General features: G+C 29.8%; 224 protein-coding genes and 1 tRNA gene (2 of these 225 only partly in view). 117 read left to right on the forward strand and 108 right to left on the reverse strand.

What is annotated here, in order from left to right:
• The 11 genes from KK2020170_RS08540 to KK2020170_RS08590 all read left to right on the forward strand — a co-directional run.
• A protein-coding gene (locus tag KK2020170_RS08540; RefSeq protein WP_221257914.1) for a hypothetical protein crosses the window boundary here: on the forward strand, window positions 1-240 show its 3' portion. Its footprint begins 1788 nt before the window's first position; the window shows 240 of its 2028 coding nt (coding positions 1789-2028); the start codon falls outside the window, past its left edge; it ends in the stop codon at window positions 238-240.
• 86 nt (window positions 241-326) lie between these two features.
• Window positions 327-2276, forward strand: coding sequence for an LTA synthase family protein (locus KK2020170_RS08545; protein ID WP_221257915.1), 1950 nt, complete (start codon window positions 327-329; stop codon window positions 2274-2276).
• Between the two features lie 72 nt (window positions 2277-2348).
• Complete coding sequence (locus tag KK2020170_RS08550; protein ID WP_221257916.1) at window positions 2349-2783, forward strand: thioredoxin family protein; 435 nt, start codon at window positions 2349-2351, stop codon at window positions 2781-2783.
• Window position 2784: 1 nt separating this feature from the next.
• The gene (locus tag KK2020170_RS08555) at window positions 2785-3768 is read left to right on the forward strand and encodes an FAD:protein FMN transferase (RefSeq protein ID WP_221257917.1); all 984 of its coding nucleotides are present in this window, start codon (window positions 2785-2787) and stop codon (window positions 3766-3768) included.
• Window positions 3769-3978 (forward strand): DUF4266 domain-containing protein, encoded by a 210-nt coding sequence (locus KK2020170_RS08560; RefSeq protein ID WP_221257918.1) that lies wholly within the window; start codon window positions 3769-3771, stop codon window positions 3976-3978.
• A gap of 11 nt (window positions 3979-3989) precedes the next feature.
• Window positions 3990-5306 carry a DUF3570 domain-containing protein gene (locus KK2020170_RS08565; protein ID WP_221257919.1) on the forward strand — a complete coding sequence of 439 codons (1317 nt, stop codon included), beginning with the start codon at window positions 3990-3992 and terminating at the stop codon, window positions 5304-5306.
• The gene (locus KK2020170_RS08570; RefSeq protein ID WP_221257920.1) at window positions 5306-5968 is read left to right on the forward strand and encodes a response regulator transcription factor; all 663 of its coding nucleotides are present in this window, start codon (window positions 5306-5308) and stop codon (window positions 5966-5968) included. The genes KK2020170_RS08565 and KK2020170_RS08570 overlap by 1 nt, the downstream gene beginning before the upstream one ends.
• Entirely contained in the window at window positions 5961-7361 is a 1401-nt protein-coding gene (locus KK2020170_RS08575) for a sensor histidine kinase (protein WP_221257921.1), read from the forward strand. The genes KK2020170_RS08570 and KK2020170_RS08575 overlap by 8 nt, the downstream gene beginning before the upstream one ends.
• 54 nt (window positions 7362-7415) lie before the next feature.
• A complete protein-coding gene (locus tag KK2020170_RS08580; RefSeq protein WP_221257922.1) occupies window positions 7416-7790 on the forward strand; it encodes a hypothetical protein in 375 nt (124 codons plus the stop codon).
• A 92-nt stretch (window positions 7791-7882) separates the two neighbouring features.
• Entirely contained in the window at window positions 7883-12217 is a 4335-nt protein-coding gene (locus tag KK2020170_RS08585; RefSeq protein WP_221257923.1) for a CusA/CzcA family heavy metal efflux RND transporter, read from the forward strand.
• A 3-nt stretch (window positions 12218-12220) separates the two neighbouring features.
• Window positions 12221-13336, forward strand: a complete 1116-nt coding sequence (locus KK2020170_RS08590; protein WP_221257924.1) for an efflux RND transporter periplasmic adaptor subunit — start codon at window positions 12221-12223, stop codon at window positions 13334-13336.
• 8 nt (window positions 13337-13344) lie between these two features.
• Here KK2020170_RS08590 and KK2020170_RS08595 read toward each other — a convergent pair whose 3' ends face one another.
• A complete protein-coding gene (locus tag KK2020170_RS08595) occupies window positions 13345-13899 on the reverse strand; it encodes a thioredoxin family protein (RefSeq protein ID WP_221257925.1) in 555 nt (184 codons plus the stop codon).
• Window positions 13900-14001: 102 nt separating this feature from the next.
• Here KK2020170_RS08595 and KK2020170_RS08600 point away from each other — a divergent pair, with 102 nt between their 5' ends.
• Window positions 14002-14346 (forward strand): tRNA-binding protein, encoded by a 345-nt coding sequence (locus KK2020170_RS08600; protein WP_221257926.1) that lies wholly within the window; start codon window positions 14002-14004, stop codon window positions 14344-14346.
• A gap of 46 nt (window positions 14347-14392) precedes the next feature.
• Here KK2020170_RS08600 and KK2020170_RS08605 read toward each other — a convergent pair whose 3' ends face one another.
• A complete protein-coding gene (locus KK2020170_RS08605) occupies window positions 14393-14761 on the reverse strand; it encodes a PUR family DNA/RNA-binding protein (protein ID WP_221257927.1) in 369 nt (122 codons plus the stop codon).
• A gap of 67 nt (window positions 14762-14828) precedes the next feature.
• Window positions 14829-16595 (reverse strand): ABC transporter ATP-binding protein, encoded by a 1767-nt coding sequence (locus KK2020170_RS08610; RefSeq protein ID WP_221257928.1) that lies wholly within the window; start codon window positions 16593-16595, stop codon window positions 14829-14831.
• Window positions 16596-16787: 192 nt separating this feature from the next.
• On the opposite strand from KK2020170_RS08610, the gene KK2020170_RS08615 reads away from it, so the two are divergent.
• The 4 genes from KK2020170_RS08615 (at window position 16788) to yajC (ending at window position 19682) form a co-directional block, all read left to right on the forward strand.
• Complete coding sequence (locus KK2020170_RS08615) at window positions 16788-17894, forward strand: Glu/Leu/Phe/Val dehydrogenase dimerization domain-containing protein (protein WP_221257929.1); 1107 nt, start codon at window positions 16788-16790, stop codon at window positions 17892-17894.
• An 80-nt stretch (window positions 17895-17974) separates the two neighbouring features.
• Window positions 17975-18916, forward strand: coding sequence for a transcription antitermination factor NusB (gene nusB / locus KK2020170_RS08620; RefSeq protein ID WP_221257930.1), 942 nt, complete (start codon window positions 17975-17977; stop codon window positions 18914-18916).
• Window positions 18917-18932: 16 nt separating this feature from the next.
• Window positions 18933-19403 carry a DUF1573 domain-containing protein gene (locus tag KK2020170_RS08625; protein ID WP_221257931.1) on the forward strand — a complete coding sequence of 157 codons (471 nt, stop codon included), beginning with the start codon at window positions 18933-18935 and terminating at the stop codon, window positions 19401-19403.
• Window positions 19404-19409: 6 nt separating this feature from the next.
• Window positions 19410-19682, forward strand: a complete 273-nt coding sequence (yajC, locus tag KK2020170_RS08630; protein WP_221257932.1) for a preprotein translocase subunit YajC — start codon at window positions 19410-19412, stop codon at window positions 19680-19682.
• A 31-nt stretch (window positions 19683-19713) separates the two neighbouring features.
• On the opposite strand, the gene KK2020170_RS08635 is transcribed toward yajC, so the two are convergent.
• A complete protein-coding gene (locus KK2020170_RS08635) occupies window positions 19714-20295 on the reverse strand; it encodes a YdeI/OmpD-associated family protein (RefSeq protein WP_221257933.1) in 582 nt (193 codons plus the stop codon).
• A 75-nt stretch (window positions 20296-20370) separates the two neighbouring features.
• Here KK2020170_RS08635 and KK2020170_RS08640 point away from each other — a divergent pair, with 75 nt between their 5' ends.
• Complete coding sequence (locus KK2020170_RS08640) at window positions 20371-20997, forward strand: hypothetical protein (protein ID WP_221257934.1); 627 nt, start codon at window positions 20371-20373, stop codon at window positions 20995-20997.
• 30 nt (window positions 20998-21027) lie between these two features.
• Here KK2020170_RS08640 and KK2020170_RS08645 read toward each other — a convergent pair whose 3' ends face one another.
• A complete protein-coding gene (locus KK2020170_RS08645; RefSeq protein WP_221257935.1) occupies window positions 21028-23244 on the reverse strand; it encodes a M20/M25/M40 family metallo-hydrolase in 2217 nt (738 codons plus the stop codon).
• A 9-nt stretch (window positions 23245-23253) separates the two neighbouring features.
• A complete protein-coding gene (gene pepT / locus KK2020170_RS08650; protein ID WP_221257936.1) occupies window positions 23254-24492 on the reverse strand; it encodes a peptidase T in 1239 nt (412 codons plus the stop codon).
• A gap of 120 nt (window positions 24493-24612) precedes the next feature.
• Between pepT and KK2020170_RS08655 the strand changes: the two genes are divergently transcribed.
• Window positions 24613-25647: a quinone-dependent dihydroorotate dehydrogenase gene (locus tag KK2020170_RS08655; protein ID WP_221257937.1), complete on the forward strand. Its 1035-nt coding sequence runs from the start codon at window positions 24613-24615 to the stop codon at window positions 25645-25647.
• A gap of 38 nt (window positions 25648-25685) precedes the next feature.
• The gene (locus KK2020170_RS08660) at window positions 25686-26549 is read left to right on the forward strand and encodes a hydroxymethylglutaryl-CoA lyase (RefSeq protein WP_221257938.1); all 864 of its coding nucleotides are present in this window, start codon (window positions 25686-25688) and stop codon (window positions 26547-26549) included.
• Here KK2020170_RS08660 and KK2020170_RS08665 read toward each other — a convergent pair.
• A complete protein-coding gene (locus KK2020170_RS08665) occupies window positions 26546-27232 on the reverse strand; it encodes a hypothetical protein (protein ID WP_221257939.1) in 687 nt (228 codons plus the stop codon). The genes KK2020170_RS08660 and KK2020170_RS08665 overlap by 4 nt on opposite strands.
• A gap of 129 nt (window positions 27233-27361) precedes the next feature.
• Here KK2020170_RS08665 and guaB point away from each other — a divergent pair, with 129 nt between their 5' ends.
• Window positions 27362-28834 (forward strand): IMP dehydrogenase, encoded by a 1473-nt coding sequence (guaB, locus tag KK2020170_RS08670; RefSeq protein WP_221257940.1) that lies wholly within the window; start codon window positions 27362-27364, stop codon window positions 28832-28834.
• A gap of 146 nt (window positions 28835-28980) precedes the next feature.
• Here the strand turns inward: guaB and KK2020170_RS08675 are convergent, their stop codons facing one another.
• The 5 genes from KK2020170_RS08675 to KK2020170_RS08695 all read right to left on the reverse strand — a co-directional run bounded on the left by KK2020170_RS08675 (window position 28981) and on the right by KK2020170_RS08695 (window position 33237).
• On the reverse strand, window positions 28981-29487 hold the full coding sequence (locus KK2020170_RS08675) for a CAP domain-containing protein (RefSeq protein WP_221257941.1): 507 nt from the start codon (window positions 29485-29487) through the stop codon (window positions 28981-28983).
• Between the two features lie 72 nt (window positions 29488-29559).
• Window positions 29560-30354 (reverse strand): hypothetical protein, encoded by a 795-nt coding sequence (locus KK2020170_RS08680; RefSeq protein WP_221257942.1) that lies wholly within the window; start codon window positions 30352-30354, stop codon window positions 29560-29562.
• A complete protein-coding gene (locus KK2020170_RS08685; RefSeq protein ID WP_221257943.1) occupies window positions 30344-31036 on the reverse strand; it encodes a hypothetical protein in 693 nt (230 codons plus the stop codon). The genes KK2020170_RS08680 and KK2020170_RS08685 overlap by 11 nt, the downstream gene beginning before the upstream one ends.
• Window positions 31036-32382, reverse strand: coding sequence for an adenylosuccinate lyase (gene purB, locus KK2020170_RS08690; RefSeq protein WP_221257944.1), 1347 nt, complete (start codon window positions 32380-32382; stop codon window positions 31036-31038). The genes KK2020170_RS08685 and purB overlap by 1 nt, the downstream gene beginning before the upstream one ends.
• 168 nt (window positions 32383-32550) lie before the next feature.
• A complete protein-coding gene (locus KK2020170_RS08695; protein ID WP_221257945.1) occupies window positions 32551-33237 on the reverse strand; it encodes an SIR2 family NAD-dependent protein deacylase in 687 nt (228 codons plus the stop codon).
• A 62-nt stretch (window positions 33238-33299) separates the two neighbouring features.
• Between KK2020170_RS08695 and KK2020170_RS08700 the strand changes: the two genes are divergently transcribed.
• Window positions 33300-34766, forward strand: a complete 1467-nt coding sequence (locus KK2020170_RS08700) for a hypothetical protein (protein WP_221257946.1) — start codon at window positions 33300-33302, stop codon at window positions 34764-34766.
• 69 nt (window positions 34767-34835) lie between these two features.
• Here the strand turns inward: KK2020170_RS08700 and KK2020170_RS08705 are convergent, their stop codons facing one another.
• Complete coding sequence (locus KK2020170_RS08705) at window positions 34836-35636, reverse strand: anti-sigma factor (protein ID WP_255567300.1); 801 nt, start codon at window positions 35634-35636, stop codon at window positions 34836-34838.
• Window positions 35629-36162: an RNA polymerase sigma factor gene (locus tag KK2020170_RS08710; RefSeq protein ID WP_221257947.1), complete on the reverse strand. Its 534-nt coding sequence runs from the start codon at window positions 36160-36162 to the stop codon at window positions 35629-35631. The genes KK2020170_RS08705 and KK2020170_RS08710 overlap by 8 nt, the downstream gene beginning before the upstream one ends.
• Before the next feature lie 113 nt (window positions 36163-36275).
• Here KK2020170_RS08710 and KK2020170_RS08715 point away from each other — a divergent pair, with 113 nt between their 5' ends.
• The 5 genes from KK2020170_RS08715 to KK2020170_RS08735 all read left to right on the forward strand — a co-directional run bounded on the left by KK2020170_RS08715 (window position 36276) and on the right by KK2020170_RS08735 (window position 41796).
• Window positions 36276-36923, forward strand: coding sequence for a DUF4331 family protein (locus KK2020170_RS08715; protein WP_221257948.1), 648 nt, complete (start codon window positions 36276-36278; stop codon window positions 36921-36923).
• 19 nt (window positions 36924-36942) lie between these two features.
• The gene (locus KK2020170_RS08720) at window positions 36943-37488 is read left to right on the forward strand and encodes a DUF4331 family protein (protein WP_221257949.1); all 546 of its coding nucleotides are present in this window, start codon (window positions 36943-36945) and stop codon (window positions 37486-37488) included.
• Window positions 37489-37575: 87 nt separating this feature from the next.
• Entirely contained in the window at window positions 37576-38883 is a 1308-nt protein-coding gene (locus KK2020170_RS08725; protein WP_221257950.1) for a tetratricopeptide repeat protein, read from the forward strand.
• Between the two features lie 7 nt (window positions 38884-38890).
• Window positions 38891-41110 (forward strand): TonB-dependent receptor, encoded by a 2220-nt coding sequence (locus tag KK2020170_RS08730; protein WP_221257951.1) that lies wholly within the window; start codon window positions 38891-38893, stop codon window positions 41108-41110.
• Window positions 41111-41139: 29 nt separating this feature from the next.
• Window positions 41140-41796 carry a TrmH family RNA methyltransferase gene (locus KK2020170_RS08735; RefSeq protein WP_221257952.1) on the forward strand — a complete coding sequence of 219 codons (657 nt, stop codon included), beginning with the start codon at window positions 41140-41142 and terminating at the stop codon, window positions 41794-41796.
• Here KK2020170_RS08735 and KK2020170_RS08740 read toward each other — a convergent pair.
• The 4 genes from KK2020170_RS08740 to KK2020170_RS08755 all read right to left on the reverse strand — a co-directional run bounded on the left by KK2020170_RS08740 (window position 41793) and on the right by KK2020170_RS08755 (window position 45923).
• Window positions 41793-42434: a hypothetical protein gene (locus KK2020170_RS08740; protein WP_221257953.1), complete on the reverse strand. Its 642-nt coding sequence runs from the start codon at window positions 42432-42434 to the stop codon at window positions 41793-41795. The genes KK2020170_RS08735 and KK2020170_RS08740 overlap by 4 nt on opposite strands.
• A gap of 2 nt (window positions 42435-42436) precedes the next feature.
• Window positions 42437-43210, reverse strand: a complete 774-nt coding sequence (locus tag KK2020170_RS08745) for a carboxypeptidase-like regulatory domain-containing protein (protein WP_221257954.1) — start codon at window positions 43208-43210, stop codon at window positions 42437-42439.
• Between the two features lie 76 nt (window positions 43211-43286).
• On the reverse strand, window positions 43287-44006 hold the full coding sequence (locus KK2020170_RS08750; RefSeq protein WP_255567301.1) for a class I SAM-dependent methyltransferase: 720 nt from the start codon (window positions 44004-44006) through the stop codon (window positions 43287-43289).
• A gap of 12 nt (window positions 44007-44018) precedes the next feature.
• Window positions 44019-45923 carry a DEAD/DEAH box helicase gene (locus KK2020170_RS08755; RefSeq protein WP_221257955.1) on the reverse strand — a complete coding sequence of 635 codons (1905 nt, stop codon included), beginning with the start codon at window positions 45921-45923 and terminating at the stop codon, window positions 44019-44021.
• A gap of 178 nt (window positions 45924-46101) precedes the next feature.
• Here KK2020170_RS08755 and KK2020170_RS08760 point away from each other — a divergent pair, with 178 nt between their 5' ends.
• Window positions 46102-46710 carry a trimeric intracellular cation channel family protein gene (locus tag KK2020170_RS08760; RefSeq protein ID WP_221257956.1) on the forward strand — a complete coding sequence of 203 codons (609 nt, stop codon included), beginning with the start codon at window positions 46102-46104 and terminating at the stop codon, window positions 46708-46710.
• Here the strand turns inward: KK2020170_RS08760 and KK2020170_RS08765 are convergent.
• A complete protein-coding gene (locus tag KK2020170_RS08765; RefSeq protein ID WP_221257957.1) occupies window positions 46707-47282 on the reverse strand; it encodes a non-canonical purine NTP diphosphatase in 576 nt (191 codons plus the stop codon). The genes KK2020170_RS08760 and KK2020170_RS08765 overlap by 4 nt on opposite strands.
• A gap of 197 nt (window positions 47283-47479) precedes the next feature.
• Here KK2020170_RS08765 and capB point away from each other — a divergent pair, with 197 nt between their 5' ends.
• Window positions 47480-48742, forward strand: coding sequence for a cysteate-C-fatty acyltransferase (capB, locus tag KK2020170_RS08770; RefSeq protein ID WP_221257958.1), 1263 nt, complete (start codon window positions 47480-47482; stop codon window positions 48740-48742).
• 85 nt (window positions 48743-48827) lie between these two features.
• Here the strand turns inward: capB and KK2020170_RS08775 are convergent, their stop codons facing one another.
• Window positions 48828-49946, reverse strand: coding sequence for a GNAT family N-acetyltransferase (locus tag KK2020170_RS08775; RefSeq protein ID WP_221257959.1), 1119 nt, complete (start codon window positions 49944-49946; stop codon window positions 48828-48830).
• Entirely contained in the window at window positions 49946-50917 is a 972-nt protein-coding gene (locus KK2020170_RS08780) for a transporter (protein ID WP_221257960.1), read from the reverse strand. Before KK2020170_RS08780 ends, KK2020170_RS08775 begins: the two co-directional genes overlap by 1 nt.
• A 106-nt stretch (window positions 50918-51023) precedes the next feature.
• Here KK2020170_RS08780 and KK2020170_RS08785 point away from each other — a divergent pair, with 106 nt between their 5' ends.
• Both KK2020170_RS08785 and KK2020170_RS08790 read left to right on the forward strand, forming a co-directional pair.
• On the forward strand, window positions 51024-51290 hold the full coding sequence (locus KK2020170_RS08785) for a DUF4834 family protein (protein WP_221257961.1): 267 nt from the start codon (window positions 51024-51026) through the stop codon (window positions 51288-51290).
• Between the two features lie 83 nt (window positions 51291-51373).
• Window positions 51374-53818: a YfhO family protein gene (locus KK2020170_RS08790; protein ID WP_221257962.1), complete on the forward strand. Its 2445-nt coding sequence runs from the start codon at window positions 51374-51376 to the stop codon at window positions 53816-53818.
• Window positions 53819-53879: 61 nt separating this feature from the next.
• Here the strand turns inward: KK2020170_RS08790 and KK2020170_RS08795 are convergent, their stop codons facing one another.
• Window positions 53880-54425, reverse strand: coding sequence for a hypothetical protein (locus tag KK2020170_RS08795; protein ID WP_221257963.1), 546 nt, complete (start codon window positions 54423-54425; stop codon window positions 53880-53882).
• A gap of 127 nt (window positions 54426-54552) precedes the next feature.
• Between KK2020170_RS08795 and KK2020170_RS08800 the strand changes: the two genes are divergently transcribed.
• Window positions 54553-55839 (forward strand): glycosyltransferase family 4 protein, encoded by a 1287-nt coding sequence (locus tag KK2020170_RS08800; RefSeq protein ID WP_221257964.1) that lies wholly within the window; start codon window positions 54553-54555, stop codon window positions 55837-55839.
• 68 nt (window positions 55840-55907) lie between these two features.
• Here KK2020170_RS08800 and KK2020170_RS08805 read toward each other — a convergent pair whose 3' ends face one another.
• The 3 genes from KK2020170_RS08805 to KK2020170_RS08815 all read right to left on the reverse strand — a co-directional run bounded on the left by KK2020170_RS08805 (window position 55908) and on the right by KK2020170_RS08815 (window position 57439).
• Window positions 55908-56624 carry a hypothetical protein gene (locus KK2020170_RS08805; RefSeq protein ID WP_221257965.1) on the reverse strand — a complete coding sequence of 239 codons (717 nt, stop codon included), beginning with the start codon at window positions 56622-56624 and terminating at the stop codon, window positions 55908-55910.
• Between the two features lie 191 nt (window positions 56625-56815).
• Window positions 56816-57145, reverse strand: coding sequence for a CCC motif membrane protein (locus KK2020170_RS08810; protein WP_221257966.1), 330 nt, complete (start codon window positions 57143-57145; stop codon window positions 56816-56818).
• Window positions 57146-57163: 18 nt separating this feature from the next.
• Window positions 57164-57439, reverse strand: a complete 276-nt coding sequence (locus KK2020170_RS08815; protein ID WP_221257967.1) for a DUF2752 domain-containing protein — start codon at window positions 57437-57439, stop codon at window positions 57164-57166.
• A 256-nt stretch (window positions 57440-57695) separates the two neighbouring features.
• On the opposite strand from KK2020170_RS08815, the gene KK2020170_RS08820 reads away from it, so the two are divergent.
• Window positions 57696-58259 (forward strand): Smr/MutS family protein, encoded by a 564-nt coding sequence (locus KK2020170_RS08820; protein WP_221257968.1) that lies wholly within the window; start codon window positions 57696-57698, stop codon window positions 58257-58259.
• A gap of 33 nt (window positions 58260-58292) precedes the next feature.
• Here the strand turns inward: KK2020170_RS08820 and KK2020170_RS08825 are convergent, their stop codons facing one another.
• Window positions 58293-58805, reverse strand: coding sequence for a hypothetical protein (locus tag KK2020170_RS08825; protein WP_221257970.1), 513 nt, complete (start codon window positions 58803-58805; stop codon window positions 58293-58295).
• Between the two features lie 149 nt (window positions 58806-58954).
• Between KK2020170_RS08825 and KK2020170_RS08830 the strand changes: the two genes are divergently transcribed.
• Together KK2020170_RS08830 and KK2020170_RS08835 are read left to right on the forward strand one after the other, a co-directional pair.
• The gene (locus KK2020170_RS08830; RefSeq protein WP_221257971.1) at window positions 58955-60736 is read left to right on the forward strand and encodes an MFS transporter; all 1782 of its coding nucleotides are present in this window, start codon (window positions 58955-58957) and stop codon (window positions 60734-60736) included.
• Complete coding sequence (locus KK2020170_RS08835) at window positions 60737-61858, forward strand: cysteine desulfurase family protein (RefSeq protein WP_221257972.1); 1122 nt, start codon at window positions 60737-60739, stop codon at window positions 61856-61858.
• A 102-nt stretch (window positions 61859-61960) separates the two neighbouring features.
• Here KK2020170_RS08835 and KK2020170_RS08840 read toward each other — a convergent pair whose 3' ends face one another.
• From KK2020170_RS08840 to KK2020170_RS08850, 3 genes are all read right to left on the reverse strand, one after another.
• Complete coding sequence (locus KK2020170_RS08840) at window positions 61961-62842, reverse strand: YwqG family protein (RefSeq protein WP_221257973.1); 882 nt, start codon at window positions 62840-62842, stop codon at window positions 61961-61963.
• Window positions 62843-63034: 192 nt separating this feature from the next.
• Window positions 63035-65440 carry an alpha-ketoacid dehydrogenase subunit alpha/beta gene (locus KK2020170_RS08845; protein WP_221257975.1) on the reverse strand — a complete coding sequence of 802 codons (2406 nt, stop codon included), beginning with the start codon at window positions 65438-65440 and terminating at the stop codon, window positions 63035-63037.
• A 176-nt stretch (window positions 65441-65616) separates the two neighbouring features.
• Complete coding sequence (locus tag KK2020170_RS08850) at window positions 65617-68424, reverse strand: gluzincin family metallopeptidase (RefSeq protein WP_255567302.1); 2808 nt, start codon at window positions 68422-68424, stop codon at window positions 65617-65619.
• Between the two features lie 172 nt (window positions 68425-68596).
• Between KK2020170_RS08850 and KK2020170_RS08855 the strand changes: the two genes are divergently transcribed.
• Window positions 68597-70567, forward strand: coding sequence for a T9SS type A sorting domain-containing protein (locus KK2020170_RS08855; RefSeq protein WP_221257976.1), 1971 nt, complete (start codon window positions 68597-68599; stop codon window positions 70565-70567).
• Between the two features lie 49 nt (window positions 70568-70616).
• Here the strand turns inward: KK2020170_RS08855 and KK2020170_RS08860 are convergent, their stop codons facing one another.
• The 3 genes from KK2020170_RS08860 to uvrA (KK2020170_RS08870) form a co-directional block, all read right to left on the reverse strand.
• On the reverse strand, window positions 70617-71342 hold the full coding sequence (locus KK2020170_RS08860; RefSeq protein WP_221257977.1) for an LOG family protein: 726 nt from the start codon (window positions 71340-71342) through the stop codon (window positions 70617-70619).
• Window positions 71343-71476: 134 nt separating this feature from the next.
• Window positions 71477-71929: a hypothetical protein gene (locus KK2020170_RS08865; protein WP_221257978.1), complete on the reverse strand. Its 453-nt coding sequence runs from the start codon at window positions 71927-71929 to the stop codon at window positions 71477-71479.
• A gap of 4 nt (window positions 71930-71933) precedes the next feature.
• Window positions 71934-74765 (reverse strand): excinuclease ABC subunit UvrA, encoded by a 2832-nt coding sequence (gene uvrA, locus KK2020170_RS08870; protein ID WP_221257979.1) that lies wholly within the window; start codon window positions 74763-74765, stop codon window positions 71934-71936.
• 149 nt (window positions 74766-74914) lie between these two features.
• Between uvrA (KK2020170_RS08870) and KK2020170_RS08875 the strand changes: the two genes are divergently transcribed.
• A complete protein-coding gene (locus tag KK2020170_RS08875) occupies window positions 74915-75652 on the forward strand; it encodes a hypothetical protein (RefSeq protein WP_221257980.1) in 738 nt (245 codons plus the stop codon).
• A gap of 144 nt (window positions 75653-75796) precedes the next feature.
• Here KK2020170_RS08875 and KK2020170_RS08880 read toward each other — a convergent pair whose 3' ends face one another.
• The gene (locus tag KK2020170_RS08880; RefSeq protein WP_221257981.1) at window positions 75797-76297 is read right to left on the reverse strand and encodes a hypothetical protein; all 501 of its coding nucleotides are present in this window, start codon (window positions 76295-76297) and stop codon (window positions 75797-75799) included.
• Between the two features lie 10 nt (window positions 76298-76307).
• Window positions 76308-77525 (reverse strand): choice-of-anchor L domain-containing protein, encoded by a 1218-nt coding sequence (locus tag KK2020170_RS08885; protein WP_221257982.1) that lies wholly within the window; start codon window positions 77523-77525, stop codon window positions 76308-76310.
• 146 nt (window positions 77526-77671) lie between these two features.
• Between KK2020170_RS08885 and KK2020170_RS08890 the strand changes: the two genes are divergently transcribed.
• Window positions 77672-78769, forward strand: coding sequence for a helix-turn-helix domain-containing protein (locus KK2020170_RS08890; RefSeq protein ID WP_221257983.1), 1098 nt, complete (start codon window positions 77672-77674; stop codon window positions 78767-78769).
• 3 nt (window positions 78770-78772) lie between these two features.
• Here the strand turns inward: KK2020170_RS08890 and KK2020170_RS08895 are convergent, their stop codons facing one another.
• The 3 genes from KK2020170_RS08895 to KK2020170_RS08905 are packed head-to-tail and all read right to left on the reverse strand — an operon-like array spanning window position 78773 to window position 81678.
• Window positions 78773-79213, reverse strand: coding sequence for an acyl-CoA thioesterase (locus KK2020170_RS08895; protein ID WP_255567303.1), 441 nt, complete (start codon window positions 79211-79213; stop codon window positions 78773-78775).
• A gap of 11 nt (window positions 79214-79224) precedes the next feature.
• Window positions 79225-81042, reverse strand: a complete 1818-nt coding sequence (locus tag KK2020170_RS08900; protein WP_221257984.1) for a chloride channel protein — start codon at window positions 81040-81042, stop codon at window positions 79225-79227.
• A gap of 48 nt (window positions 81043-81090) precedes the next feature.
• Window positions 81091-81678 (reverse strand): acyl carrier protein phosphodiesterase, encoded by a 588-nt coding sequence (locus KK2020170_RS08905; protein ID WP_221257985.1) that lies wholly within the window; start codon window positions 81676-81678, stop codon window positions 81091-81093.
• 86 nt (window positions 81679-81764) lie between these two features.
• On the opposite strand from KK2020170_RS08905, the gene glmM reads away from it, so the two are divergent.
• From glmM to KK2020170_RS08920, 3 genes are read left to right on the forward strand one after another with little or no spacing between them, the layout of a single operon-like run.
• Window positions 81765-83153 carry a phosphoglucosamine mutase gene (glmM, locus tag KK2020170_RS08910; protein WP_221257986.1) on the forward strand — a complete coding sequence of 463 codons (1389 nt, stop codon included), beginning with the start codon at window positions 81765-81767 and terminating at the stop codon, window positions 83151-83153.
• 53 nt (window positions 83154-83206) lie between these two features.
• Window positions 83207-83578, forward strand: a complete 372-nt coding sequence (locus KK2020170_RS08915) for a hypothetical protein (RefSeq protein ID WP_221257987.1) — start codon at window positions 83207-83209, stop codon at window positions 83576-83578.
• 9 nt (window positions 83579-83587) lie between these two features.
• On the forward strand, window positions 83588-84046 hold the full coding sequence (locus KK2020170_RS08920; RefSeq protein ID WP_221257988.1) for a hypothetical protein: 459 nt from the start codon (window positions 83588-83590) through the stop codon (window positions 84044-84046).
• A 141-nt stretch (window positions 84047-84187) separates the two neighbouring features.
• Here KK2020170_RS08920 and KK2020170_RS08925 read toward each other — a convergent pair whose 3' ends face one another.
• The 9 genes from KK2020170_RS08925 to KK2020170_RS08965 form a co-directional block, all read right to left on the reverse strand.
• A complete protein-coding gene (locus KK2020170_RS08925) occupies window positions 84188-85021 on the reverse strand; it encodes an SRPBCC domain-containing protein (protein WP_255567304.1) in 834 nt (277 codons plus the stop codon).
• Window positions 85022-85055: 34 nt separating this feature from the next.
• Window positions 85056-85571, reverse strand: coding sequence for a hypothetical protein (locus tag KK2020170_RS08930; protein ID WP_221257989.1), 516 nt, complete (start codon window positions 85569-85571; stop codon window positions 85056-85058).
• A gap of 3 nt (window positions 85572-85574) precedes the next feature.
• A complete protein-coding gene (locus KK2020170_RS08935) occupies window positions 85575-87182 on the reverse strand; it encodes a protein adenylyltransferase SelO (protein WP_221257990.1) in 1608 nt (535 codons plus the stop codon).
• 15 nt (window positions 87183-87197) lie between these two features.
• Complete coding sequence (locus KK2020170_RS08940) at window positions 87198-87929, reverse strand: hypothetical protein (protein ID WP_221257991.1); 732 nt, start codon at window positions 87927-87929, stop codon at window positions 87198-87200.
• A 3-nt stretch (window positions 87930-87932) separates the two neighbouring features.
• Window positions 87933-88814, reverse strand: a complete 882-nt coding sequence (locus KK2020170_RS08945; protein WP_221257992.1) for a hypothetical protein — start codon at window positions 88812-88814, stop codon at window positions 87933-87935.
• A gap of 4 nt (window positions 88815-88818) precedes the next feature.
• On the reverse strand, window positions 88819-89568 hold the full coding sequence (gene tpiA, locus KK2020170_RS08950) for a triose-phosphate isomerase (RefSeq protein ID WP_221257993.1): 750 nt from the start codon (window positions 89566-89568) through the stop codon (window positions 88819-88821).
• A 1-nt stretch (window position 89569) separates the two neighbouring features.
• Window positions 89570-90070 (reverse strand): TlpA family protein disulfide reductase, encoded by a 501-nt coding sequence (locus tag KK2020170_RS08955; RefSeq protein WP_221257994.1) that lies wholly within the window; start codon window positions 90068-90070, stop codon window positions 89570-89572.
• A gap of 61 nt (window positions 90071-90131) precedes the next feature.
• A complete protein-coding gene (locus tag KK2020170_RS08960; protein WP_221257995.1) occupies window positions 90132-91241 on the reverse strand; it encodes a BT_3928 family protein in 1110 nt (369 codons plus the stop codon).
• Between the two features lie 75 nt (window positions 91242-91316).
• Window positions 91317-91856, reverse strand: a complete 540-nt coding sequence (locus tag KK2020170_RS08965; protein WP_221257996.1) for a DUF1599 domain-containing protein — start codon at window positions 91854-91856, stop codon at window positions 91317-91319.
• Between the two features lie 157 nt (window positions 91857-92013).
• On the opposite strand from KK2020170_RS08965, the gene folP reads away from it, so the two are divergent.
• On the forward strand, window positions 92014-92838 hold the full coding sequence (gene folP / locus KK2020170_RS08970; protein ID WP_221257998.1) for a dihydropteroate synthase: 825 nt from the start codon (window positions 92014-92016) through the stop codon (window positions 92836-92838).
• Between the two features lies 1 nt (window position 92839).
• Window positions 92840-93556: a hypothetical protein gene (locus KK2020170_RS08975; RefSeq protein ID WP_221257999.1), complete on the forward strand. Its 717-nt coding sequence runs from the start codon at window positions 92840-92842 to the stop codon at window positions 93554-93556.
• Window positions 93557-93607: 51 nt separating this feature from the next.
• Here KK2020170_RS08975 and KK2020170_RS08980 read toward each other — a convergent pair whose 3' ends face one another.
• The 4 genes from KK2020170_RS08980 to uvrA (KK2020170_RS08995) form a co-directional block, all read right to left on the reverse strand.
• Window positions 93608-94108 (reverse strand): hypothetical protein, encoded by a 501-nt coding sequence (locus KK2020170_RS08980; protein WP_221258000.1) that lies wholly within the window; start codon window positions 94106-94108, stop codon window positions 93608-93610.
• Window positions 94109-94200: 92 nt separating this feature from the next.
• On the reverse strand, window positions 94201-94674 hold the full coding sequence (gene rlmH / locus KK2020170_RS08985) for a 23S rRNA (pseudouridine(1915)-N(3))-methyltransferase RlmH (protein ID WP_221258001.1): 474 nt from the start codon (window positions 94672-94674) through the stop codon (window positions 94201-94203).
• A 24-nt stretch (window positions 94675-94698) separates the two neighbouring features.
• A complete protein-coding gene (locus KK2020170_RS08990) occupies window positions 94699-95184 on the reverse strand; it encodes a hypothetical protein (RefSeq protein WP_221258002.1) in 486 nt (161 codons plus the stop codon).
• 31 nt (window positions 95185-95215) lie between these two features.
• On the reverse strand, window positions 95216-98008 hold the full coding sequence (gene uvrA, locus KK2020170_RS08995; protein WP_221258003.1) for an excinuclease ABC subunit UvrA: 2793 nt from the start codon (window positions 98006-98008) through the stop codon (window positions 95216-95218).
• A gap of 288 nt (window positions 98009-98296) precedes the next feature.
• On the opposite strand from uvrA (KK2020170_RS08995), the gene KK2020170_RS09000 reads away from it, so the two are divergent.
• Entirely contained in the window at window positions 98297-98887 is a 591-nt protein-coding gene (locus KK2020170_RS09000; protein WP_221258004.1) for an RNA polymerase sigma factor, read from the forward strand.
• Between the two features lie 45 nt (window positions 98888-98932).
• Window positions 98933-99079 (forward strand): hypothetical protein, encoded by a 147-nt coding sequence (locus KK2020170_RS09005; protein ID WP_221258005.1) that lies wholly within the window; start codon window positions 98933-98935, stop codon window positions 99077-99079.
• 39 nt (window positions 99080-99118) lie between these two features.
• Here KK2020170_RS09005 and KK2020170_RS09010 read toward each other — a convergent pair whose 3' ends face one another.
• On the reverse strand, window positions 99119-99967 hold the full coding sequence (locus tag KK2020170_RS09010; RefSeq protein WP_221258006.1) for a tetratricopeptide repeat protein: 849 nt from the start codon (window positions 99965-99967) through the stop codon (window positions 99119-99121).
• Between the two features lie 32 nt (window positions 99968-99999).
• Window positions 100000-100644 carry an endonuclease III domain-containing protein gene (locus KK2020170_RS09015; RefSeq protein ID WP_221258007.1) on the reverse strand — a complete coding sequence of 215 codons (645 nt, stop codon included), beginning with the start codon at window positions 100642-100644 and terminating at the stop codon, window positions 100000-100002.
• 58 nt (window positions 100645-100702) lie between these two features.
• Here KK2020170_RS09015 and bcp point away from each other — a divergent pair, with 58 nt between their 5' ends.
• Complete coding sequence (gene bcp, locus KK2020170_RS09020) at window positions 100703-101155, forward strand: thioredoxin-dependent thiol peroxidase (RefSeq protein ID WP_221258008.1); 453 nt, start codon at window positions 100703-100705, stop codon at window positions 101153-101155.
• Between the two features lie 28 nt (window positions 101156-101183).
• Here bcp and KK2020170_RS09025 read toward each other — a convergent pair whose 3' ends face one another.
• Complete coding sequence (locus KK2020170_RS09025) at window positions 101184-102644, reverse strand: TonB-dependent receptor (protein WP_221260024.1); 1461 nt, start codon at window positions 102642-102644, stop codon at window positions 101184-101186.
• Window positions 102645-102750: 106 nt separating this feature from the next.
• Here KK2020170_RS09025 and KK2020170_RS09030 point away from each other — a divergent pair, with 106 nt between their 5' ends.
• From KK2020170_RS09030 to yaaA, 3 genes are all read left to right on the forward strand, one after another.
• On the forward strand, window positions 102751-103524 hold the full coding sequence (locus tag KK2020170_RS09030) for an MBL fold metallo-hydrolase (protein ID WP_221258009.1): 774 nt from the start codon (window positions 102751-102753) through the stop codon (window positions 103522-103524).
• A 2-nt stretch (window positions 103525-103526) separates the two neighbouring features.
• The gene (locus KK2020170_RS09035; RefSeq protein WP_221258010.1) at window positions 103527-104021 is read left to right on the forward strand and encodes a hydrolase; all 495 of its coding nucleotides are present in this window, start codon (window positions 103527-103529) and stop codon (window positions 104019-104021) included.
• A 123-nt stretch (window positions 104022-104144) separates the two neighbouring features.
• A complete protein-coding gene (gene yaaA / locus KK2020170_RS09040) occupies window positions 104145-104903 on the forward strand; it encodes a peroxide stress protein YaaA (protein ID WP_221258011.1) in 759 nt (252 codons plus the stop codon).
• A gap of 28 nt (window positions 104904-104931) precedes the next feature.
• On the opposite strand, the gene coaD is transcribed toward yaaA, so the two are convergent.
• Genes coaD through KK2020170_RS09055 form a run of 3 tightly spaced genes read right to left on the reverse strand, consistent with a single transcriptional unit; the run spans window position 104932 to window position 106916 of the window.
• A complete protein-coding gene (coaD, locus tag KK2020170_RS09045) occupies window positions 104932-105396 on the reverse strand; it encodes a pantetheine-phosphate adenylyltransferase (protein WP_221258012.1) in 465 nt (154 codons plus the stop codon).
• A gap of 5 nt (window positions 105397-105401) precedes the next feature.
• A complete protein-coding gene (locus KK2020170_RS09050) occupies window positions 105402-105926 on the reverse strand; it encodes a hypothetical protein (RefSeq protein ID WP_221258014.1) in 525 nt (174 codons plus the stop codon).
• Window positions 105927-105941: 15 nt separating this feature from the next.
• Window positions 105942-106916 carry a D-alanine--D-alanine ligase gene (locus KK2020170_RS09055; protein ID WP_221258015.1) on the reverse strand — a complete coding sequence of 325 codons (975 nt, stop codon included), beginning with the start codon at window positions 106914-106916 and terminating at the stop codon, window positions 105942-105944.
• An 83-nt stretch (window positions 106917-106999) separates the two neighbouring features.
• Here KK2020170_RS09055 and KK2020170_RS09060 point away from each other — a divergent pair, with 83 nt between their 5' ends.
• Genes KK2020170_RS09060 through KK2020170_RS09070 form a run of 3 tightly spaced genes read left to right on the forward strand, consistent with a single transcriptional unit; the run spans window position 107000 to window position 110133 of the window.
• A complete protein-coding gene (locus KK2020170_RS09060; protein ID WP_221258016.1) occupies window positions 107000-107620 on the forward strand; it encodes a PASTA domain-containing protein in 621 nt (206 codons plus the stop codon).
• Complete coding sequence (locus KK2020170_RS09065) at window positions 107607-108641, forward strand: RluA family pseudouridine synthase (protein WP_221258017.1); 1035 nt, start codon at window positions 107607-107609, stop codon at window positions 108639-108641. The genes KK2020170_RS09060 and KK2020170_RS09065 overlap by 14 nt, the downstream gene beginning before the upstream one ends.
• Window positions 108642-108648: 7 nt before the next feature.
• The gene (locus tag KK2020170_RS09070) at window positions 108649-110133 is read left to right on the forward strand and encodes an aminotransferase class V-fold PLP-dependent enzyme (RefSeq protein WP_221258018.1); all 1485 of its coding nucleotides are present in this window, start codon (window positions 108649-108651) and stop codon (window positions 110131-110133) included.
• Window positions 110134-110147: 14 nt separating this feature from the next.
• Here the strand turns inward: KK2020170_RS09070 and KK2020170_RS09075 are convergent, their stop codons facing one another.
• The gene (locus KK2020170_RS09075; protein WP_221258019.1) at window positions 110148-111029 is read right to left on the reverse strand and encodes a lysophospholipid acyltransferase family protein; all 882 of its coding nucleotides are present in this window, start codon (window positions 111027-111029) and stop codon (window positions 110148-110150) included.
• Window positions 111030-111097: 68 nt separating this feature from the next.
• Here KK2020170_RS09075 and KK2020170_RS09080 point away from each other — a divergent pair, with 68 nt between their 5' ends.
• From KK2020170_RS09080 to KK2020170_RS09090, 3 genes are read left to right on the forward strand one after another with little or no spacing between them, the layout of a single operon-like run.
• Window positions 111098-111739, forward strand: a complete 642-nt coding sequence (locus tag KK2020170_RS09080) for a rhomboid family intramembrane serine protease (RefSeq protein ID WP_221258020.1) — start codon at window positions 111098-111100, stop codon at window positions 111737-111739.
• 41 nt (window positions 111740-111780) lie between these two features.
• Window positions 111781-112470, forward strand: a complete 690-nt coding sequence (locus KK2020170_RS09085; RefSeq protein ID WP_221258021.1) for an SIMPL domain-containing protein — start codon at window positions 111781-111783, stop codon at window positions 112468-112470.
• A 7-nt stretch (window positions 112471-112477) separates the two neighbouring features.
• A complete protein-coding gene (locus KK2020170_RS09090) occupies window positions 112478-113107 on the forward strand; it encodes a hypothetical protein (protein ID WP_221258022.1) in 630 nt (209 codons plus the stop codon).
• A gap of 152 nt (window positions 113108-113259) precedes the next feature.
• On the opposite strand, the gene KK2020170_RS09095 is transcribed toward KK2020170_RS09090, so the two are convergent.
• From KK2020170_RS09095 to KK2020170_RS09120, 6 genes are all read right to left on the reverse strand, one after another.
• Window positions 113260-113341, reverse strand: a tRNA-Tyr gene (locus tag KK2020170_RS09095).
• A gap of 162 nt (window positions 113342-113503) precedes the next feature.
• Window positions 113504-114622, reverse strand: a complete 1119-nt coding sequence (locus KK2020170_RS09100) for a TlpA disulfide reductase family protein (protein WP_221258024.1) — start codon at window positions 114620-114622, stop codon at window positions 113504-113506.
• Between the two features lie 126 nt (window positions 114623-114748).
• On the reverse strand, window positions 114749-116158 hold the full coding sequence (locus tag KK2020170_RS09105; RefSeq protein ID WP_221258025.1) for an MBL fold metallo-hydrolase: 1410 nt from the start codon (window positions 116156-116158) through the stop codon (window positions 114749-114751).
• A 61-nt stretch (window positions 116159-116219) separates the two neighbouring features.
• Window positions 116220-117008: a sulfite exporter TauE/SafE family protein gene (locus KK2020170_RS09110; protein WP_221258026.1), complete on the reverse strand. Its 789-nt coding sequence runs from the start codon at window positions 117006-117008 to the stop codon at window positions 116220-116222.
• Window positions 117008-117640 (reverse strand): Crp/Fnr family transcriptional regulator, encoded by a 633-nt coding sequence (locus KK2020170_RS09115; protein ID WP_221258027.1) that lies wholly within the window; start codon window positions 117638-117640, stop codon window positions 117008-117010. The genes KK2020170_RS09110 and KK2020170_RS09115 overlap by 1 nt, the downstream gene beginning before the upstream one ends.
• A gap of 41 nt (window positions 117641-117681) precedes the next feature.
• A complete protein-coding gene (locus KK2020170_RS09120; protein WP_305070121.1) occupies window positions 117682-118923 on the reverse strand; it encodes an NAD(P)/FAD-dependent oxidoreductase in 1242 nt (413 codons plus the stop codon).
• Window positions 118924-119065: 142 nt separating this feature from the next.
• Between KK2020170_RS09120 and KK2020170_RS09125 the strand changes: the two genes are divergently transcribed.
• From KK2020170_RS09125 to KK2020170_RS09135, 3 genes are read left to right on the forward strand one after another with little or no spacing between them, the layout of a single operon-like run.
• Window positions 119066-119608 (forward strand): hypothetical protein, encoded by a 543-nt coding sequence (locus KK2020170_RS09125; RefSeq protein WP_221258028.1) that lies wholly within the window; start codon window positions 119066-119068, stop codon window positions 119606-119608.
• A gap of 1 nt (window position 119609) precedes the next feature.
• The gene (locus tag KK2020170_RS09130) at window positions 119610-119759 is read left to right on the forward strand and encodes a hypothetical protein (RefSeq protein ID WP_221258029.1); all 150 of its coding nucleotides are present in this window, start codon (window positions 119610-119612) and stop codon (window positions 119757-119759) included.
• The gene (locus KK2020170_RS09135; protein WP_221258031.1) at window positions 119749-119961 is read left to right on the forward strand and encodes a hypothetical protein; all 213 of its coding nucleotides are present in this window, start codon (window positions 119749-119751) and stop codon (window positions 119959-119961) included. Before KK2020170_RS09130 ends, KK2020170_RS09135 begins: the two co-directional genes overlap by 11 nt.
• Window positions 119962-119985: 24 nt before the next feature.
• Here KK2020170_RS09135 and KK2020170_RS09140 read toward each other — a convergent pair whose 3' ends face one another.
• Complete coding sequence (locus KK2020170_RS09140; protein WP_221258032.1) at window positions 119986-120423, reverse strand: SseB family protein; 438 nt, start codon at window positions 120421-120423, stop codon at window positions 119986-119988.
• Between the two features lie 33 nt (window positions 120424-120456).
• Window positions 120457-121017 (reverse strand): 2'-5' RNA ligase family protein, encoded by a 561-nt coding sequence (locus tag KK2020170_RS09145; RefSeq protein ID WP_221258033.1) that lies wholly within the window; start codon window positions 121015-121017, stop codon window positions 120457-120459.
• Between the two features lie 73 nt (window positions 121018-121090).
• Between KK2020170_RS09145 and KK2020170_RS09150 the strand changes: the two genes are divergently transcribed.
• The 24 genes from KK2020170_RS09150 (at window position 121091) to KK2020170_RS09265 (ending at window position 147827) form a co-directional block, all read left to right on the forward strand.
• Window positions 121091-123286, forward strand: a complete 2196-nt coding sequence (locus KK2020170_RS09150) for a tetratricopeptide repeat-containing sensor histidine kinase (RefSeq protein ID WP_221258034.1) — start codon at window positions 121091-121093, stop codon at window positions 123284-123286.
• A gap of 14 nt (window positions 123287-123300) precedes the next feature.
• Window positions 123301-125475, forward strand: a complete 2175-nt coding sequence (locus KK2020170_RS09155; RefSeq protein ID WP_221258035.1) for a tetratricopeptide repeat-containing sensor histidine kinase — start codon at window positions 123301-123303, stop codon at window positions 125473-125475.
• Window positions 125472-126209, forward strand: coding sequence for a LytR/AlgR family response regulator transcription factor (locus KK2020170_RS09160; RefSeq protein ID WP_221258036.1), 738 nt, complete (start codon window positions 125472-125474; stop codon window positions 126207-126209). Before KK2020170_RS09155 ends, KK2020170_RS09160 begins: the two co-directional genes overlap by 4 nt.
• 129 nt (window positions 126210-126338) lie before the next feature.
• Window positions 126339-128663, forward strand: coding sequence for a DUF7619 domain-containing protein (locus KK2020170_RS09165; protein WP_221258037.1), 2325 nt, complete (start codon window positions 126339-126341; stop codon window positions 128661-128663).
• A 202-nt stretch (window positions 128664-128865) separates the two neighbouring features.
• A complete protein-coding gene (locus KK2020170_RS09170) occupies window positions 128866-129486 on the forward strand; it encodes a hypothetical protein (protein WP_221258038.1) in 621 nt (206 codons plus the stop codon).
• An 11-nt stretch (window positions 129487-129497) separates the two neighbouring features.
• Window positions 129498-130067: a hypothetical protein gene (locus KK2020170_RS09175; RefSeq protein WP_221258039.1), complete on the forward strand. Its 570-nt coding sequence runs from the start codon at window positions 129498-129500 to the stop codon at window positions 130065-130067.
• A gap of 17 nt (window positions 130068-130084) precedes the next feature.
• Window positions 130085-131137, forward strand: coding sequence for a leucine-rich repeat domain-containing protein (locus tag KK2020170_RS09180; RefSeq protein WP_221258040.1), 1053 nt, complete (start codon window positions 130085-130087; stop codon window positions 131135-131137).
• 20 nt (window positions 131138-131157) lie between these two features.
• The gene (locus KK2020170_RS09185) at window positions 131158-132012 is read left to right on the forward strand and encodes an Lcl domain-containing protein (protein ID WP_221258041.1); all 855 of its coding nucleotides are present in this window, start codon (window positions 131158-131160) and stop codon (window positions 132010-132012) included.
• Between the two features lie 20 nt (window positions 132013-132032).
• Window positions 132033-132704: a DNRLRE domain-containing protein gene (locus tag KK2020170_RS09190; protein ID WP_221258042.1), complete on the forward strand. Its 672-nt coding sequence runs from the start codon at window positions 132033-132035 to the stop codon at window positions 132702-132704.
• Between the two features lie 76 nt (window positions 132705-132780).
• The gene (locus tag KK2020170_RS09195; protein WP_221258043.1) at window positions 132781-133167 is read left to right on the forward strand and encodes a hypothetical protein; all 387 of its coding nucleotides are present in this window, start codon (window positions 132781-132783) and stop codon (window positions 133165-133167) included.
• 50 nt (window positions 133168-133217) lie between these two features.
• Window positions 133218-134159 (forward strand): hypothetical protein, encoded by a 942-nt coding sequence (locus KK2020170_RS09200; RefSeq protein WP_221258044.1) that lies wholly within the window; start codon window positions 133218-133220, stop codon window positions 134157-134159.
• A 35-nt stretch (window positions 134160-134194) separates the two neighbouring features.
• On the forward strand, window positions 134195-135400 hold the full coding sequence (locus KK2020170_RS09205) for a YbjN domain-containing protein (RefSeq protein WP_221258045.1): 1206 nt from the start codon (window positions 134195-134197) through the stop codon (window positions 135398-135400).
• 3 nt (window positions 135401-135403) lie between these two features.
• Window positions 135404-136477, forward strand: coding sequence for a trypsin-like peptidase domain-containing protein (locus KK2020170_RS09210; protein ID WP_221258046.1), 1074 nt, complete (start codon window positions 135404-135406; stop codon window positions 136475-136477).
• 101 nt (window positions 136478-136578) lie between these two features.
• The gene (locus KK2020170_RS09215) at window positions 136579-137394 is read left to right on the forward strand and encodes a hypothetical protein (RefSeq protein WP_221258047.1); all 816 of its coding nucleotides are present in this window, start codon (window positions 136579-136581) and stop codon (window positions 137392-137394) included.
• A gap of 70 nt (window positions 137395-137464) precedes the next feature.
• Window positions 137465-138235 (forward strand): hypothetical protein, encoded by a 771-nt coding sequence (locus KK2020170_RS09220; RefSeq protein WP_221258048.1) that lies wholly within the window; start codon window positions 137465-137467, stop codon window positions 138233-138235.
• A 3-nt stretch (window positions 138236-138238) separates the two neighbouring features.
• Entirely contained in the window at window positions 138239-138586 is a 348-nt protein-coding gene (locus KK2020170_RS09225; protein WP_221258049.1) for a carboxypeptidase-like regulatory domain-containing protein, read from the forward strand.
• A 2-nt stretch (window positions 138587-138588) separates the two neighbouring features.
• Window positions 138589-138933 (forward strand): hypothetical protein, encoded by a 345-nt coding sequence (locus KK2020170_RS09230; protein WP_221258050.1) that lies wholly within the window; start codon window positions 138589-138591, stop codon window positions 138931-138933.
• Window positions 138923-139591: a hypothetical protein gene (locus KK2020170_RS09235; protein WP_255567305.1), complete on the forward strand. Its 669-nt coding sequence runs from the start codon at window positions 138923-138925 to the stop codon at window positions 139589-139591. Before KK2020170_RS09230 ends, KK2020170_RS09235 begins: the two co-directional genes overlap by 11 nt.
• 187 nt (window positions 139592-139778) lie before the next feature.
• Entirely contained in the window at window positions 139779-140195 is a 417-nt protein-coding gene (locus tag KK2020170_RS09240; protein ID WP_221258051.1) for a hypothetical protein, read from the forward strand.
• A 43-nt stretch (window positions 140196-140238) separates the two neighbouring features.
• Window positions 140239-141909, forward strand: a complete 1671-nt coding sequence (locus KK2020170_RS09245) for a MutS-related protein (RefSeq protein WP_221258052.1) — start codon at window positions 140239-140241, stop codon at window positions 141907-141909.
• A gap of 20 nt (window positions 141910-141929) precedes the next feature.
• Window positions 141930-143201 carry a PA3715 family protein gene (locus tag KK2020170_RS09250; RefSeq protein WP_221258053.1) on the forward strand — a complete coding sequence of 424 codons (1272 nt, stop codon included), beginning with the start codon at window positions 141930-141932 and terminating at the stop codon, window positions 143199-143201.
• A 15-nt stretch (window positions 143202-143216) separates the two neighbouring features.
• A complete protein-coding gene (locus KK2020170_RS09255) occupies window positions 143217-144335 on the forward strand; it encodes a ligand-binding sensor domain-containing protein (protein ID WP_221258054.1) in 1119 nt (372 codons plus the stop codon).
• A 21-nt stretch (window positions 144336-144356) separates the two neighbouring features.
• Window positions 144357-144689 (forward strand): hypothetical protein, encoded by a 333-nt coding sequence (locus KK2020170_RS09260; protein WP_221258055.1) that lies wholly within the window; start codon window positions 144357-144359, stop codon window positions 144687-144689.
• A gap of 219 nt (window positions 144690-144908) precedes the next feature.
• Window positions 144909-147827 carry a CHAT domain-containing protein gene (locus KK2020170_RS09265; protein ID WP_221258056.1) on the forward strand — a complete coding sequence of 973 codons (2919 nt, stop codon included), beginning with the start codon at window positions 144909-144911 and terminating at the stop codon, window positions 147825-147827.
• On the opposite strand, the gene KK2020170_RS09270 is transcribed toward KK2020170_RS09265, so the two are convergent.
• Window positions 147810-148511 (reverse strand): tetratricopeptide repeat protein, encoded by a 702-nt coding sequence (locus KK2020170_RS09270; RefSeq protein ID WP_221258057.1) that lies wholly within the window; start codon window positions 148509-148511, stop codon window positions 147810-147812. The two genes, KK2020170_RS09265 and KK2020170_RS09270, sit on opposite strands and share 18 nt — an antisense overlap.
• Complete coding sequence (locus KK2020170_RS09275; protein ID WP_221258058.1) at window positions 148508-149053, reverse strand: RNA polymerase sigma factor; 546 nt, start codon at window positions 149051-149053, stop codon at window positions 148508-148510. The genes KK2020170_RS09270 and KK2020170_RS09275 overlap by 4 nt, the downstream gene beginning before the upstream one ends.
• A 104-nt stretch (window positions 149054-149157) precedes the next feature.
• Here KK2020170_RS09275 and KK2020170_RS09280 point away from each other — a divergent pair, with 104 nt between their 5' ends.
• From KK2020170_RS09280 to KK2020170_RS09345, 14 genes are all read left to right on the forward strand, one after another.
• Complete coding sequence (locus KK2020170_RS09280; protein WP_221258059.1) at window positions 149158-149586, forward strand: hypothetical protein; 429 nt, start codon at window positions 149158-149160, stop codon at window positions 149584-149586.
• Window positions 149587-149596: 10 nt separating this feature from the next.
• Window positions 149597-150499, forward strand: a complete 903-nt coding sequence (locus KK2020170_RS09285) for a hypothetical protein (protein WP_221258060.1) — start codon at window positions 149597-149599, stop codon at window positions 150497-150499.
• A gap of 1 nt (window position 150500) precedes the next feature.
• Window positions 150501-151121 (forward strand): hypothetical protein, encoded by a 621-nt coding sequence (locus KK2020170_RS09290; RefSeq protein WP_221258061.1) that lies wholly within the window; start codon window positions 150501-150503, stop codon window positions 151119-151121.
• Window positions 151122-151137: 16 nt separating this feature from the next.
• Window positions 151138-152445, forward strand: coding sequence for a hypothetical protein (locus tag KK2020170_RS09295; RefSeq protein ID WP_221258062.1), 1308 nt, complete (start codon window positions 151138-151140; stop codon window positions 152443-152445).
• 16 nt (window positions 152446-152461) lie between these two features.
• Complete coding sequence (locus KK2020170_RS09300; RefSeq protein WP_221258063.1) at window positions 152462-152869, forward strand: hypothetical protein; 408 nt, start codon at window positions 152462-152464, stop codon at window positions 152867-152869.
• A gap of 14 nt (window positions 152870-152883) precedes the next feature.
• On the forward strand, window positions 152884-153492 hold the full coding sequence (locus KK2020170_RS09305; protein ID WP_221258064.1) for a hypothetical protein: 609 nt from the start codon (window positions 152884-152886) through the stop codon (window positions 153490-153492).
• A gap of 3 nt (window positions 153493-153495) precedes the next feature.
• Entirely contained in the window at window positions 153496-154395 is a 900-nt protein-coding gene (locus KK2020170_RS09310) for a hypothetical protein (protein WP_221258065.1), read from the forward strand.
• Entirely contained in the window at window positions 154385-155365 is a 981-nt protein-coding gene (locus KK2020170_RS09315; RefSeq protein ID WP_221258066.1) for an OmpA family protein, read from the forward strand. The genes KK2020170_RS09310 and KK2020170_RS09315 overlap by 11 nt, the downstream gene beginning before the upstream one ends.
• Before the next feature lie 73 nt (window positions 155366-155438).
• Window positions 155439-157121: a T9SS type A sorting domain-containing protein gene (locus KK2020170_RS09320; protein ID WP_221258067.1), complete on the forward strand. Its 1683-nt coding sequence runs from the start codon at window positions 155439-155441 to the stop codon at window positions 157119-157121.
• 306 nt (window positions 157122-157427) lie between these two features.
• Window positions 157428-160301 (forward strand): sensor histidine kinase, encoded by a 2874-nt coding sequence (locus KK2020170_RS09325; RefSeq protein ID WP_221258068.1) that lies wholly within the window; start codon window positions 157428-157430, stop codon window positions 160299-160301.
• 6 nt (window positions 160302-160307) lie between these two features.
• On the forward strand, window positions 160308-161063 hold the full coding sequence (locus KK2020170_RS09330; protein WP_221258069.1) for a LytR/AlgR family response regulator transcription factor: 756 nt from the start codon (window positions 160308-160310) through the stop codon (window positions 161061-161063).
• Window positions 161064-161179: 116 nt separating this feature from the next.
• Entirely contained in the window at window positions 161180-163951 is a 2772-nt protein-coding gene (locus KK2020170_RS09335) for a T9SS type A sorting domain-containing protein (protein ID WP_221258070.1), read from the forward strand.
• A 33-nt stretch (window positions 163952-163984) separates the two neighbouring features.
• On the forward strand, window positions 163985-164521 hold the full coding sequence (locus KK2020170_RS09340) for a hypothetical protein (protein ID WP_221258071.1): 537 nt from the start codon (window positions 163985-163987) through the stop codon (window positions 164519-164521).
• 23 nt (window positions 164522-164544) lie between these two features.
• Window positions 164545-165903 carry a S41 family peptidase gene (locus KK2020170_RS09345; protein WP_221258072.1) on the forward strand — a complete coding sequence of 453 codons (1359 nt, stop codon included), beginning with the start codon at window positions 164545-164547 and terminating at the stop codon, window positions 165901-165903.
• Between the two features lie 765 nt (window positions 165904-166668).
• Here the strand turns inward: KK2020170_RS09345 and dgt are convergent.
• Together dgt and KK2020170_RS09355 are read right to left on the reverse strand one after the other, a co-directional pair.
• A complete protein-coding gene (dgt, locus tag KK2020170_RS09350) occupies window positions 166669-167496 on the reverse strand; it encodes a dGTP triphosphohydrolase (RefSeq protein WP_221258073.1) in 828 nt (275 codons plus the stop codon).
• A 16-nt stretch (window positions 167497-167512) separates the two neighbouring features.
• On the reverse strand, window positions 167513-170752 hold the full coding sequence (locus KK2020170_RS09355) for an Eco57I restriction-modification methylase domain-containing protein (protein WP_221258074.1): 3240 nt from the start codon (window positions 170750-170752) through the stop codon (window positions 167513-167515).
• Between the two features lie 368 nt (window positions 170753-171120).
• Here KK2020170_RS09355 and KK2020170_RS09360 point away from each other — a divergent pair, with 368 nt between their 5' ends.
• A complete protein-coding gene (locus tag KK2020170_RS09360; RefSeq protein WP_221258075.1) occupies window positions 171121-171627 on the forward strand; it encodes a hypothetical protein in 507 nt (168 codons plus the stop codon).
• Here the strand turns inward: KK2020170_RS09360 and KK2020170_RS09365 are convergent.
• The 12 genes from KK2020170_RS09365 to KK2020170_RS09420 form a co-directional block, all read right to left on the reverse strand.
• Entirely contained in the window at window positions 171624-172238 is a 615-nt protein-coding gene (locus KK2020170_RS09365; RefSeq protein WP_221258076.1) for a BfmA/BtgA family mobilization protein, read from the reverse strand. The two genes, KK2020170_RS09360 and KK2020170_RS09365, sit on opposite strands and share 4 nt — an antisense overlap.
• A 141-nt stretch (window positions 172239-172379) precedes the next feature.
• Entirely contained in the window at window positions 172380-173246 is an 867-nt protein-coding gene (locus KK2020170_RS09370) for a toprim domain-containing protein (protein WP_221258077.1), read from the reverse strand.
• A 196-nt stretch (window positions 173247-173442) separates the two neighbouring features.
• The gene (locus KK2020170_RS09375) at window positions 173443-174411 is read right to left on the reverse strand and encodes a replication initiation protein (protein WP_221258078.1); all 969 of its coding nucleotides are present in this window, start codon (window positions 174409-174411) and stop codon (window positions 173443-173445) included.
• 82 nt (window positions 174412-174493) lie between these two features.
• Window positions 174494-174781, reverse strand: coding sequence for a helix-turn-helix transcriptional regulator (locus KK2020170_RS09380; RefSeq protein ID WP_221258079.1), 288 nt, complete (start codon window positions 174779-174781; stop codon window positions 174494-174496).
• A gap of 100 nt (window positions 174782-174881) precedes the next feature.
• On the reverse strand, window positions 174882-175406 hold the full coding sequence (locus tag KK2020170_RS09385) for a hypothetical protein (RefSeq protein WP_221258080.1): 525 nt from the start codon (window positions 175404-175406) through the stop codon (window positions 174882-174884).
• A 191-nt stretch (window positions 175407-175597) separates the two neighbouring features.
• A complete protein-coding gene (locus KK2020170_RS09390; protein ID WP_221258081.1) occupies window positions 175598-176728 on the reverse strand; it encodes a tyrosine-type recombinase/integrase in 1131 nt (376 codons plus the stop codon).
• 148 nt (window positions 176729-176876) lie between these two features.
• On the reverse strand, window positions 176877-178268 hold the full coding sequence (gene mnmE, locus KK2020170_RS09395; RefSeq protein WP_221258082.1) for a tRNA uridine-5-carboxymethylaminomethyl(34) synthesis GTPase MnmE: 1392 nt from the start codon (window positions 178266-178268) through the stop codon (window positions 176877-176879).
• Between the two features lie 321 nt (window positions 178269-178589).
• A complete protein-coding gene (gene dnaN, locus KK2020170_RS09400) occupies window positions 178590-179708 on the reverse strand; it encodes a DNA polymerase III subunit beta (RefSeq protein WP_221258083.1) in 1119 nt (372 codons plus the stop codon).
• 89 nt (window positions 179709-179797) lie between these two features.
• Window positions 179798-181477, reverse strand: coding sequence for a gliding motility-associated ABC transporter substrate-binding protein GldG (gene gldG / locus KK2020170_RS09405; RefSeq protein ID WP_221258084.1), 1680 nt, complete (start codon window positions 181475-181477; stop codon window positions 179798-179800).
• Entirely contained in the window at window positions 181474-182202 is a 729-nt protein-coding gene (gldF, locus tag KK2020170_RS09410) for a gliding motility-associated ABC transporter permease subunit GldF (protein WP_221258085.1), read from the reverse strand. Before gldF ends, gldG begins: the two co-directional genes overlap by 4 nt.
• Window positions 182203-182260: 58 nt before the next feature.
• Complete coding sequence (locus KK2020170_RS09415; RefSeq protein ID WP_221258086.1) at window positions 182261-182557, reverse strand: putative quinol monooxygenase; 297 nt, start codon at window positions 182555-182557, stop codon at window positions 182261-182263.
• A 2-nt stretch (window positions 182558-182559) separates the two neighbouring features.
• A complete protein-coding gene (locus KK2020170_RS09420) occupies window positions 182560-183378 on the reverse strand; it encodes an SAM hydrolase/SAM-dependent halogenase family protein (RefSeq protein WP_221258087.1) in 819 nt (272 codons plus the stop codon).
• A gap of 145 nt (window positions 183379-183523) precedes the next feature.
• On the opposite strand from KK2020170_RS09420, the gene KK2020170_RS09425 reads away from it, so the two are divergent.
• The 4 genes from KK2020170_RS09425 to KK2020170_RS09440 all read left to right on the forward strand — a co-directional run bounded on the left by KK2020170_RS09425 (window position 183524) and on the right by KK2020170_RS09440 (window position 187836).
• Complete coding sequence (locus KK2020170_RS09425; protein WP_221258088.1) at window positions 183524-184477, forward strand: PhoH family protein; 954 nt, start codon at window positions 183524-183526, stop codon at window positions 184475-184477.
• A gap of 213 nt (window positions 184478-184690) precedes the next feature.
• The gene (locus tag KK2020170_RS09430) at window positions 184691-186106 is read left to right on the forward strand and encodes a hypothetical protein (protein ID WP_221258089.1); all 1416 of its coding nucleotides are present in this window, start codon (window positions 184691-184693) and stop codon (window positions 186104-186106) included.
• Window positions 186107-186266: 160 nt separating this feature from the next.
• Window positions 186267-186782, forward strand: coding sequence for a hypothetical protein (locus KK2020170_RS09435; RefSeq protein ID WP_221258090.1), 516 nt, complete (start codon window positions 186267-186269; stop codon window positions 186780-186782).
• 103 nt (window positions 186783-186885) lie between these two features.
• The gene (locus KK2020170_RS09440) at window positions 186886-187836 is read left to right on the forward strand and encodes a phosphoribosylaminoimidazolesuccinocarboxamide synthase (RefSeq protein WP_221258091.1); all 951 of its coding nucleotides are present in this window, start codon (window positions 186886-186888) and stop codon (window positions 187834-187836) included.
• Between the two features lie 37 nt (window positions 187837-187873).
• On the opposite strand, the gene KK2020170_RS09445 is transcribed toward KK2020170_RS09440, so the two are convergent.
• Window positions 187874-189094 (reverse strand): hypothetical protein, encoded by a 1221-nt coding sequence (locus tag KK2020170_RS09445; protein ID WP_255567306.1) that lies wholly within the window; start codon window positions 189092-189094, stop codon window positions 187874-187876.
• A gap of 83 nt (window positions 189095-189177) precedes the next feature.
• Here KK2020170_RS09445 and KK2020170_RS09450 point away from each other — a divergent pair, with 83 nt between their 5' ends.
• Window positions 189178-190224, forward strand: coding sequence for a sialidase family protein (locus KK2020170_RS09450; RefSeq protein WP_221258092.1), 1047 nt, complete (start codon window positions 189178-189180; stop codon window positions 190222-190224).
• 27 nt (window positions 190225-190251) lie between these two features.
• On the opposite strand, the gene KK2020170_RS09455 is transcribed toward KK2020170_RS09450, so the two are convergent.
• The 3 genes from KK2020170_RS09455 to KK2020170_RS09465 are packed head-to-tail and all read right to left on the reverse strand — an operon-like array spanning window position 190252 to window position 191678.
• On the reverse strand, window positions 190252-190698 hold the full coding sequence (locus KK2020170_RS09455) for a sensor of ECF-type sigma factor (protein ID WP_255567307.1): 447 nt from the start codon (window positions 190696-190698) through the stop codon (window positions 190252-190254).
• A gap of 2 nt (window positions 190699-190700) precedes the next feature.
• Window positions 190701-191111 carry a hypothetical protein gene (locus tag KK2020170_RS09460; protein ID WP_221258093.1) on the reverse strand — a complete coding sequence of 137 codons (411 nt, stop codon included), beginning with the start codon at window positions 191109-191111 and terminating at the stop codon, window positions 190701-190703.
• 24 nt (window positions 191112-191135) lie between these two features.
• Window positions 191136-191678 (reverse strand): RNA polymerase sigma factor, encoded by a 543-nt coding sequence (locus KK2020170_RS09465; protein WP_221258094.1) that lies wholly within the window; start codon window positions 191676-191678, stop codon window positions 191136-191138.
• An 86-nt stretch (window positions 191679-191764) separates the two neighbouring features.
• Between KK2020170_RS09465 and KK2020170_RS09470 the strand changes: the two genes are divergently transcribed.
• A complete protein-coding gene (locus KK2020170_RS09470) occupies window positions 191765-192415 on the forward strand; it encodes an HAD family hydrolase (RefSeq protein ID WP_221258095.1) in 651 nt (216 codons plus the stop codon).
• Here the strand turns inward: KK2020170_RS09470 and KK2020170_RS09475 are convergent.
• Genes KK2020170_RS09475 through KK2020170_RS09485 form a run of 3 tightly spaced genes read right to left on the reverse strand, consistent with a single transcriptional unit; the run spans window position 192412 to window position 195624 of the window.
• Window positions 192412-193866 carry a cryptochrome/deoxyribodipyrimidine photo-lyase family protein gene (locus KK2020170_RS09475; protein WP_221258096.1) on the reverse strand — a complete coding sequence of 485 codons (1455 nt, stop codon included), beginning with the start codon at window positions 193864-193866 and terminating at the stop codon, window positions 192412-192414. The two genes, KK2020170_RS09470 and KK2020170_RS09475, sit on opposite strands and share 4 nt — an antisense overlap.
• On the reverse strand, window positions 193863-195152 hold the full coding sequence (locus tag KK2020170_RS09480; protein WP_221258097.1) for a cryptochrome/photolyase family protein: 1290 nt from the start codon (window positions 195150-195152) through the stop codon (window positions 193863-193865). The genes KK2020170_RS09475 and KK2020170_RS09480 overlap by 4 nt, the downstream gene beginning before the upstream one ends.
• Window positions 195153-195162: 10 nt before the next feature.
• A complete protein-coding gene (locus KK2020170_RS09485) occupies window positions 195163-195624 on the reverse strand; it encodes an SRPBCC family protein (RefSeq protein ID WP_221258098.1) in 462 nt (153 codons plus the stop codon).
• Between the two features lie 128 nt (window positions 195625-195752).
• Here KK2020170_RS09485 and KK2020170_RS09490 point away from each other — a divergent pair, with 128 nt between their 5' ends.
• Window positions 195753-196607: a DUF2911 domain-containing protein gene (locus KK2020170_RS09490; RefSeq protein ID WP_221258099.1), complete on the forward strand. Its 855-nt coding sequence runs from the start codon at window positions 195753-195755 to the stop codon at window positions 196605-196607.
• A 31-nt stretch (window positions 196608-196638) separates the two neighbouring features.
• Here KK2020170_RS09490 and KK2020170_RS09495 read toward each other — a convergent pair whose 3' ends face one another.
• The 8 genes from KK2020170_RS09495 to KK2020170_RS09530 form a co-directional block, all read right to left on the reverse strand.
• On the reverse strand, window positions 196639-198324 hold the full coding sequence (locus tag KK2020170_RS09495; RefSeq protein WP_221258100.1) for a sodium:solute symporter family protein: 1686 nt from the start codon (window positions 198322-198324) through the stop codon (window positions 196639-196641).
• Window positions 198325-198478: 154 nt separating this feature from the next.
• The gene (locus KK2020170_RS09500) at window positions 198479-200917 is read right to left on the reverse strand and encodes a PIG-L family deacetylase (protein ID WP_221258101.1); all 2439 of its coding nucleotides are present in this window, start codon (window positions 200915-200917) and stop codon (window positions 198479-198481) included.
• A 74-nt stretch (window positions 200918-200991) separates the two neighbouring features.
• Complete coding sequence (locus KK2020170_RS09505; protein ID WP_221258102.1) at window positions 200992-201528, reverse strand: mechanosensitive ion channel family protein; 537 nt, start codon at window positions 201526-201528, stop codon at window positions 200992-200994.
• Entirely contained in the window at window positions 201521-202102 is a 582-nt protein-coding gene (locus KK2020170_RS09510) for a Maf family nucleotide pyrophosphatase (protein ID WP_221258103.1), read from the reverse strand. Before KK2020170_RS09510 ends, KK2020170_RS09505 begins: the two co-directional genes overlap by 8 nt.
• On the reverse strand, window positions 202095-203030 hold the full coding sequence (locus KK2020170_RS09515; protein ID WP_221258104.1) for a geranylgeranylglycerol-phosphate geranylgeranyltransferase: 936 nt from the start codon (window positions 203028-203030) through the stop codon (window positions 202095-202097). Before KK2020170_RS09515 ends, KK2020170_RS09510 begins: the two co-directional genes overlap by 8 nt.
• A 32-nt stretch (window positions 203031-203062) precedes the next feature.
• Complete coding sequence (locus KK2020170_RS09520; protein ID WP_221258105.1) at window positions 203063-203437, reverse strand: four helix bundle protein; 375 nt, start codon at window positions 203435-203437, stop codon at window positions 203063-203065.
• A 48-nt stretch (window positions 203438-203485) separates the two neighbouring features.
• Entirely contained in the window at window positions 203486-204016 is a 531-nt protein-coding gene (locus KK2020170_RS09525; RefSeq protein WP_255567308.1) for a KdsC family phosphatase, read from the reverse strand.
• Window positions 203997-204758 (reverse strand): Rossmann-like and DUF2520 domain-containing protein, encoded by a 762-nt coding sequence (locus tag KK2020170_RS09530; RefSeq protein WP_221258106.1) that lies wholly within the window; start codon window positions 204756-204758, stop codon window positions 203997-203999. The genes KK2020170_RS09525 and KK2020170_RS09530 overlap by 20 nt, the downstream gene beginning before the upstream one ends.
• Before the next feature lie 132 nt (window positions 204759-204890).
• Here KK2020170_RS09530 and KK2020170_RS09535 point away from each other — a divergent pair, with 132 nt between their 5' ends.
• The 6 genes from KK2020170_RS09535 (at window position 204891) to KK2020170_RS09560 (ending at window position 209906) form a co-directional block, all read left to right on the forward strand.
• The gene (locus KK2020170_RS09535) at window positions 204891-207041 is read left to right on the forward strand and encodes a T9SS type A sorting domain-containing protein (protein WP_221258107.1); all 2151 of its coding nucleotides are present in this window, start codon (window positions 204891-204893) and stop codon (window positions 207039-207041) included.
• 171 nt (window positions 207042-207212) lie between these two features.
• Window positions 207213-207536: an ArsR/SmtB family transcription factor gene (locus tag KK2020170_RS09540; protein ID WP_221258108.1), complete on the forward strand. Its 324-nt coding sequence runs from the start codon at window positions 207213-207215 to the stop codon at window positions 207534-207536.
• A gap of 16 nt (window positions 207537-207552) precedes the next feature.
• Window positions 207553-208026, forward strand: coding sequence for a DUF6428 family protein (locus KK2020170_RS09545; protein ID WP_221258109.1), 474 nt, complete (start codon window positions 207553-207555; stop codon window positions 208024-208026).
• A complete protein-coding gene (locus KK2020170_RS09550; protein ID WP_221258110.1) occupies window positions 208026-208643 on the forward strand; it encodes a class I SAM-dependent methyltransferase in 618 nt (205 codons plus the stop codon). Before KK2020170_RS09545 ends, KK2020170_RS09550 begins: the two co-directional genes overlap by 1 nt.
• Before the next feature lies 1 nt (window position 208644).
• Window positions 208645-209256, forward strand: coding sequence for an arsenate-mycothiol transferase ArsC (locus KK2020170_RS09555; protein WP_221258111.1), 612 nt, complete (start codon window positions 208645-208647; stop codon window positions 209254-209256).
• Entirely contained in the window at window positions 209256-209906 is a 651-nt protein-coding gene (locus KK2020170_RS09560) for an MIP/aquaporin family protein (protein ID WP_221258112.1), read from the forward strand. Before KK2020170_RS09555 ends, KK2020170_RS09560 begins: the two co-directional genes overlap by 1 nt.
• 11 nt (window positions 209907-209917) lie before the next feature.
• Here the strand turns inward: KK2020170_RS09560 and KK2020170_RS09565 are convergent, their stop codons facing one another.
• The 7 genes from KK2020170_RS09565 to KK2020170_RS09595 all read right to left on the reverse strand — a co-directional run bounded on the left by KK2020170_RS09565 (window position 209918) and on the right by KK2020170_RS09595 (window position 218302).
• Window positions 209918-211633 (reverse strand): esterase/lipase family protein, encoded by a 1716-nt coding sequence (locus KK2020170_RS09565; protein WP_221258113.1) that lies wholly within the window; start codon window positions 211631-211633, stop codon window positions 209918-209920.
• A 96-nt stretch (window positions 211634-211729) separates the two neighbouring features.
• The gene (locus KK2020170_RS09570) at window positions 211730-211987 is read right to left on the reverse strand and encodes a DUF6952 family protein (protein WP_221258114.1); all 258 of its coding nucleotides are present in this window, start codon (window positions 211985-211987) and stop codon (window positions 211730-211732) included.
• A 1-nt stretch (window position 211988) separates the two neighbouring features.
• On the reverse strand, window positions 211989-212297 hold the full coding sequence (locus KK2020170_RS09575) for a thioredoxin family protein (RefSeq protein WP_221258115.1): 309 nt from the start codon (window positions 212295-212297) through the stop codon (window positions 211989-211991).
• Window positions 212298-212377: 80 nt separating this feature from the next.
• The gene (locus KK2020170_RS09580; protein WP_221258116.1) at window positions 212378-213013 is read right to left on the reverse strand and encodes a peroxiredoxin; all 636 of its coding nucleotides are present in this window, start codon (window positions 213011-213013) and stop codon (window positions 212378-212380) included.
• A 180-nt stretch (window positions 213014-213193) separates the two neighbouring features.
• The gene (gene katG / locus KK2020170_RS09585; RefSeq protein WP_221258117.1) at window positions 213194-215371 is read right to left on the reverse strand and encodes a catalase/peroxidase HPI; all 2178 of its coding nucleotides are present in this window, start codon (window positions 215369-215371) and stop codon (window positions 213194-213196) included.
• 152 nt (window positions 215372-215523) lie between these two features.
• Entirely contained in the window at window positions 215524-216981 is a 1458-nt protein-coding gene (nhaC, locus tag KK2020170_RS09590; protein ID WP_221258118.1) for a Na+/H+ antiporter NhaC, read from the reverse strand.
• A 118-nt stretch (window positions 216982-217099) separates the two neighbouring features.
• A complete protein-coding gene (locus KK2020170_RS09595; RefSeq protein ID WP_221258119.1) occupies window positions 217100-218302 on the reverse strand; it encodes an aminotransferase class I/II-fold pyridoxal phosphate-dependent enzyme in 1203 nt (400 codons plus the stop codon).
• Window positions 218303-218464: 162 nt separating this feature from the next.
• Between KK2020170_RS09595 and KK2020170_RS09600 the strand changes: the two genes are divergently transcribed.
• The 7 genes from KK2020170_RS09600 (at window position 218465) to KK2020170_RS09630 (ending at window position 226025) form a co-directional block, all read left to right on the forward strand.
• A complete protein-coding gene (locus tag KK2020170_RS09600; protein WP_221258120.1) occupies window positions 218465-218929 on the forward strand; it encodes an Lrp/AsnC family transcriptional regulator in 465 nt (154 codons plus the stop codon).
• Window positions 218930-219018: 89 nt separating this feature from the next.
• Window positions 219019-220422 carry a dihydrolipoyl dehydrogenase gene (gene lpdA, locus KK2020170_RS09605; protein WP_221258121.1) on the forward strand — a complete coding sequence of 468 codons (1404 nt, stop codon included), beginning with the start codon at window positions 219019-219021 and terminating at the stop codon, window positions 220420-220422.
• Between the two features lie 51 nt (window positions 220423-220473).
• Entirely contained in the window at window positions 220474-220944 is a 471-nt protein-coding gene (locus tag KK2020170_RS09610; protein ID WP_221258122.1) for a hypothetical protein, read from the forward strand.
• 1 nt (window position 220945) lies between these two features.
• Complete coding sequence (gene pabB / locus KK2020170_RS09615) at window positions 220946-222259, forward strand: aminodeoxychorismate synthase component I (RefSeq protein WP_221258123.1); 1314 nt, start codon at window positions 220946-220948, stop codon at window positions 222257-222259.
• An 18-nt stretch (window positions 222260-222277) separates the two neighbouring features.
• Window positions 222278-222631, forward strand: a complete 354-nt coding sequence (locus tag KK2020170_RS09620; protein ID WP_221258124.1) for a four helix bundle protein — start codon at window positions 222278-222280, stop codon at window positions 222629-222631.
• A 41-nt stretch (window positions 222632-222672) separates the two neighbouring features.
• Window positions 222673-223977: a tRNA lysidine(34) synthetase TilS gene (tilS, locus tag KK2020170_RS09625; RefSeq protein ID WP_221258125.1), complete on the forward strand. Its 1305-nt coding sequence runs from the start codon at window positions 222673-222675 to the stop codon at window positions 223975-223977.
• The gene (locus tag KK2020170_RS09630; protein WP_221258126.1) at window positions 223974-226025 is read left to right on the forward strand and encodes a protein-disulfide reductase DsbD family protein; all 2052 of its coding nucleotides are present in this window, start codon (window positions 223974-223976) and stop codon (window positions 226023-226025) included. The genes tilS and KK2020170_RS09630 overlap by 4 nt, the downstream gene beginning before the upstream one ends.
• 31 nt (window positions 226026-226056) lie before the next feature.
• Here KK2020170_RS09630 and KK2020170_RS09635 read toward each other — a convergent pair whose 3' ends face one another.
• From KK2020170_RS09635 to KK2020170_RS09650, 4 genes are all read right to left on the reverse strand, one after another.
• Window positions 226057-226257, reverse strand: coding sequence for a helix-turn-helix transcriptional regulator (locus KK2020170_RS09635; protein WP_305070122.1), 201 nt, complete (start codon window positions 226255-226257; stop codon window positions 226057-226059).
• On the reverse strand, window positions 226247-226732 hold the full coding sequence (locus tag KK2020170_RS09640; RefSeq protein WP_221258128.1) for a hypothetical protein: 486 nt from the start codon (window positions 226730-226732) through the stop codon (window positions 226247-226249). Before KK2020170_RS09640 ends, KK2020170_RS09635 begins: the two co-directional genes overlap by 11 nt.
• Before the next feature lie 81 nt (window positions 226733-226813).
• Window positions 226814-227887, reverse strand: coding sequence for an alanine/ornithine racemase family PLP-dependent enzyme (locus KK2020170_RS09645; protein WP_221258129.1), 1074 nt, complete (start codon window positions 227885-227887; stop codon window positions 226814-226816).
• 1 nt (window position 227888) lies between these two features.
• Window positions 227889-228323, reverse strand: coding sequence for a GNAT family N-acetyltransferase (locus tag KK2020170_RS09650; RefSeq protein ID WP_221258130.1), 435 nt, complete (start codon window positions 228321-228323; stop codon window positions 227889-227891).
• Window positions 228324-228559: 236 nt separating this feature from the next.
• Here KK2020170_RS09650 and KK2020170_RS09655 point away from each other — a divergent pair, with 236 nt between their 5' ends.
• Window positions 228560-230095 (forward strand): YifB family Mg chelatase-like AAA ATPase, encoded by a 1536-nt coding sequence (locus tag KK2020170_RS09655; protein WP_221258131.1) that lies wholly within the window; start codon window positions 228560-228562, stop codon window positions 230093-230095.
• Window positions 230096-230151: 56 nt separating this feature from the next.
• On the opposite strand, the gene KK2020170_RS09660 is transcribed toward KK2020170_RS09655, so the two are convergent.
• A protein-coding gene (locus KK2020170_RS09660) for a hydroxymethylglutaryl-CoA synthase family protein (protein WP_221258132.1) crosses the window boundary here: on the reverse strand, window positions 230152-230686 show its 3' end. It continues 818 nt past the right edge of the window; 535 of the gene's 1353 nt are visible here — the last part of the coding sequence; its start codon lies beyond the right edge, outside the window; the stop codon is at window positions 230152-230154.

Genomic DNA, 230686 nt, shown 5'->3' on the forward strand with positions numbered 1-230686 from the left:
TTTGTAAATCCAGATGTTGACAGATTACAACAATTGGCATCCTATACTAACGGAAAATTAGTTTTCCCAAATCAACTTTCAATATTTCTTGGAGATTTAAAACGAGATGAAAACTACAAACCTGTTGAAAAAGAAGTTGTAAAACAAGCGCCATTGATCGATTGGAAATGGTTATTAATTATAATTGTGTTAGTGTTTTCAATTGAGTGGTTTGTTAGAAAATACAACGGTTTAATATAGCTTAAGTTAATTTTAAGAATCAACTAAGTTGTTCTTAAGATTTTAAAAAAGAAGATTATAGATTTTTGTAAAATAAATCTATAATCATGAAGAAGAATTCTGGAAGATATTTATTAACTTTTAAGTTTATCATTGGTTTTTTAACAATTTCATTAGTAATAAGGTTTGCTTTTTTATTTTGGCAAATTTCAGATATAAAACTAACCTTATTAAGTTTTTTACGAATTATTGCAACAGGTTTCTTTTTTGATATTGGCGTATTGTCGTTTATCTTACTTTTTATTAATTTTTATACATTAATTCTTCCAAATAAATACGTTGGTTCTTATTTCGATAAATTAATAGTTTATACTGGCTTTTTCTTAATTACAACAGTTTTAGTATTTACTTTTTTTGCCGAGATAACTTTCTGGGAAGAATTTCATTGTAGGTTTAATTTTGTTGCGGTTGATTATTTGATTTATACTTATGAAGTTGTACAAAATATAAATGAATCTTATCCATTAATTATCTTAATTCCATCAATATTTTTTATTGTTTTTTTAATTTTTATATCTCTAAAAAGAACAAACACTTTTAAAGTAATATTTAATTCAAAAAGTTTACTATCTACTAAATTAATTTTCTTTTTTACAACTGTTTTTTTAGCATTATTTTATGGTCTATATATAAAAAACAACCAAGCTGAGTTATCATCAAATCGATATGAAAATGAAATTTCAAAAGCTGGGATTTATTCGTTTTTTTCAGAATTGAAGAATAATAAGCTTGATTTTAAAACATTCTATCAAAATATTGATGATAACAAAGCTTTTGCAATATTAAAGGATAAGTTGCAAAATGAAAATACAATTTTTATTCCTCAAGATTCTTTATCTATAAAACGTAACATAGTGGATACTTTAGAAGAAAGGAAGCCAAATGTAATTTTTATTTTGATGGAGAGTATGAGTGCTGATTTTATGAAAACATTTGGTAATCATAATGATATAACACCTTTTTTAGATAGTATTGCTAACAATAGTTTGTTTTTTGAAAATTTATATGCAACCGGAAATAGAACAGTAAGAGGAATGGAAGCCGTTACTTTGTCTATTTCTCCTACACCAGGTCAAAGTATTGTTAAGAGGCCAAATAATTCAAATTTATATACGATAGGTTCAGTTTTTAGAGAGAAAAATTATACATGTAATTTCTTTTACGGAGGTGATGGATATTTTGATAATATGAATTCTTTTTATGGCGGAAATGGATTTAATATTTTTGATAGAGGTAGAGGAAGTATTTTATCTGATGATATAAAAACAAAAAGAACTAATATTAATGATGAAGAAGTTACACATGAAAATGCTTGGGGAATTTGTGATGAAGATATTTATAACAAAATGATAATCGAAGCAGATAGATGTTATAAAAATAAAGAACGTTTTTTTAATTTTATCATGACAACATCTAATCATAGGCCTTATACATATCCTAGCGGGAAAATAGATATTCCTTCTGGAACTTCACGAAATGGTGCTGTAAAATACAGTGATTTTGCACTTTCTCAACTACTAGAAAAAGCAAAGAAAAAGCCTTGGTTTGAAAATACTGTTTTTGTTTTAATTGCAGATCATTGTGCTAGTAGTGCGGGGAAGGATGAAATTAATGTTAAAAATTACCATATTCCAGCTTTTATTTTTGGTGCCAATGTAAAATCAAAAAAAACACCTGTTTTATGTAGTCAAATAGATATTTTCCCAACATTATTTTCTCAATTAAATTGGAATTATGAATCAAATTTCTTCGGGCAAAATGTTTTAAATAAAGAATATGAACCAAGAGCTTTGATTGCTACTTATCTAAAATTAGGATTATTGAAAAAGAATAATTCATTATGTATACTTTCAAACAAGAAAGAATGTAACCAATATAAATGGGATAATAAAACAAATGAACTAGTAAAAGTAAATAGCAATTCTATACTTAATCAAGAAACTATTGCATGGTATCAAGTTGCCGACTATCTTTATAAGAATAATAAATTAAATTAATATTAGCTTAAGAATCAAATTTAGCATACTATTTGCTCTAATAAATTGTTTAATTTGTATAAAATAATTAGAATGAAAAAGTTTTTAATTTTAATAGTATTGTTTCTAAGTTCACTTGGATTTTCACAAGATTGGAAATATAATTTTGAGGATGCTAAGAAAATTGCTACAGAGGAAGGAAAGAATATAGTGATGATTTTTTCTGGATCTGATTGGTGTGCACCTTGTATGCGATTAGAAAAAAATATTTGGCAATCTGAAGAATTTAAAAATGAATCTGCAGAAAAGTGGGTTTTATTAAAACTAAATTTCCCTAGAAAAAAAGCAAACCAACTTTCCCAAGAACAAACAAATCACAATAGAGCTTTAGCAGAAAAATATAATAAAGAAGGTAGTTTTCCTTTAGTGATTATTATGCAATCGGATGGTAAAATTTTAGGAAAACTAGGTTTTAAAAATGTAGATCCTAAAGAGTATATTTCTTTAATGGAAGCTTTTGAAAAATAATATGAAAAATTACTTTTTGCTTTTATTATTACTTTCTACTTTTTCTTTTGGACAAATTGTTCATAAGAAAAAGGCTAGCTTGTTAGGAAGTCCTTTCGAGGTTACAGTAATAGCAAAAGATTCTGTAGAAGGTGAATCATTCTGTAATAAGGCAATAGAAGAAGTTAAACGTATAGAAAATTTAATTTCCGATTGGATTCCCGCAACTGAAATTTCAAATGTAAATAAGTATGCAGGAGTAAAACCTATTATAGTTAAAAAAGAAGTTTTTGATTTAGTAGAGCGTTCTCTCCAAATCTCAAGGTTAACAGACGGTGCTTTTGACATCAGTTACGCATCAATGGATAGAATTTGGAATTTTGATGGTTCAATGAAAAAAATGCCTACTCCTGAAGAAATTAAAGCTTCAGTTAGTAAGGTAGGCTATCAAAACGTAATTTTAGACAAAGAAAATTCAACCATTTTTTTAAAAAATAAAGGAATGAAACTTGGGCTAGGAGGAATAGGTCAAGGATATATTGCAGACAAGATTAAAGAGTTATTACAAAGCAAAGGGTGTGTTGGAGGAGTTATAAATGTTTCAGGAGACATAAATACATGGGGTTATCAATTAGATGGAACCCCTTGGACAGTTGCAATTGTTAATCCAATGAATAAATCAAAAGTTTTTGCAACTTTCCCTTTAATAGATAGTGCTGTAGAAACATCGGGTAGTTACGAGAAGTTTGTAGTTTTTAATGGAAAACGATATTCACATATTATCGATCCTAGAACAGGATATCCAGCTAGTGGTTTAGTTAGTGTTTCTGTGTTTGCAAAAAAAACTGAGTTGGCTGATGCTTTAGCAACTTCAATTTTTGTTATGGGAAAGGATGTAGGGTTAGATTTTATTAATCAGCTTCCTGGAATTGAATGTATTCTAGTAGATGATAAAGGTGAAGTTTTTACTTCAAAAAATATAGATATTAAGAAATACCAAAATTAGATGAAGAGTTTAGGAATAATAGTATTGTTACTATTTGCTTTGCAATCTTGTAACACTGTTAAAGAGTACGACAAGCAATATATTAATGATCCGGATATGAAGCTTTCTGCAAAACAAGTAGAAAGATTTGAAACAAATTTTCAAGTATATAGAGAAGCAGCTGCTGGTGCAAATGGTGGAAAAACTGGCGGTGGTTGCGGCTGTAATTAATTGATGACAAAATGAAATTTAAATTTTTTATACTTCTATTCTTTGTAGCTTTTTTTACTCAAGCTCAAGAATCCGATTCAACAGATGTTGCCTATAAAAAACGTGTATTGGAAAGTACCGAAATAGATTTTCTAGCCAGTTATTATAAACAAGATGGTATTCATTCTGCAGTTGCTGGAGGTAATGGAATGGAAGATCTAACAGACATAACACCTACAATTGTTGTTTCAGTTCCGCTTAATGAAGATGATGTATTAACGGCTGATGCTGGAATTTCAGCATACTCATCTGCTTCTTCTGGTAATATTAATCCGTTTGATAGTGCTACACCTAGTCCATGGCAGGCAAGTTCAGGAGCTTCAGCACAAGATGTTTTAACTACTTTAGTTGTAAATTATAGTCATAGTTCTGATGATAGAAATACAGTTTGGAATGCTCATCTTTCAGGTTCGGTTGAATATGATTATTCATCTATAGGTTTTGGAGGTGGATTAACTAAATTGTTTAATGATAAAAATACAGAAGTAAATATTTCAGCAAATGTTTATTTAGATACTTGGAGTCCAATTTATCCAAAGGAATTACAAGATTATGCCGATAATGGCTTAGGTGGAGGAATTTTTAATAATTTTTCAATTTCATCAACTTCATTAACACCTTATAATCCTTCAAGTTTTAAATTTCACGATCAAAAAAATAGAAATTCATATTCATTATCATTTAGTTTTAGTCAAGTATTAACTAAGAAAGTTCAATTTTCAATTTTTGCAGATGTTTTACAACAGCAAGGACTTTTATCTACACCTTATCAAAGAGTATATTTTGCAGATAAAAATGATTATTTTATAAATGAATTTCAACTCGCAGATGATATAGAACGCTTACCTGATAGTCGTTTTAAAATTCCTTTGGGAACAAGATGGAATTTTTATTTAAACGAACGATTTGCAATAAGAACTTATTTTAGATATTATTGGGACAATTGGGGAATAGATTCGCAAACCGCAAGTTTAGAAATACCAATTAAATTATCGACTAGGTTTACAGTTTATCCAATGTATCGCTATTATACACAAAATCAATCTAAGTATTTTGCGCCATTTGAAAAACATTTGTCAACAGAGGAATATTATACTTCAGATTATGATTTATCAACATTTAATGCTAATCAATATGGATTAGGTATAAATTATACTGACATCTTTATGGGAAGTAAAATTTGGAAATTTGGATTGAAAAATATCGATTTAAGATTTAATCATTATAGCAGAAGTGATGGTTTAAATGCTAATATAATATCCTTCGGAATTAAATTTGTACAGCAATAATGCGATTGTTAATTGTAGAAGATGAAATAGGAATTCAAAATTTTCTAAAACAAGGTTTAGAAGAAGAAGGCTTTATTGTAGATACAGCTTCAAACGGTATTGAAGGATTAGATAAGTTTTCAACTGGAAATTACGATTTACTATTGTTAGATTGGATGATGCCTCAATTAACTGGTTTAGAATTGTGTAAAAAAATAAGAGAAACCAATTCTCAAGTTCCTATAATTTTTTTAACGGCTAAAGACACGGTTCAAGAAACTATTGAAGGACTAAAATCAGGTGCAAATGATTATATAAAAAAACCTTTTAGTTTTGAAGAACTCTTAGAGCGTATTAAGATTCATTTTCGTAATGATTTAGAGGAGAAGGTTTTAAAGTTAGGAAATATAACTTTAAATAAAGACAAACATCAAGTTTTTACTAATGAAAAAGAAGTATCTTTAACACAACGCGAATTTGAATTATTAGAGTATCTCATCAAAAATAAAGGTAAAGTTTGTACTAGAACAAATATCATAGAAGATGTTTGGGATATTCACTTTGAATACGATACAGGTGTTATTGACGTTTTTATGAATGCTATTAGAAAGAAACTCAATTTATCCAAAGATGAAGAGTTAATAAAAACAATAAGAGGTGTAGGTTACATTGCAAATGATTAAATTTTTTCCTTTTTCTTTTAAAAATAGAATTGCTTTTAACTACATAGTAAGTGGTTCAATATTAATTGGATTGGTTTTTTTCTTTATATTTCAAATTGTTAAGTATAGTGTTAATCAGCATATAGATGAAGAAGTACATGAAGAATTATTTAAACATTTAAATGATGTAACATTAGACGCTAATGATACATATTTAATTCAAGTTGATCAATGGCGTGCACGCGAACATAATTCAATTACAGTAAATCCCGTATTTGTTCAGTTTTACGATAACAATAAATTAGAAATTGACAAATCTCCAAATTTAAAAGACGCTAATCTTCAATTATTAGACGATTCAAAAAATGATGAGTTTATTAATTCAACTTTGAATAAAATTCCCATTCGTCAAATCCAAACTCCAATTGTAAATAATAATTTAACCGTTGGTTATGTTGTTGTTGCGATGTCTTTAGAAGATTTAGAAATAGTCGCTATTTTAGAAAATATTCTTTTAATTTCTTTTCCTATAATTTTAGTTTTTCTATTCTTATTTGCCCGATTTTTTGCAGGGAAAAGTATTAAACCTGTTAGTACAATTATTGAAACTTCTAGTTTAATTACAAAAGATAATTTAAATACAAGAATCCCATTGCCTGTTAATAAAGATGAATTATATGTATTATCGCAAAATATAAATAATTTATTAGACCGAATTGAGAATGCAATTCAAAGAGAAAAGCAATTCACTTCAGATGCATCACATGAATTACGAACACCTCTAGCAGTTATTAAAGGAACTTTAGAAGTTTTGATTAGAAAACCAAGAACAACTGATGAATACAACGAAAAAATAAATTATTGTATCAAAGAAGTAGATCGTATTAATAACCTAGTGGATCAATTATTGCTATTAGCTAGGTTTGAAAACCAAAATCAAAACATCAAAAGTGAAGAAGTGTTTTTAGATGCATTATTACTAGATACAGTTTCAAGATTTTCAAATCAATTAAAAGAAAAAAATATAAGTATTAAAACTAGTCTAGAACAAGATTGTGTTATTTTGTCAGATAGTTATTTGATTTCTATAGTTTTCAATAATTTAATTTCTAATGCCATTAAATATTCTAGAAATGATGAAAAAATAGATTTGATTTTAAAATCACAGTTGAGCAATTATCAATTTATAGTTAAAGATAATGGTGTTGGTATTTCCAAAGATGATTTAAATAAAATTTTCGATTCTTTCTATCGATCAAATCCTTCAAACCATCCCGATATTAAAGGAACCGGAATTGGCCTTTCCATTGTAAAAAGATTATGTGATTTGTTAAAAATTGATATTTCAATTCAAAGTAATTTAGGAGTTGGAACAACTGTTAATTTGATTTTTAATAAAAGTAATCCTAAGTAAAAATTAAGATATTCTATATTTATTATCACTACATTTGTAATAGAGAATATATTAATGAAAAAAATAATTGCCATATTTTTAATAACCATATTTTTGTGTGCCAACACATCAATAGGGCAATTATTTAAAGTTCCTAATTTAATAGAACATTTTAAAGAACATCAAAATGAAATCGGTTCAAAGTCTATTTCTTTTGTAGCTTTTTTAAAGCTTCACTATTCTAAAACTTCCGAAAATAATCAGCAAGAGCATCAAGATTTACCATTCAAGACTCTTGATAATGTGGTAAGTGTTTTTACTTTTTGTTTTTCTCAGTTTCATCTTGAATTTACAAAGCCCTTAATAGAGAACAAAAAGAAATTTTTCTACAAAAATTCATTCAAATCTAAGTTAACTACTTCTATTTGGTTACCGCCTAAGTTAGTCTAACATTTATCCATTAAATAAAACGATTTATCGTTTCTTAATTGTATTTGTCAAATTTTGACAGATGCTGTTTTTAACTTTATTAATGAAAAGAAATGTTAGAAAAATTAATTGCTTTTAGTTTAAAGAATAAACTTATAATTCTACTTTTTACTTTTGCTGTTTTAGGTTACGGGGTATATTCAGTATTTCAAATATCGATTGGTGCTGTTCCCGATGTTACCAATAATCAAGTACAGGTAATTACCACTTCTCAAAATCTTTCTACAGAAGATATTGAACAATATATTACAGCGACAGTTGAACTTGAAATGGCTAATTTGCCTGGAGTAACAGAAATTCGTTCCATCTCAAAATTCGGTATTTCTGTCGTAACAGTTGTATTTGAAGAAGATATGGGAACGTATCTTCCAAGACAATTGATAGCAGAAAAAATAAAATCAGCTTCTGAAAAGATTCCAGATGGTTTTGGAGTTCCTGAAATGGGACCAATAACAACTGGGTTAGGAGAAATTTATCAATACACTTTAGAAGTAAAACCTGAATATGCCGATCTATATTCTATAACCGATTTAAGAACTATTCAAGATTGGAATGTAAAAAGAAACCTTTCTGGTATTAATGGAGTCGTTGAAATTAACACTTGGGGAGGTTATTTAAAACAGTATGAAGTAGCGGTAAATTCGGCAACTTTAAAAGCCATGAATATTTCTATTTCCGATTTATTTATTTCGCTAGAGAAAAATAATAGTATTGCGGGTGGAGGTTATATTGAAAAAGCAAACGAAAGTTATTTCATTCGTGGCGAAGGAAAAGTTTCTAATCTAGAAGACATCAATACTATTGTCGTTAAAACTACAAACGGAGTTCCAATTTATGTTAAAGATATTGCTGATGTAAAATTTGGTCACGCCAATCGTTTCGGAGCCATTACGGGTAATGGAGAAGGCGAGAAGGTAATGGGACAAATTATGATGCTTAAAAACGCAAATTCAAAGCAAGTATTAAGTAATGTAAAAGAACGTGTTGCCGAATTACAAAAAACATTACCACAAGGGGTTTATATTAATCCGTTTTTAGAAAGAGGAGAATTGGTAGGAAAAACCACTTTTACAGTAGCCGAAAATTTAATTTTAGGCTGTTTAATAGTAATTTTTGTAGTGGTTTTATTATTAGGAAATTGGCGTTCTGGTTTAGTGGTAGCTTCTGTAATACCTTTATGTTTATTATTTGCGATTTCATTTATGAATATTTTCGGAATAGATGCCAATCTAATGAGTTTAGGTGCTATTGATTTCGGAATCATTATTGACGGAGCAGTAATCATAGTTGAATTTATTGCGTTTCAAATCACGCAAAAATCAGCCTCATTAAATCAATTAGCTAAAGATGATAAACAAACTGAAATCGATAAAATAACTTATAGTAGTGCAGCTAAAATGATGAATTCTGCCATTTTCGGTCAGTTAATCATTTTAATTGTATTTATTCCTATTTTATCTTTATCGGGTGTTGAAGGAAAAATGTTCAAACCTATGGCAATGACGTTCAGTTTTGCTTTGTTAGGTGCCATGTTGTTCTGTTTGACCTATGTACCTGTGATTTCATCTTTATTCTTAAAACCTAAAGAGGAAAAAGAAAATTCAATATCAAATCGATTAATTAATAAGCTGAATTCTTGGTATTTACCTGTAATTCATTGGGCTTTGCAAAACACGAAAAAGGTTCTTATTAGTGCATTTAGTTTATTAATTGGAACAGTAATTTTATTTACAACCATGGGTGGTGAATTTATTCCAACATTAGACGAAGGTGATTTTGTTATCCAACCCGTTTTAAAAACCGGAACTTCATTAAGTAAAACTATTGAAACGACAACGTTAATAGAAAAGACGATTCTAGATAATTTCCCCGAAGTAGAACAAGTGGTGAGTAGAATTGGTGCCGCTGAAGTTCCAACCGATCCTATGAGCATGGAAGAAAGTGATGTTATAGTAAAATTGAAACCAAAAAGCGAATGGGTTTCTGCCGATTCTAAAGATGAATTAGCCGATAAGATTAAAGAAGCTATCGAAAAGAAAATTCCGAATATGGAAATCGAATTTACACAACCCATCGAAATGCGTTTTAATGAATTAATCTCAGGAACGCGTTCTGATATTGCGATTAAATTATTCGGTGAAGATTTGGATATTTTGGCTCAAAAAGCAATAGAAATTGAAAGTGCCATAAAAAATGTTGAAGGAGCTTCTGATATTATTGTTGAAAAAACGGAAGGGTTACCGCAAATGACAGTAAGCTTCAACAGAAGTAAAATTGCTCGTTATGGCTTAAATATTTCTGATTTAAATAGCTTTATTGCCTTGGGTTTTGCTGGACAATCAGCGGGACAGGTTTTTGAAGGTGAAAAACGTTTCGATTTAGTCGTTCGTTTAAATGAAAGCAAACGTTCTTCTATCGATGATTTACGAAATTTATTTGTTTCGTTACCTAATGGCGAACAAATTCCGTTGCACGAATTGGCAACCATTCAATACAGTAAAGGTCCAGCTAAAATTTCGCGTGACGATACAAAACGTAGAGTAGTAGTTGGAGTTAATGTTAGAAATCGAGATTTACAAAGTGTTGTAGATGATATTAAAGCAAACATTAAGGATAAAATCAATTTACCTTCGGGTTATTATATCGAATATGGCGGACAATTTAAAAACCTGGAAAGTGCTAAAGCACGTTTAATGATTGCAGTTCCTATAGCTTTAGTGTTGATTTTCATTTTATTGCATTTTGCATTTGGTTCTTTAAAAGAAGCTGCAATGGTGTATTCGGCTATTCCACTTTCAGCTGTCGGAGGCATTTTATTCTTATGGATTCGCGATTTACCATTTAGTATTTCAGCTGGAGTTGGGTTTATTGCTCTTTTTGGTATTGCAGTTTTAAACGGGATTGTTTTAATCGAACATTTTAAAGAATTAAAAGAACATCAAGGCGATATGACTTTAGATGAATTAATTATAAAAGGAACAACCGATAGATTGCGTCCTGTTTTATTAACGGCATCAGCTGCTGCATTAGGTTTCTTACCTATGGCAATTTCAGCTTCAGCTGGTGCAGAAGTACAACGACCGTTAGCAACTGTTGTAATTGGCGGATTAATTACAGCTACCTTATTAACGATGATTGTGTTACCAGTTTTATTCAAATTGTTAGATGAAAAAGAAACAAAGAATATTAAATTCCAAAAAATAAAATCATCGACTTTAATTTTAGTATTTGTATTTTTTGGAATCACAACTCAAAGCCAAGAAAAAAAGGATGAATTATCGAGTTTAATTCAATTAGCCAGTCAAAATAATAAACAAATTAAGGCTTTAGAACTAAAATTAGAAAAAGCTAAAGTAAACGCTACAACCGCTTTTAAATTGGATAAAACAACAGTATATTATAGTTACGATCAAAATAATTTGGCAGTTAATAATGAGCCTTTAAAAGTTTTTGGTGTCCAACAAAATTTTGATTTTCCTTCGCTTTATTTTGCTAAAAAGAAACTTATAAAATCAGATTATGAGGTTGAAAGTAAAGCGTTAGAAATAGAAAAGAGCAAACTAAATCGTAAGGTTTCTAAGAATTATTATGAGATAGTATATTGGCAAAATAGAGAGAAATTGTATCAGTATTTAGATAGTTTGTATCAAAGTTTTTCAAAAGCAAGCAATAGAAGATTTGAATTAGGTGAAACCAATTATTTAGAGAAAATTACGGCACAAGCAAAGTCACAAAAAATTGCTGCCGAATTACAAAAAATAGACAAAGAAAAAGCCGCTTCATACAATGCTTTACAGGCGTTATTGCAAACAGATTCATTAATTGTTATTAAAAATGATGATTTAAATTATAGTTCACTTGAAAAAGCAAATACTGATGTTTATAATTCTTATTATGAGAGTGTTGCAAGTAATTATGATGTCCAATTGAAGTTGCAAAAACAAGCTTGGTTTCCATCCATTTCAGCAGAATATTTTCAAGGCAAGAATACAGGATTGTCTAGTTCGCTTTACGGATTTCAAGTGGGTTTAAATATGCCATTATTCTTTTCTGGAAATGCTAAAAAAACAAAAATGTTGCAATTAGAAAAAGAAAGTTGGAACCAACAAAAAGAAGCTGAATTAACGAAAATAAATCAATTTGTAAATCAAAAAAACAATCAATTAGCAGGAATCAAAACTACAATTGATTATTATGAAACTTCGGGTAAAAAATTGTCCGATGAAATATTGAAAGTCGCCAATATGAGTTATAAACATGGCGAAATTGATTTCTTTCAATACATTCAAAGTTTAGAAAATGCATTGCAAATCAAGATTGATTATTTAGACGCTATTTTAGAATATAACATCATCATTTTAGATATAGAATTTATTAATTACCAATAGATTATGAACAAATTAGTATATACATTTTTAGTTTTAGTTGCATTTACTTCTTGCAAAGAAACAAATACGGAGGAAACTCAAACTGAAACCTCTAATATAGTTACACTTACAAAAGAACAATTTGAAACTTCAAAAATGGAAATCGGTTCGCCTAAAGAACAAGATTTTGATGATGTTTTAAAAGTTTCAGGAAAAATTGATGTTCCAGCAAAGGATAAAGCTAAAATTACTGCGGTTTTAGGTGGTTACATTAAGGCTTCTAATGTTATTATTGGTCAAAAAGTTTCAAAAGGTCAGGCTATTGCTGTTATTGAAAATACTGAATTTATTGATATTCAAAGAGATTACTTAGAAATTTCAGAACAATTAACCTATTTAAAATCGGAATATGTTCGTCAGAAAACGCTTTTTGATGAAAATATCACTTCGCAAAAAAATTACTTAAAAGCGGAAAGTGATTACCAACAAGCAGTTAGTAGCTATAATTCACTTCGTGAAAAATTACAATTGATTAATATTAACCCGAATGCAATTAGTCGTGCGAAATTGAGTTCACAAGTAACTATTTATTCACCTATAAATGGAGTAGTAGTAACTACAAATGCTAATATTGGTGCTTATATTGCTCCAGAAAATACTATTGTTGAAATCGTAAACGATGCTAATTTAATGTTGAGTTTATACGTATTTGAAAAAGACATTTTAAAACTTTCAGAAGGACAAGAAATTCAATTTACTATTGGTGAAAACACGGAAACTATTTATAAATCAAAAATAAAAACTATTGGTAAAGCAATTAATGAAACCGATCGTTCGATTCCAGTATTCGGAGATTTAGATACGGATTTAAAGAAAAAATTAGTGGTAGGAATGTTTACTGATGCTAAAATTTTAATAGGAACTAACAAAGCATTAGGTTTGCCAACAAAAACTTTTGCAGAAGAAGGAAATAAAAAATTCTTATTTTTAGTTACCAAAAAATCAGCAACAGGATATGAGTTTAAAAAAGTTGCTGTTAAAACTGGGATTGAAAATGAAGTATTTACTGAAGTTGTGACTAATTCATTAGTAAATGAAAATTCAGAAGTACTTATAGAAGGTGTTTTTCAAATTAATTAGATATTTAATTATTTCCACTTAATATTGCACCCAATACTTGGTTTTTGATCAGGATTTATTTTTCGATTGTAAACAACTGCGTCAATAGCATTACGTAAATCACTTCCACTTACAGGTATGGCATTTGCTGGACGCGAATCGTCTAATTGTCCGCGATAAACTAGGCGGTCTTGGCTATCAAATAAGAAGAAATCTGGAGTGCAAGCTGCATCATAAGCTTTGGCTACTTCTTGTGTTTCATCATATAAATACGGAAAGTCAATTTTTTGTTCCAATGCAAAATCAGCCATTTTATCAGGCGCATCTTGTGGATAATTTACAATATCATTACTAGAAATAGCAACAATTCCAATGCCTTGTACTCTATAATCGTTTGCTATCATAACAATTTCATCGATAACGTGTAATACAAAAGGACAATGATTACACATAAAAATGACTAGTGAACCTTTGTCACCTTTGATTTTTTCGAAAGTATATTTTTCATTAAAATTAGTAGCCGGTAAATTAAAATCAGGCGCTTTTGTTCCTAATGCAATCATGTTTGAGGGGGTTTGTGCCATTTTATATAAATTAAATTAAAATATCTCATTTGTTATACGTTAGTGTAATCAGAATGTTACAAAAGGTATAGAAAATTCTTATTTTTGATTTAAAAGATTATTATGCAAAAAGAAAATATAACCTGGGGAGATTTTGATAAAATAGATATGAGAGTTGGAACAATTATAAGTGTAAATGATTTTCCTGAAGCTAGAAATCCAGCGTATCAATTACAAATTGATTTTGGTAATGAATTAGGTGTTAAAAAATCTTCTGCTCAAATTACAAACCGTTACCAAAAAGAAGATTTAATTGGAAAACAAATTATCGCTGTGGTAAACTTTCCCAAAAAGCAAATTGCAAACTTTATGAGTGAATGTTTGGTTTTAGGAATAGTAGGAGAAGAAAATGACGTTGTTTTACTTTCTCCAAATTTTAAAGTTGAAAATGGTTTAAAAATGAAATAAAAAAGTCCAACAATTGTTGGACTTTAATTTTTTTGTAAAATTTCAATTAAATATCGTCGAAACTTATGTCTGTAAAACTTTCAGTTGAAGTTGTTTCTTCATTTGAATAGCTTTCTCTTTTGTAATCTTTTTGATGTCTTTCAGAAATGACCTCTTCACCTTTTTGAGATACAACAAAGTCAGTCATTTCATTTAAAATTTCTTGGAAAGCAGCAAAATCTTCTTTGTATAAATAAATTTTGTGTTTTTTAAAGTGGTAAGAACCATCTTCTTCAGTAAATTTTTTGCTTTCAGTAATTGTAATATAGTAATCGTCTGCTTTTGTAGATCTTACATCAAAGAAATATGTTCTTCTACCAGCTCTTAATACTTTAGAAAAGATTTCTTCTTTTTCTAACATGTCATTTTCTCTCATAATCCAATCTTTCAATTAGTGGTTTAGTGTTTCAAAAATCTAAAAAAAAAAATTATAAACCAATTTTTTACTCGATTTCTTTTTCAGAAAGTTGTTTAAGGTATAGTTCATTGTAATAGCCTTCAATCTCTACTAATTGATTATGAGTGCCTTGCTGAATTATTTTCCCATCATCAAGAATAATTATTTTATCAGCGTTTTTAACAGATGAAATTCTATGACTAACTATAATTGTCGTCTTATCTTTACAATACACTAATAAGTTACTCAAAATAGCTTCTTCAGTTTCTGTATCTACAGCACTTAAGCAATCATCAAGTAATAAAATAGGCGCTTCTTTAATTAAAGCTCTTGCTATTGAAACACGTTGTTTTTGTCCACCCGAAAGTGTAATTCCTCTTTCACCCAAAATAGTTTCGTAACCATTTTTAAATTCGATTATATTATGATGTACAAGCGCTTTCTTTGCAACATTTTCAATTTCTTCTTGAGTAGCTTCTTCTTTACCAAACTTAATATTGTTTTTAATTGAATCTGAGAATAAAAATGCATCTTGAGGTACAACACTTATTGCGTCGCGTAAATCATTTAAATTTACTTTTTTTGTGGAGATATTGTCAATAAGAACTTCTCCATTTGATGTATCATACAATCGACTGATTAATGCTAAAATTGATGATTTTCCTGAACCCGTTTTCCCTAGTATTCCAAGTGTTTCTCCTTTGTTAATTGAAAAGGAAATGTTTTTTAAAGCTTCAATATTTGTATCTTCATAAGTAAATGAAACATTATTAAATTCAATTTTACCTTTAATTTCAGAATGATTTGGATTCTCATTTTTAATCTCTGGTTGAACTTTTAAAAATTCATTTATTCTAGCTTGCGATGCTTCGGCTTCCTGTATTAACGATGAAACCCAACCTAAAGAGGCAACTGGCCAAGTAAGCATGTTAATGTACAACATGAATTGTGCTATTTTTCCTAAGTCATTAATCTCAGTACTCCCTTCCATGTACATTAAACCACCAAAATAAATAACTACTAGATTACTCAAACCAATTAATAAAATCATCAATGGGCCAAATAACGAATTTACTTTGGCTAGACTTAAAGCTTTTTCTTTACTATCAATAGTTAATTCTCCAAATTCATCAAGTTTTTGGGGTTCTATCGCATAAGCTTTGATAACTCTAATTCCTGAAAACATTTCTTGAGCAAATGAAGAAAGTGTAGATAAGTTCTTTTGGAATTCGCCACTTCTTTTGTGAATTTCACTGCTTATTTTAAAAATTCCATAAGAAAGGAGTGGAAGAGGCAAAAGTGAATAAAATGTAAGTTTAGGAGATATATTATACATGTAAATAATTACCGTAACAAATGTTATTATTGTATTAATGGAATACATTACTGCTGGTCCTACATACATTCTTACTTTACCTACATCTTCGCTTATTCGATTCATTAAATCGCCAGTGCGATTACGCTTATAAAAACTCTGAGATAGTATTTGATAATGTTTGTATACTTCATTTTTTAGGTCAAATTCAACATAACGTGACATTACGATTAAGGTTTGACGCATTAAAAAGGTAAAAAATCCAGCTACAATAGTTACAACAATAATCCAAATAAACTTCTTTAGGATTTCAGAAAATAACGAATTTGAGTTAGTTTGTGAATTTTCTAAAAATTTTTGAACTAATGCAATAGAATCACCAATGAATTCAGGTACAAATAATTTGATGATTTGTGCGATTATTGTGATTAAAATACCAAATAAAAATCGGTATTTATATTTAACGAAATATTTGTTTAAATACTGTAATTCTTTCATTTAGCTATTAAAAAAGCAATTTTTTAGTAAAAATATAAATTAAAAGTCTACAAATTTCAATTTTTGTTTTCTCTTAACAAAGTTAATTCTGTTATTAAATTCTTAAAAAACTCTTGTGATATTGAAAAAAAATAAAATATTACGTAATATTGCACTTTATTTTTGAATAATTTTCAACACACATATTAAAACATGACAGCAGATTTAATTAAAGCAAACGAACTTCAGAAAGTTGATCCAGTATTTGGTCAAGTTTCTTTTGATGGTCATGAGCAAGTTGTTTTTTGCCACGACAAAGATACTGGTTTAAAAGCAATAATTGGTATTCACAATACAGTTTTAGGTCCGGCACTTGGAGGAACTAGAATGTGGAAATATAGTAACGAATGGGAAGCATTAAACGATGTTTTACGTCTTTCAAGAGGTATGTCGTTTAAATCTTCAATATCAGGTTTAAATTTAGGTGGTGGTAAAGCTGTAATTATTGGTGATGCTAAAACTGAAAAAACACCTGAATTAATGCGTCGATTCGGACAATTCGTTGATTCATTATCTGGAAAATATATTACTGCAGAAGATGTAGGAATGGAAACAAAAGATATGGATACAGTAAGAGAGGTTACTAAATACGTTACTGGAATTTCTGAAGAAAAAGGTGGTTCTGGAAATCCTTCACCTATTACTGCTTACGGGGTTTTTATGGGATTAAAAGCTGCTGCAAAATATAAGTTTGGTACAGATAATTTAGAAGGAAAAAAAGTTTTAGTTCAAGGAATCGGTCACGTAGGTGAAGTTTTAGTACAACATTTATCTGAAAATGGAGCAATTGTTACCATTTCAGATATTAATGAAGATAGATTACACCAAGTTGGTTCTAAATATGGAGCAAAAATTTTCACAGGAAGTGATTTATATGCTGCAGATGTAGATATTTATGCTCCTTGTGCATTAGGCGCTACCATTAATGATGATACTATTGAAAAAATCCAAGCAAAAGTTATTGCTGGAGCAGCAAATAATCAATTAGCTAACGAAGTTAAGCATGGAAAAATTCTTAAGGAAAAAGGAATTTTATATGCACCGGATTTCTTAATAAATGCTGGAGGTGTTATCAATGTTTATTCTGAACTTGCTAACTTAACAAAGGCTCAAGTAATGGAAAAAACTGAAAACATTTATAATACATCATTAGAAATTTTTGATTTTGCTGATAAGAATAATGTTACAACTCATGCTGCTGCATTATCAATTGCTCAAAAGCGTATTGATGACAGAAAAAACGAGTTACAAAATAAATAATATTTAAATAATATTGTATTTTTGCAAAGCGAAAGAGTAATCTTTCGCTTTCTTAATTTTTAAAGTTCTTAAAGTAAAGTATGTTAAACAGAAGACATATTCGTATTAAAGTTATGCAAAGTATTTATGCTATGCATCAACACGAGTCAGATGACTTAGGAAAAGAAGAGAGATTCTTGTTTCAAAGTATCGAAAATATTCAAGACTTATATTTATTAATGCTTTCTGCATTAATAGAACTTCGTAACAAAGAAGAAGAATATTTAGAAGTGGCTTCTAAAAAACATTTGGCAACAAAAGAAGAACGAAATCCAAGTCGTAAATTTATTGATAACAAAGTTTTACAATTGCTTTCAAAATCAGAAGTTTTGGAAAATGCTATTGATGAGAATAAAATTTCAAATTGGAAACGTAATGACGATGTAATTTTATTTTTATTAGATGCAATTAAAGAAAGTGAAGTGTATCAAAAATACATGAGTAAACCTGAAGGGACATTTAATGATGATAAATATTTTGTAGTCGATTTGTTTTCTGAAGTTATTGCTCCTAATGAAAAATTATACGATTACTTAGAAGATTATAAATTAACTTGGCTAGACGATTTACCTTTAGTAAATACCTTTATTTTAAAGCAAATAAAAGGTTTTAAATCTGAAGACGATGTAATTAAGATAAGTGAATTGTATAAAGATGAAGACGATAAAGATTACGTTAAAAATTTATTTAGAAAGACGGTTTTAAACGAAATTGAATTATCTAAGGAGTACATTGATAAGACACCAAATTGGGATACTGATCGTATAGCCGAGCTTGATACTATTATTTTGAAAATGGCGATTTGTGAATTGTTGAAATTTCCATCAATTCCTGTTAAAGTTACAATTAATGAGTATTTAGAAATTGCAAAAGAATATTCAACTCCAAAAAGTAGTATTTTTATCAACGGTATTTTGGATAATTTGGTTAAAGATTTTGAAAAAGAAAATAGATTATCTAAAGCAGGTAGAGGATTATTATAAACTAAATTTTTTATAAATGAGAAAAGTTAATATACTAGCAGTTTCATTAGTTTTAGGATTAATGATTTCTTGTAAAGATTCTGAAAATAGTAAAATTACTGATGCAGATTTACAAGCATTAGAAGCTCAAAAAGCGTTAGCCGGAAAATTACCTAAAGTGGAATTAGATAAAGATGTTCATGATTTTGGACTAATAACTGATGGAGATGTTGTTGAAACTGAATTTATAGTTAAAAACACAGGTGAAGGCGATTTGATTATTGCAGATGCTAAAGGAAGTTGTGGTTGCACAGTTCCAGTTTGGCCTAAAGAGCCAATTACATCAGGACAATCGGCACCAATTAAAGTTTCATTTAATTCATCAGGAAAAGTAGGGCAACAAAGTAAAACAGTAACTTTAACGACAAATACAGAAGTAGGTCAAGAGACCTTTACAATTAAAGCAAATGTTCAACCAAAACCAGGTAAAGCTGTTTATCAAAAATAAATAATTATGAATCCAATGATGATTGGTCAATTGTTACTAATGGTAGCAATTTTCTATTTTTTATTAATACGTCCACAACAACAACGAGCTAAAAAAGAAAAAGCCTTTGAAGCTGCTTTAAAAGTTGGCGATAAAGTAGTAACAAAATCGGGTATTCACGGAAAAGTTGCAGAAATGGCCGAAACAACTGTAGTTATTGAAACTATGGCTGGAAAAATTAAAATGGAAAAATCAGCGATTTCTATGGAAATGAGCGCAAAACAAAACGAGAAAAAATAATAAAAAATCCCAAACACTGTTTGGGATTTTTTTATCGATATTTATCATTAATACCTTTACCTTCAGCAAGTAAAGGTTTTATTTTTTCTAAACGTGCAAGTTTTGTTTTTTCTTGCTTGGCTGTATCTATAAATTCTAAATATTCTCTTTGCTTATAAGGTGTAAGATTTTCAAACTTTTCTTTTAATTCTGAATTTTCATTTAAAAATCTTTCAAAAAACTCGGAAATAACAGTTTCTTTCTTTTCTTTTTTTAAGGCTAAGCCCTTTTCTTCAATAGCGATTGCTTCTTTAATATACGCTAAAATTGTTTTCTCATCAATTTTGTCTCTCGATTGAAAACGCATTTGTCGCAATGATTTTGTGTTTCCTTCATTGGCATTAATCAAAAGGTTCTTTTCGTCTTTGAGGAAAACTCCATTAAAAAACCAAATCCCGAAATACGATTTAAATCCACCTATTCCTACTACATTTTTACCATTGTAAGTATAAACTGGACCACCCCATTTTGTCATTTCAACCAAAGACGTTTTTTTTATTATTGAATGCAATAAATCTAATTCTTCACTCCATTGATTGGTTTTGTTCCAAGGATTTTTCTTTTTTTCTTCCATAAATAAGGCAATTGTCGTATTGTTTCCTAAGTCATTTAAAAATAGTTTTGAAAACAAATCAATAATAGTAAAAGTATGAAAAAAATAGTATTGTTTTTTGTAGTTATGGCAAACATTGGCTTTGCTCAAAAGAATTTTTCAAAACTAGAAAAAGAGTTTAAAGAAATAAAATTGCCTTATGAAACTACAAAAGATTATTATCCTAAAATTGGACATGATGAAGTTTATGATGTAGAAATTGATTTCAAGGCAGAAAATGGATTAGTTTCTGAAATTACTTCAAATTTCAAAGAAAACGGAATGTATTACAATAGTAATTCACGCTATTTTTCTGTTGGGAAGTTTAAATTTAACAATTTTACATTTATTATTTATTACATAGTAACCAAACACAATTCTGATGGTCACTTAGAGTCGTATTACAATATGGATATGTATGATGTTAATGGAACTTGGAAGAATAGTTTTGTAATTGGTGAAAATCGTTATAAATTGAACTATATGAAAGATCCTGTAACGGCTTATGAAGATATTTCACAAACAAATATTAAAATTGAAAAAGGAAATTTAGTAATTAATAAACTGATGATCCAAAATAATTACTTGAGAACCCCTGATGAAATGAAATTAACGAAATCGACAACTACAAATGAAATAGTTACAATTGATTCAAAAGGGAAAGTTGATATGGTTAGAAAATAAAAAAGGAAGCAATTTTGCTTCCTTTTTTATTTAAAATATTACCTTAAGTTTTAGTTCTTCTCCTTTTCTAATTACAGTTACTTCTCGTTCATCTCCAACTTTAAGTTTCGATAAACAATCCATATAGCTGTAAACTTCTTTTATTTTGCAATCGCCAATTTGCGTTAAAACATCACCAGAAAGTATTCCAGCTTTTGCAGCAGGTCGATCATCAGTAACGCCATCAATATGTAAACCATCACCATAATCTGTATAATCAGGCATAATTCCTAAAGTTACTTTATAAGTTGGTACTTTCTTACCTGCTTCAACTTTAGTTTTTGTAAATGGAATTTCGGTTGTATTTGAAATTTCATTAGTAACTCTAAAAATGTAATCAACGATAGCTCTTACACCATAATAATTGATTTTATCTTCATCATCACTTGGTTTGTGATAATCCATGTGTGTTCCTGTAAAGAAAAACAATACTGGAATATCTTTTAGATAAAATGAAGTATGATCTGATGGGCCAATACCAGTATTTTCTAATGTAACATTGAAACCAGCGGGTTTGTTCTTTTCGATTATTTTTTCAAAAACTGGACTTGTACCAACACCGCCAACAACTAAAGCTTTGTTATCGTTTAAACGTCCAATCATATCCATGTTAATCATAGCAACTACATTTGGAAACTTATCCTTTAAAGTTTCAGCCATGAATTTTGAACCAATTAAACCGTCTTCTTCTCCAGAAAATAAAGCAAAAACATAGTTTACTTTTTCTTTAGTTTTATTTTGTACCAAAATGCGCGCTAATTCTAAAACTCCTGAAACTCCTGAAGCATTATCATCAGCTCCATTATGAATTTCTCCTTCCGAATTTGGTTTCGTAGAGTGATGATGTTCATTTCGTCCTAAATGGTCATAATGTGCACCTATAACAATTGTTTTCTTTGCTTTATTGTCTAAAACGCCAATAACATTCATTCCATGATTATCCTTTACACTTGTGCTATCATGCGGGTTTAATCGAACTTTATAATTGAATTTTTGCGTATAGCTTTTATCGTAAGGTTTTAATCCTAATTTTCTAAATTCTGTTGCGATATAATTTGCCGCTTTTTCTTCTCCAATTGAACCTGTTAAACGACCTTCTAATTCGTCTGAAGCTAAATATTTAATGTGCCCTTTTAGATTAGCATCATTTATAACTTCCTTTTCATCTGTATCTACCCAATCAGCGATAAAAACATTCGTTTCTCTTGGTTTACTTTGCTGTCTATTACTTGAGAAAACTAATTTTTTACCATCAGGTGAAAACATTGGAAATGCATTAAATTCACTTTCCCATGTAATTTGGCGTAAGTTTTTTCCGTCTTCATCAATCATAAATAATTGGAAGTCATAACCTCTTGTAGAATGATGATTACTCGAGAAAATAATTTTCTTATCAGAAGGGTGGAAGTAAGGCGCCCAATTGGCTTTTCCTAAATGAGTTACTTGTTTTAAATTTGTTCCATCAATGTTGATGGTATAAATCTCCATTTCAGTTGGCGCAACTAAGTTTTTACTCAGTAAATCTTTGTATTCAGCAATAGCTTCTTCTGTTTTTGGTCGAGACGAACGAAAAACTAATTTTTTACTATCGTGTGAAAAGAATGCACCACCATCATAACCTAATCCATCGGTTAATTGCTTTAAATTAGAACCATCGATATCCATAATCCATAATTCTAAATCGCCGCTACGAGTACTTGTGAATACAATTTTCTCACCATCAGGTGAAACTACAGCTTCAGCATCATAACCCGGAGTGTTTGTTAATTGTTTCACCACTTTTCCGTTTAAATCGGCAACATAAATATCAAATTCTGGATAAATAGCCCAAAGATATTTTCCGTCTGTCGATTTTGGAGGAGCAGGACAAGCGTGTCCACCTTCATGCGTAGATGCATATAAAATATGCTTTCCATCAGGCATAAAGAACGAACAAGTAGTTCTTCCTAATCCAGTTGATATTAATTGTAAATCTTCAGGTGAATGATTTTCTTTCTGTAAATCCAGCATATAAATTTGGTCACATTGAATGCCAAATTGTGGATTGGTTATTTGTAGTGTTAAGTTTTTACCATTCGGACTAAAATACGCTTCTGCATTATCACCTCCAAAAGTTAACTGTTTGATGTTTTTAAGATTCTTTTCTTGTGCAAAACTTACAAAAGAGAAAGCTAAAACAAGAATAATACTAAAAATATTTTTTTTCATTTTAAGAAATTATTTTTGAGCTGTAAGTTCAGCAATTTTAACGATTACTTCTGTTGCTTTAATCATACTTTCCACAGGAACATATTCATATTTTCCATGGAAATTATGTCCGCCAGCAAAAATATTCGGACAAGGTAATCCCATATATGATAATTGCGAACCATCCGTTCCACCGCGAATAGGTTTTATAATAGGTTCAATTCCTAATTCTTTCATGGCTTTTTCAGCAATTTCAACAATATGAAATACAGGTTCTACTTTTTCACGCATGTTGAAGTATTGATCTTTTACTTCTGCAGTACAAATATCTTCACCAAATTGCTTTGCATATTCAGCATTAAATTGCTTTGCAATCGTATGAATTAATTCTTTTCGCGCTTCAAATTTTGCTTTATCATGGTCACGAATAATTAATTCTATGGTACTTTCTTCAATACTTCCGTTTAGATGATGAACATGGAAAAAACCTTCGTAACCAGTTGTTCTTTCAGGAACTTCATTTTCAGGTAACATTGAAATAAAACGATTAGCTAAAAGCATAGAATTTATCATTTTACCCTTTGCATAACCAGGATGAACGCTTTTTCCTTTAAAAGTAATTTTTGCGCCAGCTGCGTTGAAGTTTTCATATTCTAATTCACCAATTTGACTTCCATCCATAGTATAAGCCCAATCACATCCGAATTTTTCAACATCAAACTTATGAGCACCACGACCAATTTCTTCATCTGGTGTAAATCCAACTCTAATTTTTCCGTGTTTAATTTCTGGATGTTGGATTAAATATTCCATTGCCGACATAATTTCTGTAATTCCAGCTTTATCATCAGCTCCTAAAAGCGTAGTTCCATCAGTAGTAATTAAAGTTTGACCTTTATAAAGTAATAAGTCTTCGAAATAACTTGGCGATAAAACAATGTTTTGCTCAGCATTTAAAACGATATCTCCACCATCATAATTTTTAACAATTTGCGGTTTTACATTGGCTCCAGTAAAATCTGGTGTAGTATCAAAATGAGAAACAAAACCAATGGTTGGAACATCATTTTCTACATTACTTGGTAAAGTAGCCATAATGTAAGCATTTTCATCAATAGTAACGTCTTCCATTCCTATTGCTTTTAGCTCGTCAACTAATTTATTAGCTAAATCCCATTGTTTTGCTGTACTAGGTGTTGTGGTTGAATTTGGGTCTGATTCTGTGTCGATTGTAACGTAACTTACGAATCTATCTATGATTTTTTGCATGGTTTAATTTTAATTTTGTCAAAGATACTATTTCTAAAGAAATCTGATAAAAGGTTTTGTTAGAATATGTTTATAATTTGATAGCTAATTTCTATTTTTGCACAACCAACAACACAACACATGTACAAACTACTGATTCGTCCATTACTTTTTCTTTTTGATCCTGAAAAAGTACATCATTTTACCTTTTCGTTAATTCGTTTTTTAAATAAAATTGGTTTTGGGCCAATTTTTAAAAGTCTATACGAAGTAAATAACCCTAAACTTGAAAGAGAAGTTTTCGGATTAAAATTTAAAAATCCAGTAGGTTTAGCAGCGGGTTTTGATAAAGATGCTAGATTATATCAAGAATTATCAAATTTTGGATTTGGTTTTATTGAAATAGGAACATTAACACCGAAACCACAAGATGGAAACCCTAAAAAACGTTTGTTTCGTTTAAAAGCTGATTCAGCTATTATTAACAGAATGGGTTTTAATAATGGAGGAGTAGAAGAAGCTGTTTTACGATTAAAGAAAAATAAAGGTGTTTTAATTGGTGGAAATATTGGTAAAAATAAAGTAACGCCAAATGAAAATGCGGTTGATGATTACAAAATCTGTTTTGAAGCGTTGTTTCCTTATGTTGATTATTTTGTGGTAAATGTAAGTTCGCCTAACACACCAAATTTACGTGAATTACAAGACAAAGAGCCATTAACCAAATTATTACAAACGCTACAAAATTTAAATAACGAAAAACCTGTCACTTCGAGCGGAGTCGAGAACCCAAAACCAATTCTTCTAAAAATTGCACCCGATTTAACGGATGAACAATTATTAGATATTATTGCTATTGTTAAAGAAACAAAAATTGCTGGTGTAATTGCTACCAATACGACTATTTCAAGAGAAGGTTTACAATCGGAAAATAAAGTTGAAGTTGGTGGATTATCGGGTAAACCTTTAACAAAGCGTTCTACTGAAGTTATTCGTTTTCTTTCTGAGAAAAGCAATAAAGCTTTTCCAATTATAGGTGTTGGCGGAATTCATACAGCTCAAGATGCATTAGAGAAATTGGAAGCAGGTGCAAGTTTAGTTCAATTGTATACTGGATTTATTTATGAAGGTCCGAAATTGATAAAAGAAATCAATAAAGCTTTACTAAATAAATAATTTTACGAAAACGATTTCTTTTAGTACTTTTGAAACCTATGAGCCAAGTCAAAATTATCGAATGTCCGCGTGATGCGATGCAAGGCATTAAAGATTTTATTCCAACCGAAAAAAAGGTGCAATACATTCAATCGTTATTGCGTGTAGGTTTTGATACTATCGATTTTGGAAGTTTTGTTTCTCCAAAAGCAATTCCGCAAATGGTAGATACTGCTGAAGTTTTGGCTCAGCTTGATTTATCTCAAACTCAAAGCAAACTATTGGCTATTATAGCGAATACTAAAGGAGCTGAATTAGCTTCCGTTCATAAAGAAATTCAATATTTAGGTTTTCCATTTTCTATTTCCGAAAACTTTCAAATGCGTAATACGCACAAAACCATTGCTGAATCTATTGTTACATTGCAAGAAATCTTAGAAATTGCAAATAAAACCAATAAAGAAGTGGTAGCTTATTTATCCATGGGTTTTGGTAACCCTTATGGTGATCCTTGGAATGTAGAAATTGTAGGCGAATGGACAGAGAAATTAGCCAAAATGGGCGTAAAAATTTTATCTCTTTCAGATACTATTGGAAGTTCAACGCCTGAAGTGATTGATTATTTATTTTCAAATTTAATTACGAAATACCCTGAAATTGAGTTTGGAGCTCATTTACACACAACACCTGATTCTTGGCATGAAAAGATTGACGCAGCTTACAAAGCAGGTTGTAAACGTTTTGATGGTGCAATTAAAGGTTTTGGGGGTTGTCCTATGGCAAAAGACGATTTAACGGGTAATATGCCTACCGAAAAAATGTTGTCGTATTTTACTTCAAATAAAATTGATACGAATTGTCACGCAATGAGTTTTGAAAGTTCGTATAACGAAGCATTAAAGATTTTTAATGTGTACCATTAAAAAGTAAATACTTTCAAAGTTTCTCTGACAGATTTAGGTTTTCTTGTTTTTAAATTAGCAAGTTGTGTTAAATAAAAGTAGAAGAAGAAAGTAAAAATCACTACAGTTAATTGCTTACCAACAATATTTCCTAACATCAAATCTTCATAATTTTCTACATTAAAATAGAAGAACGTGTAAAAACACACGGAATCAAATAAACACACTATAGACATAGTTAGTAGCAACTTAAAGAATAATGGGATTTTAGGAAGCTTTAATTCTAAAATTTGATATAAAATTACAATTAGCATTCCTTCTATATAAAGCAAACTAGTTCCAATTAAAAATAATGTTAGTTCAAAGTTTAGAAGTTCCTCAAGAAAAACACTATTTGATTGATCATCAGTTTCGGAATGAATTAATAAAAAGTGAGAAAATAGTGTTATAGCTATATTCGAAATTAATAATCCATAAATAAGACCTCTCGTTTTGATAAGATTTTCAGTATAAGATGTAAGGAAAATAACAAATAATGTTGCGGTATAAAAAATTGTAGAACCTGGTGAAAATTTAAAGCCTAAAAAATCATTATCATATACATTTGATACTAAAAGCGTTTGAAAAAATTGTAAAGCTCCCACAAAAACATATAAAACACCATAACCAATTTGGCGGCGCATTCCGTGCATTGAAAGGATCATTACGGCAATAATTATAATCTCAAATATTAGTAGGCTGAAATTTAGCATGGTGCAAACATATAAAAATTTTTCAAAGTCTTAAAAAAGATGTATATTTGCATGCAATTTAACAACAACAACTAAATTGCAATGAAAGCACATCTTGCTAAAATTGTAGGTGAGGGCTTAACCTACGACGACGTCCTATTAATCCCAAATTATTCTCAAATTCTTCCTCGTGAAGTAAGTATAAAATCGAAGTTTTCGCGTAATATCACATTAAATGTTCCCATCATTTCGGCGGCAATGGATACCGTTACCGAAAGTGATATGGCTATTGCTATTGCTCGTGAAGGCGGAATAGGTGTTTTACATAAAAACATGACGATTGAGCAACAAGCAGCTGAGGTTCGAAAAGTAAAGCGTTCTGAAAGCGGTATGATCATCGATCCTGTAACTTTACCTTTAACTGCTAAAGTTGGTGATGCTAAGCGTGCGATGAAAGAATATAGCATTGGTGGAATTCCTGTTGTTGATGAAAACAATGTTTTGAAAGGAATCGTTACCAATCGTGATTTACGTTTTGAAAAAGACAACGAAAGAGCGATTACAGAAGTGATGACTGCTGATAACCTTGTAACTGCAAAACAAGGAACAGATTTAGCACAAGCTGAAGAAATTCTACAAGAAAATAAAATTGAAAAATTACCAGTAGTTAGTGAAGATTTTAAATTAATCGGGTTAATTACTTTTAGAGATATAACAAAACTTACTTTAAAACCAACGGCAAACAAAGACCAATACGGTCGTTTACGTGTTGCGGCTGCTTTAGGTGTAACTGCAGATGCTGTTGAAAGAGCAGGAGCATTAGTGGCTGCCGGTGTTGATGCGGTTATTATTGATACGGCTCACGGACATACGAAAGGCGTGGTTGATGTTTTAAAACAAGTAAAAGCTGAATTCCCTCAATTAGATGTTGTAGTAGGTAATATTGCTACGCCAGAAGCGGCTCAATATTTAGTTGAAAATGGTGCCGATGGTGTTAAAGTAGGTATCGGACCTGGTTCTATTTGTACAACTCGTGTTGTTGCAGGTGTTGGTTTCCCACAATTTTCGGCGGTTTTAGAAGTGGCTGCTGCTATTAAAGGTAGCGGCGTTCCTGTAATTGCAGATGGTGGTGTTCGTTATACGGGTGATATTCCTAAAGCATTAGCTGCAGGAGCAGATTGTGTAATGTTAGGTTCAATGTTAGCAGGAACGAAAGAATCACCAGGTGAAACGATTATTTTTGAAGGAAGAAAATTCAAATCTTACAGAGGAATGGGTTCTGTAGAAGCGATGAAACAAGGTTCTAAAGATCGTTATTTCCAAGATGTAGAAGACGATGTTAAAAAACTTGTTCCAGAAGGAATTGTAGGTCGTGTTCCGTATAAAGGTGAATTAGCCGAAAGTATGTTACAATTCGTTGGTGGACTTCGTGCTGGTATGGGATATTGCGGAGCAAAAGACATTCCAACCTTACAAGAATCATCTCGTTTTGTACGTTTAACCGCAAGTGGAATAGGGGAAAGCCATCCACACAATGTTACCATTACAAAAGAAGCACCTAATTATTCAAGATAATTAGTTTTCAGTCGCAGTGTTCAGTAAACAGTTTGTTACTTCGAGTTGTCACCTCGAGCGGAGTCGAGAGGCGAGAAGTCACATCACAATAAAATAATTAAGTTATCTATATTTTTAAAAATCCATTAGCTTTTGTTAGTGGATTTTTATTTTGCTCCAAAAACTTGAGCAACGTATAGTTTTTTATTGTTCCAATCTAATTGAAAACCAAAACCTGTAAAGGTGTATTTCTCACTGCACATTATTTTTAAATGATTAGCAGAATTTTTCCAGAGTTCGAATATTTTATGGGCTAAAATATCTAAATCTTCTTCTGTATAAGTTTTGTCTTTAATACCCGTAAAAAGTAAATTTTCACCAACTAAAACAAAATCGTTTCCTTTATAAAAATAAACTCGGTCTTTAGGAAGTTTTTTATTTGAGTTACTTTGTTCGTGCGTTAGCGATTGTTTCTTTGCAATGTAAACAGCATGGTCTTTGGCAGCTTTTTCTAAAATAGCGTCTTTTTCTAAGGCTTTTACATCTAAAGAAACTCTGTATTTATTTATTAGAGTGAAAACTTTTGTTTCTAATAACGCCACATCAATTTTAGCATCTTGACCGAAAGAAATGAAACTGCTTAAGATAAAAAGGTATACAATGAGGTTTTTCATGAAATGAATGTATCAATTTTTGTACCAATGATTAATAAAAAATCCATTAGTGTTTGCTAATGGATTTTTATTTTAATTTTCAGAAACTTCAATATCAGATTCTTGTTCTTCTTTTTTATTTTTTGATTCAATTAGCTTAATAAGTTTTTCAAGAGACTCTTTAATTTCAGAAGAATTTGTTTTCTTAATAAAAAGTTCTGATTTTCTTTTTAAATTATCAAAGTTAGAGTTTGGATATTCGTTTACAACTTTAGAAAAATACGTGTCTATTCTTTCAGCCAATTGTTTTTTACCTTCTTGACTATATGAATTTTCATTATTAATTTCATCTAAATGTAAAATATAGTTACTAATTAGGGTATTTACATTAGAGTTAATTACATCTTTTACATTATTTGAATTTGGATCTTCCGTGCTACTTATTATTTCATCATTTCCAATTTTGAAATAATAAAGCTGTAATTCTAGTCCGAAATTATTTACAGCAATGTGTTCATTTTCATAAATATATTTATCTTTTCTATCTAAATTACTATAGCGATTGCTAATATTTCTCCAAGATTGAAAAAATCTTTCTCCAACTTCGCTTCTGTATTTTAAACCTAATTCTTCATCGCTTAAAATTACTTTAAAGTTATTTGTATCAAGTATTTTATTTAAAATTTGAGCTGTTTCAGGATTATTAAAAGTTGGTATCTCTTCCTCAACTTTATAATTGTACATGATTTCATTAACAGCATTTTCAAAGTCTTCAACTGTCCAATATCTTTTATCAAGTGGTGGAAAATCATGAGTTTTAGTTTCGCAATTTGAAAATAAAACTATTATAACTAAAAAGGTAATGGTTTTTACGATTTTATTTTTCATAAAATTTGATCTTTGAATCTTTATATTTATTTAAACTATTTAGTGTGCTATCTACGATTTGTTCGTATTTCTTTTGTTCTTTAAGAACATAACTATGAAATGTATCATAATCATATTTCTCTTGAAATTCGTTTTCTAAAATTAGATTTTTTGAAATAATCTTATCAACTTGATTTTTATTATTAATCTTGTTTTCAATTATTTCCTTTCTAATTTTTCGGGCGTAAATTTCGGTAATTTTAAAATGATATATTTCATGTGTTAATAAATCATTACTTTTAGATTCTTTGTCATAAACAAAAGATTTGGAAGGATGAAAATAAGCATTGATATCAATACTATCCTTCTTAATTTCATAATCTATAGAAGTATAAACATACGCGAAATATTTATTTCCATAAAGTTCTTTTTTAAAAAACTCAAAGCCTCTAAAGTTTTTAAACGAAATACGTTTAATTTCTTTGTAAGGAATTGGTTTTTCGTAATCAATAAAATTTACATAATTTAAGGTTAACAATAAAGTAAGAATTATAAAAGAAACTAAAAGATTTAATTTGAGTATTCTTTTAAAACTTACTTTTGTAATTACAATTTTTTTTAGATGAACTAAAATTGTAAATACAATTATAGACAAATAGATTGTTCCGAAAATTATTAAAGTAATTTTTTCAGATTGATTCATTAAATCCCCAAATAATTACTTGGTGTAATTTGTTTCAATTCGTTTTTAATGTCATCGTTTACATTCAAGGTTTCAATAAACGCATGAATCGATTCTTTATTAATAACCGTGTTGGTTCTTGTTAAGTCTTTCAACGCTTCATATGGATTAGGATAACCTTCGCGACGTAAAATCGTTTGAATAGCTTCGGCTACAACGGCCCAGTTTTTCTCTAAATCTTCGGCAAATTTAGCTTCGTTTAACAACAATTTGTTCAACCCTTTCAAGGTAGCTTCAAAAGCGATAATCGTATGTCCAAAAGGAACACCAACGTTACGTAAAACCGTACTATCGGTTAAATCGCGTTGTAATCTCGAAATCGGTAATTTAGCCGATAAATGTTCGAAAATAGCATTCGCAATACCTAAGTTTCCTTCTGAGTTTTCAAAATCAATTGGGTTTACTTTGTGTGGCATAGCACTCGAACCAATTTCTCCTGCTTTGATTTTTTGCTTAAAATAATCCATAGAAACATACGTCCAAATATCGCGATCTAAGTCAATTAAAATCGTATTGATACGTTTTAAAGCATCGAAAAATGCTGCAAAATGATCGTAATGCTCAATTTGAGTCGTTGGAAACGAATGGTGTAAACCTAAGCTTTCTTCTACGAATTTAGTTCCAAAAACTTTCCAATCGGTATTTGGATACGCTATTTTGTGTGCGTTGTAATTTCCGGTTGCACCACCAAATTTAGCCGCAAATGGCACATTGAATAACAAACGCATTTGCTCTTCTAAACGCTCTACAAAAACCAAAATTTCTTTTCCTAAGCGAGTAGGAGAAGCCGGTTGTCCGTGTGTACGAGCAAGCATTGGAACATCTTTCCATTCAATCGATAAATCTTTTAACTTTTGAATTACCGAAATTAAACTCGGCATGTACACATTTGTAAAAGCTTCTTTTGTAGAAAGCGGAATCGCGGTATTATTAATGTCTTGAGAAGTCAACCCGAAATGGATAAACTCTTTGTATGCTTGAAGATTTAAAGCGTCGAACTTACTTTTGATGAAATATTCCACCGCTTTTACATCGTGATTGGTAGTTTTTTCGGTTTCCTTAATCCAAAGCGCATCTTCCGTAGAAAATTGCTCATACATTTTACGTAATTCTGGAAAAAGGTTCTTGTCTACACCTGATAATTGAGGAATTCCAGCTTCGCAAAGCGCAATAAAGTATTCTACTTCTACTAAAACACGATACTTAATTAAAGCTTCTTCTGAAAAATAAGGTGCTAAATTTTGAGTTTTACTACGATAACGACCATCAACTGGTGAAATAGCGTTTAATTCTGTAAGTTGTTGCATTGTTGTTGTGTTGTTTTTTTTAAGAAAGTGCAAATTTAATGAATAGTTGTAAGTTATGAGTTATGAGTTATGAGTTTTTTGTTTTAAACTCAATTTTATTGTCATTTTGAACAACGTGAAAAATCTCATTAAGATGCTTCGACAAGCTCAGCATGACAAATAAACAAATCAACGAATCAACAAATCACGAAGTTTCCTCATTCCTTCTGTAGCAGAAAGTGCAAATACTTCCAACGGATTAGGTAAATCATAAATTGTGGCTGGTTTTGGATCGATATAATAAACTGGAATATGCGGTTTAGCATAATGCATTAATCCCGCTGCTGGATAGACTTGTAATGAAGTTCCAATCACGACTAAGATATCAGCTTGTTCCACAACAGGAATAGAACGTTCAATTTCATAAACAGCTTCGCCAAACCAAACAATTGCCGGACGTAATTGTTCGCCTAATTGGTTTTTATATCCCAATTCTACATCTTCTTCCCAATGAATTAATTCATTTTCAGAATGTTCTCCACGAACTTTTCGCAATTCGCCATGTAAATGAATAATTTTTGTACTTCCACCTCGCTCGTGTAAATCATCAACATTTTGCGTAATGATATGAACATCGAAATGCTCTTCGAGTTCACCTAAAATAGTATGTGCCGCATTAGGTTGTACTTCTTTGAGTTGTCTTCTACGTTGATTATAGAAATCTAAAACTAAGTTTGGATTTTTGTGCCAACCTTGAGGTGAAGCAACTTCCATAACATCGTGACCTTCCCATAAACCATCGGCATCACGAAATGTTTTAATACCACTTTCGGCACTAATTCCAGCGCCACTTAAGACAACTAATTTTTTCTTCATTTTTTAAAACCAGCTTTTACTTATTTACGTATATGGTATAAAAATAACTAAAAGTACACTTTATGAAAAAGAAATTATTTGTTTTATTAACCACATTTTATTTTATGAGTTTTTATGCCCAAGTTGGTATTGGAACAACTAATATTGAAAATGGAGTCGAACTTCAAATTGAAAGTTCAAATAGAGGATTATTAATTCCGAGAGTTGCATTAACTTCTACAGTAATTCAAGCACCAGTAGGACCAGCTCCAATAGCTACTGGAGTATTAGTTTACAATACTTCAACCAACGGAGCTGGAGCAACAGCAGTATCGCCTGGTTTTTATTACTGGTCTGGAACAGAATGGATATCATTACGTTCCAATACAGGAACACCAAATTTAGATTATTGGTCTTTATTTGGTAATTCAGGAACTACTCCAGGAACTAATTTTTTAGGAACAACTGATGCTAGAGATTTACAAATAAGAACAAATAACCAATTGCGAGTAACTACTAAAAGTACGGGTGAAGTTATTATAGGAAATACTACAAATCCTATTGCTAATACTTTAACAACTGTTATACCATCAGGAACGCAAATAGGAATTTTTGCTAATAGCCAAAACTCACCAAGAACAATAAGAGCTTTGAATGCAAACAATACTCAATTTGTTATTGATGGAGGAAATTTAGATCCTGATGGTGGTAGAGGTGTAATTGGTATAAGTGCAAGTCTTGCTTCAAATAGCACTAATACAGTAATGGGAGTTTTAGGAGTTGCGGGTAGAACTACTTTTACTGAACTTCCTGGAGAATCTGTTGGATTATCTGGTCAAGGTACTACAGGTTTACATGTACGAGGAGTAGGTAAAACTGGTAATAATGATTATTATTCGGCATATTTTGAATACGATCAAGACGATAACTTATCGACTAGTAATGGACCATTTGCAAGAATTGCAGGTAAAGATTTTGATTATTTTACTGGACCAGCAGCTAGAAGAGATGTTACGTATGGTGGTTATTTTGATGCTAATACATCAAATTCAGATTTTGTATTTGTAGGAGCAAGAAATAACAATACTTCTTATAAAGTTTTAGGTGGAGGAAACGTTTCTACCATGGTAAAAGATAAAGAAGGAAATAATAGAATTTTACACGCAACTGAAACACCAGAAATTCTTTTTGAAGATTTTGGTACTGGAAAACTAGAAAATGGAATTGCTTATATTGAATTAGACCCTATTTTGTCCCAAAACATATTTGTATCTGAAGAGCACCCAATGAAAGTTTTTATCCAACTAGAAGGCGATTGTAATGGAGTTTATGTAACTGAAAAAACTGATAAAGGTTTTATGGTTAAAGAATTACAAAATGGAACTTCTAATGTCTCTTTTTCATGGAATATTGTAGCTAATAGAAAAGATACTGTTAATCTAGATGGAACTGTAGATTCTAAACACGTAGGTGTAAGATTTCCAATTGGTCCTAATCGTTTAAAACCAAATGAAAGTAAAGAAGTTAAATATGATTTAGAAAGAAAATAAAATTTTTCTAAAAGCTAAACTAAAAAAGCCACTTTATACAAAGTGGCTTTTTTAATATAATGTATAAACTTAAACTTTTCCTAGAGTATATAATTGTTCTAGAGTAGGTGATACACTACCTCCAGCGGGCTCAAGTGTAATTCCGAAAGCTTCGGCACCTTCCGCTTTTTCTACTTTAAATAGTTTAGTACTATTCGCATTAAAATCATCTAAAAGACCTATACTATTAGGTGTAAGCGGACTTAATTTTAAACCCCAAACTTGATACACTTTTCCTTCTGGTGGATTTGGTAATCCTGAAGCATCGATATATACTTCATTTGTTTCTTTATTATAATAGGCTCTTGCAAAAGCTTGTGGCGCTACTTCTTGTCCGCCTAAAGCTACTTGTTGGGTATTGTTATCTCTAATGAAAGCTAAAATAGTTTCTTTTTCTTGTTTGTCAAATTCTAAATCTACAATCGATTTTTGCATTTCTGATTTATCAGCGTTTAAATTATCGATAGTCGTAGTAGATAATGAGTTTTGATACATTTGGTAACCAAAACCTATTGCTAGTACAGCAGCTGAAGCCCAACCAATATAATTCGCCCAATTTGATTTTTTTACCAATGGAATAACCTTACTATTACCTAAAATTTTCTCTCTTATTTTCGAATAATTTGTAGCCGAAAGGTGAGGAGAAACACTTTTAGATAAATTAAGCACTGCATATTCTATTGCTTCAATTTCAGTTTGAATTTCAGGATGTTTTTTTGCCATTTCTTTGACTTCAATGTTTTCTGCTTCAGTAAGTTTACCGAAAACATAAAGTTCTAAAATTCCTGATTCTATATAATCTTTACTGTTCATCATTTCATCATTATTCATTTACCATCGATCTAAGTTCGTTAATACAATTTCTACTTTGAGTTTTCACTGTTCCTAAAGGAATTTCTAATTCATCAGAAGCTTCCTGTTGGGTGTACTCTTGAAAAAACAATAATTCAATAAGCTGAATACAACGTGGTTTAAGTTTATTAATAAACTTTTTAATTCCTAATACATCTATTTTGTTTATCAACTTTGAAGAATTGTCTTCAAGCATATATACGAAATTATCAACAGAAAGGTTTTTTTGAGAATTATTATATCCTTTAGATCTCAATTTGTCAATGGTTGTGTTTCGAGTAATGTTAAGCATCCAAGTGTATAAACGTCCCTTTGATTCATTATAAGAATCTATATTATTCCATATTTTAACAAAAACTTCTTGTAAAATATCTTCTGCTTCTTCTTTATTTCTTACCATATTAAAGATTATTCCATAAAGACTTTTAGAATAATTATCGTATAACAATGTGAAGGATTCATTGTCTTTTTTCAATAAGGCAGTGACTAATTGTTCTTGTTCCATATGTTGTAAAGTTAATACTTAAGAATTAAAAAAAAACTTTTTTTGATTTTTTTAAAACCAAAATCGATTTTGTCTCGTAAATGAACATATAACAAATTAAAAAACTAATAAAAATGAAAAAATCAAAATTACTTTTAGGTTTATCGTTCTTCGGAATTGTGGGTCTAATTTTGGTAGCAGCAGATCACATTGATGCACCTGCAGTACAAGGAGGAACGTCTGATATTACAGATTTTTACTCTTTTCAAGGAGCAAATACTGATAATTTAGTATTTGTAGCCAATGTAAAAGGCTTATTATCTCCAACAGCAACGTCAAATGCTTCATTTGATGAAAATGTTATGGTAGAATTTAATATTGACAACAATGGAGATAATGTTGAAGATTTAGTTATTCAAGCTGTGCCAAGAAACGGAAAAATGTACTTTTTCGGACCAGTATCACCAGGTACACCAGGTACATCAAGTACTGTAAAAACTTCTGCAGCCCTTGGAAGTGTTGATATTACTGAATATGGACAATCAGCACAAATTGCAACATCTTCAGGTGCAAGTTTTTTTGCAGGTCCAAGGGACGATCCTTTCTTCTTTGATTTTGGACAATATTCTGAAATTATAGCTGGAAATGCATCAAGTTTTAACAATCCAGGGACAGATACATTTGCCGGCACAAATGTTATGTCGGTTGTTGTTGAAGTACCTAAATCTATGCTAGGTGGTTCAGGTACATTAAATACTTGGGTAGAAACAAAAAGAAAATAATCCTTAAAAAAAGAAAATTATGAAAGCAATACAATATAAAACTTTAGTTGCAACATTTATGATAGCTATTTTAGGCGTTAGCTGTAGCGATGATGATTCAAGTAACATGAATTATGGTCCAGATTTTTCAGGAACATATACACAACAAGATCAAATGGGAAGACCAGCAATTAATACGGTTTTCGTCAGTTCTGGAAATAAAGACAATTTTAATACTACGACTCCATCAAACATGGGGGCAGCATATCAATCAGCATTTCAAACTCAATTAATGGCATTAAATCCGGGTTATACAACTAATGCTTTAGGATTAGATGCAGCAACTTTTACAACAGTTTTAGCAACAGACGTATTAGGTGTTTCAACTACAGGAACTACAACTTTTTTTGACGGTACAAATGTATTAACAGGAAGAACTTTAGCTGATGATGTTATAGATGTAGAATTATTATTAATTTTTGGTGGACCAGATGGTACAGCTAATGCTGGTTTAACTTCGGATAATGTAAGTGCAAACGATAAAGCGTTTTTATCTTCATTTCCGTATTTAGCATCACCTTGGTAGAATTTTTACTGCTTTAACCAAGTAAATAAAGGGCATCGTCAAAGATGCTCTTTATTTTAACTACTTAAATCATTTAAATAGGTAATCATGAGAAAGTATAAATTACACTTCATTTCAACTCTATTTTTTTCTTTTTTTATCAGTTGTAACTCAAACTCAGATCAAGATAAAATGGAAATAGCTAAAAAAAATGACTATAAATCTTATTTGGTAAACGATAAGAATATAAAACTAGAAAATGCAAAAAAAGATATTGACTTCTGGCAGAAAAAATATGATAATAATTCTAATCAGTATACATATTTGATTAAACTAGCGGGTTTATATTCTCAGCTATTTGAAATTACAGGAAATATTGAAAATTTATATACAGCTGAAAAATTGTTATTAGAATGTAATGCTAGGGTTAAAGATAAAAAAGCTAGTATTCATAGAGCAATTGCAAGAAACTATATTTCTCAACATCGTTTTAAAGAAGCATTAATTTATTTAGACAAAGCTTTGGTTCTTGGTGAGAATAAATTAGATACTCAAAAAATGCTTTTTGATGTTTACATGGAGCTAGGAAGTTTTGATTTAGCTAAAAATCAGTTGACAATTATTCAAGATTTTAATGATTTTGACTATTTAATCCGATTGGCTAAATGGAACGATCATATTGGCCAACTTGACGATGCTATTAAAGTTATGGAAAAAGCAATGGTTTTAGCAGATAACTCAAAGAACCAAGAACTAAAAGAATGGATTTATTCCAACTTAGCTGATTTTTATGGTCATGCTGATAGAGTCGAAGATTCGTATGCATATTATCTAAAAACGCTAGAATTAGATAAAAATAATATGTATGCATTAAAAGGAATTGCTTGGATAGCTTTTTCAAATGACAGAAATCCAGAAAAATCTTTAGAAATTATAGACTATATAGAAAAAAAGCATTTAACTCCAGATTTGTATCTTTTTAAATCGGATGTGTATGACTTTCAAAATAATGATCTTAAAAGTAAGAATGCTATAAAGAAGTACTTGGACTTATTGAGTAAAAACAATTATGGAGATATGTATAACAAGTATAATGTTTTATTATATAATGAATTTTCAGATAAAAAAAATCAAGCATTAGAAATCGCACAAATTGAAATTAACAATAGACCAACACCTGAATCGTATGATTTATTAGCTTGGTCTTATTATAACTTAGGAGATTTTGAAAAAGCTTATGAAATTGCAAGAGATTTTACCATTAATAAATCACATGAACCTTCAATATTATTTCATAATGAATTAATTTTGAAAGCGAATAATAAACTTACAAAAGAGAACTCAAACAAAGAGGAACTTTTAGAAAGTTTATATGAACTAGGACCAAATTTAGAAAGCCAAATCAAGAATATTTAAGCAAAAAATGAAACACTTCTTACTAATCTCGTTTTTATCAATCTCTTTCTTAGCTAAAAGTCAAGAGATTAAAGGCACAATTAATGATACTTTCGGAAACCCTATTGTAGATGTAAATATTTATAATTTATCATCATCTACACATGCTCACAGTAATGAATTTGGGAACTTTATATTAAGTAATGTTGCGGTTAACGATACATTAAAATTTTCAAAATTAGGTTATAAAAGTAGTAATTATATAGTAGCATCACTATCAGAAAAAATTCAAATTGTTTTAGAAGAAGATGTTTTTAGATTATCAGAAATTATTTTAAGCCCCAACATTGATATTAATTCTAATATTACAAAAATAGATTTAACCACAAATCCTGTGAATTCATCTCAAGAGATACTTAGAAAAGTTCCAGGTTTATTTATAGGTCAACATGCAGGTGGAGGAAAAGCAGAACAACTTTTTTTAAGAGGTTTTGATATTGATCATGGTACAGATGTATCCATCACATCAGATGGTATCCCAGTTAATATGCCTTCTCATGCTCACGGACAAGGGTATGCCGATTTACATTTTGTAATTCCTGAAACAATTGAAAACATTAATTTTGGAAAAGGGCCATATTATGCATCAAAAGGAAATTTTGCCACTGCTGCTTATGTCGACTTTTCGTCTAAAGATAAATTAGATACTAGTAAATTGAGTATAGAAGCAGGGCAGTTTAACACCATAAGAACAGTTGGTTTATTTGATTTACTAGGTAATACTACCAAATCAAATGCGTATATAGCGACCGAATATATTCTAACGGATGGACCATTTGAATCACCTCAAAACTTTAACCGTTTCAACTTATTTGGAAAATATACTACCATCTTAGACAATAGAACTAAATTGAGTGTAATAGCTTCTCATTTTAAAAGTAAATGGGATGCTTCAGGTCAAATTCCTATGCGATTAGTAAATGATGGAACGATAAGTCGTTTTGGTGCAGTAGATGATACCGAAGGCGGATTTACTTCACGAACTAATCTATCGTTAAATGTTGATAAAAAATTAGATGAAAATAGTTCGATTAAATCAAATGTTTATTTTTCAAAATATGATTTTACCTTGTTTTCAAATTTTACGTTCTTTTTAGAAGATCCAATAAATGGTGATCAAATTAAGCAAAAAGAAGACCGTACATTATATGGTTTTAATTCAGAATATCGAAAAAACCAAATCTTTGAAAGTTTTAATTTGAGTTGGCAAGCAGGAATTGGTGCTAAAATAAACTCAAACAAAGATATTGAGCTTTCTCATACATTAAATCGAAACGAAGTTTTAGAATACAAACAACTAGGCGATATTGAAGAATCGAATTTGTTCGGATATTTTAATGCCGATTTTAAATTCAACAAGTTTACCATAAATCCAGCATTGCGTTTAGAATATTTTAAATTCAATTATCAAGATAAACTGAATCCAAATTATAAAACGCTTTCAAATGATAAAGCTAAACTACTACCTAAATTGAATTTCAGTTATGCGCAAAACGAAAAAGTGGTTTATTTTCTAAAAACAGGTATTGGTTTTCATTCTAATGATACTCGTGTTGTGTTACAACAAAATAAAGATGTTTTACCAAGTGCTTATGGTGCCGATTTAGGTGTTATTTTAAAACCAACAGATAACTTAATTATTAATTCTGCATTGTGGACATTGTTTTCAGAACAAGAATTTGTTTATGTTGGAGATGCTGGAATAGTGGAACCTTCAGGTAAATCAAAAAGATATGGTGTAGATTTAGGTTTGCGCTATCAATTAAACGATTTTTTATTCTTTGATTTCGATTCTAATTATTCTTTAGCAAGAAGTGTTGATGAACCTTCAGGACAAAATTATATTCCTTTAGCTCCAAAATGGACATCTGTTGGTGGAATTAGTGTTAGAAATTACAAACGTTTCTCGGGTAGTATACAATATCGTTATTTGGGAGACCGACCCGCAAATGAAGATAATTCGATAATTGCGGAAGGTTATTTTGTAACCGATTTGAATATGAATTACCAACTTTCAAAAAGTTTCAACGTTGGATTAATTATTCAAAATTTGTTTGATACTGAATGGAATGAAACACAATTTTTAACAGAATCTCAACTTCAAAACGAATCTCAACCTGTTGAAGAGATTCATTTTACGCCAGGAACTCCGTTTTTTGCTAAAATAAAAGTTACTTATAGTTTTTAATTATTCACGGGTTTGTTATTTTTGAACCTATGAACAATGAAGCATTACTTGAATATTTAGAAGGTTTTATTACTGAAAACAGAAAAGAGGGTTTTAAACGCGTTTTACAGAATCGTACCAAACATTTTACCATAGCCATGGAAGATGTGTATCAATTGCACAATACGAGTGCTGTGATGCGAAGCTGCGAAGTTTTTGGAATTCAAGAATTGAATGTAATTGAGCAACGATTTGGAAAAAGGATTGATAAAGAAATAGCGCTAGGAGCAGAGAAGTGGGTAGATGTAAACCGATTTGCTACGATTCAAAGTTGTATTGATGATTTAAAAGGAAAAGGTTACCAAATTATAGCAACAACTCCACATGATGATTCTTGTTACTTGCAAGATTTTGATATTTCAAAGCCTTCGGCCATATTCTTTGGAACAGAGAAACTCGGACTTTCAGAAGAAGTAATGCAACAAGCCGATGGTTATTTAAAAATTCCAATGGTTGGTTTTACAGAAAGTTTGAACATTTCAGTTTCCGCAGCTATTATTATTCAAGATATAACAGCGAGGTTGCGTCGATCAATTATTAATTGGCAATTAACGGAAGAAGAATTATTTGAAAAACAACTCGATTGGACCCGTAAATCGATAAAAGATATTGATTTTATTGAGAAGAAGTTCTACGAAAAAAATTAATCACAATCATATCCTTTACAATAAATTCCTAAACTTTTAGTTTTAATAGAACCATCTTTTAAGATAGTAATTTCTACAGATTCTTTACTTGTAGGGTATTGATGAAATTTCATAAGATGTAATTCAAAACCATTTTTAATTTTTCTGTATTCAGAACCTTTAATATCATCATCTAAATTATAACCATAAGTTTTAGCTAAAAGTAAAGCTTCTTCAATATTATCGATATTTCCTAAAAAAGATTTAAATTCTTCTTCTGTTTCAATAAAACGAACTATGTTGTCATTATCAATAGTTATGGCATAATTACATCTATAGCTTGGATGTCCACCTGTGAAAAATCCTCTATTTTGACTAGGATTAAAAACTTTTTCAATTTTATTTTTTAGCGTTAAATCTCCTCCTTCAATTAAAATTATATGCTTTGACTCTCCTCCATAATGTTGAATATAACTTGCATATTGCCAGTACTTATAGTCAGAGTTTGGAATTATTTTTTTTCCTACACTATCAATATAATTGTTTTTGATAGTATAGTTAATTGGTTGAAATTTTTCTGAAAGAATACTATTTTCTTTTTTACAAGAAATAAATAATATAATAATAATAATTGTTGTTGTTGTTGTAAGATTCTTCATTATTACTTATTCTTCTTTAAAATCTTATATTCTTCATAACACGCGCTAATCGCATCTAAGATTTGCAAATCGTTTGCCGTTTTTATAAAGTATTCAGAGTAATTACAGTTTTGTAAAATTAAAGGAATATCGTCTTTATCAACTTCTAAAAGAGCTGCCAACGTTTGTCGGTCGTATTTTGTTGCCAATAAATCACGAATAGTATTATCTTTTTTCATTTCCTTTAGCTTTTTCATTTGTCTTGGTCGTTTACCAAAAACATTATATAAAAAATCTGCAGGATTAAATATAGATTGAATAACTTTTCCAACAGCGCTTGGCGATTTATTACCCACTTCATAACCAGCATTTAATCCAGAAATACTATAGCGATATTGGTCTTCAATAACAGGAATAAGTTCGGTATCTACTTCAATATAACCAGTTAAATTGTATTTGCGCACAATTACTTCTTCTAATGCGTACGCTTTTTCAGTGATGGCAACTTTTGCAGTTTTGTTCTTAATCCAGTCGTTTGTTACACGAACTTTAATGGTTTCAAAACCTAAATAAGAAAATAAAATGGTATCGTTTACCTTCGCATTTAGTTCAAAAAAACCATTTCCATCAGTTACAGTTCCTTTTACACGTGTTGTATTAATTACGTGAACATTGTTGATAGGTAAACGCGTTTCAGCATTAATAACAGTTCCTTCAATTGGTGATACAATGGTGTCATTTTGGGCATTCCCAAAAAACGAAAGGCATAAAAACAAGAAAACTATAAAATATCTCATAAAGGCAATATTAATTCAAAAATACAAATACAGCCGAGATATTTTATAGTTTCTTAAAGTTTTATAAGAAAATTAACTAAAGCTTTATTCCATTTAAACCAGTAGCACAACCAAAAAAATATTTTTCATAATTTACTTGAAGTCCATTTTTTTCAAAAATATCCTTCACTTTTCTACAATCTTGAAAAGATTCGGTATAAATCCAAAGCATTTTATAATCATTTGGATTTCCTAAAAATAGTTTCCCAAGAATAGGTATTACTTTAGAAAGATAAAATTTGTAAAAAGTAAGTAAAAGTTTGTTCTTAGGTTTTGATATTTCAATAAAGCTAAACATTCCATTTGGTTTTAATATTCGCTGAATTTGTTTAGCTAATAAATCAAGTTGTTCTTCATTAAAAGTTTTTAATCCATAAGCACTCGTAAGAATATCAAAATAATTATCAGGAAGGTTGTTGTTTAAAACATCTTCTTCTAGTAATAAGTGATTGTTTTTAAATAAATTTTGTGCTTTTACTTTTGAACTTGTTATCATCTCATTAGAAAAGTCTAATGCTGTTAAATTTGAATTTGGAAATTTATTTTTTAGGTAGTTCCAATTTTCACCCAAACCAGATAATAAATCAATTATTTCTAATTTTTGATTGGATGAATCAACTTTATTGATGAATTGTTTTCGCCAACGAATCGAAAACCCAAATGAAGTTATGAAGTTTGTTTTTTCATAAGAACCCGACATACTATTAAATAAATTTTTAACGTAGTCGGGTTCATAGATATTTTTAGATTTATTCAAATCTATGCTATATTAGCTTCTTCTTGAGCGTTTTGCTTTTTCAAAAAAACCTTTTGAATTATCTGAAGAAGAACTTCTTCTTCCCGAATTTTCTCCAGCAGGTTTACTATCGCGTCTTCTTTCTCCGCCTCTTTCATTTCTATCACTACGCTTTCTATCACCACCTTCGCTTCTTCTCGCTGAAGACTCACGTCTTCCGCTATCACGACCTCCGTCTCTTCTTCCTCCGTCACGACCACCTTCACGTCTTCCGCCATCACGACCTCCGTCTCTTCTTCCACCACGACCACCGTGATCTCTTCTTCCGCTATTGCGACTTCCGTCATTTTTAGAAATTTCAACATTAATTTTTCTTCCTTCTAAGTGAATACTATTAAATGTTTCCATTACTTTTTCAGCATGTTCAGCATCTGTATTAAAGAAAGAGAAACCTTCTTTTACATCAACTTTAAACACGTCGTCTTTTCCAAACTCTAATGTATCACGTAAGAAGTCTTTTAAAGACATCCAATCGAAATTATCTCTAGAACCAATGTTGATGAAATAACGAACCGATCCTTCTGTTGGAATTTCACCTTTTGAACCACTAATACTTACCGAAGTTAAATCTCTCGATTTTTTATAATAATCTAAGAAACGATTGAATTCAACAGAAACTACTTTCTTGATTAATTCCTCTCTTGGAATATCCTTTAAAACTTCCTCAATTGCTGGCAAATACGTGTCAATTTCGTGATCGATTTCAACGTCTTTAATACGATTTGCTAAGTGGAATAACTGAATTTCGCAGATTTCAATTCCTGAAGGAATTGGTTTTTCTTCGAATTTCGTTTGAATGATTTTTTCAATTTGGTGAATCTTACGAATTTCACTTTTTGTAATAATCACTAATGAAGTTCCTGATTTTCCAGCACGACCAGTACGACCCGAACGGTGCGTATACGTTTCAATTTCGTCTGGTAATTGGTAGTTAATTACGTGCGTAATATCGTCTACGTCGATTCCACGAGCAGCAACATCAGTAGCTACTAACATTTGAATTTGACGCTGACGGAACGATTTCATTACAGAATCACGTTGTGTTTGTGATAAATCCCCATGTAACGCTGCAGCATTGTAACCGTCTTCAATTAATTTATCTGCAATAGCTTGAGTATCACGTTTTGTTCTACAAAAAACTACTGAGAAAATATCTGGATTAGCATCTGCTAAACGTTTTAAAGCAGAGTAACGATCACGACCATTTACCACATAAAACTCGTGCGAAACATTAACGTTACCCGAGTTTTTATGTCCCACTGTAATTTCAAGAGGTTTACGCATAAACTCTCTGGCTATACGAGCTACTTCTTGAGGCATTGTTGCAGAAAATAACCAAGTAGATTTGTTTTCAGGTGTATCTGATAAAATAGCTGTAATGTCTTCATAGAATCCCATGTTTAACATTTCATCAGCTTCGTCAAGCACACAGAAATCGATATTTTTAATATTAACCATTCCACGGTTAATCATGTCTTGCATACGACCAGGGGTAGCAACAATAATTTGTGCTCCTCTTTTAATTTCTTTAGCTTGTTCGTTGATGTTAGCACCACCATAAACAGCAACAGTATGTAAACCTTTAACGTATTTTGAATACTGTTTAATTTCATTAGTAATTTGTAAACACAATTCTCTCGTAGGAGAAAGTACTAAAGCTTGTGTGTTACGATTTTCGGCATCAATTTTTTGAATTAGTGGAAAACCAAAAGCTGCGGTTTTACCAGTTCCTGTTTGTGCCAAAGCAACAATATCAGTGTCTTTTTCTAATAAAATAGGAATCGCCTTTTCCTGTACTTCCGATGGATTTTCAAATCCAAGGTCTTTTATCGCCAGCTGTAGCGATTCATTAAGACCCAATTGTTCAAATTTATTCATGTATGTATTTAAAATTGGGTGCAAATGTACTGCTATTTAATGAGATAATCTAATTTGTTATGAATTGATTATCAATTAATTAAATTAAAACTCTCTTAAAAACAAGATGAAAAGCCTTTTTTTGTATGAAATTAGGGTATGAAATGAAAGGATTGATACCTTTGTAAAAAAGAAAAAAGTGATTGAAATATTAGACATTATTGGTGTTTTTGTCTTTGCTATTTCGGGAGTTTTAGCAGCCATAAATAAGAAACTGGATTTATTTGGTGTTTTTATAATTGCTTTCGTTACAGCTTTAGGAGGAGGAACTTTACGTGATGTATTAATTGGGAGAACTCCAGTAGGATGGATGCAAGATTTAAACTATGTTTATCTTATTATTGCAGGTTATTTTATAGCTATTTTCTTTAGAAATTATTTGAATAAACTTCGTTTGTCCCTTTTTCTTTTTGATACGATTGGTTTGGGAGTTTTTACATTAATAGGAATTGAAAAAGGGTTAGAATATGGATTACATCCTGTTATTTGTATTGCTTTAGGAACAATTACAGCAACGTTTGGTGGATTAATTCGTGATATTTTATGTAATGAAATTCCGCTTTTACTTCGTAAGGGGACAATCTATGCTACAATATGTATTATAGGAGGTGTTTTGTTTTTTATATTGCGAAAGTTTAATCTTCAAGATTCAATAAATGAATTAGTAACCTCTTTATTTATAATAGCATTTAGATTAGCAGCGGTTAAATACAAAATGAGTTTACCTGTTTTAACAATAAAATCTTAAAGTGTTTCTAAAAGAGAAATAAGTTTACGAGTTGCAATTCCACGATGACTTAATTTAGCTTTTTCGCTCATTTCCATTTCGGCAAATGTTGTAGAAAATCCCTCTGGTACAAAAATAGGATCGTAGCCAAAACCTTTTGTTCCTCTTTTTTCTGAAATTATTTCACCTTTAATAATACCTTCAAAAAGATGTTGATCATTATTAATATTTAAAGCAATAATTGTTTTGAATTGTGCTTTTCGATTCGATTTATCTCTAAGATTAAAGAGAAGCTTATTCATGTTATCATCGGCATTTTTTTGCTCGCCAGCATAACGTGCAGAAAAAACTCCAGGTTCTCCTTTTAACGTCTCAACTTCTAAACCGGTATCATCTGCAAAGCAAGGATAACCATATTTTTCAGAAACATAGTTAGCTTTTATAATTGCATTTCCTTCAATAGTGTTAGAGGTTTCAGGGATATCTTCAGTGCAACCTATATCTTCTAAACTTAGAAGTTCAATTGATTTTGGCAGCATTTGTTTAATTTCGGCAATTTTATTCTGATTGTTTGAAGCAAATACTAATTTCATTGAGAAATGGTTTAAAAGTACAAAAGCCGAGGTGGAGCCCCCGACTTTTATGGTGAATGTGTAACCACATTTCTGTGCATTCTGTGCAAATATACACTTTAAATTTGAATACCTAAACTAATTACTTAAAAAAATAAATTATAAAAAACTCATTTTTATTTCTATTTTTGTCCCGTTTTTTTAACACATATTACATTATGGTGAAAGATTTATTTGCAAGAATACAAGATAATAAAGGTCCTTTAGGGAAATGGGCATCACAAGCAGAAGGATATTATGTTTTTCCTAAGTTAGAAGGGGAATTAGGGCCAAGAATGGAGTTCCATGGAAAGAAAATATTAAACTGGTCTATCAATGATTATTTAGGTTTAGCAAATCATCCTGAGATTAGAAAAGCAGATGCAGAGGCAGCTCAACAATGGGGAGCAGCTTACCCAATGGGTGCTCGTATGATGAGCGGACATACAAAATATCACGAACAATTAGAAAATGAATTAGCTGCTTTCGTTATGAAAGAAGCTGCTTATTTATTAAACTTTGGTTACCAAGGTATGGTTTCAATTATTGATGCTTTAGTAACTAAAAATGATATTATAGTTTATGATGTAGATTCTCACGCTTGTATAATTGATGGTGTTCGTTTACATATGGGTAAACGTTTTACTTATAAGCATAATGATTTAGAGAGTATGGAGAAAAACCTTCAGAGAGCTACTAAAATGGCTCAAGAAACTGGAGGAGGAATTTTATTCATTACTGAAGGTGTTTTCGGAATGCGTGGTCAACAAGGAAAATTAAAAGAAATTGTTGCCATGAAAGAAAAATATAATTTCCGTTTATTAGTTGACGATGCTCACGGATTTGGTACTTTAGGTAAAACGGGTGCAGGCGCAGGTGAGGAGCAAGGTTGTCAAGACGGAATTGATGTGTATTTCTCAACATTCGCAAAATCAATGGCAAACATTGGAGCATTTGTTGCTGCAGATAAAGATATTATTGATTATTTAAAATACAATTTACGTTCACAAATGTTTGCTAAAGCGTTACCAATGATTCAAACAATTGGTTCATTAAAACGTTTAGAAATGTTACGTAATTCTTCTGAAATTAAAGATAAATTATGGGAAAACGTAAATGCTTTACAAAATGGATTAAAGAGTAGAGGTTTCAATATTGGTGATACAAATACATGTATTACACCAGTTTATTTAGAAGGTTCTATTCCAGAAGCAATGGTAATGGTGAACGATTTACGTGAAAATTATGGTATTTTCTTATCGATTGTTGTTTATCCGGTTATTCCAAAAGGTATTATCTTATTAAGAATGATTCCAACTGCTTCACATACCATGCAAGATATAGATGAAACATTAGCCGCTTTTGAAGCTATCCGTGAAAAATTAGTAAACGGAACTTACAAGAAAATAGCTGAAGCTAATGTTGTAGATATGGAAAAATAATTTTTTACAAATTATAACCCAAAAAAGCCACTTGTTTACAAGTGGCTTTTTTTTACAAATTAAAAAATAGTTTAATTAAGTTGTTTTAAATTTCTTTATAGTATGTCGCACGCATTTTATTAATTTTTGGATCAAAGTTTTTCCATAAATTATGAATGGCATGATTTTCTACTAGTTCAGGAGTGCTAATGCATGTTTTAATTCCTTTCTCTTTAAATACTTTGTAATATTCGGCCATTATTAATGCCGTGATTCCTTTATTTTGATATTCTGGTGTAACACCAATTAAATAGAAAACAGCTTCTTTAGAATTCTTTTTAGCATCTAAAATATGCCACCATCCAAAAGGAAATAATCTTCCATTCGCTTTTTGAAGTGCTTGTGCAAAATTAGGCATTACAATAGCAAATGCTAGAATATTATTTTCTTTATCTAAGATAAATTTTATGTATTCAGGATTAATGAATTTTATAAATTTACTTTTAATGTTATCAATTTGTTCAGGTGTAACAGCAACAAATGAATCTAATTTACTATACGTGTCATTAAACAACTGAAACATGCCGTCTACGTAAGGTAATATTTCAGATGTTTTAGTAAAGTTCTTAACTTTAATATCGTAACGTTTTTCGATAAGGTTACTAGCTCTTAAATATGCATCAGCATTAACATTGTCAAAAGAAAAAATAGTTTCTTGCCAAATTTTTTCTTGTTTAAAGCCTAATTTTTCAAAATGCTCTTTATAGTATGGCATACTATACCAAGATATTGCAGTGCTCAGTTGATCAAAGCCTTCTATTAGTACACCTACTTTATCTAGATTAGAAAAACCTAAAGGCCCTTCAATGTGATCCATTCCTTTTTCTTGGCCAAATTTACTAACTTCGTCTAATAAAGCTCTAGTAACTTCTATATCATCAATTACGTCAAACCAACCGAATCTTGTTTTTTTCTTTCCTAAACTTTCAACTTCTATTCGGTTAATTATTGCAGCAACTTTACCTACAATTTTATTGTTTTTATAGGCTAATAGTAGTTTAACATCGCAATTTTTTAGATTTGGGTTTTTTTGATTGTCAAAAGTTTCCATTTCTTCTGAAATTAAAGGCGCAACCCATGCATCATTGCCCTTAAATAAATCAAAAGAAAATAAAATAAAGTCTTTTAATTCTTTTTTTGTGGTAACTTCTTTAATTGTAATCATTATTCTTCAATATCTACTTGATCTCTTCTTTTCTTTTCTTTATCGGCTTTCTTCTTCATTTTCTTATCCATTTTACTACCGTTATCTTTTTCAATTCTTACTTCTTGATATTTTTCTGCAAAACGCCATGAAAACCCAACGTTTGCATTTAAAATTGCAGGAGTACTTTTTATGTTTTTACCGAAAGAGGCATCTAATTGCATGTTCTTATGAAATAGATAAGCAGCACCAATTCTAAAAACTCCATCTGAATAATAATCACCATTATAACCTTGATTTTCAATAAATCCAGACCATTGTTGATTGAAACCACGAGTTAAAGTTAAGATATAATTAATACTTGCAAAGTCAGTTCCAATCTTATCATAGGTAATATTGGTAACTAATACCCAACGTGTACCAAAATGATTTTGTGCAATAATAGTAGCTTTCGGGCTAAAAGATGGTTCTTCAATATTTGAAGGAGCATAGTTAAAAGGATTGTCGCCAATACCAAAATTAACACCTGCATAACCAGCTAAAGCAGGAATAAATTGTTTCCATTTGAAGCTGTGATTTGCTTTCCAACTGTATAAGTTTGGTTTTTCATCAAAATTTTTAAACGGATCGTAAAATAAATATTTTGCTCCTAAAGTTAATTGACGAAAACCACTTCTATTATCATTTATAAATGTTGATGTGTATTTGTCATTTTGATATTGAATTTCTCCAATTACCTCAAGTTCTTCTTTCCAAACACCATAACGAATGGCTAAATCGGCTAAAAATCCGTTTGCATCATAGTTTAACTTGTCATGTGTTTCCGATACATAAGATAAACCAATTTCTGTTTGTATAATTGTTTTACCAACTGAAAAAGCCATCATAGATTTTCCAGGTCTATTCGAATTAATTTCATCTGTAAATTGGGCAAACTGATTGTTTGTTACAAATAAAAAAGAAAGTACTAAGGCTAATTTGAAAATTTTCATAGAATTGAATTTGTTCCAAAAATAGCATTTTTATCATAATTTTAAGAAACAATTCTTTCAAATTGAAGTCTATTAATAGTATATTTGACTTATAATTGATTGAAAAATGGAAATGGCCTCGTTTACAGGTTTTCTTAGAACCTTAGTTTACATCGTTTTATTTTATTATTTCTTTAAATTTTTAATGCGACTTTTAGCGCCTATTTTAATTCAGAAAACGGCTCAAAAAGTGCATCAAAAAATGGAAGAACAAATGCGAAAGCAACAACAAGCATATCAAAATACTCAATATTCTCAACAAACTGAGCAAAAAGAAATGCCAAAAGAGAAGAAAAAAGTTGGTGAATATGTAGATTTTGAAGAAATTGAATAATTATTAATTCACAAATTTGCCCTAAAGGATATTGGTTTACCAATATCCTTTTTTTAATTAACTTAGCAACCAAATTATTTTTTATGCAAAAGTTAAAATCGTTTTGGCCTCATGGCTTAGCTATAATTGGTTTTGTAATTGTAGCCTTAATTTATTTTTATCCAGTTTTAGAAGGAAAAGTAATATTTCAATCAGATATTGCGCAATATACAGGGATGGCTAAAGAGCAAAATGATTTTCGCGCAGAAAATAATGAAGAACCGTATTGGACAAATAGTGCGTTTGGTGGAATGCCAACGTATCAACTAGGTGCGCAATATCCACATAACTATGTAAAGAAATTAGATTCAGTATTGCGATTTTTACCGCGTCCTGCTGATTATTTGTTTCTATATTTCTTAGGGTTCTATATTTTATTAATGGTGTTGAAAATTGATCCACTTAAAGCTTTCTTTGGAGCTTTAGCTTTTGGTTTTTCAACCTATTTAATCATTATTTTAGGAGTAGGACACAATGCAAAAGCGCATGCAATTGCCTATTTTCCTATGGTTTTAGCAGGAGTTTTATTGGTTTTTCAAAAAAGATATTGGTTAGGAGGAATTTTAACAATGCTAGCAGCAGCTTTGGAAATTCAAGCCAATCACTTCCAAATGACGTATTACTTATTGTTGTTATTGATCGTAGTTGGAATTTATTTATCAATTCAATTCATAAAAGAAAAACAATTCAAAGAATTAGCGAAAATAATAGGTGTTTTTGTTATTACAGGAATTCTTGCCATTGGCGCAAACGCTACGAATTTAATGGCAACTTCAGAATATGCTAAATTTTCTACAAGAAGTAAGAGTGAATTAACTTTTAACGAAGATGGTTCGCCTAAGACTTCTGACAATGCTATGAGTTATGATTACATAACCGAATATAGTTATGGAAAAGCCGAAAGTTTAAATTTAATTGCACCACGTTTATTTGGCGGTTCTAATAGTGAAGATTTAGGAACCGATTCTGAAATGTTTCAATTTATTACGCGACAAGGAGTACCACCTTATGAAGCTGCCGATATTGTAAAGCAAATGCCTACGTATTGGGGTGATCAACCTATTGTTGCTGCGCCTGCTTATGTAGGTATCGTTGTTTTTTTCTTTTTTGTATTGTCATTATTTATTTCGGATAATAGAAAATTGAAAATGGCATTGCTTTCAGGAGTAATTCTGTCATTATTACTGTCTTGGGGTAAAAACTTTTCTATTTTAACTGATTTCTTTATCGATTATGTTCCAATGTATAATAAATTTAGAGCGGTTTCGTCTATTCAAGTAATTTTAGAAATGTGTATTCCTGCTTTAGCAATTTTGGGAATGTATCAATTCTTTAAAATTGAAGATAAAAAGCAACAATTTACCATTTTATGGAAATCAGGAGCTGTCGTTTTTGGTTTACTTGTTTTATTGTTTGTTTTTAAAGGAATGTTTGATTTTGCTGGAGGAAGCGATGATTACTATAATGACGCATACGGACCTGAATTTACACGTGCATTGCGAGAAGATAGGAAGTCAATGTATACAGGTGATGTGCTGCGTTCTATGGGATTTGTGTTAGCAGTTTTTGGAACATTATATTTGGTGACAAAAGAAAAACTGAAAGTAACCAATGCCGTAATTATTGCTGGAGTTTTGATGGTTGCCGATTTGTTTCTTATTGACAAAAACTATGTAAACAAAGAAGATTTTGTTTCAAAAAGAGAAATGGATCAACCTTTTCAAGCAACACAAGCCGATAAACAAATTCTTGAAGATAAATCTGTTTACCGCGTTTTTGATGCTGAAGGACATATGAGAAGTGCTCGTGCTTCTTATTTTCATAATTCTATTGGCGGTTATCATGCTGCAAAGCCAAGAAGAATGCAACAATTGTTTGATTACCAAATTGCAAATAACAACGTACGTATTTTAAATATGTTAAATGTAAAATACATAATTAGACGTGATAATGAAGGGCAGCAAATTGTTTTAGAAAACCCTGCTGCTAATGGAAATGCTTGGTTTGTAGAGAAAGTAAAAGTGGTTAATACTGCAGATGAAGAAATGAAAGCATTAGACGAATTGGATACTAAGAATGAAGCAACTATTTTTCAGATAATGAATAGTGTTAAAGAAAATAGTTTAACATCTTATTCTAAGCATTTTTTTAGAAATCAAGAATATAAAAAAGATTCATTAGCTTCAATTCAATTAGAAGTTTATAAACCAAATTATTTAAAATATACATCTAATAATTCAAATGATGGTTTTGCAGTTTTTTCTGAAATGTATTACAAAAATGGTTGGAAAGCAACTATAGATGGTAAGTCAACACAAATTTACAATGTTGATTATGTGTTGCGTGGTTTACAAGTTCCAGCTGGAAAACACACGATAGAGTTTACATTTGAACCAGAAGTTATTGCTACAGGAAGTAAGATATCATTGGGAAGTTCAGTTTTAATGTTGTTACTCATAGGTTTCGGAGTTTACAAAATGAAAGAATAAAAAAAGAGGTAATCAAAGTTGATTACCTCTTTTTCAGTTTTATGGAGACTTATATAATTCTTTACTTAGCAGAAGTGTAAGTTGTAGTTACAATAGTATCGCTATCTTTATCATAAGTGTCAATTACTAAATTACCAGCTGCATCAAAATGGGCAATAGATGTAGCTCCTTTATTTACAAAAATATAGTGATTGTCACTTGTCTTTCTCATTAGTCCATTATTTACACCTTTACCTCCATGAAAAGTATATCCATTAGCGTTTCTTTTCAACTCATATTTGATTCCATCGTTCATGTAATATGCTGAGCGATCAACATCTACATATTTTACATCACCATCAACGGCAACACTAGTAGTTTCAACAACTTCAACAGGGTTTGTAGTTACTTGAGGCATATTTTTTCCGTTTTTCCCATGTCTCTTAGTTTCATCAACTTTAACATCTTGAAATTCCTTTGTAACGACTTTTTTCTCTACTTCTTTAACGCCTTTAGAGTCTTTTACTTTTGTAACTTCAGTCTTGGTTTCACTTTTAACATTTAAATTTTGAGCATACATTCCTGTACTCATTACAATTAAAGCGGTTGTTATTATAAACTTTTTCATAGCAATTTGTTTTTTAAGATTATGATACAAAGTTAAGTTGTCAACTATAGCTTCGTGTTATCGAATTTTTTGAAAGTTTTATAGAATTTTCATTTTTACCCTATAAACCCTTTATATTTGTGTTCTCTTGGAAACGAAAAAGAAAATATTAATTATTACCTATTATTGGCCACCAGCTGGTGGACCAGGTGTGCAACGTTGGTTGAAGTTTGTAAAATATTTACCCGAATTTAGTATTGAACCTCATGTTTATATTCCCGAAAACCCAAACTATCCTTTGCAAGACGAAAAATTAATAAGTGAAGTTTCTAATCAAGCAGTTGTCATCAAACAAAAGATTAAAGAACCTTATGGATTGGCTTCAATATTTTCAAATGGAAAAGCAAAGAAGATTAGTTCGGGAATTATTTCTGAAAATAAAAAACAATCTTTTATTGAAAAAGTCATGCTTTGGGTCAGAGGAAATCTATTTATTCCTGATGCACGAGTATTATGGGTAAAACCTTCGGTTGATTTTTTGAAAAAGTATATAGTAGAAAACCATATTGAAACTATTATAACAACTGGTCCGCCTCATAGTTTGCATTTGATTGGTTTACAATTAAAAAAAGAATTAAATATTCATTGGATTACCGATTTTAGAGATCCTTGGACAACTATTGGTTATCATAACAAATTGAAATTAAGTAATTGGGCAGCTAAAAAACATAAAACATTAGAAAAAGAAGTTTTAAATACTTGTGATGAAGTTATTGTAACTTCACCAACAACTAAAAAAGAATTTGAAGTAATTACACCTAAGCCGATTTCGGTTATAACCAATGGATATGATGTTGAAAGAGTAGAGAAGAAGCAAATGGATGAAAAGTTTACATTGGCACATATTGGTTCTTTACTTTCAGAAAGAAATCCGCAAATTTTATGGGAAGCGATAAATGAATTAATTCAAGAGAATGAAACTTTTGCTAATTTGTTTGAATTAAAGTTAATTGGGGCAGTAAGTGAAGATGTTTTGGGCTTAATAAAAAAATATGGAATTGATACTTTTGTTAATCATTTAGGTTATGTTTCCCATGAAGAAGCTTTACAGCAACAAAGATGCTCGCAAGCTTTATTGTTAATTGAAATAAATTCTAAAGAAACAGAATGCATCATCCCTGGAAAAGTTTTTGAATATATAGTTTCTGAAAGGCCTATAATTGCTATTGGGCCTGAAAAAGCTGATTTTGCTTCAATACTTAAAGAAACTAATACTGGTAAGTTCTTTACCTATTACGATAAAGAATTGATTAAAAAACACATTTTAGAGCTTTTTAATGTATTTTTAAAAGATGAATTAAAAGTCAATGCTGTTGGACTTCAAAAATACAGTAGAAAAGCTTTAACTAGTGAATTAGCAAGTTTGTTAAAATAAAAATCCTGCTTCGCAAATGCTCCACAGGATTTCAAAACAAACTAACCAACCAAAATCATTATGACTTTTTATCTTTTAGATTTATCTTTTGATAATTCTCGTTCTTCTTTTTTGATTTCAACTACATCGCTTTCATCCATTTTAACTTTTGTTCCATCAGTTCTGTAGTAATAGAAATCATTATCGTTGTAATCATTACCACTTTCATATCCATAATCGCTACCATAAGTACTTGAAGGGCTGTAATGATTGTTAGTAGGCATGTAAGTGTAACCGTGGTTACTAGCGTTAACAAAACCTCTAATATCAATAATTCTACCTCTACGATCATATATGATATGTAAACCACCTACTTGTCTAAGAGCAAAGCTGTTGTAACTCATATAAACCGATCCAACTCTTTTAACTCTACCGTAAGCATCATAATTGATATAAACATTACCAACTCTTCTCACGCGGCCTTTATAATCATGTTCTACTCGTACACCTCTGTTTGCAGGGCCATAATAACCGTAAGCATTTCCTCTTGGTGCTCCGTAAGTTCCATTTGTTCTTGGTCTAGGACCAGCTGTTGTTGTAACAGTATTAAAATCGAATTCTCCATTAGGGAAAATCATAAATTCAATTCCTCTTTCCATAAATACGATAGGCTCTGCATATCGGTAATCAACAGGAGTGAAGTGTCTTCTATCAACATCATCAAAAACCTTTTCTGCTGATGCTTTTACCATATTTGTTCCTAAAAGTAGAACTAAGGCACTCAATACTAAAGTAATTTTTTTCATAATACATCAATTTAAGGTTAAACATTCAACATTGTTTTTATTTTAAAACTTTGTTGCTTGATTAAGTATAACCAATTTGCGTGCCAAAAAAATAATTACTTTAAAATTTAATTGCAAGTAGTTGATTTTTAGTAAAATAAAAAAAGAGAAGCATTGCTTCTCTTTTAAAAAAATAATTATATGGTAAATGATTAACCTAATAATTCTCTAATTTTTTCTTGCATTAATTCTTGATCTTGCATTCCTTCCAAACCAACAAGAGAGAACATAAAAATCATGTAAGCTAGCCAAATAGCACTTAAAATAATTCCAATTATACAAAGTACTCTACCTATTTTTAAATTATTATAATTAGAATACATTTCTGGATTTTCATTATAAAGCTTCATGTCTTTGTTGGCCATCATTAACCCAACACCACCTGCTATTAATCCAATAATTCCGTAACAACAACAAGTTACGATTGAAACAATCCCTAAAATTAGGACTGTTGTAGCATTTGGTAATTTTTGATTTTGCATAATATTTAGTTTTAAGAGTTAGAAATACATTTTTATAGCGTAAGAAACAATCATAACTATTAAATTGAGAATTGCTAAACTAATTACAATTCTTGTATAGTTTCTTGATTTGTCAATTAAATGAAGGAAAATAAATAAGAATAAAATTACCAAAGTGTAAATAGGAGGATACATTTTAAAAGCTTCAACAAATTCACCTTTTAAAAGTAAAACAAAAGCTCTTTGCGTGCCGCAACCTAGGCATTCTATTCCAAATAGTTTTTTACTCATACATGGTAACATGTATTCTTCCATAACTTATGAAGTGTTTCGATACGCAATTTTACAAAAAATATATAAGTTAGCAAATGTTTTTAGTTTATTATATTTGATAAAATTTAAATGATGAAGTGGTTAATTAATATTCTTTTTTTAAGTTGTGGTTTTGTTGCTTTTTGGGAACAAAGTAAACCTAATCCGAATAAAATTTTAATGATAATTTGTATGTTTATTTTTGGGGTAGGGTTGTACAGATTGATGAAAAAAATACCAAGTAAAGACGAAAAAAATCATGACGAATAAATTTGAAATAGGAGATAAGGTTGCTGTTTTAGATGATGCTATTGAGGGTATTGTTACGAGAATACAAAACAATCAAATTTCTATTAAAACTAGCGATGATTTTGAGATGACATTTTTTGTCAACGAATTAGTTAAATTAAACAATTCTAATGAGTTAGGTAATTTATTTTCAAGTAAAAGTATAGGTGAGGTTTTAAAAGAAAAATCAACTCCAAAAAAGCATAAAATTAATACTGAAAAGCGTTCAAAAAAAGACGAGTTTGTACTTGAAGTTGATTTACATATTGAAAAATTAGTACCTTCTATTAAGGGTTTGTCAAATTTTGATATGCTAAATATTCAGATGGATGAGGTGAAAAGAAAGGTAGAATTTTGTCTCAAAAATAGGTTGCCAAAAATGGTTCTTATTCATGGCGTTGGGGAAGGTGTTTTAAAGACCGAAATTGATTTTTTCTTAGGAAGATATGATAATCTTGTTTTTCAAGATGCAAGTTATAGAAAGTATGGTTTGGGCGCTACCGAAGTTTATTTCAAGCAGAATATAAACAAATAAAAAAGCAATGTTTAACATTGCTTTTTTTTATGATTAATTCGTTTCATAATTACCGAAAATATAACTTACAAAACTAAAAGAATCTTCTCCGCTACTGAAACTAATGTTTTGAAAAGTGATATTATGTGTCGATCCGATAATTGTTACTCCATCAGTATCGTATAAATAGTTAGTTTCAACAATCATTGTACCTCCGGTTGCAATCCATTCTTTAGAAACAGTTGGAGTCGCAGGAGGTAAATCACTACAAATAGTTGTTGAGCTAACTGTACCAGAGTATTTTCTATAAATAACTTTGTTTGAAGTATTTATTGTTACTTCTCTAGGAGTGTCTCCAGTTTCAGTATTATCAAATGCGCTATCATAGGTCGCTTGCGGTAGGCTTATTAACAAAAGTTCTTCGTTTTTTGTTTTAAAAAGTATTGTTTTGTCACTGCATTTTTGGATTATTTGGTTATCAAAATCAAACGATTGTAATGTAATTTCACCATCATCGCAAGAAGTTGATAGAAGTAGTGCTATAATTAATCCGAAAACCTTTTTCATGATGCTTATTTTTAGCAAACTTAATCAATTATGAAATAAGAACAAATTAGTTTTTCGTCTCTTAGATTAATTTTATCCCATTTGTTTTTAAGTTAGCTAAAATGTTTGTTACTTCGCATTACTAAGTACTTTTTTAAAATCATTAAAAAATGAATGCACAAACCAATCAAACTAACTATCCTGCTTTATATACTTTAATTACTGTTTTTTTCTTTTGGGGATTTATCGCAGCTGGAAACAGTGTTTTTATTCCTTTTTGTAAAAACTATTTTAGTTTAGATCAATTTCAATCTCAATTAATTGATTTTGCCTTCTATACGGCATATTATATAGGAGCATTATTATTATTTGTATTTGGAACCTTAAGAAAGTCTGATATTGTAGGTGCTTGGGGATATAAAAGAAGTATAGTTTATGGGTTGTTATTTTCTGCTTTAGGAGCTGGAGCAATGATATTAGCAGTTGAGGCGAATTTATATGTTGGGATGTTGGCTGGACTTTTTATAGTTGCTTTAGGTTTTTCATTGCAACAGACAGCTGCAAATCCATTCGCAATTTTATTAGGAGATCCTAAAACAGGTGCAAGCCGAGTTAATCTTGGAGGTGGGATCAATTCATTTGGAACTATGATAGGTCCAATATTAGTTGGTTTTGCATTGTTTGGGTCAACAGCTTCTATTACGGATGAACAAATAAAAAATTTAGAATTAAGTAAAGTAATTTTGCTTTATTCTGGAGTGGGTTTACTTTTTTTGGCAGCTGCAGCATTGTTTTACTTCTCAAAAAAAGTTCCTAATGGAATTTCAAAAGAACCAATGGAAAAAGCTAATAAAGCTCTGAAAACATTGGTAGTTATGACTTTACTTTTAGGTTTTATGTTTACTCCTGTTTTTAATAGTTATAGAGGTGAGGAAATTAAAAAGATTCAAACATTAGAATACGATTTAGCATGGTCAAAGTCTAATGAAAATATAAATCGATTAAAAAAAATGACTGGAGATGAAATTGCAGCTTATAAAAAACAAAATATCGACAAGATTAATGAAATAGAAATGATTAAAACCAATCTGGACAATTTCAGATTTAAATGGTTAATCGGAGCATTACTTGTGGTAATAGTTGGAATATTGTTTTCTTATTTTTCAGCTAATAAAAATTCAGAAGGTTGGGGTGCAATGCAATATCCGCAATTGGTTTTAGGGATGTTGGCAATTTTTACATACGTAGGAGTGGAAGTTGCAATAGGCAGTAATTTAGGCGAATTGCTTAAAATGAATAGTTTTGGTGGATTGCAATCATCTGAAATTGCTCCTTATATTTCCATGTATTGGGGAAGTTTAATGATTGGTAGATGGGCAGGAGCAATAAGTGTTTTTAATTTAAATGATATAAATAAAAAAATAGCTTTGGTTATTGTGCCACTTATAGCTTTTGGAATTATTATAGGAATAAATGTAGTTTCTGGAAAAGATATGAAACCTTTGTATTACTACATTGTTTGTGTTATTTTACAAATTGTAGCGTTCTTTTTAACTAAAGATAAACCGGCCAGAACATTAATCATTTTCGGTTTATTCGGAATTTTAGCCATGGTAGTCGGCTTGTTTTCAACTGGCACTGTTGCTATTTATGCCTTTTTATCAGGAGGATTAGCGTGTAGTATTATGTGGCCATCTATTTTTAGTTTGTCCATTTTAGGTTTAGGAAAATACACTTCACAAGGATCAGCATTTTTAATAATGATGATTTTAGGTGGCGGAATTATTCCGCCGATTCAAGGTAAGTTAGCCGATATTATCGGAATTCATCAATCGTACATAGTTGCAGTAATTTGTTTTGTTTACTTAACTTTGTTTGCTGTTTTAGTAAAAGGGATTTTGAAAAAACAAGGAATTAATGTAGATACTATTGAAGTAGAAGGTTCACACTAAATGCAAAAAATATATTTAGATAACGCGGCAACTACGCCTTTACGTGAAGAAGTTATTGTAGAAATGACAAACGTAATGCGCGATTTCTATGGAAATCCGTCTTCTACGCACAGTTTTGGCCGTTCGGCAAAGACTTTATTAGAACAATCGAGAAAGTCGATTGCAAAGCTTTTAAATGCGCAGGCTTCTGAAATTATATTTACGGGAAGCGCAACCGAAGGAACCAACCTTATTTTACACAGTGCTGTTAAAGATTTAGGAATTAAACGCATTATTACTTCTAAAATTGAACATCACGCAACTTTGCATACCGTTGAGCATTTAAAAAAAGACTTCGGAATTGAAATTGCGTATGTTCCTGTTCTTAAAGAAGGAAACCTTGATATAGAAAAATTATCCATCTTACTACAAGAAAAAATTCCAACGTTAGTTTCGTTAATTCATGTCAATAACGAATCGGGTGAAATTTTAGATATTGAGCGAGTAGGGTATTTGTGTAAAGAAAACAATGCTTTATTTCATTGTGATACCGTGCAATCGATTGGAAAAACGGAATTTGATTTAGCAACTTTACCTGTTGATTTCATTGTTGCTAGTGCGCATAAGTTTCACGGACCAAAAGGTGTTGGTTTTGCTTATATTCGAAAAAATAATGTTATTCAACCGATGATTTTTGGTGGCGAACAAGAAAAAGGATTGCGTGCAGGAACTGAAGGTGTGCATCAAATTGTGGGAATGACAAAAGCATTAGAATTAGCGTACCAAGATTTAGATGCTGATAGAAAACACATTATAGCATTAAAAGAATATTGCGTTTCTAAATTGAAAGAAATCTTTCCGGATGTTAAAATCATTGGTGCAACCACTTTTTACAACCTTATTAATGTGGTTTTGCCTTTAGACGAACAAAAAGCGTCTATGTTATTATTTATGGTTGACATGAAAGGAATTGCGGTTTCTCGTGGAAGTGCTTGCCAGAGTGGAAGCGTTAAGCCTTCGCATGTTTTGGCAGCGTTTTTACCTTTAGAAGACCAGCAAAAACCAAATCTTCGTATTTCGTTTAGCCATTACAATACGAAAGAAGAAATTGATTGTTTGGTTGAAACTTTGAAAGGGGTTTAGTTAGAAAATTAGGAAAAACGAGTACAAAGTGCAAATTGGTAAAAAATTTTCGGGATATTATTGACTACCCATTACTTATACCGCCGTTAGTGGCAGTATTTATTAGGAATTCTGAATTACAAACTTTGTGTTTTCAAAGTTTTTATTTTCTAAATCTTGCTTCTTTATTCCAAAATATATTCCGCCACTTGCTCCAAACTTACTAAATTCAGGGTTTTCATCTAACATGTCAACTTGAAGTAGGAGAATGATTTCCTTTTCGTTTTTTCGAATTTCAGTTTTCTTTTTTTCGTCAATTTCATTTTCAAGATTATAGTTTTGGTTAGCCCACCAATAACTTACGTCACCTTGAACTGCATTTGCATTACCTAGTATTTGATGACCAATGTCTTGATTAGCACCAGTCATTTCACAAATCAATTCGTTTGCTTCAAAAAGTAGATTTTCATCTTCATCACTAAAACCGTTTTCAAGAATTTGATAGTTTTGATAAGATGGGAGTGAGTAATGTTCATTAAATTCAATTTTACATTCCTTGAATTTGGCTAAATCATTATAATTTATTGGGTAATCTTGAGTTTTCAAATCATCAATGTTTTCATTGAAATATAAAACTTTATGGATTTTATTGAATGGCTCAGATTGATAATCAGTTTGATTTGTTGAGAAGAAGAAATATAAAATTCCTTTTTCCGGTAATTTATTTTCAACATCAAACTTTATTTCTTCTAAATTAATTTGACCAATGAATGCAAAAGGAAAGCCATTTAAAATGGGCCATTCAGTCCCTAAAGGTAAATCTGGTAATCCGCCAAATTTTGATTTTCCAATTTTGATTTTCTCTTTAGTTGCTTTTGTTTTTATTGAAATAGTAGGTTTAAGCAATCCTAAAACTATATTAAAGTCAACTACCCAATCTAATTTTTTTAGTTGCTTCTTAACTTTTTCATTTAAGTTTTTATCTCCTAAGAAATTCCAATTCATAGATTTGTGTTTTTTTTGCAAAATTTTCGTGTAATATTTCCATTAACATGTTTGTATGTATAACAAAATCATATATAGCAACTTTATTTGTGTGTATAAGTCTTACAAATGTCAGTTATATCTTTCTTTAAAAATAAAGAAAAATCTTGCCTATCTATAAAAAAATCCCGATTAAAATCGGGATTTTAAGTATTAATATAAACTTGGATATTTTGTTGGATTCACTTCGTGCATAATGGCATAAACCTTTTCAAAAATGTCTTCTACGCTTGGTTTTGAGAAGTAATCACCATCAGTTCCATACGCTGGTCGGTGTGCTTTAGATGCCAACGTTTGCGGTTCGCTATCTAGATGTTTATATGCTTTTTGATTTTCTACAATTTCTTGTAAAATATATGCACTTGCTCCACCAGGAACGTCCTCGTCAATCACTAATAAACGATTGGTTTTCGCAACACTTTTCACGATATCATGATTAATATCAAAAGGTAAAAGCGATTGAATATCAATCACTTCTGCACTAATTCCAAAAGATTCTAACTCATTAGCAGCTTGTTCTACTAAACGTAACGTAGAACCGTAAGAAACTAACGTAATATCAGTTCCTTCTTTTATTGTTTCAACCACGCCAATAGGTGTTTTAAATTCACCTAAATTCGTTGGCATTTTTTCTTTTAATCGGTAACCGTTCAAACATTCTACAATTAATGCAGGTTCGTCAGCTTCTAATAATGTATTATAGAAACCAGCGGCTTTAGTCATATTTCTTGGAACTAAAACGTGAATACCACGAATAGCATTAATAATCATTCCCATTGGAGAACCAGAATGCCAAATTCCCTCTAAACGATGTCCGCGTGTACGAATAATTAAAGGGGCTTTTTGTCTTCCTAGCGTTCTATATTGTAACGTAGCTAAATCGTCACTCATAATTTGGATAGCGTACAACAAATAATCTAAATATTGAATTTCTGCAATTGGACGTAAACCACGCATTGCCATTCCAATACCTTGACCAAGTATCGTAGCTTCACGAATTCCAGCATCAGCCACACGTAATTCACCGTATTTTTCTTGCATGCCTTCTAAACCTTGGTTAACGTCACCAATGTTTCCAGAATCTTCACCAAAAATTAAAGCTTCTGGATATTTAGAGAAAATAGCATCGAAATTGTCACGAATTACCAAACGTGCATCAACATCTTCAGCTGTAGTATCATATTGTGGCTTCACTTCTTCAATTGAAGTAACGCTTTTGTTTGATTCTGAGAATAAGTGCGAACTGAATTTTGGTTGAATTTTAGCAAAATAACCTTCAATCCAACTCGCTAATTGCCCTTTTCCGCTTTCTTGAACAATTAAACGTAAAACTTTACGAGCAGTTGTTATAATGTCTTTGCGAATTGGCTCTTTAATTGAAGCTAAATCGTTCGCATGTTTTTCAATAAATACTTTATTCGGACTTCCAGCAGCAATTGAATTTAATAAACCAACTAGTTCTTGTTGTTCGGCTTTAATTGGAGCAGTAAATGCTGTCCAAGCGGCTTTTTTGCCTTCTAAAACTTCTTTTTTTGTAGTTGAGTCAATTTCGTTTAGTTCTTCTTCGGTTGCGATATTGTTGGCAATCATCCATTCTTTCATTTTTGCCACACAGTCAAATTCAGTTTCCCATTCTAAACGCTCTTTACTTTTATAACGTTCATGACTTCCAGAAGTAGAATGTCCTTGAGGTTGTGTTAATTCTTGAACGTGAATTAAAACTGGAATATGCTCATTTCGAGCAATATTTGATGCTTTTTGATAGGTTTCAACCAAAGCAGGATAATCCCAACCTTTAACACGAAGAATTTCGTATCCGTTAGTATCTTCATCACGTTGGAAACCTTTTAAGATTTCTGAAATATTTTCTTTCGTTGTTTGATGACGCGCGTGAACCGAAATTCCGTATTCGTCATCCCAAACGCTCATTACCATTGGCACTTGTAAAACTCCAGCAGCATTAATGGTTTCAAAGAATAAACCTTCAGAAGTGGATGCATTACCAATAGTTCCCCATGCAACTTCGTTTCCTTTATTTGAAAAGTTCGTAAAAGTTTCTAAACCTTTTACGTTTCTAAATATTTTTGAAGCTTGCGCTAATCCTAACAAACGAGGCATTTGCCCAGCAGTAGGAGAGATATCAGCACTCGAGTTTTTTTGTTGTGTTAGATTTTTCCAATTCCCGTTTTCATCTAAACTATGCGTAGCAAAGTGTCCGCCCATTTGACGACCAGCACTCATTGGATCAAAATTCAAATCAGTATGACCGTATAAACCAGCAAAAAACTGCTCGATGTTCATAGCACCAATGGCCATCATAAAGGTTTGATCACGGTAATAACCTGAACGGAAGTCACCATTTTGAAAAGCTTTGGCCATAGCTAATTGCGGAACTTCTTTACCATCACCAAAAATCCCGAATTTAGCTTTACCAGTAAGAACTTCTCTACGTCCAAGTAAACTACATTCGCGACTTACTACCGCAATTTTGTAATCGTTGATTACTTCTTTTTTAAAGTCTTCAAAAGATAAAACCTCTTTTTCCATCGCTTTACTCATAATAAAAGAATTGAATTGTTACAAATGTAATCAAACCAAGAATAAATTACAACTATTAAAGTAAATTTAGATTGAAAATTATTAATAATTCAACAAAATAATTGAAGAATATTTATTTTTAAGCACATTAAATAGGTTTTTTGTGATAAATTATCAATAAAACAGATAAAAAAATATTAAAACCATCGTCTAGTAAATAAGGAGATCAGGGTTTTAGGAGAAAGTGTAACTACAAAACGAATTCTTTGACCATAATTTGGGTCTTCTAATTCAAATCCATTTGAGGAATACACTGGGAAAAACAATTCAAAATAATCAGGAACTAAATTTAAGTGAACTCCGGTACCGTAAACAAATTGTGTTTTAGAGTAATTATTTTTAAACATCCCTAAGTCGCCATAGACTTGTATCCAATTCCAAACATTGAAAGCAGTGTTTGTAGTAACCATCCATTGATTAGCAAATCGGTTTTCAAAAATTGATTTAAAGCCACCTTCTGCATACACATATTGTTGACTATATATACCAGTAGACTCACTTCTTCCTAGTAAATTTTGTTCAAACATATAATCACTAGGTCTATCTAATCCAAAACTAAAAAAATCAGAATTAGTACTTCTATAGATGAATGTTCCTGCAAAAAGACGGAAAGTAATTTGTCGATTATCCTCAAACAGTTTTCTGTAATGTATTTCAGTTGAAAATTTTCCAAATGAATTTGCTACTTGTAAATTGGTTAACAGGCTGTAATGTTTAGTGCCTTCAGATTGAAAATTCCCATATTTTGCATCAAAAACATTATAGTTTTCAGTATTTTGATCCAATTGAACTAAATCTGTTTTTTCTCTGTTTATATATAATTGTTTTAATTGAACAAATTCACTTTTATTTACTCTCAAATCTTTATCTCTAAAGAAAAATTGAACTACTGGAGTTAGTTTTGTGTATTTTGAATCTGGCGCATAATGAAATTGATTTCCGCTAGCTATATATCTAATTCTATATAATTCGCCAACATCTCTTACGTTTTGTGTAAAAACAAATGAAGCTTTTCCAACTAAAGATTGTGTATTAGGGGAAAAGAAAGGAGTAGCACTAAATTCAAAAGGCTTATTTAATAAAGATTTATTATTTACATTTACGCCAACTGCTAAACCATCATATAAATTGTACTCAAATTCAGGAACATAGAAAATCTGATTGTAGTAAGGCTCTTCTAAATCTCTAAAAAAATTAAACTTTAAAGGACGATTGTTAAAAAAGAATCCTTTAAGTGATTTCCAATTGTTTCTCAGGTTGTATTCGGGAATTTCGTTGAAATAATTAAGGGTAATTTTATCAGCATTGTTTCTAGGAACAACAATAGTTGTATCAGTTTTAATGTTTTCAAACCATTTTTGATAAACTATGCTATCATTCTTTAATTCATAAAACGAAATAGGAACATTAGTTTTGGTTTTGTTTTTTATGGTAAAAGAGATAGAATCTTGAGTTTTGTTTACTTTTCCAAATTTGAAATCTATCAAATCCCTTGAATTGACTAAAGTTGTAAAAAACCAATCAATATCTTTTTGAGTATTTTTTTTCAAAATGTATTCAAGTTCATATTTGCTTGAAGTACATTCGCTATTTAAAGTAATGAATTCTTGAATTGATTTTTCGACTATATCATTACCTAAATAACTGTCTAAAAATTTAAAATTTAAACCAGATCGATATTTTCCAGCAATTTTTTCGTTAAACTTTACCAAACTATTTTTTGGAGCACCTACTTCTTGGTCTAGATTTTTTCTAGCCATTAGCATGTACAAGTAGTTATATTGTTGATTAAAGTCTAGGTTTATTATATTGTACGATTTTAGTAGTTTCCAGTGTGCAATATTTCCAGCCATTTTCATATCAGGATAGAAAGTATCTATATATTGCATCATAACAAATACTTGAATACCATCGTATACCCAATTTTCAGTTCTAGGATTCAATTGTAAATTAGCTTTTAAATAATTATTCAAATAAGTTTTTAAGAATTTCATTTCATACATAAACTCATTTGGATATGGATTTAAAAATGCAGGAAGTTGATTTAATCCATAAAAAGGTTGTTTATCATAATCTTCTTGAGATACAATTATTTTTGTTGTTAAGCTTTTACCTAATTTTTCATTAATAAATCGAGTTATTTTGTCGATAACAATTGCTTGTTGATATTCCTCAAGTCTTTTTGGATCTTGACTTGTTGATACTTCAATAAACTCGTTTTTAAAATTTGTAAACTCTTTATTTTTTGAGATAATTACATCTGTTTCAATAGCGTTTTTACCATTTAATCTATACGTATTATTTGTTAAATCTTCTATTTCAAGGCTTGCGGCAATATAAAAGTTGTTAGGTACGGTGATAGTAATGTTATAATTTGATGGAATATTTGTTTTATCATCTAAATTTTCATTACTGTAAGCTATAAAACCTTTGTTTATGTATTTACAAGGAGTTATAAGCCAATCTCTTAAATAAATTTTATCTTCATTAGTAAAACCATAACGAGTAAACCTTTCATTTGGTAATTTTAAAGTGTATTTAAAATTAATTTTTTGTGATTCGTTTGGTAAAATAGGAGTATTTAGCTTTAGTTCTATCAAGTCTACTTTCAGGTTTCTATCATAAACTAAAGCAATATTATTTTCATCATAGCATTTAGTAATTTTAGTAAAACCTCTATCTTTTTCTTGTGCAAGATGAAAAGCTCTTATAAATTCATCAGAAAAACGTTTTGCAAGTGCTGAGTTTTTAGATGAAAAAGCATTATTCCAATCGTAAAGAATAACTTTTTGAAGTGTATCAGGTGAATTGTTATAATATTCTATTTCCTGAAATATTTCTATAGTTTTAGCATCTATATCTACAAAAGCATCAATAGTATGGTTGTGTTGTGAAATACTTTTCCAACATATTAAAGCAAAAAGAAATACTAAAAACTTTTTCAACTGATTTTTTATAATAAGATTACAAGTATACTGAAAAAGTTGCGTAAAAAAATCTTAATTTAAACTTAATTGTCATGATTTAGCTACAATAAACGATAAAAATGAGAAAAACAGAATGTTAGCGAATAAAATCACATAAAATTTATTTAAATTTGATTCTAATTATATTATTATGACCCAAAAATTACTTACTTTTTTAACCTTATTTTTAACCTCTTTTTTGTTTTCTCAAACAGTTGTTATTAATGAAATTGATGCTGATACACCAGGATCTGACACTTTAGAATTTATAGAATTAAAATCATTTGATGCTGGAGGAGTAGCATTGCCCAATTATTCTTTAGATGGATATGTTCTAGTTTTTTATAATGGAGCAAACGATTGGGTTTATAGAACGATTGATCTAGATGGCTTTGTAACAGACATTAACGGGATAATTCATTTCGGTAATTCTGCTGTATCTCCATCTCCTGCAGCAACAATTCCTCCAAATGGTATTCAAAACGGACCAGAAGTTGTTGCAATTTATAATGGAAATGCAACTGATTTTCCAATTGATACAGCAACCATAGACTTACCTAACTTAATAGATGCGATTGCATATTCAAACAATACGACACAACCTACTTCATTGATGACAAGTTTAGGAATAAGTGTATTTATGAATGAAAATGCAAATGGATTAAAAGATACGCAATCAATTCAACGTAAAAACGATGGTAGCTATGAAGTGAAAAATTCTACGCCTGGAGTTAATAATGATGGAAGTGGAGTTGTGTTAAATTATATAACAGTTAGTACAGCCCAACCTTCATATACTGAAGGAGATAGTTTTAATATTGTTTTTACTACTAGTCAACCTGTTCAAAATGAAACATTAATTATGAATTTTTCGTTAACAAACGGAAATTTTTCAGTTGGAGATTTTTCAGGAGGATTAACAGTTTCCATTCCTGTAGGTCAAACAACAACCCAAACAGCAATTACACTTTATGATGACAGTTCAGATGAAGGAGATGAAGAAGCTTTATTTCAATTTGCTACGCTACCTACAGGTTATGTTGCAAATAATGATAATTTTATTATTCGTGTATACGATATAAATTTTGCTACTGATCCTTGGGGTACACCTTTAAATCCAACTTTCGGATTATGTCCTCCTCAAATTCCAACTGGATATTATGATACATTAGAAGGGCTTTCTGGGGTAGCATTAAAACAAGAATTACAAAATATTATAAATAATGGAGTGCGAGCACAAAGCTATGGAGATGTATGGGATATTTTGAAAGATGCCGATAGAAATCCCGAAAATAACAATCAAGTTTGGCAAATTTATACCGAAGGCGTAAAATCGAAGCTCGACCAACAAGTAGGAAGCAGTGGTTCTGGTTTTTATCAAAGGGAACACATTTGGCCACAATCGCGAGGTGGATTTTCAGATGGCACTTCGTCGTTTGCAGATGGAATAGACGTTTGGTTACCTTCAAATGCTAATGATATTCTTGCAGGTCATTCAGATGCGCATCATATTCGTGCGGTTGATGGTGATGAAAACAATTCGAGAAGCAATCGTGATTATGGAGTAGATTATAATGGTCCAACAGGTAATACTGGAAGTTGGCATGGAGATGTGGCTAGAGCATTGTTTTTTATGGCTGTTCGATACAATGGTTTAGATGTTGTTAATGGAAATCCAGTTGATAGTACAGTAGGACAAATGGGAGATTTAGCAACTTTGTTGTCTTGGAATACTTCAGATCCGGCTGATGATTTTGAAATGAACAGAAATAATGTTATTTACGACTGGCAAATGAATAGAAATCCATTTATTGATTATCCATTATTGGCTGATTATATTTTTGGAGCCAACTTTGGCGATACTTGGTCTTTTTCACTTTCTAATGAGAGTTTTACCGAAAATTCAATCAAAGTTTATCCTAACCCAACAACTGATTATGTCATGATTGATGGAGTAGAAGGTACTGCAAAAGTTGAAATTTATAATTTAACGGGTCAAAAAGTTGTATCAAAAGATTTTGAAAATCAAATTCGTTTGGATATAGATTTAGCCTCAGGCGTTTACTTTGTAAAAGTAAAACAACAAGCAAAAGAAATTACTAAGAAAATTATTGTAAGATAAATTAAAAAGCCCTTCAACTGAAGGGCTTTTTTTATTTTGAATATAACCATTAAAAGTTTGGCGATAAATTGTATTTCTTGTAGAAGTTGTCTAAAGCCTCTAAAACTTCGTCTTCATTATCTACAATTTTAAACAAGTTTAAATCTTCTGGGCTAATATTGTGGAATTTATCTAATAAAACTGCTTTTACCCAATCCATTAAACCTTCCCAAAACTCACTTCCTACTAAAATAATAGGGAATTTTGCAATTTTCTTCGTTTGAATTAAAGTTATCGCTTCAAATAATTCGTCTAAAGTTCCAAAACCACCTGGCATAACTACAAATCCTTGAGAATACTTAACAAACATTACTTTTCTTACGAAGAAGTAATCGAAGTTTAAGTTTTTATCTCTGTCGATATACGGATTAAAATGTTGTTCAAAAGGTAACTCAATATTTAAACCAACTGAAGTTCCGCCACCATAGTGCGCTCCTTTGTTACCTGCTTCCATAATTCCAGGTCCACCACCAGTGATTACACCATAACCAGCTTTACTGATTTTGTAAGCAATCTTTTCAGCTAATAAATAATATTTGTCTTCTGGTTTTGTTCTTGCTGAACCAAAAATAGATACACACGGACCAATTCTTCCCATCGATTCGTAACCATTTACGAATTCCGACATGATTTTAAAAATTGCCCATGAGTCGTTTGTTCTTATTTCGTTCCAAGTTTTTTGTTTAAATTTTTCTTGGATTCTGTGATCGTCATTTTCGTATTGATCTGCTGCCATAATAAAATAAATTAATTTGTTGGATAACAAATAGTTAGTTAAACAATAAATTTTGAGCAGTGTTGTTGTGTGAAGTAATTAGGTTGCTAAGATAATTCTTTTTTCAAAAATGAGAATTTTTTATCAAATAAAAGTTATGGGCAAGGGTGATTAGATTCAAAAATATTGATATCATTTTTCATTTCATCACTTATAAAATAAATATGGTCAATATCTAAATCTCCATTTTTTTTATTTTCAAATTTTTCAATATAAATAGTGTATGCTAAATTCTGCTTATTTAGAAATAATTTTAAATTACTTATTTTGCTGCTCTTATTTAAATAATTTTCACTAATATCAAACAGAGATAGTTCTGATGCTCCTCTTGCTCCAATTTGAACAAACTCTACATAGTTAGAATCGATTGGTTCAATATAACCTTCTTTCGGAATAAATTCAACAATCTTAATTGATTTGATATAATAATTATCATTTAAAACTTTAATTGATTTTGTAGAATTTTTAAACTCAATACTTTGTTTTTCAGGACAAATCCAACAAGATTGAAGTGAAAGTAAAACAATAAAAACAATTAATTTTTTCATTCTATTAATTTAACTCTTTTTTCAAAAACTGCGCTGTATAACTCTTTTTATTTTTTATTACTTCTTCCGGAGTTCCCACTGCAACTACTTGTCCGCCACCTTTTCCGCCTTCGTAACCAATGTCAATAATATGGTCGGCTAATTTTACAACATCTAAATTATGTTCGATAATTAAAACGGTATTTCCTTTCTTAACCAATTTATTAATTACTTCCATTAACACACGAATGTCTTCAAAATGCAATCCGGTTGTGGGTTCGTCTAAAATATAAAACGTATTTCCAGTATCTTTCTTAGAAAGTTCCGTTGCCAATTTTACACGCTGTGCTTCACCACCAGAAAGTGTCGTACTTTGTTGTCCCAAAGTAATATAACCCAACCCAACATCTTGAATGGTTTTTACTTTTCTGTAGATTTTTGGAATGTTCTCAAAGAAATCAACCGCTTCATCAACCGTCATGGCTAATACATCAGAAATTGATTTTCCTTTGTAACGAATTTCCAAAGTTTCTCTGTTAAAACGTTTCCCTTGACACGTTTCACATTCTACATAAACATCAGGTAGGAAACTCATTTCAATGGTTCTAACGCCAGAACCTTCACAGGTTTCACAACGTCCACCTTTTACGTTAAAACTAAAACGACCTGGTTTGTAACCACGAATTTGGGCTTCTGGTGTTTGGGTGAATAAACTTCTAATTTCCGAGAAAACATCAGTATACGTTGCTGGATTACTTCTTGGCGTTCTACCAATCGGACTTTGATCGATGTCAATTACTTTATCGATGTGTTCTAAACCTTCAATTTTTTTGTATGGTTGTGGCTTTTTAACCGCATTAAAGAAATGTGTATTTAAAATAGGGTACAAGGTTTCATTAATCAAGGTCGATTTTCCACTTCCCGAAACGCCAGTCACACATATCAGTTTTCCTAAAGGAAATTCAACTGAAACATTTTTTAAATTGTTTCCGCTTGCTCCTGAAAGTTTCAATACTTTTCCGTTGCCTTCACGACGTGTTTTAGGAACTTCTATCTTCATTTTGCCGCTCATAAATTGAGCCGTAATCGTATTTTCTTTCAACAATTCTTTTGGAGTACCTTGACTGATGATTTTCCCTCCAAAGCGACCTGCTTTTGGTCCAATATCAATCACGTGGTCGGCACGTTCAATCATGTCTTTGTCGTGTTCTACCACAATAACTGAATTTCCGATGTCGCGCAGACTTTCTAACGATTTAATCAAACGCTCGTTATCACGTTGGTGTAAACCAATACTCGGCTCATCTAAAATATACAAAACACCAACTAGTTGCGAACCAATTTGCGTAGCCAAACGAATACGCTGCGCTTCACCACCCGAAAGCGATTTTGAACTTCTATTTAAATTCAAATAATTCAAACCAACATCTAATAAAAACTGTAAACGCGCTGTAATTTCCTTTAAGATTTCAGTGGCAATCGCTTGTTGTTTGGTATCTAAATGTTTTGGTAAATCAGCAAACCATTCCGCTAGTTCGGCGATATCCATTTGTACCAATTCGCCAATATTTTTATCGTTTATTTTGAAATATAACGCTTCTTTACGCAAACGCATTCCGTTACAATCGGAACAATCGTTTTCATCCATAAACTCTTTTGCCCAACGCTTAATACTTTGCGAATCGGCTTGTTCGTATTGGTTTTTGATAAAGTTGGCAATACCTTCAAAATCAATTTTATAATCTTTGGTAATGCCCATAACTTTTGAAACCACCGAAAATTTTTCATTTCCACCATTTAAAATCATATCCATTGCCTCTTGTGGAATGGTCTCAATAGCATCGGTTAGTTTGAAATCGAATTTTTGTGCAATAATTTCCAATTGCTTAAAAATCCACGAGTTTTTATATTCTCCCAAAGGCGCAAAACCACCATTTTTAATGGATAATTTCGGATTTGGAATAATTTTATTCAGATTGATTTCGTTTACTGTTCCTAATCCGTTACAAGTAGGACAAGCACCTTTTGGCGAGTTGAACGAAAAGTTATTCGGTTCTGGGTTAGGATATGAGATACCCGAACTTGGACACATTAAATTTCGACTGAAATAACGTACTTCGCCACTTTCTTGCTCAATTACCATCATGATATCATCACCATGATACATTGCGGTTTTGATACTTTCGGTTAAACGTTTGTCGGTATCTTCATCGGTTTTTATTGCAACGCGATCAATCACAATTTCGATGTCGTGTGTTTTGTAACGGTCGACTTTCATGCCGTAATCTAAATCACGAATTTCACCATCTACACGAACTTTTACAAAACCTTGCTTCGCAATTTGTTCAAATAATTCACGATAATGTCCTTTACGCGAACGAATAACTGGTGCTAAAATATTGATTCTTTTGCCGTTGAATGTATCTACGATAAGTTCTTTAATTTGCTCATCGGAATACGAAACCATTTTTTCGCCTGTGTTGTAACTATACGCTTCACCAGCACGAGCATACAACAAACGCAAGAAATCGTAAATTTCGGTAATCGTACCAACCGTAGAACGTGGACTTTTACTTGTGGTTTTTTGCTCGATTGCAATTACAGGCGATAAACCATCAATTTTATCTACATCGGGACGTTCTAAACCACCCAAAAACTGACGTGCATAAGCCGAAAAAGTTTCAATGTAACGACGTTGACCTTCGGCATAAATCGTATCGAAAGCTAGAGATGATTTACCAGAACCCGAAAGCCCTGTTATTACCACCAATTTCTCTCGCGGAATGGTAACGTCTATGTTTTTAAGGTTATGCGCACGAGCGCCAATAATTTCAATCGTTTCTTGTGTGTTGTCCATAGTTTTTTGGCAAAGCGCAAAATTACAATTTTATAAAGAGAAATGCTAACAGACTTATAGAGAATTAAATGTTGATAACTAAAATTGATAAGTCAATGTGAGTTTCTTAAATTTGAAATAAAACAAGATAATTAACTGTTTAGAAAGTTATGCTAAAAGAACCATCAGATGACACAATAATTTGGAGATATTTAAGTCTTGATAAATTTATTGATTTGTTGATTTCAAAATCAATAAAATTTACTTTGGCATCAATAGCATCAGATAAAAATGAATTGAAGTGGATTTTACAATCTTTAAAGAATTTAAGTAAAAATGAATTTGAAAAAGCTCAAAATTATTTAAATGTATATAGAAATTCAATTTATATTAGTTGCTGGACAATGAAAGAAGACGAATCTAACCTATTTTGGAACAATTATTTAGATTCTAATAATCAAGGTGTTGCAATAAAAACAAAGGTTGGTAAATTTAAAAAATCTTTGATTTGGCATTCTGGATATAGTTGTAAAATAGTTGATTATAGAAACGAATTTTATCATGAAGAATTACAAAATCCTGATGTTGCCATTTTTACAAAAAATACAGCGTATAAAGATGAATCAGAAATTAGATTTCGTGTTAGCAATTTTGAATCTTTTTTTGAAGAAAAAGATTTTGAAGATAGTAATATAATGAATGAAAAATTTTTAAGATATAATAATATAATAAAGACTGAAAAAAGTAAAGATGTATTAGAATTTAATGTTAATTTAGAAACTTTGATAGAGGAAATAAAAATTTCACCATATTGTTCTAAATGGCAAGAAAAAAATATTAAAAGATTAATAAAAGATTATCAAATAAATTTAATAGATAAAATAACCAAGTCAACAATTAATGAATAGTAAAAAAATTAATCTATTTTTTTTAAACTCAAGGCAGGTTAGTAATTCACGATCGCTTCACGTAACCAATTAGGAATTTCAATCGATTTTCCAAGGGTTGTATCAATTAAAACTTGAATACTTTTCCTTTTGTGTTAAGTATATTTACTTAAAAAAATACCATTTTGAGCCATCAAAAACGGCTAGTGCTTGATTGTAGGTATCGTAACACATTGTTCCAGGATGCGGATTCACTAGGTTTAAATGCGGTCGGTCTATTTTGGGAAGTATTAAGGCTTTCGTTTGTGACTCTAAGACTAAAACGCCATCTGCAGTAGTTGTTGTGCCTATTAAAACGCCATTTCCTGTATCGGGAGAAGTATTTAGATTAATGCTTGAAGTGTTTCCAGTTTCAGGAGTAAGTTGGGTCCAACTATTGTTTTCTCTAATTTTTACAGCACCTGCATTGTAATCGTAAATAATGGTGCCATTTGTTGCAGCGCTTCCAGTTGGTAAACTTGTTACAGCTGGTAAAATAATACCACCACGAGCAGGATTTTCAAAATCTAAAATGCCATCACCATCTACTGAGGCTTTTCCAATACTCACTTGTGAAAAAATGATAATAGGAGCAATAAGGCTTATAATCGAAATAATTTTTTTCATAATTAAGGTTTTAATCGTTAGCACATGTTTCTTGAATACAGTTCCAAATTGTTCCATTATACAATTGGAAACAATTTACTGTGGTGTTGTAAATAAGCATTCCTTCCACTGCATTTAAAGAGTCTCTTTCTGTTGTGGTTAATCGTGTTACTACAAGTCCTTTATTTTGAGAGTCTAGTACGAGTGCACCATTATTTACATTTTCTAACCAATTGTTTTGCATGGTTTGGAAAGAACCTATACCTACTTTTGATTCATTAGGTGTTCCAGAAGTATTCGGACTTTTGCTACAATCACTTTTAAAACTACTAGCTTCTAAATAGACTACACTATCATAAGCTCCGTCGCTTACATCCATTACAATTAGTTTGATGTGATAGGTTACTCCAGGTGTTAAACCGCCTTGTCGAGCTGTTAAAATTGTTGTATTTCCATTTAATTGCGTGCCGTCTATTGTTCCTAAGAACTCAGGAGAAGGTGTATTTTGAACCCAATCAGGATTTACACTCGAACATCTGCTCGCATTTGGAGAGCCTCCATTTGAGCCTACAACACCACTATTCACCGAATTAATAGAAACTTCAGAGCCGTTATCTAAACGTGCGATATTTCTAGCGTCATTAGTATAGCCAGCGCCTCCAGAAATTCCAGGTCCGCTTATTAAAAACCCGAATTTGTCATTATACGAAGAACATTGGTAATTAATCCATCCACCATCGTCAGAATATTCTTCTGAACCAAAAATATAACGAAAAGATACTTCTGAATTATCAGGTATAAAATCAAATTCTAAAATAGCGGTATTGTAATAGTTAAATCCTCCCGAAAGAATATTTAAATCATTTATAGAAACTCCACAAGTTCCTCCTTTACGTACTTCTCCAGTTGTACAGGATACATAATTTCGACTCATTTGCCCAACTGAACCAGGGTTTGTGCCCAATGACAAAGGTATTTCAGATGTATTTCCAGTTGATAAAACTACTCCATCTGAAAAACCCATTTGAGTTAATGTTGTAGTCGCAGTTGAAAAGTAACCTACTTGATAGCGACTGGAAACGCCTCTTACACCACTAAAAGTAACATTAGAAACAGTTACACCACTTCCAGTTGGAACTAAGATACCATCTACGAGTTGAGTAGGAGTATAAGCTGTATTATTAATGGTAATTTGGGATTGTAAATTTTGACAAACAAGTAAAACTAAAATAAAGTATATTTGTTTCATAGGGCTAAATTTTACATTTAGAAGCATTGCTTTTTTTATCTAATTGTAAATTTAGAGTTAAGTGTAGGTTTGTGTATTTAATGTACGTGTAAAGATGTATTGATTTTAGAAATCTGTACAATTTTAAATTTTAAATCATTGATTTTATGTTGTTTGCATTGTTTTTCCCAATTGTTGTATCTTTTGTTATTGGATTGTATTTACTTATATCCAAGCAGAAAATTGGTGTTTCAAAACGTGTATTGGGTGTTTTTTTCTTGTTTTTCTCTTTTGCCCTTTTTGCAATTTCATTAAATTTTATACGTTCCTTTTTAGAATCTATACAAAGTGTTTTTCCTTATGTTGAAATACTTTTTTATCCCATAATGTTGTGTTTGCCAGTATTGGTTTTTTTATATGTAAGAAGTTTCGTTTATAATAAAAATGAGCGTATTGGAAAGGAATATTTTGTGCATTTTTTTATTCCAATACAGTCTTTGTTTTTTAATTTATTACCATTTATTGAGGGAGATTTGACACCTGAAATAGTCAAAAAGCTAGATTATGCTAACTTTTTTTCACTTAAATTCACCTTTGTTTTATTGAATATTTATTACTTAGTAAATGCTTTTATTGTTTTTAAACAAAATAGTTCTAAGATTAAAGATGAATATTCTTATGCAACTGGAATTCAATTTAAATGGATGACATTCTTTGTAATAGGATATTTAGCTTTTGTATTTTGTTTTTTTCTTTTAAACCCAAATGCATCACCTTTTGTAGTGTATATTCCTTTTTTAATGGTGAGTTTTTATTTGTATTCTCAGCGATTAAATCAAAATCCTGTTGAATTGCAATTATTAAATGAAATTTTAGATGAAGATGATGGTAAAAAAGATACCAACGGACCACTTTCTGAAGAGAAAAGATTTGAAATTATTGAGAAGTTGAAGAATAGTATTGAATCCAGTCAATCATATTTAATTAATGATTTGACAATTCATGATGTAGCTAAAGATATCAAAATTAATAGTAGTTATTTGTCAAATGTTTTAAATCAAGATTTAAAAACAAACTTTGCGACTTTTATAAATTCCTACAGAATTGAAAAAGCAAAAGCAATATTATTAGACGAAAAATTCAATCAATTTACTATTGAAGCTATAAGTGAAGAAGTAGGTTTTAAATCGAAATCGTCTTTCAATAATGCATTTAAAAATTTAGTAGGCATGACACCTTCTGAATTTAAAAAGAAAAACGCTTAGATTTTACAAAGCCGGTTCGTAACTTACAATCGCTTCACGTAACCAATCAGGAATTTCAATCGACTTCCCAATGGTTGTATCAATTAAAACTTGTACGCTTTTTCCTTTTGCGTGAATCACTTCGTTGTTTTCTTTATCTAAACTTGTAATTAAATATTCAATCTCAAAGCTTTTTGAACCTAATTCAGACGTTCTAATTTTAATCGTTGGTTTGTTGGATGTAAGTTTTAATTCTTTAAAATAATCACATTCAATATGAGCAATCACAAACATGTGTTTCGTCCAATCCCATTTTGGGCAAGCAGTTGGCATATAATAACCGCGACCCATTTGAAAATATTCAAAATAATAAACATTATTCACATGATTTAAAGGATCCAAATCATTCCAACGGATGCTTAAAGGCATTGAAAATTTGAAGACGTTTGTGTTTATATTTTGCATAGTTGTGTGTATTATTCGATTGTCATCGAAATTAATTTCTTTCGGTATTCTTCTAATATGTGATACTTTGAGATAAAACCAAGGAATTTTCCTTCTTTTAATACAGGAAGCAATGTTGTTTGGCTGTTTTCAAATTTATCCATCATCGTATCAGCGGTTTCATCATACAAAATAATTTCTTTTGGTGGACGAATGATTTCTTTAACTGAAGTGTGTTTCACTTGAAATGGCGATAATATGATAGGGCGAATTTCATTTAAGCGAATAATACCAATAAGTTGTTGATTCTCATCTAAAACCGGAATTAAAATTTGGCTTGTGGTTTTTAAAACTTCAATTAATTCCTCTAAGCTATTCGATTCACGTATGCTTTTAATATCTGTAGTGATCAATTTAGAAACTTCAATGCTATTTAGCATGTTTTTATCGCGATTGTCTGTAAAAACTTCACCTTTATCGGCTAAATCTTTAATATCAAAAGCATGTGATTCAAAACGTTTGGTAATAGCAAATGAAATAGAGGAAACAATCATTAGCGGAACCATAAGGTTATAACCACCCGTAATTTCTGCAATAAGGAATATGGAAGTTAAAGGTGCATGAAACAATCCACTCAATATTCCTGCCATTCCTACTAAGGTAAAATTACTTACTGAAATATCACGGTCGATTCCAACAAGGTTTAAAAATTTAGCAAAAACAAAACCTAAATACGACCCAACAAATAAGGAAGGGGCAAAGTTTCCACCATTTCCGCCAGAACCTAAGGTTAAGCCAGTTGCATATACTTTAGCGAGCATTGTAATTCCAACGAAAACAAGTAAAACCCATCGGTTATCTTTAAAACCGCTTAGAAGAGTATTTTCTAAAATTCGTTCTGGATTATTGTTGGCTAATATTTTGATACTTTCGTAACCTTCACCAAAAAGTGTAGGGAAGAAGAAAATTAAAACGGCAAGTAAAAAGGCACCAAATAATCCTTTTTTATAAGAACTTTTGCGTTTATGAAACCATTTTTCAATACTTCTGAATGTTCTTGCATAATTAATTGAAACGAAGCCCGAAAGAATTCCTAGAAGTATGTAATATGGAATGTTATGATAATCAAAAACTTCACCTTGTTTGAAATTTAGTAAAATATCTTCATTTAAAACAATTGCCGAAACCAATGCGCCCGTTGCAGCACTAATCATAATGGGAATAAAAGCTGTAATACTAATTTCTACTAAAACAACTTCAATGGCAAACAAAACTCCAGCAATTGGAGCGTTAAACGCTGCAGCGATTCCGGCAGCGACACCACAGGCTAACAATAAAGTTCTGTCTTTATAGCTTAAGCGATAATTTTGAGCAAAATTACTTCCAAAAGCCGCTCCAGTAATTGTAATTGGCGACTCTAATCCAGCACTTCCCCCCATACCTACAGTAAAGGAACTTGTAATGATTTGGGAATACATTTGCTTACGAGGAAGAATTCCGTTTTTACGCGCAACGGCATTCATAATTTGAGCGGTTCCTTTGTGAAGTTCCCCATCGAGAACCTTTTTTACAATAAAAATAGTAAGTAAAATTCCAATTATTGGAAAAGCCGAATTTGAATAAGGTAAATGTAAAAAGCCATCAATGTATTGAGCAAATTTATAAACCCAATGGGCAAACGTTTTTAAAACAATTACCGCTAAAGCAGAAGAAATTCCGACTAAAACACAAGAAAGATAAATGAATTGTCTAGGAGAAATTAAAGACTTTACTAAAAACAAAAGACGTTCTAAACGTCTGAAAGCTTTAGTAATGAATCGAGTAAATTTCTTTCCTTTTGTTTCTGGCATTGTAGTTATTGAAACGAATTACGAGCAAAGATAAATCTTACAGAATACTTACCCAAGTTCTTTTAGTTTTTCTTTACACATTAATTGAACTTCATCCATAAAGGTAAAAAATTCCGATTCAAAGTCTGCATAATACAATCTTAACTCATTTACAGCTTTGCTTAAATCGTATCTAAACTTGATACGATGACTCATTTGCCATAAAATTCGCTCAATTCCTTCAATAGTTTGGTAAGTTTCTAACCAATTTTGTTCAATTAAATAAGGAACCATTCTTTTAGTTTTTTCTGGAAGAAACTCAAAGTTGTCCATTAATTTTCTGTAAAAATTATCTACAAAATTATGTAAAGGAATATTAGAAAATTTGTCCCAATTTTTAGCTAAAAAATAATCGTACAAAACATCCATAATCACGCCAGAATAATGTCCGTAATTTTCATGCAAGCGATGTTTGCTTAATCGATAAGTTTCGTTAGCATCGGTAAATGAATCAATTGCCCGATGCAATAAAATGCCTTTTTGAAAATCACCTTCATAATCCAAATAATCGTTACCCTTAACACTATCAGCCATGAAGTTACTGACTTTAATTATGTCGTTTTCTCCAGATAAAAAGATGTGGGCAAGGAAGTTCATTCTTAATGAAATTATAACGCTAATTTTCTCGTCAATTAGTATATTTGTTTGCAATTTAAAATTAATAACGCATAATTCATAATAGAATGACATTAATAAAATCAATTTCAGGAATACGAGGAACAATAGGAGGGAACGTTGGAGACAATTTGACACCAGTTGATGCGGTTAAATTTGCATCCGCTTACGGAACTTTCTTAAAAAATGCGAATCCGAACAAGCGTTTAAAAGTTTGTATTGGACGAGATGCTCGTATTTCGGGCCCCATGATTCATAATTTAGTAGTGAATACTTTAGTAGGATTGGGAATTGATATTGTCGATTTAGGTTTATCAACAACACCAACGGTTGAGGTGGCAGTTCCATTAGAACAAGCCGATGGTGGAATTATTTTAACAGCTTCTCATAATCCAAAACAATGGAATGCTTTAAAGTTGTTAAATGCTAAAGGTGAATTTTTAAGCGGTGCTGATGGTGCTCAAATTTTAGAAATTGCTGAAAAGGAGGCTTTTGATTTTGTTGATGTGGACTCGTTAGGTGAAGTTACCGAAAATGATGCCTACATGGATATTCACATTGATGAAGTGTTGAATTTACCTTTAGTTGATGTTGAAGTGGTGAAGCAAAAGAAATTTAAAGTGGTTGTTGATGGTGTAAATTCTTCAGGTGGAATTATAATCCCGAAAGTCTTAGAACAGATGGGCGTTGAGGTAGTGAAGTTGTATTGCGAGCCTAACGGGCATTTTCCGCATAACCCAGAACCTTTAAAAGAACATTTAGGCGATATCTGCAAACTGGTTGTAGATGAAAAAGCCGATTTCGGAATTGTAGTTGATCCAGATGTAGATCGTTTGGCTTTTATTTCAAATGATGGAGAAATGTTTGGTGAAGAATATACTTTGGTTGCCATTGCCGATTATGTATTGAGCAAAACACCTGGAAATACCGTTTCAAATATGTCTTCTTCTCGTGCGCTACGCGATATTACGGAAAAACATAATGGAAGTTACCAAGCCAGTGCGGTTGGCGAAGTAAATGTGGTTGAATTAATGAAGAAAACTAATGCTATTATTGGTGGAGAAGGAAATGGCGGAATTATTTATCCAGAGATTCATTACGGTCGCGATGCGGTTGTTGGAGTAGCGTTATTTTTAACGTATTTAGCGAACCAAGAGAAAACCGTTGCCGAATTACGTGCAAGTTACCCACAATATTACATGAGTAAAAACAAAATTGAGTTAACTCCTCAAATAGATGTGGATAATGTCCTTAAAACGATGACAGAGAAATATGCAAATGAGAATATTTCTACAATTGATGGTGTAAAAATTGATTTTCCAACAGAATGGGTACACTTACGTAAATCGAATACAGAGCCGATTATTCGTATTTATACGGAAGCTCCAACACAAGTTGCTGCCGATACTTTAGCGGTGCGTTTTGTAAGTGAATTGAAAGTTATTGCGGGGATTTAATGGATAAAAGTTTTGTCAGAAATAAAGTTATTCTTTATCATTTAAATCATTTTTTGATAACAATTATTGCTTTTTTTATAGTAAATTATTTTTTTGAAAATCAAAAGTTATCAATTTTAATTGGTGCTATTGTTGTTAATTTAATATTACTTTATGCAAACCCAAAACAATTTCTTGTCAATTTTGAAATTAATAATGATAAAGTTAACTTTAAATACATTAATAGTCATTTAAGAGAAAGTAATTTAGAAATTTCAATTAATCAATTGGAAAAATATAAAATTAAAAATGCTGGAATTATTTATAAAAATTCCGAAATCACTTTTTTTCGATCTTATAATATTGAAGATTTTATTGTTTTCAATGATGCATTAGTTTTTAGATTAGAAAAGTTTTGTAAAAAGAATAATATTAATTTAAAATGAAAAAATAGAGTGAATAGGTTTTTTTTAATTCTGATTGTTATAGTAAATTTAACAAGTTGCGCCACAAAAAAAGCTGAAATACCTTCATCTTTAGATCCAATTCATATTCAAAACACAACTAATTTTGCTAAAGAGCAGTTTGAAAGTTGTATGACTGGGAAATTTGTTCCAATAACGAAAGAAATAGCAACACCAAGAATTGTTAGAAGTTGGAATGAAAATGAAGAAAGAGAAACTTGCAAAGAAATAAATAGAAGATTTGGAGATTTAATTGAGTTTAAAATTGTACAAACAGCTGTTTATAAGGATACATATATTTATAGATATAAAGCAAACTATTCTAAGTTAGATAAACCTGCTGAAATTAGAGTTTATACAACTTTAGACCATAAAATTGATGGTTATATTATTAAAGAAGTTTGGTTAGATAAATACACTAAATTTAAACCTTCAAAAACAAAACATTAATGTTTCAAAATTCATTTTTTTATTTAATAGCTATTGGTGTCTTTTTGTACTATAAAAATATATACACCAAAAAGGCAAAAAACGAAATTGATAATTATCATTCAAAAAACAAAAAAGCTGATTCTTAAGAATCAGCTTTTTTTATTCACAATATTTTTTAAAATTATTTAAAATAGCTTGCCAACCATCTCTTTGCATAAAGATAGAATGAACGTTTTCGGGTTCAAAATTTCCGGTAACTAGTATTTTTCCATTAAATTCAATAAATTCTGTCCAAACTTTTCGTTCTCCTAAGTTAAAAGATAGTTTTTTTAATGGTATAACTTCAGTAAAGGTTCCTTCAAAATCAAATCCCATGCTTCCATCTTTAGATTCCATTCTATAAAAAAATTGCCCACCGGTTTTAGGTTCGTTATAAGCTTTTGGGCAATGCCAATCATCTGATGCAAAATTCCAATTAATTATATGTTCAGGTTTTGTATATTTTTCCCAAACTTCTTGTAAAGGTTTATCAATTAGAGTTTGTACAGTAATCAATTGTACGGTTCCATTTTCTGCATCTTCTTTAACTAACTCCAAAGCTTTAGGGAAAGTGTCATTAAAAAAATCTTCCCATTTCTCGTCAATTTTTAAAATGGTTTTAAGCGTTGTAACGCCATTTTCTTCTGATAAATAATAACTTTCTTCAGAATCTTTCCATTCGTCATTTACTTCTTGTTCTTCAGCGTTTTTAACTTCACCTAAATGATTAAAACTCATTTGAACATTGGGAATCATTTCAATTATATCAGAAAACATTCCGCTACATTCAGGTGATAAAAAATGAATTCTACTTCCTTTTTTCCAGTCAGAAACGGCAGTTGATCCTTCAGAGAAAACTTTTGTCCAGTTTTCATAATTACACTTGTTCCATAAACAAAACCAAACTTTTTCTGCAGGAGCATTTATAATTGTAGTAAATGTAATTTGCTTCATACCTTGATATTTAGAAGTATAAAGGTATTAATTATTAGTGTTTATTTTTTATTTTGCTTATTAATTTGTATTTATAGAAAGTTCTAATTCCTATAAAAAATGGAATTCGACCTCTATAGTGATCTTTATATCTGAAATTTATTAAAACTCCATCTTTTGTCGGAATTACTATCATCTCAACCATATTTAAAAAGAAATTGTTTTTTCCAAGATAAAAATAGTCATACCCAAAAAAAACTTCCCAATTTAGTTTTTCAAATAAAAGCATAAGTTGTTCTTTATTTTTTGGTTTAGATAGTTTTGTTTCAATGAATGTAAACTTTAAATTCTTATAATAAGCAATAACAATAGATATTGGTATTATAATATAAGAAATGTTTTTAAGAAGTGGAGTTATTTTAAAATCTAGTAATTCACAGACTATCATAAAAACTGATATAAATCCAAGTCCAATGAAAGTTGAAAATATTATTAACTCAAACCAAGATAAGTAATCTATGGATAAAGTTCTTTTTCTAATAGCTTTATTTAAATCAATTTTTTCACTCATAATCTAAGAACTACAACTTAGCATTGAACAACCAATTTTAGTTCGTGCCCAATCGGGACGTTTTGCAAACCATTTTTGATATTCGGGTTTTTCATCATATGGTTTTTTGAGCATTTCAAATAATTCTTCAAGTAAAGTGTAATCACCTTCATCTGCAGCTTCAATTGCTAATTGTGCCATGTAGTTGCGTAAAACATATTTTGGGTTAACTAAATTCATTTGAATGGAGCGTTCTTCATCTGAAAGTGTTTCTTCTTGTAATCTTTCCAAATAAATAGTAAACCAGTACAGCCAACTTTCCTTTACCGAATCTTTAACCGTTTCAGATATGTAAAAAGCAAAGTTGATTTTTTCTAACGCTTGTTCTGCCGTATCATTTTTTGAAACTGTAGCCAATAAACGATAGAAAATCGTCATATCCGTTTCGGTTTCGCGCAGTGTTACCAATAATTGATTTACAATCGATTCATCTGAAGTTTTTGGATTTTGTAAACCGATTTTTGTACACATCATTTTCGTAAAACCTGACTGAAACGAATTAGAATAATCTTCTAAAATAGTTTCCAAAGGTTTTACTTCTTCGATTAACGGATATAAAGCATTGGCTAATTGCAACAAATTCCAAAGTGCAATATTAGGTTGGTTCCCAAAACGATAGCGTTTCCCTTCAGCATCTGTTGTGTTCGGAGTCCAATTAGGGTTGAAATCATCCATCCAACCATACGGACCGTAATCGATGGTAATGCCATGAATCGACATATTATCGGTATTCATTACGCCATGAACAAAACCTACACGTTGCCAATGTAAAATGAGATTTTTTGTTGTTGTAGTTACTTCTTGAAAGAAATCGAGATATTTTTGTTTTCCTTCTTGCTTCTCGCTTCTCGACTCCGCTCGAAGTGACATGCTCGAAGTGACAAGATGTGGGAAATAATGTTTGATTGTAAAATCGGCAAGTTTTTTTAAGTTTTCAATATCATTTTGAGCCGAAAACAATTCGAAACTACCAAAGCGAATAAAACTTGGCGCCACTCGACAAACAATAGCACCTTTTTCAAAATCAGGATGCCCATCATATAGCACATCTCGTAAAACTTGATCACCAGTTTCTAATAAAGCGAGTGAGCGAGTAGTGGGAACGCCCAAATGATACATCGCTTCGCTGCACAAATGTTCGCGAATTGATGAACGCAAAACTGCTAAACCATCGCCACGACGGGAATAAGGTGTTTTTCCTGCGCCTTTTAGTTGTAAAGTAAAAAACTTATTTTGATGCTCAACTTCAAAAAGATTAATGGCTCTTCCATCACCCAATTGCCCAGCCCAATTACCAAATTGATGTCCGGCATAATTCATGGCAAAAGGTTGGGTGTTTTCATATACTTTTATTCCAGAAAAAACATCTAAAAAGTCTGTTGAAGCTAAATCTTCGTTTGATATGCCAACAAGAGAAGCAAGTTCTTTTGAAACGTGAATTAGTTTTGGATTGCTTGGAATTTTAGGTGTAACAAAAGAAAAACAGGCACTAGGTACCTGTCTTACTTCGTTTTTTGTATTTGGGTCAGAAGGAAGTTCTGAGATAAATCTATTTTGAATGTTTAGTTTCATCTTTTGATTTAACTTTTAATCAATCTTTGTGAAAATTTCAGTGAAGCTATTACCATCACTGGTTGTTCTAAATAAATAGCTCTTATTATCTAAGACTTTGATAATTTCTACATAATATTTTTTACCAATTTTATCTATATACTTAGGGTCATTGGAAGTTTTTAAAGTAATAGTATATCTATTGTCATTATACCAATCAATATCGTATTCTGAAATATAATCATCTAAATAATCATATTGTTTATTACCTTCTCTTTTGGTTATATTTTTTTTCCATGGCATATTATATTTAAATATACCATTTTTAAAATATTTTAAAATTAGTTTTTTTTCATTTTCTGTTAGTTGGTAATTTTCAAAATCTTTATTAATAAAACGATAACAAACAATAACCGGTAAAAAATTCATTTTACCTTGAGTAGATGTTGTTTTCCCAGATTCACTAACAGTTGTTTTTAAAGTAGAATGAATTGAAGCTTTTTTTAAAGTATCTATATCTTTGATTAAAGTACTTTCACTTGAATAAAATGAAATTTTACTTGTGTCTTTTAGTGTTGTTAGTTTTTCGAGTATCTTAGTTTCTTTAATTTCACCCCAATAATAATTAATATCAACTCCAACAAATAAATATTCAATCGTATCAACAAATTCAACATAAAGCTCTTTTGTAATAACCTTAGGTTTAGGCTTTTCTTGAGAGAAAGTTAAAATGGAAAAAAATAAAATAAATATAAGTATAAATCGCATCGTTTATTTAATTTTTTCAATTACTTCTCTAACCCATTTTATGTTGGGTTGTTGAGTTTCACACTTTTTTGCAAGTTGTGAGTCTATACTTTTTATAAAGTTATTGAAATCTTCACAATTCTTAAAGATATTAAATTCTTTGTTTTTAAAATCCCAAACAATTCCTTTTGTGTTACTTAGTGATTCCGCTAATGCGTAATTACCAGTTGCTGCAAATGTTAAACTTTCAGCCCATAAATTTATTAATTCAGATTCAACATAAAAATAATTATCTCCTCCAGATTTTACTCTAACAAAGCTTTGAGGATAGTCATTTCTCTGCGCTCGATCCGTTTTATTTCTATTATTTAAAATTGCTTTAATTTGAAAATATAAAAATCCATTATGAGAAACTGCAAAAACGTTTTTTACTTTTTTTTGTGTTTCTTTATAATAAAAGAAAGGTTCTTCACATATAACAATATTATCATCACGATAGGGTTCATTTTTATCGCCTAAAAGAACCAATTCATTTGAAGGAGTTTTGTTGATAAAGTCTTCTTTAGTGAAATAAATTCCTTCTGGATATTCAGGTTTAAATAACCTTGAAATAAGAGGAATATACTTTTCTCTAATATTAGGTTCATTTTTAAATTTAGGGTTGATATAGAGTATGTTAAGCTCTTTATCTTCAATTTTTTTAATTGTATTCGGCAAATACCTATAATCTGAGCGAGTTAAAATATTATAAAAAACTATTTCTAATCCTTCTTTTCTAAGTTTTTTAAAAGGGATTCTTTGGTTCGTAGTAATAGTTATAACTCCTTCTGCTATTGGAACTGGAATTTCCTGAGAAAATGATAAACAAGAAAAACATACAATAACTAATAAAATTGATTTTCTCATTAACCTAAAACGCATTTACAATCGCTAAGAAATCATCTGCTTTTAGAGAAGCGCCGCCAATTAAGCCTCCATCCACATCGGGTTTAGAGAAAATTTCTTTAGCGTTATCAGGTTTTACACTTCCACCATAAAGAATGGTAACTTCATCAGCTACATCATGTCCGTATACTTTTGCAATTAAATCACGAATAAATTTGTGCATTTCTTGTGCTTGTTCTGGAGAAGCAGTTTCACCAGTTCCGATAGCCCAAACTGGTTCGTAAGCCAAAACAATGTTTTTCCAATCTTTCTTTTCTAAATGGAACAAACCATCACGCAATTGGTATTCTACAATATTGAAATGATTATCTATTTGTCGGTCTTTTAATTCCTCACCAAAACAGAAAATCACACGCATTTCATGTTTCATCGCCGTGTCAACTTTACTTGCTAACAATGCATCAGTTTCATGAAAATACGCTCTACGTTCGCTATGTCCTAAAATAATTGTATTTACACCTATATCAGTTAACATATTAGCTGCAATTTCTCCAGTAAAAGCACCACCTTCCGCTTGATGCATATTTTGTGCAGCTACGGTAATGTTTTTACCAACTACAGTATCTACTGCAGTTTTCAAGTTTATAAATGTTGGCGCCACAATAACTTCACAGTTTGGTGTTCCGTTTTTTGTAATAATTTCTTGGAGTAAGGCAACAGTTTCAGAATTTGTTTTGTGCATTTTCCAGTTTCCAGCAACAATATTCTTTCTCATGTTAGTTGTTTAATTTAGTTAGTGTTTCTTCAATTTTGGCGTCATCGGCTTCAATAACTTTGTACAATGCTATTTTACCATCTTTATCTACAATCATATATCTAGGAATCCAATCTAAATTAATAGATTTTCCGAAAACACCTTTCATGCCATCAGATGTAAGATAATGTTCGCCAACTACATTATATTTTTCAATTCCTTTAATCCAAGCATCATAATTTTTATCCATGGAAATGAAAAGATAAACTAAATCTGGATGTTTTTCTTGAAGCGCTTTTACTTTTGGCATTCCACCTATACAATCAGAACACCATGAAGCCCAAACATCTATTACAACTGTTTTTCCTTTGTACTGATTAATTATTTCTTGAAATGTAATTTTTTGATTATCCTTAGATGTCATTACATTTTCTAATGCTTCTTTTGAGAATTCTTTTTTTGACTGAGCTTCACAAGAAATTAATGAGGCAGCAATCATAAATAAGTAAATAATTTTTTTCATTTTCAATTTATTGGTTTATTCAAAAATAATGAATAAAAAAGTTTTCAGTAATCGTTTAGAATTATTTTAACGTTACTCTATCGATATCGTTGAAATGTTTTTTGTCTGTAATGATTCCTTTTTCCAGAATTACAATACTTGGGTTAGCTCTTTCAATAGTTTTTAGCGTTGTTGCATCACAGAAATAATAATCGAAAGTTAAACCGAATTTCTTTTTGTATTCATCGATAACTTCTTCGCTAGATGACGTCATACCGATAACCATATAACCTTTTTCTGAAGCCATTTTATTGAATTCTTCAAGTTTTTCCATTCCTTTTTCTTTCGATTTTTTTAAATCATAAGAAATTAAAAGTGCAACTTTAGGTTCATTTAGAATTTCTTCTGTATAATCGGCACCATCTTTTTCCATAGAAAAATCGTGAATAGGAGGGACGTAACCTTGTTTGATTAGTTTGTCTTTACGGTCAACAAATTCAGCACCTTCGGGAATTTTATTTGCCATAACATCATCATAACTAATTTCAGTATCAACACCATTTACTTTATAAATGAAAACCATTTCAAACTCACTTTTTGGTGCTCCTTCTGGAATTTCCATTCCTTTTTGAATGTTCGTTCCAATTTTGTAAGCTCTAAAATCTTTAATAGGTAAATGTTGTAACACATAATACGCCATAAATAAACAAAGCGAATAAGTAGCAAAAACGGCTAAGTTTAAAGGAGTTTTTGGAAGAATTGGCTGAATATATTTCTGATTGAAAAATAATATCAATATGAAGAACAATAGTACAATATCTTTTGTAAACGATTCCCAAGGAGTTAATTTTAAAGCATCCCCAAAACAACCACAATCAGTAACTTTATTAAAATAAGCTGAATAGAAAGTTAAAAACGTGAAGAAAACTATCATAGCAAGTAAACTCCACATCGTAAATTTAGGTTTAAAACCTAAAAGAAGCATAACGCCAAGTACTACTTCAAATATAACTACAAAACAAGCTATCATTAAAGCATACGGAATTAAAAATTCCATATTTAGAACGTTTGCATTGAAATATTCTTCTAGTTTATAGGAGAAACCTACTGGATCGTTTAGTTTGATTAAACCCGATATAATAAATAATATACCAACAAGTAATCTAGAAATTTGTGTAATAATGTTTCGCATTTTTATTTTTTTTCTAAAATTAGTTTTTTAGTTCTAATTAAGCTGTCAATGAAATGTTAAGCAGTTGTTAATCGCTTAAGCTTTGCCTAAATGAATTAAAGCAAAAACAGAGTAGTTTATCATGTCCTGATAATTGGCGTCTATTCCTTCAGAAACTAAAGTCTTTCCTTTGTTATCTTCAATTTGCTTAACGCGCAATAATTTTTGTAGAATTAAATCGGTTAGGCTACTTACACGCATATCGCGCCAAGCTTCGCCATAATCATGATTTTTATCTTCCATTAATTTTTTAGTCAGACCAATTTTTTCATCGTACAATTTTACAGCTTCATCATAACTTAAATCGGGTTGCTGCGCAATTCCTTTTTCAATTTGAATTAACGCCATAATACAGTAATTGATTATTCCAATAAACTCGGAAGTTTCGTCTTCATCAACTTTACGCACTTCATTTTCTTGTAAACTGCGAATGCGTTGTGCTTTTATAAAAATTTGATCAGTTAAAGAAGGTAAACGCAAGATTCTCCAAGCGGTTCCGTAATCTTTTGTTTTTTTTGTGAACAAATCGCGACAAATCGCAATTATGCTATCATATTGTTGTGAAGTATTCTTCATTTATTCGGTATATTTGTATGAAATTTTTTCAAAAATAAAGAATAAACAATTAAGATTGAAGCATTCTCTGTAAAGATTTCATTTTTGAGAGAATTTTGAAGTTGTTCTCGACTCCGCTCGAACTGACAACTGTTAACCATTAACTGTTGACTAATAAATGACAATTAATTGTAAAGGTAATTTAATCGATTTATCAGTTCCCAAAGTAATGGGAATTTTAAATTGTACCCCTGACTCATTTTTTGATGGAGGAAAGTATAAAAGTGAATCTGATATCTTACAACAAGTTGAGAAGATGTTAGATGAAGGTGCTACTTTTATTGATATAGGCGCCTATTCTAGTAAACCTGGAGCCGATTTTGTTTCGGAAGATGAAGAGTTACAACGATTGTTACCAATTATAGATTTGGTTTTAAAGCATTTTCCAGAAACTTTACTTTCTGTTGATACCTTTAGAAGTAACGTAGCTCAAAATGCAATTGAAAATGGCGCCGCAGTCGTAAATGATATTTCCGCAGGAATGTTAGATGAAGACATGCTAGAAACAGTAGCAAAATTGCAAGTTCCTTATGTAATGATGCACATGAAGGGAAATCCGCAAACGATGCAATCCTTGGCTAATTACGAAGATGTAGTTAAGGAAATGATGTTTTATTTTTCGGAACGCATTAATAAAGCCAGAAATTTTGGTTTAAACGATATAATTATCGATCCTGGATTTGGTTTTGCAAAAACAGTTGAACAAAATTATGAAGTACTTCAAAAATTAGACTATTTCAATATTTTGGAATTACCACTTTTAGTTGGTATTTCTCGAAAATCGATGATTTATAAAACTCTAGAAAATTCACCTCAAGAGGCTTTAAACGGAACTACTATTTTAAATACAATTGCTTTACAAAGAGGAGCTAATATTCTTCGCGTCCATGATGTTAAGCAAGCTGTAGAATGTGTAAAATTAGTCCAAAAAATAACTAAATAAAATGAAAAAAATCATAGTACTATTTTCTGCATTAAGTTTATTTTCTTGTAAACAAGAAGATGTTCAATTAGCAAAAGCAGATGTTTCAGTAATGACTGATATTCAAGATCATTCGCCAGTTTATATGTTTTTTAGAGAAAATGAAAAAGATACTGTTGTAGAAGTTAATAAAAACAATACAATAGGAACTACAAATTGGATTTTCAATATAGACAAGCGTTTGCCATTACATGCTTTAATTCCAGATTTGGCAAAACTTCAAGATAAAAAGAAAAATGGAATGCACAAAAAAGAAGGAACAATTAATGTGTTTTCTTATGCCGATAGTTTACACCAAAACCTTGCTTTTTTACCTTTTGATGATGTTCGTTTTTTTTACGATAAAGACTTTTCAAAATTCTATATAAAAGATCATGCAGAATTATATATGTCATATGATAACTTCACTATTAATTTTAAGAAAAATGGAAAAGTTACCGTAGATGGACATGCAATTGACAAAAATGAATTGGTCAGCTACATTAAAGATTTTTCTGAATTTATGAGTGATGGAAAACCAATTATTTTACACTTAAATTTTGATAAACATTTAACATTCAACGATTATATTCAAAATAAATTGATGTTGTGGAAAATCACGTCAGATAAAATCCAGTTTTCATCCTATGAGTTTATTTATGATGAAACTAAACTTCCTGAATGTGGTTGTGAATTATAAATAAAAAAATCCCGCAAATAGCGGGATTTTTTTTGATGCTATTTTTAACTATTATTTAAACTCAGACATTGAATCGTCTTTAGAGCTTGTTTCGCTAGTTTTCTTTTTAGGCATTTTTTTAGAAAATAATTTTTCAATTTGCTCTAAGCTAAATTCTTTTGAAGCACCTGTACTTCCATAAGATTTATTACTTGTTAAAAATTGAACATAGGTTCTATCTAAACTTTTTCTAGAGTAATGTAACCATACATACTCATTAGGTAATTCTAATTTAATGTCTAATAAAGGATCACTGGTAAAACCTTCAACAATGATTTGATGTAAGCTTTCGTAATCGTTATTTAAGTCTCTAAAAGAAAATGATTTTACAGAATTGTCTTCTGCTTCGGTGTTTTTGTAAAAGAACGTTAGATTATCACCTTCATTTTGAATGTAAATATCATTGTTTCCAACATGTCCTAATTTAATAACAGGAATTCTGTCAATAACTTTTATTTGAGAAAATCCTAAACCTGAAACAAGAAGTACTAAACTTAATATAATTTTTTTCATGATAAATAGTTGGTTAAGTATGATTATGTCGCTAATATATTATAATTAATTATAATATTCAAAAAGGTTTTCGATAATTTAATCGAAACTTATTATTGATGGTGATAAGGTTCGTTACGAAGTATAGTAAAACTCCTATAAATCTGCTCAATTACAAACAATCGAACCATTTGATGAGAAAATGTCATTTGTGAGAGTGATACTTTACCTTGAGCTGCTTTGTAAACGGCTTCGCTAAATCCATACGGACCGCCAATGACGAAAACTAAGGTTTTAATTCCGGCATTCATTTTCTTTTGTAAAAACTCAGAGAAACCAACACTTGAAAACTCTTTTCCGTTTTCGTCAAGTAGAATTAATTGGTCTGTTGGCGCAAGTTTTGAAAGAATTAATTCGCCTTCTTTTTCTTTTTGTTGGGCTTCGCTTAAATTCTTTACGTTTTTAATATCGGGAATAATTTCTAAATCAAACTTTACATAGAAACCCAAACGCTTCGTGTACTCATCAATCAATGATTGTAAGTTCTTGTTATCGGTTTTTCCTATAGCTAAAAGTTTGATGTTCATTTGGTTGATTTGTTAATTTGAAGATTAATAAGGGGCGTTTGTGAAAAAATTAGAAGAAGTTTTTTTAGTTAAATTAATTTCTCCATGTACGTAATTACAACCACCACCAATATTTCTTATCCAAGTATTTTTCCATCTCTTGTCTCTAAGATTTTCTTTTAAAAGAAGCTGAATTGAAACCACTTTTTCTTTACTAAAATTATCAAAATGACCGCAATACTGAATTACGTAATCTTCAATATTAATTTGATTGTCAGGTTCGCATTTAAATAATTCTTGTTCAGAATTCAAATAAATATTTAAATTTTTTATCCCGTGTTTAGTTAAACTATCAGTAATTAAAATCTCATTCTTTGTTAAATCAAAAGTATCTTTTTGAAATTCATCACATACCAATGAAATGTAATCTTCACCTTCAGAGTTTTGCAATAGTTTTTCAGAAATTATTTCATCATTTTTTTTACAAGAAAAAAATAAGAACAAAATTGGTAAAATATATATAACTTTCATCTTCAAATTAACAAATTTTCAAATCCTCAAATTAACTCAATTTCTCTTTCAAATAAATTCCTGTTACCGAATTTTTATTTTTTACAATTTCTTCTGGTGTGCCAAAAGCAACTAATTTCCCACCATTTTCACCACCTTCTGGGCCAATATCAATAATATAATCGGCGCATTTAATCAAATCTAAATTGTGTTCGATTACAATAATCGAATGTCCTTTTTCAATTAACGCTTCAAAAGAAGTTAGCAATTTTTTAATATCGTGAAAATGTAATCCAGTTGTAGGTTCGTCAAAAACGAATAAGGCTTTGTCTTTAATCGTCCCTTTTACTAAGAAAGAAGCCAATTTTATACGTTGTGCTTCACCACCAGAAAGGGTAGAAGAGGACTGGCCCAATTGCACATAGCCTAAACCAACATCTTGTAAGGGTTGTAATTTTTGAGTAATCTTAGTTTGTTTATGTTCTCCAAAGAATTCCAGAGCTTCATCGATTGTCATTTTCAAAACATCGTCAATGTTTTTGTTTTCAAAAGTTACTTCAAGTACTTCTTTTTTAAAGCGTTTTCCATGACAAGTTTCACATTCCAAGTGAACATCAGCCATAAATTGCATTTCAATCGTAACTTCTCCATCACCTTTACACGTTTCGCAACGTCCACCATCTACATTAAATGAAAAATGTTTTGCTTGATAACCTCTTAATTTAGAAACCGCTTGTTTTGAAAACAAATCACGAATATCGTCATAGGCTTTTATATACGTAACCGGATTAGAACGCGAACTTCTTCCAATTGGATTTTGGTCCACATATTCAATATGTTTTACATTGGAATAGTTTCCTTTCAGTTCAGAAAATTGTCCGGCTTTTTCGCCAACACCTTCTAAATGTTTTTGAATTGCTGGGAATAATATTTTCTTAACTAATGTACTTTTACCACTTCCCGAAACTCCTGTAATAACAGTTAAACAGTCTAATGGAAACGTAAAATCTTGATTTTTTAAGTTATTTTCACGCGCACCAATTACATCAATATGATGCTTGAATTTACGTCGCTTTTTAGGAACTTCAATTTGTTGTTTTCCACTTAAATAATTCGATGTAAGCGTATCGGCTTTTAAAATTTCATCATAGGTTCCTTGTGCGACTAAATTTCCACCATGTGTTCCCGCTTCAGGACCGATATCAATAATCATATCGGCAGCTTTCATGATATCTTCGTCGTGCTCAACAACAATTACTGTATTGCCTAAATCACGCAAATTTTTTAAAACATGAATTAAACGTTCTGTATCTTTTGGATGTAGACCAATACTTGGTTCGTCTAAAATATACATCGAACCTACTAAACTACTTCCTAATGATGTTGCCAGATTTATACGTTGCGATTCTCCACCAGAAAGTGTAGCCGAATTTCTGTTTAATGTTAAATAGCTCAAACCAACATCTGAAAGAAAAGCCAATCGGTTATTAATTTCAATTAAAAGTCGTTTGGCAACTTTAGCGTCGTATTCGTTTAATTCCAAATTTTTGAAAAACGGAATTAATTTTACAATTGGCAAATCCACTAAATTTGAAATAGTTTCACCACCAACTTTTACATAATTAGCTTCTTGACGTAAACGTTTCCCTTTACAAACGGTACATTTTGTTTTACCGCGATAACGCGACAATAACACACGGTTTTGAATTTTATAATTTTTTTCCTCTAATTCGGTAAAGAAATCATTTAAACCAGTAAAATATTGATTTCCTTCCCAAATTAAAGCTTTTTGCTCATCCGAAAGTTCGAAATAGGGTTTATGAATCGGGAAATCAAATTTATAAGCATTATTCACCAATTGATCACGATACCAACTCATACTTTCGCCGCGCCATGGATAAATAGCATTTTCATAAACAGAAAGTGCTGTGTTTGGAATCACTAATTCATCATCAATTCCAATTACATTTCCATAGCCTTCACATTTAGGACAAGCTCCATAAGGATTGTTAAAACTGAACAAGTGAATGTTTGGTTCTAAAAATGAAATACCATCTAATTCAAAACGGTTATTAAATTCAAATCTTTTATTTGTATTTAATTCTTGTAAATAACATTCTCCTTTTCCTTCAAAAAAAGCCGTTTGAATAGCATCTGCTAAACGATTGTAAAACTCTTCATCGTCTTTAACTACAATTCTATCAATAATTAAAAGTATGTCTTTATCGTCTAACGAATGTTGGTCAATTGTATCTAACCGAACCATTTCATTGTCTACTAAAATACGTGCAAACCCTTGTTGAAGAAGTACTTTTAGTTTGTCTTCTAAAGCTCTACCTTTTTCTAAGTGGATAGGAGCGAGCAACAACCATTTAGAATCTAATTCGAAGGTTTTTACTAACTCAATAACATCGGTAACCGTATTCTTTTTAACTTCTTGACCAGAGATTGGAGAATAAGTTTTCCCAATTCTTGCAAAAAGTAATTTCATATAATCATAAATCTCAGTCGATGTGCCAACTGTCGAACGTGCATTTGTCGTATTAACTTTTTGCTCGATAGCAATTGCAGGAGCAATTCCTTTAATGTATTCAACTTTTGGTTTGTCTAAACGACCTAAAAATTGACGCGCATAACTCGATAAACTTTCCACATATCTACGTTGGCCTTCAGCATAAAGTGTGTCAAACGCTAAACTTGATTTACCTGAACCCGAAAGTCCAGTAATAACAACAAGTTTATTTCTAGGAATAGCAACATCAATATTTTTAAGGTTATGGAGTTGCGCACCTTTTATAAGTATATTTTTTTTTGGTTCTAGTTTAGAAAAGTCGGTTGTGTTCATTGTTTTTTGTAAGATGTGCAAAATTAAGAATTTTTAAGGCTTTTCACTAATCGAAATGTAAAGTTATTTTAGCGAAGAATTAAATAAATTGGGTTAAATACAAAGCTTTTAGAAATAAATGCTTAATTTTTGTGATAAATGTGTAGCTTTTCTATAAAAAGTTTGATAAAAATTTGGTTAATTGACTTTTTTTCATTTAAATTTGGAACATAATCTTTAAACATCGGCTTATAACTGAAAAATACTTTTAGACTTTAATTAACCCAAAAATTAACTAAAAGTATTGTTATGGCTAGACATGAACTATCAGATGCTATTTTGGTAAAGAATTATGTAGGAGGAGATGAACTTGCCTTAGCTACATTAATTGAAAGGCATCAAGCTAAAATTTACGGCTTTATTTATTCAAAAATTCAAGACAGAGATGTTTGTGAAGATGTTTTTCAAGACACTTTTGTAAAAGTTATTAAAACTTTAAAAACCAAATCGTATAACGAAGAAGGTAAGTTTTTGCCTTGGGTTATGCGTATCGCTCATAATCTAGTAATCGATTATTTTAGAAAATCGAAGAAGATGCCTATGCAGCGTGATAATGATGAGTATTCCATTTTTTCTTTTATTTCAGATAATAGTCCCAATATCGAAAGTAGAATAATAACTGAACAGGTTGAGTTAGACCTAAGTAGAATTATTGAAGAACTTCCAGATGATCAAAAAGAGGTTTTGGTTATGCGCATTTATCAAGACCTTAGTTTTAAAGAAATTGCTGATTTAACGGGAGTTAGCATTAATACTGCATTAGGAAGAATGCGTTATGCTTTACTAAATTTGAGAAAAGTGATTGAAAAAAATCAAATTATTTTAACTAGCTTACAATAAATTGATTTTAATTGCGTTATAGGTTTATAACATACTAATAAATCTATGGCAAAACTTTACTCTAAAGAAAAATTAGCAACTCAAAAAGAAATGTTACCTAAAAAAGAAACGGTTTCGTTTTTACTTAATTATTCAAAAGCGTTGAGTATTACAAATGTGGGTAAGATGAAATTTGAAACTATTGCTAATTAATGAGAAAGCTTCGTAAAGACTACGAAGCTTTCTTTTATTTTAATCTTTTAATTCATTTTTTAGTATTTCAATGTTTTTGGAATATATAGACTTTTTATCACCCCACTTTAAAACTTCAGCACTCCATTTGGAAAAGTTTTTATTATCTTTGAGTTCGTAGTATCTATATGCTAAATTATATGCAGTTTCTTGTATATATACTATGTTATCACAACTTTCCATTTTGTGATAAATCTCAGCTGATTTTTTTAATTCATCCATGTGACGATAAGTATATGCTAATTCTTTTAAAGTATAACAATCTTTTGGGTCATTTTTTATAGCTTTTAAAAGAGCAGTTTCGGCTTTTTTAAACTCTTTTAAAGCGTTATAAGAAAATGCAATTTCAGTTTGTAGCCCTTCAAAATTGGAGTCTATTTTTTCTGCTTTGAGTAGAAAAGTTAAAGCTTTTTCACATTCATTCCAACCATTATACATATAACCCCATTTAAATAATCGCTCAATAGAATTTTCACCTTCTTTATAAAATTTAAGCCATTTCGGAGTTTCATCAATATTAAGTTCTTTAAATTTATTTTTAGGAATTTCAGCAATACCTTTTATATCTGGTCTAAGTCTTGCTTTTAAGGAATTTGTTTTAATAGAATCAATATTGTCAATTCTTTTAAAAACACCTTCATCATCAATTTTAAATTCACCCTCATAATTAAAAGTTAGTCCGGCTTCACTATCTATGTAAATAAAGCCTAACAAATACTTTCCTGATTTGTCTGGTTCAAACGTTACCCATTTGTCTTCACAATCAACACTTCTTTTATTGTGTTCTAAAATTGTTTGCGCTTGAGATATCATTGTTATTAATGATAATATTATAATTTTTTTAAGCATATTAATCATAATTTTTTGTAAGTATAGCTACTTTATGAAACTTTGTTGATAATAGTTTTTCTTCCAATAGTTTTGGTAATAATATCCTTTTCTAAATTCCAGCCACGCGCTGGCGAAAATTCTCTTCCGTAATAAATAATTTGTAGATGTAATTTGTTCCAAGTTTCTTCAGGAAATAATCTTTTTGCATCTTTTTCAGTTTGCTGTACACTTTTCCCATTACTTAAATTCCAACGATACATTAGTCTGTGAATATGTGTATCAACAGGAAATGCTGGAACTCCAAAAGCTTGACTCATCACAACACTTGCAGTTTTATGTCCAACAGCAGGTAAACTTTCTAGCGCTTCAAAATCTTGTGGAACTTCACCATTATATTTATCAATTAAAATTTGTGATAAACCATAAATTCCTTTCGATTTCATAGGTGTTAATCCACATGGACGAATGATATCGGCAATTTGTTCAACACTCATTTTTACCATATCATAAGGATTGTCTGCTTTTGCAAAAAGTAACGGTGTAATCTTATTTACACGTTCATCAGTACATTGAGCTGAAAGTAAAACCGCAATTAAAAGTGTATAAGGATCTTTATGATTTAAAGGTATTGGAGTTTCAGGATATAATTCGTTTAACGTATTTATAACAAATGTTACTTTTTCGTTCTTCGTCATTTTTGTAAATTTATAACTTCAAACAAAGTTAAACTTTAAACATCTAAACAAAAAATAAATGACAACATTAAAAGCAGGAGATAAGGCACCAAATTTTAAAGGCTTAGATCAAAACGGAAACGAACATAAGTTAAGTGATTATAATGGAAAAAAACTAGTTGTATTTTTCTATCCAAAAGCGAGTACGCCTGGATGTACAATGGAAGCTTGTGATTTAAGAGATAATTTTGAGAGATTTAAAGCAAATAATTATGAATTGCTTGGAGTGAGTGCTGATAGCGCAAAAAGGCAAGCCAATTTTATAGAAAAAAATAATTTGCCATTTCCGTTATTAGCCGATGAAGATAAATCAGTTATTGAAGCTTTTGGAGTTTGGGGGCCAAAGAAATTTATGGGACGAGAATTTGACGGAATCCACCGAACAACTTTTGTAATCGATGAAAAGGGAATAATTGAAGAAGTTATTGAAAAAGTTAAAACGAAAGAGCACGCTAGTCAAATATTGAAATAAAAAAAATCCCGGTTTATCCGGGATTTTTTTAGTTTGTTTTTTCAGTTATAGTTTCTTCTTGATAACCAAAAAGTTTGTGATCTTTTATAATTTCAGGAATTCCAGAAGGCAACATGGATTCCCAACCTTTTTCTCCTTCACCAATCATTTTTAAAACTTTTCTTGAGAAGATTTCAAGGTTTTTTTCTTCATAATCTTTTATATCAACTACTTTACCATTGAATTTAAAGAATTTGTAAAGTTCTTTCATTCTTGGGTGTACTTTCAAATTATCAGAATTAACAATAGTTCCATTTTCATCCTTCATTGGATATAAGTATACTTTTAAATCGCGATAGAAAAGTTTACCAAAAGCCTCAAGAATTCCACCAGATAAATGACGATAGTATTTTTCATCGAAAATTTCTACAAGGTTATTTACACCCATTGCTAATCCCATTCGAGCTTTGGTATAGTTAGAAAAATATTCTACAACTTTAAAGTACTCTTGGAAGTTAGAAATCATTACGGTTTGTCCTAAAGAACAAAGTAATTCGGCTCTATCTAAGAAATCTCTTTCATCAATTTCACCTTCAGCTTTCAAGTTTGAAAGTGTAATTTCGAAAACTACAAATGTATTTTCTTTATCAACTTTGTTTTCATCTATAAACATGTTATATGATTTCTTGTACATATTCATGTTTACTTTAGTAACAGGTCTGAAACTTCCTCTTAACGCTAAAATATTCTTTTTGTATAAGACAGCTGCAGGTAAAATGTTGTTTCCATCAGGTCCAAACATTACCGCATCAGTCATACCATTTTTAACCAATTGTAAACTCATTAATCGGTTATCAACTTCTGCAAAACGAGGTCCTGAGAAATTTATAGTATCAATTTCTAATTGATCTTTATCTAAATGGTCATATAAATAGCGTAATAAACGTTTTGGATCATTGTGCTTATAAAAAGCACCATAAATTAAGTTAACACCTAATATACCGAGAGTTTCTTGTTGTAATCGAGCATCAGTTTCTTTAAAACGGATATGAAGTATAATTTCATTGTATTCCTCATCGGGTTCTACTTGAAATTTAATACCAACCCATCCATGTCCTTTGTACTGCTTAGCAAAATCTATTGTTGCAACTGTATTAGCATAACTAAAGAAAATTTTATTTGGATGTTTTTCTCTGTGTAATCGTTCTTCAATTAATTGAGTTTCATGTGCTAACATTTTTTTAAGACGACTTTCTGTTACATAACGGCCATCTTCTTCGATTCCATAAATCGCATCACTAAAATCTTTATCATATGCAGACATAGCTTTTGCAATGGTTCCAGAAGAAGCACCTGCTCTAAAAAAATGTCTAACTGTTTCTTGTCCAGCTCCAATTTCAGCAAATGTTCCATAAATACTTTCATTAAGGTTTATGCGTAAAGCTTTATCCTTAATTGAAGGGATTTGTTCAATTGCTTTATCTCCTCTAATTTTAATATCTGTAGTTATACTTTTCATTTAAAAAATGTTTGGGAATACCAGTATATTTATCTTAAAATGCAAAGTTAACGAATTACTAAATATTATACTGCAAATATTCTTATTTTTGTAGTATATGCATGGATTAACATTATATTTTTTAGGTACAGGAACTTCTCAAGGCATTCCTGTAATTGGAAGTGAACATCCGGTTTGTTTAAGTGATAACCCTAAGGATAAGAGATTGCGTGTCTCTGTTTGGATATATTCTGAAGAGTTTTCTATTATAATTGATTGTGGGCCAGATTTTCGCCAACAAATGTTGCATAGCAAGTGTGAGCATATTGATGCGTTGTTATTTACGCACGAACACGCCGATCATACTGCTGGTTTAGATGATATTCGACCATTTTATTTTAAACAAGGAGATATACCGGTTTATGCACACAAAAGAGTTTTAGATAATCTTTCAAGACGTTTCGATTATATATTTAGTAATGAAAATAAGTATCCAGGAGCTCCTTCTGTCTCACAAGTAGAAGTCAAGACAAATGAAAGTTTTCATGTAAAAGACCAAGAAATAATACCAATTGAAGCAATGCATGGTAAACTTCAAGTTTTTGGTTATAGAATAGGAGAGATAGTGTATTTGACTGATGTTAAAACTATTGATTTTTCAGAAATACAAAAAATTAAAGATTGCGAAGTTTTGGTAATCAATTGTTTACGTGAAGAGCCACACAATACACATTTTAATTTAGAAGAAGCTTTAGATTTTATATCTTTGGTTCAACCTAAAAAAGCATATTTAACTCATATAAGTCATTTGTTTGGGTTTCATGATGAAGTACAAGCTAAATTACCTGAGAATGTTTTTTTGGCATATGATAATCTAGAAATAACTATTTAATTATGAAGAATATATTTTTATACCTATTTGTGTTTTCGTTTTTGATAAACGTTTTTCAGTATGTAAATTCTACTAAAATTTTAGAATCGAAAGATAGAGAAGTTACGAAAGCAAAAATGCATTTACAACAATCTAGAGATTCATTAATGGAAGCACAATACAATGATTATTTTGATATAGCCAATGATGAAGATGCTCAAGAGTATTTTTACAGTCAAAATTTAGATTACCAAAAAGTGATGCAAAAGGTTAATGAAGATTTAGTTAGTTTAAATACTAATAAAGAAGGAAATCCTTTAGTGCCTTATGAGCCTATTGACGGTAAACAATTTATTGTTAATAAAGCTAAAGTTTTAAACCATAGATGGATTATTGCAGAGTATTCAAATGGTGAATTATGGGGGCAAATTCTTGTCAAGTATTTCTTTAAAGATGGTGAGCCTACAGATTTTCAAACGGTTGACACTGTTTTATATGAAAAGCAAAAAATTGAGTAATTATAAAGGAGAATTTAGTTCTCCTTTTTTTATAAATTAAGTTTATGGTAAAATCAATTTATTCCATTTAGATTTAGTTTTGAAACGATTTCTATTTTGTATTTTTGAAAAAATTGAAATGAAATGAAAATAGTTATATCTCCTGCAAAATCATTGGATTTTACAACCAAATTACCAACCAAAAAATACACTGAAGCTCAATTTTTAAATAAATCTGAAACAATTCAGAAGACTTTAAAAAAGAAGAAGCCTAAAGATTTGATGGAATTGATGAGTATTTCTGAAAAGTTAGCCGATTTAAATTGGCAACGTAATCAAGATTGGAAATTACCATTTACTTCAGAAAATTCACGTCCAGCAATATATGCTTTTAATGGAGATGTGTATGTTGGTTTAGATGCTTATACAATTCCTGAAGAAAAATTGGATATTTTACAAGATAAATTAAGAATATTGTCGGGTTTATATGGTTTATTGAAACCATTAGATTTAATGCAAGAGTATAGATTAGAAATGGGAACTTCTATACAAATAGGTAGTAAGAAAAATCTTTATGAATTTTGGAAAAAAACTATAACAGATTCTCTTAATAAAGAAATTGAAAAAAATGAATTATTTATCAATTTAGCGAGTAATGAATATTTTAGCGCTGTTGATACTAAATCATTAAAAGTTCCAGTTATTACACCTGAATTTAAAGACTATAAAGATGGCAAGTTAAAAATGATTAGTTTTTTTGCTAAAAAAGCAAGGGGATTAATGGTACGATATATTATTGATAAAAATGTTGAAACATTAGAAGAGCTAAAAAACTTTAATTGCGAAGGTTATGCTTTTGATGCAAATCTTAGCAAAGGAAATAAATTAGTGTTTACTCGTTAATAAAAAAAGCTCGCATTTGCGAGCTTTTTTATTTTATAGTTTTCCATACAGAATCCGGAACAAGTTTTTTTATATCACCGCCATTTCTTAAAACATCACGTACAATACTTGATGAAATGTAAGATGTTCTTGCCGCTGTTAATAAAAAAACTGTTTCTATTTCAGATAAGCTTCTATTGGTGTGAGCTATAGCCTTTTCAAATTCAAAATCAGCAGGGTTGCGTAATCCTCTTAATATAAAATCAGCATTTTCTTTTCTACATAAATCAATTGTTAATCCTGTATATGTGATGACTTTTACTTTAGGTTCATCTTTAAACGCTTCTTCAATAAAACGTTTACGTTCTTCTAGAGAGAACATATACTTTTTTTCTGCATTAATTCCAATGGCAACTATAATTTCATCAAAAAGTGAAGCACCTCTTTTAATAATATCATAGTGACCGTTTGTTATAGGATCAAAAGAACCTGGAAAGATTGCTTTTCTTGTCATTTCAATTATAGTTTTTTCATCATGTTTTCAATTGTAAAGGTATTGTATTCCTCAGTTTCAACCAAATATTCTCCTTTTTGGTTAATTACCATAACACCAACACAATTGTTTTTTTGGTTAAAGTAGTTTTTCATAAAATATAAACCAATATCTTCAAAATGTGTTTTATTATCTAGAATTGGCTTTGCTAAATCTTTATCGGCATAAATAAAAATATTTTTACAATTTGATAAATCCATTTTTTCAAATGCCTTTTTTTCATATGAATTATATGCATTTACAATGTTTTCATAAACATCATAGCTACATTTTACTTGCAGATTTTTAAAATTTATAATTAAATAATTCGCCTTATCCCAATTGTAATTTTCTTTAATAGCGTTTAATTGGTCTTTTGGAATTGTTTTTATTTCTGTAGTATTTGTAACTGTTTGAATAGACTGTTTTTTCTCTTTAATTTTAATTTGGCTAAAAGAAAAAGTAAATGTTAGTAAGAAAATTGCAATAATAGATTTTGAGAATACTGACATGATGATTTATTTTGGTTAGTTATTTAGGGCTTCTTGAATTGCATTACCGAATAATTCTGGAAGTGAAATTCCAGCTTCACGTGCTTGTTGTGGTAAAATACTTTCGGTTGTTAGACCTGGAACGGTGTTCATTTCTAACATAAAAGGTTCTCCGTTTACAATAATAAATTCGCTTCGTGAAAAACCTCTCATTTTTAAGATTTCATAAGCTTTTTTTGCTGTTGAAGCCACCTTTGAATGAATTTCATCAGAAATTCTAGCAGGTGTAATTTCTTGAGATTTTCCTAAGTATTTAGCTTCGTAATCGAAGAAGTCATTTTCTGAAACAATTTCGGTCATTGGTAAAACTTTTGTTTCTCCTTTGTAATTAATTACACCAACAGATACTTCGGTTCCATCTAAAAAACTTTCAATGATAATCTCGTTATCTTCTTTGTAAGCTACTTCTATAGCTGGAAGTAATTCTTCTTTTGATTTCACTTTTGAAATTCCAAAGCTTGAGCCTGATTTATTTGGCTTAACAAAACAAGGCAACCCAACTTTTTCAAGTATTTCAGTTTCGTTAATAATATCTCCTTTGTTTAAGTAAAAAGAAGTAGCAGTTTTTATTCCATACGGCTTTAAAACAGACAATAAATCACGTTTATTAAAAGTTAAAGCAGATTGATACATGTCGCACGATGTTTGCGGAATTCCAATCAATTCTAAATAAGCTTGCATTAACCCGTCTTCACCTGGAGTTCCGTGAATAGCGTTAAAAACAACATCAAAAGTAATTTTAGTTCCGTTTACTTCAACTGAAAAATCGTCTTTGTTTATAGGAAATTCCTGATTGCTTTCATCTACATAAACCCACTTTTCTTTAAGAATGTGAACTCTGTGTGAGCGGTATAAAGCAGAATCTAAATTTTTATGCACGACGTTTCCGCTTTTAAGAGAGATTTCAAATTCGCTTGAATAACCTCCCATGATGATAGCAACATTTATCATGTAAATTCGTTATTTAATAGAATAACAAAATTACATTATTTATTGATAACTATAAATGTTATCTTTGCCAAAATACATCTTTTATGAGCATCGTAAAATTTTTAACAAGTAAAACATTTTTTAAGCACTTAGCTATTGCCTTTGGAATAGTAGTAGTTTTAGTTTTTGTATTATTAAAGTTTTTAGACATTAAAACAAATCATGGCGAGGAAATTCCTGTCCCAGATTTATCTAAAATGCAAGTTAAAATTGCTCAAGAAAAATTAGAGGAATTAGGTTTAGAGTTAATTCTTTTAGATACAGTAGATTTTAGAAATGACATGCCTCCATATTCAATTGTCGAGCAAGATCCAAAAGCTGAGAATACTGTGAAAAACGGGCGCAAGATTTATGTAAAAGTTAATGCAGGTGAATATGATGATGTAACGCTTCCTGCATTGAAGGGTAAGACATTCCGTCAAGTAAGTGCTAATATAAAATCATTAGGACTTAAGGAAGGTAAAATTACATACAAGCCTCACCTTGCTAAGGATGAAGTTTTAGCTGTTACTCAAAAAGGTAAAACACTTAAAGCTGGTGATAAAGTAAAGAAAAATTCAACCCTTGATTTTGTATTGGGTGATGGAAAAGAATTTTATGACGAACAAACTTTTGATAAAGAAGAAACTACAATAGAAACACCTGTTGAAGATGCTGGAGAATAATAATGAAGAATTTGAAGATGGCGATTTATACGAACACCATCGATTTGAAGTTGCTAAAGGACAACAACCACTTCGTGTTGATAAATTTTTAATGAATTTAATTGAAAATGCTACACGTAGTAAAATTCAGAAAGCTGCTGAAAATGGAAATATTCGTGTAAACGATGAAGTTGTTAAATCTAATTATAAAGTAAAACCAGGTGATGTTGTACAAATGTTGCTGGAACATCCACCCTATGAACATTTGCTTAAAGGTGAAAATATTCCACTTGATATTGTTTATGAAGACGACCAATTAATTGTTGTAAATAAACCTGCAGGAATGGTTGTTCATCCTGGACATGGAAATTACAGCGGAACTTTAGTCAATGCATTAGCTTATCATTTTGAGAATTTACCTATGAATAGTTCAAATCGTCCTGGATTAGTACATCGAATTGATAAAGACACTTCTGGACTTTTGGTTGTTGCTAAAACAGAGTTGGCAATGGATTATTTAACCAAGCAATTTGCTGAAAAAACATCTGAAAGAGAATATGTTGCTATTGTTTGGGGTAATGTTGAAGAAGATAAAGGAACTATTGAAGGAAACATAGACCGCCATATGACAAATCGTATGCAAATGGCTGTTTATCCTGACGGCGATAAAGGTAAACCAGCAGTTACACATTTTAAAGTTTTAGAGCGATTAGGATATGTTACTTTAATTTCATGCCAATTAGAAACTGGACGTACGCATCAAATTCGTGTACATATGAAATATATTGGTCATACTTTATTTAATGATGAGCGATATGGTGGAAATGCCATTTTGAAAGGAACAACTTTTACAAAATACAAGCAGTTTGTAGATAATTGTTTTAAAGTTTTACCAAGACAAGCACTACATGCAAGAACTTTAGGTTTTGAGCATCCAATAACAAAAGAATTTTTACGTTTTGAATGTGAAATTCCAAATGATATTAAAGAATGTATAGAAAAATGGAGAGTATATTCTAAAGCCCAACAAATCGAAGAATAACGAAGTTATGATAACTACAGAAAAGACACAACTAGAACAGTATTTTCAACAATTTCGTGAGAAAATAATAGGAATTAATGAAACTTTTGAATCACCTTATGGTGTTCAAAATATAGTTTATACCGATTGGACAGCAAGCGGACGCTTGTATCAACCTATAGAGGAAAAAATGATGCATGAGTTTGGTCCTTTTGTGGCCAATACACATACAGAAACTTCGGTTACGGGTACGGCTATGACATTTGCTTATCATGAAGCACGTCATATTATTAAGAAGCATGTAAATGCTAATGGTGATGATGTTTTAATTACAAATGGAACAGGAATGACTGGAGTTGTAAATAAATTGCAACGTATTCTTGGGCTTCGTATTCCTGAAAATTTAAAAGAATTTACTTCAATCCCAGATGCTCTGAAGCCAGTAGTGTTTATTTCGCACATGGAACACCATTCGAATCAAACTTCTTGGATTGAAACGATTGCAGATGTGGTTGTAGTTCAAGCTAATGATGAAGGATTATTTTGCTTAGAAAATTTTAAAAAACTAGTAGAAAAATACAAAAATAGAAGTTTTAAAATAGCTTCAATTACTTCTTGTTCTAATGTAACAGGAATAAAAACACCATATCACGAAGTAGCGAAAATTATGCATCAAAATAACGGCGTTTGCTTTGTAGATTTTGCTTGTTCAGGACCTTATGTTGAAATCGATATGCATCCTGAAGATAAAGAAGCTTATTTAGATGCTATTTTCTTTTCTCCACATAAATTCTTAGGTGGACCCGGAACTTGCGGTGTAATGGTTTTTAATAAAAACTTATATAAAAATAATGTGCCGGACTGCCCAGGTGGAGGAACTGTAAAATGGACAAATCCTTGGGGTGAACATCAATATATTGATAGTATTGAAGAACGAGAAGATGGTGGAACACCTGGTTTTCTTCAAGTAATTAAAACAGCTCTTGCTATTCGTTTAAAAGAGCAAATGGGCGTTGAAAATATTTTGGAAAGAGAACATGAAATTGTTTCATATATCTTTTCTAAATTAGGAAATGTTGAAAATATCAATATTTTGGCACCACAACATCAAGATAGGTTAGGCGTGATTTCTTTTTATATAGATGATTTACATTATAACTTAGGTGTGAAATTATTGAATGATAAATTCGGAATTCAAACACGTGGTGGTTGTAGTTGCGCTGGAACGTACGGACATTATTTATTGCATGTAGATAAAGAAACTTCAAATTCAATTGTTTGTCAGATTTCTGCAGGTGATTTAGAGAAAAAACCAGGCTGGATTCGAATGTCAATTCATCCAACAACAACCAACAAAGAAATAGAATATGTTTGCGATGCTATATTAGCTTTGGCACAAAACCATAAACAGTGGAAGGAAGATTATAAATATAGTAATCAAACCAACGAATTTACGCACAAAGATTTTAAAAAATCAATTAAAGATAAGGTTGAAGATTGGTTTCAGTTATAAAAAAAGCTCAGTTTTTACTGAGCTTTTTCTTTTCTAAACTTCCATCTTTTGTGTGTCCAGAAATAATATTCAGGGGCTTCATAAATTTGTTTTTCAACTTCTCTAATGAATAATTTAGAAACTTCGTTTACAGGTAACGATTTAATATCATCTGTAATAGGAATAAATGTAGCTTCGTAATGTCCGCGTTTTGTTTTCATTACTTTCATGTATAATACATTCATATCTAGTTCTCTAGCTAAATTTTCTCCTCCTGTATGAATTGGAACAACGTGTCCCATAAATTCATCCCAATATTTAGCTTTTTGTCTTGAAGGTGTTTGATCACTAATGAAACCATAAACACCTAAAATACCTTTTTCTTGGTTTTCTTTAACTCTTTTTACAGTTGATTTTGTATCGATAAGTTCAGCTCCAAATTTCGAACGAATATCACGAACCATTTTATCAAAATATTGATTCTGTATTTTTTTATAAATTCCAAAACCTGCAAATTTTGTATAAAAACCTAAAGTTAAAGACCATTCCCAACTAGCATAATGGGCATAAAGTAAAATTATGCTTTTGTTTTTGTTTTCATATTCATGAAATAATTCAATATTAGTAAAAGTAAAACGCTTTTTTATTTCTTCTTCTGAAATGGTCATCGTTTTTATCATTTCTAAAAACATGTCGCACATGTGATGGTAAAACTTCTTTTCAACTTCCAAAACTTCTTTATCAGAAAGATGGGGTAACGTTAATTTGATGTTTGCTCTTACAGTCTTTTTTCGGTAACCAATGATTCTGTATACAAGAACATAAATGCAATCGGAAACAAAGTAAAATATAGGAAATGGCAATATTGAAATTACCCAAAGAAAAGCATAAACAATGTAAAACAGAATTCGCTGCATTTAAATTTATTTTTACAAATATACTTCAATAATCGTTTTTGGATTTGTAATTTTACTAAAAAAACAAAATGAATTTAGTTTTAATTGTCCTAATTGGTATAAATGTTTTAGTAAGTTTAAAAGGTTTTAGCGATTCGAGTTTCTTTAGAAAATATGAATTTCATTTAGGAAGTATAAAAGCTGGAGAACAAATAAGAATGTTAACCTCAGGCTTTTTACATGTTGATATTACGCATTTGGCGTTTAACATGTTAACGCTTTATTTCTTTGCACCTGTTGTTATTGATACATTTGGAGCTAATTATTTTATTGTAGTTTATTTTGCAAGTTTAATTGCGGGAAGTTTACTAACATTCTACATTCATAAAGAAGAATATTATTACAGAGCTGTTGGTGCTTCTGGAGCGGTAACAGGAATTATTTATAGTTCAATACTATTGTATCCAGAAATGAATTTGTATATGTTTTTTATTCCAATTCCAATTCCAGGTTATATTTTCGGAATAGGTTATTTGTTGTATTCTCTTTACGGAATGAAATCGCGAACAGATAATATTGGTCATACTGCACATTTTGGCGGAGCGATTGGCGGTTATTTGGTAACACTTTTAAAGGAACCTCAAATGATTTATACCAATACAAAAATGGTCGTTTTACTTTTAATACCTATTATTATTTTGTTTTACATGCAAAAGAAAAATAAACTATAGTTTGGCATTATAATTGGATTTAAAAACTAAAATTTAATATTATGAAGAAAATATTTTTAGTACTAACATTAATAACAACTATGTTACAAGCACAAGAATTAAAACAAGTTCCATCAATTTCAGTTTCTGGTGAAGGAAAAATTAAAGTTATTCCAGATGAAGCAATTATCACACTTGGTGTTCAAAATAACGGAAAAGATGCTACAGAAGTAAAGAAAAAAAATGACGATACTGTTGATGCTGTTTTGAAAGTGATTAAAAAACATGGAATTGCTAAAACCGATTATCAAACAGAAAGAGTTTCATTGTATAAAAACTACGATTATAATGCAAAGAAGTATTCGTTTCAAGCATCACAAACTATAAGTATTTATTTAAAAGATTTAAAAAAATACGATGCTTTAATAATGGATTTAGTAGAATCTGGAATAAACAATATAAACGGAGTAGATTTTAAATCGTCTAAGATTAAAGAATTAGAAGCGCAAGCTAGGAGAGAAGCCATTTTAGACGCCAAAAAGAAAGCCGAAGATTATGTTTCAGTTTTAAATCAGAAAGTAGGTAAGGCAATTACAATTTCAGATAATTCAAGAACAAATTATCCACAACCAATGTATAAAACGTATGCGATGGCTGCTGATTCTGAAGGAGTAGGAATGAATAGAGAAACTTTAGCTATCGGTGAAATAGAAATTATTTCTAATGTTTCTGTTGTTTTTGAAATGGAGTAATTGAATAATGAAAGGCATTTTAATAATTATAGTTGTTTTTTTAAGTTTCTTTTCGTTTAGTCAAGAAATTCCTAAAGCAGTTTATGAAATATCTTTAATAAGTAGACCTCAAAAACTAATTTTAAATGAATATGAATATGAAAAATTTGAAGGTTTGATAATTACTGAAATAACTAAAGGAACAGGTAATCCAAATTTTCTTCAACGATTTTGGAAAAAAATATGGAAAATTGATAATGAGGAATTGGTTTTACATAGTAAAATTAATAATAATACAACAAAAGAACTTATTTTAAAACTTAGAGAAGAAGGTATCGAAACCCTTGAAGATTGTTTAAATGACGAAGAATGTAGTAAGATTGGATTTTTAGATGGCGGCACAGTTACTTTTAAAGTGAAAATAGATGAAATTGATAGATTAGTTGGATTTGAGGAGATTTATCCTTTAACTGAAAATAACAAAGAAAAGAATCAATTAAGATTTAAAGCTCAAAAATTATTGACAATTTTATACAATGATATTGATTTAAATAAAGAATTTTTAAATTTATTTAAAGAATTACCAAAACGAAAGTATCATTGGTATCAAGCTAGTGGTAGTAATATTGTAACAATAACTAATAGAAATATAAAGTAAAAAGCTCAAGTAATAACTTGAGCTTTTTTATGTCTTGTGGGGAGAGCAGGATTAACTACGTTCATCCCGAGTAAGATGAATCTTACTCAAATAAAAAATCCCAAAACATTTATAAAAGTAAACTTTTAACATATTCTGAGATTTTTTCTTTGTGGGGAGAGCAGGATTCGAACCTGCGAAGACATAGTCAGCAGATTTACAGTCTGCCCTCGTTGGCCGCTTGAGTATCTCCCCAGCCTTTACTTATCTTGTAAGCGGTTGCAAATATAGAATTGTTTTTATTACAAAACAATCAATTTTTTACAATTTTTACACCTTTTTTGTAAGTTGTTGGTTATGAAAAAAATAAAAACTCCCAATGGGGAGTTTTAATATATTTAAATTGAAAAAAATAGATTATTTATTCAATAATTCTTCAACTTTAGCTTTTAATTCTGCACCTCTTAAGTCTCTTGCAACAATAACACCATTTGCATCTAAAATAAAAGTAGCAGGTATAGCTTTTACATTATACATTTCTGCAATTGGATCTTGCCAAAACTTTAAATTTGAAACATGGTTCCAATTTAGACCATCTTTTTCTATCGCTTCTTTCCACTTTGCATCATCTTTATCTAAAGAAACGCCAATAATGTTTAAACCTTTTTCATGTAATTCGTTATACATAGCAACTACATTAGGATTTTCCATACGACAAGGTCCACACCAAGAAGCCCAAAAATCAATAATAGTTACTTTTCCTAATGATTCTTTTAACGAAATTGTTTTACCATCTGGAGAAGGAGCTGAAAAATCAGGGGCTTTTTGTCCAACTTCTACTGAAGTAATAGCGTCTATTAGTTTTTTAACACGTTTACCGCTTTTTGAATTTTTTACATTATCGGTTAAACTGTTAAAATATGTTTGAATTTTAGACACCTCTAAAGATTGTTGATTTATAAAGTTTTCAACTAATAAAGCCGATAAAATTGCATTGTTGTTTTTTGAAACAAAATCTTCAGAAAAAGTATTTAATTCATTTTGAAAAGCATCATGTTTTTCCATTATAGCATTTATGGTAACGGTATCTTTATTTTGTTGCGCTTCTCTCATTTTTTGTAAATTTTCTTTTTGAAATTTTACTAACTTTTCACCAACTTCATTGGACTTTTTATTGAAATCTGAAAGTAAATCGTTGTTATAAGTTCCTGTTACAGTTGACTTGTAAACGCTATCTTTAACATAGTTAACATTAATATTCCCTTCTTCCAAGAAAAAAGGCATTGAACCATCCATGTCAAATTTAATATATGCTAAATCAACATCTTTAACTTCTCCTTTAAATTCAAATTTCCCATTGGTAACAACAGCCGTATCAATTGAAGTTGGTACATTTTTTTCATCCATAATTTGGATAAAAACTTTTTTACCATTTTCTATACCATTAGCTGTACCAGAAATATCATAACCATTTTTTGTTTGGTTACAAGAAATAATAACTATTGCAAGAGCAATCGTACTTAATAATTTTTTCATTCTATTGTTTTAATTAGTTACAAAAATATTTAAAAAAAACACTTTTAAAAATGTATTTATTATTAATTTTTTCATAAAAAAATCAGACACTAAGGTCTGATTTTAAATTATCAATTAAAATTTATATTATTTTAAAGTTGAAGGACAAACATAATTTGTGAGTGGAATATTAGTATTTCTAATTCCTGACATACCTTTTTCAACATTTATCATATTATGATAACCTCTAGCTTTCATAATAGATGCCCAAATTACTGAACGATAACCACCTGCACAATGCACATAAAATGTATCTTCTTTTGGTATTTCAGCTAAATGGTCATTTATATAATCTAAAGGAATGTTTGTAGCTTTTTCAACTCTTTCTGCAGTAAACTCTCCTGGTCTTCTTGCATCTATTACTGTCGCTTTTTCATAATTTTTAGCAAATTCTTCCGGAGAAACTGAATTTATAGAATCGGTTTCAAAACCAGCTTCTTTCCAAGCTTGTAATCCACCGTTTAAATATCCTAAAGTATTATCAAATCCAACACGAGATAAACGAGTGATTGTTTCTTCTTCTTTACCTTCAGGAATTACCAGTAAGATTGGTTGTTTAACATCTTTTATCAGCGCACCAACCCATGGAGCAAATTGCCCGTGTAATCCAATAAAAATTGATCCTGGAATATGTTCTTTAACGAAATCATTTTCATGACGAACATCTACAATTAGAGCTTCGGTTTGATTTGCTACGGCTTCAAACTCCTTTGGAGTTAATGGTTTGTTACCTTGCGCCATAACATCTTCAAGGCTTTCATATCCTTGAATATTCATCAATACATTTTGAGGGAAATAGGCTGGAGGAGGCGTTAACCCATCTAATAATTCTGTTTTAAACTCTTCCAAAGTCATATCTGCACGAAGTGCGTAATTTGTTTTTTTCTGGTTGCCTAAAGTATCAGTTGTTTCTTTACTCATATTTTTTCCACAAGCACTACCAGCTCCATGATTTGGATAAACTATTAAATCATCTGAAAGAGGCATAATTTTATTACGCAAAGAGTAATAAAGTTTTTCAGCTAAGACATCTTGCGTTAAGTCTTCAACAAGTTTTTGAGCTAAATCAGGACGACCAACATCTCCAATGAATAAAGTATCACCAGTGATAATACCATGTTGTTTGCCATTTTCATCAATTAATAAGTAAGTTGTACTTTCTAATGTGTGTCCCGGTGTATGAATGGTTTTAATGGTATAGTTTCCGATTTTAAATTCTTGTCCATCTTCAGCAACAATACAATCAAAATTAGGCTTAGCTGTTGGTCCATAAACAATTTGAGCTCCAGTTTTTTTGGCTAAATCTAAATGTCCTGAAACAAAATCTGCATGAAAATGCGTTTCAAATATGTATTTAATTTTAGCGTTATCTTTTTCGGCTCTATCAATATAGGGTTGTACTTCTCGTAAGGGGTCAAAAATTGCTACTTCACCATTATTTTCAATATAGTATGCTGCATGAGCAATACATCCTGTATATATTTGTTCTACTTTCATATTTATTTTTTTTATTGATTGTAAAATTAAGTTGTGTTTATTTAAAATATAGTAACTTATGTTACATTAACTCTTTATAAAGAATTATAAAAGCCATTATAAGTACAAAATAAGCAAACCCTTTTTTTAATTGATTTTCGTTGATGTATTTGTTTAAATAAGTTCCTATAAAAATTCCAACAATTGAAATTGAAGTAAAGCTGAGTAAAAATAACCAATTTATCTCTAAATTTTGAATATCGCCTATAAATCCTATCAATGAATTCATAGCAATTATTAATAGTGATGTTCCAACTGCTTTTTTCATTGGGAGTTTTGCAAATAATACTAATGAAGGAATTATTAAAAATCCGCCACCTGCTCCAACAAGCCCTATTACTATCCCGATAAAGAATGTTTGAATAATTAAAATTGTTGTTGATGCCTCTTTTTCTGCAATTTCTGCAACTTCAATTTTTTTCTTTTTTAGCATTGACATTGCAGCTAAAAACATAATTATTGCGAAGAAGAGCATCAAAAAAGTTCCTTTATAAACGGTAAAATTTCCAATTTTAAGTATTTCATCAGGAATTATAGGAACCAAAAAGCTTCTTGTCAAATAAACTCCAATGAATGATGGTATGGCAAATAAAAAACCTTTTTTAATATCGACTAAACCTTTTCTAAAATTTTGAAAGGCTCCAAAAATAGAAGTAGTTCCTACAATAAATAAAGAATAACCTGTCGCAACAACTGGATTCAATAGCATTATATAAACTAAAATAGGAACTGTTAACATTGAACCGCCACCGCCAGTTAGACCAAGTACTAGTCCAATTAATAAAGCTCCTATATAACCAAATATTTCCATTAAAATTCTAAGACTTCAATTTTGTTCCTATGTAATTTAATTTTGCCTTGTAATTCTAAACTTTTTAATAGACGTGAAATAACTACACGGGAAGTATGTAATTCGTAAGCAATTTGTTGGTGTGTATTGTGAATTTCAGTATCACCTAAAACCTTTGCTTTGTCTGTTAGATATTTAAACAAACGTTCGTCTAAATTCATAAAAGCTAAAGTATCAATAGCTTCCAGCATTTCTTTTAAGCGAATATTGTAACTATCAAAAACGAAATTTCTCCACGTTTTGTATTTTGTTAACCATTCTTCCATTTTTTCAACCGGAATCATTAAAAGTGAACCATCAGTTTCTGCAATGGCACGAATTTTACTTTTAGATTGTCCCATACAACATGTTAATGTCATAGCACATGTATCACCTCTTTCTAAAAAATATAATAATAGTTCATCTCCATTATCGTCTTCTCTAAGAATTTTTATTGCTCCATTTAAAAGCAATGGCATCATTTTTATATAATCGCCAATTTCGATTAAATAATCATCGGCTTTAAATTCTCTATAAGTTGCTACCGATGCAATTTCATCTATCAGGGCTTCTTCAAATATATAACCGTAGGCTTCTTTTAAAATGTCTTTCATTTTTGTTTTTTTGTAAAGATACTTCTATTTGAAGTTTTGAACTACATTTTTCCTTTTAACATTTTTTTCCAATATAAGTAAGGTAATCCATATTTTTTTAGAATCCACATACTCCAATTTTCTTTAGTAGTATCTACAAATTTTGATAAAAACGGATCGGAATCTCTTACATTATCGTATTTAAATTCGGCCAAAACCATTTTTCCATAACCAGTTACAAGTGGACATGAAGAATAACCTTCATAAACAGAATGACCTAGTTTGTTTTCTTTTATCATTGTAAGAATATTATCTACAACTACAGGGGCTTGTTTTCTAATTGCCGCACCCGTTTTTGCAGTAGGTAAAGCAGCAACATCTCCTAGACCAAAGACATTTCTGTATTTTAAATGTTGTAAAGTAGTAATATCAACATCTAACCATTTTTGAGCATTTACCAAACTTGAATTTCTAATAAAATTCGGAGCCATTTGTGGTGGTGCTAAATGAAGAATATCAAAAGGCATTACGATTTCACTTTCTCCATGAAATTCTTCGTTTAGAACGTTTCCTTCATTAATAACACATTGATTTTCTTCGGGAGCTACACTTTTAAAATAAACTAATTTCTTTTCGCCATCAATTTTTACTGGAGCATAATGCGGTTTAAAGTGAATTCCGTATCTAAAAATTACTTCCATTAAAGTTTTCGCAAATTCTTTAACCCCAAAAATTACTGAACCAGGCGTAGCGAAAACTACCTCGGCATTAATTTTATTTTTTCTAAAATAATCGGCAGCTAAATAAGCAATTTTTTGAGGTGCGCCTCCACATTTAATAGGGGTTGTTGGTTGTGTAAAAACAGCATTTCCGCTTTTAAAATTTTTAATGCATTGCCAAGTGTAATTAGGATCTGTATAATTACTACAAACGCCATTTTTACCTAAATTTTCCTTTAATCCTTCAATTCCGTCTAAATCATAAACTAAACCAGGTGATAATACTAAATAATCATAGTTTAAAGTTCCAGATTTTTCGGTAGTTAATTGATTTTGCTCAGGTTCCAAAGCAACTACTTTGTCTTTTATCCATTTAACACCTTTTGGCATAACACTAGCCATCGATTTTTTAGTTTTTGCAAAATCAAATGTTCCACCACCAACTAATGTCCAAGCAGGCTGGTAATAATGATTTTCAGAAGGTTCAATAATAGCAATGTCTAAATTTTTATTTTTTCGAAGTAACTGTGCAGCTGTCATAATTCCGCCAGTTCCACCTCCAACTATAATAATTTGATGTTTCATAATTTCGATTTTTTGGATAGTTAGTTTATGTAAAATTAGTAGAACCAGTAAATTTTGATGTAACATTTGTTACTTAGAAGATTATGAATTTTAAAAAAACTATTTTAATTATGTTATTTTTGTTTAAAAATAAAATCACAATTTGGAGCACAAAAAATATAACCGATTTAATTTTTACAAACATACATTTTGTGAATTCCAAGAAGTTTTACAAGATTCTATTAAAGGATTAAAGTTAGCTTATACAAGTAAATCGGGGAGTAGTTATTATTTTACAGATAAAGGTGTTTATAGAGTTTCAAATCACTGGGGAAGAGCTGCGAATTGTAGATGGCGATTAATTTCTAAAGAAGAAAAAGTAAATCAATACCAGCGAATTGGCTATGCAAAATGGACTGATTTTTATCCGAATAATGAAACGGAAAACTTGTTTTACATTGAAGTCAATTGGAAAGCAAAGTCAGTTATTTTTCAGCACAAGAAGAATCCAAATTTTAATAACGAAGTCTTAAGAAATGCATCTGATACTGCAAAGAGAATAAAACAAATTAAAGATGTTTTAAAAGACGATTCTTGGACGAAATACTTAGAGTTTAATGATTTAGAAGCAGTGAGAAAAAATATTTGTAACCAACTAATAGCTACTAATAAAAGCTTAATCGAAATTAAACAACATTACAAATAATATGGGAAGGAGAAATGAAACCAATCGCTTAGCTCATAAAAAGAAAGTTGATAATAAAAAACGAAAAGAGCAAGAAGCTAAAAATTCACTTAAAGAAAAGAGAAAAGCAATTTTAAATAAAATGAATAAAGAACAAACAAATGAATCTTAATTTGATATTTGATATTTTAAAAAATGAAATCCAAGAAATTATTGATGCTTTAGCATTAAAGAATCACGATTTGGCTGAAGAAAAAGTAATTAAATTATCCGAAAAAATAGCCGATTTGATTGATAATACTACAAATGAAGATTTTTTAAGAGAAATAAGTAAATATCAAATTTTATTAGAACACCTTAAAAGTAAATTATAGAAAATTGTAAACTGCGAATGAATACTATTTATTCAAACTTCTCCCTAAAACAAACATCGTATCTTGATTACTATCGATTACAATTTTTTCAATTCCGTTTTGCATAGCAATATCTAAAATATCTCTTGCTGGAAGTGATGCAAAAGGTTTTGTTTCGTTTGCCCAATTCATAAGAGTTTGTTGCGAAGTAAAAGCTCCAAGTATTTTTTGACCATCAACTTCAAAAACTGAAGTAAAAGACATTTGTGTACCTTTTTCAATTGTTGACCAACCTTCTTCGTTTCTATCTTTTCCAACAATGGGTTCAGTTGTAGGAATTAATAAAAAAGCATTATTACCTTGCAATTCATTAAAAACAGCCATAAAAGTTTCTTGATTTTTGTCTTTTTGAAATATTTTAATTGCAGAAAGTAAGTTGGTGTTATTCGGTTGAAATTCTAGTTCAGGATTCGATGTATTCATTTTTATTTTGATTGAAAGGCAAAATTAATGAATTTAAAATAGACTTCCTTGAATTAACTCTTGAGGTTTTTCTCCTAAAAAAGGAAAAGTTTCAATGATGTCAAATTGTTTTCTTTTGTTATTAAAGACACGTAAAGCAATAGTATTACAATTAAAAGTAATATTTGGATTCTCTCCGAACAGCTTTTTAGCAATTTCAATTTTTTCAGGTTGAATTCGTCTGCCAATTGAAATATGAGGTTCGTTGCTTTTTATTTTGGTAGGATAAGGAAATTTTTGATTCACTGAAGTCATTATTTGCTTCAAATATTGCTTTGATTCTGCATTTGGAGCTAGAAAGAATGCGCCGTTTGGAAAAGTGTTAAAACTTTCAAAAGTAACTTCTTGTGGATGAAAATATTTAGTTATTTCAGTAAGTTTTACTTTAATTTTTTCTAATTCTTTTTCATCTCGTTCAAATTCATTTACCGTAATATGCGCTAAAGAATTTTTACTATTATACCAACCAATTTTTTTGGCTAATAATTCTTTCATTTGCTTTACTTCTTCAATAACTTCTTCACTGGGATGTATAACTATGGAGTAGGTTTTCATTAATTCTAAAGATTATAATTACTATGAATTAATTTTAATAACTTAAATTTGAATTCTTTTCAAACCAAATTTAATGTTTTTAAATATTTCATCAAGTTGTTTAAAAAATGTTTTGGCAATTAGCTTTTTACTTATTGTACAAAACTTTTATTCCCAAAATAGTAAAATTGATAGTTTAAAAATTGAGTTGCAAAACCATAAAGCAAAAGATACTACACGAGTGAACATTCTCAATCATTTAGCTTTTCATCATTACAGAAACAATCCGCCTAAAGCTGTAGCTTACATTGAAGAATCTTTAGAATTAGCTAATAAATTAAAGGTTCAGAAATTTATTGCCCATTGTTATTATATAAAAGCTGTTATATATACTGAGCAGGCTAATTTTAAAATTGCTGAAACTAGTTACGATAAAGCAATTAAACTTTATACTTCATTAAACGATTTAAAAGGATTGAAAAAGTGTAACAATGCTCTTGGAGTTTTGTATGCTTATAAAGGAGATTTTGAAAATGCTCTTAAGCACTATAAAGAATCTTTAAAAATCACTAGACAATTAGGTGATCTTACCGATGATGGTTGTTTATATAATATAGGAAATATCTATTCCGATATTGGAGATTATACTAATGCTTTGGAAAATTTTAATCAAGCATTAGAAATTAACAAAAACGAAAAAGATTCTGTTGGAATGTTAAATGCATTAAATTCAATTGCAAACGTTTATTATCAGCAAGGTAATTATCCATTATCTTTAGATTATCATAATCAATCTTTAGATATTGCTAAGAAAGCTAAAGATTCCATTGGTATTTTTCAATCTTTAAATAATATTGGTAATTTATACCGTATGAAAAATGATAATGAAAAAGCATTAGCTTTTTACAATCGAGCATTAGCCATTGAAAGTGCAAGTTTTAATAAAAAAAACGTTACTGCCATAAAAAATAATATGGCAGGTATATATTATGATATTAATGAATTTGATAAAGCCTTAAAACTCTATAATGAATCCATAACTCTAAGTAAAGAAATTGATGATAATGTAAATTTGGCTACAGCTCTTAATGGATTAGGTTTTGTGTATTATGATATGAAGAAATATGACAAAGCAATAGCTAATTTTGAAGAATCAAGAAAAATTAATTTAGAATTTAACTATTCTTATGACTTATTAGATTCCTATGAAGGTTTGGCGAAATGTTATTTAGATTTGAAAAATTTTGATTTAGCATTAGTTAATGCTAATAAATTAACAAAACAGGCAACTGATTTTGAATTTTTAAAGCACAAAAAAATAGCTTATGGCTTACTTGCCAGTATTTATAAAAATAAAGGAAATTACAAAAAAGCTTTTGAGAGTCAAGAATATTTTAAGATACTTAGTGATAGCCTTTTAAACGAAGAAAACATCAAAAAGATTGCAGGAATTGAATACGAATATAAATACAAAAAAGAACTGGACGATGCTGCAGAAAGAGAAACAAAACTGACTGAAACAGTTGAAACCACTTCTAAAGATTTAGAAAAATCGCAACGCAATTTATTATTAGGAATTATTACCTTTTTAGCTGTTGCTATGGTTTTAGGAAGTATTATTTTTTACTTAAAATTGAGAAATTCGAAAGCTAAAACACAAAATATAATTACCGAGCAAAAATTGTTGCGTACCCAAATGACACCGCATTTTATATTCAATTCTCTTTCGGTTTTACAAGGCATGATTTTGAATAAAGAAGAATCGAAGTCGGTAAGTTACTTGTCTAAGTTTTCAAAATTATTACGAATAACACTGGAAAATTCTAGAGATAAAACGGTTTTATTGTCGCAAGAATTAGAAGCAGTAGATAATTATTTGTCACTTCAGAATATAGAAAATGAGAAAGTTTCCTTTAATTTAAATGTTAATAAAGTCATTGAAACAAATAGAATAAAAGTTCCTCCAATGCTTATTCAACCATTTGTTGAAAATGCTATTGAGCACGCTTTTAAAAATCAAAAGGATAATTGTATCATTGAAATTAAACTGACTTTAGTCAATTCAAAACTAATTTGTGTAATTTTAGACAATGGAATGGGAATCGATTCTAGTGAACGAAATTCGAACCAAAATAAAAAATCATTGGCAACAAAAATTACGAAGGAACGTTTAGACTATTTGTCAAAAGATTTTAAAATGGATGCTTCGATTACTATTGAAGATAGAAGTAAATATAATACACAAGGAACGCAAGTAACTATTCAAATGCCTTATAATAAACTTACATAGTAAAACCTATTATTTTGAAAAAAAACATCTTACTAATTCTGGTTTTATTTTTTTTTGGAGAAATTATTGCCCAAACTCAATTAGTTGATAGTCTTAAAATTAAATTAAGAACACATAAAAAAGATACTACAAGGGTTAATTTATTATTCGATTTAGCTTTCGAAACTTTTCAAAAAGACACAAAACTTGCTAATTCATACATTGTCGAAGCAGAACAATTAAGTGAAAGTCTAAACTTTACAAAAGGTAAAGCGAGAATAAATTACCTCAAAGGAATTCTTGAAAATATTAAAGGTGATTATGTAACGAGTTTAAAATATTTTAATTTATCATTAAAGCACTATAAAAAAATTAATGATAAAAAAGGTATTGCAAGTAATTATACAGCTTTTGGAATTACTCATTATGATCAAGCAGAATATGAAAAAGCAATCCAGTCTTATTTAAATGCTTTAGAAATTTATGAGAATATAGGTAATAAAAGAGAGGTTATTACATGTTTAATTAATATTGGTAATGTTTATTCAGAAATTGGAGACTTTGACAAAGCTATATCTAATTATAATAAAGCATTAAATAAGTGCAAACTTATAAACGATGAAAATGGAATATCATTCATCCATAGTAATTTAGGAATTCTATACAAAAAGCAAGGAAATTACTACTTGGCAATTGAAAACAGTAATGAGAGTCTATATTATCGCAAAAAAACTGCTGATACTTTAGAAATAGCTGTTACCTTAAATAATTTAGGAGAAATCTATAATTCTATGAAAGATGTTACAAAAGCATTACTGTATCATCAAAAGTCTTTAGAACTTGCATTAAAACAAAATAATAAAAAAATTATTGTAGCTAATGAAATTAATATTGGCAACATTTATAAAGAACAAAAAGAATACAAAAAAGCGTTAGTTAATTACAATAAATCTTTAGAAACTAGTAGCCAAATAAATGATTTAAAAAGCGTTGCTATTTGCTTTGCAAATATTGCTACTATCTATTTAGCATTAGAAAATTCTACTCTTGCACGCACAAATTTTATTAAAGCAAATGAAATAAGTGAGGATATTAATAATTTACCTATTCTAACACAAAGTGAATTAGGGATTTCTGAAACTTTTCTATTTGAAAAAAACTATCAAAAAGCGCTTTTCTATGCTTTAAAAGGAAGGGAAAATGCTATTAAACTTGACTTGCTTCTTGAACAAAGAAAAGCAGCTGAGTTACTTTCACAAATTTATTATAATATAGGGAATTATAAAAAAGCATTAGAAAGTCATGAACAATTTAAGAAGCTAAGTGATAGTCTTTTAAATGAAGAAAATATCAAAAAAATAGCTTCTATAGAATATGAATTCAAGTACAAAAAAGAACTGAATGATGCTGCAGAAAGAGAAACAAAACTGACTGAAACAGTTGAAACCACTTCTAAAGATTTAGAAAAATCGCAACGCAATTTATTATTAGGAATTATTACCTTTTTAGCTGTTGCTATGGTTTTAGGAAGTATTATTTTTTACTTAAAATTGAGAAACTCTAAAGCAAAAACGCAAAATATTATTACTGAGCAAAAATTGTTACGTACCCAAATGACACCGCATTTTATCTTTAATTCGCTTTCGGTTTTGCAAGGCATGATTTTGAATAATGAAGAAAATAAATCGGTTAGTTACTTGTCTAAGTTTTCAAAACTTTTGCGCATTACGTTAGAAAATTCAAGAGATAAAACAGTTTTATTGTCGCATGAGTTAGAAGCTGTTGAAAATTATTTATCCTTACAAAATATTGAAAACGAAAAGATTACTTTTCAGTTATATGTTGATGATGCTATTGAAGCCAATGCTATAAAAGTGCCACCTATGCTTATTCAACCTTTTGTGGAGAATGCTATTGAACATGCTTTTAAAAATCAAAAAGAGAATTGTATTATTGAAATTAAACTGACTTTAGTCGATTCAAAACTAATTTGTGTAATTTTAGACAATGGAATGGGAATCGATTCAAGTGAGCGAAATTCAAACCAAAATAAAAAATCGCTGGCAACAAAAATTACAAAAGAACGTTTAGACTATTTGTCAAAAGACTTTAAAATGGATGCTTCGATTACTATTGAAGATCGAAGTAAATTCGATGCACAAGGTACCCAAGTAACCATTCAAATGCCTTATAGTAAAACTGAATTATGAAAGCTATAATCGTAGAAGATAAAGAATATATTAGAAAAGGATTGCTCAATTTGCTTTCTATTATTGATGCCGATGTTGAGGTAATAGGTGAGTGCGAATCGGTTCAGGAAGCTGTTATTGTTTCTAAAACCTGTAAACCCGAGTTAGTTTTTCTAGATATTAATTTAAAGGATGGAACTGCGTTTGATTTTTTAGACCAATTAGAATCGATTGACTTTAAAATTATATTCATTACTGCTTACGAAGAATATGCCTTAAAAGCCTTAAAAATTGGAGCGGTTGACTATTTATTGAAGCCGGTTGATGTTGAGGAGCTAAAAATTGCTTTACAAAAAGTTGCTAAACTTACCGCTTCCGATCAAAAAAGTCAAATTGCAAAGGCTAAGCAAGTTTTCAATAACGAAGGCAATCATATTGTTTTATCATTTCACGATAGTTATCAATTAATCAATTTAGACGAACTCATTTATTGCGAATCGGATAAAGGATACACCACTTTTTATTGTAGCGATGGCAATAAGCATTTGGTTTCAAAAACCCTTAAAGATTTTGAAGACCGTTTGTTAGAAGCTAATTTTCAGCGTCCGCATCAATCGTTTATGATTAATATGAAATTTGTCGATAAATACGATAAAGCGGGTACTATTCACTTAAAAAATGGCACTAAAATTCCGGTTTCTTCTCGAAAAAAAGAATCGTTTCTTTCCTCATTATTCAATTGGAATAAGAAATAACATCATTTCTTAAATCAAATTTTTATTCAACTTTTACGAATATCGGTTCAAAGGAAACGGATATTGGTTGGGTATTTCATACTGTGTTTTCAATAGGTATTTTTAATTGAAAAATTAAATGACGACATTATGAAAAAATACTACTTTATACTACTGTTTTTTGTTTGCTTTTATGGAAAAGCGCAAATAATCAATTTTCCAGATGCTGAACTTAAATTAAAATTGTTAAGTGCAAGTCCTAATAATGCTACAGCTAAGGATTTAAATGGTAATAATGTTAAAATTGATACAAACAATAATAATGAAATAGAAGTTAGTGAAGCACTTCAAATAGTCTATTTATATCTTTCTCAAGCAATATATTCAAATAATTATTATTATAATCCAAATATTACAGATATAACAGGATTAGAATATTTTACAAACTTAAAGGAATTAGATTTGAGAAACAAAAATATTGCAGTTATTGATGCAACTCCTTTTATACAATTAGAAGTTTTACATTGTGGAAGTCCAAATACTCCACTTTCGTCTCCACTTACAACTCTTAATGTAACAGGTTTAACTAATTTACAAAATCTACGTTGTGTGGGAGCCACTTTGTTAACAAGTGTAGATGTTTCAACTTTGACTAACCTAACAGATTTATGGATTTATAATACTAACATAACTTCGTTAGATGTTTCGAACCTAACTAATTTATGGCGTTTAGATTGTAGTGTTTCTCAAATATCGAGTTTAGATGTTTCCAATAATATTAATCTTCTACGCTTGTATTGTCGCGAAAACCAAATTACAAGTTTAGATGTTTCTAATAATATTAATCTTCAACGTTTATATTGCTTCGGAAACCAAATTACAAATTTAGATGTTTCTATGTTAAGTGATTTAAATGTGTTACAATGCTATGATAATTCACTCACAGAATTGAATATAAAAAACGGAAATTCTAATTCATGGACCACTTTAGATTTTTATGATAACCCAAACCTTCAATTTGTATGCGCTGATGAAGAAGATGTAGCTATTGTTCAGCAAAAGATTGATACTTATGGTTACACTTCTACTTGTCATGTAAACAGTTATTGTTCCTTTACACCAGGCGGAACTTTTTATGATATTACTGGAAATATAAAATTTGATGCTAACAATAACGGTTGTGACGTAGGAGATATAAATGTGCCAAATTTGAATTTAAGTATTTCAAATGGTACCACAACAGGCAGTTTAATTTCAGATACAACGGGTGATTATTTTATACCCGTTCAAGCAGGTATTTATACTGTAACGCCTACGTTAGAAAATCCAACGTATTTTACAATTTCTCCAACAAACTTTGTTGTAGATTTTCCTACCAATGCAAGTCCGTTTTTACAAGATTTTTGTATTACAGCAAATGGTGTACATTCTGATGTAGAAGTTGTTATAATTCCAATAACACCTGCAATTCCAGGTTTTGATGCGAATTATAAAATTGTTTATAGAAACAAAGGAACCGAAATTGAAAATGGAAATGTTTCTTTAACGTTTGATGATGCAGTTTTAGATTATGTATCTTCAAACCCTGTTTATGATAGTTCAGCACCGAATACTTTTAATTGGAATCACACGAATTTGTTGCCTTTTGAGACAAGAGAAATTGAAATTTCCTTTAATGTTAATGCACCCACAGATACACCACCTGTAAATATTGGTGATATTTTAAATTATATCGCTACTATTTCAACAGCAAACACAGATGAAACTCCTTTGGATAATGTGTTTACGTTAAACCAAACTGTTGTGGGTTCCTACGATCCAAATGATAAAACCTGTTTAGAAGGTGAAACAGTTGATGTTGCTACAATAGGAAAATATGTGCATTATGTAATTCGTTTTGAAAATACAGGGACTTATCCTGCTCAAAATATTGTAGTAAAAGATATGATTGATACTTCTAAATTCGATGTTTCAACGTTAGTTCCGTTGCATGGAAGTCATGAGTTTTACACCAAAATTAAAGACAATAAAGTAGAATTCATTTTCGAAAACATTAATCTTGATTTTAACGACGCTACAAACGATGGATATGTTGCTTTTAAAATAAAAACATTGCCTACGTTAACGGTTGGTGAAACATTTACAAACGATGCCAATATTTATTTTGATTACAATTATCCAATTACAACAAATGCATTCGCTACAACTATTCAAGATGTTTTAAGCAATCAAAGTTTTGAATTTGAAAACGAATTTGTATTATATCCAAACCCAACACACGATATTTTAAATATTTCTACTAAGAATCAAATAGAAATTCAATCGGTTGAAATTTATAATATTGTTGGTCAAATAGTTATTGCTGTTCCAAACACAACAACAAGTATTGATGTTTCTAATATTGCAATAGGAACTTATTTGATAAAAGTAAATACAGAAAAAGGTAGTGCAATTACTAAGTTTTTAAAAAATTAACCTTTGTCACACTGAGCTTGTCGAAGTGTCTCATAATAAAAAATCCTGTTTTTATATTGATTCGGGATTTATTTTAAAAATATTAAATCAAATTTTTATTCAACTTTCACGAATATCGGTTCAAAGGAAACGGATATAGGTTAGGTATTTTTTACTGTGTTTTCAATAGGTACTTTTACTATGTAATCATTAAAAACACCTTATGAGAACTATTTTTTTATTTTTTGGAATGTTTATTTTTTTAAATAGTTTTTCTCAATCTGATGCTAAAAATGAGATAAAAATGATTTCTGAATATGCATCTAAGAATCCTGAAATTAGAGATATTCTTCAGTTTGAAGGTATTGAATATTTAAAATTGAAGTTTACTGGAACTGATTTGAAAAACAAAAGTTATCATCTAACTGTAAAGGAAATATGGAATGGTAAATTAATTAGTGAATCAACTGTTTTTAATAGTAAAGAGATTGGGATTGAACAATTTCAAGTTATTAATGATACTGTTTTAAGTTTTAAAGTGATAGCAAAACTAACTTCAAAAAATAAATTAAAATTAACATTTCGATTTCCTCGATTTGGTGTTACCAAAGAATATGACGCAATAGATTCAAAAGAGTATAGTCTGCGAAATATAGTTGAAGAAAGTAATTTAAAGATTGACTATAATGAAAAATTTTATTTGTTAGCATATATTTTACCTTATGAGCGAGAAGATGGGTCAAAGTCTTGGTGTGATGTTGGTACAAGTGGAGGAGATCTTGAAAAATGGGGAGAAAAATTTGGAATTAAACACTATTTAATATTTGAAATGAAATTTAATTAAAGATAGAAATTATGAAAAAAATTAAAATTACACTTTATGCCTGCATTACTGCATTAATGATGATTTCTTGTGGAGGTGGAAGTTCAAAACAAGAAGCGAATGCTGAAGGTTTTTCAGTAATTGAAAATCAGCTAAAAGATAAATTTGGTAACGATGCTTATTATACCAAGTTATCCATTATATACAATGAAACCTTAGGTAATTCCATTACAGTTACAGTTGCTGAAAATCCAGAATCATTGCAAATGGAAGAATGGTTACAATCGCAAGACAATTGGCAACAAACATCGGATGTTACTATTGAAATTCCAGAAGGTACAAAAGCAACCGATTTCATGTTTCAATTAAATGAAAAAATTAATTTAAAAAAATTAGGCGAATTAGTGGAGAAATCGAAAGCCCAACTTACCAAAGAAAAAAATATTGAAGATCCTAAATTACATATTGCTTTTATCAGTTTTCCAGATAATGGAGATATTTCAAAAGCAAACTATGCGGTTAATTTAGAACCTAAAAATGGTGGGACAACATTCCGTTTTTCGTACACATTAGACGGGGAATTAATTGATTTCAAATACTAATCATAAATTTTAAAACTATGAAAAAACATTTACTTTTATTTAGTATTCTATTTTGTTCACTATTAGGATATTCGCAAACGTTTACTGATAACTATATAACATATGATGTTGTAAATTCAACATCTGTTGTAATATCAGATTATGATGCTAATGGAGGTACTGTTGTAAACATTCCAGCAACGGTTAGTTATAATGGTACAACCTATAATGTTACTAGTATAGGAAATAGTGCCTTTTTAAGTAATTCATTAACTAATGTAACTATTCCAAGTAGTGTTACGAGTATAGGAAATAATGCCTTTCGTAATAACAATTTAGTTAGCGTTACTATTCCAGATTCTGTTATTTCTATTGGTGTAGCTTCATTTGCATATAACTCTTTAATGATTAATGTTCAATTATCTAATAATTTGACAAGTATTCCAACTGATGCTTTTTCATTTAATGATTTGCAGAGTCTTGTTATTCCTGAAAATGTTACCAGTATTGGAGAGCTGGCTTTTGTTTCAAATGGTATAACAAGTTTAGTAATAGGAAATAATGTTATTAGTATTGGTAATTCTGCTTTTAGAGATAATAATATTAGTAATTTAGTAATACCTAGCAGTGTAAATAATATTGGCGATTCCGCCTTTCTATTTAATCCTTTATCTAATGTTTATTCAGAAAACGGAGTACCGCCAATTATCATAACAAGTTCAATAAACGATACATTTGCTTTTAATAGAAGTACTATTCATTTACACATACCACCAGGAACTACCGGAGCTTATGTGACGAATTCAGGTGCTTTATGGACTGGTTTTGCACCTGTAACAGAAGATGCTCTTAGTACTTCAAATTTTGAATTAGAGAACGATATTAAAATAATTTCTATGGAGAATAGTATTAAAATATTATCAAGTAACCAAATACAATTAGAGAATTATAGCCTATTCAATTTATCAGGTCAAGAAATTTCAAAAGGAGTTGAAAGCGAAATACCTACAATTTCATTTTCAAAAGGAGTTTATATTCTTGTATTAAACTTTGATAAAGGTTCGGTTACAAAAAAAGTATTAATTAAATAATAAAAATAATTATGAAAAAGATGTTTAAAATTAAAAGCTGGTTAGCTTTAGCTACGATACTTTCGATAGCTAGTTGTAGTAGTGATGATACTTCGCCACAAACACCATCAGTAACACTTCAAGATTTAGAAGTTACAATTGATGAAAACCCAACAAATGGAGCCGTTATTGGAACTGTTCAAAGCAACAGTACAACAGCATTGACATTTAATATTGTTTCACAAACGCCTTCAGGAGCAATGGAAATCGATGCTTCAACAGGAGAATTAACAATTATAGATGCTGCTCTGTTTGATTTTGAAACGAATCCAGCCATAACTGCTACTGTTTCTGCTTCTGGAGCATCTAATAATGCTACTGTAACAATAGAATTGGTAGATAAAGCAGAAATAGGAGAATATAAATATGGTGGTGTTATTTTTTGGATAAATGCAAATGGAAATGAAGGTTATGTAGTTTCAATTAATGATCAAAGTAGTGGTGCTGTGTGGGGTTGTATAGGTTTAGATATCCCTGGTGCTGAAGGACAAAATATTGGAGATGGTGAATCCAATACTTTGGCTATAGTTTCCTCTTGTAATGTTTCAGGAATTGCTGCAGATATGGCAAATGATATTATAAATGGTTTTAGTGATTGGTTTTTGCCTAACTTAAATGAGTTTGGTGAAATATATAATAATAAAGCAATTATTAATTCTGCAATAATAACAAATGGTGGAAGTATTATAACTGATGATAATTATTGGACCTCAATACAAAGTTTTTCAAATAGTAGTTCTGCTTACGCCATAAAATTTTGGGATGGGACGTTGAATAATATTAATCGAGATAATTTATTTAAAGTAAGAGCTGTAAGACACTGGACGGATTTTTAATCCAATAAAAATAAGTAATTATGAAAAAAACGTTTAAAATTAAGAGTGTATTAGCAATAGTTGTAATTTTTTCAACTTTTAGTTGTAGTAGTGATGATGAATCACCACAACCTACACCGCAACCTATAAATTACACTAATTACACAAAAACGATAAAACCAGATGCTACTGAAGGACAAGACGCTTTTATTTATGAGTTTAATGTAAATCAACAATTAGGATCACACCCCGATTTTATGGTAGGAAGGTATAATGGAAATGAAACTAGAAATTTAATTCGTTTTGATTTTTCAGATATTCCAACTAATGCAGTTGTAGACAGCGTTAAAATCTCATTGTATTCCTATCAATCTACCTCAAATGGTTCTCATGCAGGTGCAAATGCTTCTAAATTACAACGTGTAACTTCTACGTGGGATGAAAGCACGGTTACTTGGAGTAATCAACCTACAAGTACTTCAGATGATGAGGTACTTTTGGACCAAACTACTAGTACAATTCAAGATTACTTAGATATTAATGTTACATTAATGGCTCGAGTTATGATTGCTAACCCAAGTCAAAATTTTGGATTTTTGTTCAGGTTACAAGATAACTCAGGGGCAGATAAAAAAATGGTTTTTGCTTCTAGCGATAATACCGATTCAGATTTGCATCCAAAAATTGATGTATATTATAGAATTGCCGAATAATTCAAATATTAATTAAGAATCAGCCAATTCAATTTGAATTGGTTGGTTTGTTATTTTAAACTTAAAAAGAAATAAAATGGAAAATCTAATTACAATTAAGAATCAATACAATTCGCTAGATGAACTACAAAACGCATTAAAAAATAATGTAAATTTTAGTTGTACCAAAGAATATGATATTTGGGAACAACGAGTAGATAATAACGGAAATTTAGCACAATGTTTAGTTTTAAAGAAGAGTAACATGCATGCTGTAAAATTGTTTTTTATAAATGAAAAAACATTAAAAGCAAATCATATTATTCCAAACAAAATTATGCAGGCTTATTTTGGTAAAAGTGAAAAACGCTATCAAAATGTACTTGAAATTATTACTGGTAAAATTAAAACAGCTGTTTTAGAACCATCTCAAAAAAAGGCTTTCAATGAGATAGAAGCTGAAGTTGTTAGGATTGTTTCATAATTTTATTTTTAATCTTTTAAATTGTTTTCAATTTTAACCACTTTATAATCATGATGCATTTCTTTAATGAATACCCAATTATAAAATGGGTTTTAGTAGGATTTGGAATCCTTTATTTTTTAGATAAATATGGCATTTTTAGCCCAGTTGATAATCTTATTAACCGTATTGGTCGATATAAATTTAAAAGCAATGCGCATTTAAACGATCCTAAACTTAAAGAAGTTATTGAATATTTCAATAAAAAACAGTTCAGCAATGTAGAACAATCGTTAAAAAGTATGAGTGCCAGTCAGCGTTCGTTTGCATTTGAAAGTTTAGGGCAATATGGCGAGACTAAAATAACAGATGAGTGGATAAATAAAGAACCAAATAACGATTTGCCGAAATTAATTAAGGGTTACCAATTTATTCATAAAGCATGGGAAATTCGAGGACGAGGAACTATTGATACAGTTTCTAACGAAAAGCAAGTTGCCTTTAAAAAACAATTAAAAAAAGCGGAAGAAGTATTAATATCTATTCAAACTAATAGTTTTTACAAAGTCAATTCCGTTGCTTGTTTGTTAACTATTTATAAAGCTATTAATGTTAATAGAGAACACGTTCACCAACTTTTTGAAGATGCCGTAAAGAGTGCTCCAGATGATGCGGAATTACATAAAACGTATATGGCTTTTGTATCTCCAAAATGGGGCGCAACGGAAGAAGAATATAAAAACTATTTAAATCGAATAAATGATTGGTCACACTTTATTCAACAATTACTTTTAGCGCAATACTATTTCGATTTGAATTATTTCCACGATTATCAAGACGAAGATGGTAAAATAGAAGACTTAATGCTTGACGTAAAAGCAAACCCGATAGAAAGTTCAAATTTACATCGTTTTGAATTGTATAAGCTTTTATACTGGACCGCTTCTAACTTAGAAATGAACGAATTCGAAGCATACTACAAACAAATGGCTTTACCTTATTTGGAAGATTAATAGTAATTCATGAATATTAATAAAAAATTCAACAAATGAATAAAAACAACACATTTTTCCCAACCATAGTAGTAAAACAAGTTTCTACTAAACAAGATCATAAATGGGATGAAGCGGTATCATTATTTGATCAAAAACAATATCAAAAAGTAGTGCCAACAATTTTAGATTATGTAGGTAGTCATTTTCAAGCAAATAAAAGTGGCGATAGTTATATAATTCCTCATGGTTCTGTAGTGGTAACAATTACACAAACAGCTAATGAACTTATAGTGAAATGTCCGTTTTTAAATATAGCAAATGCAAAAAAAGTTCCGTTAATGCGAAAATTAGCAGAATTAAGAATGCATCCGCTTAATTTAACCAATCTAACGTTAGAAAATGATTTAGTATATTTTTCATTTTCTTGTCCTATTGAATTGTGTGAGCCTTATAAAATTTATGCCGTTTTACGTGAAATTTGTTTCTATGCAGATAGTTATGATGATGAGTTTATAACCAAATTTGAAGCAACCAATATTCAAGAACCTAAAATAAATCGGTTTTCTAATGATATAACAGCAAATGCATTTACAAATTATCAAAAAATATTAAGTGAAGGCATTGAGCGATTTAATTATTACATGGAAAAAAGACATGGAAATAATGCTTGGTACACTCTTAATATTACTTTAAAACAAATTGAGTTTTATGCAGAACCGCAAGGGTATTTACGAACTATTTTAGAAAAGGCAATTGATGGAATTTTCGATAGAGAAATCCCTTTTCATGATCGTTTGTTAAGAGGAAAAATGGACTTAGAAAAATTATTAACGTATTCTCAAGATGATTTTTCTGCAGATTTATATCAAATCGAAACGTTTATTCCTCATAAATACAGTTCTAAAAAAGATAACATTAGAGAAAACTGGGAAGACAGTTATAGCGAAGTGGAAGATATGATTGCAAATTCAAGATTTGAAGATGCTACAATGATTATGCAATCGTGTTTTTATAACTTGTTTTATTACAATTTAGTTGATGAAGAAATTAAAAAACCAATTATTGATGCATTAGAACAATCTAGTGGTTTAGATTGGAATCAAGCAGCTCCTATTTTGTATAAGGGAATGGAAAGCATTATGGAAGACACCATTTTTCAAAACGATTTTGGAATGGATTTATCCAAAATAATGACCGAACAAATGCAACAATCTATGGCGGCGATGCAAGAAATGATGGCTAATTTTAAAATCAATTAAGAAATGAATACGTTTAATAAAATAGAAAATTCGATATATAGAATTAATACCGCAAATGGTTCTGGAACTGGTTTTTACAGCCAAAAAGAAGATGTTATTATTACCAACTATCATGTTGTTGCTGGAAGTAAAGAAGTCAGTATAGAAGGTCAGGATAAGAACAGATACATAGCTCAAGTTATTTTTATTAATCCAGGAAAAGATATTGCCTTTTTAAGAGCTGAAAATTATCCTAAACCTATTGAAACAATTGCAATAGAAAATGCAATAGCAACTTTAGCAAGAGATAAAGTAATGGTTTTAGGATATCCATATGGAATGCCTTTTACAGTTACAGAAGGAATCGTTTCAAATGCAAAACAAATTGTTGATGGTCGTAATTACATTCAAACGGATGCCGCAATAAACCCAGGAAACAGTGGTGGTCCAATTGTTAATGAAAAAGGAGAATTAATTGGAATAGTTACTTCAAAATTTTCAAATGCAGATAATATTGGGTTTGCCATTCCTGTCGAAACGCTATTAGAAGAATTGGAAATTGTTTCGGAATTAAACAACAACCTTACGTTAGGTTGCCATAGTTGCAATGGATTAATTCAAGAAAAAACGAATTATTGTCCAAATTGTGGTAGCGATGTAGATGAAAAACTGTTTGAAGAAAATCCACTTTCCGATTTTAGTCAGAAAGTAGAAGAGGCTATTTCAAAATTAAACATTAAACCTGTATTAGCAAGAACCGGTAGAGAACGATGGTATTTTCATCAAGGAAGTGCCGAGATAAGAATGTTTGTATATGACAATAATTATCTTTTTGCAACTTCACCATTAAATGATTTGCCAAGAACAAATTTGGAGGCTATATACGAATATATTTTAACTACAGATACAGGAAAGCACCGTTTATCTATTTCAGACAATCAAATATTTCTTTCGTATCGAATTCATATTAGTGATTTATATTCAGATGCAAAAGAGGAGATTCTTAATGACATAGCAGAATTAGCCGTTAAAGCCGATCATTTCGACGATTTGTTTGTTAACGATTTTGGTGCTAAAATGACTAATTATAGTAAATAAATAGGTTATTTTTTAAAAGTTTTACCAACTCGTTGGTGAACTTAATAAACAAATAGTTATTTCAATTGTAAACGAGTTTTGCACAATTAGACTAGGGAAAAATGAATATATTCAAAATATTATTTTTAAGTATCATTCTTCTTTTGATTAGCTGTAATCAAGAGAAGAAGTCTAATAGTAAAACTATAAGTTCGAAAGAAGAAATTATTTCGAATGATAATATCCATACAAACAATCAAGAAGATACAATTGGAATAAACAAAAAAATGACTCAAGAAAGAAATTTGCGATTTCTGTTTTATGCAAATGGTGGATTAATTGGTTATTTTAACGACGGAACAATTTCCGGTTGTCCAAGCTGTGATTTAAACAAGGATAATATTACATCATTATATACTAAAGAACCTCACGCTCAATACAAAGTAGAAAAAGGTTTCTTAATTTCTGAATTGAATGATTCTATTTTAATAGATTCTATGACTATAAATGAATGGGCTATAATCGAATATGAGAACCAAGTGAATAACCCTAAATCTAAATTGGCAAATGAATTTGTTAACGGCTATTTGAAAAATAGTATGAAAATGAACGAAGGATTGGGAATTATTGAATGGGTAAAATCTAACAATCTCTCGACAATTAATTTTAAGTCAAGTTTAACTCAAATAATTAACCAAGCCTACGAAAGGGATCCAGAATATGGCTTAGGATTTGACCCAATTTTAGATGGTAATGATTTTCCTGAAAATGGCTTTCAACTTGAAAAGATTAAACCAAATTCAAATTTATTGATTTTTAGTGGAATTGATTGGAAAAACTATAAAGTTATAGTGAAAGTTAAGAATGAAAATAATAAATGGTTAGTTGATGGTTGTGGGATTGTAAACATTCCGAATTTGGAACAAATAATTAAATAAGACTACAAACTACAATTACTATTATTCTTATGCAAAAACGTTATTGGTAATTATAAAAAAAGCTTCCAAAATGAAAATACTATCTAAATTATTTTTTGTAATCATCATTCTTTTGCAATCTTGTGAAAAAAAAGAAGAAAAGCATGAATCAATAAGTAAGAATGAAGATAGTATAGTTGTTAAATCAAATCAGGATAATGTTTCTTTAATTCCAAAAAACAATGAAAAATTCAGCATAAAAGTGAAGCAAATTGATTCTGTAGAATACCATTCACAAAAAGAAAAAGTCAATTATAATCAAGAAAAAATAAAGAAAATTACAGATTTTCAAATAGCTAAAAAATTATTACAAAATCGTATCTTTTTTTATGAAGACTGTGAAACACAAGCTATTTTAAAAATTCGTTTTAGAAATGGAAAAGAAAAAGATTACTCAAATTATTATTATTATTTTGTCGCCTATTATCCAACAGAAGATATTCTACTAGCTGAAGGAGGCCACACTATAGATGTAAGTTTCAATTTAAAAAACGGAAATGAAACCCAGACAACTGGAAATCCTGATTATATTGTAGTTTCACCCAATAATGTATTCCGCTTAAATGGTTATTATAATGGTCAAGAATGTTCTTCCTATTTTATTCAAAAAAAAATAAATGAAGAGTTTGTAAAAGTAATTCCATTAGATGAAGAATTTCAGAAGGAAACTAAAATTTGGCTTTGTATTATAGGAAATTCATTTTGGCAAGACGATATGACTTTATTTGTGACAGAAGAGAGTAATTATTCAGAAATCGGACTAAACAAAAGATATTTTAAAATAAAAATTATTGAAAATTAAAGAATGTATTTTACTATTCATCAAATAAGGTATTTTCTATATGTTTTTGTAATTACTTATTTTTCATGTCAAAAAGATGAGTACTACTATCATGGAAAAGTAACAGATGACAATAATAATCCGGTTGAAGATGTAATTGTTACAGTGGAAAATTTTAAAAATAAAACAAAAACCGATAAAAAGGGGTATTTCAAATTAATGCATAATTCTGAATTTTTAGGAAATTTAATTTTTAGGAAAGAAGGTTATAAAACCGATACTATCCCAATTGTTTGGAGACAACATGGAGAAACTTTAAATTATAATTTTATAGAAAATGACACAACTGTTGTGCTATTAAAACAAATATAAGAATGAAGACCATAAAATCAGCATTGCATTATTTTATTTGGATACTATTATCTTTAGTAGTAGGCATTATTTATATGCGATTGCTTTTAGGGAGTCCTAGTAAAATTAATTATAAAGGATTTGATTATTTAATAGGAATATATTATTATCATGGATTAGTTTTTGTTGGAACTATTATAGGAATTTTTATAGCTGTTTTCTTTTTTATAATTGATTATTTTATTTTAAGAAAGAAATTAAGTAATAATTGGAATTCATTATTAATTAGAATTTCAATACTGTTACTAATTGCAATAATAGTTGGAATTGTTCATTATATTTTAGAAAAAGTTATTGATGTTATATAAAAATAAAAAATACAAGCTTTTAGTTATACTTTTCATTTTAGGGAATTTGTTTTGTCAAGCCCAATATCAAAGTGTTGAAGATTTTATCCCAAATGGATATGTTTTGTACGATACTATTTATGGCGATTTAAACAAAGACAAACTAGATGACTGTATTCTAATTGTAAAAGAAACCTATAAAGAAAACATTGTAACCAATCGTTTTGACGAAATAGTAGATCGCAATAGAAGAGGCATTATCATTTTATTCAAAAATGAAAACGGTTATCAAAAAGCAACTGAAAATTTAAATTGTTTTTCTTCAGAAAATGAAGATGGTGGGGCTTATTATCCACCACAACTATCTTTTGATGTAAAAAGAGGCAATCTTATTATACATTATGCTCATGGAAGATATGGTTGGTGGAAATACACCTTTAGATATCAAGATTCTAATTTCAAATTAATAGGGTATGATCACACAAATGGAGGAGTTGTAACAAATTATGAAACTAGTATTAACTTTTTAACCAAAAAAAAATTATATCGCAAAAACATAAATGAAGAATCAGAAGATAATGATGAAGTTTTTGTAGATACTTGGAGTAAGATTAAAATTGATAAACTACTCAATCTTTCAGAAATTAAAGATTTTGAAGAGTTAGAAATGAATTACTAAACAAACAAATCAAATTATGTTTATTCTCTTTCTTTTAGTTTTACTAATCTTTATTATCGTTCTACTTTTTGCAATTTACAAGGCAGTAAAATGGACTTTAAAAGAAAAAATCAGGCTTAAATGGGCGGTTTCCATTCTTACAACTTTGGTGTTAGCAATAGTAATAAAAAAAGTGTTTTTTACAAGAATGGAGTTTATTCAATCTAATGTGTATTCCAATTTATATATAGTTGAAAATCCAGTTAAAGACAAAGATGAACTTAAAACGGCAATTATTAGTAAGATAAAAGAACATCTAAAAACGAATCACAAACAAACCAAAAAACTTTCCTATTCTAATGAAACAGAGTGCATTTATTTTTATGAAGATGGCGGAATGACATTCGGTTTTCTTGGCGAAGCAGGAACAAGTTATTTTTTAGACCATGAAGAAGATTTAGGCGGATTTGTAAGCGAAGAACTAGGAATGTATCAACAATATTTAATGGCAGAGTTTTATTATGAAACGTTTTCAAATGAATTAAATTCAATATGTGGAGAATTCAGCTTTTTTTATGAAGGCGAATTTGTTAAAACAGATACTTTAGTAATAAAAATTGATTAAATAGGATTGTTACAAAAAACAACAATTCTATACTAATAAGCTAATGATACAAAATATTATATTTCAAATAAAATACGCATTTTCACAAATAAGCTTTAATCGAAGTAAAAACGTTACTGATAGATTAAAAATGTCTTTTGGTTCCTTAAAAGAACAATCTACTGATTTTAATTATATATCGAAATACTTTAGAAATAAAAATAATTCAAAAGCCTATCATGTAGTATCGGATAAAACCTGTAACGATTTGGATTTTGAAGATTTGTTTATGCTTATCGATCGAACGCATTCTAAAGTTGGACAGCAATATCTTTATAATAAACTTCGTACCGTAACAATAAACGAAAGTCAGACAACATTAGATGAAGAAATTATAAAAGAACTCACAAATAATGAGCAATTAAGAATTTCAGTTCAAAAAAGGCTTGAAAAACTAAACCATAAAGACGCTTATTACATTACAACCCTTTTTCAAGACGAACATTTACATCCACCAAAATGGTTTTTTATTATAAAAATATTGTCTTTTGCGAGTTTACTATCGTTAATTCTTGCTTTTTTTAACCCAATATTTTTCATTGTTTTAGCGGCATTATTCTGTGTTAATTTTGCACTTCATTATTGGAATAAAAGCAATTTAGTACAATATGTTGGATCTATCCCTCAGCTTTTAAAACTAAACAGTATCTCGTCTCAACTATATGGTGTTCCATTATTTAAAAAATTGAACCTTAATTTACCTAGCTCAATAAAATTGATAAATGAAGTTAAAGGGAAAATGTCGTTTTTTCAACTCGAAGCCAAACTACAAGGTGAATTTGAAATGATAGCGTGGTTCATTTTTGAAATTTTCAAAACAATCTTTTTATTAGAACCATTGCTGTTGTTTGGTGTACTAAAAAAGTTATCGACTAAAAGAGAAGAAATAGAAAATGTTTTTCAATTTGTAGGACATATTGATATGCTTATTTCGATAGCTTCCTTACGAAAAGGACTCGATACATTTTGTTTACCAACAATTACAACGGATAATACTATACAGGCAAAAGACATTAGTCACCCTTTAATATTTAATTGCACTACTAATACTATAACAATTGCCGATAAGTCGATTTTGCTTACGGGCTCTAATATGTCTGGAAAAACTTCTTTTATTCGTGCAATCGGATTAAATATCATTACTGGATTAACCATTAATACCTGTTTCGCTACTTCAATGGTATTTCCTAGATTGAAAGTGTTTTCTGCGATAAGAATTAGCGATGATTTAATGAACGATAAAAGCTATTATTTTGAAGAAGTGCTAACGATTAAAGAAATGCTTAAAGAAAGTAAAAGTGGAGAGAAAAACCTTTTTTTGCTAGACGAAATGTTTAAAGGAACAAATACGGTTGAACGTATAGCAGCAGGCAAGGCTGTTTTGTCTACTTTAAGTAAAAATAATAATACAGTGTTAGTTTCGACCCACGATATCGAATTAACCGATATGCTATCAAAAGAGTATGAATTATATCATTTTAGTGAAACGGTACACAATAAAACAGTAGGTTTCGATTACAAAATGAAAGAAGGGAAGCTGAAAAACCGAAATGCAATTCGAATACTCAAAATTAACGATTATCCAAACGAAATTATTCAAGAAGCTATAACAATTTCAAAAGAATTGGATAAACTATATCTCAATACAAATAATTCAGATGCCATAATAATTTGAAATACTGAAAATTAAAACCAATGAAATATTTTATACTAAATTTTAAATATCTTTTTTTTCTGCTAGTTCTTTTTACCTCTTGTAAGCATAATCAAGAAGAGAAAATACCAGAAATACCTGTCGTAGAGCAAACTGATAAAATTTCAAAAAAGCCTATTGAGACAGCAACAGAATTTAAGAAAGAATTTTTCAAACTCCCATTAAAAAATCTTCCTATTATCGATAGTACTTCATTTGACAGCTTTATTGAGGCGGAAGATTATAAAAATATTAATGCCGAAGCTTTCCAACTTCCATATATTTATAAAAATTGGTACAACGAAGACTATAACTTTAAAGCTATTTCAGGTTATCGTTTAGAATTTTCTAAAGATTTCTACACAGCTGTTTTAACTGTTAAAAAAGGTGATAATGAAATGGAAACAACTTTAATTAATTATGATTTAAAAGGGAATATAATTGATTTTAAGTTAATTGCTTACGATGAAATTGCAGAAGGCTTTTTTAAAACAGTTTCTAATATTGATAAAGATAAGATTGCAATAAAAAATATTGAATGGACAGATGAAGGGCATGAATCAACGGATATTTTTAAAATAAATTCTGAAGGAAAGATTATCATAATGACTAATGATGAAATATTAATTAATAATGTTATAAATCACCTCCATGTAGATAAACTGAAAATAAAAACAGATTTAATTGTTCAAAAATTCATAAAAGATTCAAATGAAACAATTGTTGTAATTCCAGAAATTGTTGAAGAAGGCGAAGAATATTTCGTATTAAACACGCATATTGTAATTTATAATAATCAAACAGGTAAAGTTACACATTCTTATTTTGAAAGCTCAAAAACAAACGATTGGGTTTCCGATGCGATTCGTTTAGGTTCAATAAATATTGATAAAAAACTTTACTTAGTAAAAGAAAATACAAATGCTTTTGGAGTAATCGTCGAATATTTTGGTTCATCAAGAGTTAATCCTTATTACAAAAAGATGTTATCATTATTTGTAAAAGAAAACGGGAAGTTAAGAAATATTCTTCACAATTATAATTTTGAAGAAAACACAGGCGAATGGAACGGCGCTTGTGAAGGTGAATTTCATGCTGAAAAAACAGAATTCATTTTTACGACAGACAAAACGAATGATTATTTCGATATTATAGTCAAAAAAACACTTACAAAAACCACAAATTTTGAAACCGAAATAGGAGATTGCGATTACAATGAAGAAATTAAAAGAGAAACAAGCGTTTTAAAATTTGATGGAAAACAATACAAATAATTAAAAAATCGTATAATGAGAAACTCATTCATTAGAGAAAAATCGAAATTGCTTTACATTGGTGTTAAGGTAATTACCCTTTTACTTTCAATTCTTTTTTATTCTTGTAAAGGTCAAGAAAATAAATTGGTTATTGATGAACCAGAAAATGAATTGTCTGATTCAATTATTAAAAAATCAACAAATGATAATACTTCTCAAAATACATTTCCTTTTTTAAATAATGATGTTCAAATAAGCAACGTAGTAAGAAAGATTTTTCAAGATAGTAAAGGAAATATTTGGTTTGGTACAGAAAATGGAGCTTTTGTTTATAATGGAGAAATATTGTTACCAATAGATAGTATTATAAGTGAGTTAGGGAAAGGTGTTACGATAAAAGATATTGCGGAAGCTAAATCAGGTGAAATTTGGTTCGCACATACTGATGGTATTAGCAGTTTTAATGGAAAAGTAGTCAAAAATTATTATAAATCGGACGGTTTAATTAGCAACGACGTGTGGTGTATTGAAACCGATTCAAAAGGGAATGTTTGGGTAGGAACCAGTGAAGGCGCTTGCGTTTTTGATGGAAAAAAAATTACTCCTTTTCAATTACCCGAAGGTGAAATTGACAAAGATTTTGGAATATCTACTACAAAAATGATTCATAAAATAGTTGAAGATAGTAAAGGTAAATTATGGTTTTGTACAAATGCCGGACTTTACTCGTATACAAACCAAAAATTAGAAAATGAATCACAGAAATTAGGTATTAAAACAAATTTTGTAAATGGTATTTACGAATCAAAAAAAGGAGGTTTTTGGATTTCTACTAAAGAAGGATTGTATAGATTAAATAAAAAATCTTTAGAAAACATTACCAAAGACAAAATTATACTCGGAAAAGGAATTGGAAGTGTATCTGAGGATAAACATGGGAACCTATGGTTAGTATCAAATCAACATGATTTATATGTATATGATGATAAAAACCTAACAGATATAAAAAAGGATGAAAACAATAAGCGACCAGTTGTTTTTCAAATTTATAATGATCAAACAAACAGATTATGGTTTGTTGGTTTTGGAGGCGCTTATAGGTTTGAAAACGATAAATTTATCAATATAACTAAGAATGGTCCATGGGAATAAAAGTTTAAGAATACTATAAAGATGAACTTTATAATTAACCAAGAAATAGCAAACTACGGACTTATTTTATCAATGGAATTTGGTGACTACTGGCTTAAGCCGATTAACGAAAGACTAAGCAAGAAGAATCCTGAATTATTACCAATTGAATTAGAAAAGTATAATAAACTTTGCAAAGAAGTCAACACCTTTGCAAATGATTTTATTCGAAAAAAACCTCTTAAGAATAATGGCGAACTGACCTTTTTACCTTTTGAAGACTTCAAACAAGCAATTCTTAAAAAATATACTTGGATAAACGAAGAAAATCTCAAACGTTTGTACAGTCAAAGCTGTTATTATGCTTGGAAATAGATTTGAAATTATTTTCCGTTACAATATCTTTTTCTCTTTATTTACAAGGGTTTGAAAGGGTAGAGGTGTACAAAAGATGTACTAATTTTAGTTAAAATAGGTTTTAATTGCTTCTGAAAAATAATTTATTTTTGTATTAGTTAAATTTTATAAAATCTAGTTAAGTTATATTATATTTGATAAGTAATAAATGAATTTATATTTTTTAATCTAATTCAAATGAAAATAAGACTAGTATTTCTTTGTATTATAACTTCAGTTAGTTTTGTTTTTGCACAAGTTTCAAAAAAAGAAAAAGTTATAGATTCCTTACATTTTGCAAATCAACATCAAGAATCTATTCGTTTGAGAAAAGCGCTAATATTAGAACTTAATGATAAAAAAGCTTTAGAAAGAAATCAATTAAAATTGAAACTTTCAGAATATCATGGTACAAATTCTTGGCAAGAAGGTCTAGCATTATTAGAATCTATTAAAGAAAATGTAATTACAAAAACTTTACTCTCTGATCAATATAAAGTTGAGTTTTACGGAAATTATTACCATGCCATAGCATATGCCAATCAAGACTGGGAAAAATCACTCAAATTTGCCAAAGAATTTTTGTATAAAGCACAAAGCAATGAATTACAAGTATCTTTAGCTAAACAAACTGAGGTAGTATATGATATTGCTTATATTTATGGAGAAATAAATCAACCTTTTGATGCTATAAATTACTACAAAAAGGCTGAAATTTTGTACAAAAAGGAAGGTTTAAATCAAAGTAGCGATATGGCATTATTATACAATAACTTAGGTTATGAGTATTCAAAATTATCAAATTTTAAAAAATGCAATGATTACTATATTTTAGCAACGAATATTTGGGAAAAAAATTCGCTTGAAAATTCAAATTATTTAGCAACAGCTTACAATAATTTAATTTATAATTTTATTCCTTACGGAGAAATTAAAAAAGCTCAATTTTATTTGAGAAAACTTAAAAACATTGCCAAAAACATAGATAAAAGTGATCAAGATAATTATGAAAGAATACAATTAAGTATTTTGCTTAATGCGTTAAAAATTGATGCTTTTAATAATAATGTTAATTGTTTAAAAACTTACAAAAACCTAACAACATACTTTAAATCAGTAACTAACAAAGAAAAATTTATTAATTATTATTCTACAGCAAATAATGTTTTATTAAGCTTTTTAATTGAAAATAAAAGAAATGTAGAAGCAGAAAAAATAGCTTATGAAACCGAAGCTTATTTAAAACAATACGCTTACAATGAAGGTTTGTTGGTTCTGTATTCTCATATAGTTGTTCTAAAAAAGAATAAAAATGAGTTTGAAAGTGCGCTTTTTTATATTGATGAGGCACTTAAAATTTCTAATAAAACAATTAAAGGAAATCAGGCTGGTTTATATTTAAATAAAGGAATAATTTTAAAAGAGCTAGGAAATTCAAATCAAGCTGAGTTATTTTATAATAAATCACAGAAGATTTTAGATGAAGAAAAAAGTGCCGACATTGAAACGTTGTTATATTACACAGAAATTGCAAATTTCTATTTACAAAATTATGAGAAAAGTAAAACAACTAAAGACCTAAATAAGGCTTATTCTTCTTTTGAAAATTGCGTTAACAAGTTCAATTCAATTTACAAAAACGGTTTGTTTAACTCAAATTTAATTGATTATTTAGATTATATTCACGAAGGTTTGTTCAAAATTGCTTTATACGATGTTTCTAAGCAAGAATCGGTTTTAAATTATATTGAAAATACCACTTCAAAATATTTATGGTCTAATTTTATTAGAAATAATTCAACAAAATCTTTATTAAATTTAGATGAGAATTATACTTTACTTCAAAATTTAAATGCGGAAATTGCACATTATAAATCTAGTATTCAAATAGAAAATGAAAAAACAACTCCTGATTCTTCTAAAATTGATGAGTTTAAAAACATAATTTTAGAATTAACTTCTCAAGCAGAGCAATTACAAATAAAATTATCTAATTCAAATAGTAATTATTCTAATTTATTTGAATCGAAATATACAACTTCAGAATTTACAGCAACACTACATTCTGATGAAACTGTAATTAATTATTTTCCAACTAAAGAAAATATCTATGTAGTTGTGTTAAATAAAAACGGTATTCAAAAAATATCTAAAATTGCTAACAAAGAAAAAGTGTATGAAAAAATTCTTAATTATAGAGAAGCCATTTTAAACAAAAAGGAGTTTTCTTATTTAAGTTCTCAATTATATGCAAGCTTGTTAAATAATCAGCCTTTAGATTCTAATAAGTTAACCATAATTTCTAAAGGAGTTTTAAGCTTATTACCTTTTGAAAGTTTGTTAAAAAACAATAAATTTTTAATTGAATATTACGCTATTAATTACGCTTCTTCTTTAACATTATATTCCCTTCAAAGAACTCTTAAAACCAAAAATGAATTTAATTTAGCCGTTTTTAATCCAAATTATATAAATACTAATTTTTCTATTTTACCATTTGCAGAAAAAGAATCATTATTTCTTAAAGATAAATTTAATGCTGCTTATTTTTCTGATGATTTAGCGACAAAGAATAATTTTTTCAGTAATAAAGAAGCTTATAATATTTATCACTTAGCTATGCATGCTAAAGTTGATAACCTACATGAAGATGCCTCAAAATTGATTTTCGGAAATGATAATCTTTATTTTTCTGATTTATATGCTCAAAAATTACCTTTAGATTTAGTTGTATTAAGCGCTTGCGATACGGGTTTTGGTAAAAACACAGAAGGAGAAGGAATTATGAGTCTCTCTAGAGCATTTACTTATAGTGGAGTGGCTTCAACCATTCATAGTTTATGGCAAACTCCAGATAAACAAGGTTCTGAAATTATACAATATTTTTATAAATATTTAGCAGAAGGTTTAACTAAAAATGAAGCTTTGCAAAATGCAAAAATTGATTTTTTGAAATCGACAAAGGCAGATGAATTGAAGCATCCTTATTATTGGTCTGGATTTGTATTAAGTGGAAATCCAAACGCTTTAGTTTCTAAATCTTATACTATATTATATCTTGCCTCGGGAATTCTATTTTTATTGATAGTTTTGTTTTACTTAAAGCTTAGAAAGTAATTCTTCGGCTTCAGTATTTTTAAATGATTTTTTCTTAACAAGAGTTTCTAGTTTTTGTCTTGCTACGCTTTTATTGTTTAATTTTAAATAACATAACGCTTCAAACCATAAAGATTTTTCAAGATATTCATTTGATAAATTTGTAGATTCAAATAGTTTTATCGCATCTTTATGTTTGTTTAATTCCATTAAACAAATGGCTTTATAAAAGAGTATATAGTCTGTTTTAGTAACCTTTAAAGCGTTTTCAAATAAGTCATTTGCTTTATTGTATTCTCCTAAATCATAAGCAATAAAAGCTTCTTCAATTATTGTTTTTTCGTTTACATCACTTCTTGTGTTTGAAATTACAGTATTTGGATAAGGATCAAAATAACTGTTATATAATTCATTATTATTAGTATTATTAAACATAACAAACCATAAAGAAAACATTACTAAAAAGATAGCTGCATATTTAAAATAGCTTTTCAAATAAAAAACAGGCGTTTTAGCTTCAATTTCAAATTTTTGAATTTCTTTTTTAATTTTTTGTCTTTCGGCCAATTTTATAGCATTCTTTAATTCCAAATGAAATTCAAATTCTGCTTTAAATTCAGCATCTTGGTTTAATTTTTCATCAAACAATAATTGTTCTTCAGGAGTTAAATTATTTTCAAAATATTTTTCAATTAATTCGTTCATTTCTTAAGGTTTAGCAGTTTTTTTAAATGCGAAATACATCTCGATTTTTGACTCTTCAACACATCTTTATTTTCATAATTTAAAATGGTTTGTATTTCATCTAACTTCTTGTTTTCAAAATAAAATAAATTTAAAATTTTCTTACACTGATCACCAAGTGTTTCATAAGCCTTTTTTAAAGTTACTTCTTTACTATTTAAAACATCTTCATCAGTAGTAAAACCTTCAAAATCATTTACTTCAATACTATCAATGTCTTCTAGTTTTATTTTTTTTACTGATTTTAGGTAATTGAAGATCATAAATTTACCAATTCCTATAAAGTAAGTATTGATACTACTTTGTAAATCATCAATCTTGTTCTTTCTAACATTTTCAATCAAAGCGACCATGCTATCTTGATAAATATCAAGTGCAACATCTTCAGGTAATTGATATTGATTAGCAATTTTAAAAAAAGATAATTTATTATCTAAATAAATCTTTTTTAACAAAGCTTCATCATTATTTTTTATGCGTTCAATTATAGATTGATTACTCATTAGTAGTAAAAAAATGTTTTAGTAAACTTAAAAACAAAAATAATTATTTAGGGTTTACTTTTTACTTTTTATTATACAAATGGAAGAATTTAAATAACAACTATATGAAAAAAATTCTTCTAATCTTAAGTTTTATTAGCTATTTCAATGCTTTTAGTCAAAGTGTTGAAATAGATTTTAATCAAGACGCTATTAAAAAATTAAAGGAAGAACCTAGTTTGTTCTTGAACAATTTTGAAGACCAAAAACTTATTGGATTTATTTGCGATGGTCTAAAACGACCAATTGAGGTAAGATTATTAGTAAAAATTTATTCTGAAAAAGGACTTTGGAAGGAAGCTACTTCAGAAAGTTTCAAGATTTTTCCCGGAAATATTTTTTTCCCTGGAAACATTTTCTTTCCTGGAAATATTTTTGAAAAGCTCCCAAAGGGAAGAGGCTTAATTCTTTTTGATATAGAATTGACTTCAACGGAACAATTATTCCTTTTAAGAAAATTACCAAGTAGAATTCCAATTGTTTACAATAACTAATTATTATATCATGAGACTAAAAATTTTAATGTTATTCAGTTTTTTACTTATAAATATTAATGTAAATGCTCAGTTTTTAAAAAAACTAGGAGATAAAGCTAAAGAAGCTACTGAAAGAGCTTTAGAGAGAAAAACAGAAGAAAAAGTTGAAAAAACAACTGAAGAAGCTGTTGACGAAGTTTTTGAAGCACCTAAAAAAGTAACTAAGAAGAAAAAAATAAAGAAAAAATCTAATAAAGATTTTCAAGCAGAAACATCTATTGAAGAATCACAATTTCCAGGCAATATTTTATCTGGCGAAGCTAAATATGAAGAGACATACATTTTTCCTGTAACAGCAACTATTGAAGTTGAAGATGTAAATGCCAACCTGAAGAAAACCACAATGAAACAAGCTTATGGAAAACAGGCCTTGTTAACTGAAATGGAAAAAAATGGTGACCCTATAATAATAGACATGAAAAATCAGTCGGCCATTTTGTTGGATATCAACAAAGGTGTAGCTCAAGTAATGTCTTTGGAGTGGATGCAAAAAATGATGGGAGACCAAAGTATCACTTCTGAAGACATAGCTGATGTAGCACCTAAAGTAAAGAAAACTGGAAAAACTAAAGTGATGAATGGCTATACGTGTCATGAATACAATATTACTTATGAGGAAGGAAGTATCAACGCCTGGTATGCTCCTGATGTAAAATTTGAATACCAAGATTATCTGCGTGGTATGGCCAAAATGTTCTCCAAAAAGAAAGAAGAGAACCCGATGCAACTATTAAATACAGATTATGGCTATGTTATGGAAATGACCTTTTATAACAAAAAAAATGTAAAACAAAACTCCATGAAAGTCATTGCTTTAGAAGAAAAAGTTAGAATGATTACCATGAACAATTTTAAAATACAAAAACTATAAAATGAAAAACATCTATTTACTACTAGTAATTATCCTATGGCTCACAAGCTGTCAAGACGCTAAAGATAAAGCTACAGAAAGTGTTACAAATTCAGTAATTAAGAAAACCTTAGACCAAGCAGGTGTGGCTTCAGAAAACATTGAAAGAGCCAATCAGAACCAAGCTTATGTTGATATAACTTATGACGGAAAACCTCTTTTTACTGAAGAAAAAAAATTCAAAACAATCATGAATACGGCTGGTAAACAAATGATGGTTTTCTCGATTGATAGTGAAGATTCTAAAATCAATATTTCTTTTTCGGGCTTACAAAACATGCTTGATGTAAAGCCAATAATAGGTCAAATCGAAAAGGGAAAATTAGAACCCAAAGACGCTAACGGAACAGTGGTAAGCATTACTATGGCTAAGGAAAATGGATTTGCCTATACTTTGTTGGAAGGAGTAGCAACAATATCAAAGATAAATCAAGATGAAGTTATCTTGGAATTTGAAGGAAAAGCAGGTGCTTTTTTGGATGCCAATGCACCAGAAAACTGGAAACCTATAGCAGGAAAGATAGTGAGTAAGTACCCTGTTATGAATTTTATACAAGTGAAAAAAGAAGACATATACTATTAAATAACTATCCATAAAAATGAGAAAAAAAATAACAATTATCGCGATATTGCTTGTTACAATGCTACAAGCACAAAATTTTACCGGAACGTGGAGCACCACTTTCGGAGACCTTAAATTGATCCATGAAGGTAGAACTGTGTATGGAGATTATGGAACCAAAGGTATCATAGATGCAATTCAAACAGGTTCAACGATTAACGGAAAATTTACTAATGCAGGTAAAGTTGGAGTGTTCTATTTCAAATTGGCTTCAGACAATAAATCCTTCACAGGTGAATGGAGATGGCAAGGAGATACTACTAATAGAGGCAATTGGACAGGGACATTAAAATCGGATGCTTTTCCAAGTCTAAAAATGGATAAATGGACTGGGAAGTATGAGTTTAAATCATATCCAAGCGGATTTACTAAAAAACTTAATTTACAACAAAAAGGATTCAGTTTAGAAGGCAAATTTGAAGATGGAAAGTCCTTTATAGGTAAACTAAGTAACGATTTAAAAACAATTTCTAATGCTTCGCTTTATCATGGCAACACCCTTTATAATATCACCACAGGTATTATAAAATCTGAAAACAGTGAACATATCACGGTTTGGTATGGAGATATCAAAGCGTCTAACACATCGACGACAACTAAGTTTTCAGCAAAGTTTCTAAAACCGATGACGGTTGCAGAATTTAAGTCTTTGACTGGTGTAAGTACTTCCTCAACTACAACTTATAAAACGGATACAGGAGGTTTAACAATGACATCTCAAGGATTAGGAACATCAACAAGTATAACAACAAAAACAGAAAAAGAATTACGTTATAGGTTAACATTAGATAGGATTTATATTTTAAGTGTTGAAGACGGACCAGAAGGTATTTTTTCAGGATATGAGCTTTATGGGATTGCTTGGTGCAGAGCCTATGATAGCAATGGTAAACAAATTAAACCTTTTGATGTAACGTATTCTGATCAATATGGAAGATTCTGGGAAATTAAAGCTAAAGATTATATTAGAACAGATTTGAAAGTTGGAGCTCAATATGAAATTAATAAAAAAATAACCTTTGATATTCCAATAGATGGTTCAAAAGATATTCAAGAAGTTCTAAAGAAATCAAAAATTGAACTTACCGTAGAATTAAAAGATTATGATTCTGCAAGTTCAAATGATATTTTAGGAAAAGAACGCGTTACTCTTCCACTTAATGAAGCACTTATTTCAAAATTAGGAAACAATAAATTACCTCAACCAACCCAAAAAGGCGTAATAAATATTAAGCACGGAACTCGAGGTCACATTATGGTCACATTTTATATTGAAAAAATCTAATATTAATAAGTACAAAATGAAAAAAGTAATCATAATTCTATTTTTTATAACATTAGAAGTAACCAATCTTAATGCGCAAACACCATGTTCAAATTTTGAAAGTTCTAGATTTCAAACAACCTTAGAATTGTTCGAAGATCTTAGAAATAATATCGTACAAAATCAAGATAAACTAAAAGATATTAGACAATGGGCTAGAAAAAACAATAAAGCGGAAATAGAACTTGTAACAAACCGACTGGAATATTGGGCAAAGAAATATATTCAGTTTTCAGATAAATATGCAAAAACGGATTTAGAATTGGTTTGTAAAAAATTAACTGATGAAATTTACTATATGTATGATTTTGGAGCTTTAACCTCCTTTTTTTATTACTACAGAAATGATACTTTATTAAATATTGATTACTCTAAATATAAATAAAATAACAAAATAAAATGAAAAAAAGTCTATACCTATTAATTTTGGTTGTACTTGTTAGTTGTAACAACAAAACAGAAAACAACACATCAGAAAACAAAAAAAACGTCACAGAAACTTCAGAAAACAAAGTTGTGACTCCCAAAAATCCTTGTGATTTATTTAATACTGATCAACTCGTTAGTGTTTTTGACATCAAAAATGCCTCAACTATTGAGATGTATGCCAGAGATCAATATGGCTCCAAAAAACAATGCCAGTTTATATGGACTGAAGAAGAAGGTTCTGTTGCTGGAAGTCAAATAATGATAGACATCACTTCAAAAACTGAAGATATGGGCGCTACCTTTGCTAGAATGTTAGAGTTGGATTTGCAAAATGGTTTAACTGCACGAGAAAACAATGAAACTATAATCATAAAACCAACTGTTTTAGAAAATTTTGGAGACTTTGCTTACCATTGGGAACAACATAGCTTTCAAAGCGTTCAAAAAATAACATTTCAAGTAAATAATGAGTACAGAGTTGACATTACTTACAATGCTCATAAATCTATCAATGCTTCAAAAGACCTTATCAAAAGCAAGCTTATTGCGATAGGAAAAACAATCAAACAAAATCTTTAAATTATGAAAACTATTTTTAAAATTACCTTAAGTGTACTGACAATTCTCTTTCTTTCGTGTTCTAATGATGATGATACTACTAACACAGAAACACCTCAACCTGAAAGCAAACTAACGAGTATTACATCCTCACAAGGTGTAACAAATACTACCACAACATTTGCTTACAATGCCCAAGGACGATGGACTTCAGGAGTTAATCGTTTCAATCAAAATTACACTGTAAGTTACAACGTTGATGGTAAAATTACAGCTTATGAAGTTGAAAACACAACGCCTATTACCTATGAATATTCAGTAAATGGAGGAGCTTTCAATGGTATTTTGGCAGATACTTATGAAACTGATGTTGTTTATAATAATTTCAAAATAACAGGATTAGATTTTTATGACGGAAGCCTTGCAAACACTTTTGACATTACTTATGATGCCAATGGTAACATTGAAACCATTACAAACAACGATGAGTCCATCAGAAATAAATTTATTTACGATACACAAAATAGAATTATTCGGGTGGAAGAATATTCTGCTTCCAACCCAACAGCACCTTATGAATTATATACTTATACTGATTATGAGTATGAGGAGCATAAAAGTCCGGTATATGCATTTTTTAAAACGCAGCTAGATTTAGGGCAACTTATTTTTTCTCCTGTTGATATCTATCCATTTTATAGTCGTCTCTTTTCATATTCAGATTTTGGATACAATTTGTATATACTACCAGAATATCACATAAAGACTTTAAAAAAGTATAATACTATCAATACCACAAGTCCAGTCTTTGAAGTTTTTATGAATTATACATTAGAGAATAACCAAGTTACATCATTTACTACAACTTCTGTTTATAATGGAACAACTAATTCAGAAACTACAAGCTATACTTATGAAAACTAAATTTTTGCTGCTACTGCTTTTATCTTGTTTTACTGTATTGGGACAAGATATAGATAACGCACAAGATCATGAATTGTTGACGCGTTATCCAGAATCTAAAATCATCTATTATTTTCAAAAAGATTACAACGAATTAAAATTTGCTGTTAAGTCTGGAAAACCAGAAAAAGAACCACAAAAATGGTTAGAAGTTTCTGGACATCAAACTTCCATTGTTTATGAAATTCCTTTAGGGAAATCTACTGTTGAAGTCATGAAAAACTACCAAGATGCTTTTAAAGCCAATAATGCTGAAATTTTGTTCCAATGTAAAGGAGGTGAGTGTGATGGTACAAACGCATGGTATAGTGCTAAATTTTTTGAGAAAGTGTATGGGAAAGATAATCGTCAAAGTAACGGAGAAATCTCACACTATTATGATTTCGGAAATTATCATGTATCACAACGCTACATGGTTGGTAAAATAACCACTGCTGATAAGGTGTATTATGTTGAAATAGGAATGACACCTACTTACGATGGCAAACCTGTAAAGGTTTGTGTGGAGGTAATTGAACAAGAAGCATTACAAAGTGGTTTGATTACTTTAAATGCAGATGTGATTAAAGATAAATTAGAAAAAGAGGGTAAATTAATATTAGACGGTATTTTATTTGATACTAGTAAAGCTACACTTCAACCAACTTCTTTTTCAGTAATTGAAATGGTTGGCGACTATTTAAATCAAAATCCGAAAGTTAGAGTATATATTGTAGGACATACTGATGATATAGGCTCATTAGATTCTAATTTGCAATTATCGGAAGATAGAGCAGGAGCTGTCGTAAGTGCATTAATGAATAATTATGGCGACTTTGGAACAAGATTAACGCCAATAGGTGTTGGACCCGCTTGTCCAGTTGCTACTAATGAAACTGAAGATGGTAGGATGAAAAATAGAAGAGTGGAAATTGTATTAAAAAAGAAATAAGGTTAGTTTTTTAATATTTAGGGTTTACTTTTTTGTTGGTTTTTTACTAACGGACAAAGTAAACCCTATTTTTATGAGAACAATTACATTTATCTTATTTTTTTTAATCACGTTTTTAGCTAATGCACAATACCAATTTGAACAAGTAGCCGATATTTGGACAGGTACAAACAACAGTTCACCAAGAGATTTTGTAGAGTATAATGACGAAATTTATTTTCGAGCAACAAATCAATATCAAACAGAACTTTATAAATCAAATGGTTCAGTGGGAAATATTCAACTGGTAAAAAATATTAATGGTGGCGCTTCATCTGTACCAACACCATTATTTGTTTTTAATAATCTATTATTTTTTAAAGCAACCACAACTGCAGAAGGCGAAGAGCTATGGATAACTGATGGAACAGAATTAGGTACCATAATGCTAAAAGATATTTGGTTAGGAAATGCAAGTTCTCAAGTTTTTGAAACTCCAAATCCTTTGAAACAATATTTTATAAAAAATAGTGAATTGTATTTTACAGCAAGAGATCAACCAGCTGCTTTTTCACTTTGGAAAACAGATGGAACATCAACAGGAACTGTAAAAGTCTTTGATCCAGTTGGTTTTGTTTTTGGAAATGAATTTATTGAATTTAATGGAAAATGGTATTTTACAGGTAGAAATACAGATGCTATGAATCCTGAATTGTATGTTACAGATGGAACTGAGGCTGGGACAAATTTATTTGCTGAAATTAATCCGAATACAAGTAATACTCTTGCCGCAGGTTCAAATCCAAGACATTTTCAAGTGTATGACGGCTATTTATATTTTGCAGCAGATAATGGTACAATTGGTGAGGAGTTATATAGAACGGATGGAATAACAGTTGAATTAGTAGCCGATATTTTTCCAAATAATTTAAATCCAGCTTTTGGTAAAAGCAGTTCTCCTAATAGTTTTTATATTTTTAATAATGATTTATATTTTGTTGCCAATACTTATGATGCAGGTCTAAATCAAATTTTAGGAAGAGAATTATTTCGTTACAACACAACAGAAGGCCTTGTATTTATTAAAGATATTTTTCCAGGGAATTTAAATGGAAGTTTGACTTATGAACGTAACTATTTCTTTGAATTAAATAACGAACTTTATTTTGCCGCTTGCGATGGTAGTAATGGAACTAATGTTTATGAAATTTATAAGACAGACGGCACTAATTCTGGAACAGTAAAAGTAGTTGACTATTCAGCTTTGGGAAACACAAGTTTTTCTTCAGGATTAATAAATAGCAAACAGTATACTATTATAAATAATAGAATGTATTTCAATCATGGAAGTCAACAAATTTGGGTTACGGACGGATCAAACTCTGGAACTCAACAATTAACCAATACAGGGTTGCCAAATGTTCCAATCTCTAATTTAAATTTTAAACCAATAAGTTTAAATAATAGTATCTATTTTGGTGCAAATTCAGCTTCAAGTGGTGTTGAGTTATGGAAATTAACTGAAACTGCTTTAAGTAATAGTGATTTTGATTTAGGTGATAATAAAAATTTTATTTATCCTAATCCAACAAAAGATGTTATCAATATAGATATTCAAAATAATGATGTTATTACTGAAATTTATGATGTTTCAGGAAAATTAATATTAAAATCTATAGATAAGAAAATTGATATAAGCCATCTTAATAATGGAGTCTATTTTTTGAGATTAACTTATGACAATACTTATCAAGTTCATAAAATCATAAAGCAATAAAAAAGTCGGGCAGCTGCCCGACTTTTTTTAAACATTAATAAATTATATTTTCTTTCTATTTTCCAATACAATATTTTACTTTTCTTTATTTATAAGGGTTGAAAGAGGGTAGAGGTGTACAAAAGGTGTACTACTTTTAGTTAAAATATGTTTTAATTGCTTCTAAAAAAGCATTATTTAGTTTATAATAAAATGTTATTTATAATAAATACCTTATATGTAATATATAGAAATTGAAAAACTTTTTTAATGATTTTAGAAATTGTTATTGAGCTTACAAATTAGTATTTCTATTTTTACAAAATTATGAAGTATTGTTTTACAATAACATTTTTAATTGTTTCTACTATTTTATTTTCTCAAACTCCTGTTATTTATGAATTTGGTAATGAGTTGAGCAAATATAGTAATGAATTCTATGACATAATTGAAACTCCAAATAAAACCAAATGGCTTTCTTCTGAAAATGGGTTACTTACTTATGATGGAAGAAATTTTAAAAAAGTAAGAAACGAAAAACAAAAAGGAAATACAGTTTTTAATCTTCAAATTGACGAAGAAGGAAAACTATGGTTTAATAACTTATATGGACAATTCTTTTACTTAAAAAATGATAGTATTTATTTATATGAGGATTTTAATTCAATTCTAAAAGGAAGATTAAGTCAGTTTACGGTTAAAAACAAATCGGTTTATTTATTTTCTTCAAAAGGGATTTATTGTTCAACTGAAAATAAAACAATTAAAATTAGTGATAAACCTGCTTTAACGTATTGTTATGCAAACGGAAATGGATATTTTTTAGACAATGATAATAATATTTTTAGATTTGATTTTTCTACTAATGAAATCACACTTGTATCTAATTTACAAATAAATAAATCATCTTCTAAACCAATACTTTTTTCAGTAAACTCAGTTTGTTTTTTGTTTACAGAATATAATGGTAATGGAAATTTCTATAAAATAACTGAAACAGATGTTATCCAGGTTAATAGTCCAAAAAACAAACTTTTTGAACGATTAATTAATGTAAACGTTATAGGAAATAAAGTTTTCGTGCTTTCTTATAACGGAACGCATTTGTTTACTTATGAAAACGAAAGTTTTGGTTATAAAAACACTTTTTTTAAAGATAATAAAGTAAGTAGTGTTTATAAAGATTCTGAAGATAATTACTGGTTTACAACGTTAAAAGACGGAATTAAAGTAGTTCCTAATTTAAATTTATTTTCAAATAATTATAACTACAAAAAATACGGATATATTGTAGGTTCAAAAGTTAAAAGTAATAACGAAGTTATTTTTTACACCGATTTGGGTTACTTGCTATTATTTAATTCAGATAAAGGAATTACCAATTTCTTAAAAGTTCCAACAAAAAACATCATTTCTGCAATTGAAATAGACCAAGAAAAAGCATTAATTTATATTGGTGTTAATAATAACGAAAGTTTTATTTATGATTTAAGAAACAAGACATTTACAAAGACATCGCTTTTTAATGTTGCAAAGGATATAAAAATTATCGATGATAAAGTATTGTATTTAACTTATAATAAATCTGTTTTATATAGTTTTAATGCAAGTCAAGTTTTAGAAAATATTGTTGATGATTCTAGAGCTTATACTTCACTTTACAGCAATTCAAGAAGAGAGTTTTTTATTGCAACTGCAAATGGTGTTTTCAAATTTAGTAATGAAGTAAAATCGCTTTTAAATTGTGATAATGAAGTTTTTCATGCTACTTCAATAGTACAAACGAGTAATCAAACGGTTTGGTTTTCTAGTGTAAGTAATCGTTTGTTTTATTTAAAAGATAATAAGGTTTCTAATTACCAATTTAAAAATTTTGCACCCAAAGAAATTAAATTCATCAAAGCCTTTAAAAATGAGGTTTGGTTGGCAACCGAAAAAGGGTTAATAAAGATTGATATTGAAAATAATTTTAAAGAAACACTTTTTAATACACGAAACAGCGGAATTGAAAGTACAATACAAACCTTAGAAATACTCAATGATAAAATATTTTACACGAGTAATAAAGAAATATTTAGTATTAAAAAAGATTTATTAAATACAAAACAAACTGAAATTCCAAATGCTTATTTTACATCGGTAACTGTTTTAGATAAAGAAATTGATTTTAATAAAGAAATTGAATTAACTCACGAGAAAAACAATGTTAAATTTTCTTTTAATTCAAATGCATTTAATAATTCCGAAAATATATCTTATAAATACCGTCTTAAAAACTATGATAATTCTTGGAGACAAATAGAAGATGCGGAACGTTCAGTGAAATATTTATCAATTCCTCCAGGAAATTATGTTTTTGAAGTTTTTCCTTATTACGTAGATGAAGTCTTAAAGAATGATAATAAAAAAATTGAATTAGCAATTGTTGTAAAGCAACCTTTTTGGGAAACAATTTGGTTTATGTTATTAATAGGATTTATAATAGTAATAATATTATTTACAATAATTACTGTTGTAAATAGATTTAAACTCAACAAGAAAAATAGAGAAATTTCTGAATTACTAATCGATAAAAGAATGACTTCTCTTCAATTAGAAAATTTACGTTCTCAAATGAATCCGCATTTTATTTTTAATGCCTTAAATTCAATTCAAGATTATATTGTAACAAACGAAAAGAAATTGGCGAGTTCCTATTTGATAAAATTTTCCAGATTAATGCGTTTGTATTTAGAACAAAGTCAGGTAAACGAAATCTCATTAAAAGAAGAAATAGAAACATTAGAACTATATCTATCTTTAGAAAAAAACAGATTTGAAGCAGATTTTGAATATGAAATAAAATATGATGATAACTTATTAATTTCTCAAATTAAAATTCCATCTCTATTACTACAACCTTTTATAGAAAATGCTATTAAGCACGGATTGAGTAATAAAAAAGGAAATAAGAAAATCGTAGTTTGCTTTTATCAAAAAGCTAATTTTATTGAAATTATTATAGACGATAATGGAGTAGGGAGAGAAGCAACTCAAAATAAAGAAAACGAATATAAATCTTTTGCTACAAAAGCTACAACAAAACGAGTTGAGCTTATAAACAAAAATTACAAGAAAAACATTTCAGTTGATATAAAAGATAAATACGATGAGCTTAAAAATCCATCTGGAACAACTGTAATAATTAAAATTTCTAAATAAGAGAAAATGAACTGTATAATAATTGATGATGAAAAGAGTGCTAGAAGTTTAATTAAAACTTTTTTAAAGGAAAATTTCCCTCAATTTACGACCTATTTTGAAGCTTCAAATTTAGAAGATGGAGTTACTATTATTAAACAAAATAAAATAGATATTGTATATCTTGATATTCAAATGCCAGGTGAAAATGGTTTAGAAATAAGTAAGTATTTTGATGAAGATAATTTCATTTTTAAAATCATTTTTACAACAGCGTATCATCAATATGCAATAGAGGCATTTAAGTTAAATGCTTTAGATTATCTTTTAAAACCAATTGATGAAACTGAATTAGTAAAAGCTACACAAAAAGCAATTTTAGAAATTGAAAAAAATGAATTAGGAAATAAATTAGAAAACCTAAAACAAGCTTTAAAACAAATAGCAATTACAAAAATAGCATTAGATGTTCCTAAAGGAATTTTGTTTATGAATTTAGACGATATTGTCTATTTTGAAGCAGATGGAATGTATACAAAAGTGCATTTAAAAACGAACGAAACTAAATTGGTAAGCAAACCCTTAAAATTCTTCACAGATCAATTAGAAAACAAACCAATATTTTTTAAATGTCATAGAAGTTTTCTAGTCAATTTAATGTTTGTAAAAGAATTGATTAAAAATGATGGTGATTACCTAATTTTAGATAATAAACAAACAATTCCTATAGCAAAATCTAAAAAAGATGAATTTATAGCAGTAATCAAAGATACGTTTTGGTAATTTACTTTATAAATAAAAATCAATGCTTTAGAAATAAACTAACGCACTTCACAAAATAGCCATTAAGTAGTCTTCATTTATAAAGTTTCTTTGTTGTGTATTTAAAAAAAAACACAATGAAGAAATTTTTACTATTTACAATTGCAATTTTTTCTTATGCTCTCAATGCACAAACAGTTGTTTATGTAGATGTAGATGCCACAGGAAACAATGATGGAACCAGTTGGGCTAATGCTTACAATTCTTTACATAACGCATTAAACAACACAAATGTTGCTGGTGCAGAAATTTGGATTGCAGAAGGAACCTATAAACCTATTAACGCTTCAACTCCATTTTTAAACCAATATGGTGTTAATATTTTTGGTGGATTTGTGGGTACAGAGTTAACAAAAGCAGATCGAAACGTTGACCCATGGTTACATCCAGTATATTTATCAGGAGATATTAATGGAGATGATTTAAACGAAGTACCTAGCGCATCATCAACAAATAAAAGTGATAATGCAACACGTATTTTGCAAATTGAGCCAACTACTGTTAGTGGAACTACTTTAAATCATGTACAAGAAAACATTGTAATAGATCGTATTAATTTTGTAAATGCCTACGGTGGAAGTGCTTTATACAGTCATCCAGCTAGCGGTACTAACTATACACAAAATCAAATCACACTTTTAAATTGTCGTTTTGCACGAAACTACGCGGCAACTAGACCAGCTTTTGATATTTGGGCCAATATATTTGGAGGAAGTAGTGCAAATCCTATTAAAACGTTTTCATTACTTAACAGTATAGTAGATGAAAATGTTTCTCAAGTTGGTTATGCTTTTGAATATAGAGGACTTCAGGATTATGATAAGATTTTTATAGGAAATAATTTATTTATTGCAAACAAAGTAGAAGATGCAGGAAAGTCGGGTAGTGTAGCTAGATTTATTTCTAACGGAGCACAAGGTCTTAGTGTGTTTTTTAATAATAATACCCTTTCTTTAAATCAAGAAGGAGCTGGTGTTGCGGCTTCAGTAGCTAGTTGTATTCGCTTAGAGAGAACTACAGGTGGCGTAGGCGGAGCTTGGTATAACAACATTTATTATAACAATATAGGAACAAGTGAATTTGTAGGATTTACTACTTCTGGTGTAGGTATAAATTTTGGTGATACTAACGCTCGTGATTTCACACCTAGTAATGATATCTCAAATTCTATATATCTACCAACAACCCCTTTTGTAGATATTTCTTCAGGAAATTTTGAACCTTTAGCAGCCTATCGTCAAAATGGAACTATGGGTGGTTTTGGAGGCTATAACTTCTCTGATTTTCCAGCAACTGATTGTTTTCAAAATTCAAGAACATATTCAAGCGGTACAATTATTGGTCTAGGAGCTATCCAACATGCAAATACGGCTATGTTTCATGGACCTGGAGATATTGCAAATCTATCTACACCTGCACCAGTAGGTGATATTTTTGTAGATGCATCAGCTACAGGTAATAATGATGGTACATCTTGGGCAGATGCTTATAACTCTTTATATGATGCTTTAAATTCTACTAGTTTTGTGCCTGGAGGAAAAGTGTTTGTAAAAGCAGGAACGTATTATCCAACAACAGGAGGATTTACGGTAAGTGATGATAATGTTCAAATTTTTGGAGGTTTTGATGGTACTGAAACCGATGAAAATGATAGAGATATGTCGCTGATTTACACAACAAATGCTACCATTATTTCAGGAGATGTTAATGGCGATGATATTGCCGGAGATTTTGCATCTAACAAATCAGATAATCTAGCACAATTAATGAATGTTAATACAAACTTAGTTACTCTTGATGGTTTTATTTTTGAAAGTGCTCATAAACCAAGTGGTAGTAATCCTGTAATTTATTTTCCAACAACTTATAACACATCGTATTTTACGCTAAAAAACAGTATCATTAGAAACAATTATACTGGTAATGGATTACTGATGGATTATAGATATTTTACAGATACTATTGAATTTATTAATGTTGCTATTAAAGGAAATTTAGTTAATAACGGAATTTGTTTATTCCAAAGTTCAAGTAGTAATACACCTATCGATTTTAATTTTGTGAATTTAGAGTTTACAGATAATCAGTTTAATTCAGATTTTGGTGCTATTTGGCTTAGAGAAACAGGAACTTCAAATATGAATACAACAATTATTAATTCGACTTTTGTAAACAATCAAAATGATTTTTCTACAACAGCAATCAAACATTTAGTTAATATTAGTTCTGCAGGTTCTTTAGATAATAATGTTGATGTTTATAATTCTATTTTTTATAATAATTACTACAATTCTTCTATAGTTAGTGATAAGGTTTTTGATAATTCTAAAACTGGTGAAGGGATTAATGGAGATTTAGATATTGATAATTGTATTGCACCTACAATTTATCCTTATACATCTAATATTGATTCAGATGCTTTTAACATAAGTACAGCAAATCCTAATTTAGATGCTGATTATAAACCGACTTCAACTTCGACAGCAGTTATAGATCAAGGAACTAATTCATTTTATAATTCTGGTTTATTTGGAACTTTAGATGCATCTGGAAATACAAGATTTGTTAATACTACAATTGATTTAGGTGCTTATGAATACAACACTGCGTTAAGTAGTTCAAGTTTTTCTACAAACGATTTTAAACTTTATCCTAATCCAGTAACTAATTTCTTCATTATAGAAGCTAAAGAAGCTATTCAAAAAGTGGAGGTTTATAACTTAATGGGAACAAAAGTTATGGAAACAAATCAAACTCAGGTAAATATTTCGTTTTTAAATGCAGGTATTTACTTAGTAAAAATTTACTCAGAAAATAAAGTAGGACTTCAAAAAATTATAAAAAAATAAATAGTAAATAATAAAAGTTAAAAATCAATAATCATGAAAAAAGTAATTTTATTCGCATTCTTAATTTTATCAAGCCTAACATTCACTTCTTGTAGCGATGATGATAATACTAAAGAAAACTACGCTAAGCTTAACGACGAAAGTTATAGTTTAAAAACAGGTTTATATTATTCTGACACCAATAATGATGGAACTTATGAGTCTTTACTAATTATTCATTCAGAAGGAATTACTTATGATGAGGTTAATGATGAATTTTCAGGTCAAGGTAGTATAGCTGTAATAGAAATTGATCCACATGCTTTAGAAGATTTTTCAGGAAATTATACACATGTAGATAATAATGTAGGAGTTGTTTTTTATCCATTATATGATTTTGATAATACAGGTAATGGTAAAGCTCCAGCTCCAGAATATTATGAGTTAGATACATTTAGTTTATCTATTGCTAAAAATGGTGATACTGCTACAATTAATATTTCAGGAGAAGCAACAAATGAAGATACTACTACTGCACTTCCTTTTGAAATGTATTACAATGGAAATCTTACATTTAGTCTAATAGATTAATTAGAGATATAATAAATAACTTTATGAAATTGAATTCCTTAACGTATTTACTTCTTTTAAGTTCTAGTTTTATAATGAGTCAAACTAAAGCTTATATAAAAACTGAGGAAGCTAAAGCTGATTTAGAAGAATTAATACAAACTTTTGAAGAGGTACATTATAATCCTTATTTTAAAACCTCAAAAGAGGAATTCAATTTTATTAAAGCTCAAACTATTGAAAATTGGGATAAAGACTCTATAGCTTTAAAAAATTTTGTTGCAACAGGAATGAAACTGACAGCTTTGTTAAGCGGTGGTCATTCTTATATGGATTGGCAAAACCTTAAGCTTTTACCCGAAATAAAGCGGTATTCTTTTCTTCCACTTACTGGCAAAATCATAAATGGAAAATTTGTAGTAACAAAGTCTAAATTGTCTAATATAAAAGTTAATGATACGGTACAGACAATTAATGGGTTAGGAACTTTAGAACTCTACGAAGAATGTTTGTCTTATATTGGCGGAATTGATGGTTTTAAAAATGCAACTTGCGAAAAAGCTTTCCCATTATACTTATTTTTTAATCAAGCTTTACAACCTCCTTACGATATTGTAGTTTCACAATACAAACGTTCATTTTCAAAGGGAATAGATTTGAATGAATTAATAGAATTTATTAACTCAGAACAAGTAAAATCAGATTATACTTTTGACATTATAGAAGATAATATTGGCTTAATTTCATATAATAGTTGTAATGATTATGAAGCCTTTACAAAATTTTTAAAAGAGACATTTCAAAAAATTAAAGATTTAAATGTTGATAAATTAATAATTGATATACGTGAAAATGGTGGAGGAAATTCCAAGTTAAACGATTTGTTACTATCGTATATCACAAAAAAAGACTATCGTCAATCTAGTGGACGTTATTGGAAAGTAAGTGAAAAATCCAAAAAAGTATATTCAGAAAATAAAGTTTATGAAGACTTGTTTGGGAAAGAATTTTTAAAAAAATATTTAGACACACCTAATCAAGAAGTTATAGAAAGCTTTACCAACGATTTAGTAACTCCAATATCAGTAGATAATTTTTTTAATGGTAAAACCTGCTTTTTAATTGGACCTAATACTTTTTCAAGTGCAAATTTTTTAGCAGATGCCATAAAAACTTATAATATTTCTACATTAATAGGTTTACCTACTGGCGAATACACTAACGATTTTGGAGAGCAGTTTAGTTTTACTCTTAAAAATTCTGGTAACCTAGTATTTGTTAGTTCTACATATGATATTGGAGCAAATGGTAACAAAGATGTTTTAGAACCTGTAATGCCTGATATTTTGGTTGATTCTAATATTCTTAAATATTCAGTTAAATGGTTAAAATCCTATAAATAATAAATTGTTAATTTTAATAGATATGAAAAGGAAAATTTATGTTGTTTTTATTTTTTTACTAGCTTCTTTATCAACTCAAGCGCAATTTGGTAAAATGTTGAAAAACAAAGCTAAATCTGCATTAGAAAAGAAAGTAAAAACTACCGATAACTCTAGTTCAAATACTTCAAATGATTCTAATACTAATAATGATGGAATAGCAGAAAGTTCTTCAAGTTCTAATGTTGAAAAGAAGAAAACTGAAATATCATCTAAAGTGGTTGATAATGGCTTATTATATTTATCCTATACATTCGGAATGTCTTCTGGAGTAAACAATTATGCTGTTAACCAAGTGAAATTAAGTCGTCAAATGACAGATTTAGGTGATAACGTCGATATTTTACCAGTTCATGATTTAGAATATCCTTGGCTACGTTTTTTAACTACTCCCGAATTAGAAATGATGTCACCAGAGGGTTATATTGGGTACGAATTAGTTTCAGGTTCTTATGTTACTAAAATTGGTCCGGATAGATCACAAACAATGGAGCTAGGAACAGGAATGCCTGTTTTAACAAGAGGAATGCTTATTGCCGAAGATATTTTTGTAATATACGCAGGTTCTCATCAAGGAGGACATGCTTTTAATGTTCCTTCATATATGGATCAAGAGGATATTACTATTATGAATATCGTAGGAAAAGGCGAACAACAATTTCATTTAGATTGGTTAGAAAAAGCAAAACCAATTGTGAAGGAGTTCGAGGCTACTTTAAAAGCTAATTACGATAAAGCAGCAAAGGCAAGTTTAGCAAGTATCAAAATGCCAAAAGCAGGTAGTATGAATGCAAATAGCGCCTTAAAAAACTTTGCTACAACTAAAGTTAAAGAAACAATAGCTAAAGACGGTGCGCAATTGTTAAAATTGAATATTGAGTCAAACGATTGGTCTATTGTAAAAAATAAGTATACAGGACGTATTTTATATAGATGGATTAAAGGTTCATTTACAGCTAAAGATTCACATGGGTATTTTAATATAGCACCTAAAGTAGAATATGTTAATCTAAAAGAACCATCTAATCTCCCATAAGATTTTTTGGTTAATATTCGTAATGAATTAGCATTTCCTTCAAAACTTTTTAAGTCACTCCATTCATAATCCTTAAACAAATTTCTAAATTTAATATCTTCAGGTTTATCCGTTTCTTTGTCAACAAAAAATTTTGAAATAGCATCTTCTCCTGAATGACCAAAAGCAGGATTTCCAATGTCGTGCGCTAAACAGGCTGAAGCAACAACATTCTTTAGGTGATTTTTATAAAATAAATATGCAGTTCTATTAGATTTTACCTCATTAAATTCTGAGATTTTTTTTCCAACTAATTTGCCTAATGACCTCCCAACACTTGCCACCTCAAGTGAATGAGTTAGTCTATTATGAACAAAAACTTCATCAGGTAAAGGGAAAACTTGAGTTTTGTTTTGTAATCTTCTAAAAGCACTTGAAAAAATAATTCTATCCCAATCTCTTTCATATTCAGTTCTAATTCCAACTTCTGAAGTTTTAACGCCAAAACGTTCATTTGAAAAACAATTAATCCAATTCATTTTTATATATTTTTATTTAACTATTCTCAACAATATCTATTTCTTCTTGTGTTAACCCGTACAACTCATAAACCATTTGGTCGATGGCTTTATCAGTAGCATCAATTTGAGCTTTTAAATCTAGGGCTTGTTTTTTATAATCTTCAAACAAATCCATCCACTCAATTTCATCTTTTTTGGTTAGGGGAGTGCCACCAATTCCTTTTATAGCTTTATTGAGTTCTTTTATAAAATCTGCAAATGATAATTCGTACCAGTTTTCTAATTTCTTAGTTAGTTTATCCAAATGAAACTGACCTGAAAAGTATTTTATGAATTTTGAATTGATTATTTGAAAATCAGAATTTAATGAAATTATTTTTTCTACTTTTTCAATAAATGGTTTTTGAATTTCTAACGATTCAATTTTAGGTAATGGAAATGGTTCAAGGTATTTAGTCTTAAATGTAAAAAAACCACCTCTTAAGACATAACCAGTACTACTTAAATAAAACCACAATAATTTTGAATTAAGAATGGCTAACCAAAATTTATTATCTTCTTTTATAAACTTGTTTTTCGCTAGAGTATAACATTTTGTATTATGAAATAAAGATTTTGTATCTAAAGTCATATTAGTTCCCAATGAAATTTCAGGAGTAATTATCTTTTCTTGTTCAAATAATGAAATCTCTCTGGAACGATGCAAACTATACCATGCTTTTGGATTAGTTTTATATCTTATTTTTTTCTCAATTAATTCATTTTTAAATGGTAAGATATATTGATATGCTAAAGGATAATTAGATTTAAAGTTATCTTCTTCAAAAGGGATAGTTTTTCCGTTTTTTTCTTCATGAGGGTAAAAGCAATAATAATTTGCATCTAAGCATTTATATTTTTTCACATCTTCTCCTTTTAATAAAGGTCTAACAATATTTGCTTCTAAGGTAATTTCTTGATTAATTTTATCAGAGAATCCAATAAATTTATCACCAATAATTTTTCCTTTCATTAAATAAATGTCATCACCAACAGATACTACTCCTTGACTAATATTTTCAAAAACATCTTTTATTGTTAAAGGTTGTTTGTTGATTTTATCGATTAATGATTGTTCACATTGACTATTTAAATTCCATTTTTCACCTGATAAAATTTTGTAGTCAATTATTTCAAAATCAAATACATCAAAAATCTCCAAAGGTTTAATTTGCTTGTAATTAAACTGTTTATTGTTCTTAGATAGATTGATTATACAGGTATAAGTTGATGCATCAGCAAAAACCATCTCTGAACCAAAATGAATTAGACTTTCAACAGCTTTTTTATCAACAAAAAAGTTTCTAATCCCAACACCAAAATCACTTATTAAAAACTTGTGTGGCAAAATAAATGATACAACTCCCTTTTGATTTATTAGGTTATAAGAATGCTCCATGAAAAGGACATAAACATCAAATCTGCCTGTAGCTGATTTAAATTTTTTTTCATAAAACAAACTTTCTTTTTCAAAATTTTCCCTTAACCCTTGAACTCTTAAATAAGGAGGATTACCAATAATAACATCAAAACCACCATTAGAAAACACTTCAGGAAATTGCTCTTGCCAGTTAAAAGCTTTGTCGCCGGCAACGGTTTTACTTTCAATTAATGAGTTACCGCATTTAATATTATTGTTTAAACTGGTTAGTTTACGTTTGGGTTGTGCGGTGCGTAACCATAGAGAAAGTTTAGCAATTTCAACACTTTCCTCATTTAAGTCAACACCGTAAATATTGTGTTCCAAAATTTGGTTTTCAATATCAGGAAATGCAAACCCGCCGCCAAATAACTGTCGGTTCAGCTCGTCTATAAAACTATGTTCTTTAATTAAAAAGTCTAGTGCCTGGTTTAAGAATGCTCCTGAGCCACAAGCAGGGTCACAAATAGTAATTTGCAACAACCAATTGCGGTACTCTTGCAACTTTTGGTCTAGTTTTTTTATGGTTTCGGCTTGTCGGTTCTTTCTACCTTTAGCATACTCTTCATCTACAATGCCAAGCTCTTGTTTCTTTTGCTCACAAAGTTTCCCTACGGTATTGTCAACAATGTATTTAGTGATGTATTTTGGGGTATAAAAAACACCATCTTTTTTGCGTTTGGTTTTTTGTTTGTCAAATTCAGTTCCTTCAATTTCGGCATTTACACTTTCAATTTCGTTTAGTGAATGCTCAAAAATGTGACCGAGAATATTAACATCTACTTGACTCTCAAAATCATAAGCCGAGAGTTTTTTGGTATGACGATAGAGTAAGTCGTCATCAATTACCATGGCATCCAAAACAGCATCGGGTTGAAATAGCCCACCATTATAGGCGAAAACTTCTTCTTTTTTATCTGTCCCTTTTCTACCAGTGTCTAGATAGCCAAAATATTGCTTGTAACGGTCGTATAATGGAACTTGAACATCTAACTCTTCTAATGCTTTCCATTCGTTTAAAATGGTTAAAATAGAGTTAGGTGATAATAATCCTCTATCTTCAGCAAATAAGATAAATAAGAAACGATCGATAAGTTTTTGCGACTTTTTGAATAGAGCCAACTTGATGTTCTTTTCCGTTAGTTCACGTAAACTATCGTTTTTCATATTGCGTTTTACCAAATCGCGATACAATTCACGTTTAAACACAGAATAATCGGCATAAAACTTTTTGGTAATACTTTCTTCTTCAACAATAGAAGCCTCTTTTATGGCTAACGGTTTGTTGTTTAGAAGTTGGTCTTTTGCCAAACACAAGTAGAATAATTCAAATTCCTTTTCGGTAAGTGTAAATAAATTGAACTCTTCAAAATCAACCGCATTGTTAATGTAAAAACGTAGTTTTTCAAAGTTAGATGTAATTACATAAACACACCCCACTTGATTAGCTTTGTAATCAAACGCCTGTTGACGAATGCTTTCCAAGTCTTTGGTATTCGTACCTTTTAACTCAATTACAGCTAGTGCTTTATCATCTTTTAATATGGCACCATCGGCTTTTTTACTACCTTTTTGGTTTTTAAGTTCAGTAGTTAAATTGAATTTTGGAGTAGGGTTAAGGGTATAACCTAAAATGTTCACAAACAGTTCTCGTAAAAAGCCTTCCTGGAATTGCTCTTCTTTGCTATTGCGAATATTGTCTTGTGTTTTAGCATCGTGAAAAAACTTCGTAAATTTTTTATACGCTTTTTCAACTTCTGTTTTGTCCTGTTGAGCTAAATATTTTTTTAGTACCGATTGCTGAAATAATGGCATTGTAATGTATTATAATAAATGATTCACAAGCTTAAGTTATTAAACTTGTTTTATTGGTAGGGGGAATTCAAATTTAATAAATTTATCGTTGTAATGTAAGATAAGTTTTAAACTAAGTTATCAACAAAAGAAACTAAAGGAAAGAAAAATTATTAGCTAATTGAATTAACTTTTAATAATTTTACAGTTCGAAAATATTTAATCGCGTAAGCTTTTATTTGGTAAAAGAAAACTAGGAATCTTCTAAACAACCAAACTAAAAGGCTTACGCCTGTGCATGATACTTGCGTGGGCGTAGTCAATTGGTTGTTGGGTCTCCTAGTACCTCTTTTACTGTTGGCTAATGTCTCACGCATTTTTTTGTACTTATGAAAGAAAACCAAACATTTCAAAAAATCTTAAACTATTTGTTATTTGAAGATTTTAATAAGCCTGTTTTCAATGAAGATAGTGCAGCTTTATCTGTAAGTTTTATTCAAGACAACAAACCTGGAGCTTCAGTTGAAGAAGGTCTGAATATTAAAATGAACTCTATATTTAGTTCAATTTTAATAAAATTAGACAAAGACGATAGAGAACAAATCCTCAAGAACATTCTTGAGGACCGTAAGAGTTATGATGGATTACTATTCTTATTCACAATGGAAATAGAAAAGCTCTTTAAAAACAAACAAATTGATATTCCTTTAGAGTTTTTAAAAATGATGAATAATTATGTTTCAAAAAACGAGTTAAATGCTTTTGTTTTAATTTATTTTAAACTCTTTTTCGCTGATTTATTTGAAGAAAGATTCAATCAAAAAACTCAAATTTCTGAAAAAGAATACGTTAAAGTTTTAGAAAAATTTACAAGTAAAAAATCATCAATTGATTAATATTTAATTAATTTTAAAAATTCTTCTTCAGATAATTCAAGGACAATTTTTGGTTTAGAAAATGTTCCTTTTTCTACAGAATATTTATTCTTTATTTCATTTAGATTTTTACAAATGGAACTAATTTTTTTATGATTATCGTCATTAATCTTTTCAGAAAGATTATATAATTTATCTTGAGTTTTTAATTTTTCTTCATACTTTTTTATAACATTTTCAATTTCTTTTTCGTTAGTTTTTGGTTCAATACTTGTGACATTTTGTGAAGAATTTATTCCTTCATAAACGTACTGTTTTATATCGTCTATTTTGTGATTTAAGTCTTGTGTAACTGTTCTGAATATTGGATTTAATTTATCATTTTCAATTTTTCTGACAACTGCAATAACTCTATTGTTGTCATTATTAAATTCATCCATTTTTGAGAGTACTTTATCTAATACAGAAGTAAATTTATCTTTTGGATTAACAGGATTTGTTTCAAAAAAGTACAATATATCTTCTACTAATTTTATGTTTGTATTGTAACCAAATCTTTTCTTTAGATTAGTCCATCGACTAACCATAAGTCCATTTAGTCTAATGTCAATATTTTTCTTTTCTGTATTCATGAAATTGTAATTAAGTCATTGATTAATAATTTGTTAAGTTTGTTTTACGTTTTAATTCCGTAATTTTAAAAAGACTAATGCCGTATTTACTGGTAGAATGGAGTGTTAACTCCGTTCCGTCTTGCGTATTTGAGAATACACTTAAAAAGTAGTATTCAAAAGCCATTCATTTAAATCTTTAAAATCTTTGTAAAATGCTCTACAATCTGTTGCATTATTGAATTTTTCAAGTGTTAATTTTGTTTGTTCATTTCCTGCTGCATCATTATCCAAAAACAATTCAATTTCATCATATTTTGATAAAATTTCATCACAACGATTAATCAAGGTTATTGAATTTAGAATTAAAAAATCGGAATCAGATTTGAATTTATTTATGAACGATAAGTAATCAAAAAAGCCTTCAAAAATTCTTAATTTGTTTTTATAACCTTTTACCAAATGAGTAACATCTTTTTTTCCTATACATATTTTGGCATATTTGGAACGAATTTCATAGCCTTCAGTATTATTTTTGAAACCAATTCCAAAATATTTTTTGCCATTTACTTCGTAATGAACTTCTCTTAAATTTGATTCGTTTTCGTAATTGTAAATTTTCCTATTTTCTAAATATTTTTTCAATGCAAAATGTTGTATTTCAGTTACTTTATTTATTTTAATTTTACTTTCAGTTTCAGTAAAAATTAATGCAATATTTTTTTGCTCTTGAAAAGAAAAAACAGATCTGTCTGAATATTTCTCTAAGAATTTTAAAACTTCAGAAATTGAATAATTAAATTTAATTGCGACAAAATCAATTGTATTTCCACCTTTTTGAAGCCCGTGATCATACCATTTGTTTATTTTGGTATTTATTTTAAATGAAGGTGTTTTTTCATCGTGTAAAGGACTTGAGTACCAAATATCAAATCCAATTGTTTTTGATGGTGTATAATTCATTTTTTGAAGGACTAATTCAATAGAAATATTACGAGCTTTTTCCAAAGTGATTCTTTTTCTTTTCATCAGAAAATTTTCTTTTTCGTTTAACTTGTATTATTAATTATAGGTTAACCTATTGTACAAGGCTGTTAAGTGTTTATTTTATTGAGGTTAACAGAGGTAAATCACACAAAATGACTAAATATTTTTAATCAAATCACACAAAATGACTAAACAAATCACACAAAATGACTAAATCCAAGACTCACTCACACTTATTTTAAGTTATGTGTGATTTTAGAACTTCAAGTTCAGGTAAAATAACATTGACAAGTAAACTGTAAATATCTTTTTTGGTTTTAGTTCCTTCAGAATAGTTATCATCTAACTTAATAAATCGATAAAATGCTTTCTCTAAATTGTTTTGTTTTACAAGTATTTCAGTATAATCTAATGCTTTAGAGTCTTTATAATTTGGGAAATAGCGGTTTAAAAAACTATAGACAAATCGGTAATGTTCTTCTTTAACACCTGAAAAACCACTTTTGTTTTTATAATTTCCATGTATTTTAATAGAGATTTTATCAAACTTTTTGTCAGATTTTGTAAGGGTGTATGTGAAAAACAAATCAGCTTTCTCTTTCAATTCAACTATAGAATCATCTAACACTCTTTGTCTAAAATGAGCTATTTGCTTATACTTGTTTTCGATAGACAAATACACTTTTAAATCTTCAATGCTACAATTATAACCACCTTTGTCTTTCCAACGGCAACAAAGCTCATATAAGGCTTTTGAATAGATAGAACTTAATCCTATAGCAATTGCCTTTTGAATGGATGTAAAACCGCCTCCTAGGTAGCAAAAAAACCTGCAAGCTTGGGATGGAACTATGAATGATATATATTGCGAATTTCTAACATACTTTATTCCACTAATTAGTGAAGTGATGTTCTCCTGAACCTGTTCTGATTTTCCATTTCCTCCAGGAATGTTTATATGATATTCAACTTGTTTAGAAGCCAATGACTTTATAGAATCCTTTATTCTTTGATAATTATTATACTTATCAATTTTTTTTAATTCAATTACTATTTCCTGTTCAGAATAAACCATATTTATATCTAAACTTTGCGATTTCATAAGCTCGTCAATAATGAAATAAATGATGTTATATTCAATAGTTGACAAGGTGAATCGGGCAGTTGAAATATGGTTGGGTTTTCTTATGTAAATAGTGTTTTTCAAAGTCTTATTTTTGGCTTATTACAAATTCAAAATCAAGAACAACATTAAATGCGAGCACAGAAGAGTATTCTATGCTCGCACTTTATTTCTTAAATGTTGTGTAGTCAATTGCTTTTTGCTCTATTTGAGAAATAGAGTTTGATTTGTTTTGCAACAACCATTCATCAATTTCATTTTTTTGAAAGAATAATGTTTTGCCATTTGGCTTTGAGTAGGGGATAATACTCTTATGAACCAATTTATAAATATAACTACGAGAAAATCCTGTGTAGTTTATTAAATCATCTACAGTTAAGATTTGTTTTGCTGTACTTACAATTAGAATTTCTAATTGATTTAGTTTCTTTAAGATTACATCGTTACTTTCCATTGCTGTCTATTTTTAAGATTATGACAGCAAAACTAAAGAAGGTATTAGCCCTGTACATTAGGGTAAACAGTAATAAAATATGATTTACGCTATCACTTTTTTAATTATTTTTAGGTACCCAGTCGCTATATGATTTGTTTAAATTTTTACTAATTATTTCACTCTCATTTTTGGTAAAATTTCGAACGATATAGTTTATAAGCTCTTTTCTTTTTTCACCTTTAAGGTTTTTTATTCCATCTTCGATAAAATATTCATGAAATAAATCAAATATAAATCCATAAGTAATATCTCCATTTCTTGATTTTGAACTAGATTTTTGTCCTATTCTATCAATCCATTTGATTTTTTTTTCAAGGTTAGCACCTTTAGAAATTGAAAGTAATTCCGAATAATTGATAATTGCTCTGTTTTCATTATTCAATTTAGTTACTAATTCTTGAAGGAATGATTCTTCTAATAATTTAAATTTAAGTTTTTCAATTACTTCAGTTTTAGTACTATTTTCATCCCTTTTATTTAAAGTAAAATAAGTTAACCAAGACAAAAACAAAATGGAAGCACTTACGATAATAATTTCATAAATAGACGTGTCTTTCTTTATTATTAAATTGAATAAAAACATAGAAAATAGTATAAAAAAAAATGAAACTGCTAGCTTGATTCTGTCAATATTTGGATTCCAATTGCTTTTTTCATTGCAAAAAAAAGCTAAAATAAATTTCTGATTATATCTAATTGAAATCAATGATTGAAACAAGATATTTAAGGTTAGAAAACCAATAACAGTGTATGAGATAAAATTTGTATACATATTTATAATTGTATTTCAGGGATTATATAAGCAGCTTCTTTCATTTTTTGATCTACAATCTTAGCATAGATTGTTGTTGTTCTGATTTCCCTATGACCTAATCGTTTTGAAACAGTATAAATGTCAGCTCCATTTTCGAGTAATAGAACTGCATTTGTATGTCTGGCACTATGGAAAGTGATGTGTTTTGAAATCCCGGCTCTGTTGCACCAACGTACAATCTCATTATTGTAGACTGCGCCGTATTTTAAACCTTTAAAAACTCTTTCTGATGGATGTTGTCTTTCTCCAAGTAATGCTCTTGCCTGATTTGAAATGTATAAATATTCAACACCGTCAGTTTTTTCTTGACGAAAGTTAACTCTACTAATACCGTTATCTTCGTCTCGAACTTCACTCCAGGTCATTGTGTTAATATCAGACCATCTTAAACCTGTAAGGCAGGAAAATATGAATGCTCTTTTAAGAACACTGTATTTACAGTTAGTGCTTGCAAGTGCTTGAAGCTCTTTGTAAGTTAAATATTCTCGTTGGCTTTCAGCTTGTTCAAAAGACTTTACTTTTGAAGCATAATTTATAGACAAATAGCCTTCATCGAAAGCTGCTCTAAGACAGGCTTTAAACTTATTGAAATATGAATATTTGGAGTTTAAGGATAGGAGAGTATCACTTTTTGTTTTGGCTTCAGTATCAAAATAGTTTCGGACTTTTTTAATAAAGTTCTCGTCTATCTCTTCAAATTGTAAATTTGGACTTATACATTGTTTTAAATGAACAAGGGTTGCTGTCCAATTTCCATAATTCTTTGGAGAATTGATTTTCTCTTCTGTTTTCTCAATAAAAAAATCTAAAAATCGTCTTTTTGATTTTGCAGTATTTTTTATGTCAAATCTTCCTTGAAAAAACTCAGCTTTTCTAATTGATAGAATTTGTTCACTTAAAACTTCAATTTCTTTATTTTCTTTTTTCTCTGAAGCTGTTTTCGGATTTTGATGTGGATATAATTTTAAATACTCAAAATCTCTATTATGGATGCGTTTTCCATCTTTGTCGAGTTGAGAGCCTTTATAATATTCAATATAAAGACTGAACCTATCATTTTTTAATTTCTTCCTTTTTAGTGATATTTGCATAGGTGTACATTTTTACATCTTTTTAATCAAAAGGTGTACATGAGATGAAACAAATGTATCAATAAAGGAATAGATGAACAAATAAAATTTTCTGTAACTACTTATAAATCAACCAAAAGAAATAAAAGAAAAGCAAAGGAAACTAAAATTATTTCCCAATACAAAAATTAGCAAAAATATTGCCTAGCAATTCATCATTGGTAACTTCCCCTGTTATTTCACCAAAGTAATACAAAGCCGAACGAATATCAATCGCCATTAAATCAGAAGAAATACCAGCATCTAATTCCCATTTTACTTTTTGTACTTCTTCTAAAGCTTTTAATAAAGAATCGTAGTGACGTGTATTGGTAACAATTGTTTCGTTATTTCGTAAAGCACCTGTATTCACAAACGATAGTAAAGTGTTTTTCAATTCGTCAACACCTATATTTTGTTTAGCCGATAAAAATAAAATATTCTGAATTTCATTTTCAATTAGTTGCTTAACGTCATCAGTAAGTTTATCTGCTTTATTTCCAATAATCGTTAAAGCTTTTTGAGGATATTTATTCTTGATTTTTTCAATCTCAATTTTAAGCTTTTCAAGATTAGTTGCATATAAATCGGAACTATCTACTAAAAACAAAACAACTTGAGCTTGCTCAATCTTCTCAAAAGTCTTTTTAATCCCAATGCTTTCCACATGGTCTTGTGTATCACGAATCCCAGCAGTGTCTATAAATCGAAAACCAATTCCATCAATGACTAATTCGTCTTCAATGGTATCACGAGTTGTTCCAGCAATATCACTTACAATAGCTCTTTCTTCGTTTAATAAAGCATTTAATAGAGTTGATTTACCAACATTTGGTTCACCTACAATTGCTACTGGAATTCCGTTTTTAATCACGTTACCCACAGCAAACGAATCTATTAAGCGTTTTAAAACAAACTCAATACGGTTTAATAATTCATGAAAAGCGGTTCTATCAGCAAATTCTACGTCTTCTTCACTAAAGTCGAGTTCTAATTCAATTAACGAAGCAAAATTCAACAACTCTTCACGCAATTTAGCAATCTCGTTACTAAAACCACCACGCATTTGTTGCATCGCAATTTGGTGACTCGCTTCATTATCACTGGCAATTAAATCGGCAACCGCTTCGGCTTGTGATAAATCTAATTTTCCGTTTAAAAAGGCACGTAAAGTAAATTCACCAGCTTTTGCCATTTTAGCGCCTTTACGAAGTAATAATTGAATAATTTGTTGCTGAATAAAAGTAGATCCATGACACGAAATTTCAACTACATTTTCACCCGTATACGAATTCGGACCTTTAAAAATGGAAACTAAAACTTGGTCATACGTTTTTCCTTCATCAACAATATGTCCTAAGTGAATGGTATGTGTTTTTTGTTGACTTAGATCTTTTCCAGAAACCGATTGAAATACTTGCGAAGCAATACGAACTGCGTCTTTACCGGAAAGACGAATTATAGCAATGGCACCAGCACCCGAAGGCGTAGCTAAAGCAACAATAGTTTCTTGTGGAATCATAAGATTTGTTTTATTCGTTTGCAAAGATACAAAAGTTATACTTTGGGCGTGCCCTCATTTTATTGGGTCAGGCTGTCCACTTTATCTTTTTTGTCACATCGAGCATTTGATATTAAGAGGAGCAAAATTTAGTTTGCGGTTAAATATCGAGATGTCAAAAAAGGATACCGTTTCCATCCTTCACGCAAATAAAAAACCGCAATCACTTTACAGTTCTTACGGTTTTTTGGTTAAGGGTTGGTTATAGTTCTTAAGTAAACAGTGGTCAGTTAATAGTTTACAGAAATTCTGAAAACTGAGACTGCGACTGTAAACTAATAATTAGTTGCTCAACATTACAGGCATAACAAGCATAGTAACAGTCTCACCTTCGTCTAATCCATCAACTGGAGTTAAAATTCCAGCTCGGTTTGGCATCGACATTTCTAATTGAATTTCATCACTGGTTAAGTTGCTCAACATTTCTGTTAAGAAACGAGAGTTAAAACCAATTTGAATATCGTCACCTTGGTAATCACAAGTTAAACGCTCATCGGCTTTGTTTGAGTAATCAATATCTTCTGCAGAAATGTTCAATTCAGTTCCAGCAATTTTTAAACGAATTTGATGCGTTGTTTTGTTAGCAAAAATAGCCACACGACGAACCGAGTTTAAAAACTGATTTCTATTGATTAATAATTTATTTGGATTTTCTTTTGGAATAACTGCTTCATAATTTGGATATTTTCCATCAATTAAACGGCAAGTTAAGACATAGTTTTCAAAAGAAAATGTTGCATTAGAATCGTTGTATTCAATTTTAACTTCAGCATCTGAAGCTCCTAAAATACCTTTTAAAATGTTTAAAGGTTTCTTAGGCATAATAAAATCAGCAACTTGAGATGCTTTTACATCAGCACGTGCATATTTTACTAATTTGTGTGCATCAGTAGCTACAAAAATTAATCCTTCTGGTGAAAACTGGAAAAATACACCACTCATAACCGGACGTAAATCGTCATTTCCAGCAGCAAAAATAGTTTTGCTAATAGCAGTTGCTAAAACTTCAGCAGGAACAAGAGTAGAAGAAGGGTCTTCTAAAACTACTGCTTTAGGGAATTCATCTCCTGGTGCATAAGCAATGGCATATTTACCAGAATTTGAACTGATTTCTATTGTATTGTTATCTTCAACAGTAAATGTTAAAGGTTGTTCTGGAAATGTTTTTAAAATATCTAACAATAATTTAGCAGGAACTGCAACACTTCCTTGACTTGTAGAATCAATTTCTAATGAAGCCGACATAGTCGTTTCTAAATCAGAAGCTGAAACCGTAAGTTTTGTATTATCTAATTCAAATAAGAAATTATCCAAAATAGGTAAAGTATTACTACTGTTAATAACACTACCTAATACTTGTAGTTGTTTTAATAAATACGAACTTGATACAATAAATTTCATTTGTGTACTTAAATTTAAAATCTATTAATGATTTTAGAATTACAAATATATTTTAATTATTTCCAATAGCAAAAAGTATTTATTAACATCTATTTGCTATAAATGCGTTTTCTTAGGTATGTAAACAAGAAACCAAAAATTGAAAGTATAACAATTGGTAATCCGATAGTTATCATTTGAGCCCAACTGTAGTTTTGATATACTTTTTCTTTATCTAATAATGGAATTTCTACATCTTTACTACGAATGTTAATAAGTCCGTTATCATCAAGTAGATAATTCACACAATTCATTAAAAATTCTTTATTTCCGTAGAGTTGATTTGTCCACTTATCAAAGCCTAATTCAAGTGGAACTCCTTTTTCCATCTGATTTTTAATAATATCTCCATCAGAAACTACAATCATTTTATTTTCAATACTAATCTCTTTGTAATCGTTTTCTTTAAATGGCAACACTCGATTTTTATACATGGAATTGAATTTACCTTCCAATAAAATTGAAACGGGTAATAAACCACTGCCATTGTAATCACTTTCACTAGTTTCTTCTGTTACCATTTCAAGAGAAATTGGAGTAGGAAGTCCAACAGGTTTAGAATATGGTGAACTAGTTAATAGAACAGTTTTCTTTACATCGTTTTTCAATAATTCGATTGGAGATGTAAATTCAAACTTAATGCCATCCATATTTTTTACAATAGGATGATTGTTGTTTTCAGAATATATAAATGGAGAATATTTCCACATATACTGCTGATATTGTGTTTCACTTCCTAATTGCCCTGTTGCTAATTTAATAGGGGTTCCATATTCATCTTTAACAATTTGATGATTTAAGCGGAAACCATAGGAAAAAAACATATCTGTTAAGTTCAACTCGTTGTATTGAGCAACTGCCAAGCCATTTTCATTGTTTAGATCTTCAAAATTTAAAGGTGCATTATCAACTAACCAAAGCGTTTTTCCTCCATTCATTACGAATTGGTCAAGCACTTGTTTTTCTTCTTCAGAAAAAGCCTCCGTTGGTTTTGCAATAATGGCTAAATCATATTTTTTTAATGCCTCTAAAGTTTCTGTTGGTTGTTGTTTTGCAACAGAATCTAATGTAAACGGACCAATAAAATAACTTTCTCTGACTGTTTGTAAAAAATCAGCTAAATAATAGTCCTCTAATTCACCATTTCCTTTTAGTATAGCTATTTTTTTCTCTTTTTGAGTAGTGATTTTTGATAAAGCTTCAGCAAAAGCAAATTCTAAATGTTGTACCGAACTAATTACTTTTTGTTCGGTTGAAGCCCCCATAAGGTTTTTTAATAAAGCTACCTTAGTACCTTTTTCGCCATAATTTGCAACAGCCCAAGGAAAAACAACTTCTTGTGACTGCTTACCTTTATCGGTTACCGAAATATTTAAAGGTTGAAGTCCTCGTTGTGTGAATTCTTTCATCACCGCATAAGTTTCTTCTTCTTTTTCAATTGGATTAACAAATTGAAAAATAATATTTGAGTTGTAAGCCGAAAATTCTTCTAAAAGCTGACGTGTTTCGTCTTGTAATCTTCTAAATTCAGGAGGAAAATTTCCGTCTAAGAAAACATCTACATATAAAGGACTTTCAACACTTTTTATGATATTTAAAGTTGTTGGTGATAAAGTATAACGCTTGTCTTGAGTTAAATCGAAACGTTTAAAAAGATATTGTCCAGCAAAGTTTAAGCCTATTATTACTAATAGTGTAACTACTAATTGTTTTAAAGCATTCTTTCTCATTTTCCTTTAGTAGTTTTAAGTTGATAAACTGTTAACGATAAGAATGCAATAGTTATCGATACAAAATATATAATATCTCTTGTATCAAGAACACCTCGACTCATACTTTTGAAATGAAAATCCATTCCAAATTTTGCTAATAACGAATTGTTTTGTTTTAAAAGATTTGCAATTCCATCGAAACCGAAATAGAAAACGAAACAAATAAAAACGGCAATTATGAAAGCTACAATTTGATTTTCTGATAATGTAGAAGTATAAATTCCAATAGCACAATAGGAAGCAACCAAAAATAATAACCCAAAATATGAACCTAATGTGCTTCCCATATCTATATTTCCTTCTGGAGCACCAAATATCCATACAACCCAAACATATACTAAAGTTGGAAGTAACGCTAAAACGATTAATAAAAACGCGCCAAAGAATTTTCCGCTAGCAATTTCCCAAATCGATAAAGGTTTAGTGAATAATAATTCTAGGGTTCCTTGTTTTCTTTCATCAGAAAAACTACGCATTGTTACAGTTGGAATTAAGAATAACAAAATCCATGGTGAGATTTTAAAAAACGGACTCATATCTGCAAATCCAGAATTTAAAATATTGTATTCGCCATCAAAAACCCATAAAAACAAACCGTTTAAAATGAGAAAAATGGCTATAACTAAATAGCCAATAGGTGATCCAAAAAAGGATTTTATTTCACGTAGCAATAATGCTTTCATTTACGCTGTATTAAATTCGGTTTAAAAATAGATTATTTTTTAGTTGTGACAAAATCAGTTAAGGTAGTGAAGCAACTTTATCAACACTCCAAGCTTCAGGCTTGTCACTAAACATTGCTTTGGTGTATGTCCAAACTTCATTGAATAATTCTGAATGTCTATATTTTTCTAAATGAGCCTCTGTTTCCCAAAAGCTATACGTAAAAAAGATACGGTTATCATTTTTATCTTGATATAATTCTAAAAACTGGTTACCTTCGAAACCACGAATTTTATGTTTTATTTGTTCAAAATTCTCTAAAAATGCTTCAATTTTATCTTCTTGAAAACGCATTTTAACTATTCTAATAAACATTTTTATTCAAAATTTATTGTTATTGCATCTCTATAACCAAGTCCCAATAGACTATTTGCAGAACCTACGTTTTTATTATCGCTTTTATATATCGCTATTTCAAGTAATCCATTTTCATTGAAAACAGCAAGTGCTTTTCCATCATTGATATCATTCAAATTTGAAAAGTCCCCATAAAACTTATTTATACGATTAATTTTATTTCTGGAAGAAAAAGGAATTGTAAAAGATCTTCCTCTACCCACATCTTCAAATTGTTTTTTAGAAATATTGGTAACACAGTTTCCAAAATCATCTACATAAATAATATTTCCTCTAATAACTTTCCCGTCTTCTGAAATTTTTGGAGTTAACTCAGTCAAAATATTAATATCTTCAATTTCTTTACCTATTACATTTAAATGTCCACCTCTAAGTATGTGGCATGCAGTAGCAACAAAGACATCAATATCTGTAGCTTCTTTGTTTAATCTGTCATGTATGCTTATAGAAACAATTTTTTGAGGAACTTTCTTTTGAGTTAAAACAGAAAGAATACCATTATCGGCGCAAATAAAGTAATGACCATCCCATTCCATGGCTAGATGTTGTCCATTAGTATATCGTTCACTGTTCACCGAAATGATGTGAACAGTTCCTTTAGGAAAAGCATTATAAGCAGCACTAATAGAGTAACTAGCTTCTATTGTGTTAAATTTATTTATTTCATGTGAAATATCAATAATGGTAGCTTCTACAAACTCTGAGAGTATTTTTCCTTTGGTAGCACCCACAAAGTGGTCTTTAATTCCAAAATCTGTAGTTAGCGTAATTATTGACATAAATTTGTTTATAACTTATTTTAAAACGAAAGCTTGTTTTTCCTAAATTTGAATACAAACCTACGTAAAATTGACGATACACAAAATAGGTAACGCAAAGAAGTAGTATAATTTTACTTGAACTATAAATTAAAATTCGAAGCCTTTGAACGAACGTATTATTGAATTAACAGACATTACTCCAAAAGATTTTTGGGGAGCTCAAGACATTCATCTAGAGGAAATAAAAAAACATTATCCTAAGCTTAAAATTGTTGCAAGAGGAGCTACAGTAAAGGTTTATGGTGAAGAAGAAATTTTAGATGAATTTGAGACTAAATTTCGTCGTCTTATGTTTCATTTTTCTCGTTATAATAATATCGATGAAAATGTCATTTTAAGAGTACTTGAAGGAGATGCACAATCTAATCATGAACAAATGCACGACAGAGATAAAATTTTAGTGCATGGGTTAGGAGGAAAGCTAATTAAAGCAATGACTCCAAATCAACAAAAATTGGTTGATTTAGTTTTGTCAAATGATATGGTTTTTGCTGTTGGCCCAGCCGGTACAGGTAAAACCTATACAGGAGTTGCAATGGCTGTAAAAGCTTTAAAGGAAAAACAAGTTAAAAGAATTATTTTAACCAGACCGGCCGTAGAAGCAGGGGAAAATTTAGGATTTCTTCCGGGTGATATGAAGGAAAAATTAGATCCTTATATGCAACCTTTATATGATGCATTGCGAGATATGATTCCGCCAGAAAAATTAGAGGATTATATTTTTAAAGGAATTATTCAAATTGCACCTTTAGCATTTATGCGTGGTCGAACACTTGATAATGCCTTTGTAATTTTAGATGAAGCTCAAAATACTACTCACAATCAAATGAAAATGTTTTTAACTCGTATGGGTAAAAATGCAAAATTCATGATTACAGGTGATCCAGGTCAAGTCGACCTACCCCGAAGAACAATTTCTGGACTAAAAGAAGCGTTGTTAGTTTTAAAAGATGTTGAAGGTGTAGGAATTATTTATCTTGATGATAAAGATGTTGTGCGTCATAAATTAGTTAAGAAAATTATTGATGCCTATAAGCGTATAGAAAATCAAGATTAAATTTTCATAAATGTATTAGTAAGCCGATTCAAACGAATCGGTTTTTTTGTGCAATTTAACGTGTTTTTAAGTAAAAAAATTATAGATATTTAAGAATAAAGTTAAAGTAAAGTTAATTATTTAACATATTTACTATTATTTGTTTAGATAATTTCACTACTTTTAATGCATATTAACCTAAAATTTTAATTATGAACTTAAAAATCTACTATCATGAAAAAACTTTACGTATTACTAATTGTAGCAGTATTATGTTGCTTTACGATTAATGCACAAGTTGGAATTGGTTCAATTTCACCTGAGGGAGAACTTGACGTAATTTCAACAAATCATGGTGTAATTTTCCCTAGAATAGGTCTTATTTCTAGAAATGTTGCACCACCTGTTTTTAATCCTCAAGGAGGTTTATTAGCAGAAGGAACACTTGTTTATAATACTGCAACTAATGGTCCTGCGCCATACACCGTTTCTCCAGGTTATTACTTTTGGGACGGCTCTCAATGGGTTGCACTCGATGGAAGAGGAGGTCGAGACTGGTCTTTACTTGGAAATGCAGGGACTAATCCTGCTGTAAATTTCTTAGGTACTATAGATAATACCAATTTAATTTTTAGAACAAACAATTTGCAACGAGCAGTTGTAAGATCAGATGGAAATGTTGCCATTAATAACAATGGAGATATTTACACTAAGTTATATGTTACCAATACAGGGAATTTTAATGATGCCATACACGGAGCTAATAACGACAATGTTGGAAATGCTTTTTGGGGAACCAATGTAAATAATGGAGGTACTGCAATTTTAGGTGGTGCTGGTGGTGGATTTTCAATTTATCCAAGTACAGGAGCTGGTGTTGCTGGTTCTGGCCCATATGTTGGGGTTTATGGTTCAAACGCCTATGGAACTCCAAGCAATGCTGCACATTATTCTAATTGTGGCGGTGGTTTTTCATTAGATTCAGATAATAATACAGCTACTTTGAACAATAGTGCATTTGCAAAAATTGCTGGAATTGATAATATATCTCCTGATGGTGCTCTTGCAAACAGAAGAAGTTTATATGGAGGATATTTTAATGGAGGAGTTGGAGCAGGTCAATCTTATGCTTATGTGGGTATAAAGTATAATGCCAATGCAGGAGGTGCTGGTGGAACAAATTTTAAAGTTATTGGAAATGGAACTAATTCAACATTAATTTTAGATAATGAAAGAAAACCAAGAATTTTATTTTCACCTGAAGCACCTGAGATTTTGTTTGAAGATTATGGGACATCACAATTAATTAATGGAGAAATTTATGTAGAAATTGATGAGATTTTAAAGGAGTCTCTTTATATTGATGAAGAACACCCTTTAAAGGTTTTCATTCAATTAGAAGGTGATTGTAATGGAGTCTTTGTAACAGAAAAATCAAAAGATGGTTTTAAAGTTAAAGAATTAGCTCAAGGCACAAGTAATACAAAATTTTCGTGGCATATTGTTGCAAATAGAGCTAATGATGTAGATGAAAATGGAAATATAACATCTACACACGTTGGATTACGTTTGCCTTACGGACCAATCCCTGTAAAGGAAACACCGATGGCTTCAAGAAGAGTAAAAGAAAATAATTTAGTAATGGAATAAAAAAATCAAATGAAAATATTAACCTAAAGCAACCTGTTGGATATAGTTCGACAGGTTTTTTTATTTTGAAATGATAATTGTATAATTCTTTTAAAAAATATTGTAAGTAAATTTTTCTAAATCCTTCAGAAATTTGTCTTGTAACAAAAAATGAAAAATTATGAAAAAGTTATTTTTAGTTTTTGGATTAATCATTGCTAGTCCATTATTCGCTCAGGAATTTGAAGAAATTGATATTAAGCCAAGTAACTCATGGTTAAAATTAGGTGTAACAGCTGGTGTACCTGTAGGAGATGCTAGCGATGTTTCAGCATTCAATCTAGGTGTTGATTTTAGAGGACAATATTTAGTAACTCCTAGTTTTGCAATTGGTGTCGCTTCTGGTTATAACCATTATTTTGAGAAAGATGATTTTGAATCTTTTGGTGTTGTTCCTTTAGCGGGATTTGTTCGATATTATTTTCAGCCTAAAGGGTTGTTTTTTGGCTCTGATTTAGGTTATGGATTTTTAACTAATGTAGAAAATAATTCAGGTGGACTTTATGTAAATCCGCAAATTGGTTACCATAATAGGGATTGGAATATTTATGGATATTTTCAAAATACCTTTGCTGAAAACGATGTTGATGTTCAAAGTGTAGGTATCGGAGTTACTTACAATATTAGATTTAAGTAAAATGAAAAATGGAAAAGGAGAATATTATTTCTCCTTTTTTTATATATGTATTGTTTAAGATATGTAAACCAACTAAATTTGCACACTTAACAACACACAATTAATGAATACAATTACTTCGACTCAGTTTAACTTTCCGGGTCAAAAATCTGTTTATAAAGGGAAAGTACGTGAAGTTTATAATATAAACGACGAACTTTTAGTTATGATTGCAACTGATAGACTTTCAGCTTTTGATGTTGTAATGCCAAAAGGAATTCCATTTAAAGGACAAATCTTAAATCAAATTGCTACAAAATTTATGCAATTAACGGAAGATATAGTTCCAAATTGGTTAATAGCAACTCCAGACCCAAATGTTGCTGTTGGACACCTTTGCCAACCTTTTAAAGTTGAAATGGTAATTAGAGGTTATCTTTCAGGTCACGCTGCAAGAGAATATAATGCAGGAAAAAGATTACTTTGCGGTGTAACTTTACCAGACGGAATGAAGGAAAACGATAAATTTCCTACGCCTATTATAACCCCATCAACTAAAGCTGATAATGGTGAACATGATGAAGATATTTCTCGTGAAGACATTTTAGCAAAAGGGATTGTATCTAAAGAAGATTATGAAGTTTTAGAACAATATACTAGAGCTTTGTTTCAGAGAGGTACAGAAATAGCAGCTTCAAGAGGGTTGATTTTAGTTGATACCAAATATGAATTTGGAAAAACTAAAGATGGAAAAATTGTTTTAATTGATGAAATTCATACACCAGATTCTTCTCGTTATTTTTATGCTGATGGTTATCAAGAAAGACAAGATAGAGGAGAAGCTCAAAAGCAACTTTCTAAAGAGTTCGTACGTCAATGGTTAATTGCAAACGGATTTCAAGGCAAAGAAGGTCAACAAATTCCCGATATGACTAACGAGTATATTTCGACAGTTTCGGATAGATATATTGAACTTTATGAAAATATTCTAGGAGAAAAATTTAATAAAGCAGATGTTTCGAATATTCAAAAAAGAATAGAAGAAAATGTTTTAAAATATTTGAATAAATTATAAATAAAAAAAGAGCTGAATTTCAGCTCTTTTTTTATCCTTAAACTCTTCCACTTCTTCCAGAGTTTCCACCTCTATTAGAGGAGCGACTTCCACTACTATTTGATCTGGATGTAGAATTACTACCTCTGTTTCCACTAGAATTAAAAGTCCCATTGTTACTTCTTCTTGGCTCCGAATAATTTCTGTTTGGAGTAGAAGTAGAGCGTGGAGAATTGTTTCTTGGTTCGTAGGTTCTTGGCGTATTATTGTTTTGAGTTCTAGGTTTTACATCTGAATTACCTCTCGGTGTATTATTACTGTAAGTTCTAGGTTTTACACCAGAGTTACCGTTAGTTCTAGGCTCGTTATAATTTCTTGGGTTTGAATTACTATAACTTCTTGGCGTTGAAGTTCTAGGATTAACAGAACTATTATTAGATCTTGGTGTTACAGATGAACTTCTTGGAGAATTATAAGCAAGTTCTCTACTTCCAGGAACTCTTGTTCTAATTGTTCTATTTCTATCTAATTCATGTCGGTTTGCATAACCACTATTTCTGTGTGTAAATGAACGATTAGGATATCTTCTTTCATAACCATTAGCTCTTCTTCCGTAGTACGCATTGTAGGCTACGCCACATCTTCTATAGCTAACATAGTTAAATGAAATACCAAAGTTTATATGAATCGCGATATGATTTCTATATCTAAAAATTGGGAAAGGTCTCCAACATGAATAATATGAAGGATAATAATTCCAATACCAAACAGAATAATAAGGGCGGTAATATGGAGCCCAAAAAGTTGTATAAATTATTGGTCTGTGAACATATACTGGTTCATAAATATAGTTGTTACCATACATATATACATCACCTACAACTTGAACTGCAACATTATCACCATCTTTTTCAACTTCAACAGATGCAATGTCTTGGTATAAGTCTTTATCTAAAACGGCTTGAATAACAATTATGTGCGCATTACCTTCAATTGTTTCAATTACACGTAAATAATCTACATAATTATCATTGTTTAAGTCAAGGTTAGAGATTTGAGATTTAGGATCATTTAATCGACGCTCAAAGTCTTCTAAATCTTTACTGTCTCCAAAAATGGTTGCAACCGCACGTAAATCTAAGTTGTCACTAATATCAGAACTATTAGCTCTTACTGTAGTTTTATCTTGCGCTAGTGATGGAATTACCATAAAAATTGCACCTAAAATAGAAGTTATAAATTTTGCTTTCATAGTTATAGGTATTTCATTAATATTCATTTTTAATTAGTTAACCAATTATTGTGCCAAAACAATTTTTGTATATTCGTAAAACATTTAAAAGTCTTATAAATAAAGAGTTTATGAAGTATATATTTTTATCGTTTACCTTCTTTTTATTTTTAGTTTCTTGTAATCAGAAGAATGAGAAAACTATTTTTTCTAAGGTAGAATTAAGAACTATTTATTCAGATTCCATCAGTTGTAGAGCTATTTCTTTATACAAAGAAGAATTATGGTTTGCAGGAAATAATGGAAAATATGGAGTGATTGATTTAAATTCTGAAGAAAAAATATTTAAAGGAAGAATTCAAAACGATTCTATTTTTCCTGAATTTAGGAGTATTGCAACTACAGATAATGGAACTTTTTTATTGAGTGTCGCGAATCCAGCTTTATTATATAGAATTTCGCCTGATAGAAAAATTGTAAAAGCTGTTTACCAAGAAGTTAATGAAAAAGTTTTCTTTGATAGCATGAATTTTTTAAATAATGAATTTGGTATGGCGATGGGTGATCCGGTGGATAATTGTTTAAATGTAATTCTAACACAAGATGGTGGGAATAGTTGGAATAAAATTGTATGCGAAAATTTGCCAAATGTTATAGAAGGAGAAGCTGCTTTTGCCGCAAGTAATAGTAATTTAATTATAAAAGACAATTCTATTTTCTTAGTTTCTGGAGGAAAAAAAGCAAGATGTTTTGTAAGTAATGATAAAGGAAAAACCTGGAATGTTTATGAAACCCCAATAGTACAAGGAGAAGCAATGACTGGGATTTTTACGGCTGATTTTTACGATGAAAATATCGGGATTATTGCTGGTGGAAATTATGAAGAACAAGAAAATAATTCTAAAAATAAAGCCATAACAACTGATGGAGGAAAAACATGGAATTTAGTTGCTGAAGGCAGTGGATTTGGTTATGCTTCGTGTATACAATTTATACCAAATAGCAATGGAAATGAAATAGTATGCGTAGGAGGAACAGGAATTCATTATTCTAGCGATAGAGGAGAAAGTTGGAAACTTTTAAACGATACAAAAGATTTATTCACGCTACGTTTTCAAAATGATTCTATTGCATACGCAGCAGGAAAAAATAAAATTGTAAAATTAGAGTTTAAATAAAAAATCCCGCTTTTGCGGGATTTTTATTTATTTACCTTTTCGTTCTCTAAATTCTCTAAGTAATTTACGATTAAATTCGTCTTCGCTCTTTTTAAGAAGAATAATTTTCTTAGCAGGAAGTACTTTTTGTAAATCTTGAATAAACTTTTTCTTTAGCTGATGCATTTCATCTTCATTACTTTCCATTTCGGAAATAAGAGATTGTGCTTCTTTTTCAGAAATATTTTCAATACCACCATTTTCAATTTTATCCATCACTTTACGTAGTTTATTGTGACGAATTTCAAATTGCTTTTCATCAAAGGTATTGTATATTGGCCAAAACTTTTGTGCTTCTTCAGTTGAAAGGCTTAATTTTTCAGTTATATACGCAACTTTTAAAGCCTTAATCTTTTCTTTTTTTTCTTTATAACCTTGTCCAAACGAAATTGAAACAACAGAAATAAGGAGTAAAATTGTAAGTAATCTTTTCATTTTTATTCGTTTAAATAATAGTTTAGGTTTTGTGTTTCTAATAAATAATCTTCGATAGCTTCGTTACTAAGTGAAACTTCACCTTCTAAAGCCACAATATCTTCTTCTGTGAGTTTATCTACTAAATCGTAAGTATTAAATTCTGCAGTTAAATAATTTTCTAACGTAGCAGTTTCTAAATTAGAACTATTAACTGAGTTAAAATAGAATGGAATTGCAAACAAAGCTACAAATACAGCCGCTATTGCCGAAATCCAAACTTGTTTTCTATAAAATAAGGAAACGACTTTTGGTTCAGTTTTTGTCGCAACTTTTTCCATAAGTTCATTTTCAAACTTTTCGAAATAATTGTCTGGAATTTCAAATCCCGATTTTATTCTATTTGTATGTAAATCAAACTCTTTCATGTTCATTAGACTTGTTTTTAATAAAAAGGTTTAATTGGCTTTTAAATATTCTTCTATTTTTTTTACAGCTAAATGATAGCTTGCTTTTAAAGCGCCAACAGATGTTTCTACAATTTCTGATATTTCCTCATATTTTAATTCTTCGAAATATTTCATTTTAAAAACCAATTGTTGCTTTTCAGGTAGCAAAGCTATAGCTTTTTGAAGTTTTAATTGAATTTCATCACCATTAAAATATACATCACTCTCTAAATTCATTATTGTTTTTTGTTGTAATTCTTCATTTGAAATTCCACTTTTTTTAGCTTTCTGATTTAAAAATGTTAATGCTTCATTAGTAGCAATTCGATACAACCATGAAAACAATTTACTTTCTCCTTTAAAATTATTTAAATTTTGAAAAACTTTAATGAAAGTATTTTGTAAAACATCATCAGCATCATCATGATTTAAAACTATATTTCTAATATGATGATATAACGGTTTTTGATACAATTGTAGTAACTTCCTAAAAGCTGACTGTTGCGTTTTAGGATTCAATAATTCTGCAATAAACTCTTTTTCCTCTTGCACTAACTATTGTGTTTTCTAATAAGACTAAAAATAGTAAAAAAGGTTTAAAAGGAAATTAAAATTATATTTTTGTAAAAAAATGCGAGATGATTAAAACGGTAATTTTTGATATGGATGGCGTAATTGTAGATACAGAACCTGTTCACAAATATGCTTATTATCAACATTTTAATGAGTTGAATATTAAAGTGTCTGAAGAGTTTTATTCTACATTTACGGGTAATTCTACTCGTAATGTTTTTCAAAAATTAAAAGCCGAATTTAATTTATCTGAAGATGTTGAAAGTTTAATTTTAAGAAAAAGAGCATTATTTAATGATGCTTTTGATACGAAACCGGATTTGTTTTTAATTGATGGCGTTGAGGATTTAATTAAAAACTTGTACAATAACGAATTTCAATTAATTCTGGCTTCGTCTGCATCAAAAGGAACAATTGAACGCGTTTTTAATCGATTTAATTTGCATCAATATTTTACGCACAAGGTTAGTGGTGAAGATTTCCCTAAATCTAAACCCGATCCAGCAATTTTTATTCATGCGGCAAATTTATCAAATCACTCTTTTGAAAATTGTGTTGTAATTGAAGACAGCACAAATGGAGTAACGGCTGCAAAAAGTGCAAATTTAAAATGTATAGGTTATGATAGTAAGAATTCTAAAAATCAAGATTTATCTAAAGCGGATTTAGTAATTAATGATTTTTCAGAATTAGATATTCACTGTATGTTTTCTTAATTCCGATTTGGAAGTGTGTGCTTTTTTAAAATTCTGTTACTTTCAGACTTTGTAATTTTTTTGTTTTTTTGGTTCCAAAGTTTTTCAATTGCAAATTTTCTAGTTGTATCTAAATCTACAATAGGAAATGGATAATCTTTCCCAATTTTAAATTGATACATTTCTTGTTCTAAAAGTGTCATTTTCCAAGGTTCAAAAACATACTGTGTTGGAAGTTTTTGTAATTCAGGAATCCATTTTTTTATAAATCCACCATCTTTATCATGTTCTAAAGCATTTTTAGTTGGATTATAAACTCTAATTGTATTTATTCCTGTTAATCCTGCTTGCATTTGAATTTGAGGATAATGGATACCAGGTTCAAAATCTAAAAACATTTTGGCTAAATGATAGGCACAATTTTTCCAAGGTTGCCATAAATTGTGGGTATAAAATGAAACTAAAAGCGCACGCATTCTAAAATTTAGATAGCCAGTTTCATTTAAACAACGCATAGAAGCATCTACTAAAGGAATTCCAGTTGTTCCATTTTGCCATGATATATGATAAAATTCATTTACTTTTTGCTCTAAATCGTTGTAACCTTTATTTATAGGTTCAAACTCCATAGAACATTCCATTTCAAATTTTTGAATAAAGTGCGCTTGCCATCTTAGTCTAGACATAAAATTTAGAAGTGCTCTTTTATTATTACTATTTTTAAGCTTAGCTAAGCTAATTTGATAGACTTCACGAACTGATAAATTACCCCAAGCAATATAAGGCGATAATCGGCTACATGATTTTCTGGCAAGTTCTGGTTTAGAGATTAATTTTGAATAATTTAAATAACGAGTTGCAAAAAAACTATTGAGATACTTTAAGCCAATTTTTCTTCCACCTTTTTGAAAAATTGCACTTGTGTTAGTTCTTACATCTACCAAATTAAAATGTAATTCGAATTCTTCTATCTCTTTATATTTTAAGAAAGTTCTATTATTTGGATTAAATTTAAAACACGATTCATTCATGTAAGTTGTCCATTCGTCTTTCCAGGTATTTCTATTAGAGATTCCTCTAAAAACACCATTAGTTACATTTTCAATCCATTCTATATTATGTTTTTTAAAGAGTTTTTTTAGTTGTAAATCTCTTTGAAAAGTAATATTTAAACCAGTTTCTAAATGAGAAAACACCTTTTTGATAGGCAATATTTCAATCAATTTTTTAAATACATCTATTGCATTTCCTTTAACGATATGTATTTGGGTGTGAAAGGGTAATAAATCATTTTGTAGGTCTTCTAGAGATTGTTTGATGAAGTTAAAATGCCTATCACTATAATGTGGATTTTCTAAAAGTATGGGTTCAAAAATATATACAATAAGTGTTTTTCCCTCTGATTGAATTGCGTTAAAAAGGGCTTCATTATCATGTAAACGTAAATCTCTTTTTAACCAAACTATATTCATACATCTAGCGCTTCTTTATAAACTTTTAAACATCTTTCTCTTGCTTCTTTATGGTCTACTATAGGTTCAGGATATTTAGAAGTTTCTAATTCAGGAATCCATTTTTTAATATATTTCAAATCTTTATCAAACTTTTTAATTTGTTCCGATGGATTAAAAATTCGAAAATAGGGTGCTGCATCAACACCTGAACCCGCTGCCCATTGCCAATTTCCTATATTACTCGCTTGTTCATAGTCAAGCAATTTTTGAGCAAAATAAGTTTCGCCCCATCTCCAATCTATGAGTAAGTGTTTGCATAAAAAACTTGCCACAATCATGCGTACTCTATTATGCATGTGTCCAGTAGTATTCAATTCACGCATTCCTGCATCTACAAAGGGATAACCTGTTTTTCCTTCACACCATTTTTTAAAGTTTTTTTCATCGTTCAACCATTTTATGTTATCATATTTTGGTTTAAAACTTTCATTTATAGTATGAGGAAAATGCCAAAGAATTTGCATAAAAAATTCTCTCCAAATCAATTCATTTAAAAATGTTTCATTTTTTGACTCTAATGCTTTTTTAACCATTTTTCGAATAGAAACTGTACCAAATCGTAGATGAATTCCTAAGTGAGACGTTCCGTCAATTGCTGGAAAGTTTCTGGTTTCTTGATAATTATCGATTAACTGATCAGATACATTATATTTTGGTAACTGAATGTTTGTTTTTTCAAAATTGATATCGGTTAATTTTAAAAAAGGATAATTATGATTTGTAATATTTTCTAATAATTCTTCGGAAGGATAGTTTTTTAAAAGACTAGTAGAAAAATTTTCTTTCCATTTTTTTGAAAAAGGAGTATAAACTACATATGGGGAATTATCATCTTTAACAACTTCACTTTTTTCAAAAATAACTTGGTCTTTCGCCGTTTTGAATGCAATATTATGAGCTTTTAATAAAGTATTTATTTCTTTATCTCGTTTTCTAGCGTAGGGTTCATAATCATGATTTGTATAAACAGTTTCAATGTCATTTTCAGAAATTAAATTTTTGAATATTTCATATGGAGTTCCATTAAAAACAGCTAATGATTTACCTTTTTTATTTAATTGATTCTGTATATCTTCTAAACTTTCATGTATAAAACTAACGCGAGCATCATCTTTTGGAAGTTGTTCTAAAATTGAAGTATCAAATATAAAAATAGGTAATACTTCTTTAGAAGAATTTAGTGCATGAAACAATGCTGCATTATCATGCAAACGTAAATCGCGACGGAACAAAAAAATTGTCATCTATAATAATCTAAAATTCACCAAATAGTTCTACAAGTTTCTTTTTTCTAAATTCAAAAATTTCCTCAAGTTTTGGTCTAACTAATATTGGATTTACCAATTGTCCTATTACACCAAATGGAACTTTGTAGTGAATTAAATCTTCCATCTCAACACCACCAGGAATTTCTTTTAAAAAGTGTTTATGATGCCACAATGCATAAGGACCAAATCTTTGCTCGTCTACAAAGAATTTATTTTCTACGACATGAGTTATTTCAGTTACCCATTTGTTTGGGATTCCCAATACTGGTTTTACAATGTATTCAATAATTTGACCCGGATACATTTCCTTATCAGCACCTGATACAATATCAAATCCCATGTATTCTGGAGTAATTTTTTTTAAATTTTTTGGGTCAGATAAAAATTTCCAAGCTTCTTCTATTGAAATTGGGATATTTTGTTTTTTATGTAATGTATAAATTTTCATTCTAAATTTGTTTAATCAAAGTTACTAAAACATTAAACAAAATAAAAATAATTTTAGTAAAAGCTTAACAAATAACAGCTGATTAATTAGTAATTTCGTGATAAATCAAAAAAACTAAATAAAATACGATGAAAAAATTATTCTTAACCCTAGCTTTATCTCTAGCTATTTTTGCGTCTAATGCGCAAGTTAAAACACCACAATCAAGTCCACTTTCTAAAGTTGAGCAAGTTGTAGGATTAACTTCTGTTACTATTGAATATTCAAGACCAAGCATTAAAGGTAGAATTGTTTACGGTGATTTAGTGCCTTATGGAAAAAATTGGAGAACTGGTGCTAATGCTAATTCAACAGTAACCTTTAGTGATGCTGTTACTATTAATGGTAAAGAATTAAAAGCAGGTAAATATGCATTATTTACTACTCCTAAAGCTGATAGTTGGGATATTATTTTCTATTCAGATACTAATAACTGGGGATTACCAGAATCATGGGATGAATCAAAAGTAGCTCTTCGTGCTAGTGTTAAACCAGAGACATTATCTAAATCTGTTGAAACTTTTACAATTGAATTAGCGAATATTTCAAATGATGGTGCAACTTTAGATTTATTGTGGGAAAGAACAAGAGTATCTTTACCTTTTTCAGTTCCAACACAAACATTAGCAATGGCTAGTATTGAGAAAGCTTTAGCTGGTCCTTCAATGGGTGATTATTTTTCTTCTGCTCAATACTATTATCAATCGGATAAAGATTTAAATAAAGCATTATTGTGGATTAATAATGCAATTTCTATGACTCCTGCAGGTAAAGACACTCCATTTTGGTATTTACGTTTAAAATCGTTAATTCAAGCTAAATTAGGCGATAAAAAAGGAGCAATTGAAACGGCTAAATATTCATTAGAAGGTGCTCAAAAAGCTGGAAATGCTGATTATGAAAAAATGAATAAAGACAGTATTGCTGAATGGTCTAAAAAATAATTTGGATTTTATAGTATAAAAAAAGAGGCTTTTAAGCCTCTTTTTTATTTATGAAAATCTGTATAAAAATTGAGAATGAAATTGTCATTAAAGCCCCAATAAAATTTAGCCACAAAAAGCTTACTATATCTATGTAATAAATGTAAAAAATAATTAATTGTGATATACAAGCTCCAATGAAGATTGCTTTCCCTTTAACAAAGTTAATATAGAATCCTACTAAAAATATACCTAGAACGGTTCCGTAGAAAATAGAACCAATGATATTTACCAATTGGATTAAGTTTTCAAACAATGTACCAATGCAAGCAAAACCTATGGCTACCAATCCCCAAAATAATGTAAACCATTGGGTAGCATATACATAATGTTTATCAGATTTTTCACCAACGTTTCTTTTATAAATATCTATTGATGTAGTTGCTGCTAAAGAATTAAGTCCGGATGCACTTGAAGACATGGCGGCACTAAAAATTACCGCTAACAATAATCCGAGTAAACCTTTAGGTAAATAATGTAAAATAAAGTATAAAAAGACATAATCTTTATCGTTAGTTTCAGAACCATTATCAACACTTGAGATTAAATCTTTAGCTTTTTCTCTTAAATCTTTTTCTTTATTTGATAAGGCAACCATTTGTTTACGTAGGGTAGGGTTGTCATAATCATTGTGCTGTAATTGATCAATATATATTTGATTTACAACTTGTTTGTCTTGATTTAATTCTACTAATTTACTTTCTAGATTTTCATAGGCTTCTTTTTTATCTGAAGCTTTTACTTTATTTACATTATTTGGATTAAAATGAAGTGGCGTATCATTAAATTGGAAAAACACAAAAACTAAAACTCCGGTTAATAAGATAAAAAATTGCATAGGAACTTTTAAAATTCCATTCATAATTAGTCCCATTTGACTTTCTTTAATTGATTTTCCTGATAAATATCGACCAACTTGAGATTGATCAGTACCAAAATAAGAAAGCATTAAAAAGAATCCGCCTGTAATTCCACTCCAAAAAGTATATCGAGTTTCGGGGTTATATGAGAAATCTAAAATATCCATTTTCCCATTTGCACCAGCAACATGTAAAGCATTTCCAAAATCTAACTCATTGGGTAAATATGAAAGAATTGTAAAAAAGGTAATAAACATACCACTCATTATTACAAACATCTGTTGTTTTTGCGTTACATTAACTGCTTTTGTTCCTCCAGTTACAGTATAAACAATGACTAAAATGCCAATTACAATATTTAACATAGTAAGATTCCAACCTAATAATGCTGATAAAATTATGGATGGAGCGTAGATGGTCAAACCTGTACCTAAACCACGTTGAATTAAGAATAATATAGCAGCTAATGATCGAGTTTTTACATCAAAACGTTGTTCAAGATATTCGTAAGCCGTATATACTTTTAGTTTATGATATATAGGAATGAAAGTATAGGCTATTACTATCATAGCTAAAGGAAGACCAAAATAGAATTGCACAAATCCCATTCCGTCATGATACGCTTGACCTGGGGTAGATAAAAAGGTAATTGCACTAGCTTGTGTAGCCATTACCGAAATGCCAACTGTAAACCAAGGAGTTTCATTATTATCTAATAAATAATCCTTTACGTTTGCACTGCCTTTTGTTTTAAAAGCGCCATAGATAACGATAAACAATAAAGTGCAACTTAAAACAATCCAATCTAATCCAGTCATATTATGAATAAATTTCCATTAATAAATAAAAGATTAAAATGTAAAGTGCGTTTAGGAAAAGTACTATAGTATAGCTTTTTTTCCATTCATATTTATGTTCTTTCATTGTTGTAAAAATTAATATTAATATGGAAAGAATGTATTTTAAAAAGTTTTATTCTAATGCAATTAAATTAGCTAATAATTTATAAGCTCCGCTAACACCTTCAGGAAGTTCTCTAAAGAATGATAATCCAGTATAAATGTAATTTCCTTTTCCATACTTAGCGATTAATAAACTACCATTTGTTTTTTCTTCTCCTTCATCTTGCATAGCTAAGATAGGAATAAAATTACTATCCCAATTATTTGGGAAATACAATCCACGCTCTTGAACCCAACCTTCGAAGTCTTTATTCGAAATTTTGTTTGGTTGGTTTAACACGGTATTATTGTTATCCAAAAAATATACAGTAGCCTCTTCGTTTGTAACTCTATCGCTAGATAAAGATAGTGAGTAAGGTGCTAATTCATTGGTAACAAGACCTCTTGTAGTATTGTATTGAACTATTAGGTTACCACCTTGGTTAACATATTCGAATAGCACTTTGTTTTTATATTTTAAATCATCTAAAACATTAAAAGCCCTTATTCCAATAATAATAGCGTCTAAATTTTTTATTTTATCTAATTCTAATTCTGCAACGTCTAAATATGAAATTTTGTAATTCAAATTTTCCAAATTTTTACCAACTTCATCTCCAGCTCCCATAATATATCCAATATTTTCTCCCTTAGTTTGAATTTCTAGATTTACAAATTTTGATTCAGAAGATTCTAAAATGATTTGTTTAGGAATATGAGCATAACTAATTGCAGTTAATTGCTTATCATAAATTTTAGTATCACTTTCTACAATAGCTTGAACAACAATGTTTTGCTCTTTACTTGGAGGGGATACAGTGAAAGAAACTGCTTTTGTTTCGCCTTTTACACCAATTTTAACTGGAATTTCTTTTGGCTCAACATTCCAGTCGGCAGGGATTTTTAATTTAACTATTCCATTTGCATTATTTTCATAAGCAGTAACTTTTACCTCTATTTTTTTTGAATTTTTACCATCAAAAACAGCAACTTTATTTGTTATTTCAGTTGTAAATTTAGGAACAATTGAAAAAGGGATATAAGTTTCACCATCATTAGGTTCGTTCGTTTTGAAAGTCAGATTTTTTGTGAACGTAAATTTTTGATTTTCAATTTCAAGATTAAATACAACAGGAAATGGTGTTTTTAACTCGGGTAAATTTCGTAAAGTTTTTTCCGTTACAGTGTATAAACCGTTTTGTTGTTTTTCGTTTAACCAAAATAAATTGGAATAAGGAATTTTTTCGGAAAATTTGAAATTAATAGTTTCCTTAATATCTTCATTGTTTTTCAACGATTTATTGATGGGAACATTTTTTGAATTTAAAAGATTTATCGAGTTCAGTTTGATATTTGAATTACTCCTGTTTATGGCTTCAACGTTTATTTGAATTTCTGAATTTGGCGTAGCCATTTCTTCTGAAGTAATCGCTTCTAAAAACATTCCTGATGAAGCTTCAATGATTGAAGTTATTTCTTTCGATTTTATTTTTTTCCAATGTTCATCATCTAGTTTTTGAATTAATTGGTACGCTTTTACCAATTGTGGTAAATGTACAGATGGATTTTTAAAATTAAAATTGTTTTGAATTGGAAGTAAAATTTTAGCTATTTCATTTCCACCTTTAATTCGATTCCAAGACGTATCAATTCCTTCAAAAAGATTATCTTTTGGTGGAAGATTACCTTTAATCAATTCTAAATATTCTAATTCTTCACCACGAGTTCCAATTGTTCCAAACCCCTGACATTTATGTTGACTTCGGCTTAATGCTGCAATTTCATGATTACTTTTTCCTTTTAAAGGATAATAAACATTAGCATCGATCGAAAGCAATTTAGATTTATCAGCTTTATCAAATTTTTCTTGACTTCCATAAAACCACCACGACGTATTGAAAAACAGTCGTTTTGGCTTTATTTTCACCAAATCGTAAGCTTCTAAACTCAACATAGCCGAAGCAGTATGATGTCCGTGAGTTGTACCAGGAGTTCTATGATTAAATCGATTAACAATAATATCGGGTTGAAAATTTTCAATAACTTGAATTACATCTGATAAAACTTCATTTTTATTCCAAATAGAAAATGTTTCTGTAGGCTGTTTACTATATCCAAAATCATTAGCTCGTGTGAAAAATTGAGTCCCTCCATCAATTCGTCTAGCCGCTAAAAGTTCTTGTGTTCGAATTGCACCTAATTTTTCACGTAATTCAGGTCCAATTAAATTTTGTCCGCCATCGCCACGAGTTAGAGAAAGGTAAGCTGTATTGGCATGATAATGATTTGAGAAGTAAGTAATTAATCTTGTGTTTTCATCATCTGGATGTGCAGCTATATATAAAACTTTTCCAAAGAAATTTAGTTTTTCTATTTTCTCAAAAATCTCATTTGATGATAGTTTTTTTGGTTCTTGGGCATTTATTAATTGAAATGTAAAAAGCAGAAAAAGGCTTAATTTTCTAAACATAGAATTATTGGTTTTTTCAAAGATAAAAAAAGGAAGTCTTTTGACTTCCTATTTAATTTTTTTTTAAGAATTGATTAGTCTGTAAAATCACTAAACTCTTTATGTTTTTTTATGACTGATATTCCTTTTTGCATTAATAAGTTATTCGGATAGGTAATAGTTTCTCCATCAATTGTTTTTAGTAAAATATAAAATGCTTTGATATCTTCAATTTCGGCTTCAATTGGAAAGTCTTTATCATGAATCTTTATTACATCTCCAATTTTGAAAGGGTAGGAGAAAAACAAAACTACACCTGCTGTTATATTACTTAAAATGGACCATTGCGCAAATGAAGCAACTCCTACAACTGCAAAAACGGATGAAATAAATAAAAATATTTGATCTTTTCGTACACCCCAAATGATAATAATACTCAAAAGAGTTAACGTGCCAAGAAGAATGTTTATGTATTTGATAATTAAATTAGTACGATGTTCTAAAGCTTCATTTAAAGTGGCATATTTTCGAACTATTTTAGCAATAATTGATTTTAGTATTACAAATACAAATATGGCTACAATTGTAGAAATTTCTTCATGTAAATATGGGTTTTCAATTATATTAAACATATTCTAATAATTTATCATAAACTTTATCAATGGGCATTCCTACAACATTTGCATACGAACCTTCAATTTTATCAATTCCAACTAACCCAATCCATTCTTGAATGCCATAAGCACCAGCTTTATCGAAAGGTTTGTAATTCTCTAAATAATAATGCAAAGCTTCATCAGATAGATTTTTGAAACTTACTTTTGTGATTTCATAAAACGTTTCTATTGATGTATTTGTTTTAAAACAAACCGAAGTGATTACTTCATGTGTTTTGCCACACATCGATTGTAACATTAAAAATGCATCATTGTAATCTTTTGGCTTTCCTAAGGCTTTTTTTTCATGCCAAACAATAGTGTCACTTGTAATAATAATTTCGTTTTTTGCAATTTCAGAAAAAGCATTGGCTTTTAATTCAGCTAAGAAATTCGTTATTTGTTCAGCTTTTAAATGTTCCGGATATACTTCTTTAACTTCCTTTAATCGGATTTCAAAATCGATATCCAATTCTTTGAAAAATTGTTGTCTTCTTGGCGAACCCGAAGCTAAAACGATGCGTTTATGTTGTAATTTTTCTCTAAGCATGTAAAGTAGAATAGGTAATTACCCAAATTGATACAATTCCGAAGAATAAAATCAACTTTAATAATAAACTTAGGTTTTTGTATTCCTTTTGTGTTTTAGCACTCCAACTTTTGATTGTAAAGAATAGAAGCGGAGCTATGATAAATAATAATGCATAATACACAACGTAATCGTACATGAATAAGTTGGTTCGAAGATAATAAGCTAATAAAGCAATTGGAATAATTGACAATCCAAATACAATTTTCATGGTTCGGTTTTTACCAATTAAAACAGGCAAAGTTGCAATTCCGCTGGCGTAATCAGCATCTGTATCTTCAATATCTTTTACCATTTCTCTTAAAAAATTAATGATGAATGCAAAAATTGCATAATCGGTAAGTATACTGAAAACTTGTTTCATTTGTTCTCTATTTCCTGCATAAGTAGAAGGAACTAAATCGTAAATTCCGATGATAATGATACTAAAAGAAAGAATTAACGCTACAATCACATTTCCTAAAACAGCAATTTGTTTTAAAGTAGTTGCATAAACGTATAACAAAGCAGCAGTAATAATAAAAAATGCGGTAAAACTTGGTTTAATAATAACATTTGAAAGATAAAACCCAATTCCAACACCAATAATATTGCAAATTACGTAATAATTGTAAGCTGCTTTTTCAGAAATAGAAACTCCAACAATTCTCTTTTTTGCAATTTCATCAGTTTCTTGATCCATAATATCATTAATGATGTAACCACCAGCTGCAATTAAAACTGTAGCTAAAACCAATAAAAAGAATTGTAAATGCGAAAGCGCTAAGAAATTGAATGTTGGCGTAAGCTCAGTAAATGTAGCCGTTTTCATAAATGTATAGCGAAATAAAATTTGCATAAATGCAATCATCGCTAAGTTTTGTATGCGTATAAGTTTAAAGAAGTTCATGTAATAGTGTTCAGTATTGAGTGTTCAGTAAATTAGTTTTTATTTATTACTCCAAATTTTTTAGGATTTAAAATCATATAATTTATTAATTTACCAACTTCAGTATTTTTTGTTGATAATTTATGATATGTTTCTTGGTCAATATATTTACAAGCTAAAGCAAATTCAAGCCAAGTTTGAGTTTCAGAATTTTCAGCATCCGAATCAGTTAGTTTACTTATAAAATGGTTTGGATAGATTCTTTTTCTATACGCTTCAGCTATGTTTGCACAAACACTTCTAGATGATCTTCTAATTTGATCAGTTAAAGAGTATTTTTCTTCTGATGGAAATGATTTTGTAGCCTCAAAAATTTCCATTGCAACTTCAAAACCTTTTTTATAAGCTAATAAATCTTGATAAACCATTGGCAAAAAACTGATTACTGTAAACTGAACACTGATTACTTTAAAAAATTAATCATACTTTGCATCAAAATGTTCCATCCATTTGTGTTGTACTTTCATGACTTGTTCAATAACATCGCGAACACAACCTTTTCCGCCATCTTTATGAGAAATATATTTTGAAATTCCTTTAATTTCCGGAGCTGCATTTTGCGGACATGTAGGTAACCCTACCAATTTCATTACGTGAAAATCAGGAATATCATCACCCATATACAATACATTTTCAGGATTAATATTGTAAATATCGCAATATTCTTTAAAGGTTTCTACTTTATCAGAAACGCCTAAATGAATATCAGTAATTCCTAAATTTCGTAAACGAACACGAACACCTTCGTTACTTCCGCCCGAAATAATACAAACATGATATCCATTTTCAACAGCAGCTTTCATAGCATAACCATCACGAATGTTCATGTTACGAAGCATTTCACCAGTTTGAGTAACGTGAATTGTTCCATCAGTTAAAACACCATCTACATCTAAAACGAAAGTAGTAATGGTATTCATATGTTCTTTATAACTCTTTTGCGACATTTTGTATCGATTGGGTTAGTAATTTGTAAATATCTTGATAATTTGAATCTTTTAAAAATTCAATATGTTTTTCTATAGTTTTGGTATCATTTCGTAAAGCTGGACCCGTTTGTGCTTCTTTAGGAGAAAGTGAAGTTATTTTATTTGCCACTTCTTGAATTAAAGGTTGTAAAACTTCAAATGGAACGTTGTTTTCTTCACAAACTTCGCCACCAATAACGTACATATGATTGACAAAATTGCTTACAAAAACAGCCGCTACGTGTAAGCTTTTGCGTTGTTCTGATGAAATATTGAAAACTTTATTTGAAATAGCTTTAGCCAAAAGTTCTAAAATTTTGTAATCATCTTCATTTTCAGCTTCTAAACACAATGGAATAGAGGAGAAGTCGACTTCTTTACTCTTAGAAAATGTTTGTAACGGATAAAAAACTCCTTTTCTATTCTTACTATCTAAAATGTCAATATTTGAAGTACCAGAAGTATGAACCACTAACTTATTTTTAAACGGGAGTTGGCTTGAAACTTCGTTTATAGCATTATCGGTTACTGAAATAATGTAAACATCGGCCTCTTGTAAAGCATTATAATCGTTAGTGATTTTCTCCTTTGGCAACAAATGCAAAAGTGATTTTGGTTGACGTGCAAAAGCTTGAACCAAAGAAACTTCTTTTGTTTGTGAAAACACTTTAATTAAGTGTTGGGCGACATTGCCACTACCAATTATCGTTACTTTTAACATGTGGCTAAAATAGTGATTTTTTTAATAAGAAATTGTCCCCTTGAGGGAACTTTAGGGGTGTATTATTATTAACTTCATCTACTTGTTTATTACTTTAAAAAGTTTATTTTTGAATGAATAAATTCTTAATAAATGAAAAAATTTTACTTTTTACTATTTTTTGCTTTTAGTTTTATAACTAATGCGCAAATTGTAAATATCCCTGATGCTAATTTTAAAGCTGCTTTATTAAGTGCTAATCCAAGTAATACAATAGCTAAAGATTTATCAGGTAATTTTTTTAATATAGATAGTAATAATGATGGAGAAATTCAAATAACTGAAGCTTTAAATGTTAGTTTTTTATCTATTGTAAACTCTAATATAAGTGATTTAACTGGAATTGATTTTTTTTTCAATATTACTACTTTGATTTGTAGTAATAATCAACTTACAGATTTAAATGTTTCAAATTTATCTAATTTAGAGGTTTTAGATTGTGTAAATAATCAAATTATGCTTTTGAATACTGATGGATTAATAAACTTAAAAGAATTATATTGTGAATCTAATTTAATAAGCGATGGAAATTTCTCAAGTTTATTAAGCTTAGTAATTTTAGATTGTGATGATAATAGTTTAAACAATTTAAATGTTTCAAATTTAAATTATTTAGAATCGGTTTATGTTAATAACAATTTTATAGAAAATATTAATGCCCAAAATTTACCAAGTATTCAAGTTTTTCAAACTACTGGAAATATTTCTTTAAAGAATGTATTTCTCAAAAATTCAAACTATCTTGTTTTTGATATTTTGGAAAATGCTAATATACTTTATATATGTTCTAGTGATCAATTTGTTGACTTTATTCAATCTGAAATAATTAGTTATAACTATATTGATTGTCACGTTAATACTTATTGTACATTTAACCCAGGTGGAACATTTTATGAAATTTCTGGAAATTCCAAATTTGATTTTGATAATAATGGTTGTGATATTTCTGATATTAATTATCCAAATTTAAATTTTGATATTACTGATGGTACAAACTCAGGAAGCTTTATAGCTAATTCTACAGGAGACTATTATATTCCTGTTCAAGCAGGAAGTCATACAGTTACACCAAATTTAGAGAGCCCAACTTATTTTACTATTTATCCAACAAGCTTTGTTGTTGATTTTCCTACACAAGCAAGTCCGTTTACGCAATATTTTTGTGTAACCGCAAATGGTGTACATTCAAATGTAGAAGTTGTAGTTATTCCAACATCTCCAGCTCGTCCCGGTTTCGATGCGCAGTATAGAATTATTTATAAAAATATAGGTAACCAAGTAGAGAATGGAGAAGCAACTTTTAGTTACGAAGAAGATGTATTAGATTTTATATCTAGTTCAACTATTTATGATTCTCAAACTATTTATGGTAATACAACTACATTACATTGGAATTATAGCAATTTAATGCCATTTGAAACTAGAACAATTGATGTTGTTTTGAATGTAAATTCACCAATGGAAACTCCAGCAGTAAATAATGGTGATGTTTTAGGAATTTTTTCTGAAATTTCGACTACAAATAACGATGAAGATTTGTCTAATAACTCTTCAGGATTAAGACAAGTAGTTGTAGGTTCTTATGATCCTAATGACAAAACATGTGTTGAAGGTGAATCTGTCGATATTTCAATGGTTGGAGAATATGTGCATTATGTAATTCGTTTTGAAAATACAGGAACGTATCCTGCCGAAAACATAGTTGTAAAAGACATGATTGATATATCAAAGTTTGATGTTTCAACTTTATTTCCTTTGCATGGAAGTCATGAGTTCTTTACAAGAATTAAAGACAATAAAGTTGAATTCATTTTTGAAAACATCAATTTAGATTTCAATGACGTCACAAATGATGGTTATGTCGCTTTTAAAATTAAAACTTTACCAACATTAACGGTTGGCGATACGTTTAGTAATGATGCTAATATTTATTTCGATTATAATTTCCCAATTACTACAAATGAATATATAACAACAATTGATAATCTTTTAAACAATCAAGATTTTGCCTTTGAAAACGAGTTTGTATTGTATCCCAATCCAGCAAAAGACATATTGAATATTTCAACAAAAAATCAAACAGAAATTCAATCGGTTGAGATTTATAATATTGTTGGACAAGTTGTAATCGCAATTCCAAATTCAACAAAAACTATCGATGTTTCAAGTTTAGAAACGGGAACGTATTTTATGAAATTGAATACAGTAAATGGAAGTACAACTTCGAAGTTTGTGAAAGAGTAACATTTTATGTCACTCCGACAAAGGAGGAGTCTCATAATCAAAATAATGCTATTTCTCTCTTCGTTCGAAATGACAAATATTATAAAAAATAAAACGCCAAAATATAATTTTGGCGTTTTTTGTTTACTTCTAAATTATAATATCGTAATATTGCAATATAATAATTTTTTTATGGGAGCATCAAAGGCCGATTTTTTTACTAAAGAACAAAACGATTTAGCAGTGTTGTTTAAAGCAATGTCGCATCCTGCAAGAATAGCAATAATTCAATATTTATTGAGTGTAGATAGTTGTATTTGTGGTGATATTGTAAACGAATTACCATTGGCACAGCCTACGGTTTCGCAACATTTAAAGGAGCTAAAAAACGCAGAAATCATTAAAGGTAACATTGAAGGAACTTCTATTTGTTATTGTCTAAATCCGGATACAATTAAATTGCTTGAAAGTTATTTCGGGCAAATTTCTAATAAACTAAATACGAAATGTTGTTAATTTTAAAAGATTTAAAATGAAATTATCAGAAATAAAAAAAGCGCTCAAGAATCTAGAGGTAATTGCATTTCAATTGCCTAATGGAGATTTAGTACAATCCCATTTTCATGTAACTGAAGTTGGCAAAGTAACCAAACATTTTATAGATTGTGGTGGAACTGTACGTAATGAAGAAGTAGTTAATTTCCAACTTTGGGAAGCAAATGATTATGATCATCGTTTGCATCCGGAAAAATTAATTCACATTATAGAATTGTCTGAAAATAAATTAAATATTCCCGATTTAGAAATTGAAGTGGAATACCAAATGAAAGATACAATTGGTAAATTTAATCTTGATTTTGATGGAACAAACTTTTTATTGACCTCAAAATTGACAGATTGTTTGGCTAAAGATAATTGCGGAATTCCAACTAAAAAGCCTAAGGTAAAAATAGGTGAGTGGAAAGTTAAAGAAAATGCTTGTAATCCTAATTCTGGTTGTTGTTAATGGAAAATTCAAAAAAAGCACATTGGGAAACAGTTTTTACTACAAAAGCTGAAACAGAAGTAAGTTGGTACCAACAAAAGCCTGAAACTTCATTGCAATTAATTCAATCTTGTAAATTAGATAAAGAAGCTAAAATTATTGATATTGGTGGTGGCGATAGTTATCTAATTGATAATTTGTTAGACTTAGGATATACGAATTTATTTTTATTAGATATTTCTGAAAATGCCATTGAAAGAGCAAAAAAGAGATTAGGAGAAAAAGCTAAGAATGTAACGTTTATTGTTTCAGACAGTTTAGACTTTGTTACTCAAGAAAAGTTTGATGTTTGGCACGACAGAGCTTCGTTTCATTTTATTACAGATGAAAATGATGTTCAAAAGTATAAAAGTAATGTTGTAAACGCATTAAACTCTGGTGGGCATTTTATTTTGGGAACCTTTTCTGAAGATGGACCCAAAAAATGTAGTGGTTTAGATATTACACAATATTCTGTTATGAAGCTTGAAGCTATTTTTGAGGAAGATTTCAAATTAGAAAATTGCTTTACTGAAGATCATCAAACACCATTTGACACAACTCAAAATTTTATTTTTGCTCACTATATAAAAAGATAAAATGTATTCTAATTTGAAACAAACAATTGCGAGTTCAGCTAATTTATCAGTTTCGGAAGAACGTAAAGAAGTCTTGAATCATTTGGTGACTTATATTCAACGTAAAGTTGCTAATCAAGAAGAAATTCGATTAAATTTCATTTGCACACATAATTCGCGCCGAAGTCATTTAGGGCAAATTTGGGCACAAACTATAGCATTTCATTTCGGAATTAAAAATATGTCTTGTTATTCTGGTGGAACGGAAACTACTGCCATGTTTCCTAAAGTTGTTGAAACACTTAAAAATCAAGGATTTGAAATTGAAAAATTATCAGAAAGTAACAACCCTGTATATGCAATTAAATTTGATGAAAGGGAATTGCCAATTATCGGATTTTCTAAAAAGTATGAAGCTAATTTTAACCCAAAATCTGGATTTGCAGCGATTATGACTTGCTCTTCAGCTGATGAAGGTTGTCCGATGGTTTTTGGTGCAGAAGCAAGATTTCCAATAAAATACGATGATCCAAAAGCGTTTGATGGAACTGATTTAATGGATTCAAAGTATGAAGAAAGAAGTTTAGAGATTGCTTCTGAAATGTATTATGTTTTTTCAAAAATTAGTAAATAGTGAAATTGCTTTCAAAATACTTTGTAGAGTTTTTCGGTACTTTTTTATTGGTTTTCTTTGGAACGGGATCAATAATTGTTGGTGAAGAAATTGGTTTTTTCGACACTTTTTCAATTGGTGTTGTATTCGGATTAACTGTTTGGCTAGTAATAATAGCTTTGCAAAAATATGGTGATGTTCACATTAATCCTGCTGTCACTATTGGATTTTTTTCAAACAAAGAAATGTTTTTAAAGGATACAATTATCTATATTCTATTTCAAATTTTTGGAGGCGTAATGGCGAGTTATGTTTTATTTGTCATCTTTCCATCTAATCTTAAACTAGGTAACACTTTACCAAGAGATATTTGGCAAGAAGCATTTGTTTATGAATTCTTTCTTAGTTTTTTATTGATGTTAGTTATTCTAATTTCGACAACAAGAAAAACGTTGCAAAAATTTGCCCCTTTTTTAATTGGGTTTACTGTATTTTTAGAAGCATGGTTGGCTGGTCCTTTAACCGGTGCATCAATGAATCCTGCTAGAACTTTAGGTCCGTCAATTGTATCGGGAAATGTTTCTTTTTTATGGATATATATTCTAGCACCAATACTTGGAATGATAATGGCAAATTTAGCATTGAAAATAAATATAAAAGCGCTCTTATAAGAGCGCTTTTATTATTCTTTAATCATTTTAAAACTTTGATTGGATTCTGAATTTTCAAGAGTAATGATGTAAATACCTTTTGCAATTTCAGAAGTATCTAAAGTTTGCAATGAATTATCAAATTCTAAAACTTTTTCTCCCAAAATGGAATACACATAGCCTTTTGTGAATTCGACTTGATCCAAATAGATACTATTACTAAATGGGTTTGGATATACATTAATTCCCTTTTCAACAAAATTATCAGTGTCTAATGTTGTTGCGATATTAAATTGATAAGGGGTTAAATAATTTGAACTTGTAGGAGTTATACTTGTTAATTTAAGATAATAATCACCACTTGCTAATGTCGCTGTAAAATTTAAAAACGAACCGCTATTATTTGAAATAGGAGTAATTGTGCTTCCAGACATATCTTGTATTTCAGCAGTCATTTGACTTGTAACTATATCGCTAACATTAATATTTACAATCATAGGATCAGAAATATTGAATTTATAAATATCAATATCTGAATTAGAAGAAGTCTCCTGGATAGTTGTAAATCCTATATAATCTTTATTTGTTTCAACAGTATAGGCTAATTCTTTTACTTGAGGTTCATCTAACCCTTGAAAAATTTCAAAATATTGACTTGGTAAGGCAGTATGATTTTCAATCCCTATCGAAGTGTAATAAAAGTACTTTGCTGGATAAGTTAAAGAAGGAAAATAATTATTCATTTTAGCAGAAGTTTCTGTAACAACTCCATCTGTAGAAGAACCATTTACTTTTCCTATAATACATGAAAAGTCTATTAAATTATCTATGGGTTTTTGGTTAATTCCCGTTACATTGTCACCTATAGCGCCGTTACAGTTTACATCATAATTAAAGAAGTCAGCACCAAAAAGATGTTCGTTCATATTTGAAGAGTTATTAACTTCAATTCCTCCAAACAAATACCTTCCTTGGTCGCCACTATAGTAATATGTGATTTTTAAATCGCGAATTGCTTCTGAATGCGTATCTATTCCTGCAAACCAACCTAATCCCGTATCACTTGCATTACTACCACCATGCGGAGTTCCAACAGTCAAAAATTTTGCTACATGATGTTGGTTATCAGCTTGCCAATTGTATGAGTTTTGAATGTATTCTCTTGAAGCTAACCCCCCCATACTATGTCCAACTAAAATAACTTTATCTTTTCCTGTTAATGTTAAAACACGTTCAACCGCATTTTTGACTGCTTTTCCTTGTTTTACAATAGCAGCTTGATTACTTAATTGATTATCCCCAATCGAACCATTTGAGTTAACTCTAAAGTTTACATAATAATAATCTCCATTTTGTATTGTAGTTCCATCAAAAGCAGCAATATCAGCATTAGCTGTTGGATAAAAATTTGTGTTGGTATTACCATCATTTTCATTTGCATTTAAGCAATAATCGAAACGACCTCCAAAAGTAAAACCATACTGAAAATCAATAAAATTTGAACTCGAATTCCATGTCTCAGAACTTGAGTTTAATCCATGTATAAAAATAATGGGGTAGGGTAGTTTACTTGTAAAAACTGTTTTATTATCAAGCCCTAATGGAGTTTTTAATGGTATAACTATGGTATCGTTTGAAAAATCAAAATATTCAAACTCTGGATTCCTTTCTTTATAAGTTATATTTTGGGCAAAAATAAAACTAGAAATAAGTAAAAATAAAAATGAATAAAAAGTAGTTTTTTTCATATACATTTTTTTGCATTAGTGTCGCAATATATAAAAAATGTATATGAAAAATAACTTTATATTATGAAATTGTTAAAAAATTAATTCTAAAATTATTTACTTATCAATTGAGCCTAGAACTCTCTTCATAAAATCATTTAAGGCAGTTTTTTTGTCTTTACCTTCTTGAACCATTCTATTGACTTCTAAAGCGCCATACATATTAGAAATTAATTCACCAATTACATCTAATTCTTCATCTTTTAATGAAGGAACTTCAGTTAGGTTTTCTAAAACTTCAATAGCTTCAACTAGATAATCTTGGTCATTATCTTCAATAAACTGAGTTAATTGTTTTATTACAGGTAATTTCATTTTAGACTACTTCGTTTACTAATTCAGTTAAAACTTCTAATTTATTAGTTTGAGTTTGGTTAACCAATTCTCCATTTTTGAAAGCAGCAAAAGTTGGTAAATTATCCACTTTAGCTAATTTTCTAGATTCTGGAAATTTTTCTGCATCCACTACTAAGAATGGAACATTTTCATTTTCTGAAGCTAATTTTTTGAATTTTGGTTTCATAATGCGGCAATTTCCACACCATGAAGCTGAAAACTGAACCAATACAATATCATTAGATTTTACAATTTCTTGTAAATTATCTTGTTCTATTTCTTGAAACATATTTTTTGAATTTTTAATGAGACAATAAGTCAATGTGCCAATAATTGTTTTATCGACACATTGAAAATTGACATATTATTTTAGTGAGAAGCTAAATACGCTGCAGTACTATTTCTGTCTGCATTCATTGCATCTTTACCTTCTTCCCAGTTAGCTGGACAAACTTCTCCTTTAGTTTGAACGTGAGTGTAAGCGTCTATTAATCTTAAATACTCATTTACATTTCTTCCTAATGGCATATCGTTTACACTTTCGTGGAAAATTTTACCCTCTTCGTCAATTAAGTAAGTTGCACGGAAAGTCACATTTGAACCTTCTAAGATTTCTTCACCTAAGTTTTCATCGTAAACCCATTCTGCATCTAAAATATCTAAAGCAGCAGATAAATTTCTAGTTGTATCAGCTAATAAAGGATAAGTAACACCTTCGATTCCACCATTATCTTTTGCAGTGTTTAACCAAGCAAAGTGAACTTCGTTTGTATCACAAGAAGCTCCAATTACCATAGTGTTTCTTTTTTCAAATTCACCTAAAGCAGCTTGAAAAGCATGTAATTCTGTTGGACAAACAAAAGTGAAGTCTTTTGGATACCAAAATAATAATACTTTTTTCTTGTTATTTACTGCTTCTTCTAAAACGTTGATTCTTAAGTTATCTCCCATTTCAGAGATTGCGTCAACTGTAATGTTCGGGAATTTTTTTCCTACTAATGCCATGTTTTTAAATTTTAAATTTTATTGTGTTTTTAACAGGCGCAAAATTACTCAATTTGAAAGCATTTAAATAAAAAATCAATGATAAATATTTATTAAATTATAAGTTTTATTTATCGTTGCAAAAAATAAAAAATGCACCTCTCATTAAAGAGGTGCATTTTGCTGGAAGTTATTTGTTAATTATATATCAAATCTGTCCGCGTTCATAACTTTTGTCCAAGCTTTTACAAAATCTTTTACAAATTTCTCTTTGTTATCATCTTGTGCATAAACTTCTGCATAAGCTCGTAAAATTGAATTCGAACCAAAAACTAAATCAACTCTTGTTGCTGTCCATTTTGTAGCTCCTGTTTTTCTATCAACTACATTGTAACTGTTGCTACCAGTTGGGTTCCAATTATAATTCATATCCGTTAAATTAACGAAAAAGTCATTAGTTAATACACCTATATTATCCGTAAACACTCCGTTTTTACTGTTGCTGTAATTCGCACCTAAAACTCTCATACCACCAATTAAAACAGTCATTTCTGGAGTAGTTAAACCTAACAATTGCGCTCTGTCTAGCATCATCTCTTCAGGCTTAACTGCAGCGTAATCTTTTTTCAGCCAATTGCGAAAAGCATCATGTACTGGTTCTAAATCTTCAAAAGATTCAATATCGGTCATTTCTTGTGTAGCATCTCCACGACCTGGGGTGAATGGTATTGAAATTGTAAAACCAGCATCTTTTGCGGCTTGTTCAATTGCAACATTTCCTCCTAGAACAATTAAATCGGCTAGACTTATATTTATTGATGTATTATTTTGAATTTCAATAAGTTTATTTAAAACTTTTTGTAATCTATCAGGTTCATTTCCTTGCCAATCTTTTTGAGGAGCTAAACGTATCCTTGCTCCATTTGCACCTCCTCTAAAATCAGAACCTCTAAATGTTCTTGCACTGTCCCAAGCAGTTGCAACAAGTTCTGATCGGCTTAGACCACTATTTAAAATTTTTGATTTTAATTCGTTGATATCGCTTTCTGATAAATGTTTATTTCCTTCTGGAATGGGGTCTTGCCAAATTAAATCTTCTTTTGGAACATCAGCACCAAGATATCTAGATTTTGGACCTAAATCACGATGTGTTAGTTTAAACCAAGCTCTTGCGAATACTTCAGTGAAGTAATTAAAGTCGTTATAAAATTTTTCAGAGATTTTTCTATATTCTGGATCCATCTTCATAGCCATATCAGCATCTGTCATTATTGGATTTCTTCTTAAAGATGGGTTATTAGCATCAATAGGCTTTTTTTCTTCAGGTAAATTTATGGGTTCCCATTGCCAAGCTCCTGCTGGACTTTTCTTTAATTCCCAATCATAATTTAATAATAAGTCGAAATAGCCATTATCCCATTTGGTAGGTTCAGTAGTCCAAGCACCTTCAATTCCACTTGTAACGGTATCTCCAGCGTTTCCATTTCCTTTTGGATTGTGCCACCCAAAACCTTGTTCTTCAATTCCAGCAGCTTCAGGTTCTTTTCCTAATTTAGAAGCATCTCCATTACCATGAGCTTTACCTACGGTATGTCCACCAGCAGTTAAAGCTACAGTTTCTTCGTCGTTCATAGCCATTCTTTTAAAAGTAACTCGAACATCGTGCGCTGTTTTTAAAGGATCAGGGTTACCATCAACACCTTCTGGATTAACATAAATTAAACCCATCATTACAGCTGCAAGCGGATTTTCTAAGTCTCTTTCACCTGAATATCGACTTCCTTCACTGCCTGTTTTAGCTAACCATTCACTTTCAGAACCCCAATAAATATCTTTTTCAGGATGCCAAATATCTTCACGTCCACCTGCAAATCCAAAGGTTTTCAATCCCATTGATTCGTAAGCCATATTTCCCGCTAATATCATTAAGTCTGCCCATGATAGCTTATTGCCATATTTCTTTTTAATAGGCCATAATAATCTTCTAGCTTTATCTAAATTTACGTTATCTGGCCAACTATTTAAAGGAGCAAAACGTTGGTTTCCTGTATTACTTCCTCCACGTCCATCTGAAGTTCTATAGGTTCCTGCAGAGTGCCACGCCATTCGTATCATTAAGCCTCCATAGTGTCCCCAATCTGCAGGCCACCATTCTTGACTTTCGGTCATTAATTTTTTTAAATCACTTTTTACTGCTTCTAAATCTAGTGTTTTAAATTCCTCAGCATAATTAAAATTTTCTCCCATAGGGTTTGTTTTTTTATCATGCTGATGTAAAATATCTAGGTTTAATGAATTAGGCCACCAATCTTTATTAGTAGTTCCTGTGTTTGGGTTTTGATGAAAAGGGCATTTGCTGATGTCGTTAGAATTATCCATAAATTTGATTTTATAGTGATTAGTTTGTTGTTTTTTTACTAATTATTTAATAAATAATATTGAATATTATCAAATTTACAAATAAAAAAACCATTACATGTTTTAAGTAATGGTTAATTTTTATATAAAAATAGATTTTATTTATTGTATATCTAATTTTTAATATCTGAAACTAATTGTCTAATTTTTATGTTAAACGCAGCAAAAATAAGAGTCATAAAAGGACTTAAAATATTAAAAAAAGCATAAGGTAAATAATCAAACGTACTAACACCTAATGCTCCAGATTGATATGCGCCACAAGTATTCCATGGAATTAAAACAGAAGTAACTGTTCCAGAATCTTCAAGTGTTCTACTTAAATTTTCAGGAGCTAGTCCTTTATCTTGATAAGCTTTTGAAAACATTTTACCAGGAACTACAATAGCCAAATATTGGTCTGAAGCAGTTATATTTAATGCGATACAGCTTCCAACAGTTGAAGCAAATAAACCTAGTGTTGAATGAGCAAGTTTTAGTAAAGATTGGCTAATTCTTGATAATGCACCAATTGCATCCATAATTCCACCAAAAACCATTGCACATAAAATTAACCAAATTGTTCCTAGCATTTTTTCCATTCCGCCAGAAGTGAAAAGATCTGCTAAAGTACTATTTTCGGTTGGTATAACTGATTTTGTAGTAATAGCATTCATTACACCTTTATAGCCATTTATAAAGTTTAATTCATTACCGCCAGATAACATTACTACTATTTCAGGTTGAAAAATTAGTGCAAAAATTCCACCTAAAAGAGTTCCTACTAGTAAGGCGATAAGTGGTTCAGTTTTTTTTATGATTAGTCCAATTACAATTACAGGAACTAAAAACAACCATGGAGTTATATTGAAAGATTTTTCAATATCTGAAAGGAGTGCTTGGGTATCTGCTGTACCATGAGTTTCAATAGTTAGTCCTAAAATAATAAAAATGATTAATGTAATAACATAAGAAGGAATCGTGGTTAATGTCATATATCGAATATGAGTAAACAAATCTGTACCAGCCATTGCAGGAGCAAGGTTAGTAGTATCTGACATAGGTGATAACTTATCTCCGAAATAAGCCCCGGAAATTACTGCGCCTGCAACCATTCCTAAATCAAAACCTAAAGCACCTCCAATTCCTATTAAAGCAATACCTACAGTTGCAGAAGTTGTCCATGAACTACCAGTAGCAATTGAAATAACAGAACAAATAATCAAAGTTGCTGGTAAAAATATGGCTGGACTTAAGATTTTAAGTCCATAAAAAATCATTGAAGGTATGATTCCACTTATAAGCCAAGTACCTGCTAATGAACCCACCATAAGTAAAATTAATATTGCACCTGCTGTCGATTTAATATTTTCGGCAACTTCGTCTAACATCTTTTTATAAGATACTTTATTAAAAAAACCAACAATTGCCGCAACAGCTGCGCCTAATAACAAAACAAATTGGTTGCTTCCTCCGAGAGCATTATCTCCAAAAACATATACGTTAAAGGCTAACATTCCAATTAATGCAAAAACAGGTATTAATGCTTCCCAAATATTAAGTTCTTTATTTTTTATGATTTTAGTATCCATGTTATTTTTTTAGAGTCCGCAATATAGAAAAACTCTAGTGATTATACAATTGAGTTTTCATTTCATAAAAAAAGCCGATTCTTAAAGAAATCGGCTTCAAAACTATTTAAATAAAGAATTATAATACATTCATTTCTTTCATGCATTCTTTCATCATTTGGTAGGTTCTTTTAATATCATTATCTAAACCTATTGAGAAACGAATTAATCCATCAGTTAATCCCATTTCAGCTTGTTCTTCTAATGGAATTTCAGATGAAGTTGAAGTTCCAGGTGCACTAAATAATGTTTTATAGAATCCTAAGCTTACTGCTAAATAGCCTAAGTTACGTTCTTGCATTAATTCCATTAAAGCATTTGCTTTATCTAAAGTACCCACATCAATTGTCATCATTCCACCAAAACCATATTCTGGATTAATCATGTTTTTGTAAACTTCGTGGCTTGGATGACTTTCTAAACCTGGATAAACAACTTTAAGTCCGTCTTGTTCGAATTTTTTAGAAAGATACATTGCATTGTAACTGTGTTGTTTTACACGTAAATGTAAAGTTCTTAAGTTTTTCATTACAGATGCCGAACGCATACTATCCATTGTTGGACCTAATAACATACTTGCACCAGAATTTACATTTTTTAAATCGTTAATAAATTCTTGAGATGCACAAACTACACCACCAACAGTATCACTACTACCATTAATATACTTCGTTAAAGAGTGAATGACAATGTCAGCACCTAATTTAATTGGTGAAACCGATAAAGGTGAAAACGTATTATCTACAACTAATTTAATATTGTGTTTTTTAGCAATTTTAGATAGTTCAGAAAGGTTTGCCACTTCTAAAAGTGGATTACTTACCGTTTCGCAATATAAAACTTTAGTGTTCGGAGTAATCGCTGCTTCAACAACATCTAATTTAGTAATGTCAACAAATGTAGTATTCACGCCCATTCTTGGAGCAAAGTTTTTTAAGAACGCGTATGTTCCACCATAAATAGTTCTACTAGAAACAATATGATCGCCATTTCCACATAATTGTAATAGCGCAGGAGTGATAGCTCCCATTCCAGAAGCAGCAACGTTTGCCGATTCTGTTCCTTCCATTGCCGCAAGCGCTTTATCTAAATATAAATTACTTGGTGATGAATGACGAGAATATAAATAACATCCTTCCGCATTTCCTTCAAATGTATCAAACATTGTTTTAGCTGAAAGGAATGTATATGTTGAACTATCAGAAATAGATGGGTTTACACCTCCAAATTCCCCAAAATATTGTAAATCTTGAATTTTGTCTGCAGGATTAAACTGACTCATAATAATATTGTTTAGTTGATTGTAAAGCAAAAATCTAAAATTGTAATTAAATTTTCAACTAAATTGTTTAAATATAGATTTTACAACTAAAAAATATAATTTATATAGAATTTAATTCTTTTTATTTTGTAATTTTGAAGTGTAATTAAAAATTATTTCAAAATGAAATTAGATATAATTGATAGAAAACTACTTGAATTACTTCAATTAGACACAAAAAAGACAACAAAAGAACTTTCTGATAAGTTAAATCTTTCGGTAACAGCTGTTTATGAACGAATTAAAAAGCTTGAACGTGAAGGAATTATCAATAAATATGTTGCTTTAATTGATAAATCAAAGATAGAAAAAAATTTCGTTGTATTTTGTCATGTGAAATTAGCTCAACACAACATTAACCTAATCAAACATTTTGAAAAGGAAATTTTAAAATTAGACGAAGTATTAGAATGTTATCATGTAAGTGGTGATTATGATTATATTTTAAAAATATTCGTTAAAGATATGGAAGAATATCGAGAGTTTATGGTAACTAAACTAACAACAATTAAAGATATAGGGAGTACCCATAGCACATTTATGATAGGGGAAGTGAAACATACAACTGCCTTTAAATTAAGTGTATAATAATTTACCAATATTACTGGTAATTAATTCTTTAAAAAACTGTACTTTTGTATTCGATTTTACAATAACTACACAAAAAAATATAAAAAATGAGTCAATTTGATGTAACCATTATTGGTTCTGGACCTGGCGGATATGTTTCAGCAATTCGTTGTGCACAATTAGGTTTTAAAACTGCAATCATTGAAAAATATTCAACTCTTGGAGGTACATGTTTAAATGTAGGATGTATTCCTTCAAAAGCAATGTTAGCTTCTTCACATCATTATGAAGAATTACAGCACTTCGCAGATCATGGAATTGAAGTTTCTGGTGAAGTTAAAGTGAATCTTCAAAAAATGATTGACAGAAAACAAGCAGTTGTAGATCAAACTTGTGGTGGTGTTAAATTTTTAATGGATAAAAATAAAATTGAAGTTTTTGAAGGTGTTGGTTCATTTGAAAGTGCTACTTCAATTAAAATCACAAAAAAAGATGGTTCCTCAGAAGTAATTGAATCTAAACATACCATTATTGCGACTGGTTCTAAACCATCATCATTACCTTTTATTTCAATTGACAAAGAAAGAGTAATCACTTCAACTGAAGCTTTAAAATTGCCAGAAGTTCCTAAGCATTTGGTAATTATAGGTGGTGGAGTTATAGGAATTGAGTTAGGTCAGGTATACTTACGTTTGGGCGCTCAGGTTTCTGTTGTAGAATATATGGATAGAATTATTCCTGGAATGGATGGTGCTTTATCAAAAGAATTGACTAAAGTATTGAAGAAACAAGGAATGAAATTCTATACTTCTCACAAGGTAAAAGAAGTTACTAGAAAAGGAAATGCAGTTACCGTAAAAGCTGATGATGCTAAAGGTAAAGAATTAGTATTAGAAGGAGATTATTGTTTAGTTGCTGTTGGACGTCGTCCTTATACAGATGGATTGAATGTTGAAAAAGCAGGTGTTCAAGTAAACGAAAGAGGTCAAGTTGTAGTAAACGATCATTTACAAACTACAGCTTCAAATATTTATGCTATTGGAGATGTAATTCGCGGAGCAATGTTAGCTCATAAGGCTGAAGAAGAAGGAGTTTTAGTTGCTGAATATTTAGCGGGACAAAAACCACATATCGATTATAATTTAATTCCAGGAGTTGTATATACTTGGCCAGAAGTTGCTGCTGTTGGTAAAACAGAAGAGCAATTAAAAGCTGATGGTGTTCAATTCAAATCGGGAAGCTTCCCTTTCAAAGCTTTAGGTAGAGCAAGAGCAGGAGGAGATATCGACGGATTCGTAAAAATCTTAGCGGATGCAAAAACGGATGAGGTTTTAGGAGTTCACATGATTGGTGCTCGTTGTGCTGATTTAATTGCTGAAGCAGTTACAGCTATGGAATTTAGAGCTAGTGCAGAAGATATTTCAAGAATGTCACACGCGCATCCAACATTTGCAGAAGCTATTAAAGAAGCAGCTTTAGCAGCTACTGATAATAGAGCATTACACGTTTAAGATTTTATTTAATTATATTTGAAACCTAATAGTTTTCTATTAGGTTTTTTTATGGAACAAAAAATAAATAATACGTTTAAAAGAATCGAAAAAAAGCTAATTGAGAATGAAGATATAGCTATTCTAGAATTGTTTTATACGGCTAAAAATGAAGATGATAAAGAAAAAAGAGCTTATCTCTTAGGAAAGTATTATCGTAATGTTGTTTTGAAAAAACAAGTTCTTAAATTCCTTTTAAAGAATGATTTTAAAGAATTAAGAAGTAATCTATTCGATGAAGGTTTCTCACAATATTATGATGGTGAAAACCCAAACATGATTTTTGAAAAGCTTTTATCGACTATTATATTTTTAATTTTCGCTTTTACTTTAATCTTTATTGGTATTGTAGATTTAATTAATGATAAAGTCACTGTGGGATTAAATTGGAGACTTCAAACAATTGTAACAACAGGGCCTTTGAGAATATTTTTTGGTATAATTTTAATGGTTTTAGCTTTTTATCAGATAAGAAAAAAATAATTTGAGAACATCAGTTGTAAAATACATACAAAATCCTAACGATTTTAAAACAAAATTGCTTCATTGGTCTAACCAATTTAGAGAAGTAGTAGTTTTAGATTCAAATGAATATGAACAACAATATTCAAGTTACGACCTTGTAGTTGCAGTAGAAGCTTTTACTTCCATTCAAACTGATTATCATAATGCTTTTGAAGATTTATACCAATATCAATCGGTTACTAAAGATTGGTTGTTTGGCTATTTGTCCTATGATTTAAAGAACGACATAGAAAAATTGCAATCAAATAATTTTGATGGTTTACATTTTCCAGATTTGTTTTTTTTTCAACCTAAAAAGTTGTTTTTATTAAAAGGAAATGAATTAGAAATTCAATATTTACACTTTGTAGATGATGAAATTGAAGATGATTTTAATGAAATAGTAAGTCAAAAGTCAAAAGTCAAAAGTCAAAAGTTTACATTAAATATTCAACAAACAGTTTCTAAAGAAAAGTATTTAGAGAAAGTCCAAAAGATGTTGGATTACATTCATAGAGGTGATATTTATGAAGCCAATTTTTGTATGGAATTTTATGCAGATGAGGCACATATTAATCCTTTAGAAGTTTACCAAAAACTAAACGCTATTTCTGAACCGCCATTTGCAGTTTATTTTAAAAATAATAATCAATATTTATTGTCAGCTTCACCAGAACGTTATTTAAGAAAGGAAGGAAATAAAGTTGTTTCACAACCTATAAAAGGAACATCAAGGCGAAGTTTTGACATAGAACAAGATGAGCAATTCAAAAGAGAATTAGAACAAAACGATAAAGAACGTTCTGAAAATATTATGATTGTTGATTTGGTTCGAAATGATTTATCGCACACTGCTTCAAAAGGAAGTGTTATTGTAGAAGAACTTTGTAAGGTATATACATTTAAACAAGTTCATCAAATGATTTCTACTATTACATCAAATGTTGAAAATTCTATTTCACCAATTGAGGTTATTCGTTCCACTTTTCCAATGGGAAGTATGACAGGTGCTCCAAAGATTTCAGCTATGAAAATCATTGAAGAACTTGAAGAAACTAAAAGAGGTTTGTATAGTGGAGCTGTAGGTTATTTTACGCCAAATGGTGATTTCGACTTCAATGTGGTCATTCGCAGTATTTTATACAATGCAGAAAATCAATATGTATCTTTTTCTGTTGGTAGTGCCATTACTTATAAATCAATTCCTGAAAATGAATATGAAGAATGTTTGGTTAAAGCGAAAGCCATGTTTGAGGTATTGGAGAGTAAATCAGGGAAAAGGGATAAGGGATAAGTAAAAAGGATATTATATATGAAAAGTTATAGAGATTTAATAGTTTGGCAAAAATCTATGAATTGGGTTACTTTAGTTTATAAAATTTCTGAAGTATTTCCTGAATCTGAAAAATTTGGATTAGTATCACAAATTAAAAGAAGTTCAGTTTCAGTTCCTTCAAATATTGCAGAAGGTTACGGGCGTAATTATAAAAAAGATTATGCTAAGTTTTTACAAATAGCAAGAGGTTCACAATATGAATGCCAAACACAAATTGAAATTGCTGTAAATTTAAGCTTTATTAAAAGAGAACAAATTCAAGAAGCTTCTGATTTATCAATTGAAATTGAAAAGATGCTTAATTCATTAGTTAATAAATTACTTGAATAGACTAATCCCTTATCCCTTTTTTCTTTTAACTTTGAAAAAACATGCTTCAACAATTCCAAAATCATATTCAAACCCAATTTCCTTTCTTAAAAGAGAATAAATTTTTCATTGCGGTTAGTGGTGGAATTGATAGTATGGTTTTGGTTGATTTATTTAGAAAGTTGAGTTATAACTTTTCAATTCTACATTGTAATTTTCAATTAAGAGGAGAAGAAAGCGAAGCTGAAACTCAGTTTTTGAGAGATTTTTGTAAAGCAAATCAAATTCATTATATCCTTCGTTATTTTGATACTAACGAATATGCTGAAGAACATAAACTTTCTACACAATTAGCAGCAAGAAAGTTGCGTTACAATTGGTTTAAACAGAAATTAGGAAAAAATAATTTCCAATTTTTACTTACAGCGCATCACGCCGATGATAATTTAGAAACTTTTATTATCAATTTAAGTCGAGGAACAGGTTTAGAAGGGTTGACAGGAATTCCAATACAAAACGATTATATTATTCGTCCATTGTTGCCATTTTCTCGTGACGAGATTTTAGCTTATGCTGAAGAAAATAAATTATCTTGGAAAGAAGATAGTAGCAATGCTTCGGAAAAATATTTACGAAATAAAATCCGTCACCAAATTGTTCCAATTCTAAAAGAATTACATCCAACATTTTTAGCAAACTTTCAAAAAACGCAGGAATTTTTAAATGAAAGTCAGAATTTTATAGAAACTGAAGTTAATAATAAATTTGAAGAAATTGTAGAAGAATTTTCAGATAGGAAAGTTATTTATTTAGAAAAGCTATTACAACTTCAAAACTGGCAAACGTATTTGTATCATTGGTTGAAACCATATGGTTTTTCGGCTTGGAACGATATCTTTGAATTGGTAAAATCAAGTTCAGGTAAGCAAATTTTTTCTGATGATTATATTCTTTTAAAGGACAGAAAAACTCTTATTCTTCATAAAAATGGAACTACTTCTGAAGTTTATTATTTCACAAAAGATGAAAAATCTCTTAAAGTTCCCTTAAAAATTACAAAAAGTAAAGTAGATAACATTTTTAATCCAACTAAGGATGTTATTTTTGTAGATGAAGATAAGCTGTCTTTTCCTTTAATCATTAAAAAATGGGATGAAGGAGAATATTTTTATCCTAGTGGAATGCTCGGAAAAAAGAAACTGAGTAAGTTTTATAAAGATGAGAAGTTGTCGCTTTTCGATAAAGAAAATCAGTGGATTTTATATTCAAATAATGAAATTGTTTGGGTAATTGGAAAAAGAGCAGACCAAAGATTTTTAGCAAACGAAACAACACAAAATATTATAAAAATAGAATTAGAAGAATGAAAAAAATATTCCTTTTTGCCTCATTAACAATCTCGTTATTTGTTAACGCACAAATATTAGATCCTGTTTCATGGAAAACTTCAACGAAACAACTTTCCAATAACGAATTTGAATTAGTTATGGAAGCTGCGATTGAGCCACATTGGCATATGTTTTCTCAATTTACACCAGATGGAGGTTCGTTACCAAGTGTTTTTGAATATAAAAATGCAAAAGGAAATTTTGAATTAGTTGGCAAAACTACTGAAAGTAAATACGAGAAAGTTTACAACGACATTTTTGAAGTAGATGAATATATTTTTGAAAACAAAGCTACTTTCAAGCAAAAAGTTAAAGTAACAAACTCTACATTAAAGGAAATTAAAGTTTATGTTGAATATCAAGCTTGTAAAGAACAATGTATACAATTAGATAAGACTTTTACTTTTAAACTTCCAGAAATTAAAACAGCTGAAAGCAACACTAAAGTTGAAAATGTTATAGTAGAAACTACTTCTGATTTAGTAATTGAAACGGTTACTATTGATACTACAAAACAAACAATTTCTGATGAAAACAATAAAGAAGAAGTAAAAGTAAGTGAAGATAACATTACAACTACTAAAGAAGTTGAAAAAGAAGAAGAAAAACGTAGTTTATGGTCTATTTTTATTTTTGCTTTTCTTGGAGGTTTTGCAGCATTATTAACTCCATGTGTTTTTCCTATGATACCCATGACGGTTAGTTTTTTTACAAAGCATAGTGGCTCAAGACAAAAAGGAATTTTTAATGCATTATTTTACGGAATTTCAATTATCGTAATTTATGTTTTTTTAGGATTATTAGTAACTGGTATTTTTGGAGCTGATGCATTAAACGCATTGTCAACAAGTGTTATATTTAACGTAATATTTTTTATTATATTAATATTTTTCGCATCATCATTTTTAGGAGCATTTGAGATTGTTTTACCAAATTCTCTTGCAAATATTGTTGATAAAAAATCAAGTAAATCTGGAATAATAGGAATCTTTTTTATGGCTATGGCATTAGCTATAGTTTCATTTTCATGTACTGGACCAATTGTTGGTACTTTATTAGTAGAGGCTGCTTCCAAAGGAGGAATTGCACCAATAGTAGGAATGTTTGGTTTTTCATTAGCTATAGCATTACCTTTTATGCTTTTTGCGTTATTTCCTGCATGGATGAATTCGTTACCTAAATCGGGAGGTTGGTTAAATACAGTAAAAGTTTCTTTAGGATTTTTAGAATTGGCTTTAGCGTTTAAATTTTTATCAAATGCAGATTTAGTTTTACAAGCACATTGGTTAGAAAGAGAAGTTTTCTTAACAATTTGGATTGTTATTTTTGGGACATGGGCAGTTTATTTATTCGGAAAGTTAACACTTCCACACGATAGTCCTGTAACACATATTTCTGTTGGTAGATTATTTTTAGCTTTATTAGTATCGATTTTTACAGTTTACCTTATCCCAGGTTTATGGGGAGCACCTTTAAAATTAATTTCTGGATTTCCGCCACCAATGACGTATAGTGAAAGTCCTTATGGACTTGGAAATTCTCAAGGTGGAGGAGAAGTAGCAGAAGGTTTACCAAAACATGCACATTTTGGACCACATAAGATTATAGCATTTCACGATTATGAAGAAGGAGTTGCTTATGCCAAACAAGTGGGAAAACCTATTTTATTAGATTTTACAGGGCACGCTTGTGTGAATTGTAGAAAGATGGAAGAACATGTATGGTCACAACCTGAAGTTTTATCTATCTTAAAGAATGAAGTGGTTTTAATTTCACTTTATGTTGATGATAAACGAGAACTTGATGAAAAAGATAAATATACTTCTCCAGAAACAGGAAAAGAAATCAAAACGATAGGAAATAAATGGAGTGATTACCAGATTACACGATATAAAAATAATGCACAACCTTTTTATATTGTTTTAGATTCAGAAGGAAAAGATATTTCAAGTCCAGTTGGTTACACACCAGATGTAGAAGAATATAAAAAATGGTTAGAAGAAGGTATTTCTAATTTTAAAAAATAATAAAAATCCCAATCGAAAGATTGGGATTTTTTTATTCATTTTCGTCAAGTTCAAAAATTTCTTCAACAGGCTTTTCAAAATAGCGTGCTAATTTTAACGCTAATAGAGTAGATGGCACGTATTTACCTTTCTCCATAGCATTAATTGTTTGTCTACTTACATCTATTTGTTTGGCTAATTCTTCTTGCGAAATATTCTTAATAGCGCGCAAGACTTTAAGATTATTCTTCATCACTATTTTGTTTATTCAATTTATAAATCATGTAATGAAACCTAATGATGAAGAACAAGAGTAAGGTAAAAGTATTATAAAACAATACGTTTAAGAAAGAAATACCATACATAAAAGCCGTAAACAAAAGAAGCATTGTATAATTAAAATAGGTTGCCCAAACTAAACTTTCATACCTAATCTTGCCAATCATTTCATCTTCACTTTTTAACTTAGAAAATCCAATTAAAATTCCACCAATAATTAAAGCAAAAGTCAAGAGTTCATCTGATATACTGTTTTCAATAATTTGAAAGAATTTGCTAGAGTTTTTTTGAAAAAATTCATCGTTGTAAATAGCAAATACTTTAATGTTAAAATATTCATCAATATTCCATTCAAGTATTGTTGCTAAAATTGAAATAATTAAACTAGGTACAAATAATATCCAGCCAACTATTTTAAATTGATTAGGAAATAGAAAATGTGTTTTCATAAGAAATGATTTAAAAATACATTTCAAATGTAAAGTATATTTTACATATAGACAAATAAAATTTACAAATTGTAAAACTTACTATTCAATTACTTTTTCAATATAATCAGAATTTAGAAGATATAAAGCTCCCATATATTGTAATTTAAACGAAATTAAATCACCAATTTTATAGTTCTTTTCACTATTAGTAATATCAATTACCATCATATCTGAACTAGCGTCTACAATCGTAATATTTTTATTATCAGGTTCTAGGTATTGTGGTTGCATATCGAGTAATCCGATATCTAATATGGCTCTTAATGAAGTCTGACTCAAATCGGTTTTTTCATTTATCTCATAAGTGTTTCCAGCGACGTTTTCACCAAGTTCTCCAATGGGATTATCTGGTTTTTCAGTAATTTCAATAATTTGAGCATACAATTTGAAAACATCATTATGCATTCCTTCTATAGTTTCGCCCGTAAATAAATCTTTACCAAAAAATAAAGCTTCACCAATTCTAAAATGATTGACTGCCATTGGTCTTGCATTTTTTAAAAGTAGGGGGATAGCCACAGAAGTTCCACCGGAAACCCAAGGAATTTTGACATTAAATTTAGCTTCAATTAACTGTTCGTATAAACTCAACTGAATCAATTTATCTTGCGTTGGCATCACACCACTCAAACAATTTAAGTTGGTACCAATTCCTATAATTTCTAGATTAGACAAACTGAAAATTTGTTCGTAAAAACTCAATAACTCTTCTCCTAAAACTCCTTCACGTAAATCACCCATTTCAATCATGATGATTATTTTATGAATTTTATTCTGCTTTTTAGCTTCTTCAGAAAGCATTTTTATGGTGAAAATTTCAGTATTGAAACTTACATCAGCATACTTAACAACTTTCTCAATATTTTCTTTTGAAGGTGGTTTTATATAAGCTGTTGTTATGTTTGAATCTATTTTTTTTATCTTTTTTAGATTACTAATTCTAGAATCATACATTTCAGTAACGCCTAAGTCAACAAGCTCTTTTATGTATAAAATATTTCCACATAAGAGTTTGGTAACAACTCCCCATTCAATGTTTCGTTCTTTAAAAATAGTATCTAAAAAAATGTAGTTTTCTCTAAGTTTATTCTTGTATAATTTTAAAAAAGCCATTTTATTTTGTTAAACGCATTTCTAAATACTTGTTTGTAAAGCCAAGTTTTTCATATAATATTTTGGCAGGATTATCGGGCTCTACATGTAAAGCAATATTGCCAGTTGTAATTTCAATTGCCTTTTGCATTAATTTTTTACCATAACCTTTTCCTCTTTGAGAATTATCTACAGCAATGTAAACGAGTATGTTTTCGGGAATATAATCTTGCATTCCCGTATTGTTTAAAATAGTGATACCAACAATTTTATTTTCATCTGTTGCTATAATTATATTTCCTCCTTTATTTGGATTCATCACATAATCGATACATTTAGAAATATCTTCTTTAGTATCACCATATTGTTCAAGATGTGTAAATAAAAAATCGATGATTGTTTGTTGCGGAAATACTTCAGATTTTCCTATAGAAGCATTTACAATTGTAAAATTCATAAAAATAGATTTGTTCACACTTTTGTGCGAATTAATTCATAAAAACCAAATTGGATTTTCCAAAAGGCATTCAGTAAACACTGAATTTATCGAATGATAGTAAAGACGAAGTCTTTTATTTGTCCAGATAGGACAAAGAAATCAAATAACTGTTGCAAATTTACGAATTTCATTACGGAATAAAAAACTTTTCTATATTTGTAACATTATAAGCCATTTAATTAAAAGTATACGCCATGTTAGTAAAAGTCTTTGGAAGCGCCGTTTTCGGTGTTGATGCCACAACCATTACTGTAGAAGTAAATATCGATAAAGGAATAGGCTACCACTTGGTAGGTTTACCCGATTCTGCGATAAAAGAAAGTAGTTATCGAATAGCTGCTGCACTCAAAAACAATCAATATCATTTTCCGGGGAAAAAAATCACGATAAATATGGCACCTGCCGATTTACGTAAAGAAGGTTCTGCGTATGATTTAACCATTGCTGTTGGAATTCTCGCAGCATCTTCTCAAATTAAAGCTGATGAAATAGGAAATTATATAATTATGGGTGAACTTTCTTTAGACGGAAGTTTACAACCTATAAAAGGAGCTTTATCTATTGCTATTAAAGCCAAAGAAGAAGGTTTTAAAGGAATTTTGTTACCTATCCAAAATGTTAAAGAAGCAGCGATTGTTGAAGGAATTGATGTTTATGGAATTGAAAATGTAGTTGAAGTAATTGATTTTTTTAATGGAAAAGGAAATTTAGAACCTACTACAATTGATTCGGATATTGAGTTTTCTAAAACACTTGATTTTCCAGAGTTTGATTTTTCTGATGTAAAAGGTCAAGAATCTATTAAAAGATGTATGGAAATTGCTGCTGCTGGTGGACATAACATTATTTTAATTGGTCCACCTGGTGCTGGTAAAACTATGTTAGCAAAGCGTTTACCAAGTATTTTGCCACCAATGACCATGCAAGAAGCCTTAGAAACCACTAAAATTCATTCGGTTGCAGGAAAAGTAAAAGAATCAGGATTATTAACACAAAGACCATTTCGTTCACCGCATCATTCAGCAAGTTCTGTTTCACTTGTTGGAGGAGGAAGTTATCCTCAACCTGGAGAAATTTCCTTAGCCCATAATGGTGTATTGTTCTTAGATGAATTACCCGAATTTAAAAGAGAAGTTTTAGAAGTAATGCGTCAACCGCTTGAAGATAGGGAAGTGACGATTTCAAGAGCAAAGTTTACCATTACATATCCATCTTCGTTTATGTTGGTTGCGAGTATGAATCCAAGTCCGGGTGGTTATTTTAATGATCCAAATACTCCAGTTACAAGTTCGCCAATGGAAATGCAACGTTATCTGAGTAAAATTTCAGGACCATTATTAGACCGAATTGACATTCATATTGAAGTAACGCCTGTTCCGTTTGAAAAATTATCGGATACCAGAAAAGCAGAAAGTAGCAAATCGATTAGAGAGCGTGTTACAAATGCACGATTAATTCAAGCAAAACGCTTTGTAGAATTTAATCATATACATTATAATGCACAAATGAGTAGCAAGTTAATTCGTGAATATTGTGTGTTAGATGAAGTTTCGTTACAATTGCTCAAAACAGCTATGGAACGATTAAATTTATCAGCAAGAGCGTATGATAGAATTTTAAAAGTTTCTCGAACTATTGCCGATTTAGAATATTCAGAAAATATACAATCACATCACATTGCTGAAGCCATTCAATACAGAAGTTTAGATAGAGAAGGGTGGTTGGGATAAAAAAAGCTGGTAAGAATTACCAGCTTTTTTTAAACACAATGAATAAAAACAGAAAACTATTTTCTATTGTAATATCGAGCTCCTAAAAGTGTTTCAGATTTTGTTTCAATGTAATCTAATACAAACTCATTTTTAGGTTCGATAATTGAAGTTGTAAGTTCTTTTTTATGAAGTTTTTCATAAGTAGTAAAGTCTATTGCGGTTCTGCTTTCGAGAATTTGAAAAAGATTAGTTTTTTCAATTACAGCTTTCCAATCGTCTTGAACGTTTCCTTCAAATACTTTAGATTTTGAGCCACTTCCATAGGCAATAAAACCTACTTTTTGTTGGCATATATTTCTATTGTTTTTTAATGAAAAATAAAGTGCTGACAATAATCCTAAGAATATCGAACCTGTATAAATATTTCCAATGTTTCCTGAGGCAACTTCAGCTGGATATAATTTTTTGGTAACAAATTCTAAATATTCAGGTGATTTGCTTAATGCTTTTGTTTTTTCTTTTAAAGTTTCGCCTTCTTGTTGTTCTAACAAAGTAGAATTTTCCTCTGAGAAAATTTCAATGAAAGTTCTTCTTCCCTGATAACAGTAG

It is taken from the genome of Flavobacterium okayamense (genome assembly GCF_019702945.1).
GTDB classification, from domain to species: domain Bacteria; phylum Bacteroidota; class Bacteroidia; order Flavobacteriales; family Flavobacteriaceae; genus Flavobacterium; species Flavobacterium okayamense.

Excerpts from the sequence above, each read along its gene's own strand:
- KK2020170_RS08545 (WP_221257915.1), top strand. The coding sequence starts at position 327 with ATGAAGAAGAATTCTGGAAGATATTTATTAACTTTTAAGTTTATCATT.
- KK2020170_RS08550 (WP_221257916.1), top strand. The coding sequence starts at position 2,349 with ATGAAAAAGTTTTTAATTTTAATAGTATTGTTTCTAAGTTCACTTGGA.
- KK2020170_RS08555 (WP_221257917.1), top strand. The coding sequence starts at position 2,785 with ATGAAAAATTACTTTTTGCTTTTATTATTACTTTCTACTTTTTCTTTT.
- KK2020170_RS08560 (WP_221257918.1), top strand. The coding sequence starts at position 3,769 with ATGAAGAGTTTAGGAATAATAGTATTGTTACTATTTGCTTTGCAATCT.
- KK2020170_RS08565 (WP_221257919.1), top strand. The coding sequence starts at position 3,990 with ATGAAATTTAAATTTTTTATACTTCTATTCTTTGTAGCTTTTTTTACT.
- KK2020170_RS08570 (WP_221257920.1), top strand. The coding sequence starts at position 5,306 with ATGCGATTGTTAATTGTAGAAGATGAAATAGGAATTCAAAATTTTCTA.
- KK2020170_RS08575 (WP_221257921.1), top strand. The coding sequence starts at position 5,961 with ATGATTAAATTTTTTCCTTTTTCTTTTAAAAATAGAATTGCTTTTAAC.
- KK2020170_RS08580 (WP_221257922.1), top strand. The coding sequence starts at position 7,416 with ATGAAAAAAATAATTGCCATATTTTTAATAACCATATTTTTGTGTGCC.
- KK2020170_RS08585 (WP_221257923.1), top strand. The coding sequence starts at position 7,883 with ATGTTAGAAAAATTAATTGCTTTTAGTTTAAAGAATAAACTTATAATT.
- KK2020170_RS08590 (WP_221257924.1), top strand. The coding sequence starts at position 12,221 with ATGAACAAATTAGTATATACATTTTTAGTTTTAGTTGCATTTACTTCT.
- KK2020170_RS08595 (WP_221257925.1), bottom strand. The coding sequence starts at position 13,899 with ATGGCACAAACCCCCTCAAACATGATTGCATTAGGAACAAAAGCGCCT.
- KK2020170_RS08600 (WP_221257926.1), top strand. The coding sequence starts at position 14,002 with ATGCAAAAAGAAAATATAACCTGGGGAGATTTTGATAAAATAGATATG.
- KK2020170_RS08605 (WP_221257927.1), bottom strand. The coding sequence starts at position 14,761 with ATGAGAGAAAATGACATGTTAGAAAAAGAAGAAATCTTTTCTAAAGTA.
- KK2020170_RS08610 (WP_221257928.1), bottom strand. The coding sequence starts at position 16,595 with ATGAAAGAATTACAGTATTTAAACAAATATTTCGTTAAATATAAATAC.
- KK2020170_RS08615 (WP_221257929.1), top strand. The coding sequence starts at position 16,788 with ATGACAGCAGATTTAATTAAAGCAAACGAACTTCAGAAAGTTGATCCA.
- nusB (WP_221257930.1), top strand. The coding sequence starts at position 17,975 with ATGTTAAACAGAAGACATATTCGTATTAAAGTTATGCAAAGTATTTAT.
- KK2020170_RS08625 (WP_221257931.1), top strand. The coding sequence starts at position 18,933 with ATGAGAAAAGTTAATATACTAGCAGTTTCATTAGTTTTAGGATTAATG.
- yajC (WP_221257932.1), top strand. The coding sequence starts at position 19,410 with ATGAATCCAATGATGATTGGTCAATTGTTACTAATGGTAGCAATTTTC.
- KK2020170_RS08635 (WP_221257933.1), bottom strand. The coding sequence starts at position 20,295 with ATGGAAGAAAAAAAGAAAAATCCTTGGAACAAAACCAATCAATGGAGT.
- KK2020170_RS08640 (WP_221257934.1), top strand. The coding sequence starts at position 20,371 with ATGAAAAAAATAGTATTGTTTTTTGTAGTTATGGCAAACATTGGCTTT.
- KK2020170_RS08645 (WP_221257935.1), bottom strand. The coding sequence starts at position 23,244 with ATGAAAAAAAATATTTTTAGTATTATTCTTGTTTTAGCTTTCTCTTTT.
- pepT (WP_221257936.1), bottom strand. The coding sequence starts at position 24,492 with ATGCAAAAAATCATAGATAGATTCGTAAGTTACGTTACAATCGACACA.
- KK2020170_RS08655 (WP_221257937.1), top strand. The coding sequence starts at position 24,613 with ATGTACAAACTACTGATTCGTCCATTACTTTTTCTTTTTGATCCTGAA.
- KK2020170_RS08660 (WP_221257938.1), top strand. The coding sequence starts at position 25,686 with ATGAGCCAAGTCAAAATTATCGAATGTCCGCGTGATGCGATGCAAGGC.
- KK2020170_RS08665 (WP_221257939.1), bottom strand. The coding sequence starts at position 27,232 with ATGATCCTTTCAATGCACGGAATGCGCCGCCAAATTGGTTATGGTGTT.
- guaB (WP_221257940.1), top strand. The coding sequence starts at position 27,362 with ATGAAAGCACATCTTGCTAAAATTGTAGGTGAGGGCTTAACCTACGAC.
- KK2020170_RS08675 (WP_221257941.1), bottom strand. The coding sequence starts at position 29,487 with ATGAAAAACCTCATTGTATACCTTTTTATCTTAAGCAGTTTCATTTCT.
- KK2020170_RS08680 (WP_221257942.1), bottom strand. The coding sequence starts at position 30,354 with ATGAAAAATAAAATCGTAAAAACCATTACCTTTTTAGTTATAATAGTT.
- KK2020170_RS08685 (WP_221257943.1), bottom strand. The coding sequence starts at position 31,036 with ATGAATCAATCTGAAAAAATTACTTTAATAATTTTCGGAACAATCTAT.
- purB (WP_221257944.1), bottom strand. The coding sequence starts at position 32,382 with ATGCAACAACTTACAGAATTAAACGCTATTTCACCAGTTGATGGTCGT.
- KK2020170_RS08695 (WP_221257945.1), bottom strand. The coding sequence starts at position 33,237 with ATGAAGAAAAAATTAGTTGTCTTAAGTGGCGCTGGAATTAGTGCCGAA.
- KK2020170_RS08700 (WP_221257946.1), top strand. The coding sequence starts at position 33,300 with ATGAAAAAGAAATTATTTGTTTTATTAACCACATTTTATTTTATGAGT.
- KK2020170_RS08705 (WP_255567300.1), bottom strand. The coding sequence starts at position 35,636 with ATGAATAATGATGAAATGATGAACAGTAAAGATTATATAGAATCAGGA.
- KK2020170_RS08710 (WP_221257947.1), bottom strand. The coding sequence starts at position 36,162 with ATGGAACAAGAACAATTAGTCACTGCCTTATTGAAAAAAGACAATGAA.
- KK2020170_RS08715 (WP_221257948.1), top strand. The coding sequence starts at position 36,276 with ATGAAAAAATCAAAATTACTTTTAGGTTTATCGTTCTTCGGAATTGTG.
- KK2020170_RS08720 (WP_221257949.1), top strand. The coding sequence starts at position 36,943 with ATGAAAGCAATACAATATAAAACTTTAGTTGCAACATTTATGATAGCT.
- KK2020170_RS08725 (WP_221257950.1), top strand. The coding sequence starts at position 37,576 with ATGAGAAAGTATAAATTACACTTCATTTCAACTCTATTTTTTTCTTTT.
- KK2020170_RS08730 (WP_221257951.1), top strand. The coding sequence starts at position 38,891 with ATGAAACACTTCTTACTAATCTCGTTTTTATCAATCTCTTTCTTAGCT.
- KK2020170_RS08735 (WP_221257952.1), top strand. The coding sequence starts at position 41,140 with ATGAACAATGAAGCATTACTTGAATATTTAGAAGGTTTTATTACTGAA.
- KK2020170_RS08740 (WP_221257953.1), bottom strand. The coding sequence starts at position 42,434 with ATGAAGAATCTTACAACAACAACAACAATTATTATTATTATATTATTT.
- KK2020170_RS08745 (WP_221257954.1), bottom strand. The coding sequence starts at position 43,210 with ATGAGATATTTTATAGTTTTCTTGTTTTTATGCCTTTCGTTTTTTGGG.
- KK2020170_RS08755 (WP_221257955.1), bottom strand. The coding sequence starts at position 45,923 with ATGAATAAATTTGAACAATTGGGTCTTAATGAATCGCTACAGCTGGCG.
- KK2020170_RS08765 (WP_221257957.1), bottom strand. The coding sequence starts at position 47,282 with ATGAAATTAGTATTTGCTTCAAACAATCAGAATAAAATTGCCGAAATT.
- capB (WP_221257958.1), top strand. The coding sequence starts at position 47,480 with ATGGTGAAAGATTTATTTGCAAGAATACAAGATAATAAAGGTCCTTTA.
- KK2020170_RS08775 (WP_221257959.1), bottom strand. The coding sequence starts at position 49,946 with ATGATTACAATTAAAGAAGTTACCACAAAAAAAGAATTAAAAGACTTT.
- KK2020170_RS08780 (WP_221257960.1), bottom strand. The coding sequence starts at position 50,917 with ATGAAAATTTTCAAATTAGCCTTAGTACTTTCTTTTTTATTTGTAACA.
- KK2020170_RS08785 (WP_221257961.1), top strand. The coding sequence starts at position 51,024 with ATGGAAATGGCCTCGTTTACAGGTTTTCTTAGAACCTTAGTTTACATC.
- KK2020170_RS08790 (WP_221257962.1), top strand. The coding sequence starts at position 51,374 with ATGCAAAAGTTAAAATCGTTTTGGCCTCATGGCTTAGCTATAATTGGT.
- KK2020170_RS08795 (WP_221257963.1), bottom strand. The coding sequence starts at position 54,425 with ATGAAAAAGTTTATAATAACAACCGCTTTAATTGTAATGAGTACAGGA.
- KK2020170_RS08805 (WP_221257965.1), bottom strand. The coding sequence starts at position 56,624 with ATGAAAAAAATTACTTTAGTATTGAGTGCCTTAGTTCTACTTTTAGGA.
- KK2020170_RS08810 (WP_221257966.1), bottom strand. The coding sequence starts at position 57,145 with ATGCAAAATCAAAAATTACCAAATGCTACAACAGTCCTAATTTTAGGG.
- KK2020170_RS08815 (WP_221257967.1), bottom strand. The coding sequence starts at position 57,439 with ATGGAAGAATACATGTTACCATGTATGAGTAAAAAACTATTTGGAATA.
- KK2020170_RS08820 (WP_221257968.1), top strand. The coding sequence starts at position 57,696 with ATGACGAATAAATTTGAAATAGGAGATAAGGTTGCTGTTTTAGATGAT.
- KK2020170_RS08825 (WP_221257970.1), bottom strand. The coding sequence starts at position 58,805 with ATGAAAAAGGTTTTCGGATTAATTATAGCACTACTTCTATCAACTTCT.
- KK2020170_RS08830 (WP_221257971.1), top strand. The coding sequence starts at position 58,955 with ATGAATGCACAAACCAATCAAACTAACTATCCTGCTTTATATACTTTA.
- KK2020170_RS08835 (WP_221257972.1), top strand. The coding sequence starts at position 60,737 with ATGCAAAAAATATATTTAGATAACGCGGCAACTACGCCTTTACGTGAA.
- KK2020170_RS08840 (WP_221257973.1), bottom strand. The coding sequence starts at position 62,842 with ATGAATTGGAATTTCTTAGGAGATAAAAACTTAAATGAAAAAGTTAAG.
- KK2020170_RS08845 (WP_221257975.1), bottom strand. The coding sequence starts at position 65,440 with ATGAGTAAAGCGATGGAAAAAGAGGTTTTATCTTTTGAAGACTTTAAA.
- KK2020170_RS08855 (WP_221257976.1), top strand. The coding sequence starts at position 68,597 with ATGACCCAAAAATTACTTACTTTTTTAACCTTATTTTTAACCTCTTTT.
- KK2020170_RS08860 (WP_221257977.1), bottom strand. The coding sequence starts at position 71,342 with ATGGCAGCAGATCAATACGAAAATGACGATCACAGAATCCAAGAAAAA.
- KK2020170_RS08865 (WP_221257978.1), bottom strand. The coding sequence starts at position 71,929 with ATGAAAAAATTAATTGTTTTTATTGTTTTACTTTCACTTCAATCTTGT.
- uvrA (WP_221257979.1), bottom strand. The coding sequence starts at position 74,765 with ATGGACAACACACAAGAAACGATTGAAATTATTGGCGCTCGTGCGCAT.
- KK2020170_RS08875 (WP_221257980.1), top strand. The coding sequence starts at position 74,915 with ATGCTAAAAGAACCATCAGATGACACAATAATTTGGAGATATTTAAGT.
- KK2020170_RS08880 (WP_221257981.1), bottom strand. The coding sequence starts at position 76,297 with ATGAAAAAAATTATTTCGATTATAAGCCTTATTGCTCCTATTATCATT.
- KK2020170_RS08885 (WP_221257982.1), bottom strand. The coding sequence starts at position 77,525 with ATGAAACAAATATACTTTATTTTAGTTTTACTTGTTTGTCAAAATTTA.
- KK2020170_RS08890 (WP_221257983.1), top strand. The coding sequence starts at position 77,672 with ATGTTGTTTGCATTGTTTTTCCCAATTGTTGTATCTTTTGTTATTGGA.
- KK2020170_RS08895 (WP_255567303.1), bottom strand. The coding sequence starts at position 79,213 with ATGCAAAATATAAACACAAACGTCTTCAAATTTTCAATGCCTTTAAGC.
- KK2020170_RS08900 (WP_221257984.1), bottom strand. The coding sequence starts at position 81,042 with ATGCCAGAAACAAAAGGAAAGAAATTTACTCGATTCATTACTAAAGCT.
- KK2020170_RS08905 (WP_221257985.1), bottom strand. The coding sequence starts at position 81,678 with ATGAACTTCCTTGCCCACATCTTTTTATCTGGAGAAAACGACATAATT.
- glmM (WP_221257986.1), top strand. The coding sequence starts at position 81,765 with ATGACATTAATAAAATCAATTTCAGGAATACGAGGAACAATAGGAGGG.
- KK2020170_RS08925 (WP_255567304.1), bottom strand. The coding sequence starts at position 85,021 with ATGAAGCAAATTACATTTACTACAATTATAAATGCTCCTGCAGAAAAA.
- KK2020170_RS08930 (WP_221257989.1), bottom strand. The coding sequence starts at position 85,571 with ATGAGTGAAAAAATTGATTTAAATAAAGCTATTAGAAAAAGAACTTTA.
- KK2020170_RS08935 (WP_221257990.1), bottom strand. The coding sequence starts at position 87,182 with ATGAAACTAAACATTCAAAATAGATTTATCTCAGAACTTCCTTCTGAC.
- KK2020170_RS08940 (WP_221257991.1), bottom strand. The coding sequence starts at position 87,929 with ATGCGATTTATACTTATATTTATTTTATTTTTTTCCATTTTAACTTTC.
- KK2020170_RS08945 (WP_221257992.1), bottom strand. The coding sequence starts at position 88,814 with ATGAGAAAATCAATTTTATTAGTTATTGTATGTTTTTCTTGTTTATCA.
- tpiA (WP_221257993.1), bottom strand. The coding sequence starts at position 89,568 with ATGAGAAAGAATATTGTTGCTGGAAACTGGAAAATGCACAAAACAAAT.
- KK2020170_RS08955 (WP_221257994.1), bottom strand. The coding sequence starts at position 90,070 with ATGAAAAAAATTATTTACTTATTTATGATTGCTGCCTCATTAATTTCT.
- KK2020170_RS08960 (WP_221257995.1), bottom strand. The coding sequence starts at position 91,241 with ATGCGAAACATTATTACACAAATTTCTAGATTACTTGTTGGTATATTA.
- KK2020170_RS08965 (WP_221257996.1), bottom strand. The coding sequence starts at position 91,856 with ATGAAGAATACTTCACAACAATATGATAGCATAATTGCGATTTGTCGC.
- folP (WP_221257998.1), top strand. The coding sequence starts at position 92,014 with ATGACAATTAATTGTAAAGGTAATTTAATCGATTTATCAGTTCCCAAA.
- KK2020170_RS08975 (WP_221257999.1), top strand. The coding sequence starts at position 92,840 with ATGAAAAAAATCATAGTACTATTTTCTGCATTAAGTTTATTTTCTTGT.
- KK2020170_RS08980 (WP_221258000.1), bottom strand. The coding sequence starts at position 94,108 with ATGAAAAAAATTATATTAAGTTTAGTACTTCTTGTTTCAGGTTTAGGA.
- rlmH (WP_221258001.1), bottom strand. The coding sequence starts at position 94,674 with ATGAACATCAAACTTTTAGCTATAGGAAAAACCGATAACAAGAACTTA.
- KK2020170_RS08990 (WP_221258002.1), bottom strand. The coding sequence starts at position 95,184 with ATGAAAGTTATATATATTTTACCAATTTTGTTCTTATTTTTTTCTTGT.
- uvrA (WP_221258003.1), bottom strand. The coding sequence starts at position 98,008 with ATGAACACAACCGACTTTTCTAAACTAGAACCAAAAAAAAATATACTT.
- KK2020170_RS09000 (WP_221258004.1), top strand. The coding sequence starts at position 98,297 with ATGGCTAGACATGAACTATCAGATGCTATTTTGGTAAAGAATTATGTA.
- KK2020170_RS09005 (WP_221258005.1), top strand. The coding sequence starts at position 98,933 with ATGGCAAAACTTTACTCTAAAGAAAAATTAGCAACTCAAAAAGAAATG.
- KK2020170_RS09010 (WP_221258006.1), bottom strand. The coding sequence starts at position 99,967 with ATGCTTAAAAAAATTATAATATTATCATTAATAACAATGATATCTCAA.
- KK2020170_RS09015 (WP_221258007.1), bottom strand. The coding sequence starts at position 100,644 with ATGACGAAGAACGAAAAAGTAACATTTGTTATAAATACGTTAAACGAA.
- bcp (WP_221258008.1), top strand. The coding sequence starts at position 100,703 with ATGACAACATTAAAAGCAGGAGATAAGGCACCAAATTTTAAAGGCTTA.
- KK2020170_RS09030 (WP_221258009.1), top strand. The coding sequence starts at position 102,751 with ATGCATGGATTAACATTATATTTTTTAGGTACAGGAACTTCTCAAGGC.
- KK2020170_RS09035 (WP_221258010.1), top strand. The coding sequence starts at position 103,527 with ATGAAGAATATATTTTTATACCTATTTGTGTTTTCGTTTTTGATAAAC.
- yaaA (WP_221258011.1), top strand. The coding sequence starts at position 104,145 with ATGAAAATAGTTATATCTCCTGCAAAATCATTGGATTTTACAACCAAA.
- coaD (WP_221258012.1), bottom strand. The coding sequence starts at position 105,396 with ATGACAAGAAAAGCAATCTTTCCAGGTTCTTTTGATCCTATAACAAAC.
- KK2020170_RS09050 (WP_221258014.1), bottom strand. The coding sequence starts at position 105,926 with ATGTCAGTATTCTCAAAATCTATTATTGCAATTTTCTTACTAACATTT.
- KK2020170_RS09055 (WP_221258015.1), bottom strand. The coding sequence starts at position 106,916 with ATGATAAATGTTGCTATCATCATGGGAGGTTATTCAAGCGAATTTGAA.
- KK2020170_RS09060 (WP_221258016.1), top strand. The coding sequence starts at position 107,000 with ATGAGCATCGTAAAATTTTTAACAAGTAAAACATTTTTTAAGCACTTA.
- KK2020170_RS09065 (WP_221258017.1), top strand. The coding sequence starts at position 107,607 with ATGCTGGAGAATAATAATGAAGAATTTGAAGATGGCGATTTATACGAA.
- KK2020170_RS09070 (WP_221258018.1), top strand. The coding sequence starts at position 108,649 with ATGATAACTACAGAAAAGACACAACTAGAACAGTATTTTCAACAATTT.
- KK2020170_RS09075 (WP_221258019.1), bottom strand. The coding sequence starts at position 111,029 with ATGCAGCGAATTCTGTTTTACATTGTTTATGCTTTTCTTTGGGTAATT.
- KK2020170_RS09080 (WP_221258020.1), top strand. The coding sequence starts at position 111,098 with ATGAATTTAGTTTTAATTGTCCTAATTGGTATAAATGTTTTAGTAAGT.
- KK2020170_RS09085 (WP_221258021.1), top strand. The coding sequence starts at position 111,781 with ATGAAGAAAATATTTTTAGTACTAACATTAATAACAACTATGTTACAA.
- KK2020170_RS09090 (WP_221258022.1), top strand. The coding sequence starts at position 112,478 with ATGAAAGGCATTTTAATAATTATAGTTGTTTTTTTAAGTTTCTTTTCG.
- KK2020170_RS09100 (WP_221258024.1), bottom strand. The coding sequence starts at position 114,622 with ATGAAAAAATTATTAAGTACGATTGCTCTTGCAATAGTTATTATTTCT.
- KK2020170_RS09105 (WP_221258025.1), bottom strand. The coding sequence starts at position 116,158 with ATGAAAGTAGAACAAATATATACAGGATGTATTGCTCATGCAGCATAC.
- KK2020170_RS09110 (WP_221258026.1), bottom strand. The coding sequence starts at position 117,008 with ATGGAAATATTTGGTTATATAGGAGCTTTATTAATTGGACTAGTACTT.
- KK2020170_RS09115 (WP_221258027.1), bottom strand. The coding sequence starts at position 117,640 with ATGAAAGACATTTTAAAAGAAGCCTACGGTTATATATTTGAAGAAGCC.
- KK2020170_RS09120 (WP_305070121.1), bottom strand. The coding sequence starts at position 118,923 with ATGAAACATCAAATTATTATAGTTGGAGGTGGAACTGGCGGAATTATG.
- KK2020170_RS09130 (WP_221258029.1), top strand. The coding sequence starts at position 119,610 with ATGGGAAGGAGAAATGAAACCAATCGCTTAGCTCATAAAAAGAAAGTT.
- KK2020170_RS09135 (WP_221258031.1), top strand. The coding sequence starts at position 119,749 with ATGAATCTTAATTTGATATTTGATATTTTAAAAAATGAAATCCAAGAA.
- KK2020170_RS09140 (WP_221258032.1), bottom strand. The coding sequence starts at position 120,423 with ATGAATACATCGAATCCTGAACTAGAATTTCAACCGAATAACACCAAC.
- KK2020170_RS09145 (WP_221258033.1), bottom strand. The coding sequence starts at position 121,017 with ATGAAAACCTACTCCATAGTTATACATCCCAGTGAAGAAGTTATTGAA.
- KK2020170_RS09150 (WP_221258034.1), top strand. The coding sequence starts at position 121,091 with ATGTTTTTAAATATTTCATCAAGTTGTTTAAAAAATGTTTTGGCAATT.
- KK2020170_RS09160 (WP_221258036.1), top strand. The coding sequence starts at position 125,472 with ATGAAAGCTATAATCGTAGAAGATAAAGAATATATTAGAAAAGGATTG.
- KK2020170_RS09165 (WP_221258037.1), top strand. The coding sequence starts at position 126,339 with ATGAAAAAATACTACTTTATACTACTGTTTTTTGTTTGCTTTTATGGA.
- KK2020170_RS09170 (WP_221258038.1), top strand. The coding sequence starts at position 128,866 with ATGAGAACTATTTTTTTATTTTTTGGAATGTTTATTTTTTTAAATAGT.
- KK2020170_RS09175 (WP_221258039.1), top strand. The coding sequence starts at position 129,498 with ATGAAAAAAATTAAAATTACACTTTATGCCTGCATTACTGCATTAATG.
- KK2020170_RS09180 (WP_221258040.1), top strand. The coding sequence starts at position 130,085 with ATGAAAAAACATTTACTTTTATTTAGTATTCTATTTTGTTCACTATTA.
- KK2020170_RS09185 (WP_221258041.1), top strand. The coding sequence starts at position 131,158 with ATGTTTAAAATTAAAAGCTGGTTAGCTTTAGCTACGATACTTTCGATA.
- KK2020170_RS09190 (WP_221258042.1), top strand. The coding sequence starts at position 132,033 with ATGAAAAAAACGTTTAAAATTAAGAGTGTATTAGCAATAGTTGTAATT.
- KK2020170_RS09195 (WP_221258043.1), top strand. The coding sequence starts at position 132,781 with ATGGAAAATCTAATTACAATTAAGAATCAATACAATTCGCTAGATGAA.
- KK2020170_RS09200 (WP_221258044.1), top strand. The coding sequence starts at position 133,218 with ATGATGCATTTCTTTAATGAATACCCAATTATAAAATGGGTTTTAGTA.
- KK2020170_RS09205 (WP_221258045.1), top strand. The coding sequence starts at position 134,195 with ATGAATAAAAACAACACATTTTTCCCAACCATAGTAGTAAAACAAGTT.
- KK2020170_RS09210 (WP_221258046.1), top strand. The coding sequence starts at position 135,404 with ATGAATACGTTTAATAAAATAGAAAATTCGATATATAGAATTAATACC.
- KK2020170_RS09215 (WP_221258047.1), top strand. The coding sequence starts at position 136,579 with ATGAATATATTCAAAATATTATTTTTAAGTATCATTCTTCTTTTGATT.
- KK2020170_RS09220 (WP_221258048.1), top strand. The coding sequence starts at position 137,465 with ATGAAAATACTATCTAAATTATTTTTTGTAATCATCATTCTTTTGCAA.
- KK2020170_RS09225 (WP_221258049.1), top strand. The coding sequence starts at position 138,239 with ATGTATTTTACTATTCATCAAATAAGGTATTTTCTATATGTTTTTGTA.
- KK2020170_RS09230 (WP_221258050.1), top strand. The coding sequence starts at position 138,589 with ATGAAGACCATAAAATCAGCATTGCATTATTTTATTTGGATACTATTA.
- KK2020170_RS09235 (WP_255567305.1), top strand. The coding sequence starts at position 138,923 with ATGTTATATAAAAATAAAAAATACAAGCTTTTAGTTATACTTTTCATT.
- KK2020170_RS09240 (WP_221258051.1), top strand. The coding sequence starts at position 139,779 with ATGGAGTTTATTCAATCTAATGTGTATTCCAATTTATATATAGTTGAA.
- KK2020170_RS09245 (WP_221258052.1), top strand. The coding sequence starts at position 140,239 with ATGATACAAAATATTATATTTCAAATAAAATACGCATTTTCACAAATA.
- KK2020170_RS09250 (WP_221258053.1), top strand. The coding sequence starts at position 141,930 with ATGAAATATTTTATACTAAATTTTAAATATCTTTTTTTTCTGCTAGTT.
- KK2020170_RS09255 (WP_221258054.1), top strand. The coding sequence starts at position 143,217 with ATGAGAAACTCATTCATTAGAGAAAAATCGAAATTGCTTTACATTGGT.
- KK2020170_RS09260 (WP_221258055.1), top strand. The coding sequence starts at position 144,357 with ATGAACTTTATAATTAACCAAGAAATAGCAAACTACGGACTTATTTTA.
- KK2020170_RS09265 (WP_221258056.1), top strand. The coding sequence starts at position 144,909 with ATGAAAATAAGACTAGTATTTCTTTGTATTATAACTTCAGTTAGTTTT.
- KK2020170_RS09270 (WP_221258057.1), bottom strand. The coding sequence starts at position 148,511 with ATGAACGAATTAATTGAAAAATATTTTGAAAATAATTTAACTCCTGAA.
- KK2020170_RS09275 (WP_221258058.1), bottom strand. The coding sequence starts at position 149,053 with ATGAGTAATCAATCTATAATTGAACGCATAAAAAATAATGATGAAGCT.
- KK2020170_RS09280 (WP_221258059.1), top strand. The coding sequence starts at position 149,158 with ATGAAAAAAATTCTTCTAATCTTAAGTTTTATTAGCTATTTCAATGCT.
- KK2020170_RS09285 (WP_221258060.1), top strand. The coding sequence starts at position 149,597 with ATGAGACTAAAAATTTTAATGTTATTCAGTTTTTTACTTATAAATATT.
- KK2020170_RS09290 (WP_221258061.1), top strand. The coding sequence starts at position 150,501 with ATGAAAAACATCTATTTACTACTAGTAATTATCCTATGGCTCACAAGC.
- KK2020170_RS09295 (WP_221258062.1), top strand. The coding sequence starts at position 151,138 with ATGAGAAAAAAAATAACAATTATCGCGATATTGCTTGTTACAATGCTA.
- KK2020170_RS09300 (WP_221258063.1), top strand. The coding sequence starts at position 152,462 with ATGAAAAAAGTAATCATAATTCTATTTTTTATAACATTAGAAGTAACC.
- KK2020170_RS09305 (WP_221258064.1), top strand. The coding sequence starts at position 152,884 with ATGAAAAAAAGTCTATACCTATTAATTTTGGTTGTACTTGTTAGTTGT.
- KK2020170_RS09310 (WP_221258065.1), top strand. The coding sequence starts at position 153,496 with ATGAAAACTATTTTTAAAATTACCTTAAGTGTACTGACAATTCTCTTT.
- KK2020170_RS09315 (WP_221258066.1), top strand. The coding sequence starts at position 154,385 with ATGAAAACTAAATTTTTGCTGCTACTGCTTTTATCTTGTTTTACTGTA.
- KK2020170_RS09320 (WP_221258067.1), top strand. The coding sequence starts at position 155,439 with ATGAGAACAATTACATTTATCTTATTTTTTTTAATCACGTTTTTAGCT.
- KK2020170_RS09325 (WP_221258068.1), top strand. The coding sequence starts at position 157,428 with ATGAAGTATTGTTTTACAATAACATTTTTAATTGTTTCTACTATTTTA.
- KK2020170_RS09330 (WP_221258069.1), top strand. The coding sequence starts at position 160,308 with ATGAACTGTATAATAATTGATGATGAAAAGAGTGCTAGAAGTTTAATT.
- KK2020170_RS09335 (WP_221258070.1), top strand. The coding sequence starts at position 161,180 with ATGAAGAAATTTTTACTATTTACAATTGCAATTTTTTCTTATGCTCTC.
- KK2020170_RS09340 (WP_221258071.1), top strand. The coding sequence starts at position 163,985 with ATGAAAAAAGTAATTTTATTCGCATTCTTAATTTTATCAAGCCTAACA.
- KK2020170_RS09345 (WP_221258072.1), top strand. The coding sequence starts at position 164,545 with ATGAAATTGAATTCCTTAACGTATTTACTTCTTTTAAGTTCTAGTTTT.
- dgt (WP_221258073.1), bottom strand. The coding sequence starts at position 167,496 with ATGAATTGGATTAATTGTTTTTCAAATGAACGTTTTGGCGTTAAAACT.
- KK2020170_RS09355 (WP_221258074.1), bottom strand. The coding sequence starts at position 170,752 with ATGCCATTATTTCAGCAATCGGTACTAAAAAAATATTTAGCTCAACAG.
- KK2020170_RS09360 (WP_221258075.1), top strand. The coding sequence starts at position 171,121 with ATGAAAGAAAACCAAACATTTCAAAAAATCTTAAACTATTTGTTATTT.
- KK2020170_RS09365 (WP_221258076.1), bottom strand. The coding sequence starts at position 172,238 with ATGAATACAGAAAAGAAAAATATTGACATTAGACTAAATGGACTTATG.
- KK2020170_RS09370 (WP_221258077.1), bottom strand. The coding sequence starts at position 173,246 with ATGAAAAGAAAAAGAATCACTTTGGAAAAAGCTCGTAATATTTCTATT.
- KK2020170_RS09380 (WP_221258079.1), bottom strand. The coding sequence starts at position 174,781 with ATGGAAAGTAACGATGTAATCTTAAAGAAACTAAATCAATTAGAAATT.
- KK2020170_RS09385 (WP_221258080.1), bottom strand. The coding sequence starts at position 175,406 with ATGTTTTTATTCAATTTAATAATAAAGAAAGACACGTCTATTTATGAA.
- KK2020170_RS09390 (WP_221258081.1), bottom strand. The coding sequence starts at position 176,728 with ATGCAAATATCACTAAAAAGGAAGAAATTAAAAAATGATAGGTTCAGT.
- mnmE (WP_221258082.1), bottom strand. The coding sequence starts at position 178,268 with ATGATTCCACAAGAAACTATTGTTGCTTTAGCTACGCCTTCGGGTGCT.
- dnaN (WP_221258083.1), bottom strand. The coding sequence starts at position 179,708 with ATGAAATTTATTGTATCAAGTTCGTATTTATTAAAACAACTACAAGTA.
- gldG (WP_221258084.1), bottom strand. The coding sequence starts at position 181,477 with ATGAGAAAGAATGCTTTAAAACAATTAGTAGTTACACTATTAGTAATA.
- gldF (WP_221258085.1), bottom strand. The coding sequence starts at position 182,202 with ATGAAAGCATTATTGCTACGTGAAATAAAATCCTTTTTTGGATCACCT.
- KK2020170_RS09415 (WP_221258086.1), bottom strand. The coding sequence starts at position 182,557 with ATGTTTATTAGAATAGTTAAAATGCGTTTTCAAGAAGATAAAATTGAA.
- KK2020170_RS09420 (WP_221258087.1), bottom strand. The coding sequence starts at position 183,378 with ATGTCAATAATTACGCTAACTACAGATTTTGGAATTAAAGACCACTTT.
- KK2020170_RS09430 (WP_221258089.1), top strand. The coding sequence starts at position 184,691 with ATGAAAAAACTTTACGTATTACTAATTGTAGCAGTATTATGTTGCTTT.
- KK2020170_RS09435 (WP_221258090.1), top strand. The coding sequence starts at position 186,267 with ATGAAAAAGTTATTTTTAGTTTTTGGATTAATCATTGCTAGTCCATTA.
- KK2020170_RS09440 (WP_221258091.1), top strand. The coding sequence starts at position 186,886 with ATGAATACAATTACTTCGACTCAGTTTAACTTTCCGGGTCAAAAATCT.
- KK2020170_RS09445 (WP_255567306.1), bottom strand. The coding sequence starts at position 189,094 with ATGAATATTAATGAAATACCTATAACTATGAAAGCAAAATTTATAACT.
- KK2020170_RS09450 (WP_221258092.1), top strand. The coding sequence starts at position 189,178 with ATGAAGTATATATTTTTATCGTTTACCTTCTTTTTATTTTTAGTTTCT.
- KK2020170_RS09455 (WP_255567307.1), bottom strand. The coding sequence starts at position 190,698 with ATGAAAAGATTACTTACAATTTTACTCCTTATTTCTGTTGTTTCAATT.
- KK2020170_RS09460 (WP_221258093.1), bottom strand. The coding sequence starts at position 191,111 with ATGAACATGAAAGAGTTTGATTTACATACAAATAGAATAAAATCGGGA.
- KK2020170_RS09470 (WP_221258095.1), top strand. The coding sequence starts at position 191,765 with ATGATTAAAACGGTAATTTTTGATATGGATGGCGTAATTGTAGATACA.
- KK2020170_RS09475 (WP_221258096.1), bottom strand. The coding sequence starts at position 193,866 with ATGAATATAGTTTGGTTAAAAAGAGATTTACGTTTACATGATAATGAA.
- KK2020170_RS09480 (WP_221258097.1), bottom strand. The coding sequence starts at position 195,152 with ATGACAATTTTTTTGTTCCGTCGCGATTTACGTTTGCATGATAATGCA.
- KK2020170_RS09485 (WP_221258098.1), bottom strand. The coding sequence starts at position 195,624 with ATGAAAATTTATACATTACATAAAAAACAAAATATCCCAATTTCAATA.
- KK2020170_RS09490 (WP_221258099.1), top strand. The coding sequence starts at position 195,753 with ATGAAAAAATTATTCTTAACCCTAGCTTTATCTCTAGCTATTTTTGCG.
- KK2020170_RS09495 (WP_221258100.1), bottom strand. The coding sequence starts at position 198,324 with ATGACTGGATTAGATTGGATTGTTTTAAGTTGCACTTTATTGTTTATC.
- KK2020170_RS09500 (WP_221258101.1), bottom strand. The coding sequence starts at position 200,917 with ATGTTTAGAAAATTAAGCCTTTTTCTGCTTTTTACATTTCAATTAATA.
- KK2020170_RS09505 (WP_221258102.1), bottom strand. The coding sequence starts at position 201,528 with ATGTTTAATATAATTGAAAACCCATATTTACATGAAGAAATTTCTACA.
- KK2020170_RS09510 (WP_221258103.1), bottom strand. The coding sequence starts at position 202,102 with ATGCTTAGAGAAAAATTACAACATAAACGCATCGTTTTAGCTTCGGGT.
- KK2020170_RS09515 (WP_221258104.1), bottom strand. The coding sequence starts at position 203,030 with ATGAACTTCTTTAAACTTATACGCATACAAAACTTAGCGATGATTGCA.
- KK2020170_RS09520 (WP_221258105.1), bottom strand. The coding sequence starts at position 203,437 with ATGGTTTATCAAGATTTATTAGCTTATAAAAAAGGTTTTGAAGTTGCA.
- KK2020170_RS09525 (WP_255567308.1), bottom strand. The coding sequence starts at position 204,016 with ATGTCGCAAAAGAGTTATAAAGAACATATGAATACCATTACTACTTTC.
- KK2020170_RS09530 (WP_221258106.1), bottom strand. The coding sequence starts at position 204,758 with ATGTTAAAAGTAACGATAATTGGTAGTGGCAATGTCGCCCAACACTTA.
- KK2020170_RS09535 (WP_221258107.1), top strand. The coding sequence starts at position 204,891 with ATGAAAAAATTTTACTTTTTACTATTTTTTGCTTTTAGTTTTATAACT.
- KK2020170_RS09540 (WP_221258108.1), top strand. The coding sequence starts at position 207,213 with ATGGGAGCATCAAAGGCCGATTTTTTTACTAAAGAACAAAACGATTTA.
- KK2020170_RS09545 (WP_221258109.1), top strand. The coding sequence starts at position 207,553 with ATGAAATTATCAGAAATAAAAAAAGCGCTCAAGAATCTAGAGGTAATT.
- KK2020170_RS09550 (WP_221258110.1), top strand. The coding sequence starts at position 208,026 with ATGGAAAATTCAAAAAAAGCACATTGGGAAACAGTTTTTACTACAAAA.
- KK2020170_RS09555 (WP_221258111.1), top strand. The coding sequence starts at position 208,645 with ATGTATTCTAATTTGAAACAAACAATTGCGAGTTCAGCTAATTTATCA.
- KK2020170_RS09565 (WP_221258113.1), bottom strand. The coding sequence starts at position 211,633 with ATGAAAAAAACTACTTTTTATTCATTTTTATTTTTACTTATTTCTAGT.
- KK2020170_RS09570 (WP_221258114.1), bottom strand. The coding sequence starts at position 211,987 with ATGAAATTACCTGTAATAAAACAATTAACTCAGTTTATTGAAGATAAT.
- KK2020170_RS09575 (WP_221258115.1), bottom strand. The coding sequence starts at position 212,297 with ATGTTTCAAGAAATAGAACAAGATAATTTACAAGAAATTGTAAAATCT.
- KK2020170_RS09580 (WP_221258116.1), bottom strand. The coding sequence starts at position 213,013 with ATGGCATTAGTAGGAAAAAAATTCCCGAACATTACAGTTGACGCAATC.
- katG (WP_221258117.1), bottom strand. The coding sequence starts at position 215,371 with ATGGATAATTCTAACGACATCAGCAAATGCCCTTTTCATCAAAACCCA.
- nhaC (WP_221258118.1), bottom strand. The coding sequence starts at position 216,981 with ATGGATACTAAAATCATAAAAAATAAAGAACTTAATATTTGGGAAGCA.
- KK2020170_RS09595 (WP_221258119.1), bottom strand. The coding sequence starts at position 218,302 with ATGAGTCAGTTTAATCCTGCAGACAAAATTCAAGATTTACAATATTTT.
- KK2020170_RS09600 (WP_221258120.1), top strand. The coding sequence starts at position 218,465 with ATGAAATTAGATATAATTGATAGAAAACTACTTGAATTACTTCAATTA.
- lpdA (WP_221258121.1), top strand. The coding sequence starts at position 219,019 with ATGAGTCAATTTGATGTAACCATTATTGGTTCTGGACCTGGCGGATAT.
- KK2020170_RS09610 (WP_221258122.1), top strand. The coding sequence starts at position 220,474 with ATGGAACAAAAAATAAATAATACGTTTAAAAGAATCGAAAAAAAGCTA.
- KK2020170_RS09620 (WP_221258124.1), top strand. The coding sequence starts at position 222,278 with ATGAAAAGTTATAGAGATTTAATAGTTTGGCAAAAATCTATGAATTGG.
- tilS (WP_221258125.1), top strand. The coding sequence starts at position 222,673 with ATGCTTCAACAATTCCAAAATCATATTCAAACCCAATTTCCTTTCTTA.
- KK2020170_RS09630 (WP_221258126.1), top strand. The coding sequence starts at position 223,974 with ATGAAAAAAATATTCCTTTTTGCCTCATTAACAATCTCGTTATTTGTT.
- KK2020170_RS09635 (WP_305070122.1), bottom strand. The coding sequence starts at position 226,257 with ATGAAGAATAATCTTAAAGTCTTGCGCGCTATTAAGAATATTTCGCAA.
- KK2020170_RS09640 (WP_221258128.1), bottom strand. The coding sequence starts at position 226,732 with ATGAAAACACATTTTCTATTTCCTAATCAATTTAAAATAGTTGGCTGG.
- KK2020170_RS09645 (WP_221258129.1), bottom strand. The coding sequence starts at position 227,887 with ATGGCTTTTTTAAAATTATACAAGAATAAACTTAGAGAAAACTACATT.
- KK2020170_RS09650 (WP_221258130.1), bottom strand. The coding sequence starts at position 228,323 with ATGAATTTTACAATTGTAAATGCTTCTATAGGAAAATCTGAAGTATTT.
- KK2020170_RS09655 (WP_221258131.1), top strand. The coding sequence starts at position 228,560 with ATGTTAGTAAAAGTCTTTGGAAGCGCCGTTTTCGGTGTTGATGCCACA.